The sequence below is a fragment of the Amycolatopsis tolypomycina genome (assembly GCF_900105945.1).
Taxonomy (GTDB): domain Bacteria; phylum Actinomycetota; class Actinomycetes; order Mycobacteriales; family Pseudonocardiaceae; genus Amycolatopsis; species Amycolatopsis tolypomycina.
The window spans coordinates 285,349-509,051 of record NZ_FNSO01000002.1; the positions used below are offsets into that span (position 1 = coordinate 285,349).

Annotated in this window: 226 protein-coding genes and 2 pseudogenes (2 of these 228 only partly in view); 96 read left to right on the forward strand and 132 right to left on the reverse strand. The window is 72.1% G+C overall.

Translation table 11 applies throughout. The annotated features are described in order from the left end of the window. Positions 1–407, forward strand: the final stretch of a protein-coding gene (locus BLW76_RS02820) for an SLC13 family permease (RefSeq protein ID WP_091304283.1). It extends 823 nt beyond the left edge of the window; the window shows 407 of its 1,230 coding nt (coding positions 824–1,230); its start codon lies beyond the left edge, outside the window; the stop codon is at positions 405–407. A 4-nt stretch (positions 408–411) separates the two neighbouring features. Continuing rightward, positions 412–810, forward strand: a complete 399-nt coding sequence (locus BLW76_RS02825; protein ID WP_167384438.1) for a contact-dependent growth inhibition system immunity protein — start codon at positions 412–414, stop codon at positions 808–810. Positions 811–816: 6 nt separating this feature from the next. Here the strand turns inward: BLW76_RS02825 and BLW76_RS02830 are convergent, their stop codons facing one another. The 4 genes from BLW76_RS02830 to BLW76_RS02845 form a co-directional block, all read right to left on the reverse strand. Further along, on the reverse strand, positions 817–2,559 hold the full coding sequence (locus tag BLW76_RS02830) for a hypothetical protein (protein ID WP_091304284.1): 1,743 nt from the start codon (positions 2,557–2,559) through the stop codon (positions 817–819). Positions 2,560–2,742: 183 nt separating this feature from the next. Beyond that, positions 2,743–3,870: a bifunctional RNase H/acid phosphatase gene (locus BLW76_RS02835; RefSeq protein WP_244170026.1), complete on the reverse strand. Its 1,128-nt coding sequence runs from the start codon at positions 3,868–3,870 to the stop codon at positions 2,743–2,745. Further along, positions 3,867–4,604: a zinc ribbon domain-containing protein gene (locus BLW76_RS02840; protein ID WP_091304285.1), complete on the reverse strand. Its 738-nt coding sequence runs from the start codon at positions 4,602–4,604 to the stop codon at positions 3,867–3,869. Before BLW76_RS02840 ends, BLW76_RS02835 begins: the two co-directional genes overlap by 4 nt. Positions 4,605–4,614: 10 nt before the next feature. Further along, positions 4,615–5,445 carry a Nif3-like dinuclear metal center hexameric protein gene (locus BLW76_RS02845; protein WP_244170027.1) on the reverse strand — a complete coding sequence of 277 codons (831 nt, stop codon included), beginning with the start codon at positions 5,443–5,445 and terminating at the stop codon, positions 4,615–4,617. A 31-nt stretch (positions 5,446–5,476) separates the two neighbouring features. On the opposite strand from BLW76_RS02845, the gene BLW76_RS02850 reads away from it, so the two are divergent. From BLW76_RS02850 to BLW76_RS02865, 4 genes are all read left to right on the forward strand, one after another. After that, on the forward strand, positions 5,477–6,043 hold the full coding sequence (locus BLW76_RS02850; RefSeq protein WP_091304287.1) for a chorismate mutase: 567 nt from the start codon (positions 5,477–5,479) through the stop codon (positions 6,041–6,043). 223 nt (positions 6,044–6,266) lie between these two features. Further along, complete coding sequence (locus tag BLW76_RS02855) at positions 6,267–6,728, forward strand: low molecular weight protein-tyrosine-phosphatase (protein ID WP_091304729.1); 462 nt, start codon at positions 6,267–6,269, stop codon at positions 6,726–6,728. Positions 6,729–6,777: 49 nt separating this feature from the next. After that, entirely contained in the window at positions 6,778–7,611 is an 834-nt protein-coding gene (locus tag BLW76_RS02860) for an SURF1 family cytochrome oxidase biogenesis protein (RefSeq protein ID WP_091304288.1), read from the forward strand. 50 nt (positions 7,612–7,661) lie between these two features. Then, positions 7,662–8,282 (forward strand): FMN-binding negative transcriptional regulator, encoded by a 621-nt coding sequence (locus tag BLW76_RS02865; protein ID WP_091304289.1) that lies wholly within the window; start codon positions 7,662–7,664, stop codon positions 8,280–8,282. 88 nt (positions 8,283–8,370) lie between these two features. Here BLW76_RS02865 and BLW76_RS02870 read toward each other — a convergent pair whose 3' ends face one another. Continuing rightward, positions 8,371–9,252 carry a cobalamin biosynthesis protein CobD/CbiB gene (locus tag BLW76_RS02870; RefSeq protein ID WP_091304290.1) on the reverse strand — a complete coding sequence of 294 codons (882 nt, stop codon included), beginning with the start codon at positions 9,250–9,252 and terminating at the stop codon, positions 8,371–8,373. A gap of 40 nt (positions 9,253–9,292) precedes the next feature. Further along, positions 9,293–9,997: a FadR/GntR family transcriptional regulator gene (locus tag BLW76_RS02875; RefSeq protein WP_091304291.1), complete on the reverse strand. Its 705-nt coding sequence runs from the start codon at positions 9,995–9,997 to the stop codon at positions 9,293–9,295. 102 nt (positions 9,998–10,099) lie between these two features. Here BLW76_RS02875 and BLW76_RS02880 point away from each other — a divergent pair, with 102 nt between their 5' ends. The 4 genes from BLW76_RS02880 to BLW76_RS02895 all read left to right on the forward strand — a co-directional run bounded on the left by BLW76_RS02880 (position 10,100) and on the right by BLW76_RS02895 (position 12,899). Continuing rightward, entirely contained in the window at positions 10,100–10,594 is a 495-nt protein-coding gene (locus BLW76_RS02880; protein WP_167384439.1) for a gluconokinase, read from the forward strand. Then, the gene (locus BLW76_RS02885) at positions 10,591–11,958 is read left to right on the forward strand and encodes a GntT/GntP/DsdX family permease (protein WP_091304293.1); all 1,368 of its coding nucleotides are present in this window, start codon (positions 10,591–10,593) and stop codon (positions 11,956–11,958) included. Before BLW76_RS02880 ends, BLW76_RS02885 begins: the two co-directional genes overlap by 4 nt. 117 nt (positions 11,959–12,075) lie before the next feature. Beyond that, the gene (locus BLW76_RS02890; protein ID WP_091304294.1) at positions 12,076–12,399 is read left to right on the forward strand and encodes an ArsR/SmtB family transcription factor; all 324 of its coding nucleotides are present in this window, start codon (positions 12,076–12,078) and stop codon (positions 12,397–12,399) included. After that, positions 12,396–12,899, forward strand: a complete 504-nt coding sequence (locus BLW76_RS02895; RefSeq protein ID WP_091304295.1) for an SRPBCC domain-containing protein — start codon at positions 12,396–12,398, stop codon at positions 12,897–12,899. Before BLW76_RS02890 ends, BLW76_RS02895 begins: the two co-directional genes overlap by 4 nt. Positions 12,900–12,954: 55 nt before the next feature. Here BLW76_RS02895 and BLW76_RS02900 read toward each other — a convergent pair whose 3' ends face one another. From BLW76_RS02900 to BLW76_RS02925, 6 genes are read right to left on the reverse strand one after another with little or no spacing between them, the layout of a single operon-like run. Continuing rightward, a complete protein-coding gene (locus BLW76_RS02900) occupies positions 12,955–13,923 on the reverse strand; it encodes an N-acetylglucosamine kinase (protein WP_091304730.1) in 969 nt (322 codons plus the stop codon). After that, entirely contained in the window at positions 13,920–15,185 is a 1,266-nt protein-coding gene (locus tag BLW76_RS02905; RefSeq protein ID WP_091304296.1) for a 6-phospho-beta-glucosidase, read from the reverse strand. The genes BLW76_RS02900 and BLW76_RS02905 overlap by 4 nt, the downstream gene beginning before the upstream one ends. Then, positions 15,182–16,072 (reverse strand): carbohydrate ABC transporter permease, encoded by an 891-nt coding sequence (locus tag BLW76_RS02910; RefSeq protein ID WP_091304297.1) that lies wholly within the window; start codon positions 16,070–16,072, stop codon positions 15,182–15,184. Before BLW76_RS02910 ends, BLW76_RS02905 begins: the two co-directional genes overlap by 4 nt. Next, positions 16,069–17,061 carry a carbohydrate ABC transporter permease gene (locus BLW76_RS02915; protein WP_091304298.1) on the reverse strand — a complete coding sequence of 331 codons (993 nt, stop codon included), beginning with the start codon at positions 17,059–17,061 and terminating at the stop codon, positions 16,069–16,071. Before BLW76_RS02915 ends, BLW76_RS02910 begins: the two co-directional genes overlap by 4 nt. Then, positions 17,058–18,416 (reverse strand): extracellular solute-binding protein, encoded by a 1,359-nt coding sequence (locus BLW76_RS02920; RefSeq protein ID WP_091304299.1) that lies wholly within the window; start codon positions 18,414–18,416, stop codon positions 17,058–17,060. Before BLW76_RS02920 ends, BLW76_RS02915 begins: the two co-directional genes overlap by 4 nt. An 11-nt stretch (positions 18,417–18,427) precedes the next feature. Then, entirely contained in the window at positions 18,428–19,627 is a 1,200-nt protein-coding gene (locus BLW76_RS02925; protein WP_091304300.1) for an ROK family transcriptional regulator, read from the reverse strand. A gap of 317 nt (positions 19,628–19,944) precedes the next feature. Here BLW76_RS02925 and BLW76_RS48285 point away from each other — a divergent pair, with 317 nt between their 5' ends. Continuing rightward, positions 19,945–20,094 carry a hypothetical protein gene (locus BLW76_RS48285; RefSeq protein WP_167384440.1) on the forward strand — a complete coding sequence of 50 codons (150 nt, stop codon included), beginning with the start codon at positions 19,945–19,947 and terminating at the stop codon, positions 20,092–20,094. 106 nt (positions 20,095–20,200) lie between these two features. Here BLW76_RS48285 and nudC read toward each other — a convergent pair whose 3' ends face one another. From nudC to BLW76_RS02955, 5 genes are read right to left on the reverse strand one after another with little or no spacing between them, the layout of a single operon-like run. Continuing rightward, complete coding sequence (gene nudC, locus BLW76_RS02935) at positions 20,201–21,217, reverse strand: NAD(+) diphosphatase (RefSeq protein ID WP_091304302.1); 1,017 nt, start codon at positions 21,215–21,217, stop codon at positions 20,201–20,203. Continuing rightward, a complete protein-coding gene (locus BLW76_RS02940) occupies positions 21,217–22,596 on the reverse strand; it encodes a M16 family metallopeptidase (RefSeq protein WP_091304303.1) in 1,380 nt (459 codons plus the stop codon). The genes nudC and BLW76_RS02940 overlap by 1 nt, the downstream gene beginning before the upstream one ends. Beyond that, positions 22,593–23,885, reverse strand: a complete 1,293-nt coding sequence (locus BLW76_RS02945; protein WP_091304304.1) for a M16 family metallopeptidase — start codon at positions 23,883–23,885, stop codon at positions 22,593–22,595. The genes BLW76_RS02940 and BLW76_RS02945 overlap by 4 nt, the downstream gene beginning before the upstream one ends. 9 nt (positions 23,886–23,894) lie before the next feature. Next, positions 23,895–25,472 carry a DUF2207 family protein gene (locus BLW76_RS02950; RefSeq protein ID WP_091304305.1) on the reverse strand — a complete coding sequence of 526 codons (1,578 nt, stop codon included), beginning with the start codon at positions 25,470–25,472 and terminating at the stop codon, positions 23,895–23,897. A 2-nt stretch (positions 25,473–25,474) separates the two neighbouring features. Further along, the gene (locus tag BLW76_RS02955; protein WP_167384441.1) at positions 25,475–27,181 is read right to left on the reverse strand and encodes a DUF2207 family protein; all 1,707 of its coding nucleotides are present in this window, start codon (positions 27,179–27,181) and stop codon (positions 25,475–25,477) included. 110 nt (positions 27,182–27,291) lie between these two features. Between BLW76_RS02955 and BLW76_RS50350 the strand changes: the two genes are divergently transcribed. Next, positions 27,292–28,830: a neutral zinc metallopeptidase gene (locus BLW76_RS50350; RefSeq protein ID WP_279627648.1), complete on the forward strand. Its 1,539-nt coding sequence runs from the start codon at positions 27,292–27,294 to the stop codon at positions 28,828–28,830. A gap of 12 nt (positions 28,831–28,842) precedes the next feature. On the opposite strand, the gene BLW76_RS02965 is transcribed toward BLW76_RS50350, so the two are convergent. Next, the gene (locus BLW76_RS02965; RefSeq protein ID WP_091304307.1) at positions 28,843–29,784 is read right to left on the reverse strand and encodes an RDD family protein; all 942 of its coding nucleotides are present in this window, start codon (positions 29,782–29,784) and stop codon (positions 28,843–28,845) included. 34 nt (positions 29,785–29,818) lie between these two features. Between BLW76_RS02965 and BLW76_RS02970 the strand changes: the two genes are divergently transcribed. Beyond that, entirely contained in the window at positions 29,819–30,826 is a 1,008-nt protein-coding gene (locus BLW76_RS02970) for a stage II sporulation protein M (RefSeq protein WP_167384442.1), read from the forward strand. A gap of 172 nt (positions 30,827–30,998) precedes the next feature. Here BLW76_RS02970 and BLW76_RS02975 read toward each other — a convergent pair whose 3' ends face one another. The 5 genes from BLW76_RS02975 to BLW76_RS02995 are packed head-to-tail and all read right to left on the reverse strand — an operon-like array spanning position 30,999 to position 36,254. Continuing rightward, a complete protein-coding gene (locus BLW76_RS02975; RefSeq protein WP_091304309.1) occupies positions 30,999–32,291 on the reverse strand; it encodes a DUF58 domain-containing protein in 1,293 nt (430 codons plus the stop codon). 1 nt (position 32,292) lies between these two features. Continuing rightward, entirely contained in the window at positions 32,293–33,258 is a 966-nt protein-coding gene (locus BLW76_RS02980; protein ID WP_091304310.1) for an AAA family ATPase, read from the reverse strand. After that, a complete protein-coding gene (locus tag BLW76_RS02985) occupies positions 33,255–34,391 on the reverse strand; it encodes a DUF4350 domain-containing protein (protein ID WP_091304311.1) in 1,137 nt (378 codons plus the stop codon). The genes BLW76_RS02980 and BLW76_RS02985 overlap by 4 nt, the downstream gene beginning before the upstream one ends. A gap of 37 nt (positions 34,392–34,428) precedes the next feature. Then, positions 34,429–35,070, reverse strand: a complete 642-nt coding sequence (locus BLW76_RS02990; RefSeq protein WP_091304312.1) for a DUF4129 domain-containing protein — start codon at positions 35,068–35,070, stop codon at positions 34,429–34,431. Continuing rightward, on the reverse strand, positions 35,064–36,254 hold the full coding sequence (locus BLW76_RS02995) for a hypothetical protein (protein ID WP_091304313.1): 1,191 nt from the start codon (positions 36,252–36,254) through the stop codon (positions 35,064–35,066). The genes BLW76_RS02990 and BLW76_RS02995 overlap by 7 nt, the downstream gene beginning before the upstream one ends. A 250-nt stretch (positions 36,255–36,504) precedes the next feature. On the opposite strand from BLW76_RS02995, the gene BLW76_RS03000 reads away from it, so the two are divergent. Next, on the forward strand, positions 36,505–37,524 hold the full coding sequence (locus tag BLW76_RS03000; protein ID WP_091304314.1) for a neutral zinc metallopeptidase: 1,020 nt from the start codon (positions 36,505–36,507) through the stop codon (positions 37,522–37,524). Here BLW76_RS03000 and BLW76_RS03005 read toward each other — a convergent pair. Beyond that, positions 37,517–37,951, reverse strand: coding sequence for a hypothetical protein (locus BLW76_RS03005; protein WP_091304315.1), 435 nt, complete (start codon positions 37,949–37,951; stop codon positions 37,517–37,519). The genes BLW76_RS03000 and BLW76_RS03005 overlap by 8 nt on opposite strands. An 81-nt stretch (positions 37,952–38,032) precedes the next feature. Then, a complete protein-coding gene (locus BLW76_RS03010; RefSeq protein ID WP_091304316.1) occupies positions 38,033–39,112 on the reverse strand; it encodes a potassium channel family protein in 1,080 nt (359 codons plus the stop codon). 79 nt (positions 39,113–39,191) lie between these two features. On the opposite strand from BLW76_RS03010, the gene BLW76_RS03015 reads away from it, so the two are divergent. Next, a complete protein-coding gene (locus BLW76_RS03015; protein WP_091304317.1) occupies positions 39,192–39,554 on the forward strand; it encodes a DoxX family protein in 363 nt (120 codons plus the stop codon). Positions 39,555–39,631: 77 nt separating this feature from the next. Here BLW76_RS03015 and BLW76_RS03020 read toward each other — a convergent pair whose 3' ends face one another. From BLW76_RS03020 to BLW76_RS03035, 4 genes are all read right to left on the reverse strand, one after another. Then, the gene (locus BLW76_RS03020) at positions 39,632–40,513 is read right to left on the reverse strand and encodes an IS3 family transposase (RefSeq protein WP_091304318.1); all 882 of its coding nucleotides are present in this window, start codon (positions 40,511–40,513) and stop codon (positions 39,632–39,634) included. Further along, positions 40,510–40,800, reverse strand: coding sequence for a transposase (locus BLW76_RS03025; protein ID WP_091304319.1), 291 nt, complete (start codon positions 40,798–40,800; stop codon positions 40,510–40,512). The genes BLW76_RS03020 and BLW76_RS03025 overlap by 4 nt, the downstream gene beginning before the upstream one ends. 167 nt (positions 40,801–40,967) lie before the next feature. Next, positions 40,968–44,204 carry an ATP-dependent helicase gene (locus BLW76_RS03030; RefSeq protein WP_091304320.1) on the reverse strand — a complete coding sequence of 1,079 codons (3,237 nt, stop codon included), beginning with the start codon at positions 44,202–44,204 and terminating at the stop codon, positions 40,968–40,970. A gap of 267 nt (positions 44,205–44,471) precedes the next feature. Further along, complete coding sequence (locus BLW76_RS03035; RefSeq protein ID WP_091304732.1) at positions 44,472–47,645, reverse strand: ATP-dependent helicase; 3,174 nt, start codon at positions 47,643–47,645, stop codon at positions 44,472–44,474. 234 nt (positions 47,646–47,879) lie between these two features. Here BLW76_RS03035 and BLW76_RS03040 point away from each other — a divergent pair, with 234 nt between their 5' ends. Together BLW76_RS03040 and BLW76_RS03045 are read left to right on the forward strand one after the other, a co-directional pair. Then, on the forward strand, positions 47,880–48,203 hold the full coding sequence (locus BLW76_RS03040) for an MGMT family protein (RefSeq protein ID WP_091304321.1): 324 nt from the start codon (positions 47,880–47,882) through the stop codon (positions 48,201–48,203). 28 nt (positions 48,204–48,231) lie between these two features. Continuing rightward, entirely contained in the window at positions 48,232–49,089 is an 858-nt protein-coding gene (locus BLW76_RS03045) for a siderophore-interacting protein (protein WP_091304322.1), read from the forward strand. Between the two features lie 174 nt (positions 49,090–49,263). On the opposite strand, the gene BLW76_RS03050 is transcribed toward BLW76_RS03045, so the two are convergent. From BLW76_RS03050 to BLW76_RS03075, 6 genes are all read right to left on the reverse strand, one after another. After that, complete coding sequence (locus BLW76_RS03050; protein ID WP_143060534.1) at positions 49,264–49,746, reverse strand: hypothetical protein; 483 nt, start codon at positions 49,744–49,746, stop codon at positions 49,264–49,266. 123 nt (positions 49,747–49,869) lie between these two features. After that, positions 49,870–50,373 (reverse strand): hypothetical protein, encoded by a 504-nt coding sequence (locus BLW76_RS03055; RefSeq protein WP_091304324.1) that lies wholly within the window; start codon positions 50,371–50,373, stop codon positions 49,870–49,872. After that, the gene (locus BLW76_RS03060; RefSeq protein WP_091304325.1) at positions 50,370–51,455 is read right to left on the reverse strand and encodes a CU044_5270 family protein; all 1,086 of its coding nucleotides are present in this window, start codon (positions 51,453–51,455) and stop codon (positions 50,370–50,372) included. Before BLW76_RS03060 ends, BLW76_RS03055 begins: the two co-directional genes overlap by 4 nt. Beyond that, positions 51,452–52,054: an RNA polymerase sigma factor gene (locus BLW76_RS03065; RefSeq protein ID WP_091304326.1), complete on the reverse strand. Its 603-nt coding sequence runs from the start codon at positions 52,052–52,054 to the stop codon at positions 51,452–51,454. The genes BLW76_RS03060 and BLW76_RS03065 overlap by 4 nt, the downstream gene beginning before the upstream one ends. 26 nt (positions 52,055–52,080) lie before the next feature. Continuing rightward, positions 52,081–52,902: a uroporphyrinogen-III synthase gene (locus tag BLW76_RS03070; RefSeq protein ID WP_091304327.1), complete on the reverse strand. Its 822-nt coding sequence runs from the start codon at positions 52,900–52,902 to the stop codon at positions 52,081–52,083. Next, complete coding sequence (locus BLW76_RS03075) at positions 52,895–53,863, reverse strand: helix-turn-helix transcriptional regulator (RefSeq protein WP_091304328.1); 969 nt, start codon at positions 53,861–53,863, stop codon at positions 52,895–52,897. The genes BLW76_RS03070 and BLW76_RS03075 overlap by 8 nt, the downstream gene beginning before the upstream one ends. Before the next feature lie 63 nt (positions 53,864–53,926). On the opposite strand from BLW76_RS03075, the gene BLW76_RS03080 reads away from it, so the two are divergent. Together BLW76_RS03080 and BLW76_RS03085 are read left to right on the forward strand one after the other, a co-directional pair. Next, on the forward strand, positions 53,927–54,325 hold the full coding sequence (locus BLW76_RS03080) for a DUF3224 domain-containing protein (protein ID WP_167384443.1): 399 nt from the start codon (positions 53,927–53,929) through the stop codon (positions 54,323–54,325). 9 nt (positions 54,326–54,334) lie between these two features. Beyond that, positions 54,335–55,429 carry a DNA glycosylase AlkZ-like family protein gene (locus BLW76_RS03085; RefSeq protein ID WP_091304330.1) on the forward strand — a complete coding sequence of 365 codons (1,095 nt, stop codon included), beginning with the start codon at positions 54,335–54,337 and terminating at the stop codon, positions 55,427–55,429. Positions 55,430–55,607: 178 nt separating this feature from the next. On the opposite strand, the gene BLW76_RS03090 is transcribed toward BLW76_RS03085, so the two are convergent. The 11 genes from BLW76_RS03090 to BLW76_RS03140 form a co-directional block, all read right to left on the reverse strand. After that, on the reverse strand, positions 55,608–56,270 hold the full coding sequence (locus BLW76_RS03090) for a DUF4097 family beta strand repeat-containing protein (RefSeq protein ID WP_091304331.1): 663 nt from the start codon (positions 56,268–56,270) through the stop codon (positions 55,608–55,610). Between the two features lie 105 nt (positions 56,271–56,375). Beyond that, positions 56,376–57,479: a uroporphyrinogen-III synthase gene (locus tag BLW76_RS03095; protein ID WP_091304332.1), complete on the reverse strand. Its 1,104-nt coding sequence runs from the start codon at positions 57,477–57,479 to the stop codon at positions 56,376–56,378. Beyond that, positions 57,476–57,820, reverse strand: coding sequence for a nitrite reductase small subunit NirD (nirD, locus tag BLW76_RS03100; RefSeq protein ID WP_091304333.1), 345 nt, complete (start codon positions 57,818–57,820; stop codon positions 57,476–57,478). Before nirD ends, BLW76_RS03095 begins: the two co-directional genes overlap by 4 nt. Continuing rightward, on the reverse strand, positions 57,817–60,339 hold the full coding sequence (gene nirB / locus BLW76_RS03105) for a nitrite reductase large subunit NirB (RefSeq protein WP_091304334.1): 2,523 nt from the start codon (positions 60,337–60,339) through the stop codon (positions 57,817–57,819). Before nirB ends, nirD begins: the two co-directional genes overlap by 4 nt. 1 nt (position 60,340) lies before the next feature. Then, positions 60,341–61,699 carry a nitrate/nitrite transporter gene (locus BLW76_RS03110; protein ID WP_167384444.1) on the reverse strand — a complete coding sequence of 453 codons (1,359 nt, stop codon included), beginning with the start codon at positions 61,697–61,699 and terminating at the stop codon, positions 60,341–60,343. Positions 61,700–61,745: 46 nt separating this feature from the next. After that, positions 61,746–63,173, reverse strand: coding sequence for an FAD-dependent oxidoreductase (locus tag BLW76_RS03115; protein ID WP_091304336.1), 1,428 nt, complete (start codon positions 63,171–63,173; stop codon positions 61,746–61,748). Further along, on the reverse strand, positions 63,170–65,218 hold the full coding sequence (locus tag BLW76_RS03120) for a molybdopterin oxidoreductase family protein (protein WP_091304337.1): 2,049 nt from the start codon (positions 65,216–65,218) through the stop codon (positions 63,170–63,172). Before BLW76_RS03120 ends, BLW76_RS03115 begins: the two co-directional genes overlap by 4 nt. 196 nt (positions 65,219–65,414) lie before the next feature. Beyond that, positions 65,415–66,212, reverse strand: coding sequence for a TIGR02569 family protein (locus BLW76_RS03125; protein ID WP_091304338.1), 798 nt, complete (start codon positions 66,210–66,212; stop codon positions 65,415–65,417). 85 nt (positions 66,213–66,297) lie between these two features. After that, positions 66,298–67,473 (reverse strand): adenylyltransferase/sulfurtransferase MoeZ, encoded by a 1,176-nt coding sequence (gene moeZ / locus BLW76_RS03130; RefSeq protein ID WP_091304339.1) that lies wholly within the window; start codon positions 67,471–67,473, stop codon positions 66,298–66,300. A gap of 96 nt (positions 67,474–67,569) precedes the next feature. After that, a complete protein-coding gene (locus BLW76_RS03135) occupies positions 67,570–68,727 on the reverse strand; it encodes a DUF3152 domain-containing protein (protein WP_091304340.1) in 1,158 nt (385 codons plus the stop codon). A gap of 81 nt (positions 68,728–68,808) precedes the next feature. After that, positions 68,809–69,783: an alpha/beta fold hydrolase gene (locus BLW76_RS03140; RefSeq protein WP_091304341.1), complete on the reverse strand. Its 975-nt coding sequence runs from the start codon at positions 69,781–69,783 to the stop codon at positions 68,809–68,811. A gap of 113 nt (positions 69,784–69,896) precedes the next feature. On the opposite strand from BLW76_RS03140, the gene BLW76_RS03145 reads away from it, so the two are divergent. Beyond that, a complete protein-coding gene (locus BLW76_RS03145) occupies positions 69,897–70,523 on the forward strand; it encodes a TetR/AcrR family transcriptional regulator (protein WP_091304342.1) in 627 nt (208 codons plus the stop codon). A gap of 53 nt (positions 70,524–70,576) precedes the next feature. Here the strand turns inward: BLW76_RS03145 and BLW76_RS03150 are convergent, their stop codons facing one another. Then, positions 70,577–71,470, reverse strand: a complete 894-nt coding sequence (locus tag BLW76_RS03150; protein ID WP_091304343.1) for an alpha/beta fold hydrolase — start codon at positions 71,468–71,470, stop codon at positions 70,577–70,579. Further along, positions 71,467–72,375, reverse strand: a complete 909-nt coding sequence (locus tag BLW76_RS03155; protein WP_167384445.1) for an AurF N-oxygenase family protein — start codon at positions 72,373–72,375, stop codon at positions 71,467–71,469. Before BLW76_RS03155 ends, BLW76_RS03150 begins: the two co-directional genes overlap by 4 nt. Positions 72,376–72,443: 68 nt before the next feature. Here BLW76_RS03155 and BLW76_RS03160 point away from each other — a divergent pair, with 68 nt between their 5' ends. Together BLW76_RS03160 and BLW76_RS03165 are read left to right on the forward strand one after the other, a co-directional pair. Then, positions 72,444–73,214: a TetR/AcrR family transcriptional regulator gene (locus BLW76_RS03160; RefSeq protein ID WP_091304344.1), complete on the forward strand. Its 771-nt coding sequence runs from the start codon at positions 72,444–72,446 to the stop codon at positions 73,212–73,214. Beyond that, positions 73,211–73,528 carry a DUF4873 domain-containing protein gene (locus BLW76_RS03165; RefSeq protein ID WP_091304345.1) on the forward strand — a complete coding sequence of 106 codons (318 nt, stop codon included), beginning with the start codon at positions 73,211–73,213 and terminating at the stop codon, positions 73,526–73,528. Before BLW76_RS03160 ends, BLW76_RS03165 begins: the two co-directional genes overlap by 4 nt. On the opposite strand, the gene BLW76_RS03170 is transcribed toward BLW76_RS03165, so the two are convergent. The 3 genes from BLW76_RS03170 to BLW76_RS03180 all read right to left on the reverse strand — a co-directional run bounded on the left by BLW76_RS03170 (position 73,525) and on the right by BLW76_RS03180 (position 75,088). Beyond that, on the reverse strand, positions 73,525–73,974 hold the full coding sequence (locus BLW76_RS03170) for a pyridoxamine 5'-phosphate oxidase family protein (RefSeq protein ID WP_167384446.1): 450 nt from the start codon (positions 73,972–73,974) through the stop codon (positions 73,525–73,527). The two genes, BLW76_RS03165 and BLW76_RS03170, sit on opposite strands and share 4 nt — an antisense overlap. Before the next feature lie 110 nt (positions 73,975–74,084). Then, complete coding sequence (locus BLW76_RS03175) at positions 74,085–74,315, reverse strand: DUF3107 domain-containing protein (RefSeq protein WP_013223016.1); 231 nt, start codon at positions 74,313–74,315, stop codon at positions 74,085–74,087. A gap of 119 nt (positions 74,316–74,434) precedes the next feature. After that, a complete protein-coding gene (locus BLW76_RS03180) occupies positions 74,435–75,088 on the reverse strand; it encodes a ferritin-like fold-containing protein (RefSeq protein ID WP_091304346.1) in 654 nt (217 codons plus the stop codon). Positions 75,089–75,642: 554 nt separating this feature from the next. On the opposite strand from BLW76_RS03180, the gene BLW76_RS03185 reads away from it, so the two are divergent. Further along, positions 75,643–77,103 carry a DEAD/DEAH box helicase gene (locus BLW76_RS03185; RefSeq protein ID WP_244170028.1) on the forward strand — a complete coding sequence of 487 codons (1,461 nt, stop codon included), beginning with the start codon at positions 75,643–75,645 and terminating at the stop codon, positions 77,101–77,103. Positions 77,104–77,128: 25 nt separating this feature from the next. After that, positions 77,129–78,433 carry an Rv3212 family protein gene (locus BLW76_RS03190; protein ID WP_208613193.1) on the forward strand — a complete coding sequence of 435 codons (1,305 nt, stop codon included), beginning with the start codon at positions 77,129–77,131 and terminating at the stop codon, positions 78,431–78,433. 105 nt (positions 78,434–78,538) lie between these two features. Here the strand turns inward: BLW76_RS03190 and BLW76_RS48290 are convergent, their stop codons facing one another. From BLW76_RS48290 to BLW76_RS03225, 7 genes are all read right to left on the reverse strand, one after another. Next, positions 78,539–79,102 (reverse strand): hypothetical protein, encoded by a 564-nt coding sequence (locus tag BLW76_RS48290; protein ID WP_167384447.1) that lies wholly within the window; start codon positions 79,100–79,102, stop codon positions 78,539–78,541. 12 nt (positions 79,103–79,114) lie between these two features. Next, the gene (locus tag BLW76_RS03200; RefSeq protein WP_167384473.1) at positions 79,115–79,966 is read right to left on the reverse strand and encodes a RecB family exonuclease; all 852 of its coding nucleotides are present in this window, start codon (positions 79,964–79,966) and stop codon (positions 79,115–79,117) included. A gap of 81 nt (positions 79,967–80,047) precedes the next feature. Further along, positions 80,048–82,507 carry an alpha-L-rhamnosidase-related protein gene (locus BLW76_RS03205; protein ID WP_091304349.1) on the reverse strand — a complete coding sequence of 820 codons (2,460 nt, stop codon included), beginning with the start codon at positions 82,505–82,507 and terminating at the stop codon, positions 80,048–80,050. A 125-nt stretch (positions 82,508–82,632) separates the two neighbouring features. Then, complete coding sequence (locus BLW76_RS03210; protein ID WP_091304350.1) at positions 82,633–83,262, reverse strand: MarC family protein; 630 nt, start codon at positions 83,260–83,262, stop codon at positions 82,633–82,635. Position 83,263: 1 nt separating this feature from the next. Next, positions 83,264–84,127, reverse strand: a complete 864-nt coding sequence (locus BLW76_RS03215; protein WP_425265997.1) for a PHP domain-containing protein — start codon at positions 84,125–84,127, stop codon at positions 83,264–83,266. 47 nt (positions 84,128–84,174) lie between these two features. Further along, positions 84,175–84,735: a PH domain-containing protein gene (locus BLW76_RS03220; protein WP_003095467.1), complete on the reverse strand. Its 561-nt coding sequence runs from the start codon at positions 84,733–84,735 to the stop codon at positions 84,175–84,177. A gap of 20 nt (positions 84,736–84,755) precedes the next feature. Then, entirely contained in the window at positions 84,756–84,920 is a 165-nt protein-coding gene (locus BLW76_RS03225) for a hypothetical protein (RefSeq protein WP_162146229.1), read from the reverse strand. Between the two features lie 186 nt (positions 84,921–85,106). Here BLW76_RS03225 and BLW76_RS03230 point away from each other — a divergent pair, with 186 nt between their 5' ends. Then, positions 85,107–85,520, forward strand: coding sequence for an NUDIX hydrolase (locus tag BLW76_RS03230; protein WP_091304352.1), 414 nt, complete (start codon positions 85,107–85,109; stop codon positions 85,518–85,520). 181 nt (positions 85,521–85,701) lie between these two features. Here BLW76_RS03230 and BLW76_RS03235 read toward each other — a convergent pair whose 3' ends face one another. Then, entirely contained in the window at positions 85,702–86,796 is a 1,095-nt protein-coding gene (locus BLW76_RS03235) for a DUF2332 domain-containing protein (RefSeq protein WP_091304353.1), read from the reverse strand. A 7-nt stretch (positions 86,797–86,803) separates the two neighbouring features. Then, positions 86,804–87,307 carry a MaoC family dehydratase gene (locus tag BLW76_RS03240; RefSeq protein ID WP_091304354.1) on the reverse strand — a complete coding sequence of 168 codons (504 nt, stop codon included), beginning with the start codon at positions 87,305–87,307 and terminating at the stop codon, positions 86,804–86,806. Positions 87,308–87,619: 312 nt separating this feature from the next. Here BLW76_RS03240 and corA point away from each other — a divergent pair, with 312 nt between their 5' ends. The 3 genes from corA (at position 87,620) to BLW76_RS03255 (ending at position 90,370) form a co-directional block, all read left to right on the forward strand. After that, positions 87,620–88,702, forward strand: coding sequence for a magnesium/cobalt transporter CorA (gene corA, locus BLW76_RS03245; RefSeq protein ID WP_091304355.1), 1,083 nt, complete (start codon positions 87,620–87,622; stop codon positions 88,700–88,702). A 181-nt stretch (positions 88,703–88,883) separates the two neighbouring features. Then, a complete protein-coding gene (locus tag BLW76_RS03250) occupies positions 88,884–89,534 on the forward strand; it encodes a metallophosphoesterase family protein (protein ID WP_091304356.1) in 651 nt (216 codons plus the stop codon). Continuing rightward, positions 89,531–90,370: a chromosome partitioning protein ParB gene (locus BLW76_RS03255; protein ID WP_091304357.1), complete on the forward strand. Its 840-nt coding sequence runs from the start codon at positions 89,531–89,533 to the stop codon at positions 90,368–90,370. Before BLW76_RS03250 ends, BLW76_RS03255 begins: the two co-directional genes overlap by 4 nt. Here BLW76_RS03255 and BLW76_RS03260 read toward each other — a convergent pair. After that, on the reverse strand, positions 90,356–91,117 hold the full coding sequence (locus BLW76_RS03260) for a helix-turn-helix transcriptional regulator (protein WP_091304358.1): 762 nt from the start codon (positions 91,115–91,117) through the stop codon (positions 90,356–90,358). The genes BLW76_RS03255 and BLW76_RS03260 overlap by 15 nt on opposite strands. 68 nt (positions 91,118–91,185) lie before the next feature. Between BLW76_RS03260 and BLW76_RS03265 the strand changes: the two genes are divergently transcribed. Next, positions 91,186–92,232: a zinc-binding dehydrogenase gene (locus BLW76_RS03265; RefSeq protein WP_091304359.1), complete on the forward strand. Its 1,047-nt coding sequence runs from the start codon at positions 91,186–91,188 to the stop codon at positions 92,230–92,232. Here BLW76_RS03265 and BLW76_RS03270 read toward each other — a convergent pair. Together BLW76_RS03270 and BLW76_RS03275 are read right to left on the reverse strand one after the other, a co-directional pair. Then, positions 92,229–92,939: a hypothetical protein gene (locus tag BLW76_RS03270; protein ID WP_091304360.1), complete on the reverse strand. Its 711-nt coding sequence runs from the start codon at positions 92,937–92,939 to the stop codon at positions 92,229–92,231. The genes BLW76_RS03265 and BLW76_RS03270 overlap by 4 nt on opposite strands. After that, on the reverse strand, positions 92,939–93,427 hold the full coding sequence (locus tag BLW76_RS03275) for a SigE family RNA polymerase sigma factor (protein WP_091304361.1): 489 nt from the start codon (positions 93,425–93,427) through the stop codon (positions 92,939–92,941). Before BLW76_RS03275 ends, BLW76_RS03270 begins: the two co-directional genes overlap by 1 nt. 157 nt (positions 93,428–93,584) lie before the next feature. Between BLW76_RS03275 and BLW76_RS03280 the strand changes: the two genes are divergently transcribed. Genes BLW76_RS03280 through BLW76_RS03290 form a run of 3 tightly spaced genes read left to right on the forward strand, consistent with a single transcriptional unit; the run spans position 93,585 to position 96,189 of the window. Next, positions 93,585–94,418, forward strand: a complete 834-nt coding sequence (locus tag BLW76_RS03280; RefSeq protein ID WP_091304362.1) for a CPBP family intramembrane glutamic endopeptidase — start codon at positions 93,585–93,587, stop codon at positions 94,416–94,418. Next, positions 94,415–95,533, forward strand: coding sequence for a sensor histidine kinase (locus BLW76_RS03285; protein ID WP_091304363.1), 1,119 nt, complete (start codon positions 94,415–94,417; stop codon positions 95,531–95,533). The genes BLW76_RS03280 and BLW76_RS03285 overlap by 4 nt, the downstream gene beginning before the upstream one ends. Then, positions 95,530–96,189, forward strand: a complete 660-nt coding sequence (locus BLW76_RS03290) for a response regulator (RefSeq protein WP_091304364.1) — start codon at positions 95,530–95,532, stop codon at positions 96,187–96,189. The genes BLW76_RS03285 and BLW76_RS03290 overlap by 4 nt, the downstream gene beginning before the upstream one ends. Before the next feature lie 28 nt (positions 96,190–96,217). Here the strand turns inward: BLW76_RS03290 and BLW76_RS03295 are convergent, their stop codons facing one another. Beyond that, positions 96,218–97,717, reverse strand: a complete 1,500-nt coding sequence (locus BLW76_RS03295) for an MFS transporter (protein ID WP_091304365.1) — start codon at positions 97,715–97,717, stop codon at positions 96,218–96,220. A gap of 118 nt (positions 97,718–97,835) precedes the next feature. Between BLW76_RS03295 and BLW76_RS03300 the strand changes: the two genes are divergently transcribed. Then, positions 97,836–98,501 (forward strand): TetR/AcrR family transcriptional regulator, encoded by a 666-nt coding sequence (locus BLW76_RS03300; protein WP_091304366.1) that lies wholly within the window; start codon positions 97,836–97,838, stop codon positions 98,499–98,501. A gap of 55 nt (positions 98,502–98,556) precedes the next feature. Here the strand turns inward: BLW76_RS03300 and BLW76_RS03305 are convergent, their stop codons facing one another. After that, positions 98,557–98,751, reverse strand: coding sequence for a PspC domain-containing protein (locus BLW76_RS03305; RefSeq protein WP_091304367.1), 195 nt, complete (start codon positions 98,749–98,751; stop codon positions 98,557–98,559). Between the two features lie 286 nt (positions 98,752–99,037). Between BLW76_RS03305 and BLW76_RS03310 the strand changes: the two genes are divergently transcribed. Then, positions 99,038–99,910 (forward strand): hypothetical protein, encoded by an 873-nt coding sequence (locus BLW76_RS03310; protein WP_091304737.1) that lies wholly within the window; start codon positions 99,038–99,040, stop codon positions 99,908–99,910. Positions 99,911–99,953: 43 nt separating this feature from the next. Here BLW76_RS03310 and BLW76_RS03315 read toward each other — a convergent pair whose 3' ends face one another. From BLW76_RS03315 to BLW76_RS03340, 6 genes are all read right to left on the reverse strand, one after another. After that, the gene (locus BLW76_RS03315; protein ID WP_091304368.1) at positions 99,954–101,129 is read right to left on the reverse strand and encodes an ABC transporter ATP-binding protein; all 1,176 of its coding nucleotides are present in this window, start codon (positions 101,127–101,129) and stop codon (positions 99,954–99,956) included. A 4-nt stretch (positions 101,130–101,133) separates the two neighbouring features. After that, the gene (locus tag BLW76_RS03320; protein ID WP_091304369.1) at positions 101,134–101,973 is read right to left on the reverse strand and encodes a carbohydrate ABC transporter permease; all 840 of its coding nucleotides are present in this window, start codon (positions 101,971–101,973) and stop codon (positions 101,134–101,136) included. Then, positions 101,973–102,935, reverse strand: a complete 963-nt coding sequence (locus tag BLW76_RS03325; RefSeq protein ID WP_091304370.1) for a carbohydrate ABC transporter permease — start codon at positions 102,933–102,935, stop codon at positions 101,973–101,975. Before BLW76_RS03325 ends, BLW76_RS03320 begins: the two co-directional genes overlap by 1 nt. Next, positions 102,932–104,254: an ABC transporter substrate-binding protein gene (locus tag BLW76_RS03330; protein WP_091304371.1), complete on the reverse strand. Its 1,323-nt coding sequence runs from the start codon at positions 104,252–104,254 to the stop codon at positions 102,932–102,934. Before BLW76_RS03330 ends, BLW76_RS03325 begins: the two co-directional genes overlap by 4 nt. A 245-nt stretch (positions 104,255–104,499) precedes the next feature. Further along, positions 104,500–105,024, reverse strand: coding sequence for a YflT domain-containing protein (locus tag BLW76_RS03335; protein ID WP_167384448.1), 525 nt, complete (start codon positions 105,022–105,024; stop codon positions 104,500–104,502). Between the two features lie 226 nt (positions 105,025–105,250). After that, the gene (locus BLW76_RS03340) at positions 105,251–106,447 is read right to left on the reverse strand and encodes an acyl-CoA dehydrogenase family protein (protein WP_091304373.1); all 1,197 of its coding nucleotides are present in this window, start codon (positions 106,445–106,447) and stop codon (positions 105,251–105,253) included. A 140-nt stretch (positions 106,448–106,587) separates the two neighbouring features. Between BLW76_RS03340 and BLW76_RS03345 the strand changes: the two genes are divergently transcribed. Continuing rightward, entirely contained in the window at positions 106,588–106,971 is a 384-nt protein-coding gene (locus tag BLW76_RS03345) for a DUF4190 domain-containing protein (protein ID WP_091304374.1), read from the forward strand. Between the two features lie 109 nt (positions 106,972–107,080). Next, a complete protein-coding gene (locus tag BLW76_RS03350) occupies positions 107,081–108,007 on the forward strand; it encodes a DUF4190 domain-containing protein (protein ID WP_091304375.1) in 927 nt (308 codons plus the stop codon). On the opposite strand, the gene BLW76_RS03355 is transcribed toward BLW76_RS03350, so the two are convergent. Then, positions 108,004–108,861 carry a slipin family protein gene (locus BLW76_RS03355; RefSeq protein WP_091304376.1) on the reverse strand — a complete coding sequence of 286 codons (858 nt, stop codon included), beginning with the start codon at positions 108,859–108,861 and terminating at the stop codon, positions 108,004–108,006. The genes BLW76_RS03350 and BLW76_RS03355 overlap by 4 nt on opposite strands. Before the next feature lie 93 nt (positions 108,862–108,954). Between BLW76_RS03355 and BLW76_RS03360 the strand changes: the two genes are divergently transcribed. The 5 genes from BLW76_RS03360 (at position 108,955) to BLW76_RS03380 (ending at position 113,325) form a co-directional block, all read left to right on the forward strand. Beyond that, positions 108,955–109,866: an aminoglycoside phosphotransferase family protein gene (locus BLW76_RS03360; protein ID WP_091304377.1), complete on the forward strand. Its 912-nt coding sequence runs from the start codon at positions 108,955–108,957 to the stop codon at positions 109,864–109,866. A gap of 10 nt (positions 109,867–109,876) precedes the next feature. After that, a complete protein-coding gene (locus BLW76_RS03365) occupies positions 109,877–111,154 on the forward strand; it encodes a magnesium transporter MgtE N-terminal domain-containing protein (RefSeq protein ID WP_091304378.1) in 1,278 nt (425 codons plus the stop codon). Beyond that, positions 111,147–111,647, forward strand: coding sequence for a DUF1003 domain-containing protein (locus BLW76_RS03370; protein ID WP_091304379.1), 501 nt, complete (start codon positions 111,147–111,149; stop codon positions 111,645–111,647). The genes BLW76_RS03365 and BLW76_RS03370 overlap by 8 nt, the downstream gene beginning before the upstream one ends. A 10-nt stretch (positions 111,648–111,657) precedes the next feature. Further along, positions 111,658–112,803, forward strand: a complete 1,146-nt coding sequence (locus BLW76_RS03375) for an Mrp/NBP35 family ATP-binding protein (protein ID WP_167384449.1) — start codon at positions 111,658–111,660, stop codon at positions 112,801–112,803. Positions 112,804–112,890: 87 nt separating this feature from the next. Continuing rightward, positions 112,891–113,325, forward strand: coding sequence for a dihydrofolate reductase family protein (locus BLW76_RS03380; RefSeq protein WP_091304381.1), 435 nt, complete (start codon positions 112,891–112,893; stop codon positions 113,323–113,325). A gap of 27 nt (positions 113,326–113,352) precedes the next feature. Here the strand turns inward: BLW76_RS03380 and tatB are convergent, their stop codons facing one another. The 4 genes from tatB to sigE form a co-directional block, all read right to left on the reverse strand. Then, positions 113,353–113,775: a Sec-independent protein translocase protein TatB gene (tatB, locus tag BLW76_RS03385; RefSeq protein WP_091304382.1), complete on the reverse strand. Its 423-nt coding sequence runs from the start codon at positions 113,773–113,775 to the stop codon at positions 113,353–113,355. 77 nt (positions 113,776–113,852) lie between these two features. Next, positions 113,853–115,370, reverse strand: coding sequence for a S1C family serine protease (locus BLW76_RS03390; RefSeq protein ID WP_167384450.1), 1,518 nt, complete (start codon positions 115,368–115,370; stop codon positions 113,853–113,855). An 857-nt stretch (positions 115,371–116,227) separates the two neighbouring features. Next, on the reverse strand, positions 116,228–116,878 hold the full coding sequence (locus BLW76_RS03395) for an anti-sigma factor family protein (protein WP_091304384.1): 651 nt from the start codon (positions 116,876–116,878) through the stop codon (positions 116,228–116,230). Continuing rightward, positions 116,875–117,486: an RNA polymerase sigma factor SigE gene (gene sigE, locus BLW76_RS03400; protein WP_091304385.1), complete on the reverse strand. Its 612-nt coding sequence runs from the start codon at positions 117,484–117,486 to the stop codon at positions 116,875–116,877. Before sigE ends, BLW76_RS03395 begins: the two co-directional genes overlap by 4 nt. Positions 117,487–117,676: 190 nt before the next feature. Between sigE and BLW76_RS03405 the strand changes: the two genes are divergently transcribed. Next, the gene (locus BLW76_RS03405) at positions 117,677–118,321 is read left to right on the forward strand and encodes an O-methyltransferase (protein ID WP_091304386.1); all 645 of its coding nucleotides are present in this window, start codon (positions 117,677–117,679) and stop codon (positions 118,319–118,321) included. Here BLW76_RS03405 and BLW76_RS03410 read toward each other — a convergent pair. Then, a complete protein-coding gene (locus BLW76_RS03410) occupies positions 118,314–119,495 on the reverse strand; it encodes an MFS transporter (protein ID WP_091304387.1) in 1,182 nt (393 codons plus the stop codon). The genes BLW76_RS03405 and BLW76_RS03410 overlap by 8 nt on opposite strands. Positions 119,496–119,557: 62 nt before the next feature. Between BLW76_RS03410 and BLW76_RS03415 the strand changes: the two genes are divergently transcribed. After that, entirely contained in the window at positions 119,558–120,457 is a 900-nt protein-coding gene (locus tag BLW76_RS03415; RefSeq protein WP_091304388.1) for a LysR family transcriptional regulator, read from the forward strand. A gap of 69 nt (positions 120,458–120,526) precedes the next feature. Here BLW76_RS03415 and BLW76_RS03420 read toward each other — a convergent pair whose 3' ends face one another. The 4 genes from BLW76_RS03420 to BLW76_RS03430 all read right to left on the reverse strand — a co-directional run bounded on the left by BLW76_RS03420 (position 120,527) and on the right by BLW76_RS03430 (position 124,092). After that, the gene (locus BLW76_RS03420) at positions 120,527–121,543 is read right to left on the reverse strand and encodes a hypothetical protein (RefSeq protein ID WP_143060535.1); all 1,017 of its coding nucleotides are present in this window, start codon (positions 121,541–121,543) and stop codon (positions 120,527–120,529) included. Positions 121,544–121,646: 103 nt separating this feature from the next. After that, positions 121,647–121,964, reverse strand: a complete 318-nt coding sequence (locus BLW76_RS47575) for a hypothetical protein (RefSeq protein WP_143060536.1) — start codon at positions 121,962–121,964, stop codon at positions 121,647–121,649. 418 nt (positions 121,965–122,382) lie between these two features. Beyond that, a complete protein-coding gene (locus tag BLW76_RS03425) occupies positions 122,383–123,834 on the reverse strand; it encodes a leucyl aminopeptidase family protein (RefSeq protein WP_091304390.1) in 1,452 nt (483 codons plus the stop codon). A gap of 90 nt (positions 123,835–123,924) precedes the next feature. Next, a complete protein-coding gene (locus BLW76_RS03430) occupies positions 123,925–124,092 on the reverse strand; it encodes a DUF3117 domain-containing protein (protein ID WP_013222969.1) in 168 nt (55 codons plus the stop codon). A gap of 198 nt (positions 124,093–124,290) precedes the next feature. On the opposite strand from BLW76_RS03430, the gene BLW76_RS03435 reads away from it, so the two are divergent. Next, positions 124,291–125,085 (forward strand): enoyl-CoA hydratase-related protein, encoded by a 795-nt coding sequence (locus BLW76_RS03435; RefSeq protein WP_091304391.1) that lies wholly within the window; start codon positions 124,291–124,293, stop codon positions 125,083–125,085. A 20-nt stretch (positions 125,086–125,105) separates the two neighbouring features. Here BLW76_RS03435 and BLW76_RS03440 read toward each other — a convergent pair whose 3' ends face one another. The 5 genes from BLW76_RS03440 to BLW76_RS03460 are packed head-to-tail and all read right to left on the reverse strand — an operon-like array spanning position 125,106 to position 127,419. Then, positions 125,106–125,669, reverse strand: a complete 564-nt coding sequence (locus BLW76_RS03440; protein ID WP_091304392.1) for a DNA-3-methyladenine glycosylase I — start codon at positions 125,667–125,669, stop codon at positions 125,106–125,108. Next, the gene (locus BLW76_RS03445) at positions 125,662–126,120 is read right to left on the reverse strand and encodes an SRPBCC family protein (protein WP_091304393.1); all 459 of its coding nucleotides are present in this window, start codon (positions 126,118–126,120) and stop codon (positions 125,662–125,664) included. The genes BLW76_RS03440 and BLW76_RS03445 overlap by 8 nt, the downstream gene beginning before the upstream one ends. After that, entirely contained in the window at positions 126,117–126,440 is a 324-nt protein-coding gene (locus BLW76_RS03450) for a DivIVA domain-containing protein (protein ID WP_091304394.1), read from the reverse strand. The genes BLW76_RS03445 and BLW76_RS03450 overlap by 4 nt, the downstream gene beginning before the upstream one ends. Further along, complete coding sequence (locus tag BLW76_RS03455) at positions 126,437–127,105, reverse strand: permease prefix domain 1-containing protein (RefSeq protein WP_091304395.1); 669 nt, start codon at positions 127,103–127,105, stop codon at positions 126,437–126,439. The genes BLW76_RS03450 and BLW76_RS03455 overlap by 4 nt, the downstream gene beginning before the upstream one ends. Further along, on the reverse strand, positions 127,102–127,419 hold the full coding sequence (locus tag BLW76_RS03460) for a helix-turn-helix transcriptional regulator (protein WP_091304396.1): 318 nt from the start codon (positions 127,417–127,419) through the stop codon (positions 127,102–127,104). Before BLW76_RS03460 ends, BLW76_RS03455 begins: the two co-directional genes overlap by 4 nt. Positions 127,420–127,479: 60 nt before the next feature. On the opposite strand from BLW76_RS03460, the gene BLW76_RS03465 reads away from it, so the two are divergent. The 4 genes from BLW76_RS03465 to cydC are packed head-to-tail and all read left to right on the forward strand — an operon-like array spanning position 127,480 to position 132,814. After that, on the forward strand, positions 127,480–128,646 hold the full coding sequence (locus tag BLW76_RS03465) for a cytochrome ubiquinol oxidase subunit I (RefSeq protein WP_091304397.1): 1,167 nt from the start codon (positions 127,480–127,482) through the stop codon (positions 128,644–128,646). Positions 128,647–128,649: 3 nt separating this feature from the next. Further along, positions 128,650–129,612, forward strand: a complete 963-nt coding sequence (locus BLW76_RS03470) for a cytochrome d ubiquinol oxidase subunit II (RefSeq protein WP_091304398.1) — start codon at positions 128,650–128,652, stop codon at positions 129,610–129,612. Between the two features lie 9 nt (positions 129,613–129,621). Next, positions 129,622–131,175, forward strand: a complete 1,554-nt coding sequence (cydD, locus tag BLW76_RS03475; protein WP_167384451.1) for a thiol reductant ABC exporter subunit CydD — start codon at positions 129,622–129,624, stop codon at positions 131,173–131,175. Between the two features lie 55 nt (positions 131,176–131,230). Continuing rightward, complete coding sequence (gene cydC / locus BLW76_RS03480; protein ID WP_091304399.1) at positions 131,231–132,814, forward strand: thiol reductant ABC exporter subunit CydC; 1,584 nt, start codon at positions 131,231–131,233, stop codon at positions 132,812–132,814. Here cydC and BLW76_RS03485 read toward each other — a convergent pair. After that, positions 132,750–133,652: a glucosyl-3-phosphoglycerate synthase gene (locus BLW76_RS03485; protein WP_091304400.1), complete on the reverse strand. Its 903-nt coding sequence runs from the start codon at positions 133,650–133,652 to the stop codon at positions 132,750–132,752. The two genes, cydC and BLW76_RS03485, sit on opposite strands and share 65 nt — an antisense overlap. Positions 133,653–133,703: 51 nt before the next feature. Here BLW76_RS03485 and BLW76_RS03490 point away from each other — a divergent pair, with 51 nt between their 5' ends. After that, positions 133,704–134,378 (forward strand): lysophospholipid acyltransferase family protein, encoded by a 675-nt coding sequence (locus BLW76_RS03490; protein WP_091304401.1) that lies wholly within the window; start codon positions 133,704–133,706, stop codon positions 134,376–134,378. Here the strand turns inward: BLW76_RS03490 and BLW76_RS03495 are convergent. Genes BLW76_RS03495 through BLW76_RS03505 form a run of 3 tightly spaced genes read right to left on the reverse strand, consistent with a single transcriptional unit; the run spans position 134,375 to position 137,586 of the window. Next, positions 134,375–134,959, reverse strand: a complete 585-nt coding sequence (locus BLW76_RS03495) for an LOG family protein (protein WP_091304402.1) — start codon at positions 134,957–134,959, stop codon at positions 134,375–134,377. The two genes, BLW76_RS03490 and BLW76_RS03495, sit on opposite strands and share 4 nt — an antisense overlap. After that, entirely contained in the window at positions 134,959–135,744 is a 786-nt protein-coding gene (locus tag BLW76_RS03500) for an LOG family protein (RefSeq protein ID WP_091304403.1), read from the reverse strand. Before BLW76_RS03500 ends, BLW76_RS03495 begins: the two co-directional genes overlap by 1 nt. Before the next feature lie 9 nt (positions 135,745–135,753). After that, on the reverse strand, positions 135,754–137,586 hold the full coding sequence (locus BLW76_RS03505) for a glycoside hydrolase family 9 protein (protein WP_091304404.1): 1,833 nt from the start codon (positions 137,584–137,586) through the stop codon (positions 135,754–135,756). Positions 137,587–137,705: 119 nt separating this feature from the next. Here BLW76_RS03505 and BLW76_RS03510 point away from each other — a divergent pair, with 119 nt between their 5' ends. From BLW76_RS03510 to BLW76_RS03535, 7 genes are all read left to right on the forward strand, one after another. Beyond that, complete coding sequence (locus BLW76_RS03510) at positions 137,706–138,977, forward strand: helix-turn-helix domain-containing protein (RefSeq protein ID WP_091304405.1); 1,272 nt, start codon at positions 137,706–137,708, stop codon at positions 138,975–138,977. 240 nt (positions 138,978–139,217) lie between these two features. Then, positions 139,218–141,236 (forward strand): M4 family metallopeptidase, encoded by a 2,019-nt coding sequence (locus tag BLW76_RS03515; RefSeq protein ID WP_091304406.1) that lies wholly within the window; start codon positions 139,218–139,220, stop codon positions 141,234–141,236. Positions 141,237–141,273: 37 nt separating this feature from the next. Then, positions 141,274–142,539 carry a helix-turn-helix domain-containing protein gene (locus tag BLW76_RS03520; protein WP_091304407.1) on the forward strand — a complete coding sequence of 422 codons (1,266 nt, stop codon included), beginning with the start codon at positions 141,274–141,276 and terminating at the stop codon, positions 142,537–142,539. A gap of 30 nt (positions 142,540–142,569) precedes the next feature. Then, on the forward strand, positions 142,570–142,740 hold the full coding sequence (locus tag BLW76_RS48295; RefSeq protein ID WP_167384452.1) for a hypothetical protein: 171 nt from the start codon (positions 142,570–142,572) through the stop codon (positions 142,738–142,740). A 109-nt stretch (positions 142,741–142,849) separates the two neighbouring features. Beyond that, positions 142,850–145,114 (forward strand): M4 family metallopeptidase, encoded by a 2,265-nt coding sequence (locus tag BLW76_RS03525; protein ID WP_208613194.1) that lies wholly within the window; start codon positions 142,850–142,852, stop codon positions 145,112–145,114. A gap of 81 nt (positions 145,115–145,195) precedes the next feature. Beyond that, the gene (locus BLW76_RS03530) at positions 145,196–146,800 is read left to right on the forward strand and encodes a M28 family peptidase (RefSeq protein ID WP_091304408.1); all 1,605 of its coding nucleotides are present in this window, start codon (positions 145,196–145,198) and stop codon (positions 146,798–146,800) included. Positions 146,801–146,939: 139 nt separating this feature from the next. Further along, on the forward strand, positions 146,940–147,977 hold the full coding sequence (locus BLW76_RS03535) for a chitinase (protein WP_091304409.1): 1,038 nt from the start codon (positions 146,940–146,942) through the stop codon (positions 147,975–147,977). Here BLW76_RS03535 and BLW76_RS03540 read toward each other — a convergent pair. The 3 genes from BLW76_RS03540 to dapE form a co-directional block, all read right to left on the reverse strand. Next, entirely contained in the window at positions 147,965–149,074 is a 1,110-nt protein-coding gene (locus BLW76_RS03540; protein ID WP_091304410.1) for an NADAR family protein, read from the reverse strand. The genes BLW76_RS03535 and BLW76_RS03540 overlap by 13 nt on opposite strands. A 20-nt stretch (positions 149,075–149,094) precedes the next feature. Further along, positions 149,095–149,892, reverse strand: coding sequence for a DUF3152 domain-containing protein (locus BLW76_RS03545; protein WP_208613195.1), 798 nt, complete (start codon positions 149,890–149,892; stop codon positions 149,095–149,097). A 214-nt stretch (positions 149,893–150,106) separates the two neighbouring features. Further along, on the reverse strand, positions 150,107–151,177 hold the full coding sequence (gene dapE, locus BLW76_RS03550; RefSeq protein WP_091304411.1) for a succinyl-diaminopimelate desuccinylase: 1,071 nt from the start codon (positions 151,175–151,177) through the stop codon (positions 150,107–150,109). A gap of 44 nt (positions 151,178–151,221) precedes the next feature. On the opposite strand from dapE, the gene BLW76_RS03555 reads away from it, so the two are divergent. Genes BLW76_RS03555 through BLW76_RS03565 form a run of 3 tightly spaced genes read left to right on the forward strand, consistent with a single transcriptional unit; the run spans position 151,222 to position 153,610 of the window. After that, a complete protein-coding gene (locus tag BLW76_RS03555) occupies positions 151,222–151,632 on the forward strand; it encodes a hypothetical protein (RefSeq protein ID WP_091304741.1) in 411 nt (136 codons plus the stop codon). 28 nt (positions 151,633–151,660) lie between these two features. Next, entirely contained in the window at positions 151,661–152,653 is a 993-nt protein-coding gene (gene dapD, locus BLW76_RS03560) for a 2,3,4,5-tetrahydropyridine-2,6-dicarboxylate N-succinyltransferase (RefSeq protein ID WP_091304412.1), read from the forward strand. Positions 152,654–152,680: 27 nt separating this feature from the next. Next, complete coding sequence (locus BLW76_RS03565) at positions 152,681–153,610, forward strand: CHAD domain-containing protein (protein WP_091304413.1); 930 nt, start codon at positions 152,681–152,683, stop codon at positions 153,608–153,610. Positions 153,611–153,691: 81 nt separating this feature from the next. Here the strand turns inward: BLW76_RS03565 and BLW76_RS03570 are convergent, their stop codons facing one another. After that, entirely contained in the window at positions 153,692–155,098 is a 1,407-nt protein-coding gene (locus tag BLW76_RS03570) for an FAD-dependent monooxygenase (RefSeq protein ID WP_091304414.1), read from the reverse strand. Positions 155,099–155,142: 44 nt separating this feature from the next. Here BLW76_RS03570 and BLW76_RS03575 point away from each other — a divergent pair, with 44 nt between their 5' ends. Further along, positions 155,143–155,787, forward strand: coding sequence for a TetR/AcrR family transcriptional regulator (locus BLW76_RS03575; RefSeq protein ID WP_091304415.1), 645 nt, complete (start codon positions 155,143–155,145; stop codon positions 155,785–155,787). On the opposite strand, the gene dapC is transcribed toward BLW76_RS03575, so the two are convergent. The 3 genes from dapC to BLW76_RS03590 form a co-directional block, all read right to left on the reverse strand. Then, complete coding sequence (gene dapC / locus BLW76_RS03580) at positions 155,781–156,872, reverse strand: succinyldiaminopimelate transaminase (RefSeq protein ID WP_091304416.1); 1,092 nt, start codon at positions 156,870–156,872, stop codon at positions 155,781–155,783. The genes BLW76_RS03575 and dapC overlap by 7 nt on opposite strands. Further along, positions 156,869–157,189, reverse strand: coding sequence for a ferredoxin (gene fdxA, locus BLW76_RS03585; RefSeq protein WP_091304417.1), 321 nt, complete (start codon positions 157,187–157,189; stop codon positions 156,869–156,871). Before fdxA ends, dapC begins: the two co-directional genes overlap by 4 nt. Positions 157,190–157,313: 124 nt before the next feature. Further along, a complete protein-coding gene (locus BLW76_RS03590) occupies positions 157,314–157,496 on the reverse strand; it encodes a hypothetical protein (RefSeq protein WP_091304418.1) in 183 nt (60 codons plus the stop codon). Positions 157,497–157,556: 60 nt separating this feature from the next. Here BLW76_RS03590 and BLW76_RS03595 point away from each other — a divergent pair, with 60 nt between their 5' ends. The 7 genes from BLW76_RS03595 to BLW76_RS03625 are packed head-to-tail and all read left to right on the forward strand — an operon-like array spanning position 157,557 to position 162,485. Then, positions 157,557–158,324 carry a GNAT family N-acetyltransferase gene (locus BLW76_RS03595; protein ID WP_091304419.1) on the forward strand — a complete coding sequence of 256 codons (768 nt, stop codon included), beginning with the start codon at positions 157,557–157,559 and terminating at the stop codon, positions 158,322–158,324. Beyond that, positions 158,321–159,310 carry a 2-phospho-L-lactate transferase gene (cofD, locus tag BLW76_RS03600; protein ID WP_091304742.1) on the forward strand — a complete coding sequence of 330 codons (990 nt, stop codon included), beginning with the start codon at positions 158,321–158,323 and terminating at the stop codon, positions 159,308–159,310. Before BLW76_RS03595 ends, cofD begins: the two co-directional genes overlap by 4 nt. Beyond that, positions 159,246–160,640, forward strand: a complete 1,395-nt coding sequence (locus tag BLW76_RS03605) for a coenzyme F420-0:L-glutamate ligase (protein ID WP_091304420.1) — start codon at positions 159,246–159,248, stop codon at positions 160,638–160,640. The genes cofD and BLW76_RS03605 overlap by 65 nt, the downstream gene beginning before the upstream one ends. Next, on the forward strand, positions 160,637–161,182 hold the full coding sequence (locus BLW76_RS03610) for an NUDIX hydrolase (protein ID WP_091304421.1): 546 nt from the start codon (positions 160,637–160,639) through the stop codon (positions 161,180–161,182). The genes BLW76_RS03605 and BLW76_RS03610 overlap by 4 nt, the downstream gene beginning before the upstream one ends. Before the next feature lie 27 nt (positions 161,183–161,209). Further along, positions 161,210–161,845 (forward strand): hypothetical protein, encoded by a 636-nt coding sequence (locus BLW76_RS03615; protein ID WP_091304422.1) that lies wholly within the window; start codon positions 161,210–161,212, stop codon positions 161,843–161,845. Continuing rightward, positions 161,842–162,210: a GntR family transcriptional regulator gene (locus BLW76_RS03620; protein WP_091304423.1), complete on the forward strand. Its 369-nt coding sequence runs from the start codon at positions 161,842–161,844 to the stop codon at positions 162,208–162,210. The genes BLW76_RS03615 and BLW76_RS03620 overlap by 4 nt, the downstream gene beginning before the upstream one ends. Continuing rightward, complete coding sequence (locus BLW76_RS03625; protein WP_091304424.1) at positions 162,207–162,485, forward strand: hypothetical protein; 279 nt, start codon at positions 162,207–162,209, stop codon at positions 162,483–162,485. The genes BLW76_RS03620 and BLW76_RS03625 overlap by 4 nt, the downstream gene beginning before the upstream one ends. A 74-nt stretch (positions 162,486–162,559) precedes the next feature. Here BLW76_RS03625 and BLW76_RS03630 read toward each other — a convergent pair whose 3' ends face one another. Continuing rightward, entirely contained in the window at positions 162,560–163,456 is an 897-nt protein-coding gene (locus BLW76_RS03630) for a DNA-3-methyladenine glycosylase family protein (RefSeq protein ID WP_091304425.1), read from the reverse strand. A gap of 4 nt (positions 163,457–163,460) precedes the next feature. Beyond that, entirely contained in the window at positions 163,461–164,549 is a 1,089-nt protein-coding gene (gene manB / locus BLW76_RS03635) for a mannose-1-phosphate guanylyltransferase (protein ID WP_091304426.1), read from the reverse strand. 142 nt (positions 164,550–164,691) lie between these two features. Between manB and BLW76_RS03640 the strand changes: the two genes are divergently transcribed. Further along, positions 164,692–165,150, forward strand: a complete 459-nt coding sequence (locus tag BLW76_RS03640) for a hypothetical protein (RefSeq protein WP_091304427.1) — start codon at positions 164,692–164,694, stop codon at positions 165,148–165,150. Here the strand turns inward: BLW76_RS03640 and BLW76_RS03645 are convergent. Beyond that, a complete protein-coding gene (locus tag BLW76_RS03645) occupies positions 165,147–166,007 on the reverse strand; it encodes a glycosyltransferase family 2 protein (RefSeq protein WP_208613196.1) in 861 nt (286 codons plus the stop codon). The genes BLW76_RS03640 and BLW76_RS03645 overlap by 4 nt on opposite strands. A 138-nt stretch (positions 166,008–166,145) precedes the next feature. Here BLW76_RS03645 and BLW76_RS03650 point away from each other — a divergent pair, with 138 nt between their 5' ends. After that, positions 166,146–166,598, forward strand: a complete 453-nt coding sequence (locus tag BLW76_RS03650; protein ID WP_091304429.1) for a hypothetical protein — start codon at positions 166,146–166,148, stop codon at positions 166,596–166,598. 136 nt (positions 166,599–166,734) lie between these two features. Here BLW76_RS03650 and BLW76_RS03655 read toward each other — a convergent pair whose 3' ends face one another. Together BLW76_RS03655 and BLW76_RS03660 are read right to left on the reverse strand one after the other, a co-directional pair. Then, positions 166,735–167,865, reverse strand: a complete 1,131-nt coding sequence (locus BLW76_RS03655; RefSeq protein ID WP_091304430.1) for a glycosyltransferase family 4 protein — start codon at positions 167,863–167,865, stop codon at positions 166,735–166,737. A gap of 187 nt (positions 167,866–168,052) precedes the next feature. Next, a complete protein-coding gene (locus BLW76_RS03660; protein WP_091304431.1) occupies positions 168,053–169,129 on the reverse strand; it encodes a glycosyltransferase family 4 protein in 1,077 nt (358 codons plus the stop codon). 9 nt (positions 169,130–169,138) lie between these two features. Between BLW76_RS03660 and BLW76_RS03665 the strand changes: the two genes are divergently transcribed. From BLW76_RS03665 to BLW76_RS03675, 3 genes are read left to right on the forward strand one after another with little or no spacing between them, the layout of a single operon-like run. Next, positions 169,139–170,071, forward strand: a complete 933-nt coding sequence (locus BLW76_RS03665) for a glycosyltransferase family 2 protein (RefSeq protein ID WP_208613197.1) — start codon at positions 169,139–169,141, stop codon at positions 170,069–170,071. A 33-nt stretch (positions 170,072–170,104) separates the two neighbouring features. Further along, complete coding sequence (locus BLW76_RS03670) at positions 170,105–172,615, forward strand: glycosyltransferase (RefSeq protein WP_091304432.1); 2,511 nt, start codon at positions 170,105–170,107, stop codon at positions 172,613–172,615. Beyond that, the gene (locus tag BLW76_RS03675; RefSeq protein WP_091304433.1) at positions 172,608–173,693 is read left to right on the forward strand and encodes a glycosyltransferase family 4 protein; all 1,086 of its coding nucleotides are present in this window, start codon (positions 172,608–172,610) and stop codon (positions 173,691–173,693) included. Before BLW76_RS03670 ends, BLW76_RS03675 begins: the two co-directional genes overlap by 8 nt. 71 nt (positions 173,694–173,764) lie before the next feature. On the opposite strand, the gene rfbD is transcribed toward BLW76_RS03675, so the two are convergent. Together rfbD and rfbB are read right to left on the reverse strand one after the other, a co-directional pair. Beyond that, positions 173,765–174,646 (reverse strand): dTDP-4-dehydrorhamnose reductase, encoded by an 882-nt coding sequence (gene rfbD, locus BLW76_RS03680; protein WP_167384455.1) that lies wholly within the window; start codon positions 174,644–174,646, stop codon positions 173,765–173,767. Between the two features lie 8 nt (positions 174,647–174,654). Continuing rightward, positions 174,655–175,644 carry a dTDP-glucose 4,6-dehydratase gene (rfbB, locus tag BLW76_RS03685; RefSeq protein ID WP_091304434.1) on the reverse strand — a complete coding sequence of 330 codons (990 nt, stop codon included), beginning with the start codon at positions 175,642–175,644 and terminating at the stop codon, positions 174,655–174,657. Between the two features lie 139 nt (positions 175,645–175,783). Between rfbB and BLW76_RS03690 the strand changes: the two genes are divergently transcribed. Together BLW76_RS03690 and BLW76_RS03695 are read left to right on the forward strand one after the other, a co-directional pair. Then, positions 175,784–177,307 (forward strand): LCP family protein, encoded by a 1,524-nt coding sequence (locus BLW76_RS03690; protein ID WP_091304435.1) that lies wholly within the window; start codon positions 175,784–175,786, stop codon positions 177,305–177,307. 79 nt (positions 177,308–177,386) lie between these two features. After that, positions 177,387–178,583 carry an LCP family glycopolymer transferase gene (locus tag BLW76_RS03695; RefSeq protein ID WP_244170059.1) on the forward strand — a complete coding sequence of 399 codons (1,197 nt, stop codon included), beginning with the start codon at positions 177,387–177,389 and terminating at the stop codon, positions 178,581–178,583. 36 nt (positions 178,584–178,619) lie between these two features. Here BLW76_RS03695 and BLW76_RS03700 read toward each other — a convergent pair whose 3' ends face one another. Beyond that, complete coding sequence (locus tag BLW76_RS03700; RefSeq protein WP_091304436.1) at positions 178,620–179,456, reverse strand: NmrA family NAD(P)-binding protein; 837 nt, start codon at positions 179,454–179,456, stop codon at positions 178,620–178,622. A 107-nt stretch (positions 179,457–179,563) separates the two neighbouring features. On the opposite strand from BLW76_RS03700, the gene BLW76_RS03705 reads away from it, so the two are divergent. Continuing rightward, positions 179,564–180,268, forward strand: coding sequence for a TIGR03089 family protein (locus BLW76_RS03705; protein ID WP_091304437.1), 705 nt, complete (start codon positions 179,564–179,566; stop codon positions 180,266–180,268). A gap of 49 nt (positions 180,269–180,317) precedes the next feature. Here BLW76_RS03705 and BLW76_RS03710 read toward each other — a convergent pair whose 3' ends face one another. Beyond that, a complete protein-coding gene (locus BLW76_RS03710; RefSeq protein WP_091304438.1) occupies positions 180,318–180,758 on the reverse strand; it encodes a DoxX family protein in 441 nt (146 codons plus the stop codon). Positions 180,759–181,005: 247 nt separating this feature from the next. Here BLW76_RS03710 and BLW76_RS03715 point away from each other — a divergent pair, with 247 nt between their 5' ends. Further along, positions 181,006–182,871: an elongation factor G gene (locus tag BLW76_RS03715; protein ID WP_091304439.1), complete on the forward strand. Its 1,866-nt coding sequence runs from the start codon at positions 181,006–181,008 to the stop codon at positions 182,869–182,871. Here BLW76_RS03715 and BLW76_RS03720 read toward each other — a convergent pair. Next, the gene (locus BLW76_RS03720) at positions 182,868–183,683 is read right to left on the reverse strand and encodes a DUF1206 domain-containing protein (RefSeq protein WP_091304440.1); all 816 of its coding nucleotides are present in this window, start codon (positions 183,681–183,683) and stop codon (positions 182,868–182,870) included. The genes BLW76_RS03715 and BLW76_RS03720 overlap by 4 nt on opposite strands. A gap of 81 nt (positions 183,684–183,764) precedes the next feature. Between BLW76_RS03720 and BLW76_RS03725 the strand changes: the two genes are divergently transcribed. Then, complete coding sequence (locus tag BLW76_RS03725; protein WP_091304441.1) at positions 183,765–184,163, forward strand: hypothetical protein; 399 nt, start codon at positions 183,765–183,767, stop codon at positions 184,161–184,163. Here BLW76_RS03725 and BLW76_RS03730 read toward each other — a convergent pair. The 3 genes from BLW76_RS03730 to BLW76_RS03740 all read right to left on the reverse strand — a co-directional run bounded on the left by BLW76_RS03730 (position 184,160) and on the right by BLW76_RS03740 (position 186,913). Beyond that, positions 184,160–184,585, reverse strand: coding sequence for a hypothetical protein (locus BLW76_RS03730; RefSeq protein WP_091304442.1), 426 nt, complete (start codon positions 184,583–184,585; stop codon positions 184,160–184,162). The genes BLW76_RS03725 and BLW76_RS03730 overlap by 4 nt on opposite strands. A 68-nt stretch (positions 184,586–184,653) precedes the next feature. Further along, entirely contained in the window at positions 184,654–185,583 is a 930-nt protein-coding gene (locus BLW76_RS03735; protein ID WP_091304443.1) for an esterase/lipase family protein, read from the reverse strand. A gap of 172 nt (positions 185,584–185,755) precedes the next feature. Then, entirely contained in the window at positions 185,756–186,913 is a 1,158-nt protein-coding gene (locus BLW76_RS03740; protein ID WP_091304444.1) for an acyl-CoA dehydrogenase family protein, read from the reverse strand. Between the two features lie 106 nt (positions 186,914–187,019). Here BLW76_RS03740 and BLW76_RS03745 point away from each other — a divergent pair, with 106 nt between their 5' ends. Continuing rightward, entirely contained in the window at positions 187,020–188,693 is a 1,674-nt protein-coding gene (locus BLW76_RS03745; protein WP_208613199.1) for a class I adenylate-forming enzyme family protein, read from the forward strand. Positions 188,694–188,790: 97 nt separating this feature from the next. Here the strand turns inward: BLW76_RS03745 and purE are convergent, their stop codons facing one another. The 5 genes from purE to BLW76_RS03770 form a co-directional block, all read right to left on the reverse strand. Continuing rightward, positions 188,791–189,288 (reverse strand): 5-(carboxyamino)imidazole ribonucleotide mutase, encoded by a 498-nt coding sequence (gene purE, locus BLW76_RS03750; RefSeq protein WP_091304446.1) that lies wholly within the window; start codon positions 189,286–189,288, stop codon positions 188,791–188,793. Between the two features lie 25 nt (positions 189,289–189,313). Then, positions 189,314–190,498, reverse strand: coding sequence for a 5-(carboxyamino)imidazole ribonucleotide synthase (locus BLW76_RS03755; RefSeq protein WP_091304447.1), 1,185 nt, complete (start codon positions 190,496–190,498; stop codon positions 189,314–189,316). 13 nt (positions 190,499–190,511) lie between these two features. Continuing rightward, the gene (locus BLW76_RS03760; protein WP_091304448.1) at positions 190,512–191,720 is read right to left on the reverse strand and encodes a glycosyltransferase 87 family protein; all 1,209 of its coding nucleotides are present in this window, start codon (positions 191,718–191,720) and stop codon (positions 190,512–190,514) included. Next, the gene (locus tag BLW76_RS03765) at positions 191,695–193,038 is read right to left on the reverse strand and encodes a glycosyltransferase 87 family protein (protein ID WP_091304449.1); all 1,344 of its coding nucleotides are present in this window, start codon (positions 193,036–193,038) and stop codon (positions 191,695–191,697) included. Before BLW76_RS03765 ends, BLW76_RS03760 begins: the two co-directional genes overlap by 26 nt. Before the next feature lie 71 nt (positions 193,039–193,109). Beyond that, positions 193,110–193,955: a GGDEF domain-containing protein gene (locus BLW76_RS03770; protein WP_091304450.1), complete on the reverse strand. Its 846-nt coding sequence runs from the start codon at positions 193,953–193,955 to the stop codon at positions 193,110–193,112. Between the two features lie 270 nt (positions 193,956–194,225). On the opposite strand from BLW76_RS03770, the gene BLW76_RS03775 reads away from it, so the two are divergent. From BLW76_RS03775 to BLW76_RS03800, 6 genes are all read left to right on the forward strand, one after another. Continuing rightward, on the forward strand, positions 194,226–196,436 hold the full coding sequence (locus BLW76_RS03775) for a sigma-70 family RNA polymerase sigma factor (protein WP_091304451.1): 2,211 nt from the start codon (positions 194,226–194,228) through the stop codon (positions 196,434–196,436). Between the two features lie 85 nt (positions 196,437–196,521). Next, positions 196,522–197,049: a GtrA family protein gene (locus tag BLW76_RS03780; protein ID WP_167384456.1), complete on the forward strand. Its 528-nt coding sequence runs from the start codon at positions 196,522–196,524 to the stop codon at positions 197,047–197,049. Positions 197,050–197,286: 237 nt separating this feature from the next. Next, entirely contained in the window at positions 197,287–198,591 is a 1,305-nt protein-coding gene (locus BLW76_RS03785; protein ID WP_167384457.1) for an MFS transporter, read from the forward strand. Further along, entirely contained in the window at positions 198,588–199,436 is an 849-nt protein-coding gene (locus BLW76_RS03790) for an NAD(P)H-binding protein (protein WP_091304454.1), read from the forward strand. Before BLW76_RS03785 ends, BLW76_RS03790 begins: the two co-directional genes overlap by 4 nt. Before the next feature lie 20 nt (positions 199,437–199,456). Next, a complete protein-coding gene (locus tag BLW76_RS03795) occupies positions 199,457–200,164 on the forward strand; it encodes a response regulator (RefSeq protein ID WP_167384458.1) in 708 nt (235 codons plus the stop codon). 103 nt (positions 200,165–200,267) lie between these two features. After that, a complete protein-coding gene (locus BLW76_RS03800; RefSeq protein WP_091304455.1) occupies positions 200,268–200,891 on the forward strand; it encodes a helix-turn-helix transcriptional regulator in 624 nt (207 codons plus the stop codon). Here BLW76_RS03800 and BLW76_RS03805 read toward each other — a convergent pair. Further along, the gene (locus tag BLW76_RS03805) at positions 200,888–202,171 is read right to left on the reverse strand and encodes an ATP-binding protein (protein WP_091304456.1); all 1,284 of its coding nucleotides are present in this window, start codon (positions 202,169–202,171) and stop codon (positions 200,888–200,890) included. The two genes, BLW76_RS03800 and BLW76_RS03805, sit on opposite strands and share 4 nt — an antisense overlap. Before the next feature lie 3 nt (positions 202,172–202,174). After that, complete coding sequence (locus tag BLW76_RS03810; RefSeq protein ID WP_091304457.1) at positions 202,175–202,870, reverse strand: response regulator transcription factor; 696 nt, start codon at positions 202,868–202,870, stop codon at positions 202,175–202,177. A gap of 42 nt (positions 202,871–202,912) precedes the next feature. On the opposite strand from BLW76_RS03810, the gene hisN reads away from it, so the two are divergent. Next, positions 202,913–203,698 (forward strand): histidinol-phosphatase, encoded by a 786-nt coding sequence (gene hisN / locus BLW76_RS03815; RefSeq protein ID WP_091304458.1) that lies wholly within the window; start codon positions 202,913–202,915, stop codon positions 203,696–203,698. A 32-nt stretch (positions 203,699–203,730) separates the two neighbouring features. Here the strand turns inward: hisN and BLW76_RS03820 are convergent, their stop codons facing one another. The 5 genes and pseudogenes from BLW76_RS03820 to BLW76_RS03840 all read right to left on the reverse strand — a co-directional run bounded on the left by BLW76_RS03820 (position 203,731) and on the right by BLW76_RS03840 (position 207,531). Next, positions 203,731–203,991, reverse strand: coding sequence for a hypothetical protein (locus BLW76_RS03820; protein ID WP_003105220.1), 261 nt, complete (start codon positions 203,989–203,991; stop codon positions 203,731–203,733). Further along, positions 203,991–204,968: a TNT domain-containing protein gene (locus BLW76_RS03825; protein WP_091304459.1), complete on the reverse strand. Its 978-nt coding sequence runs from the start codon at positions 204,966–204,968 to the stop codon at positions 203,991–203,993. The genes BLW76_RS03820 and BLW76_RS03825 overlap by 1 nt, the downstream gene beginning before the upstream one ends. Before the next feature lie 179 nt (positions 204,969–205,147). Next, positions 205,148–206,071: pseudogene (locus tag BLW76_RS03830) on the reverse strand (hydroxymethylglutaryl-CoA lyase); the annotation flags it as partial. Continuing rightward, the gene (locus tag BLW76_RS03835; protein WP_091304460.1) at positions 206,071–206,649 is read right to left on the reverse strand and encodes a PH domain-containing protein; all 579 of its coding nucleotides are present in this window, start codon (positions 206,647–206,649) and stop codon (positions 206,071–206,073) included. The pseudogene BLW76_RS03830 and the gene BLW76_RS03835, both read right to left, overlap by 1 nt. An 84-nt stretch (positions 206,650–206,733) precedes the next feature. After that, positions 206,734–207,531, reverse strand: coding sequence for a biotin--[acetyl-CoA-carboxylase] ligase (locus tag BLW76_RS03840; RefSeq protein ID WP_091304461.1), 798 nt, complete (start codon positions 207,529–207,531; stop codon positions 206,734–206,736). An 81-nt stretch (positions 207,532–207,612) separates the two neighbouring features. Between BLW76_RS03840 and BLW76_RS03845 the strand changes: the two genes are divergently transcribed. After that, positions 207,613–208,641, forward strand: a complete 1,029-nt coding sequence (locus tag BLW76_RS03845) for a C40 family peptidase (protein ID WP_091304462.1) — start codon at positions 207,613–207,615, stop codon at positions 208,639–208,641. Here the strand turns inward: BLW76_RS03845 and BLW76_RS03850 are convergent. The 3 genes and pseudogenes from BLW76_RS03850 to BLW76_RS03860 all read right to left on the reverse strand — a co-directional run bounded on the left by BLW76_RS03850 (position 208,614) and on the right by BLW76_RS03860 (position 210,676). Next, positions 208,614–208,923 (reverse strand): annotated as a pseudogene (locus BLW76_RS03850) (hypothetical protein). The gene BLW76_RS03845 and the pseudogene BLW76_RS03850 overlap by 28 nt on opposite strands. Then, complete coding sequence (locus BLW76_RS03855) at positions 208,920–209,570, reverse strand: response regulator (protein WP_091304463.1); 651 nt, start codon at positions 209,568–209,570, stop codon at positions 208,920–208,922. The pseudogene BLW76_RS03850 and the gene BLW76_RS03855 overlap by 4 nt, the downstream one beginning before the upstream one ends. After that, positions 209,567–210,676, reverse strand: a complete 1,110-nt coding sequence (locus BLW76_RS03860; RefSeq protein ID WP_091304464.1) for a sensor histidine kinase — start codon at positions 210,674–210,676, stop codon at positions 209,567–209,569. Before BLW76_RS03860 ends, BLW76_RS03855 begins: the two co-directional genes overlap by 4 nt. Before the next feature lie 190 nt (positions 210,677–210,866). On the opposite strand from BLW76_RS03860, the gene BLW76_RS03865 reads away from it, so the two are divergent. The 3 genes from BLW76_RS03865 to BLW76_RS03875 all read left to right on the forward strand — a co-directional run bounded on the left by BLW76_RS03865 (position 210,867) and on the right by BLW76_RS03875 (position 212,831). Continuing rightward, entirely contained in the window at positions 210,867–211,184 is a 318-nt protein-coding gene (locus BLW76_RS03865; RefSeq protein ID WP_091304465.1) for a DUF6223 family protein, read from the forward strand. 238 nt (positions 211,185–211,422) lie between these two features. Then, complete coding sequence (locus BLW76_RS03870; protein ID WP_208613200.1) at positions 211,423–212,478, forward strand: IS110 family RNA-guided transposase; 1,056 nt, start codon at positions 211,423–211,425, stop codon at positions 212,476–212,478. A gap of 14 nt (positions 212,479–212,492) precedes the next feature. Next, entirely contained in the window at positions 212,493–212,831 is a 339-nt protein-coding gene (locus tag BLW76_RS03875; protein ID WP_091304466.1) for a VOC family protein, read from the forward strand. 154 nt (positions 212,832–212,985) lie between these two features. Here the strand turns inward: BLW76_RS03875 and BLW76_RS03885 are convergent, their stop codons facing one another. Further along, positions 212,986–214,035, reverse strand: coding sequence for an alkene reductase (locus tag BLW76_RS03885; RefSeq protein WP_091304467.1), 1,050 nt, complete (start codon positions 214,033–214,035; stop codon positions 212,986–212,988). Between the two features lie 65 nt (positions 214,036–214,100). On the opposite strand from BLW76_RS03885, the gene BLW76_RS03890 reads away from it, so the two are divergent. The 3 genes from BLW76_RS03890 (at position 214,101) to BLW76_RS03900 (ending at position 216,510) form a co-directional block, all read left to right on the forward strand. After that, complete coding sequence (locus BLW76_RS03890; RefSeq protein WP_091304468.1) at positions 214,101–214,961, forward strand: sigma-70 family RNA polymerase sigma factor; 861 nt, start codon at positions 214,101–214,103, stop codon at positions 214,959–214,961. Between the two features lie 67 nt (positions 214,962–215,028). Then, entirely contained in the window at positions 215,029–215,865 is an 837-nt protein-coding gene (locus BLW76_RS03895; protein ID WP_244170029.1) for a class I SAM-dependent methyltransferase, read from the forward strand. A 15-nt stretch (positions 215,866–215,880) separates the two neighbouring features. Continuing rightward, the gene (locus BLW76_RS03900) at positions 215,881–216,510 is read left to right on the forward strand and encodes a TetR/AcrR family transcriptional regulator (protein WP_091304469.1); all 630 of its coding nucleotides are present in this window, start codon (positions 215,881–215,883) and stop codon (positions 216,508–216,510) included. Between the two features lie 15 nt (positions 216,511–216,525). Here the strand turns inward: BLW76_RS03900 and BLW76_RS03905 are convergent, their stop codons facing one another. Beyond that, positions 216,526–216,909, reverse strand: coding sequence for a nuclear transport factor 2 family protein (locus tag BLW76_RS03905; RefSeq protein ID WP_091304470.1), 384 nt, complete (start codon positions 216,907–216,909; stop codon positions 216,526–216,528). 96 nt (positions 216,910–217,005) lie between these two features. Between BLW76_RS03905 and BLW76_RS03910 the strand changes: the two genes are divergently transcribed. Further along, positions 217,006–217,908 (forward strand): LysR family transcriptional regulator, encoded by a 903-nt coding sequence (locus tag BLW76_RS03910; protein ID WP_091304471.1) that lies wholly within the window; start codon positions 217,006–217,008, stop codon positions 217,906–217,908. Here BLW76_RS03910 and BLW76_RS03915 read toward each other — a convergent pair. Next, on the reverse strand, positions 217,865–218,749 hold the full coding sequence (locus tag BLW76_RS03915) for a transglutaminase-like domain-containing protein (protein ID WP_091304472.1): 885 nt from the start codon (positions 218,747–218,749) through the stop codon (positions 217,865–217,867). The two genes, BLW76_RS03910 and BLW76_RS03915, sit on opposite strands and share 44 nt — an antisense overlap. Before the next feature lie 20 nt (positions 218,750–218,769). Beyond that, positions 218,770–219,768 carry a GlxA family transcriptional regulator gene (locus BLW76_RS03920; RefSeq protein WP_091304473.1) on the reverse strand — a complete coding sequence of 333 codons (999 nt, stop codon included), beginning with the start codon at positions 219,766–219,768 and terminating at the stop codon, positions 218,770–218,772. Between the two features lie 71 nt (positions 219,769–219,839). Here BLW76_RS03920 and BLW76_RS03925 point away from each other — a divergent pair, with 71 nt between their 5' ends. Then, positions 219,840–220,616, forward strand: a complete 777-nt coding sequence (locus tag BLW76_RS03925) for an NAD(P)H-dependent oxidoreductase (RefSeq protein ID WP_091304748.1) — start codon at positions 219,840–219,842, stop codon at positions 220,614–220,616. On the opposite strand, the gene BLW76_RS03930 is transcribed toward BLW76_RS03925, so the two are convergent. Both BLW76_RS03930 and BLW76_RS03935 read right to left on the reverse strand, forming a co-directional pair. Next, complete coding sequence (locus tag BLW76_RS03930) at positions 220,600–221,349, reverse strand: SDR family NAD(P)-dependent oxidoreductase (protein WP_091304474.1); 750 nt, start codon at positions 221,347–221,349, stop codon at positions 220,600–220,602. The two genes, BLW76_RS03925 and BLW76_RS03930, sit on opposite strands and share 17 nt — an antisense overlap. Beyond that, positions 221,346–222,203, reverse strand: a complete 858-nt coding sequence (locus BLW76_RS03935) for an NAD(P)-dependent oxidoreductase (protein WP_143060537.1) — start codon at positions 222,201–222,203, stop codon at positions 221,346–221,348. The genes BLW76_RS03930 and BLW76_RS03935 overlap by 4 nt, the downstream gene beginning before the upstream one ends. A gap of 82 nt (positions 222,204–222,285) precedes the next feature. Here BLW76_RS03935 and BLW76_RS03940 point away from each other — a divergent pair, with 82 nt between their 5' ends. Then, positions 222,286–222,651, forward strand: coding sequence for a winged helix-turn-helix transcriptional regulator (locus BLW76_RS03940; protein WP_208613201.1), 366 nt, complete (start codon positions 222,286–222,288; stop codon positions 222,649–222,651). A 152-nt stretch (positions 222,652–222,803) separates the two neighbouring features. Here the strand turns inward: BLW76_RS03940 and BLW76_RS03945 are convergent, their stop codons facing one another. Continuing rightward, entirely contained in the window at positions 222,804–223,367 is a 564-nt protein-coding gene (locus tag BLW76_RS03945; RefSeq protein WP_091304476.1) for a flavodoxin family protein, read from the reverse strand. Positions 223,368–223,447: 80 nt separating this feature from the next. On the opposite strand from BLW76_RS03945, the gene BLW76_RS03950 reads away from it, so the two are divergent. Next, a protein-coding gene (locus BLW76_RS03950) for a MarR family winged helix-turn-helix transcriptional regulator (RefSeq protein WP_091304477.1) crosses the window boundary here: on the forward strand, positions 223,448–223,703 show its 5' portion. Its footprint extends 161 nt past the window's final position; 256 of the gene's 417 nt are visible here — the first part of the coding sequence; it begins with the start codon at positions 223,448–223,450; its stop codon lies off the right edge, out of view.

The window sequence follows — 223,703 nt, forward strand, 5'->3', positions numbered from 1 at the left end:
CGCAGCTGTGCCTGTTCGTGCTGGGCCTGGCGGTCGTCGTCGAGGCCGTGTCGGAGCACCTGCTCGGCGGTGTGCTCGGCGCCGTCCTGCCGACGTCGACCGGGCTGGTCGACCTCCTCGTCGCCGCCGGGGTGGCCGCGCTGCTGGCCAACCTCGTCAACAACCTGCCTGCCACGCTCATCCTGCTCTCGGTGCTGGGCCCGCACCCGGCGCCGGGCGTGTTGCTGGCCGTGCTGCTCGGCGTCAACATCGGCCCGAACGCGAGCTACCTCGGCTCGCTCGCGACGCTGCTCTGGCGCCGCACGCTCCCCGAGCCGCCCTCCTTCAAGACGTTCCACGCACTGGGCGCGCTCACGACGCCGCTGTGCCTGGCCGCGGCGACCGTCTCGCTCTGGTTGGTACTTTGACCTGGTGATCAACCCGTCGCGAAGCCTGGAACAACTCGAAGGCGACTCCTGGGGCGCGCCGCCCGCCGACGCCACCCGGCTGATCTCCACGGCCTACGCACTGCGGCGCAAACCGGTCGGCGACCTGAGCGCCGAGGACCTCCGGCTCCTGCTGGGCCAGCACATCGGCGTCGAGACGCTGGTGCCCCTCGCGCTCACCCTGCTCGAAGACGATCCGCTGGCCGAGGGCGACTTCTACCCCGGCGACCTCCTCGTCGCCGTGCTGAAGGCCCCCGCGACGCACTGGCCGGCCCATCCCGGTGACCTCGACCGCGTCCGCCGCGTGGTCGAGGCGCTGCCCGGCCCCCTCGGGCCGGCCCTGCAGCCGCCGGTCGACGCCTTCCGGGCCGCCCACCTCGGCTGAACGGCCTCAGCCGGGCATCTTGATCGTCTGGCCCGGGTGCATCGTCGGGCCGCAGTCGTCGAGCGGGCCGCCGAAGCGGTTCGCCGCCACCGCCGGGATCGTCTCGGCCGCGTACTCCTGGGCCGCCTTGAGCTTCGCCGGGTCGGTGACCGCGTCGCGGCGCACCCAGTCGCCGTTGCGCAAGCCCTCGATCGGCGACGAATAGATCAGCTCGTAGTCGCGGTCGAGACGCGGGTCGAGCGCGATGCCGTTGCCCGCCGCCCACGGGCCCCACGAGTGGATGAACGTCGGCTTGACCGTGTCGAACACGTAGTCGCGCAGGCCCTGCAGGTCGTTGTCGTGCACCAGGTCGGCGATCGGCTTGTTGACCAGGCCCGCCATGTCGACCAGCTCGAGCCTGCTGGTCATCGACGAGCCGCCGAGGTCGGGCAGCAGCAGCGACGCCTTCTGCAGGCCGAGGATGTCGGCGTAGGTGTTGAAGCCGCGGCCGAAGCGGTCGGCCACCAGGCACGCCGTGATGTTCGGGTTCTTCGCGAACTTGTCCGCCGCCGCCGCGAACCCGATGGCCGTCGGGACGAACGCGCCCACCAGCACCACGACGATCCCGACGCGCAGCAGCGCCTGCCGGTGGCGCAGCAGCTCACCGGCCGACAGCGTGCCCGCAATGACGGCCAGGGCCCAGATCGGGCTGGCGAACCGGTGCTGGTACATCCAGTCGGCGACCATCACGCCGTACGCGACGATCCCGAGCCCCAGCGGCACCAGCAGCGCGATCAGCGGACGCCGCCACGGCGCCTTGGCCAGCGCGAACGCGATCACCAGCGCGAGCACGACCACGCCGGCCCAGCCCGCGTAGCCGACCAGCTCGAACGGCCGCTTGACGGCGTCGAACCCCGGCAGGCCCTGCTGCTTGGCCACCGAAGGGTTGGCCAGCAGCCGCCCGAACTCCGTGTACCGCCAGACGACGTACGCGCCGAACGGGACGGCGAACGCCGCCACCGACAGCAGCGCGAGCCGGAAGCTCTTCCAGAACAGCCCGGACCGCAGCAGGAACAGCGCGGCCAGCGGGTACGCGCCCGCGTAGATCAGGCCTTCGGGCCGGGTCAGGGCGGCGAACGCGACCATGACGCCGGACCAGAGCGCGACCTTCGGCGTCAGCAGCACGTCCCGCTTCACCGAGACGAACAGCGTCACGCCCAGGGTGACGACCGCGAACGCGAACAGCGAGTTCTCCAGGCCGGACACGACCCAGATGACGTACGACGGGATCGTCGCCAGCGTCAGGCCGGCGATCAGCGTCACCAGCCACGCGAAGCGGGTGAAGATCTGCTTCGCGGCGATGTAGCAGGCGGTCAGGACGCCGCCGGTGAACAGCAGGCCCAGTGCCTTCGGGTACAGCACGTAGTCCGGGATGCCGAAGAGCGTGCCGTGGTCGAAGAGGCCGACGAGCTTGCCGAGGCCGAGCAGCACCATCCACGTCGGGTCGGAGAAGCCCTCGACCGGCGGGGCGCCCGGCTGCAGCACCGGGCCGAGGCCGTCGGCGAAGCTGCGGGCGTAGGAGAAGGTGATGGCGGCGTCGTCGACGATCCAGTGCCCGTAGCGGGTGGCGTGCACGGCCACGGCCGCGACGCCGGCGAGCACGGCCAGCACCGGCGCCAGGCGCGCGCCCCAGCCGCGGGTGGCCGTGGTGGTGGCCGGGTCCTCGGGCACGTCGCTCGGGGAGGTCTCGGTGAGTGCGCTAGCCGTCATGTCCTCGTCACTGTTCCGCCCGCAGGCTTCTGCCGGTGGGATACGCGCGAGCCGGCGCCCCCTGACTGGGTCGATCTGGTGACCCGCCACCGCGGCGACGCGGTCGAGACACTGTAGCCAATACCCCATCCGGGGTCCGCCACGCGTCGGGGTTGAGCGTGATCCACCCCACATTTCAGCCGGTCAGGCGAGGTGCGAGGTGTCGTTGACGAGCCGGACCGAAGCGTTCCCGTCCGGGTAGAACTCGACGATCGACAGCGACGCCAGGTCCAGGTGCAGCCGGAACAGCAGCTGCGGCCCGGCGTCGAGGCCCATCCGGAGCAGCGTCTTGATCGGCGTCACGTGGCTGACCAGCACCAACGTCTTCCCGCCGTGCTCGGCGATGAGCTCGTCGCGGGCCTTGCGGACCCGCCGGTGGACGACGTCGAAGCTCTCCCCGCCCGGCGGCGGCACCGCGCTGTCGCCCAGCCAGGTCCGGTGCAGTTCGGGGTCGCGGTCGGCGGCTTCGGCGAACGTCAGGCCTTCCCACTCGCCGAAGTCGGTCTCGATGAGGCCGGGGTGGGTCTCGACGCGGCCGCCGAGCGCGTCGGCGACGGCCTGCGCGGTCTGCTTGGTGCGGGTGAGCGGCGAGGAGATGATCGGGACGGCTTCGCCGTCCACGACCAGGCCCTCGGTCGCGGCCAGCCGCTTCGCCGCCGCGGCGGCCTGCGTCCGGCCCAGCTCGGTGAGCGGGACGTCGCCGCGGCCGGAGTAGCGGCGCAGGGCCGACATCTCGGTCTGGCCGTGGCGGAGCAGGAGCAGCCGGGTCGGGGTGCCCTGGGCGCCGGTCCAGGCCACCGCCGCGCGGTCGGGCTTGCGGGTGGGCAGGCTCGGCTTGGTTCCGGGGCGGCCGGCCGCGGGCTTGCCGGTCGCCGCGTCCATGGCCTCGTTGGCCAGGCGGTCGGCGTGGGAGTTCTCCGCGCGCGGGATCCACTGGTACTTGACGCGCGCAAAGCCCGCGGCCAGCCCCTTGGCCTGCTCGGCCAGCGGCTGCATGTCCGGGTGCTTGATCTTCCAGCGCCCGGACATCTGCTCCACCACGAGCTTCGAGTCCATCCGGACGTCCACAGTGGACGCTCCGAGTTCGGCCGCGGCGGCGAGGCCGGCGATCAGCCCGCGGTACTCGGCGACGTTGTTGGTGACGACGCCGAGGCTTTCCTTGCGCTCGGCGAGGACCTGGCCGTCGCTGTCGCGAACCACCGCGCCGTAGCCGGCCGGGCCCGGGTTGCCCCGGGAGCCGCCGTCGGCCTCGACCACCACATGCAACGTCACAGACCCGACTCCAGGGTCCGGACCAGGATCGCGCCGCAGTTCTCGCACTGGATGACGTCGTCCTCCGGCGCGGCCTTGATCTCGTTGACCGTGTTGCGGTCCAGCTCCAGCTGGCAGGCGCCGCAGCGGCGGGCCCGCAGCAGCGCGGCGCCGATGCCCTTGTGCTCGCGGACCCGCTCGTACAGCTTGAGCAGCGGCTCCGGGAAGCGCGGCACCAGCTTCTCGCGGTCTTCGGCGCGGCGCGCGCGGGTGGTGTCGAGGTCCTTGAACGCCTCGTCGCGGCGGGTGATCGCGGCGGTGACCTCGGCTTCGGCCTTGTCGACCTCGGCGCCGGTGCGCTGCGCGTCCAGGCCGAGGGCCTCGCGCTGCTCCATCAGCTCCAGCAGGTCGTCCTCCAGCGCGCTCTGGCGGCGTTCGAGGGACTGCAGCTCGTGCTCGATGTCGGTCATCTGCTTCGAGTTCACCGTGCCGGAGGCCAGGAGCTTGCGGTCGCGGTCCTCGCGGGCGCGCACCGATTCGATCTCCTTCTCCTGCCGGGCGATCTCGCGGTCGAGGTCGGAGGCGGCGGTCTCCACCGAGACGAGCGCGTCGCGGCGCTCGCGGACTGTCTTCTCGCCGGCGTCGATCTCGGCCAGCTCGGGCAGGGTGCGGCGGCGGTGCGCGGTGCGCGAGAGCTCGGCGTCCACCTTGGCGAGCTCGAGCAACTGGCGCTGCACGGCGGGTTCGGCCTTCACGGTGCTCCTCTTAGATCGATGTGCGCTCGGCGCGGACGTTCCACGGGTCGGTGCGCCGCGTGGAGACGTGAACGTCGACGTTACCCGCAAACGCCTGCGCCACGAGCGCCGAGGCTTGCCCGCACCAGGGCCACTCGCTGGCCCAGTGGGTCAGCCCGACCAGCGCGGGCACCGGGCCGCGGCTCGCGAGGTGCTCGCCGGCGGGGTGATGCCGCAGGTCGGCGGTGACGAAGGCGTCGACACCGGCCTCGGTGGCCTGCTTGAGGTAGGAGTCCCCGGCGCCGCCGGAGACGGCGACGGTGCGGATCGGGCGGTCGGCGTCGCCCGCGCCGAGCACGCCGGGCACGGTCGCCGGGAGGGCGTCGGCGACGCGCTGGACGAAGGCCGCGAACGGCTCGGGCTGGGGCAGCTCGCCGATCCGGCCGATGCCGGTGACGCCGTCGGTGTTGGCCGCGAGCGGTCCGGTCACGCGGAGCCCGATGGCGTGGGCGAGGGCGTCCGAGACGCCGGGGTCGGCGGAATCGGCGTTGGTGTGCGCGCAGTAGAGGGCGATGCCTTCGCGGATCATCCGGTGGACGAGCGAGCCCTTGGCGGTGTCGGCGGGCACGCCGTGGACGCCGCGCAGCAGCAGCGGGTGGTGCGCGACGATCAGCTGCGCGCCGAGCTCGACGGCTTCGTCGACGGTCTCGGCGACCGGGTCGACGCAGAACAGCACGCGGCTCACCGGTTCGGCGGGGTCGCCGCAGACGAGGCCGACGGCGTCCCAGGACTCGGCGAGCTCGGGCGGGTAAGCCCGCTCGAGCACGGCGATGATTTCGGAAATGGCGGAAGGCGCGGGCACGCGGTGATTTTCGCATGTAGCTTTCGGAGCCATGCGCCTTCGGTCCTTGCTCGTCACGGTGACAGCGGCCCTCGCCGCTCTCCCGCTTCTCTCGGCCCCTGCGTCGGCTTCGAGCCCCACGTTGTGGCGGCTCACGGACCTCGCGGCCCAGCGCGTCGCGATCGCCGACCAGGTGGCCGCGGCGAAGTACGGAACGCCGTCGCCGATCGACGACCCGGCGCGCGAGCAGCAGATCTACGACTCGGTGGCGGCGCGCGCCCCGGGTCTCGGCCTCGACCCGGCGGACGCGGTGCGGTTCTTCCGCGCCCAGATCGAGGCGAACAAGCTGGTGCAGCGCGGCCTCTACGCGCGTTGGGACGCGCACCCGGACCAGGCGCCGACGACCCGCCCGGACCTCGGGCAGATCCGCCCGGTGATCGACGGGCTCAACACGAGCCTGCTGACGGAGCTGGCGGCGACGGTGCCGGTGCGGGCGGCGCGCTCGTGCCCGATCCGGCAGCGGGTGACGGCGGACGTGGTGGATGTCCTCCACCGGTTCGACGCCCTGCACGCGCGAGCGCTCGGCGAAGCGACGTCGGCGACCTGCACGGCGGGCTAGGGGCGCCCCGGCGGCGTCGGGCCGCCGCGGGCGCCGGGTGGGGTCAGTTGCAGTTGCCGCAGCAGCCGCAGCCCTGGCCGGTGCACTTCGAGCAGCACCCGTGCATGATCGCTCTCCTTCCGGTTCGCGTCCTCGCCCGATCGACGCTAGGTGGGGGCCGCGGGGCGCGGATACCGCCGAGCGGGCGGGTGACGGGGTGAACCCGGTGGTTACGCTCGCGGGCGTGACGCACATCGTCTTCGTCTGCTCCGGCAACATCTGCCGCTCCCCGATGGCCGAGCTGGTGTTCCGGGCCAAGCTCGCCGACGCCGGTCTCGACGACGCCGTGCGCGTGACGAGCGCGGGCACCGGGCCGTGGCACGCCGGCGAGCCCGCCGACAAGCGCGCCCGCGCCACGCTGAAAGCGCACGGCTACCCCACCGCGCACGTCGCGTCCGAAGTGTCCGACGAGGACCTCGGCGCCGACCTGCTGCTGGCCGCCGACGAAGGACACCTCGGCTTCCTGCGCGCCCGCGTCGACGACCCGGCGAAGGTCCGGCTGCTGCGGTCCTTCGACCCGTCGGCGCCCGAGGGCGCCGAGGTCCCGGACCCGTACTACGGCGGCGACGACGGCTTCGAAGACGTCCTCGGCATGATCGAACGCGCGGTGCCCGGTTTGCTGGATTGGGTGCGTTCGCGGCGGTAGAGGTCACAGCCGACGCAGGCGTTCGGACCGCACGGGCTACCGTGGTGGGGTGCGGTTGCGGTTCCTGCTCCGGCCCGGGTGGCTGGCTCTGACGGCGGTGGTGTTCACCTTCGCCGTCTGCTGCTTCACGCTGCTTTCGCCGTGGCAGTTCAGCCGCAACACCGAGCGCGAGCAGCAGAACGCCGCGCTGGAGACGTCGTTCACCGCGGCGCCGGTGCCGCTGCCGCAGCTGCTGCCGCCGGGGAGCGTGCCCGATCAGCGCACCGAGTGGCACCTCGTCTCGATCACCGGCCAGTACCTGCCGGACAAGGAGGTCATCGCGCGGCTGCGGACGGTCCAGGGCGAAGGCGCCTTCGAAGTCCTGACGCCGATGCGGACCACCGACGGCACGGTCGTGCTGATCGACCGCGGGTACGTCCGGCTGGACAGCAAGTCCGGCGCGCTGCCGTTCGCGCCGCCACCGGCCGGCACGGTGTCCGTGACGGCCCGGGTGCGCGCGGACGAGACCGACCCGAAGCACCGCGACGCGTTCGCCGACGCCTCGACCGGCGGGCGGCTGCAGAGCTACGTCGTCGACTCCCGGGTGGTGGCGCGCGCGGGCGGCCTCGACATCCGCCCGGGGTACTTCCAGCTCGACGTCGGCCAGCCCGGCGTGCTGGGCGCGCTGCCGCTGCCCCAGACGGACTCGGGCCCGTTCCTGTCGTACGCGCTGCAGTGGATCGCGTTCGGGGCGATGGCCCTGCTCGGCTGGCTGTACTTCACGGTCCGCGAGCTGAAGCCGGGCGGCGCGCTGGACGCGGCTGCCGCGCCTTCGTCGCGCCGGAAGTCCGTTGCGGAGATCCTCGCCGAGGACGAACTCGCCGAAAGTGGCCATCAGAAGTAGGCCGGAAATGGCCCTCTGACGAGGCCACTTCCCTCGGCGATACTCGGACCATGTTGATCCACCCGTGGGACGCCGCCGCTTCCGACTCAGAGTGGCGCGAGTGGCTGTCCGCACACGACTTCGGCCAGCTGATCGCCGGCGGAACGGGCCGCGACCTGCCGACGGTGACACCGGCGCACTTCGCGTTCGACGGCGACCGCACGATCGTCACGCACCTGGCCCGCCCGAACCCGATCTGGCCACTGCTGGAGGAGCACCCCCGGGCATTGCTGACGGTGATAGGCGACTACACGTACATCCGCGCGGACTGGAACGCAACGGCAGACCCGGCGTACGGCGTCCCGACGTCGTACTACGCAACGGTGCAGTTCGAGGGCAACGTCCGGCTGGTGGACGACCCGGCGGAGAAGGCGGCACTGCTGGAGAAGCAGCTACGCCACTTCGAGCGGGACGGCGCCAGGGCACCGGTGAGCGCCGCACCGGACGCACCGGACCGCCGGCTGCTGCCGGGCATCCGCGGAATCGAGTTCACGGTCACGGGGGTGCGCTCGAAGTTCAAGTTCGGCGGGAACCGCACGGCGGAGGACCGCGAGCGGATCGGAGCCCGGCTGGCCGAGCGGGACGGCCCACTGGACGCGGAGGCGTTGGCACAGTTGCGCCGGCGAGGCTGAGTCCTCCACGGGTTCGAACGTCCTGAACGACTCTTTCATGGCGTCTGGCGTCATGAAAGAGTCGTTCATGACACCGGCGCCGTGAGCGTCAGCGCCGAAGCCCCACCACCACCGCGGTCACCACGGCAGTCGCCCCAGCCAGCCAACCAACCACCCGCGAAAGCTCCACAGCCCGCGTCACATGCCCCGCATCCGGGTTACGCCCAACCCCCAGCACCGGCAGCTCCGCCACCCCATGCGGATACACCGTCCGGCCACCGACGCGAATCTCGAGGGCCCCCGCGAACGCAGCCTCCACACGACCCGCGTTCGGACTCGGATGGGCGATCGTGTCGCGCCGCCACGCGCGCCAAGCCCCACCCGCCGACCCGCCGACCACCGGCGCCGCCAGCACAGTCAACGCCGCCGCCACGCGGGTCGGAAGCAGGTGGACCAGCTCATCAGCCCGGTCCACCACCCAGTGACCACGACGGCCCGCGCGTGCCCGCCGCAGCAGGCTCACCGCCCGGGCTCCGAGCAGCCCCGGCACGCCCGCCAGCGCACCCCAGACCAACGGCGCCACCACGGCGTCGGACGTGTTCTCCGCCAGCGTCTCCACCGACGCGCGGGACAACGCGATCGCGGTCAGGCCCTCGGTCACCCGGGGGTCCAGTTCGGACAGTGTCGTGCGGGCCGGCTCGAAGCGGCACTCCTCGAGGTCGCGGGCCAGCTCCGTGCCCTGCTGGGCCAGGCCGGCCGCGCCGAGCACCGCCCACGTCGTCACCGCCGTCGCCGTGGCCTGGACCAGTGGCCTGCCGCGGGCCGCCCGCTCCAGCAGCGCCCCGCCCGCGACCAGCGCGCCCGCCACCAGGACGCCCGAGCGGTGCGGGAGCCGGCGGAACGCCGTCACCGGGGGCCGTCGCCGGGGGTCGCCGAGGGCGCCGTCGGCCGCCACACCCAACACCAGTCCGATCGCGCGCGCCGCGCTCACCGTGCCCCCCGGCGGAAGAAAGTCCAGTTCCCGAGGGAGGCTACTCGACCTCCGGGCCGCCCTCCGCCACCAGGGCTGCGATCTCGTCGCGGGCCTGGACGACGATGTCGCGCATCGCCCGCTCCGCCCGGTCCGGCTCCCCGGCGGCCACCGCCGCGGCCACCTCGACGTGCAGCGCCACGGCCTCCGGCTGCGGCTCCGGCGGCATCAGGCCGTGCCCCGTGCGCCCGGTGAGCACCTCCGCGACGACCTCCGACAGCTGCCCGAACATCGGGTTGCGGGACGCGGTCAGCAGCAGGTCGTGGAAGGCGATGTCGAAGCCGAGGAACGCCGAGAGGTCGCGGGCGCGGGCCGTCCGCGCCAGCCGCTCCCCCAGCGCGCCCAGCCGGCCGCGTTCCTCCGGCGTCGCGCGCAGGGCCGCGTACCGCGCCGCGCACGGCTCGATCGCCGACCGCAGCTCGTTCAACGTGGCCAGCGCCGCCGGACGGGCCAGGCCGTCGAGCTGCCAGCGGATCAGCCGCGGGTCGTAGTGGTTCCACTCCGCCTGCTCCCGGACGATCACCCCGACCCGGCGCTTGCTGCTGGTCAGCTGCATCGTCTCCAGCACGCGGACGACCTCGCGGGCCACGGTCCGCGAAGCGCCGAAGCGCTCCTGCAACTCCTCGGAACGCAATACCGTGCCCGGCGCCAGTACGCCGTTCGCGATCTCCGCGCCCAGCGCGTCCAGGACTTCCTCGTGCCTCACCCGATCAACTTAGCCGTCTGACTCGATTAAGTAGTACTTCATCTTGAATAAGTAGTACTTTTGAGTTTCACTCACCTGGGCACAACGAAGTGGGAGGTGCGGATGACCGTCATCGTGGTGATGGGGGTGTCAGGCTCCGGGAAGACGACGATCGGCACGGCGCTCGCCGAGGCCCTGGGCGTCGAGTACGCGGAAGCGGACACGTTCCATCCGAAGGCCAACATCGACAAGATGACCGCGGGCACGCCGCTGACCGACGAAGACCGCGCCCCCTGGCTGGCGGCCATCGCGGGCTGGATCCGCGAGCACCAGGCCAGCGGCGGCGTCGTGACGTCGTCCGCGCTCAAGCGCCGGTACCGCGACGTCCTGCGCGGCGGCGGTGACGTCTGGTTCGCCCACCTGCACGGCGACCGGACGATCCTCGCCGAACGCATGAAGTCGCGCTCGGGCCACTTCATGCCGGTGTCGCTGCTGGACTCGCAGCTCGCCGACCTCGAACCGCTCCAGGACGACGAGCCCGGAGCGATCTTCGACATCCGCGAGACACCGGCGGAAATCACCGCGGCCGCGCTGGCCGCCTTCCGGGAGCACGCGTGAACGCCGTCCTCGCCGCCGGCTGGACCGGCCACTCGACCCGCCTGATCATCGCGACCGTCGTCGCGATCGCCGTCATCGTCGTGCTGATCACGAAGGTGAAGCTGCACCCGTTCCTGTCGCTGGTCCTCGGCTCGCTCGCGCTCGGGCTGACCGCCGGGATGCCGGTCGACAAGCTGCTCAAGAGCTTCACCACCGGCGTCGGCAGCACGGTGGCGTCCGTCGGCATCCTGATCGCCCTCGGCGCGATGCTCGGCAAGCTGCTGGCCGACTCCGGCGGCGCCGACCAGATCGTCGACACCGTGCTCGGCAAGGCCCGCGACAAGAGCCTGCCGTGGGCGATGGCCCTGGTCGCCGCGCTGATCGGGCTGCCGATGTTCTTCGAGATCGGCCTCGTGTTGCTGATCCCGGTGGTGCTGCTGGCCGTCAAGCGCACCGGGAAACCGTTGATGCTGCTGGGAATCCCCGCGGTGGCCGGGCTTTCGGTGCTGCACGGGCTCGTCCCGCCGCACCCGGGCCCGCTCGCGGCGGCCGGCGCGCTCAACGCGAACGTCGGCGTCACGCTGGCGTTCGGCCTGCTCGTCGGCATCCCGACGGTGGTCGTCGCCGGGCCGCTGTTCGGCAAGCTCGCGGCGCGGCTCGTGCCGGACGCCGTCGCCCCCGAGCGGCTGATCCCGGAACGCGCCGACACGAGCAAGCCGCGGCCCAGCTTCGCCGCCACGCTCACGACGGTGCTGCTGCCGGTCGTGCTGATGCTGGCGAAAGCGCTCTCGGACATCCTGCTGGCCAAGGACAACCAGGCTCGCAAGATCCTCGACTTCGCCGGCGACCCGCTGATCGCGCTGCTCGCGGCGGTGCTGGTCGGCATGGTGCTGCTCGGCCGCCCGGCCGGGCTCGGCCGCGACAAACTGTCCACTGTGGTCGGTGACTCGCTCGGCCCGATCGCCGGGATCATCCTCATCGTCGGCGCGGGCGGCGGGTTCAAGCAGACCCTGGTCGACGCGGGCGTCGGCGACGTCATCACCGGACTGGCCAAGGACGCGAACCTGTCGCCGCTGCTGCTCGGCTGGCTGGTCGCGGTGGCGATCCGGCTGGCGACGGGCTCGGCCACGGTCGCGACCGTCTCGGCGGCGGGCATCGTGGCCCCGCTGGCCGCGACCATGGACCCGTCGCAGAGCGCCCTGCTGGTGCTGGCGATCGGCGCCGGTTCGCTGTTCTTCTCGCACGTCAACGACGCCGGGTTCTGGCTGGTCAAGGAGTACTTCGGGCTCTCGGTCGGGCAGACGCTGAAGAGCTGGTCGGTGATGGAGACGCTGATCTCGGTGGTCGCCATCGCGCTGATCCTGCCGCTGTCGCTGGTGGTCTGAACAACGCCACTTTCACGTAAAAGTGACCCGGAGGCTGCCTCCGGGTCACTTTCACGTGAAAGTGACCCGTGGAGCGGGGCGTTGACATGTGACCTTTTGGTCACCTATTTTGGGTGAGTGCCCGACGACGACCTGGTGTTCAAGGCGCTGGCGGATCCCACCCGCCGGTTCCTGCTCGACCTGCTCTTCGAGCGCGACGGCCGCACGCTCACCGAGCTGGAGAGCCAGGTGGAGATGACCCGCTTCGGCGTCATGAAGCACCTCAAGCTCCTCGAAGAAGCCGGGCTCGTCGTCACCCGGAAGGACGGGCGCGAGAAACGGCACTTCCTCAACCCCGTCCCGATCCGCCAGATCCACGACCGGTGGATCGACAAGTACACCGAGCGCCAGGTGACCGCGCTCCTCGACCTCAAGAACGAGCTGGAAGGCGAAGAACCATGACGAACACCGTGCAGGTCCACCGCGTCTACATCAAGGCCACCCCGGAACGCATCTGGGACGCCATCACCAAGCCCGAGTGGACGCAGAAGTACGGCTACTCCGGCCTCGTCGACTACGACCTCCGGCCCGGCGGCAAGCACCGCACGCACCCGACGCAGGACTTCATCGACGCGGGCTTCACCGGCGACCTCGTCGACGGCGAGGTCCTCGAGGTCGACCCGCCGCGCAAGCTCGTCATGACGTGGAAGCTGCTGATGAGCCCCGAGGTCGCCGACGAGCCCTACACGACCGTCACCTACGACATCGAAGAGACGAAGACCGCGGGCACCAGACTGACCATCACCCACGATGTCACCGCCGCCCCGAACACCGCTGCCCTGGTCAGTGGCCAGATGGAGGACATCAACGCCGGCCCGGGCGAGAACGCCGGCGGCGGCTGGACCTGGATCCTCTCCGACCTCAAGTCGCTGCTGGAGACCGGCGAGATCCTGGTGCCGTGAAGGGGTCTGGCGGGACCGGCCCCGCGCCGCTTCGGGGCCGGTCCCGCCAGAGTCTTCAGACGCGCTGGGTCGCCGCCTTGAGCGCCGCCTTCGCGGCCTCGGGCGCGCCCAGCGTGTCGAGCCCGAACAGCGCCGCGCCCACCACCGGGTTGACGTCGACGACGCGGACCACCGCGCGCGGCGCGACCTTGAGGCACCGCCGCTCGATCTCCGCGATCACCGGCGCGCCGACCCCGGTCAGCACGCCGCCGCCGAGGACGATCTCCGGGGCGTCCTCGGTCAGGTCCAGCTCGCGGAGGATCACCGCCGCGAACACGCTGACCTCCTCGACGAACCGCGTCACGATGTCCTGCGCGACCTCGTCCCCCGCCGCCGCCGCTTCGAACAGCAGCGGGCACAGGCCGTGGATCGACGCCGGGTCGATCTCCTCGAAGTGCAGGCCCTGCACGACGTCCAGCAGCGTCGGCTTCCCGTAGTAGGCCGCCACCGCCGGCATCAGCGCCGTCCGCGGGCCGCGGCCGTCCTCGGCGCGGACCGCCCACCACAGGGCCTCCTCGCCGAGCCGGTAGCCGCCGCCCCAGTCACCGGAGATCTTGCCCAGCGCGGGAAAGCGGTGCACGCGGCCGTCCGGGCCGACACCGGCGCCGTTGATCCCGGCGCCGCACACCACCGCGACACCCACCCCCGCGCTGCCCGCCCGAAGCAGCGCGAGGGTGTCGTTGCCGACGGTCAGGGTGTCGCTCCAGGCGCGGGCGGACAGCGCCGCGTGCAGCACCTCTTCCTCGCGGGGGAAGTCGAGCCCGGCCAGGTACGCGGAGGTGTGCACCGCTTTCGGCGTCTTCCCGAACGCGGGGTAGGCCTCGAGCACGAGTTCTTCCAGCGCCGCCACGCACCCCGCGACGCCGATGTTCTGCGGCGACGCGCCGGGGCCGCGTGAGGACCCCAGCACGACACCGTCTTCCGAGATCACCAGGACCTCGGTCTTGCTGTTGCCGCCGTCGATCGCGATAACCGCAGGCTTCATCCGCGGGCCCACGGCAGGTACTCGCGGTTGATCTGGACCAGCGAGTCGGCGAGCGTGTCGGCCTTCGTGTACTGGCCGACCAGCGGGTGCGCCAGCAGCGCGTCGGCCACGCGGTCGCGGCCACCCTTCAAGGCCGCTTCCAGCGCCAGGTACTCGTACGACGTGGTCGCCGCGATGAGCCCGGCGAAGCGCTGCTCCACCGGCGGCTGCGGGATCGGCGTGGCACCCTTCGAGTCCACAGTGGACCTGGCTTCGATGACGGCGTCGTCGGGCAGGAACGGGAAGGTGCCGTCGTTGCGGACGTTCACCACGTGTTCCTCGGCCGGGCCGCCCGCGGTCAGCGCGTGCACCAGCTGCACCGCGGCCTCGGAGTAGTACGCCCCGCCGCGCTTCTCCAGCGACTCCGGCTTCGTCACCTGCTCCGGGTCGAGGTAGATCTTCAGCAGCTCTTCCTCGACGTCGGACACGACGTCCGCGCGCGGACGCTCGGTGCGCTGCTTGGTGACCTGCTCGTCGTGCGCGTAGAAGTACTTCAGGTAGTACGACGGCACCACGTTCATCCGCCGCAGCCACTTCTCCGGCACGCTGACCTCGTTCGAGAGGTAGTCCAGGTGCCGGTCGAGGAGCTCGGGCAGCCGGTCGACGCCGTCGACCAGCGCGCCGCGCTCCCAGCTCAGGTGGTTGAGCCCGGTGTGGACGAGCTTGACGTCGTCCGCGCCGACGCCCAGGAGCCGCCCGAACTGCCGCTGCAGGTTGATCGCGACGTTGCACAGCCCGACCGCGCGGTGGCCCTCGTTGAGCAGCGCCCGCGTCACGATGCCGACCGGGTTGGTGAAGTTGACGATCCACGTGTCGTCGCCGGCGATCTTGCGGACGCGGTCGGCGATGTCCAGCACCACCGGCACCGTGCGCAGCGCCTTCGCGAGGCCACCCGCGCCGGTCGTCTCCTGGCCGACGCAGCCGCAGGCATGCGGGAACGTCTCGTCCGAGCGCCGCGCCCGCTGCCCGCCGACGCGCAGCTGGATCAGCACCGCGGACGCGCCGTCGACGCCTTCTTCCAGCGACTGCGTGGTCCGCACCCGCGCCGGGTGGCCGGCGTGGTCGAGCAGCCGCTGGCTGAACCCGCCGACGGCCTCGACGCGGTAGGCGTCCGGGTCGACCAGCACGATCTCGTCGACGTCCAAAGTGGACCGGCGGCCGGCGATCCCGTCGATCAGTTCCGGCGTGTAGGTGGACCCGCCACCGACGACTGCCAGTTTCATCCCTTGACCCCCGTGAATGTGATGCCCTTGACGAACGACTTCTGCGCGAAGATGAACAGCACGATCACCGGCGCCATGATCAGCGCGGTCGCCGCCATCGTCATGTTCCACTCGACGTGGTGCATGCCGCGGAAGGACGCGATGGCCAGCGAAAGCGGCCAGTTGTCCTGGTTTTCGCCGGTGTAGAGCAGCGGCCCGAAGTAGTCGTTCCAGGTGAACAGGAAGCAGAACATGGCGGTGGCCGCGATCCCGGGCTTGGCCATCGGGATCAGCACCCGGTACATGGCCTGGAACTCGGTGCAGCCGTCGATCTTCGCGGCTTCGAGGTAGTCCTTCGGAATCGTCAGGAAGAACTGCCGGAGCAGGAAGATCGAGAACGCGTCGAAGAAGAAGTACGGCACGATCAGCGGAACCAGCGTGCCGGTGAGCCCCATCCGCACCCACAGGTCGTACAGCGGCACGACGGTGACCTGCGGCGGCAGCAGCATCGCCGCCACGGTCAGCATGAAGAACAGGTTCTGCCCGCGCCACTTGAGCTTCGCCAGCGCATACGCCGCCGGGATCGCCGAAAGCAGCGCGCCCACCGTCGCCAGCGCCGAATACAGCAGGCTGTTGCCGAAGTATTCGAGCAGCGGCGCCTTCTGGAACACCTTGACGAAGTTCTCGAAGTGCCATTCGGTCGGCCACAGGCTCGCCGTCATGGCCTGGTCGCTCTTCATCACCGCGGTGAGGAAGACGAACAGCAGCGGCAGCATGAAGATCACGCCGAGCGCGATCCCGATCGCATGCGTGGCGATGAACGACAGCCGCTTGTCCCAGGTGCGCTTGAACCTGGCCCTCGGCGGCACACCCGCCGCTTTCTGCGGCGCTTCGGCCAACGCGGTCATGCCCCCTCCTCCTGGTGCTGGGACTTCCTGAGCTGGCGAACGAGAATCCAGGTGAAGCCGGAGCTCACGATGAACAACAGGACGGCCATCGCCGCCGCGTAGCCCATGTTGAAGTAGCGGAAGCCCTGGACGTACAGCCAGATCGGATACGTCAGCGTCGAGTTCTGCGGCGCGCCGATGAGCTTCGAGTTGCCGGCGACGTCGGCGGTGCCCGCACTCGCGGAGGCCGCGACGATCGCCTGCGTGAAGAACTGCAGCGCGTAGATGATCGAGTTGACCACGCCGAACAGCAGCACCGGCGAAATCGACGGCAGCGTGACGTGCCAGAACCGGCGGATCGCGCCGGCGCCGTCGAGCTCGGCGGCCTCGTATTGCTCGGTCGGGACGTCCAGCAGCGCGGCCAGGATGATGATCATCAGCTCCCCGGAGCCCCACAGCGCCAGCAGCGTCAATGCGGGCTTCGACATCGCCGGGCTGTTGAACCACAGGCCGCCGTCGATGCCGACGAGCCGCAGGAACCGGTTGACCGGGCCGAACTCCGGGTTGAACACGAAGACGAACGCCAGGGTGGCCGCCGCGGGCGGGGCGAGGGTCGGCAGGTAGCAGAGCGTCCGGACCAGGCCGACACCCGACTTGAGCCGCGCGATCACCGAGGCGATGCCGAGGGAGAACGTCACCCGGCAGACCGTCAGGACGACCACCAGCCACAGCGTGTTGTACGCGGCCGTGCCGACCAGCGGCTCGGTGGTGAACATCCGGACGTAGTTGTCGAAGCCGATGAACTGCGGCGGGTTGATCAGGTCGTAGCGGGTGAAGGAGTAGTAGACCGTGGCGATCAGCGGGTAGCCGAAGAAGATGAGGAACCCGAGGAACGCCGGGGCCATGAAGAACAGGACGGTCCGGCGGCGCTTGGCCCGCCGGGCCCCCGCCCGCGCCTTGCTCGGCGCGGACGGGGAACCCTCGGCCTTCGCAGCGAGGGTGGAGGTCATCCGCCCGCGCCCTTCTGCTTCAGTTCGTCGTTGACCTGCGCGTCGACCTTCTTGAGTCCTTCGGTCAGGTCGGGCACCGCACCGGCCTGCCACTTCTCGGCGAAGTCGTTGACCGCCTTGAGGTGCGCGTCGCCGATCGGGGTGGTCTGGTTGGCGACCAGCTTGCCGCTGTCGTAGATGTCGAGGAACGTCTTGAACTGCGGCTGCAGGTCCAGGCGCGGCGAGGTGAGCGACGCCTTGGTGCTGGGCACGTTCTTCAGGCCGTTGGCCATGTCCACCAGGGTGTCGGTGTCCAGGGTGACCTGCTTGATGAGCTCCCACGCGGCGCCGGGGTTCTTGGCGCCCTTGGGGATCGCGATGATCGTGCCGGTGGTGAAGCCGCCGCCGTAGTGGTCGGCCATGCTGTCGAGCACCGGCGCGGGCGCGGTGGCGTAGTTGAGGGTCGGCGCCTGGTCCTTGATGAACGCGGTGCGGAACTCACCGTCGTAGATCATCGCCAGCTTGCCCTTCTGGAAGCCGTTGTCGGCGGAGTACTCGTCGCCGAGGCCGGCCTTGAACTGCTCGACCTTGTCGTGGCCGCCGAGGAAGTCGATCATCTTCTGCTGGAACTCGAACATCGCCTTCCAGCCGGGGTTGGTGGCGAGGTCCGACTTGCCGTCCGGGCCGAGGAAGGGCGCGCCGAAGTTCGGCGCCCAGTACTGGGCCTGGTTGGCGTAGAACGGCATCGAGGGCAGGAAGCCGGCGACCTTGATGGAGCCGTCCGGGTTGAACTCGGTGAGCTTCTTGGCGTCCTCGAACCACTCGGTGGTGGTCTTCGGCGGCGAGGTGATGCCCTTGGCCGCGAACATGTCCTTGTTGTAGTAGAGCCCGTAGACGTCGGCGAGCATCGGCATGGCGCACCGCTTGCCCTGGTACTCGGTGTAGTTGCGGACGGCGTCCGGGATCTGGGTCAGGTCGATCTTGTCGCGCTCGATGTAGGGCTTGAGGTCCTGGAAGCTGCCGGTGGAGCACCAGGCGCCGAGGTTGTCGGTGTAGAAGGAGATGGCGACGTCGGGCGGGTTGCCGCCGCGGATCGACTGGGTGAGCTTGTCGTCGTCCTGGTTGCCCTCGTGCTTGATCTCGATGTTGGGGAACTTGGCCTTGAGCTTGTTCAGGCCCGCGGTGACCACGCCGTACTCGCGGTCGGTGAACTTGGAGTACACGGTGAGCGTGAGCTTGTCGTCCTTGCCGGGTGCGGCGGCTGCGTCCTTTGTGGATGGTGCGGCCGCGCCGGAACAGGCGCTGGTCAGCAGGACGGACGCCGCGGCGGCGGCCACCAGCAGTGCGCCGCGGCGGGTCCGGGTGGTCGGGGGCATGGCCCTCCTCCTCATCGGTTGGGGCTAGTCAGGTGCTTGTCCTCGGTCCGGCGTGAGCCGAGGAGCGTGGGGGTGACGACGCCGAAGACGTCCTCACGGGTCGTGGCGAGCGCCGACTGCAGCGCGCCCGCGCGGACGGCGTTGCCCTGCACGGAAGCGCAGCCGACGGGCGTGCGCGGCAGGACCAGTTCGTGCAGCTTCTCCTGGACGAGCGCGGCGAACTCCTCGCCGCCGGCCCGGCTGGTGTCGCCGCAGAGGAGCACGAGCTGCGGATCGGCGACGGCGACGAGGTTGGCGACGCCACCGGCGACCCTTCGGGCGAGATCGTCGAGAAAGGGGTGACCTTTCCCGGCTTTCTCCACTGCTTCCCACGCGGTTTGGGCTTCGATGCCGTGGGCGGCGGCGAGGCGGCAGATGGCGGGCGAGTCGACCAGGTTGCCGAACCGGGCGCCGGCCTCGGGCCAGACGTCCCCGGTGTCCACTGTGGCCGGATCGGGCACCCGCATCCAGTCGATCTCGCCGCCCCCGCCGGTGGCCCCGCGCAGCAGCCGCCGTCCGATGACGACGGCGCCACCGACGCCTTCGGACAGCCAGACCATGACGAAGTCGTCGACGTCCTGCGCCATCCCGACGGTCATTTCCTCGACGGCGACCAGGTTGACGTCGTTCTCGATGAGGACGTCGACGCCGAGTTCGTCGCTGAGTTTCTGCGGGACGTCGAAGCCCAGCCAGCCGGGGATGTGCGGCGCGGAGGAGAGCAGGCCGGTCCGCGGATCGAACGCCCCCTGCGCGCCGATCACGACGTGGGCCAGGTCTTTTCTTTCGATCCCGGCTTCTTCGGCGACTTTGCTCAGTGCCTCCCCGAAGGTCCCGACGACGTCGGCGCCCGCGTGCACGGGCAGCGGCGTCCGGTGTTCGGCAAGCACGACCCCGGCAACATCGGCGACGACGAAATCGGCCACATGCGGCGTGAGATCGACGGCGGCGACGAAGGCGAGGGCGCCGTTGGCCGCCCAGAGCTGGGCACGGGGTCCCCGGCCACCGCCCCGGACGCCGGCCTTGGTGACGAGGTTGTCCTGCTCGAGCCGGGTGAGCAGCTGCGCGGTGGCGGGTTTCGAGAGCCCGATGGCCAGCTCGAGTTCGGCCCGCGTGAGCGGCCCATCCCGCAGGAGGACCTCGATGGCGGCGCGATCGTTGATCTCGCGCAGCATCCGCGGGCTACCGGCTCGCACTCGTTCCTCCGGACTTAATTAGGATACTTTACAGACGGTTTCCGGGGACTGTAGTGAGCCGCGGCACAGCCGTCAACGGTCTCGCGAAACGGCCAGGTAACGCTTGGGCCGGCGTTGGGCCAGGTAGCGGCCGTACCGGTGAACGAGTTGCGCCGCGAGTGCGCGGTTGGCCAGGAGATTTCGGGTTGCTCACGTGCCGGTCGCGTCCCCGCTGCCTGCGGACGTGGAGCGAGCTGGACGGCGTCCGGCTCCGGGAAGGGGACGGGCCCCTGTCAGTCCAGGTGAGGCCGGCCGCGATGAGCCGGCCTCACCGGCCGTGGCGGCCGGCGCCGGTCCCCCTGCGGCCGGGCGAGTGGCTGCGCTGGCAGCTCAACTACCGCTTCGGCTCGACCTGCGAGTGCGGCGCCCAGTGGCACTACCGGCCGGAGACACTCAACCTGCGCTGACGGCCCGGCTCCAAACGCCCCAATGTGGCGTTGGTTGCGCTGGACGCACCGAACGCCACATTGGGTGCATCCAACGCACCGAACGCCACATTGGGGCGCTTGAGACTCAGGCTTCGGCGTCCGCCCAGGCCTTGAGCATCACGCGGGCGATCGACGAGTTCCCCGGCAGGATGATCTCCGCCGCCCCGTCCGCGATCGGTGTCGGGCGTGCGCCCTCGGCGCGTGAGCTGTTCTCGAACGCCGCGCGCACCTCGGCCCGCGACACCCACAGTGCCTCTTCGATCTCCCCGTCCGCCGGTACCAAAGAAGCAAACCGGTCCGCCCGGGCCGTGAAGCCCAGCATGATCGACCGCGGGAACGGCCACGGCTGGCTGCCCAGGTACCGCACGTCCGAAACGACCGCGCCCACCTCTTCGCGGATCTCCCGGACCACGCACGCTTCCAGGGACTCCCCCGCCTCGACGAACCCCGCCAGCACCGAATACCGCCCCGCCGGCCAGATCGGCTGGCGGGCCAGCAGGACGTGCGAGCCGTTGACGCCCTCCAGCGAATGGACCAGGCAGATCACCGCCGGGTCCGTGCGCGGGTACTCCTCGCGGCCGCAGCCCGTGCACTTGCTCGCCCAGCCGAACTGGACCAGCTCCGTCGAGTTGCCACACCGCGTGCAGAACTTGGCCTGACGCCGCCAGAAGCGCAACGCCTGCGCCGTCGTGAACAGACCCGCCGACGTGTCGTCCAGCAGGTCGCCGTAGCCACGCAGCTCGACCCAGACCTCGCCGTCCGCGCGGGGGACCTCCTCCACGAACCCCCAGCTGCCCGCCATCTTCACCGTGTCGGCCGACCCCGAGGGCCCGCCCGGCAGCGACCAGTAGTCGACGTCCTGCCACTCGCCCAGGAACACCGCGTCGGCCGGGGGTGCCGCACCGAAGTCGACCGCCTTGCGGAACGCCAGCGTCGACGTGCCCTCGACGACCGGGGTGCGCCCGGTGTCGTCCAGGAGGACGACCCGGGCGTCCGGCCAACGCGACAAGAGCCGCGAAGGGTTGGTGCGCAATCCTTCCTGTCGGTCCACTGTGGACCGAGACAGGGTCGGCAGGGCACCGAGGGTGAACGGGACGGACATCAGGCCGGCTCGCCCACGACGACGTCGCCGAGCGCCACCAGCTTGCGTTCCAGCACCGCCGCGTCGCCGACCACCACGCCCGTGAACCGCTTGGGCGCGAAGTACTTCAGCGCCGCTTCCGCGACCTCGTCGGCCGTCACCGCGGCCACCCGCGCCGGGTGCTCGTTGAGCCACTCCAGGCCCAGCCCCGTCGACGCCAGCGCCAGCACCTGTCCGGCCAGCCCGCCCTGCGACGACGTCGACGTCAGCAACGAGCCGATCGCGTACTGCCGCACCGACTCCAGCTCGTCGCCCGACGGCGGGACCTGGCCGAGCCGGCCCAGCTCGTAGCGGGTCTCCAGCAGCGCCGGGGCCGTCGCGTCGGTCGCGGTGTCCGCGTCGACGTTGACCACCGCCGTGCCGTCGGTGAACTCGAAGCCCGAGTGCGCGGAGTACGTGTACCCCTTGTTCTCGCGGATGTTCTCCACCAGCCGCGACGAGAAGTACCCGCCGTAGGCCAGGTTCGCCAGCTGCAGCGCCGCGTAACCCGGATCCGTGCGCGGGACCGTCTGCGCCGAAAGCCGGATCTGCGACTGCACCGCACCCGCGCGCGGCACCAGCAGCACGCTCGGCCCGGTCAGGTCCGGCAACGGCGGCAGCCGCACGGCGGACCGGTCGGACGCCCAGCCGCCGAGCACCTTCTCGAGCTCGCCGATGACACCCGCCGGGTCGAGGTCGCCGACCAGCACCATGACCGAACCCCGCGGCAGCACCGACGCCTGGTGCAGCGCGCGCACCTGCTCCGGCGTCACGACCGCGACGTCTTCGGCGCGCGGGACCTCGCGCGTGGCCGGGTGGTCGCCGTAGCGGTGCTTCTGCAGCGCCTCCCGCGCGATCGTGCGCGGCTGCGTGCGCGAGACGGCGATCCGCTCGACCAGCCGCTCCTTCTCGCGCGCGATCTCCTCGTCCGCGTACGTCGCCCCGGTGAGGACGTCGCCGAGCACGTCGAGGAACGTCGGCAGCTTGTCGGCCAGCGCGGACCCGGTGAGCACCAGGCGTTCCGGGTCGACGCCGGCGCCGATGTCGCCGCCGATCAGCGCCAGCTCGGCGTCGATCTCGATGCGGTTGCGGCGGGCGGTGCCGGTGAGGATCGTCTCGGCGAGCACCTCGGCCGTGGCCGGGTGCAGCGCGTCGTCGCCCGCGAACGGGATCCACAGGCGCGCCTCGACCATCGGCACGGTCGCCTTGCGGACGGCCACCACGCGCAGGCCGTTCGCCAGCGTGGTGTCCACATGGGACAGGTCGGCGGCGGCCCGCTGCTCGCCGAGCGGCGGCAGCGGCCGCGGCCCCCGCGCGGTGCGGCCGATCTCCTCCGCGCTGCGGTGCGTTGCTGAAGTCACTGCTCGTTGTTCCCTTCCGAAGCGGGCTTGACCACCAGCACGGCGCGCGCGTCCGGGCGCAGCGCCTTCGCCGCCGCCGACACGGCCTCCGCGGTGACGGCGGACATCCGGTCCGCGAGCCGGTACACCAGCGACGCGTCGCCGTAGAGCAGCTCGAACGAGCCGAGGGCCAGGGTCCGGGACACCAGCCTGTCGTGCTCGGAGTGCAGGCTCGCCGTCCAGCGGGCGGTGACCTTGCGCAGCTCTTCCTCGCTCGGCGGGGTCTCGGCGAGCTTCTCCAGCTCGTCGTCGAGCGCGGCGAGCACGCGCTCGCGGGGCACCTCGTGCGGGTGGATCAGGGTGATGGTGAACGTGTCGGGGTCGCGCGCCTCGAACGGGCCGAACAGCCCGGCGCCCGCGCCGATGTCGACGACCAGCGGCTCCTTGTGCACGAGCCGCTGCTGCAGGCGCGAGCCGTCGCCGTCGGTGAGCACGCCGGCCAGCACGAGGTAGGCCAGGTAGCTGTCGACGTCGTTGATCGGGTCCGGCATCCGGTAGCCGATGCCGAGCGCGGGCAGCGGGGCGTGCGCATCCTCGATCTCGCCGCGCAGCTCGGTGGTCGGCAGCGGCTCGGCGAAGGACGGCCGCTCCGGCGCCGGCCGGTGCGGGACGTCGCCGAAGTGGTCCTCGATCAGCTTCTTGGCGTTGTCCACCTCGAAGTCGCCGGCCACCGTGAGCACGGCGTTCGCCGGCGAGTAGTAGGTGTCGAAGAATGCCGCGCAGTCGTCGACCGTGGCGCTTTCGAGGTCCTCGAAGCCGCCGTAGCCGTTGTGGGCGTTGGGGAACGTCGAGTACAGCACCGGCGGCAGGGTGATCCACGGGAACCCGCCGTACGGCCGGTTCAGCACGTTGAGCCGGATCTCCTCCTTGACGACGTCGATCTGGTTCGCCAGGTTCTCCGCCGTCAGCTTGGGCGCGCGCATGCGGTCGGCTTCGAGGAACAGCGCGCGCTCGAGCGCGGCGCTGGGGAGCACCTCGAAGTAGTCGGTGTAGTCCGGGTGGGTGGACCCGTTGAAGGTCCCGCCGCTGGACTGCACGTGCCGGAAGTGCGCGAGTTTCTCCAGGCTCTCGGAGCCCTGGAACATCAGGTGCTCGAAGAGGTGGGCGAAACCGGTGCGCCCCTCCGGCTCGGAACGGAAACCCACGTCGTAGTGCACGCTGACGCCGACCACCGGCGCGGTCGCGTCGGGGGCGAGAACCACGCGCAGACCGTTGTCGAGGGTGTATCGGACGAGCTCGGGATCGGCCATGGCCCCACCCTACGACGGCTCGGCCGTTCCCCGCGTCCCGGCTCGTGAGTGGTAAGGCGCGTTCTGACGCGCCTTACCACTCACGAGCTCGAGAAGGTGACCACGATGGGCGGGGGCGAAGGTGCCCGCCAGCGCCGTCGCGAACGATCCGGCCTGGTCAGGGGTGATGTCGCCGGCGTGCCAGTAGACCGGCGGCGGGTGCTTGAGGCCGTCGAAGGCGGCCACCCACGGCGCCAGTTCGCCCAGAGCGAGCGCGTACGGCAGGCCACGGGAGAAGACCTGCTCGCGCTGCGGCTTGTCGAAGTCCTTCGCCCGGATCTCGGTGACGCCGCGCAGCCGGCCGGCGACGTCGGCGCCCGCTCGGCGGCGCGCGGGCAGCGCCGCCGAGGTCACGGCGACGGCGACCCCGGCCAGCGCGAGGATGACGCCGAGCTGGGCGTAGCCGACGGTCAGGGCCAGCAGGACGGTGAGGAACACGCCGTAGCAGAAGATCCGGACCCCGGCCCGGCGGAGCCGGCGCGTCGTGAACCAGCCGCGCCGGACGACGTCGGCCGTCAGCTCGGTGCGGGGGACTTCGACGTGCCGCCGCCGCAGTTCGGCCAGCGTCACCGGCTCGTCCGGGACGACGGCCTCGTACACCGCACGTTCGAAGGCGGTCAGGTGCTCGTCGGGCGGGTTGCGGCGGGCCAGCGTGGGGCCGTCGCTCACCCAGAGGTAGTTGCGGACGGCGAGGTCGAGCACGGTCGCGGCCAGGTCGAGCGGCCCGGCCCGCCCGCGCAGGAGCAGGCCGACGTGGCCCGGCAGCGCCCCGGCGGGCGAGGCGAACTCCCCGGTCACTTTCACGTAAAAGTGCCCATCCCGTGGGGGCACTTTTACGTGAAAGTGCCCACGGCGGGCCGCCAGGGTCAGGGTGGTCAAGAGCAGGAGCAGCGCGGCGAAGCCTGCCCAGGCCCAGCCGACCGGGGTGGTGAGCACGAACGCGCCGCCGAGCGTCTTCGCCGGGACCAGGACTTCGTTGGCCGGAACGGTGCCGGTCGGCAGCTCGACGACGGCGGTCATCCGCTGCCCGGCGGCGAGGTTCTGCTGGCTGAAGCGGGTGAGGCCGGCGTGGTCGATCTGCGCGGCCCCGCACGGCAGATCGCCGACGGTGCAGTCGACGGCGGTCGGGATCTTCGGCGCCGCGAAGGAGGCGCGGAGGAACTTCAGGTCGGCGGTCCAGCCGCCGGCCAGCTCCCAGGTGACGGTGTCCCCGGCGACCGCACCGTCCACTGTGTACCGGACGATGGAGGTGCCTGACGTGAGGTGGACGGTGAAGGCGCCGGAGTCGACACTCGCCGTCCCGCGGCCTTCGAGGACGACGTCGCGGACGCCGTAGACGCGGTCGCGGTGGTGAGGCGCCGGCACCCGCAGGGCGACCCGGCGGTCCATCGTGAGGCCGTCGGGGACCGAGATCGCCTCGACGACCGACAGCGAGCCGTCGCGCTGGACCTTGAGCTGGATCTCCGCGCTCTGCGGCACGGTGGGCAGGGGCGGCTGGTCGGCGGGGCCGGCGGCCAGGGCGAGCGCCAGCAGCGCGCCCGCGAACACGGTCAGCGGGCCGCGGCGGCGGTGAGGACGCCGTCGAGCGCGGTCAGGAACGACGGGAAGTGCGCCCCGAACCGGCGCAGGTCGGGGTCGGCCTCCATGCCGCCGTACCAGTAGAGCCCGGCCGAACCGTCGGCCGACGGGTTGAGCGCGGCGAAGGCGCCGAGCCAGCGTTCGGTGTCGCCCAGCACGACCGCGTACGGCAGCGAGCGGGAGAACACCAGCTCGCGGTCGGCGGGCGGGATGTCGTCGGCGCGTGCGGTGTGCAGGTAGTCGAGCAGGCCGCGGACCTGGCCTGCGAGGGCCCGGCCGCGGGCGGTGCGGGACGGCAGCAGCGCGGCCACCGCGGCGACGGCGAGCCCGGCGAGCGCGACGGCGACGCCGAGCAGCGCGTACCCGACGGTGAAGGTGAGCACGGCCGTGGCGACCAGGCCGAGGGTGAAGACGCCGGCGCCGAGCCAGGTCAGCCGGCCGCGGGCGGTGTCCGGGCGGCGGGAGAACCAGCGTTTGGTGACGACGTCGGCGTACATGGCGTCGCTGATCCGGCGCAGGTCGAGCCCGCCGCGGGCGCGCAGCTGCGACACCAGGACGGTGTCGGTGCCCGGCGGCAGCAGGGTTTCGCAGACGGCGCGTTCGAAGTCGTGGAGGTGCTCGTCCGGCGGGTTGCGGCGGGCGATCTGCCAGTCGGGCCCGGGGACTTCGGCCAGCCACAGGTAGTTGCGGACGGCCAGGTCGACGACGGTGGCGCTGATGTCGACGACGTCGACGGTCTCGTCGACGACCGTGCCGACCTGCCCGGGCAGCACGCCGTCGGGGCTGGCGAAGAAGACGCGGTCGCCTTCGCGCAGCAGGACCTCGACCGGGCCGGTGGCGGTGCGCAGCGCGCCGGCGTCCTGCTTGCGGCGGCGCCACACGAAGACGGCGGCGGCCACGAGGAAGACGAGCAGGACGGCGAAGGCGACGCCGGTCGGCGGCGTCAGCGCGAAGGCGTTGGCGAGCAGGCCGATGTCGGCGAACTTCGCGTTCGCGGGGGCGGTGCCCGCGGGCAGGCCGACGAGCAGGTCGACGCGGTCGCCGGGGCGGACGTCGTTCTGTTCGAGCCGGACGGCGCCGGTGTGGTCGAGCTCGGCGAGCGTGCAGCGCTGGCTCGAGCCGAGCGGGCCGGCGAAACAGTCCACAGGGGACAATTGGGGCGTCGGGGCGATGAAGGACGCGGTGAGCTTGGTCAGCGGCGTGTCGAACCCGCTCGCGACCTGCCACCGGGCCTGCTGGCGGCCGTTCTGGTCGGCGACGGCGCCGTCGACGGTGAACGTGACGCTGCTGGTGCCGGCGGGGAAGGTGAGGACGAGCTGGTCGCCGGTGAGCTCGGTGCGCGCGCCTTCGGCTTTGACGTCCCGGACGGCGAAGACGCGGTCCTGGTCGTCGCTCGCGGGGACCTTGAGCGGCACGCGCGAGACGAGCTGCTGCCCACCGGGGACGGTGACGTGTTCGGTGACGGAGAGCGTGCCGTCCCGCAGGACCTTGAGGGCGACGTCGGCGACGGGACCCGCGGGCGGCTGGACGTCCTGCCCGGTGAGCAGCTGCGGCTTCTTGCTCTGGTCTTCGGGCAGGTTCGGCAGCACGGGCCCGGCGGACGGCCCCTGCGCGGCGGCACTCCCCCCACCCAGCACGACAACCGCGACGGCGACCGCGGCGGCGGCCCCCCATTTCATCGACACAGCACCACACCCTAGAGCACTCGATCTATGCTGACGCCCGGAACGGCGCGATCACCGCAGGTACGCCGCTTCCGACGGGGAAATCGCACGGGGGGTTCCACTCGATGACGCACGGCCCGCAGGGTCCTGGTCCGCATTCGCCCGACCCGCGCCGGCCGCTGCCGCCACCGGGAGCGCGGCCGCTGCCGCCGCCGGGGGTGCGGCCGCTACCGGGGCAGGGTGGGTTCGGTGCGCCCGGCCGGCAGCCATCCGGCGCGAGCGGCGCACCCGGGCAAGCCTGGCCGCCCGGTCCCGGCGGCGCACCCGGGCAAGCCTGGCCGCCCGGTCCCGGCGGCGCACCCGGGCAAACCTGGCCGCCCGCCGCGCCCGGCACCGCCGGGCCGCCCGGCCCCGGCGGCACACCCGCGCAAACCCCGCCACCCGGCCCCGGCAGCGCACCCGGGCAAGCCTGGCCGCCCGCGGCGCCCGGTGCCCCCGCGCACCGGCCGTTCCCGGGCGCGCCGCCGTTCGGCCGTCCCCTGCCGCCACCCGCGCGGGCTCCGCTGCCGCCGCCGGCTGCCGCGGCTCCGCCCGTCTTCGCCCCGGGCTATGCCGGGCCGCCCTCCTTCGGGCCGCGGTTCGCGCCCGGCTACTCGCCCTACGTCGCCAAGAAGTCGCACGCCGGCGTCATCGTCGCCGTCGCCCTCTTCGCGGTCGTCGCCGTCGCCGGTGGGCTGATCGCCGCCGTGGCGTTGTCCGGGAACCGGAAGCAGCACGTCGCCGACGCCGGCTACTCCAGCACCTACCCGACCACCACCGCCGACGAGACCACCACCGAACGCCCCACCTCCCCGACCGAGGAAACGACCACCGCGCGCACCACCGCCACCACCGCCCGCGAGACCCCGACGTCTCAGCCACCGGCCGGCCCCCGCTCGGTCGCCGCCACCGGGAACAACCCGCTCTTCGGCGACGCGGACTACGGCCTCCAGAACATCCCGTGCTCGCAGAGCCGCTGGGCGACCGACCAGAACAGCGTCCAGCGGTTCTTCCAGTCCGGCATCGGCTGCCTCGACGCGATGTGGTCGCGCATGCTCGGCGCCGTCGACCTGCCGTTCCGGACGCCGAAGCTGGCGGTGCCGCGGTCGATGTCGGAGTCGTCGACCCCGTGCGGCAGCGGCGGCACCACGACCGGCGTCACGCCGTTCTACTGCTCGGCGAACGACACGATCTACATGCCGATGGACCGCATCGAGATCAACGTGTGGGGCAACCACCCCGGGCCGTACCTGTCGATCCTCGCCCACGAGTACGGCCACCACGTGCAGAACCTGTCCGGCATCACGGAGGCGTTCGCCAACCAGCGCTACGACGCGGGCGCCGACTCGGCGGCGGGCCTGGAACTGTCACGGCGCATGGAACTCGAGGCGCAGTGCTTCTCGGGCATGTTCCTCGGCTCGGCCTCGGTCTCCGGCGGCTCGGTCGACAAGAACATCTACAACGAGGCCTGGAACGCCCAGGACCGCGGCGACGACTACGCCCGCAACGGCAAGCGCGACCACGGCAGCGCCAAGCACAACATCGGCTGGTGGCAGCACGGCGCGACGAAGAACCGCAACCAGCAGTGCAACACGTGGCTTTCGCCGTCGAGCGACGTCTCGTAGCGCCGCGGCCCGTCAGCTCGGCGGGGTGAACGGGTTCTCCGCAGGCACCGGCGTCCCGGACGGCGGTGTCGGCGGATCCGGCTGCGCGACGGCCGGGACGCCCGGCGCCGGCGACCACGGTGCAGCCGCCTGGGCGGGGTGGGACTGAGCGGGGTGCGGCTGCGGCGGGTGGCCGGGCCGCGCCGCGTAGGCCTGGAACGCGCGGGCGTGGTCGCGGTTGCGGCGCTCCGCCAGCACCGCCGCCAGGAACGCCCACGGTGGCACCCCGGGCGGCACCGGCGTGCCCAGTGCGTTGCCGACCTGCTGCGCGAGCCCCCAGCCCAGCGCGTGCGACGCCTCCGGGCGCAGCTCGCGGAACCGCGCGAGGAACTGGCGGCTCGCCAGCGCGAGGTCGTCGGGGAGGCGGGTCAGGTCGAGCTGCGCCGCCCAGCCCTCGAGGCCCGGCGGCATGCCGATCGCCGCGTAGCCGGGGCCCTCCGCGACGCGCTCGCGGATCACCAGCGTCCCGGCCAGGAAGTCGCCGACGCGGCGGCCGTTCGACGAGCACAGCGACACGATCACCGCGACCGCGCCGAACAGCCCGAGCGCCCAGAAGTCCACGACGAAGCCGGCGAGGCCGCGCACCAGCGCGTGCCGGAACCGGATCGGGCCGCCGTCGACGCGCACCACCCGCAGGCCCACCGCCATCTTGCCGAGCGAGCGGCCGCGCGAGAGCGTCTCGAAGATCACCGGGTAGCCGACCATGATCAGCACCACGAACACCAGCATCAGCGTCAGGAAGAGGGCTTCGTCGCCGAACGGCACCGTGAAGGAGAGCACGATGAACGCGCCCAGCAGCAGCGCGAACTGCACGAGCACGTCGAGCGCCAGCGCCAGTGCGCGGCTGGCCAGCTTGGCCACGCGAAGGTCCAGGACGACCGCTTCGCCGGTGACCAGTTCCGATTCCTCGTGCACGAGGACCAGCGTATAGACGGATAGGGTGGTCGGCGTGGATCTGGACGTGTTCGTCGCCGCGCACACGGCGGAGTGGAACCGGCTCGGCGAGCTGACCAAGCCCGGCACCAGGCTGACCGGCCCGGAAGCCGACGAACTGGTGACCCTCTACCAGCGGACCGCGACGCACCTGTCGATCGTCCGGTCGGTCGCGCCGGACCCGGCCCTGCTCGGGCGGCTGTCCGATCTGGTCGCCCGCGGCCGGTCGGCGGTTTCCGGGTCGCACAACCCGGCGTGGCGCGAGGTCGGCCTGTTCTTCACGCGCCGGTTCCCCGCCGCGGTCTACCTGTCGCGGCGCTGGTGGATCCCGGCCGCGCTGGTGTCGATCGCGGTGATGGCGGTGATCGCCGTCTGGGTCGCGCGCGATCCGGTCGTGCGCGCGTCACTGGGGACGCCGGACGAGCTGCGCGAGCTGACCAGGCCCGGCGGCGACGCGGAAAGCTACTACTCGACCGGCCCGGCGGCGTCCTTCGCGGCGCGCGTGTGGACGAACAACGCGTGGGTGGCGGCGACCTGCCTGTTCCTCGGCGTCGCACTGGGCCTGCCGGTGATCGGCGCGCTCTGGCTGAACTCGCTCAACGCCGGGGTGATCATCGGCGCGATGAGCGCGGCCGGCCGCGGCGACGTGATGATCGGCCTCCTGCTGCCCCACGGCCTCCTGGAGCTGACGGCGGTGTTCGTCGCGGCGGGCACGGGCCTGCGGCTCGGCTGGACGGTGATCGACCCGGGCCGCCGCTCCCGCACGGCCGCGCTCGCCGAGCAGGGCCGTTCGGTGGTGGTGATGGCGCTCGGGCTGACGTGCGTGCTGTTCGTGTCCGGGGTGATCGAAGCGTTCGTGACGCCGTCGGGCTGGCCGACGTGGCTGCGGGTGGGCATCGGCGCGGCGGTCGAAGTGGCGTTCCTGGTCTACGTCTACACGCTCGGCAGGCGCGCGGCGAAGGACGGCGAGGCCGGCGACCTCGCCGCCCGCGACGCCGGCGACGCCCTGCCCGAAGCCGCCTGACTCAGAGCCGTCCGGCCACGCAGGGCGAGACCGGCCCGGCGTGCGGGAACAGCCGACACGCGTGATCGGAGAGCCGACACGCGTGATCGGCGGGTCGACACGGCGAAGCAGGGCCGTGTCGACCTTCGGATCACGCGTGTCGACCTCTGGATCACGCGTGCCGGCCTTTCGGTCACAGCCGTCCGGCGGCCTTCAGGGCCAGGTACCGGTCCGCCAGCGCCGGTGGCAGTTCCTCCGGGACCGCGTCCACGACGCTCACCCCGTGCCGCACCAGGCGCTCCGTCATCCGGCGCCGCTCCGCGGTCGTGCGGGCCGCCGATGCCGCGTCGTAGACCGCTTCCGCGTCGCCGCGGGCCGTCAGCATCTCCGCCACCCGGGGGTCCGCCACCGAGGCCACCAGCAGCTCGTGCCGTCCGGTCAGCGAGCTCAGCACCGGGAACAGCCCCTCCTCCAGGGGTGCCGCGTCCAGCCCCGTCAGCAACACCACCAGCGCGCGCCGCCGGGTCCGCCGGAGCACCTCCGCGATCATCCCGCGCGCGTCCGTCTCGACGAGCGACGGCTCGATCGGCGCCATCGCGTTCACCAGCGACGTCAGCAACGCCGCCCCCGACGAGCCCTGCACCGCCGCCCGCAGCCGGCGGTCGTAGGCCAGCAGGTCGACGCGGTCGCCCGCCCTGGTCGCCAGTGCCGCCAGCAGCAACGCCGCGTCCATCGCCGCGTCGAGCCGCGGGGCGTCGCCCACGCGGCCCGCCGAGACGCGGCCGGTGTCGAGGACCACCACCACGTGCCGGTCACGCTCGGGGCGCCACGTCCGGACCATGACGTCCGCCGCGCGGGCGGTCGCGCGCCAGTCGATCGACCGGACGTCGTCGCCGATGACGTACTCGCGCAGCGAGTCGAACTCCGTGCCCTGGCCGCGGATCAGCACCGCGTTGCGGCCGTCGAGCTGCTGCAAGCGCGCCAGCCGCGACGGCAGGTGCTTGCGGCTGTGGAACGGCGGCAGCACCCGGACCGTCCACGGCACCGCGTGCGAACCCTGCCGGGCGGCCAGGCCCAGCGGCCCCACCGACCGGACCGTCACGCGCGCCGCCGTCCGGTCGCCGCGCCGCGACGGCCGCAGGGCGGTCACCAGCGCCCGGCGCTCGCCCGCCGGGACGCGCACGGCATGCCGGTCTTCGGCACCCGCCGAAGGCGGCCACGCGTCGCGCAGCTGCCCGCGCACCGCCCGGCGGCCGGGGTTCGCGACGACCAGCGTCACCTCGCACGGCTCGCCGAGCCGCACCGAGGTGTCGCCCGAGCGCGCGAACGTCAGCGACCGCACGCTGCCCGCCAGCACCAGGTCGGCCACGACGAGCACCAGCAGCACCGCGCCGACCGCCAGGATCCCGGCGGTCGACGGCAGGAGCAGCCCGACCACCAGTGCGCCGAACAGCGCCAGCGCCCCGAGCCTTCCGGTGACGGCCATGTCAGCGCGGCACGGGCACGGACGCGAGCACGCGGTCCAGCACGCCGTCCGCGGTGACGCCCTCGAGCTCCGCCTCCGGCCGCACGTCCAGGCGGTGCCGCAGCGCGGGCCGGGCGAGGGCCTTGACGTCGTCGGGGGTCGCGTAGTCGCGGCCGGCGAGCCACGCCCAGGCCCGGGTCACCGCGAGCAACGCCGTGGCGCCACGCGGGGAAACGCCGATCCGCACCGACGGCAGCGACCGCGTCGCCCGGCACAGGTCGACCACGTACCCGATCACCTCGGGCCCGATCGTCACGCGGGCCACGGCTTCCCGGGCGGCGGCCAGCTCGGGAGCACCGGCCACGGCCTTGAGGCCCGCCGCCGCGAGGTTGCGCGGGTCGAAGCCCTGCGCGTGCCGCCACAGGATGCCGATCTCGTCCTCGCGCGAGGGCGCCGGCATGGTCAGCTTGAGCAGGAACCGGTCCAGCTGCGCCTCCGGCAGCGGGTAGGTGCCCTCGTACTCCACCGGGTTCTGGGTGGCGATCACGATGAACGGGTCGGGCAACGGCCGCGACTTGCCGTCGATCGAGACCTGCCGCTCCTCCATCGCCTCCAGCAGCGACGACTGCGTCTTCGGCGGCGTCCGGTTGATCTCGTCGGCGAGCAGCAGGTTCGTGAACACCGGCCCCTCGCGGAAGGAGAACTCGCCGCTGTGCGCGTCGTAGACGATCGAGCCGGTGACGTCGCCGGGCATCAGGTCCGGCGTGAACTGCACCCGCGTGGTCTCCAGGTCCAGTGCCGCGGCCAGCGCCCGCACCAGCAGCGTCTTCGCCACGCCCGGGACGCCTTCGAGCAGCACGTGCCCCCGGCAGAGCAGCGCCAGGATCAGCCCGGTGACCGCGGCTTCGTTGCCGACGACGGCCTTGCCGACCTCGGCGCGCAACGCGATCAGCGCGTCCCGGGCCCCCGTCGCATTCTCGCTGGTCAAGTTCGCCCTGCCTCTCGTTCCACCCTGTCCAGATCGTCCGCCAGCCGGACCAGCGCGGGGTCGTCCGGCACCGGCGGGCCGTAGAGGACCGCGCCGACGTCGTTCGCCGGCCGGCCGGTCCGCGTGCTCACCGACGCCACCAGTGCCTGCGCGTCGGCGTCGCGCGGCAGCCCGAGCGTGGTCCGCAGCCGGTCACGCGTCGCTTCCCGCAGCGTCTCACCCGCGTGCCCGGCGGCCTTCGCCCGCCGGTACAGCCGGGCGCGGCCCTCCGCCGTTTCGGCCGCGCGGACGACGATCGGCAGCGGCTCGGTGACGACCGGGCCGAGCCGGCGGGCCCGCCACAGCGCCAGCAGGGCCACCGCGACGAACGCCTGCGCGGCGCCGTAGTACCAGCCGTCCGGGATCAGGTCGAAGATCGACCGGCGGGAGTCGTCCAGCGCCGGGTCCGACGTCGTCGGCAGGTACCAGACGAGCTTCGGGTGCGCGCCGAGCAGGCGCAGCGCCAGCGCCGCGTTGCCCTGTTCGGCGAGCCGCGCGTTGGTCAGCGGCGCCGGCGTGCCGAGCAGCGTCGTCGTGCGGTCGCCCTCGGCGAGCTGCAGCATCGTGCCGCCGCCGTCCTCGCCGGGGTAGCACGAGCGCGCGCCCGGCGAGGCGTAGCCGATCCCGCCGAGGGTGGCCTCGCCCGCCGCGACCGCCGCGGCGACCGTGCACTGCGGCTTCAGGGTGCCGACGTCGCTGCGCCCGGCGGGGTGCACCAGGGGCAGCGAATCCCGCAGCGTCGCCTCCCCCGGCGTCACGAGGACGACGTCGGCCGCGCGTTCCCGCAGCGCGTCGAACCTCTTGGCGGGGGCCAGGTCCGGGGCGGTCACCAGCAGTGTCGCGTCGTCGCCGACCGCGGCGTCCGCTTCGGCGATCGTGTGCGCGACCCGGACGTCGACGCCCTGGTCCGCCAGCAGTTCCGCGAGGGCGTGCGCGCCACCCTGTTCGTACGAGCCGGGTTCGAGCGCGCCGTAGGCCTGTTCACCGCGGCCGAGCAGGAGCAGGGCACCGGCGAGGAAGATCAGGGCGAGCAACGCGAGGGGAACCCGCGCGCCGCGCCAGATCCGGCGCAGGTCCGGCGAAACCGTGGTCATGCCGCCTCCGCGGGAAAGAGCACGTCGGCGGTGCTGCTCACGAGGCCGCCATGGCGACCGGACGCTCACGGCGGCAGCGTTCGTCGAGTTCGGTCAGCGCCTGGTACGCCGCTTCGGTGCCTTCGCGGCCGCCGTAGTGGACGTCGTCGAAGAGCCGCGCGCCCTGCCGCAGTTCGTCCGCGACGTTCGGCAGCAGCACCCCGGCCTCGGCGGCGGCCTCGTCCGCCGTCCGGCCGGAGCGGACGTCGAGCAGCGCGCGTTCCTCCAGGGCCCGCACGACGGCGCGGAAGCGGTCGCGGACGGCGTCGTCGAACCGGCCCGCGGCGGCGGCTTCGGCGGCCGACCGGCGGTAGTCGTCCGCGTTCTTGCGCTGCCCGCCGAAGACGACGCGGTCGGCCCGCGCCGCGCGGGCGACCTTGCCGGTGCGCAGCCGGATCACCACGACGAGCACGATCAGCAGCGCGAGGACCAGCAGCACGCCGAAGATCCCGCCGGGGACGTCCGAGGACAGGCTGTTCAGCAGCCTTTCCAGCTGCTCCCCCAGCCACTGGCCGATCTCCTGCAGGAAGCTCGGCCGGGCGTCCCGGTACTTCGGGTCCGACAGCTCCTCTTCGGCCGCGCGCCGGGCCGCGTCCCGGTCGATGTCGACCGGGACGTCGGTGAGCCGGAACGTCACCACGCCTGCGGCGGCTGGACCCCCGCGGCGCGGGCCAGCTCGATGTCCATGCCTTCGCGGCGCATCCGCTGGTCGAGGTAGACGATCACGGTGACCAGCGCGACGAACGGGATCGAGATGGTGCCGGCGATGATCTGCCCGGCCGACGCCAGCAGCAGGTCGCCGGTGCTCGGCACGGTCACCTTGCCCGGGTTGAACATCTGGCTGAACACGCCGGTGCCGATGGTGAACGGCAGCGAGACGATGTTCTGGAAGAACCCCTCGATGATCTTGGCCAGCAGCAGCACGCCGAGCACCCGCCAGAACGCGCCGGAGACCAGCTTGACCGACCGCGCGAACGCCGTCCGGAACGTCCCGCGCTCGAGCACCAGCGCCGGCGCGGCCAGCGCCCAGAACACCCAGGCGAGCACGCCAGGGATGATGCAGAGCATCACGCCGATCGTGCTCAGGAGCGAGTAGACGAACGCGACGCCGAGCAGCGGCAGCAGCCGCGGCTGCACCTCGCGCCAGGCGATGCCGAAGCTGACCTCGCGGCCCAGCGCGGCGCGGCCCATCACCGCGGCCATCAGGCCGGTGGTGACCGTCAGCAGGAACGTCGTGATCAGCGACGAGGAGATCAGAACGAGGAACAGGTCGCCGAACGTGCCGAAGAGGGCGTTGCGGAGCTCCTCCTCGGTCGCCGCCGGGCCGAGCTCGACCGTCGTGGCGAAGCCCGCCAGGTCCGTGAGGACGTACTTCTGCAGGACGAACGAGATCGCGGCGGTGAGCACCGCCGCGACCGCGCCGATGCCGAGCACGAGCAGCGCGTGCCGGCGGATCGCGGTGATCGCGCCGTCGAGGATGTCGCCGATGTTGAGCGGCCGCAGCGCGATCACGCCCGGCTTGCCGAGCCCGTTCGGGTTCCAGCGCGGCGGCTGGTACTGCTGGTACTGCGGCTGCTGGCCGGTGAACGGCGGCAGCGCGTCCGGCTGGTAGGTGGGCCCGTGCTGCCAGCCCGGGGGCGGCGTGGCCGGCGTGGCCTGCGCGTCCGGCGCCTGCCAGCCCCGCGGCGGCGTCGCCGGTGACGCGGCGTGATCTTCGGGCCGCTTCGGCTCACCCGATCCGGGGGCGGCAGCCTGGGGCACGCCCTGGCTCGGAGTCGGCGTGTCGGCGCCCTCGCCGCCGGGCGCGCCACCGGTGTCTGTCATCGAAGCCCCTCGCCTGCAGTACCTGCTTGACGACACTCTCTCAGAGCCGCTGGCACCCGGCCAGACCTGGGGTGACGTCGGTGCGCCGTGACACCGCGCGCACGGACGGGTGCGAGACGCCCCATTCCCCCGATATGCTGAATGGCGGGATCGGGTACCCCCGGTCCGTACCGAGACCCTTCGGGACTGCCTAGTGACGCAACCGCCCCCCGGCCAGGAACCGCCTCGCGGGACCGTCCAGCCGCCGCCGGTGCCGGATGCGCAACCGGATCTCCCGTGGCTGGGCCGCCCGCACACCGTGTCCGCGCCGAAGCGCCGTTCGCCGGCGGCGGTGATCGGCGTCTGCCTGGGTGCGGTGGCCGTGCTGGTGCTCGGGCTGGTCGCGATCGTGGCCCTCAACCGCGACAACACCCCGCTCGCCAACCCCAACTTCCGTGACGCACCGTCGTCGCAGGACAGCCCCGCACCCCTGCCGCCCGGCGGCGCCGGTGCCCCGGCTTCGGCGTCGAACCCGGCGACCGAGCCGTCCGAGCCCAGCGCGACCGGCCCGCAGAAGGTCCTCAAGCTCGCCGACCACCCGATCCTGCAGGACCCGAACGCCGGCCTGCAGAACCGCGTCTGCACGCTGCCGGCCTGGCAGAGCACGCAGGCGGGTGCGGAAGCGTTCTTCACCGCGGCCAGCAAGTGCCTCGACGCCGCGTGGGGCCCGTTCCTCGAGGCCTACCGCCTGCCGTTCACGCCGCCGTCGCTGCACTTCCCGACCGGCGCGAGCTTCGAGACCGAGTGCGGCACCATCCAGGTCGGCATCGCGACGGCCGCGTACTACTGCGAAAACAACCTGTACGTCCCGTTCCGCGGCCTGCAGACCGACCAGTACGGCAACAACCCCGGCGTCTACCTCGCCCTGTTCGCCCACGAGTACGGCCACCACGTGCAGGAGGTCGCCGGGCTGATGGACGCGGCCTGGCAGAAGATCTACGAGGCCGGCCAGAACAGCCCGGCCGGGCTCGAAATGTCGCGGCGCAAGGAACTGCAGGCCCAGTGCTTCTCGGGCATGTTCCTCGGCGCGCACGTCGACCAGGGCGGCACGATCACCCGCGACATGTACAACAAGGCCTGGAACGACCAGGAGACCCGCGGCGACAACACGTCCCGCAGTCACGACCACGGGACCAACGCCCACTACGCGGCCTGGTGGCGGGCGGGCGCGACGAGCAACCGGATCGCCGACTGCAACACCTTCGCGGCGCCGTCGTCCGAGGTCAGCTAGCGGTTCGCGGGCCGGCTGTCTTGGGTCGCAGCGGGATGCTGAGCCAGAGGTAGACGAACATCCCGCCGGAGAAGCACGCGAAGACCAGCAGGGCCAGGCCCAGCGGGCGCCGGGCGTCCGACGAGCCCATCGACGTGTCGGCGAGGGCGACGGCGACCGGGCCCTGGTCCGGCAGCGTCTCCGGGACGGCGACCTCGATGCGTTCGCCCTGGCCGTGCCCGCAGCCGTCGAGGGTGCCCTCGCGGGTCTTGCCGGTGACCGTGAACCTCACGGTCTCCTTCGCGTCCGTGCCCCCGCACGGCGCCGGCTTGGTGACCTCCGCCTGCACCGGCGCGCCGAGATTGTCGTTGCCGATCCCGAGCAGCCCGGGCCCGGCCAGCCAGGCGAGCAGCACGACGAGCACGCCCGCCGCGGCGGGGATCGCCACCGTGGGCCACTTCAGGGCGAGGGATCGCGGGGGCACCCGGCCATGGTTCCAGATCCCGCTGCCAAAACCCAGGCGCCCTGGTCAGCGCTCGATCTTCTCCGCCTGCGTCACCTTCTTGACGTACAGCAGCTTGTCGCCCGGCTCGATGGCGTCGGCCTGCGGGGCGTCGATGCGGTAGAGGACGCCGTCGCGGACCAGGCCGAGCACGAGGTCGCCCAGGTGCCGCGGCGAGCCGCCCTCTTCGGACGGTTCGACCGCCCGCTCGGCGATCGCCAGGCCGGACTCGGGCGTCAGCAGGTCCTCCATGATGTCGACGACCAGCGGCGTCGACGTCGCCATGCCGAGCAGCCGCCCGGCCGTCTCGCTGGAGACGACGACCTGGTTGGCACCGGACTGCTTGAGCAGGTGGACGTTCTCCGCCTCCCGCACCGACGCGACGATGTGCGCCTTCGGGGCCAGCTCGCGGGCGGTGAGCGTGACGAGCACCGCCGTGTCGTCCCGGTTCGGGGCGACCACGACCGCGCGCGCGTGCTGCACCGCGGCCACGCGCAGCACGTCGGACCGGGTGGCCGAGCCGTGCACGGCGACGAGGCCGAGCGCGCTGGCCGCGTCGAGGGCCTGCTGGTCGGTGTCGACGACGACGATCTGGCCCGGGGCGATGTTCTCGTCGCCGAGCAGCGCGTTGACGGCGGACCGGCCCTTGGTGCCGAACCCGACGACGACCGTGTGGTCGCGCACCTTCGTCCTCCACTTCTGGATCTTGAACGCCTGGCGGGAGCGCTCGGTGAGCACCTCGAGGGTGGTCCCGACCAGGACGATGAGGAAGAGCACCCGCAGCGGGGTGATCACCAGGACGTTTACCAGCCGGGCGGACGACGTGGCCGGCGCGATGTCGCCGTAGCCGGTCGTCGAGAGCGAGACGGTGGCGTAGTACAGGCTGTCCAGCAGGGAGAGGCCGTCACCGTTGGCGTCGCGGTAGCCGTCGCGGTCGAGGTAGACGATGATCACCGTGGCCAGCAGCGCGAGCGTCGCACCGATGATCCGCTTGACGATCGAGCGGAGCGGGCTGATCGTCAGCTCGGGCATCCGCAGGATGCCGACGAGCTCGTGATCGGGCCGATCGGTGAGACTGCCCAGCGGCAATCGTCTGAGGGCCTTCATGCTGGCTCGTGTCGAGCGTCACTCACGCCCGGAGGATAGCCGAACCGGACACCGCGCCGCCGCGTGAAACGATGAGTTCATGGCAACCTCGCAACGGCCCGCGCACCTGTTGGCGGGCGCGCTGGGCTTCATGGGCGTCCTGCACTTCGCGGTACCGAAGCCGTTCGACGGCCTGATCCCGGCCGCGCTGCCCGGGTCCCGCCGGGCGTGGACGTACGGCTCGGGCGTGGCGGAGCTGGCGGTCGCGGCCGCGGTGGCGGCACCCCGCACCCGCCGGCTCGGCGGCCTGGCGGCGGCGCTGTTGTTCCTGGGCGTGTTCCCGGGCAACGTGAAGATGGCGGTGGACGCCCGCTCCACGCCGCAGCGCGCGATCGCCTGGGCCCGCCTCCCGCTGCAGTGGCCGCTGATCGCCTGGGCCCTGAAGGTCCGCGACAACGCGTAACGCGTGATCAGGCGGTCGACACGCGTGATTGAAGGGTCAACTCTTGGAGTTGCCCCGGTGAGGCGGACACGGGGTTTTCAGGCAGCTGAGGCCTGACGATAGTTGATTCGGGCTTCGGCTGGGGTGTTCTGGCCGACCGTTGAGTGCAGCCGGTTGTGGTTGTAGTAGTGCAGCCAGGTGAACACGTCCTGGCGCGCCTCGGCGCGGGTGCGCCAGATCGAGACACCGATTTCGGTCTTCAGGGTGGCGAAGAAGGCTTCGGCGACGGCGTTGTCGTAGCAGGACCCCACCCGCCCGACCGACGGGCGGATCCGGTGCTCGGCGAGGGCGGCCCGGAACTGGCTGCTCGTGTATTGGACTCCGCGGTCGGAGTGGAACACCGCGTCGGGCTGGATGAGGCCGCGGGCGGTCGCGAGGTCGATGGCGTCGCAGACGAGGTCGGTGCGCATGTGGTCGGCCATGGCGTGGCCGATGACCTCCCGGGTGTGCAGGTCGATGACGGTGGCCAGGTAGAGCCAGCCCTCGAAGGTGGGCAGGCAGGTGATGTCCCCGACCAGCCGTGTCCCGGGTTTCTCGGCGGTGAAGTCGCGGCGGATCAGGTCCTGTGCTGGGGTGACCGGGCCGGCCGCAGGCCGGGTCAACGCTCGGCGTTTGCGGCGGGTGATCCCGGCCAGGTCGTGTGCGCGCATGAGCCGCTCGACCCGCTTGTGGTTCACCACGATCCCGCGGCGGTGCAGTTCGGCGGTGATCCGCGGGACGCCGTAGGCACCCTGGTGTTCGGCATGGATCTCGGTGATCAGCCGGACCAGTTCGGCCTCGGCCTCCGCCCGGCGGATCCGGGCTGCTTCGGCGGCGACCCATTCGTGGAAGCCTTGCCGGCGCAGGCCCAGGACCTGGCACAACCGCTTGACGCCGTAGATGGCGCGGTGTTCGGAGATGAACCGGTAGCGGTAGATCATCGATCCATCTCGCGCGCAAAATAGGCGGCCGCTTTCCGCAGGATCTCCTTCTCTTTCTGCAGCTCAGCGACCTGCTTCCGCAACCGCGTCACCTCCAGGGCCTCCGCCGGGTCTTCTGCCGGCGGCCCGGCCTCCGCGGCCTGCTTGGCGGTGTTGACCCACGCCCGCAGGGTCTCGTGGTTGACCCCTAGTTCGCGGGCGATCTGCCGCAACGGCCGGTCACTCGAGTTGACCAGCTCGACCGCGTCCCGTCGGAACTGCTCCGGATACTTCGACCTGGAAGACATCAGGACATCCTCCCTCCAGACCACTGTCTGGAATCAAGGTGTCCGGCCCCACGGGGCAACTCCACTCTCGTGATTGAAGGGTCGACACGGCGCCGGACCCAAGTCCCGGCGTGTCGACCCGCCAATCACGCGTGTCGGCTTCTCAATCACGCGTGTCGACTCTCTGGTCACGCCTCGGGGAGGTCGCGGAGGAGGCTGCGGAGGCCTTCCGGGTCCAGCAGGTCCGCCGGCCGGACCGTGCGGTTCGCGCGGACGTAGTGGAACGCCGCGCGGACCTGCTCGACCGGGACGTTCTTCAACGCCGCCCACGCCATCCGGTACGCCGCCAGCTGGACAGACAGCGCCGGGATGCGGGACTCCGGCGGGACCGCGCCGGTCTTCCAGTCGACCACCGTCCAGCCGCCGTCGGGGTCGGCGAAGACCGCGTCCATGCGGCCGCGCAGGGTGATGCCTTCGACGTCGGCCGAGAACGTCACCTCCACCGCCACCGGGACCCGCGCCGCCCACTCGCTCTTCTCGAACTCCGTCTGCAGTTCCTCGAAGTCCGCGTCGGGGGCCTCGCCGAAGTCGGCCGCGCCCGGGAGGTCGTCGATCTCGATCAGCTGGTCGCCCGCGAACCGGCGTTCCAGCCAGCCGTGGAACTCGGTGCCGCGGCGGGCGAAGCTGTTGGGCTCCACCGGGAGCGGCCGGCGCAGGTCCGCGGCGAGGCGGCCGGCGTCGTCGGCCAGGGCGACCAGCTGGCTCACCGAAAGCCGCGAGGGCAGCGGCACCCGCTTGACGTGGTCGTCCTTGCGCGCCCACTCCTCCAGCAGGACGTCGGTGTCGGTCACCCAGCCGTCCGGATCGTCGTCCTCCTCCTCGGCCGGTTCGGGGGACGCCAGCGCCTCGCTCACCAGCTCCACGCCGGTCTGCACGCCGGTGCGGCGGTCGCCCAGCGGGTCGACCGGCCAGCGCGCCGCCCGCGAGTCCGAGACCAGCGGGTTTTCGTCGTCCTCGGTGGGTTCCGGCGCCCATTCGGCGAGCTGCCCGACACCGGTCTCCCGCAGGACGTCGGCGATCTCCGTCAGGAACTCCGACGGCCCCTTCGTGCGGCTGCTGCTTTCGTTCCACCAGTGCCCGGAGACGATCAGCGCGTGCTCGGACCTCGTCAGCGCGACGTAGCAGAGCCGTCGTTCCTCCGCCTGTTCCCGCTCGACGAAGCCGGCTTCGTGCAGTTCCAGTCCTTCTTGGACTTCCTTGCGGTCGTGTCCCTCGGCGATGTCCAACGTCGGCAGGTCCTCGGCGTCACCGCGCAGCTTGGCCGGCAGGGACGTCGCCGTCCGCAGCCACGACGACGACCGCCGTCGGCCGGGGAACACGTCCTGCACCAGGTGCGGCACGGCGACGACCTCCCACTCGAGGCCCTTCGCCGAGTGCACGGTGAGCACCTGCACCCGGTCGGGGACGACCTCGACCTCGCCCGGCGTGAGCCCGTCCTCGGCGTGCGCGGCGGTGTTCAGGTAGTCCACAAAGGACAGCAGGGTCGCGGTCGGCGCCGTCTCGGCGTAGTCGGTGACGACCTCGGCGAACGCGTCAAGGTGCGCCCGCCCCGCGGAGCCCGGCCGGGCCAGCGATTCGACGTCCAGCAGCATCGTGCGTTCGACGTCGGCGACGAGCTCCGGCAGCGACTGGTCGAGCCGCCGCCGCAACGCGGCCAGCTCCCAGCCGATCCGCTTGATCCGCTTGAACCCCTCTTCGGAGTACCGCGCCGGGTCGCCCGGCTCGTCGATGGCGTCGATCAGCCCGGCCTGCTCGACGCGCTCGACGACCAGTTCCGGCGTGTCGGGTTTTTCGGGACTGGACAGCTCGCCGGCCCGCCGCCACAGCGCGGCGACGTCGGCGGCCGAGAGCCGCCAGCGGGCCCCGGTCAGCAGCCGGGCCGCGGCGCTGCCGGACAGCGGGTCCGCGAGCACCTTCAGCGTCGACACGAGGTCCGCGACCTCGGGCTCGTCGAGCAGGCCGCCGAGCCCGACGACCTCGACCGGCAGCCCGCGCGCCCGCAGTTCGGCGGCGATCGGGGCCATGTCGGCGCGGCGCCGCACGAGCACCGCGGCGGTCGGCGGCTTGCCGGCCTCTTCCTGGTGGGCGTACCAGCGGCGGGCGAGGGCATCGGCGACCCACGCGCGCTCGGCGCGGATGTCCGGCAGGAGCGCGCACGCGATGTCCGCGGGCCCGGCGCCTTCGCGCGCCCGCAGCCGTTCGACGCCGAGACCGCGGGCGCGCAGGGGTTCGGCGATCGCGTTCGCGAGGTCGAGGATCTCCGGCGGGTTGCGGAAACTGGTCAGCAGCCCGAACTCGTGCGCGGGGACGAGCCGTTCGCCGTCGAAGCGCGGGAAGTCCGTGGTGAAGCGGGGCAGGTTGGCGGCGCTGGCCCCGCGCCAGCCGTAGATGGCCTGCGCCGGGTCGCCGACGGCGGTGACCGGCATCGGCGGGTTCTCGACGCCGCCGAACAGCGCCCGCAGCAGCACGCGCTGGGCGTGCCCGGTGTCCTGGTATTCGTCGAGCAGGACGGCGCCGTAGCGCTCGCGTTCGCCGCGCACGACGGACGGATACCCACCGGCGAGCTGGGCGGCGAGGGACATCTGGTCGGCGAAGTCGAGCGCGCCTTCGTTGCGCTTGCGGCGGTGGTAGTCGTCGACGAGCGGGAGCAGCGCGAGCCGGAAGTGTTGCGCCGCCATGATTTCGGTGAGCTTCTGCGGCAGCGCGGCCCGCTGCCCCTTGGCGCGCGGGGCGTTTTCGATGACAGTGCACAGCCACGACGTGTACTCGGCGAGCTCTTCGGTGGAGACGAGGTGCTCGCCGAGCTCCCCGGCCAGGGCGAGCAGGTCGGCGGTGACGGTCGGCGGCACGCGGTCGGTGTCGAGCTCGTTGTCCCAAGTGGACACCACGCGGTGCGCGATCTGCCAGGAACTCGTTTCGGACAGCAGCCGGACGCCGGGCTGGACCGGCAGGCGCAGGCCGTGTTCGGACAGCAGCCGCCCGGCGTAGGCGTGGTAGGTGAGGACGGTGGGTTCACCGGCGACGACGGTGGCCCGCAGCCCGCCGGTCGGGTCGAGCCGGTCGAGCAGGCCGGACCCGGCGAGGCGGCGCAGCCGGGCGCGGACGCGTTCGCCGAGCTGGCGCGCGGCTTTCCGGGTGAAGGTGAGGCCGAGGACGCGGTCGGGGCTGACGATGCCGTTGGCGACGAGCCAGACGACCCGCGCGGCCATGGTTTCGGTCTTCCCGGCCCCGGCCCCGGCGACGACGAGCGAGGGTTCCACGGGCGCGGCGATGACGGTGGCCTGCTCGGGCGTCGGCCGGTGCAGCCCGAGCGCATCGGCGAGTTCGGCGGGCTCGACGGGGTTGGCGACGACGAGCGGGCTCACGGCCACACCTCGCGAAGCGCCGCCTGGCTGGCTGGCTCGCACCCGGCGGCTGAACTCACCAGATAGTTCATTGGCCCACCGCCCGGCCGCCCCGCCACAGCCCAGACCGAACTCGCCAGATAGTTCATTGGCCCACCACCCGACCGGGTGTCCCGCCGCCCGCCCTGCTCCCCCGCCGCCGCCGCGCAGCCAACGAACTCACCGGATAGTTCACAACCTCGGCCCCCACCCACCGACCCGCGTCACCGAGCGAACTCACCGGATAGTTCACGGCCCCGGCACCTGCCGCCCCTCGGGGCGCAGCGGGCAGCACCCCCGCGCCGGGCATCGGTCGCAGTCCGGGTTCTCCTGGGCCTGGTAATCCGGCCCCGCCGCCGAAGCCGCCGCCTTCTGGACCAGCTCCAGCCACTGCTTCCCCGCCACCTCGTCCATCGGCGGCTGGGACCGCTCCGTCGATCCCGTCTTGTTGTTCGCCTTCGCGACGTACACCAGCCGCGCGCCGCCCGCCTCCGTGCGGCCCTCGATCGCCCCCAGCAGCACCGCCAGCTGGTACGCCGCCAGCTGCGGGTGCGCCTCGGCCTCCGCGCCCGACACGGGAACCTTCCCCGTCTTGATGTCCACGATCACCGGCCGCCCCTCGGAGTCGAGCTCCACCCGGTCGACCCGCCCGCGCAGCAGCACCCGGACGTCGTCCGACTCCCCCACCGGCAGCTCGACCTCGATGTCCTGCTCGACCCCGGCTTCCTTGAGCTCCGCCCGGCTGCGCTCCAGCCACGTCGTGAAGTTCCGCAGCATCTGCTCGACCCGCCGCCGCTCCCGTCGCGAGAACCACGGCGCCCCCGCGTCGACGCGCACCCAGGCCTCGTCCAGCGCCCGCTGCAGCTCCGCGTCCGTGCTGCCGGACGCGACCGCCTGGGCGAGCCCGTGCACCAGCGTCCCGGTCACCGCCGCCAGCTGGGCCGGGTCGCTGCCGCCGTGGCGCTCGATCATCCAGCGCAGCGGGCACTTCGTCAGAATTTCCACTGTGGACGGTGAGATCCGGATCAGGTCGCCGGGCGGGTGCACCGGCTCGTCGCTGGACGCCGGCAGCAGGCCGTACCACGTCGACGGGTGCGCGCCGGGCACGCGAGCGTCGGCCAGCCGGGCCAGCTGCTTCGCCGCCCGACGCCGCCGCGCCGGGTCGGCCTTGTCGTCGCAGACGACCTCGCGCAGCTCCCCCACCAGCTCGGCGAGCACCAGCGACCGGCCCGGCGGCTTCATCCGCGAGTCGAGCCCGCCGTCGTCGGCGCCGTTCTCCTCCAGGTCGTCGAGGAACCGGGACGGCTGCTCGTCCTCCCCCGACACCGCCGTGACCAGCAGCGTCCGCTTCGCGCGGCTCAGCGCGAGGTAGAACAGCCGCCGCTCCTCGGCGAGGATCGGCGCGGTCTGGGAGACGGCGTCGTCGTCGACGCCCGCCATCAGGTCCTTGAGCCGCTCCACACCCAGCACCGACCCGCGCAGCCGCAGGTCCGGCCACGCGCCCTCCTGGACACCGGCAACCGCGACGACCGTCCATTCGCGACCGGCGGCAGCGTGCGCGGTGAGCAGCGACACGCCGTCCGACGGCACGGCCGCCGGCGCCAGCGTGTCGCCCGCGATCCGTTGCGCGCCAAGGTAATCCGCGAAGGAAGCAACGCTCGCCCGCGGCAGCCGGTCGACGTACCGGCCGGCGGCGTCGAACAGCGCGACGACGGCGTCGAGGTCGCGATCGGCCTGCGCCCCCAGCGAGCCGCCGCGCTCGACCTGCTTCAACAGCTTGTCCTGCAGCCCGCTTTCCCGCCACAGCTGCCACAGCACCTGCTCGACGCCCTCGCCGCGCGCCACGGCCTGGTGCGTGACGCGCAGCAGCCCGCCGACGCGCCGCACGGGCTCGGCCTCGGCGTCGGCCAGCCCGGCGAGGATGTCGCCGCCGCGCAAAGCCTCCACGAGCAGCTCGTCGCTCGACCGCTGGCCGCCGCCGGCCAGTTCGAGCCGGCGCAGGCCGCGCCGCAACCGCCGCAACGCCAGGGGATCCGCGCCGCCGAGCGCCGACGACAGCAGCATTTCCGCGAGGTCGACGTCGAGCAGCTCGGGCGACGGCGCGAGCTTCAGCACGGCCAGCAGCGGCCGCACCGCGGGCTGCTTGGCCAGCGGGAGCTCCTCGGTCGCCGACCCGATCGGGACGCCGGCGGCGCGCAAAGCTCGTTGCAGGACGAGGAAAGTCCGCGCGGGCGAGCGGACGAGCACCGCGATCTCCGACCACGGCACGCCGTCGACGAGGTGGGCGCGGCGGAGCTGGTCGGCGATCCAGCTCGCTTCGGCGGCCGGGGTCGGCATCACGCGGACGCGGACGTTCCCCCCGGTGGCGCCCTTGGGGGGCAGGATCTTGCGGTGCGGCGACGCGCCCGGCAGCGTCGCGCCGATCTTGGCGACGGCCAGCCGCACGGCCGGGGACAGGCGGTGCGCCGCGGTGAGCGTGACGGTCCGGCTGCCGTCCGGGTCCGCGTCGGCGAACAGGCTCGCGTCGGCGCCGCGGAAGGAGAACACGTTCTGGTCGGGGTCGCCGGCCACGACGAACTCGGCCGCGGTGTGCCCGATCATCCGGACCAGGCTGGTCTGCAGCGGGTCGAGGTGGTGGGCGTCGTCGACGAACAGGTGCCGGACGCGGGTGCGCTCGCGTTCGCGCAGCTCGTCGTCGTCCTCCAGGGCGAGCAGCGCGGACGTGACCAGTTCGGCGGCGTCCAGCGCGGGCGCGCTCGCCACGCCGAGCGCGTTGCCGCCCGCGCCCTGCAGCTGCGTGACCTCTTCGTACTGCGCCCAGAACTGCCCGGCGGCCAGCCATTCCTCGCGGCCGCGGCGGCGGCCCAGCTCGGCGAGGTCCTCCGGGCCGAGCCCGCGCTCGGCCGCGCGCATCAGCAGGTCGCGCAGCTCCTCGGCGAACCCGGGGACCATCAGAGCGGGCCGCAGCTGTTCGGGCCAGTACTCGGCTTCTTCGTCGAGGTCGCCGGCCAGCAGTTCGCGGACGACGACGTCCTGCTCCGCGCCGGCGAGCAGCCGCGGCGGCGGGAGCTCCTCGGCCATCGCCTCCAGCCGCAGCAGCGAATAGGCGTAGGAGTGGACGGTGCGGACCAGGGGTTCGCGGACGGTCCGGGGCAGCGGCCGCGCCTGCTCGGGGTCGGCGGTGAGCCGTCGGGTGATGTCGGCGCGCAGCGCGTCCGCGGACCGGCGGGACGTGGTGAGCACGAGCACGCTCTCCGGGTCGGCGCCCTCGGCGATGCGGCGGGTGGCGGCCGAGGCCAGCAGCGCCGTCTTGCCGGTGCCCGGCCCGCCGAGCACACGGCGGAACCCCCCGGGTGCGGAGAGCAGGCGCCGGGCGCCTTCGTCCCAGGTGAACGAGGGTGTGGCGGTGATCGGCGTGCGCACCAGCCGCGCGTCCGCCTGCGCCGTTCGCCTCCCGTTCACCCCGCGATGGAACCACGCCGGGTCCCCCGGGTGGCGCACCGGCACGGCTTAGCGGGGGTTCGTTCGGTGAAGGCGCCGGGCGGTGCGCTGGATGGTTGCGAAAAGTGTCGGTGACATCCGGGGCTCCGCCCCGAGTCGGGGGCTCCGCCACCCGAACCCCCGAAAAATGTCGTACCCATCCGGCAGAGTGTCGGTATGGACGACGTTCTGCACGAGCGCGTGCGGGAGATCATCGAGTCGGTGCCGGCCGGCTCGGTGGCGACGTACGGCGACATCGCGGCCCTCGCGGGGGCGCCGTCGCCGCGGATGGTCGGCGCGATCCTGGCCGAAGACGGCCACGACCTGCCGTGGCACCGCATCCTGCGCGCGAACGGCACCCCGGCTCCGCACCTGGTCCACGACCAGCTGGAGCGGTTGCGGGCCGAAGGCGTGCTGGCCGACGGCCAGCGCGTCGACCTGCGGAAGTACCGGTGGAAACCGGAAGGAGAGGAGGACCACGGACCGGAAGGACTGTTCTGACACGGCGTGATTAGGTTAGCCTCGCCTAATGACGACTCAGGTGGAGAGCCCGGCCTTGACGTACCACCGGGCGCGGGTGACCGCCGTCCGGCTGCTGACGCCGCACATGGTGCGGGTGACGTTCGCCGCGGAGAGCTTCCGCGAGGTGCCTGCCGGGGCGCCCGACCAGTACGTCAAGGTGTTCTTCCCGCTGGCCGGGCAGGAGGCGCCGGTGCTGCCGGAGACCGGCTCCGACGTGCTGTCCTGGTACCGCACGTACCTGGCGATGCCGGACGACGTCCGCCCGCCGATGCGCACGTACACGCTCCGGGCCCACCGCCCGGAGCGCGCGGAGCTCGACGTCGACTTCGTGCTGCACGGCGATTCCGGGCCGGCCTCGGCGTGGGCGTCGCGGGCGCGGCCGGGCGACCGGGTGGCGTTCCTGGGGCCGCACGGGCTGTACGCGCCGCCCGACGGCAGCGACTGGCAGCTGCTGGTGGGCGACGAGACGGCCCTGCCGGCGATCGGCGCGATCGTCGAGCAGCTCCCGGCGGGCACGCGCGCGTCGGTGTACGTCGAGCTGGCGGACCGCGCGGACCGGCAGGCGTTCGAGACGCGCGGGACGGTGGAGGTCCACTGGGTGCTGCGCGGCTCACGGCCGCTGGGCGAGGCGCTGCTGGAGGCGTTGCGCGGAGCGACGTTCCCGGGCGGCACGCCGTACGCGTGGGTGTCCGGCGAGGCGGGCGTGGTGAAGTCGGTGCGGCGCCACCTGGTGCGCGAGCGCGAGGTGGCCAAGGCACGGATCTGCTTCACGGGCTACTGGCGGCAGGGGCTGAGCGAGGAAGCGGCGGGCCGCGAGGCGGTCCGCGCGGCAGAGGCGGGCGAGCTGCCGGCGGACGAGGACTGACGGTCGCCCCAAGCGCCCCAATGTGGCGTTGGTTGCTCCATCCATGCCCCCGCCACCACCCTCAACGGAGGCGCTCCGCGCCGCAGTGCCGAACCAACGCACCCAATGTGGCGTTCGGTGCGTCCAACGCACCGAACGCCACATTGGGGCGCACTGGGCCCAGCCGGGCAGCGGCTACCGGAACCGGGCCACCAGCGGCGTCGGGAGGTCCGGGTTCGGGCCGTCCATCGCGCCGGTGGTCCACAGCCTTCCGCTGCCCGGCACCCGGGTGATGCCATACAGCGCGCCACCGGCGGCGTCCGGTGCCGGCGCCGCCCGCCAGCGGCCGTCGGTTCCGCGGCGGAGGGCGTACGCGTGGAGCTGCCTCGCGTCGTCGTACCGGTAGCCGACCGCCCACACCTCGCGGCCCACCGTCGTCACCGCGTTGAGCTGGCCCTGCTCGTCCGGGGTTCGCTCGAGCACCGCACCCCGGGTCGTCAGGCGGAATGCCAGCGGCTTGCGCTCGTACACGCCGCCGGTGGTCGCGTTGCCCACCGCCCACACCTGCCCGTCCGACACCGTGAGGGCCGCCAGCCGCGCCGAGCCCAGCGTGGCCGTGGACGGCAGGGCGATCCGGTGCCACGCCACGCCGTCCCAGTGCAGGACGAGGGGCGCCACTCCGTCGCCTTCCGCGATGGTGCCGGCCGCCCACACGTCGGCCGGGCCGGTCGCCGCGACCGTGGCCAGGTCCGCGTCGAGCAGCTCGGCCGGGAGGGCGACGCGCGTCCAGCGGACGCCGTCTCAGTGCCGGGCGATCGGCCGGGTGTGCTCGCCGTCGGCCGCCGTGCCGACCGCCCACGCGTCCGACTCGCCCGTCGCCGCCACGCCGTACAGGTGCTGGCTGACGCCGGGCTCGTCGTCGGCGGGCTCGGGCGACCACTTCCGCCCGTCCCAGCGTTCGATCAGCGAGACCGTCCGGCCGGGCAGCCACCGGTCGCCCACCGCCCAGACCCGGCCGGGGGCCGCGGCGGCGATCGCGTTCAGGCGGCCGGGCCGGCCGTCGGGCGACGGCGGGACCGGCACCCGCGACCACGCTTTGCCGGTCCAGCGCCAGGTCTGCGGCTGGAACGTGACGACCGGCCGGTCGTCGACGACCTGCCGGTCCAGGGTGAACCCGGCGGCCCAGACGTCGTGCGCGGACAGCGCCGCCGTCGCCACCAGGTTGCCCGGCTCCGGCGTGACCGGGACGACCTCCCAGCCGGGCGTCACCGCCAAGGTCGCGGCCACCAGGATTTCCGTGATCACATGTCCCCCAGGCGCTCGACGACCTTCTGGTTCTTCGTGGCGGAGTAGACGACGGTGCCGGGTGCCATCCCGTCGAGCGCGGTGGCCGTCACCATGCGGAACCCGAGCGTGCGGGACGTCTCCGGGTCGATGACGAGCTCCGTGCGCTTTCCCTTGGCGGTGAGGGCGATCGCGACGCCGGCGCGCCCGGCGAGGTCGACCTGGCCGGGGATCCGCTCCACCCCGGGCACCATCGCGAGCGCCTGGTACAGGGCGGCACGCAGGGCGGGCGGGAGCAGGGCGTCGGCCGCGGTGGCCAGGCCGGTGCCCGCCTTGAAGACCTGCCGGTCGCCGTCCGGGCCCGGCACGTCCACCGACTCCCGCAGGACCGCCAGCAACCGGCCGGGGTCCGTGGGCAGCGACGCCAGGTACGCGGGCGTGGGGTTGCCGAGTCCGGGCGCGGCCGGCGTCTCCGCCGTCTTGGGGTGGGCGGCCGGGTCGTAGGTGGCCGTCGTGACCTTGGTGTAGTCGGTGCCGTACCGGGCCAGCTTCGCCCCGTCCGCCGGGGTGAGCGGGTGCGCCCCGAGGCCGCGGGTCGTGCGCACCAGCTTCGGCGCCGTGCCCTCGGCCACGACGCTCCACCGTTCGGTGACGTCTTCGGTGACGTAGTAGGCCGGGCCGTCCGGGCCGGTGGCCGACTGCACGGACGTGGCGCGGTCCGCGGTGTAGAGGTAGCCGCCGTGGCCGAGGTCGAGGGGCTGGGCGGTCGCGACCCGCTTGACGACCAGTTCCACGGTCGCGGGCACGCTGCCGGCCGCGGTGATGGCCTCGGCCCCGGTGTCGCGGGCCGGTGCCGGGGCCGCCGCGGGGGTCACGGGCGCGCGCTCCGGCCACAGGCTGATCGTGGTGGCGGCCGCGACGGCCACGGCCACCGAAGCCGCGACGGCCAGGACGGCCACTGTGCGCCGCCGGGCAGGCCGGCGCGCGGTGGCCGTCCTGGCCAGGACCGTGGCGCGGATCCGGGCCAGATCGGCGGGTTGCGGCCGGGGCCCGGCCTGGTGGTGGTACCGCAGCGCCGTGTCGACGACGTCGTGCTCGGTCATGCCGGTCCTTCCAAGGTCGTGATGCCCCGTTCGCGGAGGGCGGCGCGCAGCCGTGTTCTCGCCCGGTTGAGCCGGGACATGACCGTGCCGATGGGGATGTCCAGCGCGGTCGCGATGTCGGCGTAGGTCAGGCCGGCGGCGAACAGGTAGAGCACGTCGCGCTGGCGGCGGGAGATCCTGTCGAGTTCGCCGGCCAGCGCCCGGACGGCGGTGTCCGCGTCCGCGCGGGCGACGGCGCGCTCGGCCGTGCCGTCCGCCGCCGGCTCGCCGTGGAGCCGGATCAGCTTGCGGTGGCGGGCTTCCGTGGCGCGGTAGCGCCGCAGCACGTTGGTGGCGATGCCGTACAGCCACGGCAGGGCACTGGAGTGCGCGGGGTCGAACCGGCCGCGGCGCTCGTAGGCGATGGTGAAGGTGTCGGACACCGCGTCGTCGACGGCTTCCGTGCCGACGCGCCGGGCGCAGTACCGGTAGATCGCCGGGGCGTGCCGGTCGAAGACGGTGCCGAAGTCCGTTCGCGTCCCGGCGAGCAGGGCCGCGTCGGTCGGGGGATCCGACCCGGGCGCCCGGGCCGTGGCGGGGGTTTCGGGAACTGTTTGCACACCCCTCTTCCGCGCCCGGCGCGGATCTATTCCGCCGTCTCCTTGCCGAGCCGCGTGACCAGGAGCTTCACCAGTGCGCCCAGCCGCTGGCGGTCCGGTTGCAGCGTCGCGACACCCGCCTCCTCCAGCGGGGCCGCGGTCACCGGGCCGACACAGGCGCACACCAGCGGGCCTTCGCGCAGGGCGGTGAGCAGCTGCGGGTAGCGCCCCGAGGTGCGGGCCAGCGTCAGGAAGTTCGCCGCGGCCGGGGCGCTGGTGAACGCCAGTGCGTCCAGCTCGCCCGCCAGGACCGCGTCGATCAGGTCGTACACCGGCGTGACGTCCGGCGGCGACGTCCAGCGGTACGGCTGCACCTCGGTCAGCCAGGCGCCCGCCTCCACCAGGGAGGCGGTGAACTCGGGCAGCGGTGTTCCGTGCAGCTGGACCGCCGTCCGCTGCCCGAGGACGCCCGCCGCCGCGACGGCTTCGAACAGCTCGGCGTTCGACTCCGACTCGGCCGAGAAGAACTCCCGGAGCCCGGCGCCGCGGACCGCGCCGACCGCCTTCGGCCCGCGGGCGTAGATCCGCGACTCCCGCAGGTGGTCCACCAGCTGCTTCCGCAGGCCCCAGCCTTCGGCCGCCGCCAGCCAGCCGCGGAAGCCCGCGCCGGTCGTGACGACCGTGATGTCGACCGGCGACATGACGAGCTTCAGGGTGGCGTCCTTCAGCTCGGGGTCGGTGTCCAGCGGCACGATGGTGATCGTCGGCGCGTGCCGGACGGCGGCGCCGTAGCGTTCCAGGGCCGCGATGAATTCGCCGGCCCGCCGCTCGGCCGTGACCCCGATCGCGATGCCGCTCAGCTCACCCATAGAACGCGCCCATCTCCTCGATCGCTTCGGCCAGCTCCGCCCGCAGGTCCGCGAGTTCGAGGACCTCCAGGTGCGGCCCGAAGCGCAGCAGCTCGCCGATGGCCGGTTCCCCCGGCTCCACCGGCAGCTCCACGGTGAGCCAGCCGTCCGCGTCGGGCTCGTTCGGGCAGTCGCGCAGGGCGCGGGCGCCGACGGAACCTCCGTAGAACGGTACGAGAGCCTGCGCGCGCGGCGAAAGGCGCACCACCGCGACGCGCGGGTACATCCGGCGTTCGAACTGCTCGGACCACTCCTGCCAGTACCGCGCGAGGTCGAACCCGGCCGGCCGCTCGAACACCTCGCCGAGGTCGGTCAGCTCCAGCACGCGCGAGACCCGGTAGGTCCGGTCGGTGCCGTCGCAGCGGCCCGCGAGGTACCAGTTGCCCGCCTTGAGGATCAGGCCGAGCGGCTCCAGCTCCCGTTCGACGACCCGCTGTCCCCAGCGTTCGTAGCGGATCCGGATCCGGCGCGACGACCACACGGCGTCGGCGATCGCCGACAGCGCCGGCAGGCTTTCGATGCCCCGGTGCCAGCCGGGGACGTCCAGGTAGAACCGCTCGGCGACGCGCCCGGCGCGATCGCGCAGCTCGGCGGGCAGCGCGGCGTACAGCTTGAGCTGCGCCGCCGCCAGGACGGTGCCGAGGCCCAGCTCGGCGGCGGCCACCGGCAGCCCGGCCAGCGACAGCGACTGGGCCTCTTCCTCGGTCATCCCGGTGAGCCGGGTGCGGTAGCCGTCGACCAGCCGGTAGCCGCCGGTCCGGCCGCGGTCGGCGTACACCGGGACGCCGGACGCCGAGAGCGCGTCGATGTCCCTATAGACCGTGCGCACCGAGACCTCGAGCTCTTCGGCCAGCTCCTCGGCCGTCATCCGGCCGCGGTTCTGCAGCAGCAGGAGGACGGACAGGAGACGGCTCGCGCGCATGGCTCGAATTCTGGCAGAAATACCTGACACAAGCTGACAGGTATGCCCGGCAGGGTGGTCCCCATGAACGCATTCACCACGAAGAACTGGGAAGAGAAGATCGTCAGCGGCACCGAGGGCAGCGGCCCGCGGGTGGCGTACGCGCACGCCCTCTTCGCCTACAGCGGGGTCCTCGAGGGCGAGTCCACCTGCGACCTTCTGCTGTACTACGCGGGCGAAGGGTACGAAAGCGGCGAGACGACGTCGCCGAGCTTCGAGCGTTTCGAGGGTAAGGTCGAGGGTCGCGAAGGGACGTTCGTCATCCGCCACGAGTACACCTTCGACGCCAAGGGCATCGCCTCGACGTTCACCGTCGTCCCCGGCTCGGGCACCGGCGAGCTGGCCGGGCTCACCGGCAGCGGCACCGCCGGGGGCACGATCGGCGAGGACAAGGTGGGCTACACCTTCGAGTACGCGTTCTAGGAGCCGCACGTGGACCGCCGTCAGGTACTCGCCTACCGCATCGCCGAGCACGGCCTGCACCGTTCGGCGCGGGACGTCGCCGACCTCGCCGTCGTCCGGGCCGGGCTGCAGGACAGCATGCGCGACACGGCGTTGCTCGCGCTCGCGGCCCGGCTCGACGGCCCGGTGTCCCCGGACGGGCTCGTCCTGGCCTGGACGCTGCGGGGCGCGCCGCACTACCACCTGCCGGCGGACCTGCCTTCGGTGATCCGGGCACTGGTCCCGCTGGACGACGCGGACGCGCTGGCCCGGATGTTGTGGCAGCGCAAGGAACTGGCGGCCACGGGACTGGCGGCGTCCGAAGTGGTGTTCACGGCGGCGGCCGCGTTGCGCGAAGTGGTGAAGGCACCGATGACGAAGGGTGCGGTGTCGACGGCGGTCACCCGGCGCCTGCCGCCGTCGTTCGCCCGCTGGTGCCGCGGCTGCAACGCCACGCACATCCACGAGCAGCTGATGCGCATCGCGTCCCCGCTCGGCGGCCTCCGCCTGGTGGCGGGGGCATCCCCGGCGACGCTGGCGCCACTGGAGGGCCGCGGCCGGCTGCGGAAGACACCGGACCCGGCCGCGGCGACGGCGGTGGTTGCGCGGTACCTGCGGCTCAACGGCCCGGCCTCCCCGGGCGAGGCGGCGGAGTTCGCGGGCACGGCACGGGCGGTGGTCGACCGGACGTGGCCGTCCGACCTGGTTCCCGTGCAGGTGGAAGGCAAGACGCGGTACTTGCCGGAGGACCGGCTGCCGGCTTTGGAGAACCCACCGGAGCCGGAACTGGTGCGGCTGCTGCCACCGCTGGACCCGTTCATCCAGGCCCGCGACAAGGCCCTGCTGGTCCCGGACCCGTTGCGACGCAAGGAAGTCTGGAAGATGCTGGGCAATCCCGGGGTGCTGATCGCCGACGGCGACATCGCGGGCACGTGGCGGACGAAGGGCAGCGGGACGAAGCTGACGGTGACGTTGACGGCGTTCGACCCGCTGCGCCCGGCGGTTCGCGAGGAGGCAGAAGCCGAGGCGGCCCGGGTGGCGGCGGTGCGCGGGTTCGAGAAGCACGCGGTCACCTGGGCCGGCTGACCCCACCCGCGGGGGCGCCCCCCGTTTTCCACTCTACCGGCAGGCACCGACAGTTTCGGTCGCCGACGGGTCCGGCCCAAGCGCCCCAATGTGGCGTTGGTTGCGTCCAACGCACCGAACGCCACATTGGGTGCGCTGGACGCACCGAACGCCACATTGGGGCGCTCCGGGACCGGCCTCACAGGCTGTGGGCGTCGATGTCGCCGTAGGACGTGGTTGCCCGGATCGCCAGGGCCGGCGATCCTTCGTTCTTCAGCGCGTTCCGGATCCGGCCGTACGTCGTCCCCGCGTCGAGCGACGCCGAGACACCCTCGGCCGCGCCGACCGAGATGTCGCCCGCCTGGGTGCTGAGCACCAGGTCGCCGCTCGATGCCGAGGCGATGCGGATGTCGCCCTTGCCCGTGGTGATCTCCGCCGGGCCCGTCAGGCGGCCCACCGAGACGTCACCCGCGTGGGCCTTCAGGCGCAGGCTCGCGGCCTCGTCGAAGACGACCTCGCCGTGGGCGCCCTCGACCTGCACGTCGCCGAGGCGGCCGACGCCCCGCAGCGCGACGCTGGCCGACTTGGCCTCGACCGACGAACCGGCGGGCAGCGAAACCGTCACGTCGACCGCTCCGGACGGGCCGAAGTACTGGTTCTTCGCCGCGAGCGAGATCCGCAGGACGCCGTCCTCGAAGGAAACCGACGCCTCGGCAGCGGCCTTCACGTCGCGGCTCTTCGCCGGGTCGGCGGGCAGGACCTGGACGGCCGTGTCGGAACCAGGAGCGGCGACGAACCGGACGCGGCCGGCCGGGATGTCGAGGATGGTGGTGATCGGGGCGGTGGTGGTGAAGTTCTGCATCGGATTCTCCTTGACGAAGTGGTGGTGTGAGACCACCTTCGCCGGGCCCGCTGACACCGGAAGGCCACCGCACTGACACGGCGACTGACACTGCTGACACGCCCGTCAGGCGTCCACCGCCAGCCGGTACCCGCGCTTCACCACCGTCTGGACCACCTTTCCGCCACCCAGTGACGTCCGGAGCCGTCCGATCGCCGTCTCCACCGCGTGCTCCTCGCCGCCCCCGGGCAACGCCGAGATCAGCTCGCGCCGGGACACCACCCGGCCCGGTGACGCCGCCAGGGCCCGCAGGATCGCCATCGGTGCCGGGGCCACCTCGCGCCACTCGCCGTCCACGATGGCCGCCTGGCCGCGCAGCTCGATCGCGTGCCCGCCCGCGCGCAGGCGCGGGGACCGGTCCACCAAGGTCTCCGCCACCGTGCGGGCCAGCGCGCCGATCCGCGCCCGGTGGGGCTGGACCGTCGGCACCCCCAAAGCCGCCAACGGTCCAGCCGTTATGGGTCCGACGCAGGCCGCCACCACCGGGCCGGACAGCGCCGTGACGAGCCCCGGCAACCGGCCCGTGCGCCGGGCCAGTGCGATGAGCGACGCCGCCGCCGGCGCGCTGGTGAACGGCAGCGCGTGGATCGAGCCGTCCAGCACCCCGTCGAGGAGCCGGTCCACCGGGCCCGGGTCGACCGGGCCGACCCAGCGGTACACCGGGATTTCGATGACCTCCGCGCCTGCCGCGCGCAGCGTGTCCACGAAGTACGGCAACGGCTCCCCGTGCAGCTGCACCGCGATCCGCTGCCCGTCGACGCCCGAAGAGAGCAGGTGCTGCAGCAGCTCGGCGTTGCTCTCCGACGCCGGTGAGTACGACTCCGACAGCCCGGCCGCCCGCAGCGCACCGGTCACCTTCGGCCCCCGCGCCAGCAGCGAAGCCGCCGAAAGCCGGGAAAGCAGCGAATCCCCCAGCCCCCAGCCCTCGGCCGCCTCCAGCCAGCCGCGGAAGCCGATGCCGGTCGTCGCGACGACCGCGTCCACCGGCGCGGACAGCAGCGCCGTGGTCGCCGCGTGGAGCTCGGTGTCGTCCGTCAGCGGCACGATCCGGATCGCCGGGCCGTACCGGACGCTCGCCCCCTTGCGCACCAGGAGCGCGCCGAGCTCGTCAGCCCGGCGCGCCGCGGTGATGCCGATCACGAAACCGGCGAGTGGGAGGACATCGCTCACGCGCTCTCCACTTCGACGACGCCTTCCCGCACGCGCACCTCGTACACCGGGACCGAGACGCCGTCGGCGTCCAGGCACTTCCCGCTGTCGAGGGCGAACCGCTCCTTGTAGACCGGCGAAGCGACCACCGGGATGCCGTCCGCGTCACCGACGATGCCGCGCGAGAGCACCGCCGCGCCGCTGCACGGGTCCCAGTTGGACAGGGCGTAGAACCGGTCGCCGGGCAGCCGGAAGATCGCCACCTGCACGCCGCCGTCGAGCAGCGCCGCCACCCCGGCGTACTCGGGCACCGCGCCGACGGGGCAGACCGCCGTCCAGGTTCGCTCGATCGACGTCGTCATCGCCGCACCTCGCTGTTCGAAAAGCTCGGAACTCCCAGCATCACGGGGACTTTCTGCTGCCGCTCCTCGCGGAACGAGATGGCCGGGTCGGGCGCGCCCGGCGCGTTGACGAAGGAGGTGAAGCGGGCCAGCTTCTCCGGGTCCTCCAGGACGCCCTTCCACTCGTCGGCGTAGTTGTCGACGTGCTTGGCCATCGCCGCGTCGAGGTCTTCGCAGATGCCGAGCGAGTCGTCGACGATCACCGCGCGCAGGTGGTCGAGCCCGCCCTCCATCTCCTCGATCCACGGCGCGGTCCGCTGCAGCCGGTCGGCCGTGCGCACGTAGAACATGAGGAACCGGTCGATGGTCCGGATCAGCGTCTCGGTGTCCACATCGGACACGAGCAGGTCGGCGTGCCGCGGGGTGGTGCCGCCGTTGCCGCCGACGTAGAGGTTCCAGCCGTTCTCCGTGGCGATGATGCCGAAGTCCTTGCTCCGCGCCTCGGCGCACTCCCGGGCGCACCCGGACACCGCCGACTTGAGCTTGTGCGGCGAGCGCAGCCCGCGGTAGCGCAGCTCCAGCTCGATCGCCAGCCCGACGCTGTCCTGGACGCCGTAGCGGCACCACGTCGAGCCGACGCACGACTTCACCGTCCGCAGCGCCTTGCCGTAGGCGTGCCCGGACTCGAAGCCCGCGTCCACCAGCCGGCGCCAGATCAGCGGCAGCTGGTCCACGGTGGCGCCGAACAGGTCGATCCGCTGGCCGCCGGTGATCTTGGTGTACAGCCCGAAGTCGCGGGCCACCTCGCCGATCACGATCAGCTTGTCCGGCGTGATCTCGCCGCCGGGGATCCGCGGGACCACCGAGTACGTGCCGTTGCGCTGCAGGTTCGCCAGGTACCGGTCGTTGGTGTCCTGCAGGGTCATCTGCTCGCCGCCGAGCACGTGCCCGTTGCCGAGGGTGGCCAGGATGGACGCCACCGCCGGCTTGCAGATCGCGCAGCCGCTGCCCGAGCCGTAGCGGCCGATCAGCTCGCTGAACGTGGTGATCCGGGTGGCCTGGACGATCTCGAACAGCTCCGCGCGCGACTGCGGGAAGTGCTCGCAGACGGCCTTCGACTGCTCGACACCGGCCGCGGTGAGCAGCCTGCCCAGCAGCGGGACGCACGACCCGCACGCCGTGCCGGCGCGGGTGCACGCCTTCAGCTTCGGGACGCTGTCGCAGCCGTCCTCGTGGATGGCCTTGGTGATCGCGCCCTTGGTGACCGCGTTGCACGAGCAGATCTGCGCCGCGTCGGGCAGCGCGTCGACGCCGACCGCCGCGCCCCCGCCCGCCGGGGCGAGGATCGCGCCCGGCTCGGCCGGCAGCGGACGGCCGACCAGCGCGCGCAGCGTGTTGTACTCGGTCGCGTCGCCGACGAGCACGCCACCCAGGAGGGTCTTGCCGTCGTCGGTGACCACGAGCTTCTTGTACGTCCCGGCGACCGCGTCGTTGACGGCGACTTCCAGCGCGCCTTCGGTGGCCGCGTGCGCGTCACCGAAGGAAGCGACGTCGACGCCCATCAGCTTCAGCTTCGTGGACGTGTCCGGCTCCGGGAACGTCCCCGAACCGCCGGTGAGCTGCGCGGCGACGATCTCCGCCATCGCGTAGCCCGGCGCCACGATGCCGTACACCTTGCCCTCGACCGCGGCGCACTCGCCGATCGCGTAGATCGCCGGGTCGCTGGTGCGGCAGGACGCGTCGGTGAGGACACCGCCGCGCGGGCCCAGCTCCAGGCCGGACTGCCGGGCGAGGTCGTCGCGCGGCCGGATGCCGGCGGAGAACACGACGAGGTCGACGTCGAGCTCGGTGCCGTTGCCCAGCTTGGCCAGCAGCCGCGAGCCGTCGGCCTCGATGGAGCTGGTGGACGTTCCCGTGTGGACGGTGACGTCCAGTGCCGTGATCATCCGGCGGAGCATCGAGCCGCCACCCTCGTCGACCTGCAGCGGCATCAGCCGCGGCGCCATCTCGACGACGTGCGGGGACAAGCCCATGTCCCGCAACGCCTTCGCGGCTTCCAGGCCGAGCAGGCCACCGCCGATGACGACGGCCGAGCGGCGGCCGCGGCCCGGCTTCTCGATCGCCGCGGCGCGGATCGCGTCGAGGTCCTCGATGGTCCGGTAGACGAAGCAGCCGTCCAGGTCGTGCCCCGGGACCGGCGGCACGAACGGCCGCGAGCCGGTGGCCAGCACCAGTGCGTCGTAGGAGACGACGGCGCCGGACGCCGTGGTCACCGTGCGAGCGTCCCGGTCCACCGAAACCGCCAGCTCACCGAGCCGGAGGTCGACGTTGGCATCGTCCGCGTAGTCCGAGCCGGGCAGGGCCAGCGTGGCCGGGTCCCAGGTGTCCACATAGGACGTGAGGGCCACCCGGTCGTACGCCGGGCGCGGCTCCTCGGACAGGACGACGACGTGCCAGTTTCCCTGTGGGTCTTCCGCGCGCACCGCCTCCACGAGCCGATGGGCGACCATGCCGTGTCCGGCGACGACCAAGGTGGGCATCTCAGACCTCCGCTCCCGCGAGCGCCAGACCGCGCTCACTCGTGGGCTGTTCGGCGGGCTTCCGCAGGTAGACCGCCCAAGTGACGGCGAAGCAGAGCCCGTAGAAGACGAGGAATCCGACGAAGGCGGGCACGCCGCTCTTCGCGTCGGCGAACGACTGCCGGAAGGCGAGGTTGATCAGCAGGCCGCCTTCGGCACCGATCGCGCCGGCCAGGCCGATCAGCGCGCCGGACAGCCGCCGGGCCTTGAGCAGTTCGGCCGCCTCCTCGGCGCCGTTCGCGATGGCGATCTTGGCCTTGGCGCGGAAGATCGCCGGGATCATCTTGTACGTCGAGCCGTTGCCGATCCCGGCCAGCACGAACAGCACCACGAACGCGACCGTGAACAGCACCAGCGACTTCGAGGTCGAGGCGAAGATCAGCACGACCGTGGCCGCCGCCATCCCGGTGAAGGTGGCGAAGGTGATCTTGCCGCCGCCGATGCGGTCGGACAGCCAGCCGCCCACCGGCCGGGAGAGCGAGCCGAGCAGCGGGCCGAGGAACGTCACCGCGGCCGCCTGCAGCGGGGTGCGGCCGAACTGGTTCTGCAGCACCAGGCCGAAGGCGAAGCTGTAGCCGATGAACGAACCGAACGTGCCGATGTAGAGGAACGACATCACCCAGGTGTGCGGCTCCTTGACGACCTCGCGCATCGCCTTGGTGTCGCCCTTCATGCTGGCGAGGTTGTCCATGTAGAAGTACGCGAGCACGGCGGCGACCACGATCAGCGGGATGTAGATGTAGAGCACGAGCCGCGGCGCGGTCGCGCCCGCCGTGCCGATCACCAGCAGCCCGACCAGCTGGATCGCCGCGACGCCGAGGTTGCCGCCGCCGGCGTTGAGGCCGAGCGCCCAGCCCTTGTGCTTCTCCGGGTAGAAGGCGTTGATGTTGGTCATCGACGAGGCGAAGTTGCCGCCGCCCACCCCGCCGAGGGCGGCGACGAGCAGGAAGGTGCCGAGCGAGGTGCCGGGGTGCAGCACGATCGCGGCCAGCACGGCCGGGATCAGCAGCAGCACGGCCGACACGACCGTCCAGTTGCGGCCGCCGAACTTCGCCACGGCGAAGGTGTAGGGCAGCCGCATCAGGCCGCCGATCAGCGTCGGCGTCGAGACGAGCAGGAACTTGTCCGCGGCGGAGAACCCGTAGTCCTTGCCCATGAACAGGACGATGACCGACCACAGGGTCCAGATCGAGAAGCCGATGTGCTCGGCGAAGACGGAGAACCAGAGGTTGCGGCGGGCGATCTTCTTGCCCGTGGACTCCCAGAACTCTTCGTTCTCGGGTTCCCAGTGTTCGATCCAGTGCTTGCCTTGGTGGGCCACGGCGTGCTCCTTCGTGCGGCGGTTCGTGATGGTCAGTGGGGGTGGATCACTGCGCGGCGAGCCAGTTCGCGATGCCGCCGACGGTGTCCGTGCACCCGCCGCATCCCGTCGTCGCTCGCGTGGCCCGCGCCAGTGCGGGAGTGTCGGTGGCCCCGGCCTTCCAGGCCTCGATCAGCCGGCCCTTGGTGACGTTGTTGCAGCGGCAGATGACCGCCGCCGCGGGCAGGTCGGCCGGGCTGGCCGCGGGGGTGCTGCCGCTGGGCAGCGCGCGGCCGAGCAGGACGGCGAGCCGGTCTTCCGGCAGCTGCGTCCCGCGGTCGTGGAACTGCGTGATCGTCGCGGCCGCGTCGGGGAGGCCGAGCAGGATCGCCCCGGTGACGCGGTTTTCGCGGACGACCAGCTTGCCGTACCGGCCACCGGTCGGGTCGTTGAAGGTGAGCACCTCGGCGCCGTTGTCGGATGCTTCGAGCTGGGTCTCGCCGAGCGCGGCGAGGTCGATGCCGCGGGCCTTGAGCCGGGTGACGGCCGTGGTGCCGCGGTAGCGGGCCGCCGCGTTCGTCCCGGTCAGGACGTCGGCGAGGACTTCGGCCTGCTCCCATGCGGGCTGGATCAGCCCGGCCGGGGCGCCGGGGTGGCGGGCGCAGTCGCCGAGGGCGTGGATGCGGCCGTCGCTGGTGCGCAGCACGTCGTCGACGAGGATGCCCATGTCGACGTCGAGGCCAGCTTCGGCGGCCAGGCGCGTCTCGGCGCGGACGCCGGCGGCGACCACGACCAGGTCGGCCGGGACGAGGCTGCCGTCGTCGAGCTTGAGGCCGTCGCCGGGCAGGTAGCGGGCGGCGGTGGCGCCGAACTTGAACGTCACGCCCATGTCGGTGAGCTGCCGGGCCAGCACGTGGCCGGCGGCCGGGTCGAGCTGGCGTTCCATGACGTGGCCCAGCGGGTGCACGACGGTCACCTGGTTGCCGCGCCCGGCCAGGCCGCGGGCGGCTTCGAGGCCGAGCAGACCACCGCCGAGCACCGCCACCGGCGCGCCGAAGCGGGCGGCGTCGAGGATCTTGGCGCAGTCGTCGAGGCTGCGGAAGGCGACCACACCGGGCCCGGCTTCGAGGCCTTCGACCGGCGGGATCCACGGGTTGGCGCCGGTGGCGAGCACGAGGGCGTCGTAGTCGACGGACGAGCCGTCGGCCAGCTCGACACAGCGCTTCTCGCGGTCGATGCGGGCGACGTCGACCCCGAGCCGGAGGTCGATGTTGTGGCGCTGCGCCCATTCGTCGTCGTGCAGGCGGACGCTTTCGGCGCTCATCCCGCCGGCGACGACGGCGGACAGCAGCACCCGGTTGTAGGCGGCGTGCTTCTCGGCGCCGAGCACGGTGAGGCGGACCCGTTCGGCGATCGGGTCGCGGCGGCGGATCTCGTCGGCCAAGCGGGCGCCGGCCATGCCGTACCCGACGATGACGACTTCACGGGGGCTCATGCGGCACCATCCACGGTAGTCAGGGAAACGGCACACACCTTGAACTCCGGCATCCGGGAGACCGGGTCGAGCGCCGGATTGGTGAACAAGTTCGCGCGCTGCTCACCGGGGAAGTGGAACGGCAGGAAGACGAGGTCGGGCTTGAGGCTCTGCGCGAACCGGACTTTGGCGATGGTTTCGCCGCGCCGCGACCGGACCAGCGCCCGGTCGCCTTCCTCCAGCCCGGCCCGCTTGGCGGTGTCCGGGTGGACCTCGACGAACGCCTCCGGAACGACGTCGTTGAGCTCCTGCACGAGCCGGGTCTGCGCGCCCGACTGGTAGTGCTGCAGGACGCGGCCGGTGGTGGCCTGCAAGGGAAACTCCTCGTCCGGCAGCTCGGCCGGGCCGGTGTGCTCGACCGGCACGAACCGCGCGCGGCCGTCCGGGTGGGCGAACGTGTCGAGGAACATCCGCGGGGTGCCGGGGTGGTCGGTCCCGGGCACCGGCCAGTGCAGGGCCTCGCCCGCGCGCAGCCGGTCGTAGCTGATGCCGGAGTAGTCGGCGATGCCGCCCTTGGACGCGATCCGCAGCTCCTCGAACACGGTCTCGGCGTCGGTCGGGAACCGGCCCTCGGGCTGGCCGAGCCGCTCGGCGAGCCCGTTGAGGACGTCGAGGTCGGAGCGGACACCCGGCGGCGGGGTCAACGCCTTGCGCCGCAGCAGGATCCGGCCTTCGAGGTTGGTGAGCGTGCCGTCCTCTTCGGCCCACTGGGTGACCGGCAGGACGACGTCGGCGAGCGCCGCGGTCTCCGACAGCACGAAGTCGGCGACGACCAGGAAGTCCAGTGCGGCCAAGCGGTCCTGGACGCGCTGCGAGCGCGGCGCCGAGACGACCACGTTGCTGCCGAACACCATCAGCGCCTTCGGGCCGTTGTCCTGGCCGAGCGCGTCGAGCAGTTCGGTGGCCGAGCGGCCGGGGCCGGGCAGGCTGTCCGCGTCGACGCCCCAGACGCCGGCGACGTACTCGCGCGCGGCCGGGTCGTCGAGCTTGCGGTAGCCGGGCAGCTGGTCGGCCTTCTGGCCGTGTTCGCGGCCGCCCTGGCCGTTGCCCTGGCCGGTGAGGCAGCCGTAGCCGGAGCCCTTGCGGCCGGGCAGGCCGAGGGAGAGGGCGAGGTTGATCCAGGCGCCGACGGTCGCGGTGCCGGTGGCGTGCTGCTCGGTGCCGCGCGCGGTGAGGACGTAGGCGTTGCGGGCCCCTGCGAGCTTTTCGGCGGCGAACCGCATGTCGGCGGCCGAGACGCCGGTGACGCGCTCGGCGCGTTCCGGCCACCAGCTCGCGGCGATCCGCCACATCTCGGCGAAGCCGCTCGTCCGGTAGTCCACATAGGACTGGTCGAGGTGTCCGCCTTCGACGACGGCGTGCAGGATGCCCAGTGCCAGCGCGAGATCCGTGCCGGGCGCGGGCGCCAGGTGCAGGCTCGCGAGCTCGGCGGTCGGGGTACGCCGCGGGTCGACGACGATCAGGTCGGTCCCGCGCAGGTGCTGGGTGAACGGCGGCATGGTCTCGGCCGGGTTCGCCCCGGCGAGCAGCACGACGTCGGCCTTCTTGAGATCGGTGACGGGGAACGGCATCCCACGGTCGGCCCCGAAGGCCTTGATCCCCGCGGCGGCGGCCGACGACATGCACCACCGGCCGTTGTAGTCGATCTGCGAGGTGCCGAGCGCGACGCGGGCGAACTTCCCGAGCAGGTAGGCCTTTTCGTTGGTCAGCCCGCCGCCGCCGAAGATCGCGACACCGTCCGGGCCGTGGGTTTCCTGCGTTTCGCGGAGCTTCCGGGCGACGTGGTCGAGCGCGAAGTCCCAGCTGACCGGCTCGAGCGCGCCGTTGACGCGCAGCATCGGGGTGGTCAGCCGCTTCGGGCTCGTGAGGAGGGAGCCGGAGGTCCAGCCCTTCTGGCACAGGCCACCGGCGTTGACCGGGAAGTCCCGCGGCGTCACGCGGGCGCCGTCGAGGCTCATCCCGCACTGCAGCGCGCAGTACGGGCAGTGGGTGTCGACCTGCGGCATCGGGCACCTCCTCGGCGTTTTCGGGCTTGCCCTGACGCTAAGGAGGCCTTGTTAACCGGATTCGACCGAATGTTTCAGGCAGTTGACATTGCGGCGGTGTTTCCGCCGCCCGCCCGGTGAGATCGGCGTCCACCTGCCGGGAGTCGGGAGGTCAGCGGCGCTTTGCCCGGTGTGTCCCGCGATCTTGCGACCTCGGTCACAAGACGCCGGAGACCTCGCGGGCCGCCGCGCGCAGGCCGTCCAGTGAGGCCTGCGTCGAGCGTGGGTTCAGTGCGTTGGAAGCCAGCCGGAACAGGACCGCGCGCAGCAGCAGCTGCGGCCACTCCGGCAGGTGGGCCCAGCGTTCGAGGAGGTCACGGCCCGCGCCGCCCCAGGCCAGGGCGTCCACCGCGACGATTGCCGCGCCGTACTCGCCCGGGCGGTAGTACGGCACGAAGTCGACGAGGCCGGGGCTCGAATCTCCGTCGAACAACAGCCCGGCCAGGAGCTCGCCGTGGGCCACCTGTGCCGGGAGGCGGATCGGGCGGCGGGCGGGGGCCAGGACCTCGAACCAGCGGCCGCCCTTTGTCTCCTCCAGGGGGACCTCGGCCTCTTCCCATGCCACGCGGTCGGCGATTGCGTCGACGTCCGTGCGTGCGTCGAGGAAGTCCGGGCGCGGCAGGCCGACCGTGGCCCGGTGGAGCTTCACCGCCGCCAGCACCGATGCGTCGCCGCGGTGCTCGTGGGTGCCGGGGACGTACCGGGAGGCCGTCCAGCCGCCGATGATCCAGCGGCCGTCCGTCGACCTGACCGGCTTGCCGACCCGCAGCCCCGGCTCGCGGACGTAGTCCAGGGCGTGCGCGGTCCAGAGCGTCCTGACCTTGTCGGTGACCGGCTTGAGCACGAGGTCGCCGCAGTGCCACGCGGTCGAGTCCGGCAGGCGTTCGCCGCCGTCGGCGGAGCCGCCGAAGGCCGCGCAGACGTGCGCCGGGGGACGTTGGAGGGTTGACCGCACGGGCGTGACGTTACCCGGCCGGGTGTTCCACGATCGAGAAGACTCGCTGGTCACACACGGTTTCCCGGCCGGGCAACCGCCACTGTCAGTAGGTCGGCAGGCTCGGGTCGATCTGCTTGGCCCAGGCGAGCACGCCGCCGCCGAGGTGCGTCGCGTCCTTGAAGCCGGCCGCGTGCAGGGCCGCGAGCGCTTCGGCGGACCGGGCGCCCGACTTGCAGTGCAGGACGATCGGCTTGTCCTGCGGCAGCTCGGCCAGCGCCTCGCCCGAAAGGATCCGGTCCTTCGGGATCAGCGTCGCGCCCTTGATGTTGACGATCTCGTACTCGTGCGGTTCGCGGACGTCGATCAGCGCGAAGTTCTCGCCGCTGTCGAACTTGGCCTTGAGCTCGGCCGGGGTGATCGTGCTGCCCGACGCGGCCGACGCCGCCTCGTCCGACACGACACCGCAGAACGCCTCGTAGTCGATCAGCTCGGTGATCTTCGGCGTGTCCGGGTCCTTGCGGATCTTGACCTCGCGGTACTTCATCTCCAGCGCGTCGTAGCTGATCAGGCGGCCGAGCAGCGGCTCGCCGATACCGGTGATGAGCTTGATCGCCTCGGTGACCATGATCGAGCCGATGGACGCGCAGAGCACGCCCAGCACGCCACCCTCGGCGCACGAGGGGACCATGCCCGGGGGCGGCGGCTCCGGGTACAGGTCCCGGTAGTTCAACCCGAGACCGTTCGGCGCGTCCTCCCAGAACACGCTGACCTGGCCCTCGAACCGGAAGATCGAGCCCCAGACGTACGGCTTGCCCAGCAGCACCGCGGCGTCGTTCACCAGGTAGCGCGTGGCGAAGTTGTCGGTGCCGTCGACGATCAGGTCGTACTGCCCGAAGATCTCGAGCGCGTTCGACGAGTCCAGCCGTTCGGTGTGCAGGTGCACCTTGACCAGCGGGTTGATCTCCGCGATCGACTCCTGCGCGGACGCGGCCTTGAGCTTGCCGACGTCGGACTGGCCGTGGATGACCTGGCGCTGCAGGTTCGACTCGTCCACGACGTCGAAGTCGACGATGCCGAGCGTGCCGACCCCGGCGGCGGCCAGGTACAGCAGCGCGGGGCTGCCGAGGCCGCCGGCGCCGATCACCAGGACCTTGGCGTTCTTCAGCCGCTTCTGCCCGTTCACCCCGACGTCCGGGATGATCAGGTGACGGCTGTAGCGGGCCACCTCTTCCTTGGTGAGCTCGGCAGCCGGCTCGACGAGCGGCGGCAGTGCTGACATGGGTCCTCCATCTCGCGCGCGTATCGCGTCCATCCCACTATGCACAACGCGCGCGGGCAAATAAGCCTTCCCACGTCCAGATGCTGGGACGACTCCCTACGGCGGCGTCGGGTTCGGCCAGGCGTTGGTCACGCAGATGCGGCCGTCCTTGGCGACCTTGCCCTTGTCGCCGCCGGGGATGTCGTTGAGCATCGCGACGTAGTCGTCGTTGACGCCGAAGGACTGCTGCATCATCACCGGCGCCGGCTGGCCGGTGCCGCCGCAGCCGACGTGCTTGTTGCCCAGTGCGTGGCCGACCTCGTGGTTGATCGCGTACTGGCGGTAGCCCGTCATGTCGGCGCCGTAGGCCTTCGCGCCGCGGACCCAGCGCGCCAGGTTGATCAGCACGCGGCCCATGCTCTTGCGGTAGCAGGACGCTTCGAACTTGATCTGGAAGCCGCAGGCGTCCGCGCGGTGCGTGGTGTCCGGCGTGGTGAGGCTCACCCGGAACGAGGGGTTCGGGAAGTTCGCGTCGACGCGCTGGAAGGCGACCTTGCCGTCCCACGTCCAGCTCTTGGGATCGGACAGGGTGCCCTGGACGGCCGTCGCGAAGGCGTCGTCGCCGGCGTAGCTCGACGCGTCGATCCCGTCCTCGACCTCGACCGTGTAGGTGTACAGCTGCCCGGTGCCGACCTTCGGGCCGCTGCCCGGGACCACGTGCCAGGTGCCCTTGCCGGTCTGCGTGTACGGGCTGCCGTTGGGCAGGTCCGCCGTCGGCACCTTGAGGTCGACCGGCGTGGCCGGGTTCTCCGGGATGCCCTGGTCGCCGCCACCGTCGACGGCGCCGCCGGAGCTGTCGCCCCCCGCCGACTCGGCGCCGGGCGCACTGGCACCGGTGCCCTGTTCGGCGATCGGCTGGGCCGGGCTGTTGGCCGTGTTGACCACCACGAGCACGGTCAGCACGACCAGGATCGGCAGGGCGTAGACGCGCCAGCCGTAGGTCTTCGTCAGCTTCGTGAGGCCGGACTTCGGCGGCGGGTCCGCCTGCTCCCGCGCGACCGGCACCTCCGGCTTCCACGAGGCGCTCAGCGGCTCGGCGCTGGTCCGCCGGCCGCCGGGGCGGTAGCGGTCCTCGTCGACGCGCTGCGCGGGCGCCTTCGCCGGGCGGTACTGCCCGGTGCGCGGCGGGTCTTCGGGCTGCGACGCCCGGCGGGCCGACGCGCGGTGCGGCGGCCGCCGATCTTCGCCTCGCGCGTCCTGCTTCACCCGGTCCACCGCACCAGGGTGCCACAGCGCCACCGAACCGTTATCGGCGACTGGCGGATCATCGAGTGAACTCGCCGTCACCCGATCGGCCTACCACGTGCCCGCTTCGACGTGCTCCCACATGCCCAGAACGGCCTTCGCGACGACGACCGGGCGTTCCATCTGCGCCACGTGGCCGGTGCGCGGGAGCACCAGCAGCCGGGCCCGCGGGATCGCCCGGGCGGTCCGCACCGCGCGCTTCACCGAGATGACGCGGTCCTCCCGCCCCCACACGACCAGCGTCGGCGCCTGCACGAGCGGGGCGACCGACCACAGCGACGCCTTCCCCAGCGTCGACCAGGCCCGGAAGATGGCGAACGTGCTGCGCGCCATCGCGGGCGCGGCCCAGGCGAACCCGGCGCGGGCGCCGTGTTCCTCGGTCAGCTCGTCGAGGCGGCTCTCCGGGAACCGCGACGGGTCGGCGAAGCACAGCTTGATGACCTGCGCGGCCCGTTCCCGCGGGCCGAGGGCGGCCAGCTGGGCCCGCACGCGCGCGCCGACCAGCGGCAGGTAGGCGAACGCCATCCGCGGGTCCGAGAGCCGCCGCGGGTCGAGGCGCAGGTCGGGCACCGCCGGCGAAATGAGCGTCAGCGTCTTGACCAGCTCCGGCTTCTGCGCCGCGACGAGCAGGGCGATCGCGCCGCCCATGGAGTTGCCGAACAGGTGCACCGGGCCGCTGTTCCCGATGTGCTGCACGACGACGTCGGCGTGCGCCTGGAGCGTGAAGTCGAAGCCCTCTTCGGGCTCGGAGTAGCCGAACCCGGGCAGGTCGGGGGCGGTGCCGCCGGCGACCGGGGCGAGCAGCGCGGCCAGGTCGGTCCAGTTCGTCGACGAGCCGCCGAGGCCGTGGACGTAGACGGCGGGCACGCCGTCCGGGCCCGGCGTGCGGCGGACGTGGAGCCGGGCGGTGCCGGCCTCTTCGAAGGCGGCGGGCCACGGCGGCGGGACCGGGTCGAGCGACGGCAGGGCCCTGGTCGAGAGCGGCACGTGGGTCAGCGGCGGCCGCGCCGGCACGGGGGTGTTCACGGGTCCAGAATGCCCGACCCTTGGCGCGGCACACGTACCGGCGAGTAATCTTCAGGGCGACTTCACGCGGTGGCGAACCCGCCCGTCGAAGAAGCGATGACGGGAGGACGAGCATGACGGAGATGACGCGGGTGCAGCAACGTGGGGTGCGGCTGCCCCGGACCGAGCGCCGGGCTCAGCTCCTCGCCGCGGCGCAGCGGGTCTTCGCCGAAAACGGGTACCACGCCGCCGCGATGGACGAGATCGCCGAGGTCGCGGGCGTCTCGAAGCCCGTGCTGTACCAGCACTTCCCCGGCAAGCTCGACCTGTACATCGCGCTGCTGGAGAGCCACGTCGACGAGCTGGTCAAGCGCGTCCAGACGGCGCTGGACTCCACCACGGAGAACCGGCAGCGCGTCCCGGCGACGGTCGGCGCGTTCTTCGACTTCGTGAGCAACGACGCCGGCGCGTTCCGGATGGTCTTCGAGTCCGACCTGCGCGGCGAGCCTGCGGTGCAGGAGGCGGTCGACCGCGCGACGTCGGCCAGCGTGGACGCGATCACGGAGACGATCACCGCGGACGCCGGCCTCGACGAGGACAAGGCGCGGCTGCTGGCCGTGGGCCTGGTCGGGATGAGCCAGGTCAGCGCCCGGTTCTGGCTGGCCCACCACCAGTCGATGAGCCGCGAGGAGGCGGTGGCCCTGACAGCCAACCTGGCCTGGCGCGGCATCGGCGGCGGCTTCCCCCTCAAGGATGCCTGAATGACATGAACGACTCTTTCATGACGTCTGACGTCATGAAAGAGTCGTTCATGTCATCGGCGAGCGGCCACGCGCACCAGTGCGGCAATCCGGCGGGCCACCTCGTACGGGCGTTCCTGCGGGAGCATGTGCCCCGCACCCGGGAACCGGACGAACTCCGCGTGCGGCAGCTCGTCCGCGATCACCTTCGCGTGCGGCAGCGGGCACAACCGGTCCTTCTCCCCCGCCAGCACCACCGACGGCACGTCGCAGAGCGCGCCCAGCCCGCCGACGCCGCGGTGGGCCGCGATCGCGTCCAGGAACAGCCCCGCGCTCGCCGGGTGCGCGCGCAGCAGCTGCTCGACGACGCTGTCCACCTGCGCCCGCCCCGGCCGGTCGCCGAACACCAGCCGCCGGGCGCCCGAACGGACCAGGCCCGGCCGCAACCGCAGGGTGTCCGCCCGCAACCGGGCCAGCAGCCGGGCCACGCGCGGCTCGAACCGCGTCACGCTCCGGCCCACCAGCCCCGGGAACCCCAGCGTCAGCTTGTCCATGTCCCCGGACGACGTCGCGACGAACGCCGCGCCCGCCAGCCGCGACGCGACCAGCGAAGGGTGCCGTTCCGCGAGCACCATCAGCGTCATGCCGCCCATCGAATGCCCGGCGAGCACCAGCGGCCCCGATGGGACGCGGTCGGCGATCAGCTCGGCGAGGTCGTCGGCGAGCCGGGCGATCGTGGCGCCGCCGGGCCGGGCCGGCGACGAGCCGCCGTGGCCACGCAGGTCGTAGCGCAGCACGCGCAGGCCGGGGTCGAGGTGCGGGAGCACGAAGTCCCAGGTCCGGTGGTCCTGCGTCCAGCCGTGGACGAGCACCAGCGTCACCGCCGAATCGGCCGGCCCGGACTGCGAGACGTGCAGCGCGGCGCCGTCGCCGGTGACGAACCGGCCGGGCGCGAGGACGGCGGTCATCGGGCCGCCGGAAGCAGGAAGGACTTGCGCCAGAAGTACTTGCCGGGCAGGCCCACGAGCCCCGACTCGGCGAGGAACGGCATGATCTTCTCCCCCGCCCAGGCGATCGTGCCCTGCCAGTGCGGGTTGTTCAGGGCCGCTTCGACGCCGTCGCGCGGCCGGATGCCGACCGCCTTGTAGACGTCCGGGTTGATGAACGCCCGCGTCACGAAGTAGGAGATCACCGCGATGATGAACTGCTGGTAGGCGATTTCGGCCTTCGACAGCTTCGCCATCCCGCGCGTGACCTCTTCGCGGGCGAAGGTGACGTGCCGGGCTTCTTCGAGCACGTGGATCCGGTTGACCATCCGGACCAGCGGCTGCACGCCTTCGTCGTTCATCTGCTCGCGCTGCAGCCGATCCAGCACTTCCTCCGCGACGAGGATCGCGCCGTAGCGCGCCGGGCCGTAGGAGATCGTCGGCATCAGCTTCGCCAGGCGCCGCAGCCACGGCACCGGGCCGTAGGCGGGGCAGCCGATCCGCGACGCCATCCGCGCGAACATCGTCGAGTGCCGGCATTCGTCGGCGATTTCGGTCAGCGCGAACTGGGCGTGCGCGGACGTCGGGTCCTGCTCGTAGACCTCCTTGAGCAGCATCTGCATGAGGAGGATCTCGAACCACAGGCCGGTGGTCGCGACGCTGGCGACCTCGTGTTTGCCCAGCTCGATGCGCTGCTCGGGAGTCAGTTTCTCCCAGAGTTCGGTGCCGTAGAGCGACGAACGCTCTTCGAGGATGAACCGCTTGCCCTCGACCAGCGGCGCGGCCCAGTCGATGTCGACGTCGGGGTCGTAGAACTTGTTCGCCGACGACTTCAGCAGACGGTCCGCGGTCTTCTCGCGATCCGGTTCCTTCAGCGTCCGCGTCATTGCCGACACCCCTTCCGCCACACTCGACCAAGATGTGTAACTTGAGGTAACAGTTACCTCTGCGTAGCATGACCCTGGTGATCGAACGTGTCAAGCGCTCCAGCAAGCAGGCCGGCAAGTCCTCCCGCGGCGAGGAGGCGACCGGCGACGCCCGGCGCGACCGGTGGCGCAAGCACCGCATCGCCCGGCGCAAGGAGTTCGTCGAAGCGGCGCTGCGGGCGCTCGACACGCACGGCCCGGACCTCGGCATGGAGGACGTCGCCGCGGAGGCCGGCGTCACGAAGCCGGTGCTGTACCGGCACTTCGACGACAAGGCCGACCTGTACGTGGCCCTCGGCCAGCGCGGCACGGAGATCCTCTTCGAGCGGCTGATCCCGGCGATCAACGCCGAGCTCGCGCCGGTCCCCCGGATCCGGATGGCCCTCGACGCGTTCTTCACGGTGATCGAGGAGCACCCGAACCTCTACCGGCTGCTGGCGCACGGGCGCCCGGAGAAGCCGGTGTCCTCGGACGTCGTGGCCGAGGACAAGGAGCTGATCGCGACGGCGCTGACGGCGCTGCTCGGCGACTACATGCGGATGTTCAACATGGACTCCGGCGCGGCCGAGCCGTGGGCGCACGGCATCGTCGGCATGGTCCAGAACACCGGCGAGTGGTGGCTGGACCGCCGGTCGATGAGCCGCGACGCGGTGGTGGAGTACCTGACCCAGATCATCTGGGCGGCCATCGACGGGCTGACCCGCCAGAACGGCGTGGTCATCGACCCGAACCTGCCCCTGGAAGTCAACAAGGTGGTCCAGCTGGGCCGCGCCCCCGAGTCGCTGGAGGAAACATCGTGAGCGAGCACGACGAAGACGGCTACAGCGGCGAAGCGACCCTCGTGGTCGACGGCGTTTCGCTGACGACGACGGTCGAGCTGCGCGGCTACTTCCAGCCGATCGACGGCTATTACCGCTGGTACGGCCGGGTGGCGGTGAACGAGGAGCTGACCCGCCTGGCGGGCGGCAAGAAGAAGCCGGTCACCATCCAGGCGGGTGCGCACACGGCGTCGGGCGAGCTGTCGGACCCGGACCCGTGGGGCCGCTACCGGATCACGGGCACGAGCACGCCGCCGTTCCACGTCCCGACGACGCTCGAGGAACTCAACGCCTAGGGCAGGCGCGGGCCCGGCAGCTCCACGCCCGGCAGCACGCCGTTCGCGATGTCCGTGGCCCGCCACTTCGACACGGTCAGCCGCACCGCCGTGACCGGCGCGGCGAGGAACGGCGCGGCCTCCGGGACCTTGCTGACGAGCAGCTCGCGCACCCGCGCGTCCTCGTCGCCGCCGACGAGCTCGGCCGACGCCTGGGCCTGCAGGAACGGCTGCATCGGCGAGCCCGTCGAGACCACGACCGACACCACCGGGTGCTCGCGGATGGCGGCCAGCGTCCGGCCGCGGTCCTCGAGCACCAGGTTCAGGGTGAACTCGCCGCTTTCGGCGAAGTAGACCCCGCCGACCCAGGGTCCGGCGCTGCCGGCGGTGGCGAGGAACAACGACTTGTGCGCGGCGAGGGTGTTCCGCACGAGGTCCGCGACGGCGGCCTGTTCGAGAGTGGTCACCGGGCGAAGCTAGGGCGCGAAAAAGCGACACTCCAAGCAAAACACCACAATCCGGTGAAACCGGAAGGCCACCCCGGAGGAACCCGGGGTGGCCTTCGCGGGGCTACGAGTCAGTCGCCGACGCCGAAGCCGACCTTGCGGACGTCGGAGGGAGCGATCTCGACGTACGCGATCCGGTCGGAGGGGACGATGTACTTCCGCCCCTTCTCGTCGTTGATGCGGAAGAGCCCGTCACCGGCCGTCAGGGCCTCGGCGACCAGCTTCTCCACCTCTTCGGGAGACTGGCCACTGGACACCACCAGCTCGCGCGGCGTGTCCTTGATGCCGATCTTGACCTCCACGTGGGACCTCCGCTGGAAATTCGTAAGGGATGTGCCGGCCAAGGCTAACCGAACCGGCTCGTTCCGGTGGCGCATGTCCGCGCCCGACCGCGTCGTCACTTCCGGGTACTCCATCGGGTTCAGCCCAGGCCGAGCGCCTGCATGCGCTTCGTGTGCCCCTGTTGCAACCGCCGGAACAGCGCGGCAATTCCGGAGAGGTCGCCCGAGCCGCTGATGATGAGCTCGGCCAGCCCGTCGCGCTCGGCGACGACGTACTGCGCCTGGGTCAGGGCCTCGCCGAGCAGGCGGCGGCCCCACAGGGCGAGCTTGTCGCGGGTCTTCGGGTCGGCCTCGATGCCGGCCGCGACCTCGCGTTCGGCGAAGGCCGAGTGGCCGGTGTCGGCCAGCACGGTCAGCACCAGGTCCTTGGTCTCCGGGTCGAGCCAGCTGGCGATCTCCCGGTAGAGGTCGGCGGCGAGCCCGTCGCCGACGTAGGCCTTGACCAGCGACTCCAGGTACGACTTCGGGGGCGTCGAAGCGTGCCACGCGTCGATGTGGTTCACGAACGGGGCCATCGCGTCTTCGATCTTGATGCCGTTCGCGGCCACGTGCTTGGCGAGCTGGCCGTAGTGACCGATCTCGGCGGCCGCCATCGCCGCCAGCGCGGCACGCCCGGCCAGGGTGGGGGCGCTGCGCGCGTCCTCCGCCAGCCGGTCGAACGCGGACAGTTCGCCATAGGCGATCACACCGAGAAGGTCGACTACGCCTTCACTGATCTCTTTCGGCTCGGTCACGGGGGCAGGGTATCGCCGAAGCACCCGGGCGTGTCGGGACGAGACCGATCACACTGGTTCCGGCGCGCCGGGTACTGTCGAAAAACTGCTGACCAGGTACACTGGCACACGATATCGAGCTTCCGTACGCCATACCGGCGTCGGGAAACAGGCAGGTCACGTGGCCTGCCGACGTACTGCAATGTGCGTGCACGCCTCTTCCGGCATTCCCGGGGCGGACCGGTTCCGCGCTTCCGAACAGCGCCAGGGACCAGGGTTTACTCCCGGTCGAGTGTCGAGCGGACCCACGGCTGTGCGCGCTGGTCACGAGAGAGGCGATCACCCTGACCGCAGAAATTCCCACAACCGAACAGACCCCCGCCGTCGCGCTGGAACACAGCGAGACAGGCCCGGCCGCGCTCGACACCTCGCACCCGCTGCAGGCGGGCGTCGAGGTCGAGCCCGAGGCCCCGACCTTCGCGTCCTTCGGCGTCAAGCCGGAGATCGTCAAGGCGCTCGGCGAGGCCGGCATCGAGCGGACCTTCGCGATCCAGGCGCTCACGCTGCCGCTCGCGATGGCCGGCGACGACCTCATCGGCCAGGCCCGCACCGGCATGGGCAAGACGCTGGGCTTCGGCGTCCCGCTGCTGCACCGCGTGCAGGTCCCCGGCGACGGCACCCCGCAGGTGCTCGTCGTGGTCCCGACCCGCGAGCTGTGCATCCAGGTGGCGAACGACCTGAAGGGCGCCGGCAAGCACCTGGGCATCCGCACGCTGGCCATCTACGGCGGCCGCCCGTACGAGCCGCAGATCGAGGCGCTCCGCAAGGGCGTCGACGTCGTGATCGGCACCCCCGGCCGCCTGCTCGACCTGGCCGAGCAGCAGCACCTGGTGCTCGGCAAGGTCCGCGGGCTCGTGCTGGACGAGGCCGACGAGATGCTCGACCTGGGCTTCCTGCCCGACATCGAGCGCATCCTGCGGATGGTGCCGGACGAGCGGCAGACCATGCTGTTCTCGGCCACCATGCCCGGCCCGATCATCACGCTGGCCCGCACGTTCCTGAACCAGCCGACCCACATCCGCGCCGAGGAGAACGACGCCGGCGCGGTCCACGAGCGCACCACCCAGTTCGTCTACCGGGCGCACTCGATGGACAAGCCCGAGGTCGTCGCCCGGGCGCTGCAGGCCGAGGGCCGCGGGCTCACGATGATCTTCAGCCGCACCAAGCGCACCGCGCAGAAGGTGGCCGACGACCTGGTCGAGCGCGGTTTCGCGGCCGCGGCCGTGCACGGTGACCTGGGCCAGGGCGCCCGCGAGCAGGCGCTGCGCGCGTTCCGCTCCGGCAAGGTCGACGTGCTGGTCGCCACCGACGTCGCCGCCCGCGGCATCGACATCGACGACGTCACGCACGTGATCAACTACCAGTGCCCGGAGGACGAGAAGACCTACGTCCACCGGATCGGCCGCACCGGCCGCGCCGGGCGCACCGGCGTCGCGGTCACCCTCGTCGACTGGGACGAGGAGCCGCGCTGGAAGCTGATCTCGGACACCCTCGGCCTGGACATGCCGGAGCCGGTGGAGACGTACTCGTCGTCGAAGCACCTGTTCGAGGACCTGGGCATCCCGGAGGGCACCACCGGGCGGCTGCCGCTGGCCAAGCGCACCCGCGCGGGCCTGGCCGCCGAGGAGGAAGAGGACCTGGGCGGCAAGAAGCGCGGCCGTCGTCGTGGCGAGCCCGCCTCGGAAGACGCGCCCCGCAAGCGCACCCGGGCCCCGCGCAAGCGCACCCGCGGCGGCTCGCGGGCGGCCGAGGCGATCGAGGCCGCGGACAACGCCGCCGCCGCTTCTTCGGAAGAGGCTCCGGCCGCATCGGAGGGCCGCACCCGGACTCGCCGCCGCACCCGCAGCGGCAACGCCCCGGAGGCGACCGGCCCGGCCGTCGAAAAGGAGGCCGGCGAGAACGCCGAGCGCCCGGCTCGGCGGCGCCGCCGTCGCCGCCCGGCCGCGACGTCTGATACACCTGCGTCGGCAGACTGAGGCCTACGCAGCGGGGGTCGGGTAAGTGAACGACGACGAGAAGGCGGCTTCCGGCTACGGATCGGAAGACGTCCTCGATGACGCGCCCCCCGCTGCCGCGCCCGCCCCGCGGGTCAAGGCGCGCCGATCGCCGTGGAACCGCGGGCGGGACCGGGCGATCGCCGCGCTGATCGCGGTGGGCGTGGTCGCCGTCGCGCTGGTCGTCGGCGCGACGAGCGACAGCGCGGCCACCGACCGCACGCAGGCGGCACCGCCTCCGCCGTTGCCCGCGGCACCCGACAAGGTGCCCGGTTCGCTGGCGGAGATCTGGAGCGCCGCCAGCGGTGCGACGCCGGTCCCGGTCGTCGCCGGCGACACGGTGGCCACCGCGAACGGCGGCGAGGTCGCCGCCCGCGACCCGCTGAGCGGACAGGTCCGCTGGCACTACACGCGCGACCTGCCGCTCTGCACGCTCGACCAGGCGTGGGGGCGGCTGAACGCCGTGTTTTCGAAATCGACGAACTGCAGCGAAGTCACACAGCTCGACCCGGGCACGGGCCGGATCACCGCGCAGCGCAACGGCAACGCGGAGCTGGGCACCCAGCTGGTCAGCGACGGCTCCCACGTGACGGCCACGGGCAAGAAGCTCCTCACGACCTGGCGCGACGACCTGGTGCAGAGCGCCGAGTACGGCCAGGTCCCGGCGCTGGTCAACGCGGGCAAGCAGCCCCGCACGGGCTGCACGTACGGCACGGTCGAAGCGGCGTCGGGCAAGGTCGGCGTGATCGAGCGCTGCCCGGGCGACCCGGCCGACCGGTTGACGGTGTACAAGTCGGCGCCGGAGAAGGACGACGAGCCGCAGGTCAGCTTCAGTTCGGTGCTGGCGGGCAAGCGGGCGCGCGTGATCGCGATGTCGGGCGACCTGACGGCGGTGGTGTTGCCGGACCAGAAGCTCCTGGTGGTGTACAACGGCGACGGCACGCAGCGCGCGGCGTACCCGCTGGACGTGCCGCCGGGCGACCTGGCGGCCGAGCCCCCGGCAGGCGTCGAGGCGACCACCCAGACGGCCCAGAACCTGTACTGGTTCAGCGGCTCGAAGGTGGTGGCCCTGTCCCGCGACGACCTGTCGCCACGCTGGACGTTGAGCAGCGCGGTGGGCCCGGGAATCACGTTCGCCCAGCAGCTGGTGGTCCCGATCAAGGGCGGCTTGGCGGTGCTGAACGAGAACGACGGCTCGACGATCCGCACGGTCGGCGTGGAGCGCCGCGGCTACACGGGAGTGGTGCGGCTGGGCGCGGCGGGCCCGGTGCTGCTGGAACAGCGCGGCCCGACCCTCACGGCCTTGAAGTGAGCTGCCGGTTCACTTGGGCCATGTGGTCCACAATGGACTGACCGCGGCCGCCGCCGCGGAGGGTTTCCCCGCCCGGCCCGAAGACGCCGAGCGCCTTGACCACGGCTAGCTGTACCAGAAGACGGTCGCCGCGGAGACGGCGAACAGCACAACGGCAAACCCGGCACCAACGGCAGGAAGCCCCCGCCGCCGATCGGCAACCCGCTGAGCCCCAAGAGCCAGCCCGGCGGCGACGGGATGCCCGACGAGCGAGGCAACGCCGGGCCCGGGAGCACCGGTGAAGAGGCAGATGACGCCGACACCGAGCACCCCGACGGCCAGGACGGCCAGCCCGGCAGCGAGGGAGCCCGTGAGCCCGCGCCACCAGCGGCCGCGGGTTTTCGGTGGGTCGGCCTCGGCGGGGGTGTCGGCATCGGTGGCGGCGGGTGTGGTGGGCTCGGCGGGTTCGATCCGCTCGGGCTCGACCCGCTCCTGCGGCACGGTCAACTCGCCGCCCAGCGGCCCAGCCGCAGCCCGCCCTCGCCCGGCCGAACCGCGCTCCGACCGCACAGCCGGCACCTCGCCACCGGAAGCCCGGCCCGGCATCTCCCGCCCAGCCCGCGCCCCGGCTTCCGGCTCTCCCGCCGGCAGCGGGACCGTCGCCAGTTCGTCCGTGTCCGGTGAAGCCACTTACCCTCCCGTCTAGGGCGCGAGCAAATCCCACGGCTGCGCCGCCGGGGCTGCTTCCTGGCCTGCCGCGCAGCTCGGCCGGAAGTCGCACCATGCGCACCGGCGGTCGGGGCGGGGTGGGAACAGCACGTCCCCGTCGCCGCCCGCGTCCAGGGTATCCGTGGCCAGCCGCAGGTCTGCGGCGGTCTCCTCCGCGCGTTGCAGGTGCCGCTGGAGGCTCTCCGGGGTGTGCTCCGCCGCCGCGATCGTGCCCGTCGGGACGTGGTGGAGCTCCACCGTCGTGCACGGCATCCGCAACGTGCGCGCCGCCGCCACCGCGTACAGCGCAAGCGCTTGCGAGGCGCGGGCCTCGTACTCGTCCGGTGGCCGACGTCCCGTCTTGTAGTCCACGATCACCAGCGCGCCGTCGCGGGCGTCGATGCGGTCCGCGCGACCCTCGATGATCATCGACGGCCGCTCCCCCGGCGTGCCGCTCACCGGCGCCGCCACCCAGCGCTCCAGCCCGACCGGGTCGTGCGTGACGTCGTTGTCCTCGACGTACTCCGCCACCCAGCCTTTCGCCCGCGCCCGGTACCGCGCCGCCTGCTCCTCGCTCTCGAAGCCCGCGTCCTTCCAGAACTCGGCCACCAGCGCCACCGCCCGCTGCGGCACCCGCTTGAGCACCGGCAGGTCGAACAGCGCCCGCAGCGCGTTGTGCACCACCGCGCCCAGCGTGCTGTGCGCCCACGGCCCGGTGCGCTGCGGGGTCGGCCGCTGCAGGTACGCGAGGCGGTACCGGCGCGGGCAATCGTCGAAGGTCGCCAGCCGCGCCGGCGAGACCTTCGTGAGCCGCACCGGTTGCGCCACGCCGAAGTCGAAGCCCATCTGCTCCTTCACGGCGCCCACGCTACGCACCACCACCGACACTTTCCGCGCGGGGCGAGCCGCCCCGCGCGGAAAGCCGGTTCACCGCACGACGAGCACCGTGTGCGTGCCCCCGGAAACCCTCAAGGAGCCCCCGAAAACCACCCGGCCGTCCAGCAGCACCAGACGACCCGAAGGCACCACCAGCGACCCCGACGTCCCCCGCGGCGCGGTCACCGTCAACGAGAACACCGAACCCTGCTGGGACCACGAAGCCGACAACGCGCCCTTCGGCGTCGGCACCGCTCCGCGCGCCCATGACACCGAACCCGGGTGCGGCGCCACCGTCCAGGTCGCGAAACCCGGCGACGTCGGCGAGACGCCCAGCAGCTCGTTCGTCAGCACCGGCACGACCCCGGTCGACCAGCCGTGCGCGGCCGACGTGTAGCCCTGCTCGTAGTGCGAGCCGCCCTCGCCGATGCCCTCCCACGCCGTGATGCCCGGGTCGTGCGTGGCCATCCAGCCGTACATCCGCTTGATCTGGTCGAGCGCGGACGCCGTCTGCCCGGTCCGGAACCGCGCCTGCAGCTCAGGGAACGACGTGAACGCGTACACGCGCTTCGTGCCGTCACCCACCAGAGTGTCGTTGTCCATGAACGGGTTCCCGTACGGCAACGCGCCCGCCGCGAGCCGCGACAGCGCCGAAGTGGCCTGCGCGGGCGAAGCGATCCCGGCGAGGATCGCGTGGCTGTTGCCGTCCTGGCCGTGCCGCACCGCGCCCGTCGCCGAGTCGAGGTACGCGCCCGCCGCCGGGTCCCACAAGTACTGGTTCACCGCCGCCGAGACACCCGAAGCGCGCGAAAGCCACCGATCGGCGTCGGCCGGGTGCCCCGTCGCGCGCGCCAAACCGGCAGCGCCCTGAAGCGCCCGGACGTACAACGCGTTGTAGTACGTCACTTCGCCCGTACGCGGCAGGAACGCGTAGTCGCCGTAGCCGCCGGTGCCGTTGAGGCCCTTCGCGAGCAACCCGCGCGAATCGGTCACCGACGGGTACCAGGTGTCGAGCGTCTTCACGAGGTGCGAGTAGTACGAAGCCGCGTACGCGGTGTCGCCCGTGTAGAGCACGTAGTCCCAGCTCGACGTCACCCACCAGAGCGGATAGTCGAACAGCGGCAGCGTGTAGTTGTTGATCGACGCGGGCGGGATCCAGCCGTCCGCCCGCTGATGATCGGCGAGATCGGCGAGGACGTTCCGAGCCGCCGCGCCGTCCTGGTGGGTCAGGTACTGCGTCAGGCCGGAGACGGCGACGTCGCCGACGTACGGGTCCCGGTCGCGCTTCGCGCCGTCGTGCAGCACCAGCTTCCCGTCCAGCGACGGCGAAAACGCGCCGCGCGGGTCCACATCGGACTCACGGAACGTGTCCATGCCCAGCTCGTTCGTGTAGGACGCCGCGTACCAGTACTTGTTCAGGTCCTCGTCGGACGACTCGAACCAGCCGCGGTAGGTCGACGGCGTGCCGAGGAACGGCGTGAAGTCGAGCGAGACGCCGCTGATCCGCACCTCACCGGACGGCTGGGCCAGCGGGGCGTCCGACGCCAGCGCGTCGAGGCTGATCCGCAGGTAGCGGAAGCCGTGCAGGCCGTCCGCGCACACCTGCGTCCCCGATGCGCAGCCCTTCGTGTCCCGCCACACCGTCGGCGTCGTGGGCACGGCGAACTGGTCGGTGCCGGGGCCGTCGGCGAAGTCCGAGCGGGTGAAGTCGGAGCGTTCGCCCAGGTACTGGAGGGTTTCCGAGAACGCCAGCCGGACACCCGGCCGGTTCGCCGACGCGCCCGCGAACGCGATCTTCGGGTACCCGGCGACGACCTTGCCGAAGTCGACGACGGCGGTGGGCACCGGCGGGTCGGCGACCACGCCGGGCCACACCTCGGCGACCCGGCTGAACTCGCCGGACGGCGTGTTCTGGTCCTTGGTCACGGTGATCCGCACCTGCGCGGTCGTCACCGGCCGGTCGAAGGTGACCGCGCGCTGCACGGCCGTGTTGCCGGTGACCGTGGCGGCCACCCGCCACGCCCCCGCGTCCAGCACCTCGACCGTGAAGTCCTGCGGCACGCCGTCCACATTGGACAGCACGGTGACGCCGGGCAGCGCGACCGGCGCGCCCGCGGTGATCGTCAGGACGTCCGGGTAGGCGGCGATCGTGTCGTCGTTCCAGAACGTCTCATTGTTGCCGTCGATCGCGTTGCCGGGGTCGTAGGTCCGGGGCTGGCCGTTCCCGCCGTTGTTCGGCGCGTGGAACGACGACGCGGCCGCGGTGGTGCCGGCGGGCCACCCCGGCTTCGGCGGCGGCGCCTGCCGCTTGAACGTCGCCACCCCGCGCCCGAGCAGGCCGTTCGGGTTCGTGACGTCTCCGGTGGTGGACAGCACCTTCACCGGCCGGACGTCCCGGCTCGAAGGTGCGACGACGTACTTCTGCCAGCCGGGCGCGGCGTCGGCGGGCGCGGCGACCACACCGCTCGCCACCAGCACCGTGACCGGCAGGATTGCTCTGAGCCACTTCATCGAGGCCTCCGCAGGGCGTTGAATCGTTTCAAACGCTGAGCTGAGGTTCAGGCTGCGGGAGCGGTGCCAACGATGTCAACGAACCGGGCGGATCCTGTCCGGCAGGACAACCCGGGTGGCGGGTATCAGCCCGCGCCGGAGATGAACCCGCGGACGGAGTTCGCGACGAGCTCCACGGCGATGGCCGCGAGCAGCAGGCCGGCCACCTTGGCCAGCAGCGTGATGCCGCTTTCCTTGATCAGCCGGATGACGAGACCGGAGTAGCGCATGCAGAGGTAGATCACGAAGTGCGTCGTGACGATCGCCAGCGCCAGGGCGATGTACGCGCCGACGTGCCCGTCCGCCTGCCGGACGAACACGATGGTCGCGGCGATCGCGCCGGGCCCGGCCAGCAGCGGCGTGCCGAGCGGCACGAGCGCGACGTTGACGTCCTCGGCCGCTGCTTCGGGCTCGTGGCCGTTGCTGGTGAGCAGCTGCAGCGCGATCAGCAGGAGCAGCAGCCCGCCCGCGCCCTGCAGCGCGGGGATGCCGATGCCGAGGTAGGCCAGGATCGCCTGGCCCGCGACCGCGAACAGGCTGATGACCAGCAGCGACACCAGGACGGCCTGCCGGGCGGCGCGCGCCCGGGTCGCCATCGGCTTGCGGCCGACGAGGCTGAGGAACACCGGCACGGTGCCGGGCGGGTCCATGATGACGATCAGGGTGATCGTCGCACTCATGAAGAGCTTCGCGTCGAAGACGTCGGCGAACGCCATGTCAGCCCTTCACGACTTGGAAGCCCGTGGCGCGCGAGGTGAGTTCCTCGAACTGCCCGGGATCGGTGGTGCACTCGCCGAGTTTGATCGTCTTGTTCGTGCCGTGGTAGTCGCTGGATCCGGTGACGAGCAGGCCGAGCTCGCCGGCCAGCTCGCGGGTGCGGGCCCGCGTCGGCGCGTCGTGGTTGGGGTGGTCGGCCTCGACGCCGGTGAGGCCGCGCGCGGCCAGCTCGGCGAGGGTGTCTTCGCTGATGGTGGCGCCGCGGCTGAAGGCGAAGGGGTGCGCGATGACCGTGACGCCGCCGGCCGCGGCGATCATGTCGATGGCTTCTTCGACGGGCGTGTCGCGCCGGGCGACGTAGTAGCCGCGGCGGGGGCTGAGGTAGTCGGCGAAGGCCTCGTCGACGGACTTGACGAGCCCCGCGCGGACCAGCGCCTGCGCCAGGTGGGGGCGACCGGGCGGGGAGTCCTCGGGCAGCAGGCCGAAGATCTCGTCGGCGTCGATCGGCAGGCCGTCGGCGGCCATCCGCTCGGCCATCCGCCGCAGCCGCGTGCGGCGCTCGAGCCGCAGCCGGGTCTGCTCGGTGACGATGGGTTCGGACGTCGGGTCGAAGAGGTAGGCGAGCAGGTGGACGCTGATCTGCCGGCCGGTGCCGGGGTCGATCGAGACCGTGGAGAGCTCGGCGCCGGGGACCAGGGTCAGGCCGGGCGACACCGCCTCGGCGGCGGGCGCCCAGCCCGCGGTGGTGTCGTGGTCGGTGATCGCGACGACGTCGAGCCCGGCTCTCGCGGCCGCGGCGACGAGCCCGGCCGGCGTGTCGGTGCCGTCGGAAGCGGTGGAATGGGCGTGCAGGTCGATGCGCATCGTGTCCATTGTCGACGATGCGCTGGGTCACACGCGCGGCGGGACCGCTACCCGACCGGCTTCTTGCCGCGCGCGGCGCGCTGGGCCTTGATCATCGAGAAGCGTTCTGCCTGCTTCTGCTTGTCGCCGAAGACCAGCTCGGAGATCGTGTCGTAGAACTCTTCGGGCCGCGGCAGGAAGTCGATCTTGTTGAGCGCCTGGATCTGACCGGCGGACTCGACGACCATCGTGCCGTAGCCCATCATGCGGCCGGTGGCGGTGCGGACGTAGCTGAGGTCGGTGACCTTGCTGATCGGCATCATCAGCACCTTCGTGGTGAACACCCCGGTGGTCATGACGAACCGCTTGTCGGTGACCACCAGGCGCTCGACCCACCACTCCATCACCACGTAGGCGAACCGCAGGACGACGAGCAGCGCGACGTACCAGAGGATGTTCTGGCCGATGTACAACGCCGGTGGCAGCAGGTAGGACACCAGGACGCAGACGGCCAGCAGCGCGGCCGCCTCGAAGGTGTCCCACAGCAGCACCGCCCAGTGGCGGCGGATCCGGATGACCCGCCGCTCGGTGTCGAGGAGGTACTCGTCGGGGTCGCGTGGCGCGAACATGGTTCGAGGGTAGCCCCCGATCAGCCCTTGAACACGTTGCTGACGAAGGTGATCACCGATTCGGCCGAGCTACGGAGGAAGTCGATGATGTTGCCGACGAGGCCGGCGGCCTGCCCAGGCTGGGCGATGACGAAGAACAGCACCAACGCGATGCCGGCGAGGCCCGCAATCTTCTTCACGTTCACCGCGATCAAATCCCGTCTCTTACGGTGACACCGGACAACAGCAGCTTTTACGTTGTACCGCACCGAACAGGCGCCGGGGAGGAAAGTCCCGCGCTTGGGTCAGCACGCGGTCCGAAGTGTACCGTACGGCTACTCTCCGTGTACAGGACATCCGTTTTCAACTCGGTTACGTCTACCCTTCGGGACATGGAGGGCTTGACCAGCATGACGATCCGCTGTGTCGGCGGCATCGTGTTCGACCCGTACGGCCGTTTGCTGCTCATCCGGCGCGCGAATGACCCCGATTCGGGGCAATGGTCGCTGCCGGGCGGCCGAGTCGAACCGGGCGAAACGGACAAAGAGGCCGTGGTCCGCGAGCTTTTCGAGGAGACCGGCCTCGACGTGATTCCGGGCACACTGGTGGGCTCGGTACGGCGGGGACCGTACGAGATCTTCGACTACGCCTGCGAGGTCGAGGGCGGAGTTCTCACGGCTGGTGACGACGCATCCGAGGCCCGTTGGTCCGATGCGGCAGACCTTGCCGCGTTGGAGGCCGGTGGAGAGGTGGTCGAGCTGCTTTTCGTGACGCTGCGTGAGTGGGGGGCCTTGCCGCGGGCCTGAGGTTGCTGTTCCGCGGCTTTCCGGTTCCGGTGGCGTCGCGCCTGCCCAGCCGCCCGCCGCGGCGCAGGTCTCAAGCGCCCCAATGTGGCGTTGGGTGCGTCCAACGCAACGAACGCCACATTGGGTGCGTCTGACGCACCGAACGCCACATTGGGGCGCATGGAGCGGGTGCCGGGTCCGGCTACAGCGGCAACCAGGTCATCCGCTGCCCGTGCGGCGCGGTCCGTGCCAAGGCGTGGGCCTCGGCCTTCCCGTCCTCCCACCGCACGACACCCAGCGTCGCCAGGCCGTCCGAACCCGTCAGATCCGCACGCCCGGGCAGCACAGCCTCCAGCCCGGCCCCGTAGAACTCCTCCGAAACCCACCACACCGGCCGCGAATCAGCCAGCGAAGCCAGCGCCGAAACGAACTCCGCCCGTCGCGAAGCGGACAAATACCCCAGGACGTGGCTCGTCAGCACCACCAGCGGCCCCTCCAACGAGGCCGCTGCCGCGGGCAGGTCGTCGACGCCGTCGCCGGTGATCAACCGCGGGCGGTGGCGCGCCTGCTCGGCCGCCGCCGTCCTCAGGAGCCTGATGCGGTCCGGCTGGTCCGCCCAGACGCACGCCTCCAGCCAGGCCAGCTCGTCCTCGTCCGACAGGTCCACCGGCGCCCGGTCCAGGCCCGCCCGGTCCAGCAGCGCGAGCTTCTTCGGCAGCTTCGGCACCGTCGCGCCCGGCGCCAGGTCCAGCGCGCAGTGCAACCCGACCGCCGCCTTCGCCGGGCCGGCCGTCAGCTGGTCGCCGCCGTCGCACTGGTAGCGGTAGCCGAAGCGGTCCAGGCCCAGCAGCAGCCCCGCGCTGCAGCCGACCTCCAGCAGCGACACCTTCCCGCCCGCTTCGCGCGCCGCCCGCGCCACGCCCGGGTACAGCAGCGCCGCCCGGCGGACCTCGTTGGTCTGCGTGTACCGCGAGGCGATCAAAGAACGGGCCTTCGAGGCACGCTCCAGCAGGAACGACCGGAACAGCGGCCACGTCTCCGAATCCACCCCGTCGAAACCACCCAGCGACGGGTAGTACCGCGAAAGCGGGTGGATCGGGTCGGCCTGCACCAGCCGGTGGGCCACCGCCATCAGCAGCGTCCCGCGCACCTCGCCGTCGCGGGCGTCCGACAGCAGGCCCGCCACGTCGTCGTCCGCGGCCGCCTGCAGGGCCAGGTGCTCGTACAGCGGCGAGACCCCGCGGGCCTCCACTTCCGCGAACGTGCGGAGTATCCCCTTGATCGCGTCCAGGTCCATCAGAGCCTCATTCGTGCGGCACCGGCCGGCCCGGCTGCTCCCCGCCCCGAGTCTCCCCGTACGACCGCTTCGGCACCATCACCTTCCGCCGGAAGGTGCACACGATCAGGCCGTCCTGCTTGTAGCCGCGCGTCTCGACGTACACCACGCCGCGGTCGTCCTTGGACTTCGACGGCGTCTTGTCGAGCACCTCGGTCTCGCCGTAGATCGTGTCGCCGTGGAACGTCGGCTTCACGTGCTTGAGCGATTCGACCTCGAGGTTCGCGATGGCCTTGCCGGAGACGTCGGGCACCGACATCCCGAGCAGCAGCGAGTAGATGTAGTTCCCGACCACGACGTTCTTGCCGAAGTCGGTGGTCTCCTCGGCGTAGTGCGCGTCCATGTGCAGCGGATGGTGGTTCATGGTGAGCAGGCAGAACATGTGGTCGTCGTATTCGGTGACCGTTTTGCCCGGCCAGTGCTTGTAGACCGCACCGACCTCGAACTCCTCGTAGTACCGACCGAACTGCACTCGTCATCTCCCTGTCCGCGTAACACCGCGTGAGGCTGGTACGACACGCATCCGTAGTGAGGAGTACCCTCAACCATCGGTGTTCGCGCGTCAACGCGAGCCCCACCACTGTCACTCCCGGCCCGAAGGAGGTGAGGAACCCGATGAGTAGTGGCGATAGTCCGCTCCCTAGTAGTCCCAGCGTTCCCACCTCTCGGGTCGTCTCCAGGTAGGCCTTCTCAACTCCGGGAACGCTGGTGTGTCGCCGGGCGGACGTCTTTTCCGCCCCTGGTCCGTCGTCTCGCACGACCACGCACGACACCAGGAGATCCCATGCCTGCCATTCCCTCGCTCGGCGGCCTCCGCGGCCGCGGCAACAAGGGCGCCGTCCCGGTCCGCCCGGTTCCGGTGCCGCTGTCCGCGTACGTCGTCGACTGCGCCGTGTACGTCGCCGGTGAGCGCCTGCCCGGCCGCTGGACGCACTCCGAGGCCATCAAGGAGGTCCGGAAGCGGCACGAGGGGTTCGTCTGGATCGGGCTGCACGAGCCGGACGCCCAGCAGATCCAGGGCGTCGCCGACACGTTCGGGCTGCACGAGCTGGCGGTCGAGGACGCGCTCGAAGCGCACCAGCGGCCGAAGCTGGAGCGCTACGACGACACGCTGTTCCTGGTGGTCAAGACCGTGCGGTACGTCGAGCACGAGTCACCGACGACGGCCAACGAGATCGTCGAAACCGGCGAACTCATGGTGTTCCTCGGCCGCGACTTCGTGATCACCGTGCGGCACGGGAACCACTCGGGGCTGGCGCGGCTGCGGCGTGAGCTGGACGACGACCCGGAGCGGCTGCAGCTGGGGCCGTCCGCGGTGGTGCACGCCATCACCGACCACGTCGTCGACCACTACCTGGACGTCACCGGGCGGATCGAGACCGACATCGACGAGATGGAGGCGCAGGTCTTCGCGCCCCGCTCGCAGGTCAGTGCCGAGCAGATCTACCTGATGAAGCGGGAGGTCCTCGAGCTGCGCCGGGCGGTGATGCCGCTGGCGACGCCGATCCAGCGCCTGGCCGAGGGCTACACGCGGCTGGTGCCGGACGAGGTCCGCTCCTACTTCCGCGACGTCGCCGACCACCTCACGACCGTGTCCGAGCGGGTCGCGGCGTTCGACGAACTGCTGTCCACCCTGGTCGACGCGACCGTCGCGAAGATCTCGCTCCAGCAGAACACCGATATGCGCAAGATCACGTCGTGGGCGGCGATCATCACCGTGCCGACGATGATCGCCGGTATCTACGGGATGAACTTCGACTACATGCCCGAGCTGCACTGGCAGTTCGGCTACCCGCTGGTGATCACCCTGATCCTCGGGATCTGCCTGTTGCTGTACCGAATATTCCGGAAGAACGGCTGGCTCTAGTCCCCTTCCTCCCCACCGGATTCTTCGGAGAACCTCCTCATGTCCAAGATGCTGTCCAACCTGAAGTTCTGGGCGCTCGCGCTCAGCGTGCTGTGGATCGTCGTCATCACTTTCGTCATCGCCGCCGACCCGGGGTTCGCGCACGGGATGAAGTGACGCCCCGGGGTCGTACCCTGGGCGCATGCCGAAAGCGCTGGTCGTCTCCGACGAGGTCGACGAGCGGCTGTGGACCGACGCGGTCCGCGCCGTCTCCGTCGACCTGGTCATCGGCGCCGGCGACCTGCCCTACGACTACCTGGCGTTCCTGGCGAGCGCGCTCGACGTGCCGTGCGTGTTCGTGCCCGGCAACCACGACCCCGACCTGAGCGGCTACACCCGCTACGGCGGGCTGTCCATGAAGGACGGTTTCCCGACGGTCTGGCCCGGCCCGGCGGGCGGCATCAACGCCGACGGACGGCTCGTCGACGTCGCCGGCCTGCGGTTCGCCGGGCTCGGCGGCTCGGTCCGCTACAACGACGGGCCGAACCAGTGGACGCAGCGCCAGCAGGCCCGGCGGGCCCGCGGGCTGGTCCGGCGCGCCCGCTTCCGGCGGTGGCGCGACGGGCGCGACGTCGACGTCCTGCTGACGCACGCGCCGCCGCGGGGCCTCGGCGACCGCGAGGACCCGCCGCACCGCGGGTTCGCGTGCCTGCACCGCACGATCGAGGCACTGCGCCCGAAGTGGCTGCTGCACGGGCACATCCACCCCCACGGCGAGCCGGTGCCGGACCGCGTCGCCGGCACGACCCGGATCCGCAACGTGGTGGGCCACCGGATCATGGAGTTCGGATGAAAGAGACGGGATTCCCCCGCGCCGACGCGGAAAACGACTTCCTCCGCGCGCGCCGCGGCCAGGTGCTCTCGCGGCTTTCGACGTGGCTGCGCCGCGAGCCCGACGACGTCAACATCATGCTGCCGTTCCACGAGGTCGTGGAGGCGCTCGGCTACCTCGGCGAGCACCGGATCGGGCTGCGGGTGATCAAGCTGGAGTCGATCGTCGGCACGGTCGACCGCAGCCGCGACTTCGACCGCCGCTTCCGCCCGACGTCCGCCCGCGTCCGCGAGCGCTGGGAACGGCTGGCCCTGGCCGCCCGCCGCGGCGAGGAGATCCCGCCGATCGAGGTCTACCGCGTCGGCGAGCTGCACTTCATCATCGACGGCCACCACCGCGTCTCGGTGGCGATCGCCCAGGGACTGTCCACAATAGAGGCGTCGGTGACGGCGGTGCGGACCAAACTGGACCCGAGCGGCATCCGCCACCGCGGCGACCTGATCGTCAAGGACTACCGCCGCCTGTTCCTCGAGCGCGTCCCGCTGACCGGCCACGCCCGCGCGTCGGTGATCGTGTCGGACCCGTGGGACTACGCGAAGCTGGGCGAGCACGTGGAGGCGTGGGGCTTCCGCCTGATGCAGGACGAGGGCAAGTTCTGCGACCGGGCGAGCGTGGCGCAGCGCTGGTTCGAAGAGGAGTTCGTCCCGGTGGTGGGCATGCTGCGGCAGGCGGGCCTGATCGGCGACCGCACGGACGCCGAGGCGTACATGTGGGTGGCGGCGGAGCGGTACCGCCTGATCCGCACGCACCGCTGGGACGACGACGTCATCGAGACGCTGAGGTCACGGCGTCACTAGGTGGTAGACCACCAGGGTCTGCTCGGGCCGCTCGGCCACGTGGAACGCCGCGTGCGCCACGGTGACCGGGCCCAGCCGGGGGTGGCGCAGGCGCTTGTGCCCCGCGTGGCTGAACTGGACGTCGTACTGCGGCCACCACGCGCGCACCTCGGGGCTGGCCTCGGTCAGCTCGGCCACGAGCCGGGTCACGCGGGGGTGGCCGGGGTGGCGGCCCGCGATCGCGCGCAGCCGGGCCAGGACGCCGCGCGCTTCCCGCTCCCAGTCGAGGAGCACCTCGCGGGCGGCCGCATCGGTGAACAGCCAGCGCACGACGTTGCCGCCGAGCCCGATCCCCCGGAACAGCTCCTCGGCGGCGGCGTTGAGCGCGAGGACGTCGTAGCAGATCCCGGTGACGTACGCGGGGTTGTCACCCAGCAACGCCGGGACGCCCGCGACCTCGGGCGCAGCTTCCTCGGCGGCGCTCTCCCCGGACGTCGCCCGGCCGCCGGCGAGGCGGTGCAGGTGCTCCTGCTCGGCGCCGGTCAGCCGCAGCGCCCGGGCCAGCGCGTCCAGCACCTGGCCGGAGGGCCGCACGTCGCGGCCCTGCTCGAGGTAGGTGAGCCAGGTGGCGCTGATCCCGGCCAGCAGGGCCAGTTCCTCGCGGCGCAGCCCGGGCGTCCGCCGTCGTCCGGTGGCCGGCAGGCCCGCGTCGGCCGGGGCCAGCCGCTCCCGGCGGCTGCGCAGGAAGGCGCCCAGTTCGGTGCTCACCCTGGAACCTCCAGTACCAGAATAACGCGATTCTGGATACCAGCTTAACGCGCGGCAAAGCTGGTGCCATGCAAGCTTGGATCGCGACCGCAGAAGACGTACGCCTGTCCGAAGTGCCGGAGCCCACGCTCAAGGGCGGTGGCGTGCTCGTGGAGGTGCTCGCCGCGCACGTCCCGGCGTACACGAACGCCGTGGTGCGGGGAAACCGCGGCGGCCTGCCGGTTCCCCTGGTCCTCGGACCGTCCTGCGTCGGGCGCGTGCTCGCCGTCGCGCCGGACGTGTTCCACGTCGAGCCGGGCGACCTCGTGCTGGACACCGCGCTGCTCGACGCGGGCGGCGGCGACGAGGTCCTGGTGGGCTGGGTCGGGCTGGGCGGCTCCGGCGCCGGCAGCGAGCGCACGGATCGCATGCGCGCGGTGTGGCGCGACGGCGTCTTCGCGGAGAAAGCCCTGTGCGCCAAGGAAACGCTGGTCAAGCTGCCCGGCGCCGGGACGTACCCGGACCCGGCCCGCCTGGCGTTCCTGCCGTGGCTCTGCATCGCCGCCTCGGGGCTGCACGCGGCGGGCCCGGTGGCCGGCCGCGACGTCGCGGTGGTCGGGGCGACCGGTCAGCTGGGCGGCGCGGCGGTGCTGACCGCGCTGGCGGAAGGCGCGGCGACGGTGACGGCGGTGGGCCGCAACGAGGAGGCGCTCGGCCGGCTGGCGAAGCTCGACCCGCGCGTCCGCACCCACCGGCTGACCGGCGACCGCGCGACGGACGCGGCGGGCATCGGCCCGGTGGACGTGGCCCTCGACACGCTCGGCGCCACGCCGTCGGCGGACGCGACCATGGCCGCCTACGACAGCCTGCGGGTGCGCGGCACCCTGGTGCTCGTCGGCGGCGTGCGCCAGGACCTGCCCGTCCCGTACGGCGACCTGATGCACCGACGGCTCACCCTGCGCGGCTCCTGGATGAGCGATCAAGACACGGTGACCACGGTCTGGAACCTGGTCCGGTCCGGGGTGCTCGACCTCGCCGCGGTCGAGCTGCTGACGGCGGGCCTGGCCGACCCGGCGGCCGCCCTCGACCTGGCGGAGCGCACGACGGGCCTCGGGTTCGTCGCCCTCGTCCCCTAGAAGGCCAGCTCCGGCGTCAACGCCACCTGCCGCACCTGGTCGAGGGTCAGCGTGGGCTCGGGCCGCTGGGACGGCGTGTGCAGGTCCTTCCGCTCGGGCTCCCCGCTGTCGCTCGACGAAACCGCCACATAGCCCCAAGGCGCCGACAGCGCCGCCCGGTGGACGAGCGCCCCGGTCGACTGGTCCGTCGTCAGCTGCAGCGTTCCCTGCGGCAGCCGCTCCACCGAGCACGAGATCAGGTCGTCCGGGACGCAGGAGGGGGTGGCCGAGTTCGGCGTCGGGTACAGCACCACCGTCACCGAGCCCGTCCCTCGCGCATCCGTCACCCGGACGTGCGTGCGGAAATCCGCCTCTCGAGGCGCATCGCCCACCGGGTCCGCGACGACCGCGAACGAGCCCGGCGAGAGCCGCGCGTCCGGCGCCAGCAGCGGACGCACCGCCCCGGCCACCACGCAGCTCAAGCGCTCCACCAAAGCCTCGCGCGTCGACCCGGACGGGCAGGACGGCCCCGCCACCGGACCCCGGTTCGGCAGCACCACCACCGCCAGCCCGAGCGCCAGCACCACCACGGCCACCGCCGCCGCCCCCGTGAGCAGGTGCTGACGACGCGACCGCCGGGCCGCCGCGAGCACCCGGTCCCCGTCGAGGCCGAGCGGGGGCTCGTCTTCGGTCACGTACGCCGTCAGCAAGGACCGGACGTCTTCCATCACGACTCCTCCGTCGTCGGCGCAGGCAGAGCCACGCGCAAGGCCTCGACCCCGCGGGCCGTCTGGGACTTGACCGTTCCTTCCGCGACGCCGAGCAGCGCCGCGACCTCGCTCACCGGGAGGTCCTCGAGGAACCGCAGGACCACCATCGCGCGCTGCCGGGGCGTCAACCCGGCCAGCGCGCGCTCCACGTCGAGCCGCAACGACGGGTCGCGGCCGGGCGGCGACTCCCGATCCGGCACCGAAGACGTCACGTGCTCGCGCCCGGCGCCCCGCCGTCCGGCGAGGAACAGGTTCAGCAGGATGCGGCGCGCGTAGGCGTCGGCCGTGGCCGGGCGCACCCGCCGCCAGCGCCGGTACAGCTGGACGAACATGGCCTGGACCAGGTCTTCCGCCGCGTGCCATTCCCCACAGAGCGCGAACGCCACCCGGCGGAACCGCTGGACCCGCGCGGCGAAGTACTCGCTGAAATCGACGTCTCGTGCCACGCCCCTATTAGTGCGCGGGGGCCACGAAAGGTTCAAGCGTCCCCCGTGCGAGCTACAAGCAGGTGTCCGCTCCGAGGGGACGCTTCCCGCCCGCCCGATCCCTAGCGTTCCTCGCAGAGCCGCGGGACCAGGCCGCGGACGGGACGAAGGGGTCGTCATGAGGGTCGTCTGGCAGCTGCTGACGGTGGCCGCGATCGCGTTCGCCGGGCAGCAAGCGGTCGCCGTGGCCGACGGGAATCCGTGGCTCACGCTGCTCGCCGGCGGGCTGACCGCCGTGCTCGCGGTGGCCGGCTACCGGTGGGTGGTGCGGAAGACCGAGCACCGCCCGGTCACCGAGCTGAGTGGCCCGGGCGCCGGGCTCGCGCTCGGCCGGGGGACCCTGGCCGGGGTCGCGCTCTTCGCGGCCGTCATCCTCAACATCGCCCTCCTCGGCGACTACGAAATCCGGGGCTGGGGCACGGTTTCCGGCGCGATCGGGCTCCTCGGCTTCATGGCCGCCGCCGCGGTGACGGAGGAGCTGCTGTTCCGCGGCATCCTGTTCCGGTTCGTCGAAAAGTGGACCGGCACGTGGATCGCGCTGGTGGCCACCGGCCTGCTGTTCGGTCTTTCGCACCTGTTCAACGAGCACGCGAGCCTGTGGGGCGCGATCGCCATCGCCATCGAGGCCGGTGGCCTGCTGACCGGCGCGTACATCGCGACCCGCAAGCTGTGGGTGCCGATCGGCGTGCACTTCGGCTGGAACTTCGCCGCGGCGGGCATCTTCGGCACGGAGGTCTCCGGCAACGGCACCCCGCAGGGCCTGCTCGACGCCGTGACGTCGGGGCCGTCGGCCATCACCGGCGGGAGCTTCGGCCCGGAGGGCAGCCTCTACTCGGTGCTGTTCTGCCTCCTGGCGACGGGCGGGTTCCTGTGGCTGGCCCACCGGCGCGGCCGCCTGGTGCCGCGCCGCCGCGCCGAGCGGGTCGACGACGTCACTACACTTTCCCGGTGATCGAGCTCCGGGCGGCTCTGGCGCGGTGGCGCCGGCTCGACGTCGTGGTCCGGGACCTCCCGCTCGGGCTGCTGTTCCTGGCCGGGTCGTTCGTGCCCTGGTTGCAGAGCCACGGGACGCAGGTCGGCGGCGTGCCGGAGCGCCCCTTCGACGCGCTGGCCGTCGTGGTGGTCGTCGTCGAAAGCCTCCCGCTCGCCGTGCGGCGGCGGTGGCCGGCCCTGTGCCTGACCCTGGTGGCGCTCGGGTTCGCCGTCGACCAGCTCCGCGGCTACCACTCGGTCGCCGGGACCGCGCTCGGCTTCGCGCTGGTGAGCGCCGGAGCCCACCTGGAGCGACGCCGGGGTCTCACGGCCCTCCTGCTCTCCGCGGCGTACGCGGGCTTGGCGATCGCGCTGTCCCGCTTCGGGACGGAGCCGCCTAGCGAGTACGTCACGTTCTTCCTGCTGCTGGTGTTCGCGTGGGGCATCGGGTCGTGGCTGCGCACCACCCGTGCCGCGGAAGCGGGACGCCGCCGCCGCGTCGCCGAGGACACCCGGGCCGCCGAACGCGCCACCATCGCCCGCGAGCTCCACGACGTCGTCACCCACCACGTGACGGCGATGGTCGTGCAGGCCGAGGCCGCCCGGTACCTCACCGCCGCGCCCGATCGGCTCGACGGGACGCTGACCGCGATCAGTGACACCGGCCGTCGGGCCATCACCGACCTGCGGCACCTGCTCGACCTGCTCAACCCCGAGCACGAGACGCCTGCCCCCGGCGGGCTCGGCTCCCTCGTGGAGCAGGCCCGCCAGGCCGGGCAGCCGGTGGAGTTCACCGAGGAAGGCGCCCCCGCGGAATCGGCGGGCAGCGCCGATCTGGTGGCCTACCGGGTCGTGCAGGAAGCACTGACGAACGCCCTCAAGCACGCCCGCGGCAGCCGCACCGAGGTCGAGGTGCACCACGGCGACCGGGACATCACCGTGGCGGTCCGGACGGCCGGATCCGAAAGCGTGTCCCCCGGCGGCAGCGGCCGCGGCCTGGCAGGACTGCGGGAGCGCGTCGGCCTGCTGGGCGGCGACTTCAGCGCGGGCCGCGACGGCGCCGGTTTCACCGTGTGCGCGCGGATTCCCACGTGAGCGCACCGATCCGGGTCCTCGTCTGCGACGACCAGATGCTCATCCGCACCGGCCTGGTGACGATCATCGGCGCCCAGCCGGACTTCGAGGTGGCAGGCGAGTGCGGCGACGGGCGCACCGCGGTCGACCTGGCCGCCCGGCTGCGCCCGGACGTCGTCGTGATGGACGTGCGGATGCCGGTGCTCGACGGCATCGAGGCCACCCGCCTGCTGGCCGGGGCGGGGGTGCCGCACCCGGTCAAGGTGCTCGTGCTGACGACGTTCAACCTCGACGAGTACGTCTACGAGGCCCTGCGCGCGGGCGCGAGCGGGTTCCTGCTCAAGGACGCGCCGCCGGACCGGCTGCTGCACGGCATCCGGACCGTCGCCACGGGCGCGGCGCTGCTCGACCCGGAGGTGACGCGCAAGCTGGTCGGACGGCACGCGGCGCGGATCCGGCCGGCGCCGGACGCCGCCCCGGACGTCCCGCTGACCCCGCGCGAGCTGGAGGTCCTGCGCCTGCTCGCGGACGGCCTGTCCAACAGCGAGATCGCGGAGCGGCTGGTGATCAGCCAGGAGACGGTCAAGACGTTCGTTTCGCGCATCCTGACCAAACTGGACCTGCGCGACCGCGTCCAGGCGGTCGTCTACGCCTACCGGCACGGGTTGGTGACGTGACCGGGAAACCCGGTCACGTCACCAGGGACTACATGTGCACGGCGCCCGGCGCCGCTTCGCCCTTCGGGACGCCCGGGCGCAGCAGCAGGCCGCTGAGCACCGCGCCGGCCACGAAGATCACCGCGGCCCACGTGAACGCCGTCGTGTAGCTCTCGATGGCCGCCTCGGCCGCCAGCTGCGGCGTCGGGGTCTTGCCCGCGAGGTAGGCCGTGGCCGCGTTGCCGGCCAGCGTCGACAGCAGCGCCGTGCCGATCGAACCGCCGACCTGCTGCGCGGTGTTCACCGCCGCCGACGCGACGCCCGAGTCGTGCGCCTCGACGCCGAAGGTCGCGACGCTCATCGCCGGCGCCATGGCCAGGCCGATGCCGAGGCCCATCACCAGCAGCGGGCCGAGGACGCCGGAGACGTACGTGCTGCCGAGGTCGATGCCGCTCAGCCAGAACAGGCCGGCCGCGGCGATCGCCATCCCGGTCGGCACCAGCGGCCGCGGGCCGAACCGCGGCAGCAGCACGGCCGTCGCCGACGTGGCCGACAGCATCAGCGTCGCCACCATCGGCAGGAAGCCGACGCCGCTCTGGATCGGCGTGAACTGCAGGTTCTGCTGCACGTAGAACGTCAGGAACAGGAAGATCGCGAACATCCCGATGGCGAGCAGGAACATCGCCAGGTAGGAGCCGCCGCGGTCGCGGTCGAGCAGCACGCGCAGCGGCAGCAGCGGGTGTTCGACGCGCTGCTGCAGCCACACGAACACGCCCAGCAGCACCACGCCGCCGGCCAGGAAACCCCAGACCGACGCCGACGACCACGAGTCCGACTCGGCGTTCGCGAAGCCGTAGACCAGCGCGAACAGACCGGCCGACGCGGTGATCGTGCCCGGCAGGTCGAGCTTCGGCCGCGGCCCCTCGTCCTTCTGGTTGCGCAGCAGGACCGAGCTGCCGGCGAACGCGACGACGGCGAAGATGATGTTCACGAACATGCACCAGCGCCAGTCGAGGTACTCGGTGAGCACGCCGCCGAGCAGCAGCCCGACCGCCGCGCCGCCACCGCCGATGGCGCCGAACACACCGAACGCGCGGCCGCGTTCCTTCGGGTCGGTGAACGTCGTGGTCAGCAGCGAAAGCGTGGCGGGCGCGAGCAGCGCGCCGAACACGCCCTGTGCCGCCCGGGCGACCAGCAGCATCTCGATGTTGGTCGCGAAGCCGCCGAGCGCCGACACCGCGGCGAAGCCGGCCAGGCCGACGAGGAGGGCGTTCTTGCGGCCGAAGAGGTCCGCGAGCCGCCCGCCGAGCAGCAGCAGGCTGCCGAACGCGAGCGCGTAGGCCGTGACGACCCACTGCCGGGCGTCGTTGGAAAAGCCCAGGTCGACCTGGGCGGAGGGCAGCGCGATGTTCACGACGGTCGCGTCCAGCACGACCATCAGCTGTGCGATGCCGATCATCACCAGGATCAGCCAGCGTCTGGAGTGGTGCGGGTTCTCGGCGGCGCGCGTGTCCCCCGACGGCGCGACGGCGAGTGTGGACTCGGACATGGAGGGTCCTCACAGGAAGTGATCAGAAGACTATGTGGAGTAGGTATCTCCCCTTACTCGGCCCAAGGTACACAAGAACCGGAGATGGCGCCTCTACTTCAGCGGTTAGACTGGGGTCATGGCACGGGACGCTGGTCCCGCCGCACCGGCGCGGCCGCTGCGGCGTGACGCTGAACTCAACCGCCGTCGCATCCTGGCGTCGGCCCGCGAAGTGTTCGGCCGGCGCGGGCTCGAGGCCACGCTGGACGACATCGCCCACCACGCCGGCCTCGGCGTCGGCACGGTCTACCGCCGCTTCCCCAGCAAGGAACACCTGGTCGAGGCCATGTTCGCCGAGCGGATGGAGGAACTCGGCGACCTCGCCGCGAAGTCACTGAAGGCCGAAGACGCATGGCAGGCGTTCGTCGACTTCACCTGGCAGGCGGCCGAGCTGCACTCCGCCGACCGCGGACTGCGCGAGATCATGCTGTCCAACAAGTTCGGCCACGAGCACGTCGCCGAAGAGAAAGCCCGCATGGTGCCGTTGATCACACAGCTGATCGAGCGAGCCCAGGCGGCGGGCGGCCTGCGCCCGGACTTCGCCCCCACGGACATGGCACTGGTCCACATGATGGTGGGCTCGGTGGTGGAGTTCACGTGCGCGGTGGACCCGGACCTCTGGCGGCGTTCGCTCGCCATGCTGCTCGACGGCCTCCGCGCCCAGCCCGGCAAGCCGTCCGAGCTGCCCCACCCACCGCTGGACGAGCAGGAGATCGAGGAAGCGATGTCCTGCTGGCGTCCCTGACGCACAGCCGAGCGCCGGTGATCGCCTCGGGATCACCGGCGCTTCGAAAAACGCGTTACTCGGAGGGGATCACCGCCCACAGCACGATGTAGGCCACGAACTGCGGCCCGGGCAGCAGGCAGGACAGCACGGCCAGCAGCCGCACGGTGCCGGGCTTCATGCCGTACCGCTGGGCCAGGCCCGCGCAGACGCCGCCGATCATGCGGCCGTGGCGCGGGCGGGACAGCCGTCGAGTGACCGGTGCGCTCATCGTCGTTTCCCTTTCCTCGAAGTTCCGATACCTCCACTTCACCACCGGAGTACCCGTTTCCGCATCGCCCGCGCGATGGACCGACCCCTTAGGGGGCGGCAAAGGCGAAAATCGTTCAAGTGACCGGGGAACCGCGGGAAAACCCGGCCGGAATCCGATGACCTGCGCGTTGTGCCCGCGGCCGGGGAAAAATAGTGAGAGATGTCCCCGTCAGGGCTGGTTTTTCGGCCCGATGTGGTGATACTTGCACCCCGTGAACCCGCGTCCGAAAAGCTTGGCCGTCGCGATGCTCTGCGCCCTGCTGACCGCCGGCTGCGCCACCACCCAGGCCGCCCCCGAGCGGGATTCCGGACCCACGCCGCTGACCGCCGTCGACGCGCTCGGCGACTTCGGCAGCATCGACTACTGCAGCCTGCTGGACGTGCCCAAGGTGGCACCCGGCGCGGTCGCCGTCCCGACGTTCGAAAGCTGCCGGGCCGAAGCCGGGCCGCGGACGATCCTCGTCGGGCCGCTCGCCTTCGACTCCGACCCGAACATCAAGCCCTACGACTACGCCGGCCCGGTGCCCGACGGCGTCGCGGTCCAGCAGTCGATGTTCAACGACCGCAGCGCGTGCACCCGCGCGATCACCTTCGCCGACGGCACCCGGCTCGACCTGTCGGTCACCGACGGCGGCGGCGACCAGGACGCCCGCTGCACCGTCGCGGACGCCGCCGTCGGCTCGGCGCTGACCGCGATCACCGCGCGCAAGGTCGGCAGGCTGACGTTCCCGGACGGCTCGTGGGGCCGGGTCGCCCCGTGCGTCCCGCTCGACAACCACGACCTCGACGCCGCGGCCGGCGCAGGCAGCCAGCCGACGGCGGGCCTGTCCGGGCACAGCTGCATCCGCGGCAAGGTCAGCTTCAAGCTGACCGTGGAAACGGTGGAGCCGGCCGGCCCGGTCGAGACGCTCGGCGGGCGCGAGGCGCGCGTCCGGGTCGCCGGCGCGTTCTGCCTGGTCGACGCCACCCAGCCGGCACCCGGCCTGCCCGGCCGCCGCGAACTGGCGGAGATCAGCGTGGTCGAGACGGCCGGCACGGCGGGCGACGGCACCTGCACGCTCGCCCGCGGGGCGGCCAACGCGATCCTCCCCCGCCTCCCCACGCCCGGAAAGCCGTGAAGGCCACCCCGGTCGCCCGGGATGGCCTTCACGAACCCGCGGCTCAGTCCTCGTAGGTGAGGTTCTTGCCGTTGGCGGGGTCGAACAGCTTGATCTTGTCCGCGTCGAACCAGACTTCGAGGTCGGCGTTCTCCGCCGCCGACGACTCCGCCGACAGCCGCGCCACGATCTGGGACTCCGCGCCCGGGACGTCCGAGGACCCGCTGTCCGCGGCGAGCTCGGCCAGCTCCTGGGCCGTGGCGGCCTCGCCCTCCACCGTGAAGTGGGCGAACTTCTCCGAACCCATCGACTCGAGCACGTCGATGTGCGCGGTGAACGTCCCCCCGCCGCTCTTGTCCGCGACCAGCGCCGCGTCCTCGAAGTGCTCCGGCCGGATGCCGACGATGACGTCGCGGGGCGCGTTCGCCCGCTCCACCAGCTGCCGGACGCGGTCGGTCAGCGGCGTCGTGCCCAGTGCGCTGCGCAGCTCGTTGTTCTCCAGCGTCGCCGGGACGAAGTTCATCGACGGCGAGCCGATGAACCCGGCCACGAACAGGTTCGCCGGGTTGTCGTAGAGGAACTGCGGCGAGCCGATCTGCTGGACGTACCCGGCCCGCAGCACCACGACCCGGTCGCCCAGCGTCATGGCCTCGGTCTGGTCGTGCGTCACGTACAGCGTGGTCGTGCCGAGCTGCTTCTGGATCTTCGACACCGACGTCCGCATCTGGCCGCGCAGCTTGGCGTCCAGGTTGGACAGCGGCTCGTCCATCAGGAACGCCTTCGGGCTGCGGACGATCGCCCGGCCCATCGCGACGCGCTGGCGCTGGCCACCGGAGAGGTTGGCCGGCTTGCGATCCAGGTGCGCGGTCAGGTCGAGGATCTTCGCGGCCTCCTCCACCTTCGCCCGCACGGTCTTGTCGTCGACCTTGGCCAGCCGCAGCGGGAAGGCCATGTTCTCCCGGACGCTCATGTGCGGGTAGAGCGCGTAGGACTGGAACACCATGGCGATGTCCCGGTCCTTCGGGGCCTTCTCGTTGACGCGCTTGCCGTCGATGCGCAGCTCCCCGGAGGAGATGTCCTCCAGGCCGGCCACCATGTTCAGCGTCGTCGACTTCCCGCAGCCGGACGGGCCGACCAGGATGATGAACTCGCCGTCGGCGATGGTGATGTCCACTTCGGACACGGCGAGGGCACCGTCGGGGTACTTCTTCGACACCTTGTCGAGCACGATCTCTGCCATAGCGCTACCCCTTCACCGCACCGGAGGTCAGCCCCGCCACGATGCGACGCTGGAAGAACAACACGAACACAATGATCGGGATGGTGATCACGACCGCGGCCGCGCTCACCTGCCCGGTCGGGTCCTCGAACTGCGACGACCCGGTGAAGAACGACAGCGCCGCCGGCACCGTGCGCGACGCCGTGGTCGACGTCAGCGAGATGGCGAACAGGAAGTCGTTCCAGCAGAAGATGAACACCAGGATCGCCGTGGTGAACACGCCCGGCGCGGCCAGCGGCGCGATCACCTTCCGGAACGCCTGGGCCGGCGTCGCGCCGTCCATCTTCGCCGCCTTCTCCAGCTCCCACGGGATCTCCCGGAAGAACGCCGACAGCGTGTAGATCGACAGCGGCAGCGCGAACGTGATGTAGGGCAGGATCAGCCCCGGCCACGTGTCGAACAGCGCCAGGTTCCGCTCGATGTTGAACAGCGGCGTCACCAGCGACACCTGCGGGAACATCGCGATCAGCAGCGAGAGCCCGACCAGCAGCTGCTTGCCGGGGAAGTCCAGCCGCGCGATCGCGTACGCGGCCATCGTGCCCAGCACCACCGCGATCACGGTCGAGATGATCGCGATGCCGATGGAGTTCACCAGCGCCAGCAGGAACTCCGACGTCTGGAAGATGTCCGCGTAGTTCTGCCAGGTCCACGACCGCGGGATGAAGTTCCCGTCGGTCAGCGTGTCCTTGGTCTTGAACGACAGCGACACCACCCAGAGCACCGGCACCAGCGCGAACACCAGCACGAGGATGTCGACCAGGCCCCACCTGACCTTGCGGCCCGTCGTGACGGTTCCCATCACCATCAGCGCTTACCCCCGTTGTCCGAGCCCGGCGCCGCGGTGCCGAACACCTTGATGAAGATGAACGCGATGATCGCCACCGTGATGAAGATCAGCACCGCCATCGTCGACCCGATCCCCAGGTTGAGGCCCTTGACCAGGTTGTTGTAGGTCTGCATGGACACCGAACCGGTGTCCTGCGCGCCGCCGGTGAGGACGTAGATGTTGTCGAAGATGCGGAACGCGTCCAGCGTGCGGAACAGCAGCGCCACCAGGATCGCCGGCTTCATCACCGGCAGCATCACCTTCGTGAACCGCTGCCACGCGCTCGCGCCGTCCATCGCCGCGGCCTTGAGGAGGTCGTCCGGCACCAGCGCCAGGCCTGCCATCAGCAGCAGCGCCATGAACGGCGTGGTCTTCCACACCTCGGCGCCGATGATGATGAACATCGACGGCCACTGCTCGGTCAGCGGGGCCGCGCCGTCGGCGAGGAAGTTCGCCAGGTAGCCGGTCTTCGGCGTCCAGGCGTAGTACCACGAGAACGCCGCGACGACGGTGACGATGCCGTACGGGATCAGCGCGACCGTGCGGACCAGGCCGCGGCCGACCAGCGTCCGGTGCATCACCAGCGCCAGCGCCATGCCGAGGACGAACTCGATCGCCACCGACACCACGGTGAGGAACATCGTGGTCCCGAACGCGGTCCACCAGTACGAATTGGACAGCACGGCCGCGTAGTTGTCGAACCCGACGAACTCCTGCTGCGCCGGGAACCGCAGGTCGTACCGCTGCAGCGACAGCCAGATCGAGTAGACGATCGGGTAGCCGGTGACCGCGACCATGACGAGGAACGCGGGCGCGCACAGCCAGAGCCCGAGTCGTCTCTCGGCCTTCTTCCCTTCGGAAAGCGCCGGCTTGCCCTTTTTGGCCGGTGCCGCCTGTTCGGCGGCGGTCGCCCCGGCCGGGGTCGAGTCCTGGACGGTCACGGGATCACTCCCTTCGACTGGAGCGCGTCACCGAGCTGTTCGCGCAGCTGGGCCGCGGTCGCCTGCGGATCGATTTCGGCCGGCGGCGAAAGGATCTTCGACATCACCGTCGACATGTTCTGGTAGGCCGGGGTCAGCGGCCGCACCGCGGCGTCCTTCAGCGCGTCCAGGATGGAGTCGCGCATCGGGTACTTGATCGCCATGTTCGGGTTGTCGTCGCCCGCCGGCTTCGCCGGGTCGAGCGGCGTGTCGTTGTGGTACACCGATTCGATGGTCGGCGGCACGCCGTCGTTGATCGCCGAGAACTTCTGGTTCTCCGCGCTCCGCAGGCACAGCGCCGCCTCGTACGCCTCCGGCTTGTGCGCCGACAACGAGCTGACCGCGAGGTCGTAGCCGCCGATCGTGGTCTTGGCAGGCGTGCCCGGTTTCGCCTCGGGGTACACCGCCCACTTCATGTGCGAGACGTCCTGCGGCTTGTCCTTGGCGTAGGAGGCGTAGACGAACGGCCAGTTCAGCTCGAACGCGGCGTCACCGCGCTGGAACGTCTGCCGGACGTCGTCCTCCTTCGAGTTGGTCAGCGACGGGTCGGTGATCCCCGACGACGTGATCTCCTTCAGCAGCGCGAGCGCCTGGACCGCGCCGTCGTCCATCACCACGGACTTGCCGTCCTCGGACAGGATGTGCCCGCCCATCGACTCCACCAGCGTGTTGTAGAAGACGACGAGGCCTTCGTACTGCGCGCCGGTGAACACGATGCTGTAGGGCTTGCCCTGCGCCTTCAGCTCCTTCGACTCGGCGATCATGTCCTGCCACGTCTTCGGCGGCGTCGGCGTGATCCGGTCGTCGTACCAGAGCAGCTGGACGTTCGTGTTCTTCGGAGCGGCGTAGAGCTTCCCGTTGTAGGTCGCCGTTTCCAGCGGTCCCTCCAGGACACCTTGCGACGCCGCGGTCTTGTTCTCGCCCGTCCACTCGTCGATCCACCCGGCTTCGGCGAACTCCGAAACCCAGGTGACGTCGAGCCCGAGGACGTCCATCGCGGTGTCGCCCGCGGCCAGCCGCCGCGCCATCTGCAGGCGCTGGTCGTCCGAACCGCGCTGCAGTTTGTTGTAGACGATTTCGTAGCGCCCGTTCGCCGCCTTGGTGCAGTTGTCGACGACTTTCTGGAAGCTGTCCTCGGGCGCGTAGTAGACGTTGATCTTCAGTCCGCCGCCCGAGCCGCAACCGGCCAGCATGCCGGTCACCAATGCCCCTGCCCCCAGCAGGACGGCGGTGCGGCCGGGCGAACGTCCTCGTTTGCCCGAGCCGATCCTCTTCCCCATAAGGCCTCCTCACCCGCGTGCACGCCGGATGCCGTGACGCCCGGAGGGCACCACGACGCGATGAGGCGAAACCGCGCCAGCACCCCGACGTGCTAGTGCTCGGGCCGCCGCGCTGGTGGGGCGAGGCCGCCCGACTGGTGTCGGCCAACTTATGCCGGGCGATCACACCCCGCAAGCAGTATCGGTAACGATTCAGCGCACCGCGCGCCGAATCGTGATTTTTCCCTGGTAAGGCTGGGGTTTTGCTAGGGGTTCGCCGACGGCGGCTTCAGCGCCAGCTTGGCGAGCAGCTCCCGGCCCCGTTCCGCCGAGCGCGGCTGGCACAGGACGTCGTACCGGCCGGCGACGAGCTGGCTCGCCGAGGAGAAGTCCCGGCGGCCGCGCGACATGCTGTACCCGATCGCGGCGAACATCAGCCCGGACAGCACCCCGAGCACCAGCCCGGTGAGCACCTGCAGCGCGAACCCCTGGTTGACGAACAACCCGAGCAGCAGCCCCGCGAACAGGCCGAACCAGGCACCGGACACCGCGCCGGTGCCGAGCACGCGGCCCCAGGACAGCTTCCCGATCACGCGCTCGACGAGCATCAGGTCGACACCGACGATCGTGACGTCGCCGACGGCGAACTCGCTGTCGGCGAGGAAGTCGACCGCCTGCTGCGCCTCGCCGTAGGTCGCGTACGACCCGATCGGCCAGCCGGTCGGCGGGGTCGGCAGCCGCGGCAGGCCACCGGGCGCCCGCCCCCCGCCAAAGGGACTACTCACCATCATCACCTGCGCACTCGTGGGTCCGGGCGTCCATCTTGTCAAGAACGCCCGGACCGTGCGAGCCGCTTACCCCGAAAGGCCCGGCACGCCGGGCGCCGACGTCATGAAAGGGTCGTTCATGACGTCGGACGCACTGAAAGAGTCGTTCATGACATCCGACGCCCGGCACTGTTTGTCGACAGAGCGACAAACCCCGACCCGGGAGGGCACTTTCACGTGAAAGTGCCCCTCAGGACCGCGATTTGTACTCCCGCAGCAGGCCGCGGCTGATGATCGTCTTCTGGATCTCGCTGGTGCCCTCGCCGATCAGCAGGAACGGCGCCTCGCGCATCAGGCGCTCGATCTCGTACTCCTTCGAGTAGCCGTAGCCGCCGTGGATGCGGAAGGCGTCCTGGGTGACCTCGGCGCAGTACTCGGACGCGATCAGCTTCGCCATCCCGGCTTCGACGTCGTTGCGCGCGCCGGAGTCCTTCAGGCGGGCCGCGTTCACCATCATCAGGTGCGCGGCCTCGACCTTGGTCGCCATCTCGGCCAGCTTGAACGCGACCGCCTGGTGCTCGGCGATGGCCTTGCCGAACGTCTTGCGCTGCTGCGCGTACTCCACCGCCAGCTCGAACGCCCGGATCGCGATGCCGCAGGCGCGGGCGGCGACGTTCACGCGGCCGACCTCGACACCGTCCATCATGTACGCGAAGCCCTTGCCCGGCGCCTCGCCGAGGACCATGTCGGCGCCGATCTCGTAGCCGTCGAAGACCGCTTCGGTCGTGTCGACGCCCTTGTAGCCCATCTTGTCGATCTTGCCGGGGATGGTGAGCCCGGGCGCCACCTCGCCGAAGCCCTCCGGCTTCTCGACCAGGAAGGTCGTCAGGTTCTGGTGGGGCTTCTCGGCGCCTTCGTCGGTCTTGACCAGCAGCGCGATCAGGTTGGACGAACCACCGTTCGTCAGCCACATCTTCGAGCCGTCGATGACGTAGCCGTCGCCGGTCTTGCGGGCGCGAGTCTTGATGGCGGCGACGTCCGAGCCGAGGTCGGGCTCGGACATCGAGAAGGAGCCGCGGACCTCGCCGGTGGCCATCCGCGGCAGGAAGTGCTGCTTCTGCGCCTCGGTGCCGTGGCGGGAGATCATGTGCGCCACGATGAAGTGCGTGTTGATCACGCCGGACACGCTCATCCAGCCCCGCGCGATCTCCTCGACGACCAGCGCGTAGGTCAGCAGCGACTCGCCGAGCCCGCCGTACTCCTCCGGGATGGTGATCCCGAACAGGCCCATCTCCTTCATCCCCGCGACGATGTCGGCGGGGTAGGTGTCGGCGTGCTCGAGCTCCTGCGCGTGCGGGATGACCTCCTTGTCCACGAACTGGCGGACGGTGGCGAGGATCTCCGACTGCACGTCGGTCAGGCCGGCGGTCTGGGCGAGACGGGCCATCACGGCTCCCTTTCCGGAGTACGACGCCGCTCCCGGCGCTGGGTTACCGGTGAGTATGACCCGAAAGCCCCCAGGCTGCTATGAGGGCGCTCACGCTGTGCGGGGCCAGGCCCGTAAAGTGCGCCGGGAGGGGAGAAATCATGACTGATCCGCAGGATCCCTACGGCGGGCCACCACCCCCTGGCGGCTACCAGCAGCCCGGTCACGGGCCGCAGTACCCGCCGGGCGGCTATCCGCAGTACCCGCCGTACGGGGGCTATCCCGGGATGCCGGGCCCGCCGGCCGCAGGTTCGGGGCTCGCGGTCGGCGCGCTCGTCTGCTCGATCTTCGGCGTCGTCCTGTGCTTCCTGGTGGGCATCCCCGGCATCATCATGGGCCACATCGCCCACGGCAAGGCGAAGCGCGGCGAAGCCGACGGCCAGGGCATCGCGATGGCGGCGATCATCGTGGGGTACGTCGGGATCGCGCTCAACATCGCGCTCTTCGCCCTCGGCGCCGCCCTCGGCTTCCTGGGCTACGCGTGAGCAGGCCGCCGGGGCGCCCCCCGTTTTCGACTCTACCGGCGACCACCGACAATTCCGTCGCACCGGCGGCCGCGACACCGGCCTCCCGCCCGCACCGAGGGGATCCGTCATGACCGACCCGACCGGCGACAAGGACCGCCCGGCCGCCGACCCGACCGCGGCGTCGTACGACCCGCCGACGGCCGCGGAACCCGCGCCGTACGAGCCGGAGAACTACGACCCGCCGCCGGCCGACGCCACGATCGCCACGTCGGTGCCCGCGGACAACGCAACCACCACGACCACGACGGCCGCCACGACGGCCGCTGAGGTGCCGCGGGGTGGGGCGCAGGCCGCCGAGCAGCCGGGCCAGCTGCCGCCCGGGGCCTACGAGACGGCCGCGGCCTCCGCGCCCTACCAGCCGGAGAACTACGACCCGCCGGCCGACACGACCACGACGGCCGCTGCCCAGGTCCCGGCCGCCGAGGCCACGACGGCCGCCGCGCAGTTCCCGGCCGACGCGACCACGACGGCGGCCGAGGTGCCGCCGGGTGCCACGACGGCCGCCGCGGTGCCGCCCGGTTGGACGCAGGCCGCCGAGCAGCCGACCATCGCCGAGCAGCCGGGCCAGCTGCCGCCCGGGGCCTACGAAACCCCGGCCGCCTACATCCCCGGTACGCCCTACGCGCCGCCGGGGCAGCCGATCCCGCAGGCCTACCAGCAGCAGTACCCGCCTCCCTACGGCCAGCCGTACGCGACACCGGCGCCGTACGGGCAGCCCGTGCCCTACGGGCAGCCGTACACCACTCCACAGCGGCAGGACAACGCGCTGGCGATCGGCGCGCTCGTGTGCTCGATCCTCGGCTTCTGCTCCGGCCTCACCGCGATCGCCGGGCTGGTCATGGGCCACATCGCGCTCGCCAAGACCAACCGCGGCGAGGCGGGCGGCCGCGGGCTGGCGACGGCCGCCGTGATCGTCGGCTACGTCGTCATCGCGCTGTGGGTCGGCTTCTTCACCACCCTGATCATCCTGGGCACGAACGGCTACCTCCGCTAGTCCGCCGACGGCAGCACCGCGTCCCCGGGGCTGCGCGGCGACGGCGTCGCGTGGCCGTTCACCTCGGGCTTCGCCTCGGGTTGCGGCGACGGCGCAGGAACCCGAGGCGTCTGCGCGTCCAGGAACCGCAGCAGCTCCACCGGGAACGGCAGCACCAGCGTCGAGTTCTTCTCCGACGACACCTGGACCACGGTCTCCAGCAGCCGCAGCTGCAGCGCCGAGGGCGTGTCGGCCATCGTCGCCGCGGCCTGCGCGAGCTTGTGCGACGCCTGCAGCTCGCCGTCGGCGGAGATGACGCGCGCGCGCCGTTCCCGCTCCGCCTCGGCCTGCCGCGACATCGAGCGCTTCATCGCCTCCGGCAGCGCGACGTCCTTGATCTCGACGCGGTCGATGTGGATGCCCCAGTCGAGCGCCGGGCTGTCGATCATCAGCTCCAGGCCCTCGTTGAGGCGCTCGCGGTTGGAGAGCAGGTCGTCGAGGTCGCTCTTGCCGATGATCGAGCGCAGCGACGTCTGCGCGACCTGGCCCACCGCCGACCGGTAGTCCTGCACGTTGACCGCGGCGACGACCGGGTCGATGACCTTGAAGTAGACGACCGCGTCGACCCGGACCGTGACGTTGTCGCGGGTGATGCCGTCCTGGGCCGGGATCGGCATCGTGACGATCTGCATGTTGACCTTCTGGAGCCGGTCCGCGAACGGCACGAGCACCGCCAGCCCGGGTTCGCGCACCCGGGCCCGCACCCGCCCGAACCGGTAGATCAGCCCGCGTTCGTACTGCTTCACGACGCGCACGCTCGACGCGAGCCAGACCCCGCCCGCGAGGAGGACGGCACCGAGAATCTCCACCACCATGGCTGCTCCCGGGGTTATGGTTTTCCCCTGAAACCCCAGCGTACGCCCGTGTCGACGCCGACGAAACGCACTGGACAGGGGCACCAGACTGAGGTGGTGAACGATCTCCGCGTACCCCCGCTGTTCGCCGCCAGGGCCCCGCAGGTGCTCGGCCCCGAAGCCGTCCCGTGGCTGGCCGCGCTGCCCGAGCTCGCCGCGGCCTACGCCCGGAAGTGGGGCCTGACGTTCGAGGGCGAGGCGATGCACGGCTACGTCGGCGTGGTGCAGCCCGCGCGCCTGCCCGACGGCACGCCGGTGGTGCTGAAGCTCGGCTGGCGGGACGGCGAGTCCGCCGACGAGCCGCTCGCACTGTCCACATGGGCCGGTCGGGGTGCGGTGCTGCTGCTGGAGTCCGCGCCCGGAGACGGCGTCCTGCTGCTCGAACGGCTCGACGCGGGCCGCACCCTCGACGACCTCCCGCTGCGTTCGGCGATCCCGCTCATCGGCGGCCTGGCGCGGCGGCTGGCCGTCCCGGCACCCGCGTCGATGCGGCGGCGGCTGGCCGCCGAGGCGGAACGGCTGGCCGAGGAGCTCCCCCGCCGCTGGGCCGAACTCGGCGAGCCGTTCGAAAGGCGGCTGGTCGACGACGCCGTCGCGATCTGCCGGGAACTCGGGCCGTCGGCGGGTGAGCTGCTGGTGAACGAGGACCTGCACTTCGAGAACGTCCTGGCCGGCACGCGCGAGCCGTGGCTGGTGATCGACCCCAAGCCACTGGCCGGCGACCTCGAGTGGGGTGTCATCCCGCTGTTCTGGAACCGCTTCACCGAGTCCACACTGGACGAACGGTTCGCCATGATCGTCGCTTCGCAGGAACTGGACGCCGCGAAGGCGCGCGCCTGGACGCTCGTGCGCGCGGTGCAGAACTGGATCTGGATGGTCGAGGAGTTTCAGGAGTTCGGCGAAGAAAGCGAAGATCCCGCCTTCGTCACAGTGGCGGAAATCGCCCCCTGGGCAGCCAGCCGATAGTGTCAGCGGCATGGCCGGGGTCAACAGGGTTTTCGCAGCTCAGCTGTCCGGGTTGCCGGTTTTCGGCCCGGACGGCGAGTCCATCGGCCGCGTCCGCGACCTGGTCGCCGGGCTGCGCCTGGACGCCCAGCCGCCGCGGATCCTCGGCCTGGTCGTCGAACTCTCGACGCGGCGGCGCGTCTTCGTCCCGATGCTGCGGGTGACCTCGATCGAGCCGACCGCGGTGACGCTCGCCACCGGCTCGGTCAACATGCGCCAGTTCAACCAGCGCCCCAACGAGGTCCTGGTGCTCGGCCAGCTCCTCGACGCGCACGCCACGCTGGCCGGCTCCGGCACCCGGATAACCGTCGTCGACGCCGGGATGGAGCCGACCCGCACCCGCGACTGGGTGCTGGCGAAGCTGGCCATCCGGGAGCGGCGGGTCGGGCTGGGCCGGCGCCGGTCGGCGATGCAGGTGCTGGGCTGGTCCGAGGTGTCCGGGCTCAGCCTGACCGACCTCACCGGCCAGCCCCAGGGCGCCGGCCAGCTGCTCATGCTGTTCGACACCATGCGCCCGGCCGACATCGCCGCGACGGTCCGCGACCTGCCGCTCAAGCGGCGGCACGAGGTCGCCGACGCGATGGACGACGAGCGCCTCGCCGACGTCATCGAAGAGCTGCCGGACGACGACCAGAAGGAGCTGCTGGCCTACCTGGCCGAGGAGCGCGCCGCCGACGTCCTGGAGGCGATGAACCCCGACGACGCGGCCGACCTGCTGGCCGAGCTCGCGCCGGCCGACCAGAGCCGGCTGCTGGAGCTGATGGAGCCGGAGGAGTCGGCGCCGGTCCGGCGGCTGCTGGAGTACTCGTCGGACACCGCGGGCGGCCTGATGACGCCCGAGCCGGTGGTGCTGACCCCGGACACGACGATCGCCGAGGCGCTGGCCCACATCCGCAACGCCGAGCTGCCGCCGGCGCTGGCCAGCATGGTGTTCGTCTGCCGCCCGCCGACCGCGACGCCGACCGGGCGCTACGTCGGCGTCGTCCACTTCCAGCGGCTGCTGCGGGAGCCGCCGGCGGAGCTGGTCGCCAGCGCCGTCGACACCGGCCTGCCGCCGCTCAAGCCGGGCGCGCCGCTGGCCGAGGTCACGCGGTACTTCGCGGCCTACAACCTGACCTGCGGACCGGTCGTCGACACCGAAGACCACCTCATCGGCGCGGTGACCGTCGACGACGTCCTCGACCACCTGCTGCCGGAGGACTGGCGGGAGACCGGCCTGCACGACACCTTGGAGGAAGACCGTGCCTGAGCTGATTTCGGGACGGCGGCTCGACCAGCCCCGCGGCCAGAACCGGTTCAGGCTGAACATCGACCCGGACACCTTCGGCCGGTTCACCGAGCGGATCGCGCGGTTCCTGGGCACCGGGAAGTACCTGTTCTGGCAGACGCTCGTCGTCGTCGTGTGGATCGTGCTGAACATCACGGCGGTGTCGCTGCAATGGGACCCGTACCCGTTCATCCTGCTCAACCTGGCGTTTTCGACGCAGGCGGCGTACGCGGCGCCGCTGATCCTGCTCGCGCAGAACCGCCAGGACGACCGCGACCGCGTCTCCCTGGAAGAGGACCGCAACCGGGCGGCCCAGACGAAGGCGGACACGGAGTACCTGGCCCGGGAGCTGGCGGCGCTGCGGCTGGCGATCGGCGAGGTGGCGACGCGCGACTACCTCCGCAGCGAGCTCGACCGGCTGCGGGAGGACCTGTCCGTCCAGCCCAGGAAGTCCCGCACCCCTACCGGCTCGTAACATGGGGTGGGTGACCAGCACCCAGCAGCTCCCCAGCGTCGACGACGTCCGCAGCGCGCTGAAGAGCGTGCAAGACCCCGAGATCCGGAAACCCATCACGGACCTGGGGATGGTCAAGGACGTGGTCGTCGGCGACGACGGCGTCGTGACGGTCGGGATCTACCTGACGGTGGCGGGCTGCCCCCTGAAGGCGACGCTGACCAACGACACCAAGGCGGCCGTCTCGAAGCTCCCTGGCGTGGCCGACGTCAAGGTCGAGCTGGACGTGATGAGCGACGAGCAGCGCACGGAGCTGCGGAAGTCCCTGCGCGGCGACGCGGCGGAGCCGGTGATCCCGTTCGCGCAGCCGGGCTCGATGACGCGGGTGTACTGCGTGGCCTCGGGCAAGGGCGGCGTGGGCAAGTCCTCGGTGACGGTCAACCTGGCCGCGGCGATGGCGGCCCGCGGGCTGTCGGTGGGCGTGGTGGACGCGGACATCTACGGCCACTCGATCCCCCGCATGCTGGGCGCCCGCGAGAAGCCGACCAAGGTCGACACGATGATCATGCCGCCGCAGTCCCACGGCGTGAAGGTGATCTCGATCGGCATGTTCACCCCGGGCAACACCCCGGTGGTGTGGCGCGGCCCGATGCTCCACCGCGCGCTGCAGCAGTTCCTGGCGGACGTGTTCTGGGGCGACCTGGACATCCTGCTGCTGGACCTGCCGCCGGGCACGGGTGACATCGCGATCTCGGTGGCCCAGCTGATCCCGAACGCGGAGATCCTCGTGGTGACCACGCCCCAGCAGGCGGCGGCCGAGGTGGCCGAGCGGGCCGGGGCGATCGCGCTGCAGACGCGGCAGCGCGTGGCCGGGGTCATCGAGAACATGTCGTGGCTGGAGCAGGCCGACGGCTCTCGGCTGGAGATCTTCGGCTCCGGCGGCGGCCGGACGGTGGCCGATTCGCTGACGAAGTCGATCGGCTCCGAGGTGCCGCTGCTCGGCCAGGTCCCGATGGACCCGCGCGTGGTCGCCCAGGGCGACGCGGGCACGCCGATCGTGCTGTCCGAGCCGGAAGCCCCGGCCTCGGTGGTGCTGAGCGACGTGGCGAAGAAGCTCTCGGTCCGGGCCCGCGGGCTGGCCGGGATGATGCTGAACGTGACGCCGGCGGGCCGCTGAGCGTCACGCGCCCGAAAAAAATCCGCGCGGCGTTGTCGGATCGGCGCGTGGCTGTTCGTGGCAGGGGTGCGGCCGTCATCGCTCCGCATGGTGCTCGGGGCCACGACGTACTCGTCGAACGCGCCGTTCCTCGCGGCGGGCTTCGACCGCGGCGGGTTCGACACGTGGATCACGCGCATGTTCGCGTCCCCGGTCACGGTGGTTTCCGGCCACCTGACCGAGCCGCTCGACTGGCCGGGCACGACGATCGAGGCGGGTGACCCGGTCGAGGTCGTCACGCGCCTCAAGGCCGAATCCGAGGTGCCGCTGCGCTCCCACGGCAGCTTGACGCTCAACCGCGCGCTGCTGAACGCGGGCCTCGTCGACACGATCGAGCTGACGATCTTCCCCGTGCTTTCCGGCGACACGGGCGTGGACCGCGTCTTCGACGGCGTGGCCGACTTCGACCTCGAACTGCTGGCGGCCCGGACCTTCGACGGCAACACGCAGGTGCTGACCTACCGGCCGGCCCGGCACGCTTGAAGCCGGCGGCGCGGCACGACCGTGGCCCTAGGTCGCGTCGGGGTCGATCGGCGGGCGCTCGCCCGGCTTGAGCGGCTCCGGCGCGGACTGGGTCTGGCCGGCCAGGTAGCCGTTCGAGCCGTTGGTGCCGTTCGCCGGGGTGCTGCTGCCGTTCGTGATGCCCTTCAGGCCGAGCGGGTCGGCGTCGCCGTCGAAGAGGTGCTGCGTCACGACCCGCTTGGGGTCGAAGTTGCGCAGTCCGCGGAGATCCTCCAGCGGCTTGCGCAGCTGGTCGAACTCCGGGCCCATCTCCTCGCGGAGCTGCTCCTTCGCGCCGGTCGCGAAGTCGCGGACCTTGCGCACGCTCTTCGCGAGCCAGGACGCCGCCTCGGGCAGCCGTTCCGGGCCGAGGATGAACAGACCGGCGATGATGAGGACGAGGATCTCCCCCCATCCGACACTCTCGAACACCCGTCTACCTCCACTCGGAACCTACCCGCCCAGGGTACCCGCCGCCCGCCGCGCTCCGGCAGGCCGAACGCGGGAACTCAGTCGGAAGCCAGGGTTACGTCCACGACGAAACTGGCGCCGTCGCGGGCCAGCTGCACCGGGACGACTTCGCCGACGTCGTGCGCGCGGACCGCGACCGTCAGTTCCGCGGAGTCGCGGACGAGGCGGGTGCCGATCTTCGTGATCACGTCGCCCTCCTTGATGCCCGCGTTCGCGGCCGGGCCGCCGGGCGCGACGTTCTTCACCTGGGCGCCCATCGTGGACGAGCCGGCGACCGTCGAGGACGCGTTGATGCCGATGTCGGCGTGGTGGACCTTGCCGTCCTTGATCAGCGCCTTCGCGATCTTGACCGCGTAGTCGCTGGGAATGGCGAAGCCGATGCCGATGCTGCCGCCGTCGGCGCCGGACGAGCGGATCGACGAGTTGATGCCGACCAGCGCGCCGGTGGAGTCGACGAGCGCACCGCCCGAGTTGCCGTGGTTGATCGCCGCGTCGGTCTGGATGGCCTCGTAGGTGACCGGCGGGGCGCCGTTGTCGCCGCCCGCGGTGATCGGCCGGTTCAGCGCGCTGACGATGCCGGCGGTCACCGAGTTCTGCAGCGCCAGCGGCGAGCCGATCGCCATCACGGTGTCGCCGACCTGCAGGTCGGCGGACTTGCCGATCTGCAGCACGGTCGGGTTGGTGACGTTGACCTTCACGACGGCGAGGTCGGTCTTCTGGTCGGCGCCGACGAGCTTGGCCTCGGTGCGGGTGCCGTCGATGAAGACGGCGGTGACCTTGACGTTCGGGTCCGCGGCGGCGGAGGCGATGACGTGCTCGTTGGTGAGGATGTAGCCCTGCGGGTCGATCATGACCCCGGAGCCCTGCTCACCGGATTCGGCGCCGGGCTTGTACACCTCGAGCGAGACGACGGCGGGCGCGACGCGCTTGGCGATGTCGGCGACCGAACCGGCGGGCCGTTCCTTGCCGACCTCGGCTTCGGAGATGGTGGCGGCGCCGGTGAGCTCGGAGCCGGTGTCACCGGCCCACCAGCCGACGAAGCCCCCGGCGGCGCCGATGAGCAGCGCGACGACACCGAGCAGCACGAGCGCCTTCGGCTGCACACGCCGTCCGAAGAGCACCTCGGGCAGGCTGAGGAGGGCACCGGGCGGCCGTTTGGCGGGCTTTTCTTCGTCTTCGGCGGGCAGGGCGGGCCCGGCGAGCACGGCGGCGGCCCCGGGATCCCGCCACGGATCACGGGTCCCCGTCCACAACGGCGGTTCGGCGGCCGGCGAGTCACCGGTGGCCTCCCGCGGCCGTTCGAGCAGCACACCTTCGGCCCCGGGCGGCCGCCGGAAGGCCTCGGCGAGCGATTCGGGCGCGGGCGGGGCGAGGTTGACACCGTTGGTTTTCTGCGGGCTGTAGAGCTTGTCGAACGCCCCGTCAACGCCCTGCGGCCTGCCGAAGACGGCGGCCTGCGCCGGATCGACGGCCGGCCGCGCGAGCGGCCGCGGGCCCAGCCTGTCGGCATCACGCGCGCCGGGCTGCTCGGGATTCACGTTCGGCTCGGTCATCATTCCCCGGTGCAGAAGATCAGGTGGCTGGGCGTGACGATACCCAAGCCCAGTGGTCCGAGTCTGCCGGTCCACGGGTGAAGTGGCTGTTTCTTGAGCCCTGATCCACAGGGTGGCGACGATGTGGACAAAACGGCCGTGTGGGGCTGTGAGCGGCGGGTTTTGTCGGTCTGGGTCGATACGCTGGACCCGGGGGGCGCCCCCAGGGGCCCGGCAAAGTTGTCCGAGCAGCCGCGCTGCTGGGCTCAGCCGGGCGTGGCAGCGGGTTCGAACGTCATGAAAGTGTCTTTCATGACGTCTGGCGCAGTGAACGAGTCGTTCACTGCATCGGCGACAGCTCCACCGGCCTTCGGCCACCCGGTGAAGGGTCACTCAGCGATCGACTTTGCCGGAACCCTGGGGGGCGCCCCCGGGGTGTCGGTGCAGGTTGCCCACCACCCCGAAGCTCGATTGTCACTACGGACGGTGGTACCGCGTCAAGGCGGGAAAGCGTGCCTTGACCCGGCACCACCGTCCGCGTGCAGGCTTCGGATCGGGGTGGCGGGGGAGGGCTGGGTGGGGTGCCGGTCCGCCAGGCCCCGCAGGCCTGCGATCAAAGCCAGATCAAGCCACGGCCCTACCCGGCCGTTGCGCCGTGCCACCGAAGGCCCACAGGCCAGATCAAGCCGCCGGCTTGCCTCGGACACGAAGGCCCGCCGTCCGGATCACGCCGCCGTGCCCGGCTGCGCCGGACACAACGAAGGCCCGCCCCCGCACACACCGAACGCCGCCCTCCGGATCACGCCACCGCCCCGCCCGGGCGTGCCCTAACACACCGAAGGCCGCCGCGAGAAAGCTCGCAGCGGCCTTCAAAAGTCAGCTCAGCGGATGCCCGCCGGTACCGCCACCGGGGTCGTGCTCGCCGGGGTCGAAATCGGGGCCGGTTGCTGGGGGACCGCCATCTGGGCCGGCAGGAGGTTCGCCGGCTGCGGGGCTCCGCCGCCCGTCTCCGGGGTTCCGTCGCCGTCCGCCGACGTTCCGACCAGGGCCAGTGCGCTCAGCACCAGGCCCGACACCACGACCCCCGCTCCCTGTGCCGCGCGGCGCTTGAAGCGGCCGCCGCCGAGGACGTTCGGGGACTGGCCCAACGGGGCCGATGATCCCAACGGCGCCACACCACCCAGCACGCCCGCGTCGCGCAGGCCCGCCACCCGGTCGGGGCGCTGGACCGCGACCAGCTGGCCGTCGGCGGTGATCGCCAGGTTGTCCGGGGTGCTCGGCAGCTCCGTGTGCTGCGGGATCGACTGCAGGCTCGCCAGGAACCCGGCCGACATCGACGGCGCGCCCGCGCGGCGGATCGCCTCGACCGTCTGGCGCTGTGCGCGCACTTCGGCCGCGCACGCCGTGCAGCGGGTGATGTGGGACGCGGCGCGGTCGCGCGCGCTGTGGGACAGCTCGCCGTCGACGAACGCCACCACGACGTCCGGCAGCAGGTGCGACTCGGGAAGTGCCCAGCCTCGCGGTGCGGTCATACCGTCACCTTCGCAGACTGCGGTGCGTAAGCGCGCCGACGCTCGAGCGACGCGCGCAGCGCCTGACGCCCGCGGTGGATCCGGCTGCGGACCGTGCCCAGCTTGACACCCAGCGTCGCACCGATCTCCTCGTACGACAGCCCTTCGACGTCGCACAGCACCACGGCGGCGCGGAACTCCGGGGGCAGCTCGTCGAGCGCCGCCTGCAGGTCGGGGTCCAGGTGGGTGTCCGAGTAGACCTGCTCGGGGCTCGGGTCGTCGCCCACGATGCGGTCGGTGTCCTCGGGCAGGCCTTCCATCCGCACGCGCGAGCGGCGGCGGGCCATGTCCAGGAAGAGGTTGGTGGTGATCCGGTGCAGCCAGCCTTCGAACGTGCCGGGCTTGTAGGACGCCAGCGAGCGGAAGACCCGGATGAAGGTCTCCTGCGTGAGGTCCTCGGCGTCGTGGGTGTTACCGGTCAGGCGGTAGGCGAGCCGGTAGACCCGGTCACCGTGTTCGCGCACGACCTCGTCCCAGGACGGCGGCGTCCAAGCGGCCTCGTCCAGGGTCACGGGCTGGGCCCCGGCGTCGGCAACGGCGTTCTGCATCGCGGGAGCAGGCACCTCCATCTGCGTATCTCCTGTCTGCTCCACCCAACGCGGGCTGTGGCCACGGTGTTCCCGTGTGTTCGGATTTCAGTCTCTCCGGGCTCCTTATGGTTCTAGTGAGACTGGACTGAGAGCAGGCTGAGAACTTCTTCCCGGGTGCTTACCAGGGAGCCTGCGCGGATTTATCGACAACCAACGCTAACCTCCGTGCGTGAACACGCCCACCCCTGCGGCCGCACCGGCCGATTCCGGGTTCGTCGACGGGTACCTGCCCGACGACGAGGTGCTGTCTTCGGCGCGGGCACGGGCCGAGGACCTGGGCTGCACCCCGCTCAGCGCGGGTGCGGGCGCGACGCTGCGGTTCCTGGCCGCGACGCTGTGCGCCAAGGCCGTCGTCGAGGTCGGCACGGGCGCGGGCGTGAGCGGGCTGAGCCTGCTGCGCGGCATGGCCCCCGACGGCGTCCTGACGTCGATCGACGTCGAGCCGGAGTACCAGCGGGCGGCGCGCACGACGTTCCGCGAGGCGGGTTTCGCGCCGGGCCGCACCCGGCTGATCATCGGGCGCGCGCTGGACGTGCTGCAGCGCCTGACGCCGGGCGGCTACGACCTGGTGTTCGTCGATTCGGCGCACATCGAGTACCCGGGCTGCTACGAGCTGGGCGTGTCGCTGCTGCGGCGCGGCGGGATCATCGCGTTCCACAACGTGCTGGCCGGCGGCCGGGTGATCGACCCGGCCCACCGCGATCCGGAGACCCTCGCCCTGCGCGAGGTGGCACGGGCGTTCCGCGAGGACGAACGCCTGGTCCCGGCGCTGCTCCCGGTGGGCGGCGGACTGCTGGTCGGCGCGGCTACCTGAGCGCGTTCACCAGCTCACGCCGCTCGGCCCGCACCCGGGTCCCGAAACCCACCGCGGCCACCGCGAGCAGCAGCCACACCGCCACCACCGCGACCAGCCACGTCCACCCGGCGTGCCCGTACACCCACGCCCCCGCGGCTCCCCCGACGCTGCTGCCCAGGTAGTACGCCGCCGTGTACGTCCCGCCCACCTGGCCGCGGGCGCTCTCCGGGGCGTCCGCCGCCGCCCAGCCGTTCGCCACCGCGTGGGCCGCGAAGAACGCGCACGTCAGCACCAGGAACCCCGTGATCACCAACGGCAGCGAGTCCGGCAACGTCAGCGCCGCACCCAAAGCCGTCAGCAGCAGCGCTCCCACCAACGCGCGACGGCGACCGACCCGCGCCACCAGACGTCCCGCCGCCGCCGAGGACACCGAGCCCGTCGCGTACGCCAGGAAGACCAGCGACGCGACCGCCGGCGACAGCTCCAACGGCGCACCGGTCAGCCGGAACCCGGCCGCGTTGTACAGCGCCACGAACGAGCCCATCGCCAGCAGCGCCACGCCGTACTGGGCCAGCAGCACCGGCCTGCTCAGCGCCGTCAGCAGCCCCCGGCCGACGCCGTGGGTGCGGCCGGGGCGGGTGCCCGGTGGCAGCGTCACCACCGTCACCGCGGAACACACCGCGCCCACCACGGCCACCACCAGCAGCGCACCGCGCCAGCCGAGCGGGCCCGCGGTGAACCCGCTGGCCAGCCTGCCGAGCATGCCGCCGACCGTGTTGCCCGCGATCATCGCGCCGACCGCCGCCGCGACGCCCGCGCGGCCCAGGCGTTCGGCCAGGTACGCCGCCGCCACCCCGGGGAAGCCCGCGATCGCGACGCCCTGCAGCGCGCGCACGACCAGCAACGCCGGGTACGTCGGCATCAGCGGCACCAGCACGCCGAAGACCACCGACGCGACGACCGACGTCAGGATCACCGGCCGCCGTCCGACCACTTCGGACAGTGCCGCGATCGGCAGGACCGCGATGGCGAGGGCGCCGGTCGCGACGCTGACCGCGAGCGCCGCGCCGCCGGGGTCGAGGTGGTACTGCGCGGCGAGCTGCGGCAGCACCGGCTGCGGCGCGTAGAGCAGGGCGAACGAGGAGATCCCGGCCGCGGCGACGGCGGTCTTGACCCGACGGGTGGAAGTCACCTCCTGAAAGTAAGCAGGCCTAATCAATACGTCTAATGCACGAAGATGGCAGAATCGATGCGGTGACGTATGACTCCCTGTCCGCGCAGGTCGCACCGCACCTGCCGCTGCTCGCCGCGCTCCGCGAGACGAGGAACGTCACACGCGCGGCCGAACTGCTGGGTGTGCCCCAGCCCACGGTGAGCCGGCGGCTCGCGGCACTGGCGGACGCGCTGGGCGCCCCGCTGACCGTCCCGGACGGCCGCGGCATCCGGCTGACGCGCGCGGCGGAACTCCTGTCCGAGGCGGCCGAACGCGGACTGGCGGCGCTCGACACCGGCGTCCGGCTGGCGCGCGAGGAGGTTTCGCCGGAGTCGGGGCACGTCGTGCTCGGGTTCCTGCACCTGCTCGGGCGGTCGCTGGTGCCGTCGCTGCTGCGCGGCCACCGCGCGCGGCACCCGGGCGTGCGGTTCACGCTGGTGCAGGGTTCGCGGCAGGACATGGTCGACCGGCTGACCGGCGGCGAGCTGGACCTGGCACTGGTCGCGCCGCTGCCGGACGTGCCGGCGCTGGCCTGCGCGGGCCTGGTGGACGAGGAGATCCTGCTGTCGGTCCCGGCTGGCCACCGGCTGGCGGGGCGCCGCGAAGTGCGCGTGGCGGAGCTGGCGGAGGAGGAGTTCGTGCTGCTGGAGCAGGGCTACGGCGTCCGCACGCTGACGGACGAGCTCTGCGCGGCGGCGGGCTTCACGCCGCGGATCGCGTTCGAGGGCCAGGAGTCGGACACCGTGCGCGGCCTGGTGGCGGCGGGACTGGGAGTGGCGCTGCTGCCACGGTTCGGGCCGGGCAGCCCGGCGGGGGTGGCGGAGGTGCCGCTGGCACCGCCGCCCTACCGGACGATCGGGCTGGTGTGGCGGGCGGAGGAGCCGATGACGCCGGCGGTGGCGGGCTTCCTCGACCACGTGCTCGCGGCGGCCAGGGGCTGACCCGCCAGGGTTCCGGCTATTCCTGTTCCTTGGACGCGCTTACCGCCGCCCGCGTCGGCTACCACGCAGTCAGTGGGTATGGCCAATACCTGCACTGGCTGCTGCGTCGCTGTTGGGCTGCCAGCCGATGCCGTAGGACCGCGCCGGCCGCAGGTCGCGGAAACCACTGCGCACTTCACCAGCGTTGTCGAGGAACAGTGGCTTACGCGCCAGCAGGGGGTCATCCGCGTCCTTGGAAAGGTCGCCGTCGATGCGCCAGACGCGAGACGGCGGTTTCCGCCGGTCAAACCGAACATTAAGGTCGAAACTCTCGCACGGGAATTCCGGTGTGCAGCAGTAGAACGGCGCACGCATGGCGTCCACTCGGATACGGAAGAAGAACTCGTGCTCGTCGCCGGCGTCCAGCGGCTGCGGCGGCCGGAGGCTGAAGGCCACCCGGGAAGAGCTGACCAGCCGCACGGAATGCACTTCGCCGCCGGCGACGACGTCGATACCGACATCCGAAAGGTCAAGCTGCCCGGTACTGGCCGGGCGGGCGAAGGAGACGGCGTGCTCGACCTCGACGAGCCCGGCGACGTGGCTGACCACCCGCCGGGTCTCGAACACCTCAGCGCCGCCGTCACTTAGGGTCAGCCGGACAGCCAAGGCCGACGTGTGCCAAGGTCCCAGCCCACTCGTCGCCGCAGCGCCGCCGAACGGCGACGGCGCCCCGTACGCGGCTTCGGCGATCAGGTAGATGACGTCGTCGGCGCGCCGCTGCATCGTGCGCACGTTGCGGTCGGCGCCCATGCTCAGCAGTTCGAGGCGCTGGGTGTAGCGCTCGTTCGCGCCGGTACCGAAACCAAGGACGATCCGCGCCGTTTCCCGGTGCGATTCGGGCAGCTTTTCGATCAACCGGCGAAGCGTTTCGACGACCTTGCCCCGCATCGTTCCCGGGCTGTCGTCGTTGTGGACATCGCACACTTCGCGCAGGCCCTCGCCTACGACGTCAGACAAGTTCTTTGTCTGGATACCCAGTCCCCTGCGGAGCAGTTTCAGCTCCACCGAGAGAGCGTTGACCTTCGCCTTACGAGCTTCCTGTGCCATCACGAACCTCGGTGCGCTCGACGCCGTGCATGAGACATCAGCCGAGCTTGCAGGGGATACAAGCTCGGAGCCAGCTCGGATGCCTCATGCACGGCTGTCGCCCTCAGGCCAGTCGATCGCGGAACCGCAGCCGGCCGGCAATCCGCGTGCTCTCGTGCGCGAGGACGACCGTTGCACTACTGGCCGCCAGCGCAGCTTCCACCGGGTATCCGCGGATGATCAAGAATCCAGCGAACGCCTGGATGGTGATCACGAGAATGATCTTTTCTCGAGCCCGCCGGACCGGCCAGGCCTGATCGAGCTCGGGCGTGCTGCATGGGGGTAACGCCGCCGCGGTGACATAAAGACGCCTTCCTACGTGGTCCAGGTGGGATTTGATGCAGTGGAGCAGTCCTCCGCACCCGAGTTGCACCTCGATCACGGAGGGCTTGATTGTTGCCTACAGACACCGGAAAGGCGAGGTTTACTACGCTGAGCAACCAACCGTTGGCACAACGAAGGGGCCGCCGGTGCAACGGCGACCCCTTCACCCGCGAACCCACCTGGACCAGCAGGGACGCTCGGGGCGTTCAAGGCTTGAACCTTGAGCGCAAGCAGTCTACGAAGGCTAGGGCCACGCAAGAGGGGGCCGTCATGCTCTTGTCCAGACTTTGTCAACTTGACATAGCGGTTGTCATCTGACCTACGCACCTGCACGAGCAGGCGTTTTGTCACGTCCCTGCGTCAGGACATCCCTATACTTGACAGTATAGGGATAGTGCCGAATCAAGGAGAGCCCTCCGAACTTCGGACTCGCACATCAGCCGTCCACCGGCCCAGCCGAACTGTGGACAACCTCGTCAGGCCAGCGAAGCCGCCAGCTCCACCAGTGTTCGCGCCGCGAAGCCCGTTGCGCCCGGGACCACCTCGTCGTAGTTCTTCTCCGACCTCGCCGGGCCCGCGATGTCCAGGTGCGCCCATGGCAGTCCCGACGTGAACTCGCGCAGGAACAGCGCCGCCGCGATGCCGCCGGGGCCGCCCGGCATCTGGCGGACGTCGCCGAACTCGCCGCGGACGCTCTCCGCGTAGTCCTCCACCAGTGGCATCCGCCACCACGCCTCGCCCACCCGCGAGCCCGCCGCGGCAACCAGTGCCGCCAGCGTGTCGTCCGAGGCGAACAGGCCGCCCGTGCGCAGGCCCAGCGAGACCTTCATCGCGCCGGTCAACGTCGCCGCGTCGACCACGTAGTCCGGGGTGAACCGCTTGATCCCGTAGACCAGCGCGTCCGCCAGGACCATGCGGCCCTCCGCGTCCGTGTTGTCCACCTCGGTCGTCTTGCCGCCGTAGTGCCGGACGATGTCGCCCGGGCGGTACGACGAACCCGAGACGTGGTTCTCCGCGCACGGCACCAGCGCCGTCACGCGGACGCCGAGCCCGAGTGCCGCGATGCCGCGGATCGCCGCGATCACCGCCGCGCCGCCCGCCATGTCCGTGCGCATCAGGTGCATCCCGTCGGCCGGCTTGATCGACAGGCCGCCCGTGTCGAACGTGATGCCCTTGCCGACCAGCAGCAGGTGCCGGGACGCCCCCGCCGGCTTGTACGTCATCTCCAGCAGCCGCGGCGGCCGCGCGGAACCGCCGCCGACCGCCAGGACGCCGCCGAAGCCCTCCGCCGCGAGCCACTTCTCGTCCCGCACCGTCACCTCGACGCGCGGGCCCGCCACGCGGGCCGCCGTGTCGGCCAGCCAGGCGGGGGTCTTCACGTTGGACGGCGTGTTCGCGAGATCACGCGTCAGCGCCGTCGCCGCGGCCAGCACCGCGGCGCGATCGACGAGCGAAGCCAGCGCGGGGTCGTCGCCCACGAGCCGGATCGTCCGCACCGACGGCTTGGGGTCCTCGCCGGTCACCTTGTACCGGTAGCCGCCGAGCAGGAGGCCCAGCGCCAGCTCGGTGACGTGCTCGCCGGACGCCTCCTCGGGCAGCTCCAGCTGCACCGCGCGGAACGCCTTGCCCCCGTGGTCGACGTCGTCCGCGAGCGCCGCGTTGATCCCGCGGACCAGCGCCGCGCCGGTCTTGCGGTACTCCTTCGGCTCGCCGCCGCCGATGCCTGCGATCCACCGCGGCCCGGTGCCGGGCACCGTCTGCACGTCGCCCGCCTTGCCGGTGATCCGGACGCCCTCGATCTCCAGGGGCTCGACGTCATCGTTGTCGGGCGCGGCCACCAGCCGGGCCGTCGGGACGCCGCGGCGGAGTTCGCCCGCGACCTCGATGTCGAGCAGAGTAGCCGGAACGGGCGGTAGCGGATTACGCACAGTGAGCAACCTTCGGGCGCAGAGGAACCGCGACCCCGGCCTCCACAGGGAGACCGGGGTGCGACGGAAGGACGGTTCGAGGGGGCCGGGTCAGCCGGTGACCTCCGCCAAAGCGGCGCCGAGGTCCTTCGCTTCTTCCGCGGAGAGCTCGACGACGAGTCGCCCACCACCCTCGAGCGGTACGCGCATCACGAGGCCCCGCCCCTCCTTAGTCACTTCGAGGGGACCATCTCCGGTCCGGGGCTTCATGGCCGCCATAGCGTGCTCCCTCCGTCTCAACCGGCGCGCCCGGGTCGCGCTCGCGTGAAAGCCAGCCGGGTCTGCTGTCCATTGTCCCTCATCAGCGGCCGGGCGCATCAGCGGACCGATCTTTTGCCGCCGTATCGGTGCTGGTATGCGGCCCGCGCGAGGTGAAAGACTCTCGGCCGACCGAAGTTTTCCGCGCAAGGAGAAGACGTGACCACATCCGACGTCCTGTTGACCGCCGACGCCGACGGGGTGCGCACCCTCACCCTGAACCGGCCGCAGGCGTACAACTCGCTGACCGTCGAGCTGAAGGAAGCACTGCTCGCGGCGCTGCGCGAGGCGGCGGACGACGAAGCCGTCCGCGCGGTCGTGCTGACCGGTTCGGGCAAGGCGTTCTGCGCCGGCCAGGACCTGAAGGAGCACGTGGGGCTGCTGCAAGCGGGTGACCCCGCTCCGCTACACACGGTGAAGGAGCACTACAACCCGATCGTCAAGACGATCGTGGGCATGCCGAAGCCGGTGATCGCGGCCGTCAACGGCACCGCCGCCGGCGCCGGGGCCGCCTTCGTGTACGCCAGTGACCTGCGGATCGCCGCCGAGTCGTCGTCGTTCCTGATGGCGTTCGCCAACGTCGGGCTCGGCCCCGACTCGGGGGCGTCCTGGACGCTGCAGCGGCTGGTCGGCTACGGCCGCGCCGCCGAGCTGATGCTGCTGGCCCGCACCGTCGACGCGGCCGAGGCGCTGCGCCTCGGCCTGGTCGGCGAGGTCGTGCCGGACGCCGAACTCGCCGCCCGCGCCCAGCAGGTGGCGGCGAAGCTCGCGGCCGGCCCGACCGTCGCCTACGCGAAGATCAAGAGCGTGCTGAACCTGGCCGCGCAGTCGACGTTCGACGAGGCGCTCGACGCCGAGGACGCCGCCCAGACGGCGCTCGGCGCGACGGCCGACCACACCGAGGCCGTCGAGGCCTTCGTCAGCAAGCGCAAGCCGGACTTCCAGGGCAAGTGACGCCGCGGCTGCTTCCGGGCTCAGGCAGCCCGGAAGCAGCCCGCGACGTGGTCGTCGACCATGCCGGTGGCCTGCATCAGCGCGTAGCACGTTGTCGGGCCGAGGAAGGCGAAGCCGCGCTTCTTGAGCTCCTTCGCCATCGCCTTGGACTCGTCCGTGATGGCCGGGACGTCCGCCATGGTGCGCGGGCGCCGGTGCGAAGCGGGCGCGAACGACCACAGCAGCTCGTCCAGCGGGGTGTCCAGGGCGGCGATCGCCTGCGCGTTCTTGATCGCGGCCAGGATCTTCGCCCGGTTCCGCACGATCGACGCGTCCTGCATCAGCCGCTCGACGTCGGCTTCGCCGAACTTCGCCACCTTCGCCGGCTTGAACTGCTTGAACGCCTTCCGGAAGCCCTCCCGCTTGCGCAGGATCGTGATCCACGACAGCCCGGACTGGAACGACTCGAGGCACAGCCGCTCGTACAGCTCGTCCTGCCCGTGGAGCGGCCGCCCCCACTCCTCGTCGTGGTACACCGCGTAGTCCGGGGTCGAATTACCCCAGCTGCAGCGGGCGACGCCGTCGGCGCCGATCAGCTCACTCATCCCCACCCACCGAATAGTTCTCCGCGAACCGCGCGAACCGCCGCAGCGACTGGCGCACCCCCAGCGCGAACACCGGCCGCACCAGCGGCCAGCCGAGCCTGCCCAGCGGGCCGAACGGCAGCCGCAGGTGCTCGGCCCAGACGAACGTCGAGCGCGCCGGGCCCTTCGGCACCACCTGGAACACGCCGGTGCCCTGGACGAAGCTGCCGAGGTGCCGGACGCCGCACCGGACCGGCGGCTCCCAGCTGGTGATCTCCATGGTGTCGGTGAAGCCGACGCCGGCCACGCCGGTGAACGCCGACAGCCGCGAACCGACGCTGCGGCCGTTGCCCTCGACCACCTCGACCTCGGTGCCGAGCATCCACTCGCCCTGGCGCGCCCAGTCCGTCAGCGCGAGCCAGGTCGTCCCCGCCGGGGCGCGGACGTCGACCGAGAGGATCAGGTCCGTCACGGGGAGGCCTCGGGCGAGCTCTCCCGCTCTCGTTCGCGCTCCTCCAGTTCGGCGACGCGGGCCCGCAGGTCGTCGAGCTCGACGCCCAGCCGGCGCATCACCCAGTCCACTTCGGACATCTTGTAGCCACGCAGCACCATCTGGAAGCGGACCTCGGCCAGGTCCTCGCCGGTGATGTCCTCGGCGGGCAGCCGCGTGGGCGAGCTGCCCGGCGGCAGCGGGGCGAGCTCCTCACCCCGGCCGAACACCACCGCGGCGAGCAGGAACACCACGGCCGCCACCAGCAGCATGACTACGAGGTAGATCAGCGCGGTCGTCACGCGACGATCGTGGCATACCCACCCCATGACCGTCTCGCGAGCACGACGAGCCGGACCGAAAGCGCCACCCAGGCGAACATCAACAGGGCACACGGGACGCTGAGGAACAGTCTCGAGACGTCGACGACACCGGTCGCCGCGATGAGCAGCCCGATGGAGCCGATGTTGACGCCGACCGCGAGCGCGATCAGGACCCCGCAGAACCGGGCGAGCCCGGTGCCGTCGATGCGGCGGCTCAGCCAGCGGATGCCGAGCAGCGCGACCAGGCCGATCACCGGCACGAGGAACACCGCGCCGTGGGAGACGCGGGTGATCACCATGTACCACTCGGGCGACGGCGTCGACAGCTTCGTCCACTCGCCGAAGGTGAGGATCCGCGCGTAGTCCCACGCGATCTGCATGGCCGGGACACCCAGCACCAGTTTCCACAGCGTGCGGACGCCGCTGAGCATGCCCAGCTCGGCCTGGTAGTCACGGGCGACGACCGCGGCCGGCCCGAAGTCGGCGACGGCCCGGCGTTCGGCTTCCGCGTCGTCCCAGCCGCCGGCGCGGTAGGCGTCGGCGGCGTCGTGCAGCCCGCCGCGGGCCTCCTCCAGCAGGTCGGCTTTGAAGCGGCCGCAGCCGTGCAGCCTGCGGTCCAGCTCCCCCAGGTATTCGTCGATCATGTCCCCAGCACTCCCCCGATGACCGTGGTGAACTCCCGCCACTCGGCGCGCTCCGCCGCCAGGGCCTGCTCGCCGGAGCGGGTGAGGCGGTAGGTGCGGCGCTTGCGGCCGGACACGACGTCCCATTCGCTGGCCAGCCAGCCGGCCCGCTCCAGCCGGCGCAGGGCCGGGTACACGGTGCCGGTGGGCAGGTCGAGCGCGCCGTCGCTGCGCAGCTGGAGCGCCTCGATGATCGCGTAGCCGTGGAGTTTCCGGCCGTCGAGCACGGCCAGCAGCAACGCGTCGAGGTGTCCGCGCAGGGTGTCCGCCTTCATGGGTACGCAGTCTACACGTCGGCTCGCTACATGTAGGCAGACTATGTGTAGCCTGTCTACATGAACGCTCTTCCGATCGCGAGACTCCAGTTCGCGACGACGACTTCGTTCCACTTCCTGTTCGTGCTGCTCACACTGGGGCTGGTCACGCTGGTGGCCGTGATGCAGACGCGCTGGACGCTCGGCGGCAAGCCCGAGCTCCTGCGGATGACCCGCTTCTGGGGCCGCCTGTACGTGATCAACTACGCGCTCGGGATCGCCACCGGCATCGTGATGGAGTTCCAGTTCGGGCTGACCTGGACCGGCCTGTCCGCCTTCGCCGGCGACGTCTTCGGCGCACCGCTGGCCATCGAGACGCTGGTCGCGTTCTTCCTCGAGTCGACGTTCCTCGGCCTGTGGATCTTCGGCTTCGGGCGGATGAGCAAGTGGCTGCACCTGACGCTGCTCTGGCTGGTCACGCTGACCGCCTACGCGTCGGCGCTGTTCATCATGCTGGCCAACTCGTTCCTGCAGAACCCGGTCGGCAGCCGCGTCGAGAACGGCACGCTGCGCCTCGACGACTTCGGCGCGCTGTTCTCGAACCCCGCGCTGGTCGCGTCCCTGCCGCACGTCGTGGGCGCGGCGATCGTGACCGGCGGCTTCTTCGTCGTCGGCGTCAGCGCCTGGCACTTCCTCAAGCGCACCACCGAGATCGAGTTCTTCCGCCGGTCGATGCGCCTCGGCGTGGTGGCGGCGCTGGCCGGCTCGATCTTCGTGATCAACCAGGGCTTCGCGCAGTTCGGCGAGCTGGCGAAGTACCAGCCGGACAAGCTGGACAAGGCCGGCGTCGGCGTCGGCCTGCCGCTCGGCCTGATGATCCTGCTCGGGTTCGCCATGTTCCTGTGCGCACTGCTGGGCGCGTTGCTGCTGGTCCGTAACTGGATCACCAAGGCGCGGTTCCTGCACTACCTGATGGTCGCGGCGATCCCGCTGCCGTTCGTCGCGGCGATCATGGGCTGGCTGGTGCGCGAAATCGGCCGCCAGCCGTGGCTGGTCTGGGGGAAGCTGCGCACCGCCGACGCGATCGCCGACGTCCCGGCCGGCCAGATCCTGTTCTCCTTCATCGCCTTCACACTGCTGTTCGCCGCGCTCGCGGTGGCCGACTGGGTGCTCATGGCGCGCGTCGCCAAGCGCGGCCCGGACCCCGTCGAGCAGCCCGCCGAACTGCCCGTCCTGAGCGGAGTCTGACCGATGGTGACCTTCTGGTGGTGCGTGCTGGGCCTGCTGACCTGCGGGTACTTCGCGCTGGCGGGCTACGACTACGGCGTCGGCATGCTGTTGCCCGCGTTCGAGGCCGACGAGCGGAAGCGGCGGCAGACGCTCGGCGCGCTCGGGCCGTTCTTCCTGGCCAACGAGGTGTGGCTGGTGGCCGCCGTCGGCCTGCTCTTCGGGGCGTTCCCGCACCTGGAGGGCAAGGTGTTCGCCGGGGCGTACGTCCTGGTCGTGGTCCTCCTGCTCGGCCTGGTGACGTTCACGGCGTCGATGCAGCTGCGCAGCCGCCGCCCGGACGCCCGGCGCGGCGCGTGGACGGCGGGCATCGTCGGCGGCGCGCTCGTGACGGCGCTGGCGTGGGGCCTGTTCCTCGGCAACCTCGTCGTCGGGTTGCCGCCCGTCGGCGACGTGCCCGGCCTGTTCACCCCGTATGCGGTGCTGTGGGGCCTCGGGTTCGTTGCGCTGTTCTGCCTGCAGGGCGCGGCCTTCCTGGCCGTGCGGGCGCCGGTCGAGCTGACGGGCCGCGCGGTGCGGCTGGCCCGGGCGTTCTCGGCGCCGGTGCTGGCTTTCCTGGTGATCGCCGCGGTGTGGGGGTACTTCGCGCTCGACGGCGTTTCCGCGCTCGGCGTGGGAGCGGTCGTCCTGGCCTTCGCGGCTTTCGCCGGCGTCTACCTGGGGCTGGCGACGCGGCGGTACCGGCTCGCGCTCGTCGGGTCGATGACGCTTTCGGCCTGTCCGGCGCTGCTCGCCGGGACGCTGCGGTTCCCCACCGTGCTGGCTTCCCCGGCGTTGACGCTCGACGACGCGGCGACGGCACCGGAGACGTTCGCGGTGCTGGCCTGGTTCGCGCCGCCCGCGGTGGTGGTGTTGCTGGTGGTGCAGTGGCTGACCTGGCGCGCGCACCGCCGTCCCGTCGACCAGCGCTCGCTGCTGCACTTCTAGGGGGACGTCGTGCCCGCACTGCCCGGACTCCGGCGGTACTTGCTGTTCTTGAGCCTGCTCGGCGTGTTCACCGCCTTTTCGGTGCTCCTCCAGGCCGAAGGGCTCGCCACGCTGCTCACCGGCGGCGGGGTTTCGCTGTTCCTCGTCGTGGCCGTCGGTGCCCGCGTGGCACTGTCGTGGGGTCAGTCCGTCCTCAGTGGACGGTTCGCCGCGTCGGTTCGCGGCGCGCTGCGGCTTCGGCTGCTCGAGTCCGCGTCGGACCGGGCGGGCGTCGTCGCGACGCAGATCACGCGCGGTGTCGACGCCACGGACAGCTACCTGACCGGCTACCTGCCCTCGCTGGTCGTGTCGGTCGTGGTCCCGGTCGCGGTGATCGCGCGGCTCTTCACGACGGATCTGACGTCGGCGGTCGTCGTGGTGGTCACGCTGCCGCTGATCCCGGTGTTCGCGATCCTGGTCGGGAAGCAGGCGAAGGCGTCGGCCCAGTGGGAGCTGCTGACGAAGCTGGGCGGGCACTTCCTGGACGTCGTCCGCGGGCTCGGGACGCTGAAGGTGTTCGGCCGGGCGACGGCACAGGCGGCGACGGTCCGGTCGATGGCGAACGCGCACGCCGACGCGACCATGAAGACGCTGCGGGTGGCGTTCCTGTCGGCGCTGGTGCTGGAGCTGGTCGCGACGTTGTCGGTGGCGCTGGTCGCGGTGCCGATCGGGTTCCGGCTGCTGTCGGGCGGGCTGGACGCGCGGACCGGGCTGCTGATCCTGTTGCTGACGCCCGAGGCGTACCTCCCCCTGCGGGCGGCGGGCGCGAAGTTCCACGCGGCGGCGGAGGGGTTGACGGCGTTGCGGGAGGCCCTCTCCGTGCCGGTGGTTTCGGTGGCTTCCGGGGCAAAGTGCCGTCGCCGGGGCGCGCCTTCGGTGGTTTTCGAACGGGTTTCGGTGGCTTACGACGGAGTTCCAGCACTGTCCGATGTGGACTTGACGGTGCCGTCCGGTTCGCGGCTGGCGCTGGTCGGGCCGAGCGGCTCGGGGAAGAGCACGCTGCTGGCGGTGCTCCTGGGGTTCGTGCCGCCTTCGGCGGGCCGGGTGCTGGTGGACGGGGTGGACCTGCGTTCGCTGTCGTCGCCGGACTGGCTGGCCGAAGTGGCGTGGGTCCCCCAGCGGCCGACCCTGTTCCGGGGGTCGCTGGCCGCGAACATCGCCCTGGGGTCACCGGCCGACGTCCCGGCGGCGGCCCGGGCGGCGGCGCTGGACTCGGTGGCGGCCGGGCTGCCGGCGGGTTACGAGACACCCGTTGGCGAGCTGGGGTCGCCCTTGTCGGCGGGACAGCGGCAGCGGGTGGGCCTGGCCCGGGCGCTGGCCCGGACGTCGGCCGGGCTGGTCCTGCTGGACGAGCCGACAGCACGCCTGGACTCGCGCACGGAGGAGGCGGTGTTGTCGGCGGCACGGCGGTTGCTGCCCGGCCGGACGGCGGTGCTGGTGGCCCACCGCCCGGCGATGGTGGCGCTGGCCGACCGGGTGGTCGAGCTCCGCGACGGCCGGGTCTGTGCGGAGGTGGCGGCGTGAACATATCCACAAAGGTCGAACTCCGCGACGGCCGGGTCCGTGCGGAGGTGGCGGCGTGAACGTCTCCACGAAGGACCTCTTCCGCCTCCTCCGCGCCGCGCTCCTCGGCGCGGCCGCCGAACTCGCCGCGCTGGCGCTCATGGCCACCGCCGCCTGGCTGCTCCTGCGGGCCGCCGAACGGCCCCCGCTCGCGGCGCTCACCGTCGCCATCGTGGCCGTCCGGACCCTCGCCCTCCTCCGCGGTGGTCTCCGGTACGCCGAGCGCCTTGCCGGGCACGACGTCGTCCTCCGGTGGCTCGGCTCGCTGCGGACGCGCGTCTACCAGGCCCTCATCCCCGGGACCCGGTACTCCGGCGGCGACCTCGTCACCCGGCTGGTGTCCGATGTGGACGCTCTGCAGGACGCCGTCCTGCGGTGGCTGCTGCCCGCCGGGGTCGCCGCGCTCGTGGGCACCACCGCCGTCGCCGTCACCGCCGCGACCTCGGTGCCCGCCGCCGCGGTGCTGGCCGGCGGGCTGCTCGTGGCGGGCGGGTTCCTGCCGTGGCTGGTCATCCGCGGCACCGCCGCGGCCGCGCGGGAGAACGCCCCGAAACGGGCCGAACTCGCCGAGCGAGCCGTCGAACTCGTCACCGGCCGCCGGGAGCTCGTCGCCGCGGGTGCCCACGGCGAACACCGCGCGCGGGCGGCCGAGGTCGTCGGCGACCTCGCGCGGAGCGAGCGGGCGGCCTCGGCCACGACCGCCCTGCTCGGCGCCGCCGGGGTGCTCGTCCAGCTGGGCACCGCCGTCGCCGTCGGACTGCTCGCCCACGCCTCCGTGCCCTGGACCGCCGCGCTCACCCTCGCCGCCGTGACCGCCTTCGAGGTCGTTCTCCCGCTGATCGGCGCCGCGCGGCGCGTGCCCGAAATCCGCGCGTCCGTCGCCCGGGTGCGGGCCGTGCTCACCGAACCGGCCTCGCCGGAAGGCACCCGCGTCGCGTCTACCGGGCACTTCCGGCTCGAGAACGCCGGCGTCCGCCACCCCGGCCGGGCACCCGCGCTGCAGGGCATCGACCTCGACCTCCCGCCCGGCAGGCGGGTCGGGATCCTCGGCCCCAGCGGCGCCGGGAAGACGACCCTCCTCCGGCTCCTGCTCGGCAGCCAGTCCCCCACCTCGGGCCGGGTCACCCTCGACGGCCACCCCCTCGGCGAGTACCGGGACCTGCCGAAGCTCATCTCGGGCGCCGAAGCCGACGCCCACGTCTTCCACACGACCGTCCGCGAGAACCTGCTGCTCGCCAAGCCGGACGCGACCGACGAAGAGCTGCGCGAAGCCTGCGAAACCGCCGGGTTCGACCTGGACCTCGACCGCGACACCGGCCCGGACGGCGAGTCGCTCTCCGGCGGTCAGCGGCAGCGGCTCGTCCTCGCCAGGGCGGTCCTGGCCGCGCCCGAGGTCCTGGTGCTCGACGAGCCCGTCGAAGGTCTGGACCCGGCCCACGGCGACGCCGTCCTGAAGCGGGTCCTAGCCCGAGCGCGAGGCAGCGTGGTCCTCGTCACCCACCGCCCCGAGCACCTCGTGGGCTTCGACGAAGTGCTCACCCTCGAGGACGGGCGAGCACTTCCCGCATCGGCGGCCGATCGGCGACCCGGACGTTCGTGACGTCCGGCACCCACTCCTCGTCCACCGGCACGAACTGCGTGAACGGCGCGTCGGCGGCCGGAACACCGCAGCGGTCCAGCGCCGTGCCGAGGATCTGGCGGGCCATCACGCCGAGCTGGCTCAGCGACCGGTTGCGGTGCTTGCGGACGCCCAGGTTGACCTGCGCCAGCCCGGCGAGCCCGTACCGCGCCTCGGCGTCGAGCAGCAGCCCGATCTCGACGCCGTACCCCGCCGCGAACGGCACCGACTCGAGGAACTCGCGCGTGCCCGCGTACTCGCCGCCGAGGGGCTGGACCAGGCCGCCGAGCGCCGGGCGCAGCGCCGAGAGCACCGGCCGCGCCAGCAGCTCGGTGACGCGCCCGCCGCCGCTGCTCTCCAGCCGCAGCGGGCGGCGGTAGAAGCCCTTGACCAGGTGGACGCCGCTTTCGGTGACCAGCGGGCCGAGCAGCGACGGCACGAACGCCGGGTCCGGGTCGACCAGGTCGGAGTCGAGGAAGACGACGAAGTCGCCGCTGGTCGCGGCCAGCGAGCGCCACAGCACCTCGCCCTTGCCGGGCACCGGCGGCAGGTCCGCCACGACGTCCTCGCGGCGGACGACCCGCGCGCCGGCGGCCTCGGCTGTTGCGGCGGTCGCGTCGGTGGAACCCGAGTCCATGACGACCAGCTCGTCGACGACCGTGCCGAGCAGCGGCCGCACCGACGCGACGACGTCGCCCACGGTCCGCTCCTCGTCGAGGGCCGGTAGCACGACCGAAACCGTCCGGTCACCCTTCGCGGCCACGATGTCCGCGGGGGTCCAACCGGGCTCCTGCCACGTACGCCGCTCGAACCAACTCACGAGTAACGATCGTGCCATGCTGGTGGCACCGCACCCGAGGAGGAGGACCACTTGATCGCGCTGCTTGTCCGGTTCGTGCTGGGACCGCTGGTCAGGGCGGTGTACCGGCCCGAAGTGCACGGCGTGGAGAACGTGCCGCCCACCGGCCCGGTGTTGCTGGCGGCCAACCACCGCGCCGCCCTCGACACCGGCGTGATCACGTTCGCGACCCCGCGGCAGGTCAAGTTCCTCGGCAAGGCGGAGTACTTCGTCGGCAAGGGCCTCAAGGGCAAGGCACTGGCCGGCTTCCTCGGCGGCCTCGGCTACGTCCCGGTCGAGCGCGGCAACGCCCAGGCCGGGCTCGCCGCCCTGGAGGCGGCCCGCAAGGTGCTCGACGCGGGCGGCGTCTTCGCGATCTACCCGGAGGGCACCCGCTCCCTGGACGGCCGGCTGCACCGCGGCCACACCGGCGTCGCGGCCCTCGCACTGGCCACGGGGGCGAAGGTGGTGCCGGTCGCGCTGACCGGCACCGAAAACCTCCAGCCGAAGGGCGCGAAGATCCCGCGGCCGGCGAAGATCGCCATCACGTTCGGCAAGCCCCTCGACTTTTCGCGGTACGAGGGCCAGGACAACGCCCCGGCCATCCGCCGGTCGGTCACCGACGAGGTGATGTACGCCATCCTGGAGATCTCCGGCCAGGAGTACGTGGACACCTACCACAAGCGGCCGAGCGAGGGTGTCGCCTAGATACCCGGTGGCTCCTTCGCCCACTTCGGCGGCGCCGGCGGCTCGTACGTCTCGAACTTGTCCAGCAACGCGGCCGGGTCGGGGTCGGTGAGCAGGAGCTGCCGGTAGCCGTCCTTGAGGAAGCCCTCGGCGACCATGTGGTCGGCGAACGTCATCAGCGGCTCGTAGTACCCGTCGACGTCGACCAGGCCGATCGGCTTGCCGTGCAGGCCGAGCTGGGCCCACGTCCAGACCTCGAACAGCTCCTCCAGGGTGCCCGCGCCGCCCGGGAGCGCCACGAAACCGTCGGACAGGGCCGCCATCTTGGCCTTGCGCTCGTGCATGTCCGCGACGACGTGCAGCTCGGTCAGCCCGGCGTGGGCGATCTCGACCGACGAGAGCGCCTCCGGGATCACGCCGATCACCTCGCCGCCCGCCGCGAGGGCCGCGTCGGCCACCACGCCCATCGTGCCGACGCTCGCGCCGCCGTAGACCAGGCCGATGCCGCGCTGGGCCAGCAGCTTGCCGAGCGCGGCCGCCTGCTCCGCGTACCGCGGCGAGAAGCCCATCGCCGAGCCGCAGAAGACACAGATGCGCCGCATCAGTGCGTGTCCTCCCACGCCTGGTAGGACTCCTGCACCACGCGGACGGCGTCGTCGATGTCGTCGGTGACGTGCAGCAGGTCGAGGTCGTGCGGGCTGATCTTGCCCTCGGCCATCACCGAGTTCTTGATCCAGTCGTAGAGCCCGCCCCAGTAGTCGCTGCCGAACAGCACCACCGGGAACTTCGTGACCTTCTTCGTCTGCACCAGGGTCAGCGCCTCGAACAGCTCGTCGAGCGTGCCGAACCCGCCGGGCAGGCAGATGAAGGCCTGCGAATACTTGATGAACATCGTCTTGCGGGCGAAGAAGTAGCGGAAGTTGACGCCGAGGTCGACCCACGGGTTCAGGCCCTGCTCGAACGGCAGCTCGATGCCGAGCCCGACGGAGAAGCCGCCGGCCTCGGCCGCGCCGCGGTTGACCGCCTCCATCGCGCCCGGTCCGCCGCCCGTCATCACCGCGAACCCGGCGTTGGCCAGCGCCCCGCCGATCTTGCGGCCCAGCTCGTACTCCGGGTTGTCGCGCTTGGTGCGGGCCGAGCCGAACACCGTGACCGCGCGCGGGACCTCGGCCAGCGCGCCGAACCCTTCGACGAACTCGGCCTGGATCCGCAGCACGCGCCACGGGTCGGTGTGCACCCAGTCGCTCGGGCCGCGCGAGTCCAGGAGCCGCTGGTCGGTGGTGCTGCCCTGGTCGCGGCGGTCGCGGCGCAGCACGACCGGGCCCTTGTGCCGCTCCACCGGGCGTTCGGGGTACTGGCCGTCCGGCCATTCAGACTGTTCGCTCACTACGCCATGCTACGGCCTCGCCGCCAGCGAGAATGCCAGCAACGCTGTAGACGTGAAGTCGATGGCGGGCTCGTTACTGGGCCATGAACTCAGGTCGTCGGCGTAGCGGCTTCCCTGCCCGTCGAAGGATTCATACGGACGGGTGCATTCCTTCGCACCCGCCGGGAACGGCAGATCGGCGAAGTTGTCCGCGCCGTTGGGGCCGTTGACGACCGCGCCGTACAGCACTTTCGAAGGGCCGGCGAGGTTCGCGGCCTGGTGGTGCGGGCACTGCGGGGACGTCGTGCCGACGCCGACCACGAGCGACACGCCCCAGGCGTTGGCCCCGAGGGTGAAGTTCCGTTGCTGCGCGCCGAAGGCGGCGTACCGCGTGTCCCCGGTGACGCGCTGGTACAGCCGCGCGGTCGCGGCGAAGCCGAAGCTCTTGCTGGCCGCGTCGAAGTCGGTGACGGCCACGGCCGTCCGGAATGGACTCGTCTTCGCCGACGCGACACCTTCGTCCAGTTGCCGCCGCAGGTCCGCGGCCAGGTCGCGAACGCCGAGCTCCGCGCCCGGGACGCCGGTGCGCAGCAGGCCGGCCAGGTCGGCGTGGGCGAGCGCGCTCGTGTCGTAGAGGTTCAACGTGCTCGTGTCGCCGCCGCCGATGTAGGCCTTCGCCCACTTCGCCGCGTCGCGGGCCCACCCGTTCGCGCGTGGGTCCTTCAGCGCTCTCGCAGCGAGGGCGAGTTGCGTCGCGCCCAGCTCCAGGTCGTCCGCCCACGACGATTCCGGGTAGTAGGCGTGCGGGAACGCGGTGACGAGCTCGCCGACGCCGGTCGTCTTGGCCTGCGCGAAGACGGCCGCCGCCTCGGCGAGGTAGTGCCGGGCCAGCCGCGGGTCGCGGTGGGCCTGCACCTGCGCGCCGAGCGCGAACGCGGCCGCGACCCGGCCGGCGAGGTTCGGCGACAACGGCGCACCCGCCGGAGCCGCGGGGAACACCGGCCGGTACTTGACGAAGTAGGCCGGGTCGCCGGGCTTGACGTCGAGGGCGTCGTCGTCCTGCGGGTTGCGCCAGACGTCGTGGTCGCCGAGGAAGCCGAACTCCTCGCTGCCGGTGCCGATGCCGACCTGGGCGTAGAGCGTCCTGGTTTTGCCGTCCCAGACCTTGTCGAGCCAGTCGAGGCCGAAGCGGACCTCCTCGGCCAGCACCGGATCGGGGTCCTCGCGCAGCACGAAACCCAGTTCGGCCAGCGAGTACGCGGTGTTGGAGGTGAACTTGACGAAGTCGCCGGCGTCGACCCAGCCGCCTTCGACGTCGACCGGGCCGCCCTGCGGCTTCAGGGGTTCGACGATCTCGTCGCCGCCTTCGCCGGCGAACTTGGGCTCGGCGTAGACGGTCGCCGTCCGGTCGGCCAGGTGCGACGGCCTGCGGTCGAGGCGGCCGGGGATGACGTCGTGGCCGTCGCGCTGGGCCTGGAAGAACTCGGTGGTCGCGCGCACGAGCGGGCGGAACAGCCGGCGCGCGGTGTCGATCCGGAACGGCGGCGACGTCGCGCCTGCCGCCTTGATCCGGTAGGTGCCCGGTCTCTCCAAAGTGGACAGGTCGAGGTCGAACACCGCCGGGTAGCGCGCGTTCCAGGCCCCGAGGCTCGCGCTCGTGCGGCCTTCGCGGACCGTGCGGCCGCGTTCGTCGACGACGGCGAACTTCCCGGGCGCGCCGCCGAGCAGGTACGCGTGCTTCGCCTCGCCCAGCGCGTAGCCGACCTGGTCGACGCGCACTTCGGCCGGCGTCGCGGCTTCGGCGGGGGACGCGGCGAGCGGGACGGCGAGCGCGGCCGCCGTCACGACGGGAAGCAGGCGCATGATCGGCCTCCACTTTGTTAGGAAAGTTTCCTATTTAGCGGAGAACGCTATCCGGCACGGCCGGGGGCGTCAATATGTCCGTTTCCGTGGCGGCGGCGGTGATGACCTAACGTGGGGAGATGACCGAACCGCTCGGCGCGCGGATCCGGCGGCTGCGCACCGGCCGCGGCTGGACCCAGCGCGAGCTGGCCGAGCCGGGCTACGACCGGGGCTTCCTGGCGAAGGTCGAGACCGGCAGCCGCCCGCCGTCGGAGGAGATGCTGGCCTACCTGGCGGGACGGCTCGGGCTGACCGTCGACGAGCTGCGGTTCGGCCGGCCGCCCGGCGTCGCCGACGAGCTGCGCGCGGCGCTGGACGAGGGCTACCGCGACCTGGAGCAGGGCCGGACCGCCACGGCGGAGGAGCGGTTCGCCGCCGTGGGCAAGGAGGCGGCGGGCTACCACCTCGGCGACGTCGAGTGCTACGCGCGGTTCTGCCAGGCCGAGGTGAAGTGGCAGCTCTTCGACGTCTCGGGGGCGCAGCGGGCGCTGGAGCACGCGGACGAGCTGGCCGGCTCGGCGCCGCCGTGGCTGCGGGCGATGATCGTGCACCGGTGGGCGGGCTGCCGGTTCCAGAGCGGCGACCCGGGCCCGGCGATCGCGCGGATCGAGGCCGAGCTGGCGGCCGGACCGGCCGACCCGGATGCCGAGTTGTGCCTGCTCACGGCGTTGATCCACCCGCTGATGGAGATGGGCGGCCTGCACCGGGCCCGTCGCGCGGCCGAGGACGGGCGGCGGCTGGCGCGGGCGGCGACGCGGCCGGACTTCGTCGCGCGCTTCCACCGGCAGGCGTCGCAGGTGTGGCAGGCGACGGGGCACGCGGACCGGGCCGACGAGGACCTGACCGAGGCGTGCCGGCTGTTCGCTTCGGTGGGGTTCGACCGGGACGCGGCCCGCTGCCGCTGGGCCCGCGGCTACCTGCTGCGGCGGCTGGGGCGGCTCGACGAGGCCCGCGCGGAGCTGACGGCGGCCCGCGACCAGCTGCGGGCGATCGGCGCGGAGGAGGGCTTCGCCGGGGCGACGCTCGAACTGGCCGAGGTCCGGCTCCGGCAGGGAGCGCCCGCCGAAGCCGCGTCGCTCGTCGCCGAAGTCCGGGAACTGCTGTCCCGCGACGTCGAGTCGCTGGGCGAGGCGACGAGCCTGCTGGGCCAGGTCGCCCGGGCGCGCGGCGACCTGGAGGCGGCGACCCGGCTGCTGCGCGAGGCCTTCGAGATCCAGACGGGGGCATCGCTGCACGGCGCGGCGGTGTCGACGGCCCTGCGGCTCGGCGACGCGCTCCGACAACGTGGTCATCTCGACGCGGCCGTCGAGGCGTACCGCCGCGGCCTCGACTCGGCGGCCGGCGCCGTGTAGCGGACCAGCGGGCCCGGTGGTCCGAACCAGCGCGCTTTCCTACGAAAGTCTGTGAATTGGTTCAGACCAGTCTGGCACCCCGCCGCGACCTGCGGTTTTGCTTGACTGCTGCCGATCACGGGCGCGGACCGCTGCTCCGTTCGGCCCATTGACCCCCTCAGGGGCGGAACCTTTACTCGGACGCGTCCGGCGCAATAACAGCAGTTATTCCGCGGGTCACACCCACCGGAAAGGCTCCCCATGAGATCCCCACGTGGGCTGGCGGCGATCGCCGGCCTGGTCCTCACCTTCGCGGTGCCGGCGATCCCGGCCGCCGCCGCTTCCGCACCTCCCGCCGCCACCCCGCCCGAGGCGCTCGCCGCCCGCGCCGCCGATCAGGCCGCCCTCAGCGGCGCCGACCGGCTCGCGAAGGGTGCCGGGGAGGCCTTCGTCCGCACCGGAGTCACCCCGGGTGGCGGCGGGCTCTACTTCGCCTCCTACGCACGCACGTACCACGGCCTGCCGGTGATCGGCGGGGACGCCGTGGTCGTCGCCGACGGCGCCGGGCGCGTCCGCGGCACCGAGGCCGCGCACACCGCGCCGATCACCGTCGGCACGCACGCCGCGCTGAACGCCGAGCAGGCCGCGAAGATCGCCGCAGCCAGAGTGTCCACAGTAGACAGGACTGAGACACCCAAGCTGGTCGTGCTGGCCGGGGACGCGCCGAAGCTCGCCTACGAAGTCGTCGTCGGCGGCCGCACGAACGGCAAGCCGACCCGCCTGCACGTTTTCGTCGACAGCGCCACGGGGAAGGTCCTCGACACGCGCGACGACGTCCGCGAAGCCGGCACCGGCAACTCCTACTACGCCGGGACGGTCTCCATCGACACCTCCGGCTCCGGCAGCTCGTACTCGATGACCGACCCCGGCCGCCGCGGGATCTCCTGCGGCCGCGAGGGCGGTTCGATCTTCACCAAGAGCACCAACACCTGGGGCACCGGCTCCGGCACCGACCTCGAAACGGCCTGCGTCGACACGCTCTACAGCGTGCAGACCGAGTGGAAGATGCTTTCCGAGTGGCTCGGCCGCAACGGCATCGACGGGGCGGGCGGCGGGTTCCGCGCGAGCGTCGGCCTCAACGACGTCAACGCCTACTGGGACGGCTCTTCGACGCACTTCGGGCACTCGCAGGACAACCGCCGCCAGGCGACGCCGATGGACGTCGTCGGGCACGAGTACGGCCACGCCATCTTCCAGACCACACCGGGCGGCGCCGGCTCGGGCAACGAGAACGGCGGGCTCAACGAGTCCACCGGCGACATCTTCGGCGCGCTGACCGAGTACTACGCCAACAACCCGAAGGACACCCCGGACTTCAGCGTCGGCGAGGGCGTCAACCTCGTCGGCCAGGGCCCGATCCGCTACATGGACAACCCGTCGAAGGTGGGCGACCCGAACTGCTACTCGGCGTCGATCCCGAGCACCGAGGTGCACGCCGCCGCGGGCCCGCAGAACCACTGGTTCTACCTCCTGTCCCAGGGCAGCGCGGCCAGCCCGACGTGCAACAACTCGACCGTCACCGGCGTCGGCATCCAGAAGGCGGGCAAGATCTTCTACAACGGCCTGCTGAAGAAGACGTCGTCGTGGAACCACCGCGCGGCCCGCAAGGCCACCCTGGAAGCCGCGATCGCGCTTTTCCCCGGTAGCTGCACCGAGTTCGCCAGCACCAAGGCCGCGTGGGACGCGGTGAGCGTGCCCGCGGTCAGCGGTGAGCCGACCTGCACCGGCCAGCCGCCGGCCGGCAACGACTACTCGCTGACGCTGTCGCCGACGTCGGCGTCCGTCCAACCCGGACAGACCGCGACCACCACGGTGACCACCCGGATCACCTCGGGCAACGCGCAGACCGTGCAGCTGGAGGCCACCGGCCTGCCCGAGGGCGCGAAGGCGACCTTCAGCCCGGCGAGCATCTCCTCCGGCGGCACCGCGACGCTGACCATCACCACCTCGGCGACCACGCCGGAGGGCACCAGCCAGGTGACGGTCGCCGGCGACGGCACCGACGCCGACCACACCGCGCAGTTCTCGCTCACCGTCGGCACCGGCACCCCGCCGACCGGCTGCGACGGGCTCGCCGAGTGGGACGCCGCCAAGGCCTACGTGCCGAACGACGTCGTCGGGCACAACGGTCACAAGTGGACGTCGCTGTGGTATTCGACCGGCGCCGAACCGGGCGCGCCCACCTCGTGGGCCGTCTGGAGCGACGGCGGCGCGTGCTGAGGCCTACCCTGGACGTCCACGGCGGAAAGGCACCCGGGTGAGCGAGAGCGTCGGCGAACGCCTGCGTGAGCTGCGCACCGAACGCGGCCTCACGCAGCGCGAGCTCGCCGGGCCGCAGTACTCCGCGGCGTACGTGTCGTCGGTCGAAACCGGCGCGCGGACGCCGTCGGGGGACGCCCTGCGGTTCTTCGCCCAGCAGCTCGGCATCGATCCCGACGAGCTGCTGGGCGGCCGCTCCCCGCGGGAGCTGATCGAGCTCGACCTCGAGCTGATCGAGACGGCGGAACGGTTCCTGGCCGGCGACGCCCGGCGCGCGACCCCGCGGATGCAGCGGATCCGGCGCCGGGCCGAGCGCCTGGACCGGCCGCGGCAGGCGGGGATCGCGCTGCTGTGGCTGGCCGGGTACTCGACCGGCGACGTCCGCACGAAGTACGTCTCGGACGCCGAGACGGCTCTCTCGGGCGAGCCGCCGCCGGTGCGGGCGATGGTCGTGCCGCTGCGCGCGGCGGTGCTGACCGCATGGGGCGAAGTGCAGTATTCGGTGCACCTGCTGGAAACCTGCCACGCCGAGCTGCTGCGCGACGGCTACCCGCAGCCGTCGATGCTGCTGACGCTGCGGGCCTGCCTGGCCGAGCGGCACCTGCGCCAGGGCGACCTCGAGCGGGCGGCCGAGTACGCGGAATCGGCGTTGCGGCTCACCCGGGGCAGCCCGGCGGTGCTCGCGGAACTCACCCGCAGCCACGTCGAGGTGTGCCGCAGCCACCTCGCGGCGGACCGGTTCGCCGACGCCGCCGCGTCGGTCGCCGCGGCCTACGACCTGATGCAGGAACGGGCCCTGCACCCGGCGATGGCCTACTGCCTGCTGGCGAGGGCCCGGGTCCGCGGCCGGGCGGGTGACGCCGAAGGCGCGCTGGCCGACCTGGCCGCGGCGCGCGAGACGGCGTGGCCGGACGACGTTCCGGCGATCACGGTCGAGCTCGCCGGGGAGTACCTCGCGGCGGGCCGGCTGGAGACGGCGGCGGCGCTGCTCGACCAGATCCGCCCGGCCGTCGTGGCGGGCACGCCGCTGGCCGCCGAACTGCGGCTGCAGCTCGGGTCGCTGGCCAAGGCCCGCGGCGACGCCCGCCGCGCGGCCGAGGACCTGCGGGCCGCCGTCGACCTGGCCACCGGCCTGGGCGCGCGTGGGGTGCTCGTGCGCGCGCTGCGGCCGTTGAGCGAGCTGCTCGGCGAGACCGGGAAGCAGGCGGAGGCGGCTGACGTGCTGCGGAACGGCCTGCTCGCGCTGGGTGCGGAGGACGGGTAACCGTTTTCTGAGCAGTACTAACGAATCCCGGTGATCGAGATCGACCGGCGTTCGGATGGTGTCGCCGACAATCCCTACGAAAGTCGTTCCGACGCGGAACGCGGCGAGAATGCCCTGCTGCAGCGGGGTTTGTACGAATTGATCCGAGAATCCCGAACGTTCCGTTGGTCCGTTCGGCGCATTGACGCCCAGATCGGCTGATCCTTTACTCGGATGCGTCCGGACGCATACCTGCTGTTAGCACGCCGGACACGTCCCCCTCATTCCCCTTACCGGACCTCGATTCTGCCTTCATGGAAGGAAGACCTCGATGACCCATCGTGGGTTCAGCACGGGCTTGGCGGCTGCCGCCGGGCTCGCCATGACGCTCGCGTTACCGGTGACCCCGGCGAGCGCAGCGCCCCAAGCACAGCCCGCCGCCCCGGAAGCGGCCGCCGCCCGCGCCGCCGACCAGGCGGCCGCCAGCGGTCTCGACGCCCTGCGCCGCGGCGCGGGCGAATCGTTCCAGCGCATCGGCCTCACCCCCGGTGGCGCCGGCCTCTTCTACGGCGCCTACCAGCGCACCTACCAGGGCCTGCGGGTCGTGGGCGGGGACGCGGTCGTCGTCGCCGACGGTGCCGGGCGCGTCCGCGGCACCAGCGCCGCGGAGACCGCGCCGATCAGCGTCGGGACGCAGGCGCTGGTCGACGCGGCCAAGGCCGCCGCCACCGCGCGCGCTCAACTGCCCACTGTGGACAGTGTGAGCACGCCGGAGAAGGTGGTGCTGGCCGGGGCGAGCCCCAAGCTGGCCTACGAGGTCGTCGTCGCCGGGCGCACCGCCACGGCGCCGAGCAACCTGCACGTGTTCGTCGACGCGGCCACCGGCGCGGTCCTCGACAAGCGGGACGACGTCCGCACGTTCGACTCCGGCGTGAAGCGGCAGGCCCAGCCCGCCACGGTGAACGTGGCCGGTACCGGCAACAGCTACTACGTCGGCAACGTCTCCATCGACACGACGCAGTCCGGCAGCACGTACACCATGCGCGACCCCGCCCGCACCAACCTGAGCTGCGGCCGCGAAGGCGGTTCCGTCTACAGCGGCCCGGACAACAACTGGGGCAACGGCTCCGGCACCGACCTGGAAACCGCCTGCGTCGACACGCTGTTCGGCTCCCAGACCGAGTGGAAGATGCTAGGCGACTGGCTGGGCCGCAACGGCATCAACGGCAACGGCGGCGGCTACCCGGCCTCGGTCGGCCTCTCCGACGTCAACGCCTACTGGAACGGTTCGTCGACGCACTTCGGCCACTCGCAGGACAACCAGCGCCAGGCCACCTCGATCGACGTCGTCGCCCACGAGTACGGGCACGCCATCTTCCAGACCACCCCGGGTGGCGCGGGTTCCGGCAACGAGAACGGCGGCCTCAACGAGTCCACCGGTGACATCTTCGGCGCGCTGACCGAGGCGTACGCCAACAACGCGAAGGACACCCCGGACTACGAGGTCGGCGAGGGCGTCAACCTGGTCGGCCAGGGCCCGATCCGCTACATGTACCAGCCGTCGAAGGCCGGCGACCCGAACTGCTACTCGTCGTCGATCCCGAGCACCGAGGTGCACGCGGCGGCCGGCCCGCAGAACCACTGGTTCTACCTGCTGGCCGAGGGCTCGAACCCGGGTGGCGGCAAGCCCGCCAGCCCGACCTGCAACAGCTCGACCGTGACCGGCATCGGCATCCAGAAGGCCGGCAAGATCTTCTACAACGGCCTGCTGAAGAAGACCTCGTCGTGGAACCACAAGGCCGCCCGCAAGGCGACCCTCGAAGCCGCGATCGCGCTCTTCCCCGGCAGCTGCGCCGAGTACAACGCGACCAAGGCCGCGTGGGACGCCGTCTCCGTCACCACGGCGACCGGTGAGCCGACCTCGTGCAGCGGCGGCGGGCCGGACTTCTCGGTCGCGCTGAACCCGGCTTCGGGTTCCGTGCAGCCGGGCGCCTCGGCGACCACGACGATCAGCACCGCGATCACCTCCGGCGCGGCGCAGTCGATCACGCTGTCCGCCTCGGGCCTGCCCGCCGGCGCGACCGCCACGTTCAACCCGGCCACCATTCAGTCCGGTGGCTCCTCGACGCTGACCATCGCGACGTCCGCGTCGACCCCGACCGGCAGCTACCCCGTCACCATCACCGCCGACGGGGCCAGCACCGACCACACCGCGACGTACACGCTGTCCGTCGGCACCACCGGCTCGTGCGCCGCGGTGACCAACTCGACCCGCCTGAACATCCCGGACTACCCGGCGAGCGCGGTCAACAGCACCAACACCGTCTCCGGCTGTGCCCGCAACGCCTCGGGCACCACGAAGGTCGAGGTGCACATCGTCCACACCTACCGCGGTGACCTGGTCCTCGACCTCGTCGCCCCCGACGGCACGGCGTACCGGCTGAAGAACTCCAGCAGCGACTCCGCCGACAACATCGACACCACCTACACCGTCAACGCCTCCTCCGAGGCCGCCAACGGCAACTGGCAGCTCCGCATCCGCGACGTCGGCCCGGCCGACACCGGTTACCTGTCCTCCTGGACGCTGACCGTCTGACCCACCCCCGGGGCGGCACTTTCACGTGAAAGTGCCGCCCCGGTTTCTTTCTCCCCACCCCCACCGAAGGAATTCACCGCCATGAAGTGGAAGACACGACTCGGCGCCGGGGTCACCGCCCTGGCCGCCGTGCTGGGCGTCATATCCGTGCCGGCGGCCACCGCCGCGCCCGCCACGGCGCTCGCCGCGCCGGACATCTCGCTCGCCAACGTCAAGGCCCACCTCAACCAGCTGCAGACCATCGCCAACAACAACGGCGGCACGCGCTCGCCGCGCGGCGGCGGGTACGCGGCCTCGGTGTCCTATGTGGAAAACCTGCTGAAGAACGCCGGCTACACGACGACCCGGCAGACCTGCACCAGCTGCATCGGCCAGTCGCAGAACCTGATCGCCGAGTGGCCGCAGGGCGACGCGAGCCAGGTCATCATGCTCGGCGCGCACCTCGACAGCGTGAGCGCCGGCCCCGGCATCAACGACAACGGCTCGGGCAGCGCGTCGATCCTCGAGGTCGCGCTGACGCTGGCCCGCACGAACCCGGCGATGGCCAAGCGCGTCCGGTTCGGCTGGTGGGCCGACGAGGAGTCCGGCCTGGTCGGCTCCAAGTACTACGTCAACAACCTGCCGAGCACCGAGCGCACGAAGATCAAGACCTACCTCAACTTCGACATGATCGGCTCGAAGAACTGGGGCTACTTCGTCTACGACGACGTCGCTTCGATCAAGGCGGTCTTCGACGAGTACTTCACCTCCATCGGCATCCCGACCGAGGGCGACAGCGAAGGCGACGGCCGGTCCGACCACGCGTCGTTCAAGAGCGCGGGCATCCCGGTCGGCGGCCTGGCCACCGGCGCCGGTGACATCAAGAGCTCGGCGCAGGCGCAGAAGTGGGGCGGCACGGCGAACTCGCCGTTCGACAACTGCTACCACCGCGCCTGCGACACGATCTCCAACATCCCGGACGCGCCGCTGGAGAAGAACAGCGACGCCATCGCCTACGCGCTGTGGAAGCTGGCCGTCGGCACGCCGCAGGGCAACGACTTCTCCGTGTCGCTGAACCCGACATCCGGGACCGTCCAACCGGGACAGTCGCTGCAGGTCGCCGTCAGCACCGCGACGACGTCCGGCTCAGCGCAGTCGATCGCGCTGTCCGCCTCGGGCCTGCCCGCGGGCGCGACGGCGTCGTTCAGCCCGGCCACCGTGCAGTCCGGCGGTTCCTCGACGCTGACCATCACGACGTCCGCGTCGACCCCGACCGGCACCTTCCCGGTCACGGTGACCGCGGACGGCGCGAACGCCGACCACACGGCGACGTTCTCGCTCGGCGTCGGCAGCTCGGCGTGCGCGCCGGTGACCAACTCGACCCGCCTGAACATCCCGGACTACCCGGCGAGCGCGGTCAACAGCACCGCGACCGTGGCCGGCTGCGCCCGCAACGCGTCCGGCACCACGAAGGTCGAGGTGCACATCACCCACACCTACCGCGGTGACCTGGTCCTCGACCTCGTCGCCCCCGACGGCACCGCCTACCGGCTGAAGAACTCCAGCAGCGACTCCGCCGACAACATCGACACCACCTACACCGTCAACGCCTCCTCCGAGGCCGCCAACGGCAACTGGCAGCTCCGCATCCGCGACGTCGGCCCGGCCGACACCGGTTACCTGTCCTCCTGGACGCTGACCGTCTGACCGGCCGCTCGGGGGCGCCCGGTTGCCGGGCGCCCCCGAGTTGTCTAGACCACCCGTTCGTAGGTAGTCACCGGTTCCCCATGGCGCTTATGTTGGGCGGACACGCCGCGTTCGCCCCTCAACGACGATGGGAGCCGGTATGTCCGGTCGCTTGTGCGCAACCCTGCTGGCCACGGTGCTGGCCCTGTTCGTCCCGGTCCCCGCGCAGGGGGCGGTGCAGGCGGACACGTGCGCGGTGAAGTCGCGGCCCGCCGGCAAGGTCCTCCAGGGCTACTGGGAGAACTGGGACGGCGCCGCGAACGGCGTCCACCCCGGCATGGGCTGGATCCCGATCACCGACAGCAGGATGGCCCAGCACGGCTACAACGTCGTCAACGCCGCCTTCCCGGTGATCCGGTCCGACGGGACCGTGTTGTGGGAGAACGGGATGGACGCCGGCGTGAAGGTGTCGACGCCCGCCGAGATGTGCGCGGCGAAGGCCGCGGGCGCGACGATCCTGCTGTCCATCGGCGGCGCGGCCGCCGGGATCGACCTCTCGTCGTCGGCGGTGGCCGACCGGTTCGTCGCCACGGTCGTGCCCATTCTGAAGCAGTACAACTTCGACGGGATCGACATCGACATCGAGACCGGGCTGACGAACAGCGGCAACATCAAGACGCTCTCGGCGTCACAGAGCAACCTGATCCGGATCATCGACGGCGTGCTCGCGCAGATGCCGTCGAACTTCGGCCTCACGATGGCGCCGGAGACCGCGTACGTGACCGGCGGCAGCGTCGCCTACGGCTCGATCTGGGGCGCGTACCTGCCGATCATCAAGAAGTACGCGGACAACGGCCGGCTGTGGTGGCTGAACATGCAGTACTACAACGGCTCGATGTACGGCTGCTCCGGCGACTCGTACCAGGCCGGAACCGTGCAGGGCTTCACCGTGCAGACGCAGTGCCTGAACAACGGCCTGGTCGTGCAGGGCACGACGATCCGGGTGCCCTACGACAAGCAGGTCCCCGGCCTCCCCGCCCAGCCGGGCGCGGGCGGCGGGTACATGTCGCCGAGCCTGGTTTCCCAGGCGTGGCGCTCGGTTCCGGGCCTCAAGGGCCTGATGGACTGGTCGATCAACTGGGACGGCTCGAAGGGCTGGACGTTCGGCAACAACGTCAAGGCGCTTCAGGGCCGCTGAGACCTCGCCAGCTCGGAACGGACGAGCTCGAGGAGCCGGCCCAGCCAGTTGGCGCCGCTCGAGCTCCAGTACTTCGAAGCCCAGTCGCTGTAGAGCAGCCGGGCGTCACCCGTGCCCAGCAACGTCTCCGCCATCGCCGGGTGGCGCTCGAACTTGTTCCGCAGCAACGCGGCCATCACGCCCAGCCGGGCCGCCGGCCAGCCCGCCCGCCGGGGCGCTTCCACGCCGAGGCTCCGGGCGTCGAGGCCCCGGAAGGCGGCGGCGATCCGGTCGTGCCAACCGGCGTCGTCGGTGGACAGCGCCCAGTAGGCGTGCATGACGCTCGCGTACTCCCGGCCGTCGTGGGTCACCGCTGCCGGGTAGTCGGCCTGCAGGACCTCCAGGCCCGCCGGCTCGGGCCAGCCGCTCGGGTAGACGGTACCGCCCACGACCAGCGGGACGGTCGCCTCCGGGCCGTCCGCCACCCGCCGCGCCTGTTCTCCGGCGACCCCGGCCTCGCTCCGGCGGAGGTAGCCGAGCGCCCACTCCCGGAGCTCCGGGGTCACCGTGAGGGTCTGGCCCTCGTTCCGGGCCGGGATCGTCTCGCCCACCTCGGCGAGCAGGATCCGCACCGGGACGTCGTTGTGGTCCATGTCGCCGAGCATGAAGATCCGGCGGTGCTCGGGCACCGCGTGGTACGCCGCGCGGACGAGCTCGAGGCGGGCCGCGGTCGGATCCGCGGCATACGCCACCAGCGTGTCCCGGCAGCGCCCGGAGGAGTCCGGCCGGTCGTTCAGCCTGTCGACCTCGTCGGCGAGCTCGCCGATCAGCAGCTCCGGAGTCAGCCACGACTCCAGTGCCGGCACGGTTCCCTTCGCCGTGCCGGTGATGATGAGCGGGACGCCCTCAGGCGGGGTCAGGGTCAGCGTGCCGTCGTCGAACGCGGCGCGGAGACCGGCGAAATCGGTTGTCTCGTAGCCCCAGAGGACGGCGCCGTCCGCGAAGACGCCGAGCGTGTCGAGCGTGTAGTAGTCGTTGTTGCGAAAGAAGACGAGGCGTTGCCGCCCCTCGACGACGTCACCGCCGGCCACGCGCGACGTCGGGGTGCTGTCCGGCATGCCGGCGAGCCTAGCGGCGCTCAGGAGGTTCCTGTCGGGATCGGGTCGTCGTACTCGCCCGGGGGGCCGGTGTATTCGCGGCCACCGTCCGGGAACGGCCACGGGTTCGGCACGCAGCCGTGCAGGCCGAGCGTCTGCTGCTCCATCACCGGCGCGCGCTTGCCCGGCCCCGGGCACAGCTCGTGGCCCTGCCCCAGCCGGTGGCCGGTCTCGTGGGTGACCATGTACTGCCGGTAGACCTCGAGCGGCGCCCCGTAGTTCGGCACGGCGTTGGCCCAGCGGGCCACGTTGAGCACGACGTTGCTGCCGTTGCGGCAGGAGGTGTAGCTGTCGGGCGTGCCGCCGCAGAGCCGGTCGCGGCTGGACGGCGTGGCCAGGTAGAGGGTGAAGTCGGCGCTGTCGGCCGGGCCGACCTGCTGCAGCCGCCACTGCCCGCCGGCGGTCCAGCCGCGCGGGTCGCCGAGGATGGTGCGGATGTCCTTGGCGAACTCGGCGGGCCCGACGCCGTCGATGTCGGTCTCGATGGCGATCCGGTAGCGCATCAGCCGGCCCGACTTCCCGGCGACCTCGTCGCTGCCGGGGGTGAACATCCACTGGCCGGAGCCGGTCCGCGGGAAGGTGATGGCGGCCTCGACGGGCGCGCTCTGCGTCACCGGCTCGCGCTCGGCGGGCGGCGGCGGGATCGAGGTGGCCTCCCCGATCGCGGTGATGACCGGCCCGGCCGCGGGCGCGGCGACCGGCTGTCTTTCCCCGCCGCAGCCGCTCACCGCCAGGGCGAGCGCGGCCACGGCCGCGGCCCGTCTCGCGGTTTTCGGCATGGGTCCTCCCGGGGTGCGCGGCTTCAGAAGGACATACGGGCCGCGGCCGGGAAAAGTTGCGATGACCTGCGGTGGCGGAGCGTCACCGCAGCTCAGCGCATACAGGTGTGACGACCACCACAGCGCCCCAATGTGGCGTTCGGTGCATCCAACGCACCCAATGTGGCGTTCGGTGCGTCCAACGCAACCAACGCCACATTGGGGCGCTTGGGGCTCAGCCCAGGAACTTGCGCAGCACCTCGGTGACCTGGCGGATCTCCGCCGTCCGGACGTTCTCCTGCTGCGTGTGCGCCAACGTCGGGTTGCCCGGGCCGAAGTTCACCGCCGGCATGCCCCGGGCCGCGAAGCGCGCCACGTCCGTCCAGCCCAGCTTCGCCGCCGCGCGGCCGCCCGCCGCCGCCACCAGCTCTGCCGCCGCCGGGGCCGACAGGCCGGGGAGCGCGGCCGGCGACATGTCCACAACGGACAGTTCGAAACCGTCGAAGACCTCGCGCAGGTGCTGTTCGGCCGCCGCCGGGTCGCGGTCCGGCGCGAAGCGGTGGTTGACCCTCAGCACCGCTTCGTCCGGGACAACGTTGCCCGCGACCCCGCCGCCGATCGAAATCGCCTGAAGTCCCTCGCGGTAGGTCAGCCCGTCGATGTCGACGATCCGCGGGGTGTACTCCTTCAACCGCCGCAGCGGCTCGGCCAGCGCGTGGATCGCGTTCTCGCCCATCCACGCCCGCGCGGTGTGCGCCCGCTTGCCCGAAAACCGCAGCTCGACGCGCATGGTGCCCTGGCAGCCTGCCTCGATCACGCCGTTCGACGGCTCGCCGACGATCGCCAGGTCGCCGGCCAGCCACTCCGGCAGCTCGCGTTCGATCCGGCCGAGGCCGTTCTTGACCGCTTCGACCTCTTCGTTGTCGTAGAACACGAACGTGACGTCGTGCTTCGGCGACGGCAGCGTGGCCGCCAGGTGCAGGAAGACCGCGTCGCCGCCCTTCATGTCGACCGTGCCGAGGCCGTGCAGGACCTCCTCGTCACCGGTGCCTTCGCGCCGCGAGGGGAAGTTGCCGTTCTCCGGCACGGTGTCCAGGTGCCCGGCGAGCACCACCCGCGACTCGCGGCCGAGGTTCGTCCGGGCGAGGACGGCGTCGCCGTTGCGGACGACCTCCAGGTGCGGCGCCTGTGTGCGCAGCGCGTCCTGCACCGCGGTGGCGATCTCCGCCTCGGCGCCGGACACGCTGAAGATGTCCACCAGCGCTGCGGTCAGGTCCACGGGGTCGGCGTGCAGGTCGAGGCTCATGGCCCGCACGCTACCGTGAGGGTGTGCTGAAGTTCCCGGTCGCCGTGGGCGGCGCGTTGCTGGTCCTGGTCCTGTCGGGCTGCGGGAACGAGGCCGGGCCCACGCCCCCGCGCCGGGGCGGCGAGCCCGGTCCGGACGCGCTGCCGACGAAGCTGACCGCGCTGACCGTCGACCAGTGCTACGCGAGCCCGCGCACCCAGCTGCCGAAGGGCTGTGAGAAGTACGTCACGGAGGTCGCCAACGTGCCGGGCGCGGCCCGCAAGCGCGCCGACGACCGCGACCCGCAGCTGGTCGCCGAGGCGGCCAAGCTCGACCAGGCCGTCGGGGAGTTCCGGAGCGCGGGCTGCACGACCGTGCCGGCCGCGGGCGGTCCCTGCTCGCAGGCGCTCGTCGACATCGCCGCGGCCCTTTCGGGCCTGAAGAAGCAGGTAGACGCGCGGCCCACGAGTGGTTGACCGCCGTCACTCGGCTACGGTGAGGGCCGTGAGCGAGCAGAGCCCGAACCCCGAAACGACCGGCGCCAGCGGCGTCGGGCTGGCCACCGTCACGACCGACGGGACGGTCCTCGACACCTGGTACCCGCACCCGAAGCTGATCGAGAACGACGCTGCCGGTGCCAAAGGCACCGAACGCCTCGGCGTCGACGAGGCGAAGGAGCTCCTCGGCGAAGCCGCCGCGGCGCTGCTCGGCCCGGACACCGACCGCGGGGTCGAGGTCGTCGCCGTGCGCACCACGATCGGCAGGCTGGCCGACGCGCCCGCCGACACCCACGACATCTACCTGCGCCTGCACCTGCTCTCGCACCGGCTGGTCCGCCCGCACGGCCAGAGCCTCGACGGCATCTTCGGCCTGCTGGCCAACGTCGTGTGGACCAACCACGGCCCGTGCCCGGTCGAGGGCTTCGAGACGACCCGGCTGCGGCTGCGCTCGCGCGGCCCGGTCACCGTCTACAGCGTCGACAAGTTCCCGCGGATGGTCGACTACGTCATGCCGTCCGGCGTCCGGATCGGTGACGCCGACCGTGTCCGGCTCGGCGCGCACCTGGCGACCGGCACGACCGTGATGCACGAGGGCTTCGTCAACTTCAACGCCGGCACGCTCGGCGCGTCGATGGTCGAGGGCCGGATCTCGGCGGGCGTGGTCGTCGGCGACGGCTCGGACGTCGGCGGCGGCGCGTCGATCATGGGCACGCTTTCCGGCGGCGGCAAGGAAACGATCTCCCTTGGCGAGCGCTGCCTGATCGGCGCGAACGGCGGCGTCGGCATCTCGCTGGGCGACGACACGGTCGTCGAGGCGGGCCTGTACGTGACGGCGGGCACGAAGGTCGTCGTCGAGGGCAAGGTCGTCAAGGCCCGCGAGCTCAACGGCATTTCGGGCGCGGTGTTCCGCCGCAACTCGGCGACCGGCGCGGTCGAGGTCGTGGCCCGGACCGGCTCGGGTGTCGAGCTGAATGCGGCGCTGCACGCCAACGACTGAGTGCGTTCGGTCACTTACCATTCAGAGGTGACCACCGAATCGCTGCGTCGCACGCCGGCCGAGCTGGGGCTGCCGGACGCGCCCGTGGAAGCGCGTCCGGCCGACCCGGCGGTCCACCACGTGCGGGCCAAGCTCGACCGTGAGATCCGCGCGCTGCTGGCGCACGAACCCGGCACGCGCTCGGGCGCGGATCCCGAAGACCTGCACCAGATGCGGGTCGCGCTCCGGCGCATGCGCAGCGTGCTGAAGCTGTCCGGCAAGCTGGTCGGCGACGGCGCGGAACCGGTGCGCGCGGAGCTGGGCTGGCTCGGCCAGTCCCTCGGCGAGGTCCGCGACTACGACGTGCTGATCGGGCACCTGCGCGAGGTGATCGCGGACTTCGAGGTCCGCGACCAGGCGCCCGGCCGCCGGCTGGTGTCGGTGTTCGTCAGCGAGCGGGCCAACGCGAAGCGGCGCCTGACGCGGGCGCTGTCGAGCGCCCGGTACTCGACGTTGCTGCGCGAGGTGAGCCTGCTGACGCGGGCGTCCGCCGAGGTGGCCGACGAGCCGCACGACCTGATCACCGGTCTGGCGAAGCCGCACCGCAAGCTGGCGAAGGCGGTTCGCGCGCTGCCCGCGGATCCGCCGGACGACGACCTGCACGCGCTGCGCATCCACGGCAAGAAGCTGCGGTACGCGGCGGAGCTGGCCCAGACGTCGGCGAAGAAGAAGCAGGCGGCGAAGATCAAGACGCTGCTGAAGGCGACGAAGGACTTCCAGACGGTGCTGGGTGACCACCAGGACGCGGTGCTCGCGGCCGAGCGGCTGCGCACGGTCCTGGAGTCGGCGGACGGCCCGATGGGGTTCGTGGCCGGCCGCATCGCCGAGCGCGAGCTGGCCCGCCGGGCGGCGGCCCGCGCGGTCTGGCGCGACTCCTGGGCGGCGGTCGACACCGCGGCTCGAGCCCTGCACGCCTGACCAGCCCCCGCCGAACGTCATGAACGACTCTTTCAGTGCGTCGGACGTACTGAAAGAGTCGTTCATGACGTCGGCCGGCCCTCAGGAGATCGACCAGACGTAGTTGTCCGGCCGGATGAGCACCCGGCGGCCGTCGGTGGCCTCGTAAGCCGCGTACGCGTGGCCGCCCTCGTCGACCAGGTCCGTTCCGGTCGCGACGCTTCCCGTCGGCAGGATCCGGTACCCCGAAGTCGCGCCGTCGCCGAACACCAGCTCCGTCGCGTGCGGGCCGCGGAACAGCTCGAACAGGCGCACCCGCTTGCCGTTCGCGTCCACCAGCGGCGCGTCCGGTGCCCGGTCCCCCGGCCGCAGCGCGCCCGTCCCCGCCGGGGACAGCGGGCCGCCGCGGTAAGTGATGTCCAGCTGCTGCGTGTCCTCGCCCCGCCGGTGGGCGTCTTCGTCACCGTCGACGTACTTCTGCAGCAGGTCCGCCGAGACCCCCAGCACCCGGGCCGCGACCGCGCGCCGCTCGATTTCGTAGCTGTCCAGCAGCTCCGGTGACCCGTCCGCGAGCTTCCAGCCCAGGTTGTAGCCGTCCTGGACCCCGGTGTTCAGGCCCTGCCCGCCGGTCGGCGGGTGGACGTGCGCCGCGTCGCCGGCCAGGAACACGCGGCCGTCGCGGAAGCGGGCCGCCAGCCGGACGTTCGGCCGCCACACCGTCGACCAGGCCAGGTCGGACAGCACCACCGTCCCGCCCGAAAGCGCGTCGAGCCGGGCCTGGACCGCGGGCAACGCCGTCTCGACGTCGGTCTCGCCCTCGCCGAGCGGCGCGCCGAACTGGAAGTGCGGGGTGCCCGGCAGCGGGCTGAACATCATGCCGCTCATCGGCTCGTCCGGCGTCGCGAACCAGTGGCCGTGGTTCCGGTCCAATCCCGAGGCCACGACGTCGCCGAGCAGCATCCGGATCGACTCGTCGGTCGTGCCCTCGAACGCGATCCCCAGCGTCTTGCGCACGAAGCTCTTGCCGCCGTCGGCGCCGACCAGGTACTCCGCGCGGACCGTTTCGCCCGTGCTCAGCGTCGCCGTGACACCGTCGGCGTCCTGCTCGAAGCCGGTCAGCGCGGTGTTCAGCTCGACGCGCACGCCGAACTCGGCCAGCCGGTCGCGCAGGATGCCCTCGGTCTGCGACTGGCCGAGGAACCAGCCGGTCGGGTACGGCTTCGACGGCGTCGGCTCGACCGGGTCGAACATCATCCGCTCGCCGACCACCTCGCCGCCGAGGTGGATCTTCATCGGCACCGGGGCCATGCCCGCGGCCAGCACCGCGTCCAGCACGCCCAGGTCCTCGAACACCTCCAGCGTGCGCGGCTGCATCCCGTCGCCGCGCGAGCCGGCGAAGTACGTCTCGGCCTTGTCGATGATCCGCACGGCGACGTCGCGCCGCGCCAGCTCGATGGCCAGCGTCAGCCCGGTCGGTCCCGCTCCCGCGATCAACACCCGTGTGTCCATGTCACCCTCCCAGTGAATTTCGATTCAGTGAATCTGGATTCAGCATGACGCTGCTAGCGTCCCGTGTCAAGGAGGTGGCGGTGAACCGCAAGGAGAAGGCCGCGGAGACCGAGGCCGCGCTCAAGGCCGCGGCCAAGCGCGTCTTCGCCCGCAAGGGCTACCTGAACACGAAGATCACCGACATCACCGCCGAGGCGGGCCGGGCCGCGGGGTCGTTCTACAACCACTTCGCGGGCAAGGAAGAGCTCCTTGAGGCGCTCATGGCCGACATCGCGGCGTCAGGCGACGAGAGCGCCGACAGCGAAGACCACCTGGCCGACTTCAGCGACCCGGCGGCCGTGCGCTGGCACGTCAAGCAGTACTGGGACTTCTACCGGGACAACGCCGCGACCATGCTGGCCCTGCGCCAGGCAGCGATGGTCAGCGAGTCGTTCGCGCGCACGGTGGCGCGCTTCGGCGCGTCCCAGGCGGCCGACCTCGACGACCACCTCGCGCACATCACGCGCGCCGGCCTGCGGCTGCCGGCCGACCCGGACCGCTGCGGCATGCTGATCTACCACCTCGTCGACTCGTTCGCGGCGACGTGGCTGCACGGCGCGGCCCCGGCCGGGACCGCGCCGACCGACGAAGAAGCCGTCGAGATGCTGACGCGGTTCGTCTACCGGGGCCTCACCGGCCGCGACTACTGAGTGAGCCGCTCCACCGCGGCGTCGACGCGCTCGTCCGTCGCGGTCAGCGCGACGCGGACGTGCTTGCCGCCCTTCGGGCCGTAGAACGTCCCGGGCGCGACCAGGATGCCGCGCTCGGCCAGCCACCGGACGGTCGCGGCCGAGTCCTCGTCGCGGGTGGCCCAGAGGTAGAGGCCCGCTTCGGAGTGGTCGATGTGGAAGCCGTTGTCCAGCAAGGCCTTGCGCAGGACGAGCCGGCGGCGCGCGTAGCGCTCGCGCTGCACTTCCAGTGCCTCGTCGTCGGCCAGTGCGGCGACCATGGCCTCCTGGACCGGGCGCGGCACGATCATGCCCGCGTGCTTGCGCACTTCCAGCAGCTGCTTGACCAGGCGCGGGTCACCGGTCAGGAACCCGGCGCGGTAGCTGGCCAGGTTCGCCGACTTCGACAGCGAGTGCACCGCGATCAGCCCGTCGGTCCGGCCGTCGCAGACGTCCGGGTGAAGTACCGACCGCGGGTCGGACTCCCAGCCGAGCGCCAGGTAGCACTCGTCGGAAACCACGACGACGTCGCGCTCGCGCGCCCACTCGACGACCTTGCGCAGGTGCTCGACCGGCAGCACCTGGCCGGTCGGGTTGGACGGCGAGTTCAGCCAGATCATCGCCGGCTTCTGCGGGCCGAGCGCGACCGTGCTGTCGGCACGCAGGATCGAGGCGCCCGCCAGCAGCACGCCGACCTCGTACGTCGGGTACGCCAGCTCCGGGATGACGACGAGGTCGCCGGGGCCGAAGCCGAGCAGCCGCGGCAGCCAGGCCACGGCCTCCTTGGACCCGATCGTCGGCAGCACGGCGTCCGGCTCGATGCCGTCGACGCCGTGCCGCCGCGAAAGCGCGCCGCGCGCGGCTTCCCGCAGGGCCGGGATGCCGTGGGTGGTCGGGTACCCGGGGATCTCCGAGACCGACGCGAGCGCCTCGCGGATGCGGTCCGGGACCGGGTCGACCGGCGTGCCGATGGAGAGGTCGACGACCCCACCGGGATGCGCCTGCGCCGTGGCCTTGACCTCGGCGAGCGAATCCCAGGGGAAGTCGGGCAGCGCGATCCGGTTCATTCGCCCTGCGGGGGCAGCGCCTTGACGAAGGCCGGGTCGTGCGCGGTCTTGCCCACCTTGGACGCGCCGCCGGGCGAGCCCAGCTCGTCGAAGAAGTCGACGTTGGCCTTGGTGTAGTCCGACCAGTTGTCCGGGACGTCGTCCTCGTAGTAGATCGCCTCGACCGGGCAGACCGGCTCGCAGGCGCCGCAGTCGACGCACTCGTCCGGGTGGATGTACAGCATCCGCTCGCCCTCGTAGATGCAGTCCACGGGGCACTCGTCGATACACGCCTTGTCGAGCACGTCGACGCAGGGCTCGGCGATCACGTAGGTCACTGCGCACTCCTGCTTATCTCTGCAAAGACAGTCTCTGCAAACAGCCAGTCCGTGCCGACATTACGCGGCGTCGGCACCCGTTCGGTTGGTGAGGCAAGCCTTAGCCATACTCCGGGTATGGGACTCACCTCTCCCGGCGGCGCGGGGGCGGGGTGGCCCGGGCGTCGCCGGTGATGACGAAGCGCGGCTTGGGGGCCTCGCCCGCGTCACTTTCGGTCTTCTTCTCCCCCACAGCTCGGTTGAACCCTTCGGCGATCTCGTCGACGAGCTTCTCGTTGTGCCGCTCGTCCTTGCGCTGGATACCCACGCCTCACCTCCTGCGGAAATCCGCTCCCGCGGCGTTCACCGTCTCCGTCACAATCTAGCGGTGAACGCCCGCGAGACGCTCGAAATCACCTGCAGCAAAGCATGGCCGCCCCTGGTCGAGGATCCCTTGGGTGAGTGGCACCTGCGCTGGGCGGACGGCTTCACCGGGCGTGCCAACAGCGCACTGGCCGTGGGCGACCCCGGCCGCCCGCTCCCCGAGGCCCTGCGAGCGGTGTGTGATTTCGCCCACGATCGGGGGATCGCCCCGATGGTGCAGGTCGTCCGGGACAGCCCGAACGAGCACGCCATCCGCGACTCCGGGTGGGTCCAGGCCACCGGGCACGGCGCCGGCCACGAGGTCATCGTCCTCACAAGGCGGCACTTTCACGTGAAAGTGCCGCCCCCAAGTGGGCACTTTCACGTGAAAGTGCCCGATGAGGCGCCGCCGGGGTGGTGGGGGCTGGCGATGCGGCCTGGCGAGGACTCCCCCGCCGCCCGGCAGGTCCTGAGCGGCGGGAAGATCGGCTACGGCGCCGCGGTGGTCGACGGCGTGCTCGCCGGGGTCGTCCGGGGTGCCCTGGTCGACGACTGGCTGCACATCGGCAGGCTCGAAGTCGCCCCGGCCTTCCGCCGCCGCGGGCTGGCGTCCGCGCTGATGGGCGCGGTGCAGGCGTGGGGTGTGGAACACGGGGCGGCCCACGCGGTGTTGCAGGTCGCGGAGGGGAATTCGGGCGCGCTCGCGCTCTACGCGGGGCTCGGATACGCCCCGCACCACAGATACCGGTACTGGGTGCCCGCACCCGGCTCGTGCGAGGATTCGACGTCGTGAAGATCGTGGTAGTGGTCGGCGGAGTGGGCGGGGCCCGCTTCCTGCTGGGTGTCAAGGCGGCGCTGGGCATGCCCGCCGAAGGTTCGGCGGACTCGCCGCACGAGGTGACGGCGCTGGTCAACACCGGCGACGACGTCTGGATGCACGGGCTGCGGATCTGTCCCGACCTGGACACCTGCATGTACACCCTGGGCGGCGGGATCGACAAAGAACGCGGCTGGGGGCACTCGGGCGAGACCTGGGTCGTCAAGGAGGAGCTGGCCGCCTACGGCGCCGAGCCGACCTGGTTCGGCCTCGGCGACAAGGACATCGCCACCCACCTGATCCGGTCGCGGATGCTGCGCGCGGGCTACCCGCTCTCGGCGGTCACCGAGGCCCTGTGCGACCGCTGGCAGCCCGGCGTCCGGCTGCTGCCGATGTCCGACGACCGCGTCGAGACGCACGTCGTGATCGACGACCCGGAGCAGGAGGGCCAGCAGAAGGCCGTCCACTTCCAGGAGTGGTGGGTGCGCTACCGCGCCGAGCCGAAGGCGCACTCGATCGTCGCGGTCGGCAACGACGAGGCCAAGCCCGCGCCGGGCGTGCTGGAGGCGATCAAGGAGGCCGACGCGGTGCTGTTCGCGCCGTCGAACCCGGTCGTCTCGGTCGGGACCGTGCTGGGCGTGCCCGGGGTGCGGGACGCGCTGCGCAAGACGTCGGCCGGTGTCGTCGGGGTGTCGCCGATCATCGGAGGCAAGGCGCTGCGCGGGATGGCCGACGCGTGCCTGACCGCGATCGGCGTCGAGACGTCGGCCGAGGCCGTCGGCCGGCACTACGGCTCCCGGAAGGACGGCGGCGTGCTCGACGGCTGGCTGATCGCCGAGGGCGAGACGGCCGACGTGCCGGGCGTGACCGTCCGCGACGTCCCGCTGCTGATGTCCGATGTGGACGCGACCGCGGCGATGGCCCGCGCCGCCCTCGAACTGGCTGGAGCCCCTGTTGAGTGACCACGCTTCCCCCAAGCTGGAGATCCTGCCCGTCACCGGGCTGCCGGAGTTCCGCCCCGGCGACGACCTCACCGGCGCGATCGCGGCCGCCGCGCCCTGGCTGCGTTCCGGCGACGTCCTGGTCGTGACCAGCAAGATCGTCTCGAAGGCCGAGGGCAGGCTCGTGCGCGTGCCGTCGGACCCCGAAGCCCGCGACGCCGAGCGCCGGAAGCTCGTCGAGCAGGAGGCCGTGCGGATCGTGGCGCGGATCGCGCGCACGGTGATCACCCAGAACCACCTGGGGATCGTGCAGGCCGCGTCCGGCATCGACGCGTCCAATGTGGCCGGTGACGAGGTCGCGCTGCTGCCCGCCGACCCGGACGCGTCGGCGCTGGCGCTGCGCAACGGGCTGCGCGAGCGGCTCGGCGTCGAGGTCGCCGTCGTCGTCACCGACACGATGGGCCGCGCGTGGCGGGTCGGGCAGACCGACGCCGCCATCGGCTCGTCCGGGCTGCGCGTGCTGCACGCCTACCGCGGGCAGGTCGACGGGCAGGGCAACGAGCTGGCCGTCACCGAGGTCGCCGTCGCCGACGAGCTCGCCTCGGCCGCCGACCTGGTCAAGGGCAAGCTGGGCGGGACGCCGGTCGCGGTGGTCCGCGGGCTTTCGATCGAGGACGACGGCTCGACCGCGCGCGATCTGATCCGCCCGCTGGAGGAGGACCTCTTCCGGCTGGGCGCCAACGAAGCCGTGGCGCAGGGCCGGCGCGAGGCCGTCCCGGCCCGGCGGTCGGTGCGGCAGTTCGCGGACGAGCCGGTCTCCCCGACCTCGATCCGGCGGGCGGTGGGTTCGGCGCTGACCGCGCCCGCGCCGCACCACACGCACCCGGTCCGGTTCGTCTGGCTGCGCGACTCCGGCGTCCGGAAGAAGCTGCTGGACGCCATGCGCGAGTCGTGGCAGGCCGACCTCGAGTCCGACGAATTCACCCCGGAGCAGATCGCGAAGCGGCTCAGCCGGGGCGACATCCTGTACCGGGCCCCGGAAGTCGTCATCCCGTTCCTGGTCCCGGACGGCGCGCACGCCTACCGCGACGACCGCCGCAACGACTGCGAGAAGACGATGTTCACCGTGGCCGGCGGCGCCGCGGTGCAGGGCCTGCTGGTCGCGCTGGCGGCCGAGGGCCTGGGGTCGTGCTGGATCGGGTCGACGATCTTCGCCGCGGACATCGTCCGTGACGTCCTCGGCCTCGACGAGCGCTGGCAGCCGCTGGGCTCGGTCGCCATCGGCGTCCCGCTCACCGAGCCGGCACCGCGGGCCCCGGCACTGGCCGGGGAAGGGCTGCTGGAGCTGTGAGCCTGCACGCGGACGCCGTCACGACGCTGGCGGCGTGGCGGCCTGCTTCGACGTCCCAGGAGTCGCTGCGGCAGGCGTTCCTCGGGTTTCTCGCCGCTCGCTCGGACTCGTGTGAGCGGTCCTGCGCGGCCGGGCACCTGACGGCGTCGGCGGTGGTCCTGGACCACACGGGCACGCAGGTGCTGCTGACGCTGCACCCGAGGGTCGGGCGCTGGCTGCAGCTGGGTGGCCACTGCGAGCCGTCGGACGCGTCGCTGGCCGGCGCGGCGCTGCGGGAGGCGACGGAGGAGTCGGGGATTCCTGGGCTGCGGCTGTCCCCGGAGCCGGTCCACCTCGACGTCCACCCGATCACGTGCTCGCTGGGGGTACCCACCCGGCACTTCGACGTCCGGTTCGCGGTGCACGCCCCGCCGGGCGTATCGCCCGTGCGCAGCGAAGAGTCCGACGACCTGCGGTGGTGGCCGGCGGACGCGCTGCCGGCGGGGTCGGAAGATCTCGCCGATCTGGTGAAAGCGGCCGTTCCTGTCGGTGCCGGGCGATAACCTGGTCCGCGGACAGGGAGGGACCACATGGCTACACAGTTCCCGGAGCGGGTGCACTACCACTCCGGCGGTGGCGGCGACACCGGCGTGTTCGGGTACATCGTGCTCGGGCTCATCGTGCTGGGCATCATCGTGTTCATCATCGCGGTGATCGTCCGGGTGTCGAAGATGCGCCGCGAAGAGGCGATGAAGCAGGGTGGGCAGTTCCCACCGAACCCGGGTTTCCCGCCGCAGCAAGGGTTTGCCGCGCCCGCGCCGGGGTTCGCGGCCGCGGGTTCGCCGGCGGCGCAGGGGTTTGCGCAGCCGGGGTTCGCGCCGGAGGGTTCGCCGGCGCAGGGGTTCGCGCCCGCAGGTTCGCCGGCGCAGGGCTTTGCGCAGCCGGGGTTCGCGCCGGAGGGTTCGCCGGCGCAGGGTTTCGCGCAGCCGGGGTTCGCGCCCGCGGGTCCGCCGTCGCCGGGGTTCGCGCCCGCGGGATCGCCGTCGCAGGGGTTTGCCCAGCCGGGGTTCGCGCCGCCGGGGTACCCGCCGCCCTCGCCGCAGCAGGGATTCCCGCAGCAGCCGCCGGGATACCCGCCGGCGCCGCAGCAGTACGCGCCGCAGGGGCCGTCTTTCCCGCCGCAGCAGCAGCTGCCAGGGCCGGGAGCGGGGCCGCAGAGCTGGTGATCGTCCCCTTCGACAGCGGTTCGCCGGTCCCGCCGTACGAGCAGGTCCGGAGCGGGCTCGCGGCGCGGATCAACGACCGGAGCCTGGCCGTGGGCACCAAGCTGCCCACGGTCCGGCAGCTGGCGGCCGACCTGGGCATCGCCCCGAACACGGTGGCTCGCGCCTACCGCGAGCTGGAGGAAGCGGGCCTGATCGAGACACGCGGCCGCGCGGGCAGCTTCGTCGCGGCGGCGGGCGACCAGAGCCGCCGACGGGCCCAGCAGGCCGCGGCGGAGTACGCGAAGACCACCCGTAAGCTCGGCCTCGACGACACCGAGGCGCTGTCGATCGTCCGCGCCGCACTCGACGAGGGGACGGCGTCATGATCGGGGTCCCGGTACTCCTGCTGCTGATCCTGGTGGTGGCCGCGGCGGTGATCGCCCTCGTCGTGGTCCTCGTGATCAAGGCGGGCAAGCCGAAGCAGCCGCCATACCCGGGGCAGCAGGGTTACCCGCCGCAGCAAGGCTTCCCGGGCCAGCAGGGTTACGGCGGGCCGCAGCAGGGCTACCCGGGCCACCCCGGTCAGCGGCCGCCGTTCCCGCCGGGCCAGCAGCCGCCGTACCCGCCCCCACCGGGTGGCTACCCTCCTCCGCAGCAGTAGCGAACCGTCATGAACGACTCTTTCATGGCGCCTGATGTCAGGAAAGAGTCGTTCATGACATCCGGAAGCCGCCCTCACATCGCGCGGTAGTCGCGCAGCTCGATCCGCGGCCCGAACCGCGGCCGCGTGTGCCCCGCGGCCTCCAGGTACCGCACCGCCCGCTGCCGCTGCGGCGCGTACGGTGCCAGCACCTCGGCCATGCCCGCGTCGTCGAGTTTCGTGCCCAGCACGGCGTTCCCGACCATCGACGGGATGTTGTAGTCCCCGAAGCTCACCGCGTCCGGGTCGCCCCAGGCGCGCTGGGCGATCTCCGCCGCCGTCCACACCCCGATGCCCGGGACCTGGCGCAGCCAGTGCCGTCCCTCGAGCCCGCGCAGCTCCACCGCGCGCTCCAGGTGCGGCGCGATCCGGGCCGCGTTCAGCAGGGCCGTCCGGCGCTTGATGTCGACGCCCGCGCGGTGCCAGTGCCAGTCCGGCAGGGCCAGCACCGCCGAGGGCGACGGCGGCACGCGCAGCCGCTCCGGCGCCGGGCCCGGGGGGCGCGCGCCGAACCGGCGGCACAGCTCCGCCCACGACCGGATCGCCTCCTTGCCCGCCACCTTCTGCTCCAGCACGGCGAGCACCAGCCAGTCCCACACCACCCCGGTCGCCCCGAGCCGCAGCCCCGGGTTCGCCCGCCGGGCCCGCGCGACGACGTCGTGGTGCGCGACGAACCCGGCATCGTCGTCGTCGGCGCCCAGCAGCGCGGGCACCCCGCTCAACAGCCGGTCCTTCGCGGCGCCCCAGGCCGCGGCCTCGATCCGGCCGTCGGACAACCGGCGCAGCGCCAGCGTGCCGGGGCCGTCGGGCGTGTTCGACGCGAGCCAGGTGATGCCGCGCTCGTCGGTGAGGATGTTGAGCGACCCGCGGCCGCGCTTCAGCGGCCCCAGGACCCGGCCCAGGTCGACCTCGAACGCGGGACGCCAGAACATCGGGCTACGCGTCGCTCGAGAACCGGACGGAACCGTCGGGCAGGACGACGTCCGGCCAGACGCGGGCGCCGTCCAGGAGCTCGCAGCCGGCCCCGACTGACACCCCGTCGCCCAGCACCACGCCGCGCAGCACCGCGCCGGCCCCCACCCGCGCGCCGTGCCCGAGCACCGAGCGCTCGACGATCGCGCCCTCGGAGACGGCCGCGCCGTCGAACAGGACCGAGCCGTCGATCTTCGCGCGCGAGCCGACCACCGCGGCGACGCCGATCGTCGAACCGCCGGACAGCTGGGCGTCCTCGGCGACCGACGCGCCGTCGAGCACCAGGAAGTCGCCGGGACGGCCGGGCAGCGCCGACGTCGGCGCCAGGCCGCGCACCAGGTCGGCCGAGCCGCGCACGAACGCCTCCGGCGTGCCGACGTCCAGCCAGTAGGAGCTGTCGACGAACCCCTGGATGTGCGCGCCCTGCTCCAGCAGCTGCGGGAACGTCTCGCGCTCGACCGACACCCGCCGTCCGGTCGGGATGGCCTCGATCACCGGGCGGCGGAAGACGTAGCAGCCGGCGTTGATCTGGTCGGTCGGCGGGTTCGGCGTCTTCTCGAGGAACGCCTGGACGCGCCCGGTCTCGTCGGTCGGCACCGAGCCGAACCGGCTGGGGTCCGGGACGCGCTGCAGGTGCAGTGTGACGTCGGCCTCGGACTCGCGGTGGACGCGCAGCTGCTCGCCGAGGTCCGAGCCGGAGATGATGTCGCCGTTGAAGACAATCACGTGGTCGGCCCGCAGCTTGTCGTAGACGTTCCGGATGGCGCCCGCGGTGTCGAGCGGCTCCTCCTCGACGACGTACTCCAGGTCGAGGCCGAGGGACTTGCCGTCGCCGAAGTACTCCTCGAACACCTCCGCCCGGTAGCTCGTGCCCAGCACGACGTGCCGGATGCCGGCCTCGCGGATGCGGGAGAACAGGTGGCTCAGGTACGGCGTCCCGGCGGTCGGGAGCATCGGCTTCGGTGCCGAAAGGGTGAGCGGCCGCAGCCGGGTGCCCTTGCCGCCGACCAGCACGACGGCGTCGACAGCGTCGGTTCGGACCTCGGACATCACGGAAATCTCCCTCTTGTATCACGCACCGCTGAGCGACAAGCCGCGGGAAACCCTGACGGAGGTCGCCCGGAGGGCCTACCCTAGACAGGAAACAGGCGGGCCTTTCCCCAGAGGGCCCCGGGTCAGTCGGGAGGCCGAGGGGATGGACCCCCGCGATCGGGCGGACGCCCTGCTCGCACGAGCCCAGGCGCGCGGTGTGTTCGTCGTGACACCCGACAGCGCGACGTCACCGATGGACTCGGCGAACACCCAGCAGATCCCGCGCGCGCAGATCGACGGGCTCGACCGCAGCCGCGACCCCGACACGACGACGCAGCTGCCGGCGTCGCTGATCGAGGAGAACGACCACCCGCTGGCCGGCTCGGCGCCGACCCGGCGGATGGAGGTGCAGGGCGGCCGCCGTCCGCAGCAGACCACGCCGCTGAGCACGCCTTCGCCGTCGCCGACGACGCCGCTGCCCACGCCGCTGTCGCGCCGGCCCCAGGCCGAGCAGGTCACCAGCCCCCTGAAGGAGCCGGACCCGGAGGACACCGGCCTGGTGCCGACGGTGACGCAGAACATCGGCAAGTCCGACCTTTCGCGCCGGCTCGACGGGATCTAGCGGGTTTCCAGCTTCAGCCGCAGCGCGAGGCCGAGCTTCACGGCGGCCAGCACCGGCTTCCAGGCGAGCCCCGGGTGCCGGTCGGCGAGGTAGCGGTAGGCGCTGGCGTGGTGGGCGGCGAGCATCTTCTTCGACGCCTGCGAAGTCGAGTGCCCGCCTTCGTGCGTGACGCGCGAAGAGGGCGCGTAGACGTTCTGCCAGCCCGCCTTCGCCAGCCGGTCGCCGAGGTCGACGTCCTCGAAGTACATGAAGTAGCGGCTGTCGAAGCCGCCGACGGAGTCGAACGCCTCCCGCCGGATCAGCTGGCACGAGCCGGACAGCCAGCCCGCGACGCGCTCGGCCGGCGTGCCGGTCTCCTGCCGGTACTGCCTGGTCCAGGGGTTGCCGGGCCAGACCTTCGCGAAGGCGGCGTGCCCGATGCCCCGGCCGAAGGACGGCAGCAGCCGCGCCGAGGGGTAGACGGTGCCGTCGAGGTCGTGGATCAGCGGCCCGAAGGCACCCCCGCGCGGCCACCGCCGGACCACCTCGAGCAGCGCGTCGAGCGACCCGGGCTCCCATTCGAGGTCCGGGTTGACGACGACGACCCACCCGTAGCGGTCCTCGAGCTCGGCGACGCCCCGGTTCGCGGCGGTCCCGTAGCCGACGTTCTCCCCGATGGTGAGCAACTGCACGTTCGCCCGCCGCGAGACGACCTGCTCGAGGGCCCCCTCGACGGACGCGTTGTCCGCGACGACCACCTTGACCTCGCGCTCGGTGGCCTTTTCGAGGGTGTCGAGGAACCGCTCGATGGTGTCCTCGGAGAAGTAGGTCACGGTCACGACGCCGACATCGTCGCCATAGCGGGATTGCTCAGTCACCCGGCCATTGTCCACTCGTCACCGAGGGTGAATCGGGTGCCCCGGCCCAGCAGCACACTGGAAGAAATCCTCGGCACGCAGTCACGGAAGGTGCGATCCCGATCGCAGATCGTGCATGGGGCGCGAGATGATGGCGCGATGACGGTGCACGCCTTCGTCGATGAATCAGCCCGCGGTGGCAGCTATCTGCTGTGCGCAACGATCGTGGAGCCTGCACACCTGACCACCACGAGACGCGCACTGACGTCGCTACTCCTCCGAGGGGCCCGCGAACTGCACTTCAAGAAGGAGAAGGAACCTCGTCGCCGGATGCTGATCGACCGGATGGCCGGGATGCCGGTCTCGACGCGCCTCTATCGCGGTTCCTGCACGCCCAAGACCGAGGAGGCCGCCCGGCAACGCTGTCTCACGCTGCTCGCGGAGCACCTGCTCGGGCTGCAGGCTCACCGGCTGGTCCTCGACTCGCGCAACCACCGCGACGGACACGATCGCCAAACCCTGCAGCCGCCGAGCCCCTTCTGTGGGTCTCCGACGCGGTCGCTTGGTGTTTCGGCGCGGGCGGCGACTGGCGGCGGCGTGCCGGCCCGGTGATCGCCGAGTACTTCGACCTCTGAAGACAGCGAAAAGCCCGCGAGACGACCGTCCGGACGCGTCACGGGCTTTCATACTCGGCCCCACCGGAGCCTCGCAAAGTCAGTCTACCATCGCCGATCACGGCCCGTGCCCGTCAGCGGGTGCGCAGGTGCCGGGACCAGGCCTTCGCGTACGCCTCCCGGTGCCGTTCCGCGGTCGTGGCCCACGAGAACTCCTTGGCCCGCTGCTGCGCCGCCGTCGCCAGCTCGGCGCGGCGGCCCGGGTCGGCCAGCAGCTCGCTGAGCGCCGCCGCCACGTCTCCCGCGCCGACTCCGCAGTACGCCACCGCGTCGCCGCCCACCTCGGGCAACGACAGCCGGCGCGTGGTCAGCACGCACGCCCCGCACGCCATCGCCTCCAGGACCGGCAGCCCGAACCCCTCCCCCAGCGAGGGGTACGCCACCAGCGAAGCACCGCCCAGGAACCCCGCCAGCGTGCCGAACGGCAGGTACCCGGCCCGGATCACGCGCAGCCGGTGCGGGACGGCGTCCAACGCCCGCTCCACCTGCGTGTCCCAGCCCGGCTGGCCGGCCAGCACCAACGCCGGCGCGTCCGGCTGCCCGGCGACCGCCCGCGCGAACCCGCGGATCAACGCCGGCACGTTCTTCCGCGGCTCCAGAGCTCCCAAGAACGCCACGTACGGCGTCCGGCCCAGGCCGATGGCCGCGCGCGCCGCCGCGACCTCGTCCGGCGACGGCGGGTGGAAGCGCTCGCTGTCGACGCCGTGGTGGATCACTTCCAGCGACGCGTGCCGCACCGGGGCGACGCGGGCCAGCTCCGTGGCCGTCGCCGCCGAAGGCACCACGCAGAGCGTCGCGCGCCGAAGCGCCGTCGCGGTCCACGCGCGGAAGAAGCGGGCCTTCACCGACGAGTGCAGGACGGCGTCGGTGAAGAACGTCGCGTCGTGCAGGGTGACCACCGAAGCGGCCGACGTCGCCAGCGGCATCGTGTAGTGCGGCGAGTGGACGACGTCCGCGCCGAGGCGGCGGGCCAGCCGCGGCAGGGTCGCCTGTTCCCAGGTCAGCCGGGCCGTGCGGGTGGTCGTCGCCGGCGAAGCGGGCACGACGCGCGAACGCGGCGCCAGCCGGTCGTAGAGCTGCAGGTCGCGGGGCTGGCAGACGACGGTGATCCGCGCCCCGTCCGCATCGAGGGCGGCGACGAGCGAATCCACGTACCGGCCGACCCCGCCGCGGTCCGCGGGAACCGCGGTCGCGTCGATCAGCACCCGGGGATCATCGCTCACCCGTGCAGCGTACGGCGGCGCCCCGGCGCGGTGGTGGGGAACTGGCAAACCGGGCAGGTGACAGCTCAGTCGTGCCCGCGGCGCCACGCGAAAGCCCGCCCCGCCCAGGTCAACCCAGTCGCGCCCGCGGCGCCACGCGACGGCCCAGCCCCGCCCCGCCCCGGTCAGCTCAGTCGTGCGCACGCCGGTGGATCGCCCACACCGCCTCCGCCGCCCGGCGCCACGTGAACGCCCGGGCCCGCTCCCGCCCCGCCCGGGTCAGCTCCGCCGCCTTCGACGGCGAGCCGAGCACCTCCCGCAGCGCGGCAGCCAGCGCCGCGGCATCCCCGCGGGGCACCATGAGCCCGGCGCCGCCCGCCACCTCGGCCAGTGCCGGGACGTCCGTGTGCACCACCGGGATCCCCGCCGCCAGGGCCTCCAGCAGGCCCAGCCCGAAGCCCTCGGCGAGGCTCGGCACCGCCAGCACGCTCGCCCGGCGCAACGCGGTCGCCAGCTCGGCGTCCGTCACCTTCCCCAGCATCCGCAGCCGGTCCGCGGGCAGGCCACGCTCATGAGCCAGCGCCACCGGGTCCACGCCGCCCCAGCCCGGCTGCCCGGCCAGCACCAGCGCCGTGCCGTCCAGGGCCGCGACCGCGTCGACCAGCACGTCGATGCCCTTGCGCGGCTCGATCGTGCCGACGGCGAGCACGTACCGCTCCGGCAGGTCCAGCTCGGCCGATCCCGTCGGCACCCGGGCGCCGTGCGGCACCACGCGGACCGGGACGTCGACGTCGATCAGCACCGCCAGCTCGTCGGCGACCGCCCGCGTCGGCACGACCAGCCCGGACGCCCGTCGCGCGGCCCGGGCGATCATCGACCGGTGCCAGCTGACGCCGCGCGCGGTGAGCGTCTCGGGGTGGGTCCACGGCACGGTGTCGTGCACGGTCACGCTCAGCGTCTTCCCGGCCGGGGCGCGCGGCGGCGCGAACGGCGTCGGCGCGTGCACCGCGTCGCCTCCGGGCCACCAGCGCAGGCCCAGCTGCCACGCGGCGACCAGCGCCCGCGGCGGGATCCGCAGCACCCGGGGGCCGTCGACGCCGTCCAGCCGGGCCGCGGTGACGTCGGCGTGCCGCGCGACCACGCTGGACACCGTCCAGCCCGGCGGCGCGGTCTTCGCGAGCGCGGGGAGCAGCTCGGCCGTGTAGCGCCCGGTGCCACCGGGCACCGGCGCGAGGAGCTGCTCGGCGAGCACGACCAGTTCGGGCACGCGGCTATTGTGCGGGACGTGACCGCGAATCCCGCCACCACGGTGGTAGTCGTGACCTGGCGGGGTGCCGGGCACATCACGGCCTGCCTCGACGCGCTGGCCGCGCAGGCGCGTCCACATCGGACGCTCGTGGTCGACAACGCCTCCGACGACGGCACCGCGGCCCTGCTCGCGGCCCACCCTTCGCACCCGCAAGTGATCCGGCTGCCGCGCAACACCGGCTACGCGGGCGCGCTCGCCGTCGCCCTCGAAAAGGTCCAGACCCCGCTGATGGCGTGGCTGAACGACGACGCCGAACCGGCGCCGGACTGGCTCGCGACGCTGGAGGACACCCTGGCGAAGGCGCCGCTGGCCGCCGCGGCGACGTCCCGGCTCGTGCGCCCGGACGGCACCACGCAGTCGGCCGGCGTGCGCCTGACCGCCGACGGCCACGGCGCCGACGTCACCGAGCCCGCCGGCGAGGTGTTCGGCTTCTGCGGCGGCGCCGCGCTGCTGCGCGCCGACGCCCTCCGCAGCGTCCACGGCGTCCCGGCGGATTTCTTCTGTTATTACGAGGACACCGACACGGCGTGGCGGCTGCGGCTGGCCGGGTGGGACGTCGTCGCGGCACCGGACGCCCGCGTCCGGCACGGCCACGGCGTCAGCAGCGGACTGGGCTCACCGGAGTTCCACCGCTGGAACGAGCGCAACCGGCTGCTCATGCTGCTGCGCTGCGCGCCCCGGGAAGTCGCGGTGAACCAGCTCGTCCGCTTTGCCGTGTTGACGGCGGTGCTGCCGCTGCGCGGGCGGCCGGCGGCGCCGAACTTCCGGTTCGGCCTGCGCTGCCGGGTGCTGGCCGAAGTGGTCCGGCGGCTACCAGCGACGTTGCGGACACGCCGCAAGATCACCCGCCGCGGGGCGCTCGGCCGAGGCGCGGTCTGGGAGGCATGGGCAGGCCTTTAAGCTTGCGCCAGGATCGACGACGAGGAGCTGGCTTTGGCGCAGGGGGATCCGCAACCGCTCGTCTCGGTGATCGTGGTGAACTACCACGGCGCCGACGACACGATCACCTGCCTGCGCGCGCTCGCCGAGCACGACTACCCCGAGCTCGAGCTGATCTGCGTCGACAACTCCACCTCTCGTGCCGAGGCCGCCCGCATCCGCGAGGCCGTCCCGCAGGCCCAGGTCGTCGAGGCCGGGCGCAACACCGGTTTCGCGGGCGGCTGCAACCTCGGCGCGAAGCACGCCAAGGGCACCGTCCTCGCCTTCCTCAACAACGACGCCCGCCCGGCGCCCGGCTGGGTGTCCGCCGCCGTCGCCGAGCTGCGCGCGCAGCCCCGCGTCGCCGCGGTGGCCAGCAAGGTCCTCGACTGGGACGGCACCGGCACCGACTTCGTCGACGGCGGCCTCACCTGGTTCGGCATGGGCTACAAGCGCCACGCCGGCTCGCCGCTGGCCGACGTCCCGGCGGCCGAGCACGAGGTCGCGAAGGACGTCCTGTTCGGCACCGGCTCGGCGCTGTTCGTCCGGGCCGGCGTGTTCGCCGAGCTGGGCGGCTTCGACGAGCGGTTCTTCATGTTCTACGAGGACGTCGACCTCGGCTGGCGGCTCAACCTGCGCGGCTGGCGCGTCCGGTACGTCCCGGAGTCGCTGACCTACCACCGCCACCACGGCACCATGGGCGCGGTCGACGCGCCGGAAACCGGCCGCGAGACGTTCCTCCTGGAACGCAACGCCCTGGCCGCGCTCTACAAGAACCTCTCCGACGAGACCCTGGTCAGGGCGCTGCCCGCCGCGCTCGCGCTGGCCGTGCGCCGAGCCACCGCCCGCGGCGAGCTCGACGCCACCCAGCTCGACCTCGAACACGGTGTCGGCCCGATCGAATCCGGCGAGGTCGCCATCCCGCGCACCACGCTCGCCGGGCTGCTGGCCATCGACCAGTTCGTCGAGCAGCTGCCGTCGCTGGCCGAGTCGCGGGCGGTCGAACAGGCCGCCCGCGTCCGCACCGACGCCGACCTGCTTCCCCTGCTGCGCAAGGCCTTGGAGCCCGCCTACCCGCTGCCGCGCTACCTGGCCGCGCACGAAATCCTCGTCGAGGCGTTCGGCATCGAAAAGGCCTTCGGGCAGCGCCGGAAGGTCCTGGTGCTCACCGGCGACGCGCTCACCGAGCGGATGGCGGGCCCGGCGATCCGCGCCTGGAACATCGCGCTGGCGCTCTCCGCCGAGCACGACGTCCACCTCGTCACCACCAACCCCCTCGCGACGCCGCCGCCCGCGCCGTTCCGGGTCAGCGCGGGCAAGTTCCGCGAGCTCGAGGCGCCGATCGAGTGGGCCGACGTCGTCGTCCTGCAGGGGCACGTGCTGGAGCTGGCGCCGTCGCTGAAGAAGCAGCACAGCGGCAAGATCGTCGTCGCCGACCTGTACGACCCGATGCACCTCGAGCTGCTGGAGCAGGGCAAGGGCATCGCCGACGACCAGCGCGCGGCCGACCTCGCCGGCGTCACCCGCGTCCTCGACGCCCAGCTCGAACGCGGCGACTTCTTCCTCTGCGCGTCCGAGCGGCAGCGGCACTTCTGGCTGGGCCACCTCGCCGCGATGGGCCGGCTTTCGCCGCGCCTCTACGACGCCGACCCGACGACGCAGTCACTGCTCGCGGTCGTCCCGTTCGGCCTGCCGGCGCAGCCGCCGGTGCGCACCGGGCCGGGCCTGCGCTCGTCGCTGGGCATCGGCGGCACCGACCACGTCGTGCTGTGGGCGGGCGGGGTGTACAGCTGGTTCGACCCGCTGACGCTGGTCCGCGCGATCGAGAAGCTGCGGCGCAACCGAAGCGACGTCCGGCTCGTGTTCCTCGGCATGAAGCACCCGAACCCCGAGGTCGCCGAGATGGACATCGGCACGCAGACCGTCCGGCTGGCCGATTCGCTGGGGCTGACCGGCAAGCACGTCTACTTCAACGAGCAGTGGGTGCCCTACCACGAGCGCCAGAACTGGCTGCTCGACGCGAACTGCGGCGTGACAACGCACTACGAGCACGTCGAGACGACGTTCGCGTTCCGCACCCGCGTCCTCGACTACCTGTGGGCGGGCCTGCCGATCGTCACCACCGACGGCGACTCCTTCGCCGACCTGGTCCGGGCGGAGCGGCTGGGCGTCGTCGTCCCGGCCGAGGACGACGCGGCGTTGGCCGACGCGCTCGAAAAGGCGTTGTACGACGAGGAGTTCGCCGCGGGCTGCGTCGAGCGGCTCGCGGTCGTCGCGCAGCGGTTCGCGTGGCCCGAGGCGCTGAAGCCGCTGGTGGAGTTCTGCCGCGACCCGCGCCCGGCGGCCGACCGGCTGCCCGGGTCGGCCGACCTGGTGCGCACGCCGCCGACCCGCGGCCGCGCGATGCTGCGGCGGGACCTGGACCTGATCCGCGAGTACCTCGACGCGGGCGGGCCGGCCGAGCTGGCGCGGCGCGTGGGTGGTCGCGCGGTGAAGGTCGCGAAGCAACGGCTCCGCCGTGGCTAGGTCACTGAGCGTTCTCCTCGACGGCACGCCGCTGCTCGGCGCGCGCACGGGCATCGGCCGCTACACGGCCGCGCTGAGCGAAGAGCTGGTGTCGATCCCGGAGGTCGACACGCGCGCGGTGGCGTTCACGCTGCGCGGCTGGCGGCGGCTGCGGCACGTGCTCCCGTACGGCGCCCGTGCGCGCGGGATGCCGGTGGCGGCGCGGCTGCTGCGGGCGGCGTGGCTGCGGTCGGACTTCCCGCCGGTGGAGCTGTTCGCCGGCCCGACGGACGTGGTGCACGGCACGAACTTCGTGCTGCCAGGGCGGTTCCGGGCGGCGGGCGTGGTGACGATCCACGACCTGGCGTTCCTGGACAACCCGGCGGAGCTGGCCCCGAGCGACCGCGGCCTGCCGGAGCTGGTCCGCCGCGGCGCCCGCCGCGCGAACGTGATCTGCACCCCGACGTCGGCGGTGGCGGACGCGGTGGCGGAGCGCCTGGACGTCTCCCGCGAGAAGATCGTGGTGACACCGCTGGGCGTCAACCCGGCGTGGTTCACCGCGCGCCCCCCGGACGACGAGCGCCGCGCCCGCCTCGGCCTGCCGGCGCGCTATCTGCTGTTCGCCGGCGCGGCGGGCCCCCGCAAGGGCCTGGACTGGCTGACCCGCGCCCACGACGCGGCACCCGACCTGCCGGACCTGGTGTTCGCGGGCCCGGGCCCGTTCCCCCGTGGCGCACGCAGGTTCCAGACCGGCTATCTGTCCGATGTGGACCTCCGCACGGTGGTCGCGGGCGCGTCGGCCCTGGTGCTGCCCTCGCGCGACGAGGGGTTCGGCCTGCCGGTGCTGGAGGCGATGGCCTCGGACGTCCCGGTGGTCTGCACGGACATCCCGGCCCTGCGCGAGGTGGCGGGCGAGTGCGCAAGCCTGGTCCCGTACGGCGACGTGGACGGCCTGGCCGAGGCGTTGCGGACGGCGGTGACGGACCCGCACGCGGTGGCGACCTCGGCGTCGCGGCGGGCGCACGCGGCGAACTTCACGTGGCGGACATGCGCGGAGCTGACGGTCGGCGCGTACCGGCTGGCCTCAGGGCGTCACTGACCGCGGCTCCGCAACGTCATGAACGACTCTTTCATGTCAACAGACGTCATGAAAGAGTCGTTCATGACGTCTCACGCGAAGTAGGCGGCCAGCGCCTCTTCCCACGACCGCAGCGGCGTCAGCCCCGCCTCCCGCCACGAGACGGGCGACAGCACCGAGTACGCCGGACGCGCCGCCGGGCGGGGGAACTCCGCCGTCGTGCACGGCTGGACCCGCTCCGGGTCCGCGCCCAGGTGCTCGAAGATCGCGCGGGTGAACCCGCACCAGCTCACCGCGCCCGCGTTCGTGCAGTGCAGGACCCGCTGGGCAGGCCCCTCCCCCGCCGCGACCCGGGCAGCCAGCTCCAACAACCCCGCAGCCAGGTCGGCCGTCCACGTTGGACCGCCCACCTGATCGTCCACAACGGACAACGTCGGGCGGGAAGACTCCAGCGAAACCATGGTCTTCACGAAGTTCGACCCGGACCGCCCGTAGAGCCACGCCGTCCGCACCACCCACGAAGCCGCCCCCGAGCCGAGGACCGCGGCTTCGCCCGCCGCCTTCGTGCGGCCGTACGCCGACTTCGGACCCAGCTCGTCGCCGGGCTCGTAGGGCGACGAAGCGTCGCCAGGGAACACGTAGTCCGTCGACACGTGGATCAGCGGCACCCGCCGGGACGCGCACGCCGCCGCCAGGACCCTCGGCCCGTCCGCGTTCACCGCGAACGCGCGTTCCTCGTCCGTCTCGGCCTTGTCGACCGCCGTGTACGCCGCCGCGTTGACGACCACCGGCTTCGAACCCGCCTCGCGCGCCCGCTCGGCCAGCGCCCCGACCGCGGCCAGGACCTGGCCCGTCATCGTCACGTCCAGCTCGGCGGACCCCGGCGCCACGACGTCCACCGAAGGGGACGCCAGCGCGGCGAGATCCCGGCCGAGCTGACCGGAACCACCCGGCACGAGCACCGTCAGCCGCACACGAACTCCTATTTCTTCAGCGCGGCCCGCTCGGCCAGCGGCTCCCACCACGCACGATTGTCCCGGTACCAGGCCACTGTCCCGGCCAGACCGTCCTCGAAGGACACGCGCGGAGCGTACCCCAGCTCCTGGTTGATCTTCGTGATGTCCACCGAGTACCGGCGGTCGTGGCCCTTGCGGTCCTCGACCGGCTCGACGCTGTCCCAGCCCGCGCCCACCGCCGCCAGCAGCTTCTCCGTCAGCTCCCGGTTCGTCAGCTCGGTGCCGCCGCCGATGTTGTAGATCTCGCCCGGGCGCCCGCCGTCGGCGACCAGCTGGATGCCGTGGCAGTGGTCGTCCACGTGCAGCCAGTCACGGACGTTGAGCCCATCGCCGTAGAGCGGCACCTTCCGGCCGTCGAGCAGGCTGGTGACGAACAGCGGGACGACCTTCTCCGGGAACTGGTACGGACCGTAGTTGTTGGAACACCGGGTGATGCACACCGGCAGCCCGTGCGTGCGGAAGAACGACCGCGCCACCAGGTCGGACGACGCCTTCGACGCCGAGTACGGCGAGTTCGGCTCGAGCAGCTGCTCTTCGGTCCACGAACCGTGCTCGATCGAGCCGTACACCTCGTCGGTGGACACGTGCACGAACTTGCCGACACCGGCTTCCAGCGCCGCCTGCAGCAGGTTCTGCGTGCCGAGCACGTTCGTCAGCACGAAGTCGGCGGCGCCGAGGATCGAGCGGTCCACATGGGACTCGGCGGCGAAGTGCACGACGAGGTCCACGCCGGTCATCACGTCGACGACCAGCGCCGTGTCGCAGATGTCGCCGCGGACGAACCGCAGCCGCGGGTCGGCGGCCACGGGGGCCAGGTTGGCCTCGTTGCCCGCGTAGGTGAGTTTGTCCAGCACGACCACCTCGGCGTCGCGCAGCGTCGGGTAGGCGCCGGTCAGCACCTGCCGGACGTAGTGCGACCCGATGAAGCCGGCACCACCGGTGACCAGGACCCGCATCTTCCCGCCTTTCCTCACACCCCCGGACGGGGCGTTCCGCCCCCAGCCTACGGAGGCCCCACAACACCCTCAGTAGAGTCTGCGGTGGAGACACACTGGTGTCCTGGGGGAAGCACGGGGTTCACAGGGGAGGAAGCGCGTGACCGAGCAGGCTGCGCCGACCATCCCGGCACGCCGCGTCCACGGCGCGGCCGTCTTCGCCCGCCGCGGCGGCAAGGTCGTCGTGTCGTTGCTGTCCGTCGCGATCCTGGCCCTGACCTGGTACGGCTGGCACTTTATCGGCGACCCGAACACGGGCCTGACGACCACGAACGTCTTCGCCGACACCGAGGCGCACGCGAAGCCGCTCGACGGCGCGGTCGACATCCTCCTCGTCGGCCAGGACAGCCGCACCGACGCGCAGGGCAACCCGCTGCCCCGCGAGGTGCTGGACATGCTGCACGCCGGCGTCTCCGACGGCGAGCTGAACACCGACACGATGATCCTCGTGCACATCCCCCAGAACGGGAAGCAGGCGATCGCGATCTCGTTCCCCCGCGACTCGTGGGTGGAGCTGACCGGCGGCTTCGGCAAGCACAAGCTCAACAGCGCGTTCGTCTACGCGTACACGGACACGTACCGGACGTTGCAGCGCCAGGGCATGACCGACCTGAAGAAGGCCGACCAGGAAGCGAAGGTCGCCGGGCGGAAGAACCTCATCGCCACGATCGAGAAGTTCATCGGCAAGCCGGGCATGATCGACCGCTACGCCGAGGTCAACCTGGCGAGCTTCTACGAGATCACCAAGTCGATCGGCGGCGTCGAGGTCTGCCTCAAGGGCCCGGTCAAGGAAGCGAAGTCCGGCGTCGACCTGCCGGGCGGGCAGCAGACGATCGAGGGCGTGCAGGCGCTCGCGTTCGTCCGGCAGCGCTACGGCCTGCCCAACTACGACCTCGACCGGATCGCGCGGCAGCAGGCGTTCCTGTCCGGCCTGGCCCGCAAGGTGATCTCGACCGACGTGCTGACCAGCCCGGTGAAGATCGCCGACCTGGTGGCCGCGGTGAAGAAGTCCGTCGTGCTCTCGCAGGGCTGGGACCTGACGGAGTTCGCCGAGCAGATGCGCGGCCTGACCGGCGGCAACATCGAGTTCCACACGATCCCGACGCTCGGCAACGCGAACATCGGCGGCGCCGACGTGCTGCGCGTCGACCCGGCCCAGGTGGCGGCGGAGGTCGCGCGGCTGACGTCGGACGGCGAGACCCCGGCGGCGCCGACGTCGGCGCAGCTGCCCGGCGCCAAGGCCGTCACGGTGGAGCTGTACGACGGCTCGGGCTCGCCGGCGCTGGCCGGCCAGCTCCACGCGATGCTGCAGGGCAAGGGCTTCACGCTGGCCGCCGACCAGAAGCTGAGCACGCGCAACACCACGGTCGTCCGGTACAACCCGGCCGACGACGCCGCACCGGCACTGGTCAAGCAGGCACTGGGCATCGGCGCGCAGGCCGAGCCGGACCGCGACGTCCCCGCCGGGCACGTGCGGGTGCTGCTGGGCAAGGACCTGCGCAACTCGGCCGCCGGCGCCGGGGGCGCGCCGACGTCGTCGCCCGCGAAGCCGGCCGCCACGTCCGCACCCGCCACCCCCGCCGCGCCGCCGATCAACGCGGGCGGCGTCCCCTGCGTCAACTAGACTGCGTACGCAGGGTGTTCGGGGGAGGTAAGCCGGCGTGGCAGAAGACCAGGAAGAACCGGAGACAGTCGCCGATCCGGTGACGGAGAGCGACGACGTCAGGCCGGGACCGTCGCGGCTGCGGCGGGCCGGCCGGGTGAGCCGCCGGGTCGCGGTCGGCCTGGTGTCCCTGCTCGCGCTCGGCGCCAGCGGGTACGTCTACGTCACCAAGGACCAGCTGCAGAGCACGGTCCCGACGACCGACGCGCTCACCCCGCGGGCCGGCGAGCCCGCGCCCCCGCCCGCGGACGACGGCGCGGACGACATCCTGCTCGTCGGCAGCGACGCGCGCACGGATGCCCAGGGCAACGCGCTGCCGGCGCGGGTGCTGCGGCAGCTGCGCACCGAGGCCAACAACGGCGCGGTGAACACCGACACGATGATCCTTCTGCGGATCCCGAAGAACGGCAGCAAGCCGTCCGCCGTCTCGATCCCGCGCGACACGTGGACGGCCATTCCGGGCCGCGGCGAGGCGAAGATCAATTCGGCGTACGGCATCGCGAAGGCGCACTTCGCGCAGGCCCTGCGCGGGCAGGGCGAGCGCGACCAGGCGAAGATCGAGCGCGACTCCGACACCGAGGGCCGCCGGGTGCTGGTGCAGGCGGTGCAGGACCTGACGCAGGTGCGGATCGACCACTACGCCGAGATCAACCTGCTGGGCTTCTACCTGCTGACCGAGGCGCTCGGCGGCGTCAAGGTGTGCCTGAACCACGCGACCGAGGACAAGGATTCGGGCGCGAACTTCCGCCGCGGCGAGCAGACGGTCTCGGGCGGCGAAGCGCTGTCGTTCGTCCGGCAGCGCAAGAACCTCCCGCGCGGCGACCTCGACCGGATCGTGCGGCAGCAGGCGTTCCTGTCCTCGGCCCTGCACCAGCTGCTCTCGGCGGGCACGCTGACCAGCCCGGGCACGCTGAACGGCCTGATGGACGCGGTGCACCGGTCGTTGACCCTCGACCCCGGCCTCGACCTGCTGCAGTTCGCGCAGCAAGCGAAGGGGATCGCCTCGGGCGAACTGACGTTCGCGACGATCCCGGTGGTCACCGCGAACGGCCGGAGCCAGGACGGGCAGAGCATCGTGCAGGTCGACCTGAAGGCGGTCCGCGACTACGTGGCGGGCCTGGCCGGCCGGCCGGCCCCGGCGTCCCCGGCACCGGCCGGTGGCGGCTCGGGCAGCGGCGCCGCCCCCGCCGCGGCGCCGCTGCTCCAAGCCTCCCCCGGAGTCCCCTGCGTCAACTGACCCCAAGGGCACTTTCACGTGAAAGTGCCCTTGGGATCAGGCGAAGGCGGCGCGGTGCTCCTCCGCCCACTGCCGGAACGTCCGGGGCGCGTTGCCCGTCACCTGACGGACGAGGTCGGTGACCAGCGACGGCTCCCGTGTCGTCCGCGCCCAGGCGCCGAGGACCGACGCCGGCACGTCCGACGGCCAGCCCAGCGCCAGCATGCGCTCGATCGCCTGCTCCTTCGTCAGCTCTTCGACCCGCAGCGGCCGGCCGAGGACGTCCGCGAGCACCTCGGCCTGTTCGCGGAATGAAATCGGCTCCGGGCCGGTCAGCGCGAGCGACTCCCCGTCGTGCGAGCCGTCGATCAGGATCCGGGCGGCGACGTCGGCGATGTCCCGCTCGTGGATCGCGCCGATCCGCGAGTCCGGGTACGGCGTGCGGACCACACCTTCGGCGATGTCCGCGCGCCAGCCCAGGGTGTTCGTCGCGAAGGCGCCCGGGTTCAACGCCGTCGACGCGAACGGCGCCGCGGCCAGCGCCTCCTCGACCGCGCGGTGCATCGCCGCGATCCGGCTCTGCCCGGCATCCGGTTCGAGCGTCGCGGCCGACGACAGCAGCACGACGTGCCGCACCCCCGCCGCTTCGGCCGCCTTCACGAACCCTTCGATGCCCTGCGGCCGCGTGTACAGGAAGACCCCGGAGACGCCGTCGAGCGCGGGCTCGAGCGTCGAGGCGTCCTCCAGGTCCGCGCTCACCTTCGCGACGCCGTCCGGAACGTCGAGCTTCGCGACGTCACGGCTGGACGCGCGAACGTCCTGACCTGCGGCGACGAGCGCGTCGACGACCGCGCGGCCGACGTGTCCGGTCGCCCCGGTGACGAGAATGGTCATGGTGACCCCCAGCTCAGAGATTAATTTGCTTTCAAAGCAAACGTACTGAGGCCGGTCATCCGGTGTCAACCGGCGCGGCGCCTGGTCCGCGCCTTAGCCTTGTGCCCATGAGCCTGACCGACGAGCTGCTGCGCCCGCTGCCGGCCGCCCAACCGTTGATCACCCACTACGACGACCAGCTGGGCAGCCGCGTCGAGCTGTCCGTGGCGACCACCGCCAACTGGGCGGCGAAGACGGCCAACTGGCTGACCGAGGAGTTCGACATCGAGCCGGGCGACGCCGTGGCGGTGCAGCTCCCGGCGCACTGGCAGACCGTGGGCGTGCTGCTGGGTGCGTGGTGGTGTGGGGCGCGCGTGGTGACCGAGGGCGCCGGGGCGCGGGTGGCGTTCGTCGGGCCCGACGACCCGGAGCCGACCGGCGCGGCGGCCACCGCCGTCGTCACCCTGGACCCGATGGGCCGCGGCCTCGCGGAGCCGCCGGGCGGCGGCGCGTTCGACTACCTGAGCGAGGCGCGGCTGGCGGGCGACCAGTACCGCCCGCTGTTCCCGGTGCCCGGCACCGCGGCCGCCCTCTTCGAGTCCACTGTGGACGAGGTGCTGGCCGAAGCCAGGGCCCGCGCGGCGAAACTCGGCCTCACCGCGACCGACCGGGTGCTGTCCACCCGCGACTGGACCGAACCGGAGGGCATCCTCGACGGCCTGCTCGTCCCCCTCGCCGCGGGCGCCCACCTGGTCCACGTCAGCAACGCCGACCCGGCGAAGCTGGCCGCCCGCCGCGACGCCGAGCGCACCACGGCGGACCTCCCCGCGTAAAAGCGTGAAGGCCACCTCACCCGAGGTGGCCTTCACGAAAGGTACGAGGTCAGGCGTTCTGCAGTTCGCCGACCTCGGCGTCGCGGCGGGCGCGCTTGCGGCCCCACAGCAGGTGGTCGAGCGAGAGCCGGCCGCCGTTGAAGCCGAGGGCGAGCCCGGCGAGCGCCAGCACCAGCACCAGTTCGTAGCCGCCCTGGCCGGTCAGGCCGTTGTCGATGTGCACCGACAGCAGCGCGCCGACCGAGATCACGACGTAGCCGATGCCGACGAGCGGCAGCAGGAAGCCGACGATGAAGGCGACCGAGCCGAGGATTTCGACCGCCATCGCGAAGATCGCGGCGACCGTGGGCAGCGGGATGCCCGACATCTCGAAGAACTTCGCCGTGCCGTCGATACCGTTGTTCCACTTCTGGAGCCCGTGCGCGAGGAAGACGACCGCGACGCCGATCCTCCCCAGCAACAGGGCCACGTCCTTGAATCGTCCGAACATCCGGTTTCAGCTCCCCGGTGGGTGAAATTTCAACTGACCCGACCCAAAGTAGGGCACCGGGCACCCCCAGCCGAAGCTCCGGACGGTGATCGACAGGAAACCGACAGGCACGAAATTCGGGTGCGCGTACTGTCCGCCGCCGCTATCTTCGCCCTGACCTGCGTCCACGACCGTGAGGAGACCCCGATGCGCCGACAGACCGTCCTGCCCGGCCTGTCACCCGCATCACAGAGGACTTCCCACGACCGTGAAAACCCTGAACATCGGCATTTTGGCGCACGTCGACGCCGGTAAGACCAGCCTGACCGAGCGCCTGCTCTTCGAAGCGGGCGCCATCGACCGCCTCGGCAGCGTCGACCGCGGCGACACCCAGACCGACTCCCTCGAGCTCGAACGCCGCCGCGGCATCACCATCCGCTCGGCGGTCGCCTCCTTCGTGACCGGCGGCACCCGGATCACGCTGATCGACACCCCGGGCCACTCGGACTTCATCGCCGAGGTCGAGCGGGCCCTGCGCGTGCTCGACGGCGCCGTCCTGGTGGTCTCCGCCGTCGAAGGCGTCCAGGCCCAGACCCGCGTGCTGATGCGGACGCTGCGCCGGCTCGGCATTCCGACGCTGGTCTTCGTCAACAAGACCGACCGGCTGGGCGCCCGCGACCGCCTCGGCGACATCCGCGCGAAGCTGGCGCCGCGGGCGATCGCGCTGACCGCGTCGCCCGACGAGCTGGCCGAGCTGCTGGCCGACGGCGACGACGCCTTCCTGGAGTCCTATGTGGACGGTGCGGCCGGCGAGGCGGAGTGCCGCGCCGAACTCGTCCGCCAGGTCGCGCGCGGCGACCTGTACCCCGTCCTGTCCGGCTCCGCGATCACCGGCGCGGGCGTCGCGGACCTCGTGACGGCCATGGCCGAGCTGCTCCCGGCGACCGAGCGCACCGGCGCCGGGCCGCTGCACGCAACGGTGTTCAAGATCGACCGCGGCCGCGCCGGGGAGAAGATCGCCTACGCCCGGCTGCACTCCGGAGCACTGGCGCCACACCAGCGGATTGCCTTCTACCGCGGCGAAACCGAGTTCACCGGCCGGGTTTCGGCCGTCCGGACCGCCGCCGACGACGACGTGGCGCTCGCCGGCGACGTCGCGCGGGTGCGGGGGCTGCGGGAGGTCCGGATCGGCGACCGGCTCGGCTCCCCCGGCCCGGCGCGGCGCGGCGCGGTGTTCGCGCCGCCGACGTTGGAGACGGTGGTGCGGCCGGTCCGGCCCGAGCAGGCCGCCGCCCTGTACACGGCGCTGACCCGGCTGTCCGAAGAGGACCCGTTGATCGACGTCCGCCGCCGCGGCCACGACCTTTCCGTGCGGCTCTACGGTGAAGTGCAGAAGCAGGTGCTGAGCTCGATGCTGGCCGACGGCGCCGGCATCGACGTCACCTTCGAGCAGACGCGCACCCTGTACGTCGAGAAGCCGGTCGGCACCGGCGCCGCGTTCGAAGACCTGGATCCGGGGCAGCGGCTGTACTTCTTCGCCACGGTCGGGCTGCGGGTCGAGCCGGGGCCGCCGGGCTCCGGCGTCACGTTCGGCCTGTCGGTGGAGCTGGGGTCGCTGCCCCTGGCGTTCCACCGGGCGATCGAGGAGACCGTCCGCACCACGCTGGAGCAGGGCCTGCACGGCTGGGAGGTCCTCGACGCCGCCGTCACGCTGACGCACACCGCGTTCTACAGCCCGAACAGCGTCGCGGCCGACTTCCGCAAGCTGACGCCGCTGGTGCTGATGGCGGCGCTCGAGCAGGCGGGCACGCGCGTGCACGAGCCGGTGCACCGCTTCGAGCTCGAGGTCCCGGCGCACGCCGTCAGCGCGGTGCTGCTCAAGCTCGCCGAGCTGCGCGCGGTGCCCGGCGAGCCCGTCGCCGGGACGACGTCGTGCACGCTGCACGGCACCATCCCGGCGGAGCACGTCCACGAGTTCGAGCAGGCCCTGCCCGCGCTCGGCCAGGGTGAGGCGGTGTTCCTCAGCGAGTTCGCGGACTACCGGCCCCACCCCGGTCCGCCGCCGGTGCGGCCGCGGACCGGCGAGAACCCGTTGGACCGCAAGGAGTACCTCGCGCAGGTGGCCCGGCGTTAGCGCTTGTGGGCCCAGGCCGCGGCGAAGCAGTAGACGCCGAACGCGGCGAGGCCGAGCGCCACCACGATCAGCAGCACGGGGCCGAAGGGCTGGGCGGCGAGCGTCTTGAGCGCGGCGTCCAGCCCGCCTGCCTTGTGCGCGTCGGCGTCGAACCCGGCGATGGCCAGCAGGATCGCGACCACGGTGAAGACGACGGCCTTGGCGAGGTAGCCGGTGGTGCCCAGCCAGCCCACCCAGCGGCGCGACCGGCCCGGCAGCTCCGTGGTGTTGAGGTCTTCGAGGAACTTCTGCTTCACGCCCTTGACGGCGGCGGCGATCGCCACGCCGAGGACGGCCGCGGCGACGAGCACCACCAGGGCCGGCCCGGCCGGCAGCGACAGCAGCTTGCCGGTGAACTCCTGCTGCTTCTGGCTGCTCGACCCGCCCCCGCCGCTGCCGGTGGCGAGCCGGAAGGCGGTGAAGCCCAGCACGAGCACGACGACCCCGCGTGCGGCGGCGCCGAGCCGCTTGCGCGTCCGCTTCCCGCCGCTGACCCATTCGTAGCCGGTGGCGGCCATCAGGAACTGCCAGAGCCCGAAGGCGACCAGCCCGATGGCGACGATCCAGAGCAGGACCTGCCCGAACGCCGTCGAGCCGATCTGTTCCAGCGCGCCCTTCTGGTCGGCCTGCTCGTTGTCGCCGAAGGCGACCTGCACGGCGAGCCAGGCGATGATGAGGTGTACGACGCCGTAGCACGCCATGCCGGCCCGGCCGAGCAGTTGCGCGGTGTTACTCTTCTCGCCTCTTTCGGCGGTGGCCTCTGTCCGGTTCATGCCTGCTGGAGTACCCACGCCCGACCCCGCTCCGCTGGGCCAAGCGGCCTAATCACTTGCTGTGCCTGGGACGATCCGATTGTGCATACGAAACTGATCGGCTACTGGTCGGAACAGGAGGTCTACCCCAGCGACCCCGAGTACTCCGACCTGGGCTTCCGGGCGGACGGAACGGGCTGGATGTACTGGGCGAGCTGGAGCAAGGAATTCCTCGTCCGCCGCTTCCGCTGGCACGTTCCGGCGCCCGGCGTACTCGCTGCCCACCTGCACCTGACCGTCGGCGGCGAGTGGTCGGTGGCCGACGGGGACGTCACGCACCTGGTCGAGTACCGGGAGGAAGCCGACACCGCCATCGAGCTCGGCTGGGCGATCGGACCGGGCTCGGAGCTGACCTTGGACCGCCCACTGGGCGACCTGTGCGGCACGCGGTTCCTGCCGGTCGCCGAGGGCGGCACCGATCCCACGCTGGCCGGGTCCTAGGCCGGGCGGCGCCGCACTTCGTCGAGGCCGGCCCAGCCGCCGTTGACCGCGAGCAGCGTCAGCACCTGTTCGGCCTGTTCGGCGAAGCGCACGAGGTCCTCGTGCAGCAGGGCCGCGCGTTCGCCGTCGAGCGGGTCGAAGTCGTCGAACCACAGCGAGATGGCCGAGCCCGCGGTGACGGCGAGCCCCTGCGTGAGGCTCAGGAACCCGGGCGACGGCACCTCGGCGGCGGCCCGGTAGGCGGTCTCGATCTCGTCGCAGGCGGCGAGCAGGTCACGCAGCTGCCGCACGGCACCGCCAGGCGTCCCGTCCCAGGCGGCGGTGGGCCAGGCGCGATCGGACAGCTCGAGCCACAGCCGCCAGCCGGCGACCAGCTCGGCTTCGTCGTGGGGCGTCCAGGACGCCGGAACCGGCCAGTACATGGTTCGAGAGTGACACCGCCGGAGCGCGAAAACGCCCCGGCGGTGGGTTATGTCTCATGTGGCGAACGTCAGGAGATGACGGGCAGCACAGGGACACAGGGCGGCGTCTTCGCGTGCGCGGGGTCGAGCGCGTTGAGCACGAGCCCGGCGGCAACGGGGTCGTAGGTGATGCCGAGGTGGTCGGTGAAGTCGAGCCCGCAGACGTTCTGCAGCAGGATGTTCTTCACGTTCGGCGCGGGCGCCAGGAAGGCGCTCGTGTACGGCGTCACGACGTCGTCGTACCGCGTCTGGATGACGGTGTACTGGATGCCGGGCACGGTTTCCCCACCGGAGTTGAGATCGCCGAGGAAGTCCGACCCGACGGCCTGTTCGTTGCAGGCCTGGCAGACGGTCCCGAGCGCGGCGGGCACCCCCGGGATCCGCTCGAGGGTGCTGAGCAGCCCGAAGAGATCGGTGCCGTGGTTGGAGGGCGAAAGCCCGATGAGCCGGCTGATCTTGTCCGCGCCGCCGAGGTACTTGATCCAGTACCGGACGTTCATCCCACCCTGCGAGTGCCCGACGACGTCCAGCTTCGTCGCGCCCGTGGCCTGGAGGATCCGGTCCCCGAAGGCGGCAAGCGCTTTCGTGGTGTCGGCGATCGGGCCGACGGTCTGCAGGAACGAGCCGGGCGTACCGCCGAAGTTCCCGGCGAAGACGCAGTACCCGGCGTCGGCGAGCTTCCGGGAGAGGCCGGCCCAGTTTTCGTAGGCGTTGGCGGTGGTCCCGTTGGAGAGCAGGACGGGATTCGGGTGCCGTTCACTCGGCCGGCAGTTCCAGTCGTTCGCCCCGGGCGGCGCGATGGTGGGGGCACCGAGCGAGTAGACGGCGGCGGTGAGGATGTTCGGCTGCACGGGCCCGGTGGGTTCCTTCTCGGCCGCCTGAGCGGTCCCCGCCCCGAGTGCCAGTGCCAGTGCCGTGCCCGCGGCCGCCGTGAGCCACCTGCGCGTCGTTGCGCCCATCCGCTTCACCTCTCTGTGAACCGATGGTGACCCGCGTCACCGCAGGTTTAACGCGCGAGTAACTTGTTCGAACCTCCCCCTGGTGAGTGGTTTTCCTGCCGCGTTTCGCCTGGTAAAAGCCGACGCCCCCGGCACCACGTGGGTGCCGGGGGCGTCGCCGGAGTCCGGGCGGTCAGCCCTTGAGCAGGGCGCGGGCCATGACGACCTTCTGGATCTGGTTGGTGCCTTCGTAGATCTGGGTGATCTTCGCGTCGCGCATCATGCGCTCCACCGGGAAGTCGCGGGTGTACCCGGCCCCGCCGAAGAGCTGGACGGCGTCCGTCGTCACCTCCATCGCGATGTCGGACGCGTACGCCTTCGCCGCCGAAGCCATGAAGCCCGCGCGCTTGTCCCCGCGCTCCGACGCCGCCGCCGAGGCGTACACCAGGTGGCGGGCGGCTTCGATCTTCGTGCCCATGTCGGCGAGAATGAACTGCACGCCCTGGAACTCGGCGATCGACTTGCCGAACTGCTTGCGGTCCTTCACGTACGCCACGGCCGCGTCCAGCGCGCCCTGCGCGATGCCCAGCGCCTGCGCGCCGATCGTCGGCCGGGTGTGGTCGAGGGTCTTCAGCGCCGTCTTCAGGCCGGTGCCGGGCTCACCGATGATCCGGTCCTCGGGGATCGTGCAGTTCTCGAAGTAGATCTCCCGGGTGGGCGAACCCTTGATCCCGAGCTTCTTCTCCTTCGGCCCCACGGAGAAACCGGGGTCGTCCTTGTGGACGACGAAGGCCGAGATGCCGTTGGCCTTCTTCTCGGCGTCCGGATCGGTCACGGCCATCACGGTGTACCAGGACGACTCTCCGGCGTTGGTGATCCAGCACTTGGTGCCGTTCAGCACCCAGTGGTCACCGTCGAGCCGGGCCCGCGCGCGCATGGAGGCGGTGTCGGACCCGGCCTCGCGCTCCGACAGCGCGTACGAAGCCGAAGCCTCGCCGGACGCGATCGACGGCAGCACCAGCTTCTTGAGGCTCTCGGAAGCCGAAAGGATGATCGGCTGCGTGCCCAGCTTGTTCACGGCCGGGATCAGGGACGCCGACGCGTCGACCCGGGCCACCTCTTCGATCACGATGCAGGCCCCGACGGCGTCGGCACCCTGCCCGTCGTACTCCTCGCCGATGTGGACGGCGTTGAACCCGGACTTGACCAGCGCGTTGTACGCCTCGATCGGGTAGCGCTCGTTCTCGTCGACCTCCGCCGCGTACGGCGCGATCTCCTTCTCGGCCAGAGCCCGGACCGCGGCCCGCAGCTCCTCGTGCTCTTCGGCAAGCTGGTACAGGCCGTCGGTCACTTCCGGTCACCTTCTCTGCAACGTCGGGAGGGGTTCCGTCGATGTTAGCGCTCGTTCACCTGCGTCGTCCTTGTGGCGTTGACCGCAGAATTCGTATGGTCGAGTGATGCCGCTCACCGCGCCGACGACGCCGCCCGGTCTGCCCGCCTCCCTCGACTACCCCGAAGTCCCGGCCGGTTCGATCCTGGCGGCGGGTGCCGCGCGCTGGGGCGACCGGACCGCCTTCGCCCACGAAGGCCACAGCCTCACGTTCACCGAAACCCACCGCGCCGCCTGCCGGTTCGCCAACGCCCTGCGCGAACGCGGCATCGGCCGCGGCGACGTCGTGGCGCTGCACCTGCCGAACTGCCTGGCCTTCCCGGTCGCCTACTACGGCACGCTCCTGGCCGGGGCCACCTTCAGCCCGGCGAACCCGCTGCTCCCGCCGGACGACCTCGCCTTCCAGCTCGCCGACTGCGAGGCCGCGGCCGTGGTGACGTTCGGCCCGGTCGCGGGCGCGCTCGCGAGCGTCGCCGACCGGATCCCGGCGCGGTTCACCGTCGTCGTCCAGCCCACCGGCGACCTGCCCGAGGGCGCCGTCGAGTTCCAGGCGTTCCACGCCGGCCAGCCGGAGACTCAGCCTGCGATCGAGCTGAACGTCCACGAGGACCTCGCGCACCTCGCCTACACCGGCGGCACCACCGGCCGGTCCAAGGGCGTGCGGCTGTCGCACCGCAACGTCGTGGTCAACACGCTCCAGCACGCCTGCTGGGGCACCGGCTCGGTCCCGGCGCTCGACGCCCACGGCGACGTCACGATCGACCAGGTCGGCAGCGCGGACGAGTGGCCGTCCCGCCTGGGCACCGGCGTCGCGATCAACCTGACGCCGTGGTTCCACGCGATGGGCATCATCGGCGGCCTCAACGCGGCGGTGATCGCCGGGACGACGATCGTCCTGCACACCCGCTTCGACCCGGCGGCGTACGTCGCCGACGCCGAACGGCTCCGCATCACCGGCATCGGCGGCGCGCCGGCGCTGTTCGCCGCCCTGCTCGCGACGCCGTCGTTCCACACCGCCGACCTTTCGTCGGTCCGGTCGATCGGCTCGGGGGCGGCGCCGATGAACCACGCGATGATCACCGCCCTGCGCGAGCGGTTCCCGGACGTGGTGGTCGCCGAGGGCTACGGCCTCACCGAGGCGACGATGGGCGCGGTGATCTCGCCGACGTACCGGTCGGGCACGCGCAAGGTCGGCTCGGTGGGCCTGCCGATCTTCGACACGGAGGTCAAGATCGTCCCGGCCGAGGGCGGCGAGGACCCGCTCCCGGCGGGCGAGAAGGGCGAGGTCTGCCTGCGCGGACCGCAGATCATGCTCGGCTACCGCAACCGCCCGGACGAAACGGCGGCGGCCCTGGTGGACGGCTGGCTCCACACGGGCGACATCGGCATCCTCGACGCCGACGGCTACCTGTCCATAGTGGACCGCAAGAAGGACATGCTGCTGTACAAGGGGTACAACGTCTTCCCCCGCGAGCTCGAGGAGCTGCTCGTCACACTGCCGGGCGTCGCGGCGGCCGCGGTGGTCGGCCGCCCCGACCCCGAGGTCGGCGAGCTCCCGGTGGCGTTCGTGGTGCCGCGCGGCGCACTGGACGCCGACGAGCTGATGGCCGCGGTCAACGAGAAGGTGCTGCCCTACAAGCGGTTGCGCGAGGTGCACGTGGTCGAGCAGATCCCGGTGTCCGCCGCGGGGAAGGTGCTCAAGCGCGAGCTCCGGCAACAGCTGACCGGCAAGCTCGACTAGCTCGATCCGGATGCCCCCAATGTGGCGTTGGGTGCGTTGGACGCACCCAACGCCACATTGGGGCGCTCCAGCAACAGCTGATCGGCGACCTGGACGGCTAGTGGCCGGTCTTCTCGCGCAGCGCCGCGTCCTTGTCGAGCACCAGCTTCTCCAGGTCCTGCTGGAAGCGCGCCATCTTCGCGCGCAGGCCTTCGTCGGACGCGGCCAGGATCCGGACCGCCAGCAGGCCCGCGTTCCGCGCGCCGCCCACGGAGACCGTGGCCACCGGGATGCCCGCCGGCATCTGGACGATCGACAGCAGGGAGTCCATGCCGTCGAGGTACTTCAGCGGGACCGGTACGCCGATCACCGGCAGCACCGTCGCCGAGGCCACCATGCCGGGCAGGTGCGCCGCGCCGCCCGCGCCGGCGATGATCACCCGGATGCCCCGGGCGACCGCCGACGTCGCGTAGTCCAGCATGCGCTGCGGCGTGCGGTGCGCCGAGTAGACGCCGACCTCGTACTCGACGCCGAACTCCTCCAGCGTCGCGCCCGCCGCCTCCAGCGTCGGCCAGTCCGAGTCGCTGCCCATGATCACGCCCACCTGCGGCGCCATACCGACCTCTCCTGTCAGTGGATCGTCAGTGGATTTCGTAGCCGTCGAGCCAGACGGCGTGGGACAGCCAGTGCGCCGACAGCAGCGCGCGGTTGCGCAGGTCGTCCATGCGCTCGCCGGTGAAGTTGACGTGCCCGAGCTTGCGCCCCGGCCGCTCCTGCTTGCCGTAGAGGTGCACCCGCGCCTCCGGGTACCGCGCGAACAGGTGGTGGAGCCGCTCGTCCGGCCCCATCTCCGGCAGCTCCGGCGCGCCCAGCACGTTCGCCATCACGCACGCGGGCGCGACCAGGTCCGTGCGGCCCAGCGGGTAGTCGAGCACCGCCCGCAGGTGCTGCTCGAACTGCGACGTGCGCGAGCCGTCCATCGTCCAGTGCCCGGAGTTGTGCGGGCGCATGGCCAGCTCGTTGACCAGCAGCCCGGTGTCGGTCTCGAACAGCTCGACCGCGAGCAGCCCGGTGACGTCCAGCGTCGCCGCGATCCGCAGCGCCAGGTCCTGTGCCTCGTGCACGCGCGAGTCGTCGAGTCCCGGTGCCGGGGCGAGGACCTCGGTGTTGATGCCGCCGGTCTGCACCGTCTCGACCACCGGGTACGCCGCGCCCTGGCCGAAGGGCGAGCGGGCGACGAGCGCGGACAGCTCCCGCCGCATCGCCACCTTCGCCTCCACCAGCAGCGCGGTGCCCGCTTCCAGCAGCTCCGGCACGGTCTCGCGCGCGTGCTGGGCGGTGTCGAGCATCCAGACGCCGCGGCCGTCGTACCCGCCCGTCGCCGCCTTGAGCACCACCGGCCAGCCGTGCTCGCCGCCGAACGCCACGACGTCATCCACAGTGGACACCTCGGCGAACGCCGGGCCCGGCACGCCGAGGCCGGCCATCATCTCGCGCATCACGAGCTTGTTCTGCGCGAAACCCAGCGCGCTCGCCGCCGGCCGGATGACGTGGCCCTCCATCGCCAGCGTCAGCAGGTGCTCGCCGGGCACGTGCTCGTGGTCGAAGGTGAGCACGTCGACCGAGGCCGCGAACTTCCGCAGCGCGTCCAGGTCGGTGTGGTGTCCCAGGGTGACGTCGCCGGCGACGAGCCCCGCGGCTTCGTTCTCGCCCGCGGCGAGCACGCGCAGGGACTGGCCGAGGGAGATCGCCGCCTGGTGGGTCATCCGGGCCAGCTGGCCGCCGCCCACCATGCCCACGACGGGCAGACCGGTGTGTTTGTCCATAGCGCCGATCAGCCTAAACGGTCACCAGGCGGGCCGACCGCCGGACCAGACGTAGCTCACGCGCCGCCAGCCCGAGGATCCCGGCCGCCGCCGCCAGCACGTACCCGTTGCCGAGGACCGACCAGCCCAGGCCCCAGCCGAACTCCGTGTCACCGCCGTTGGGCACCAGCATCACGACCTGCGAGACGAACAGCGCCGCGACCGCCGCCGCGGCCCACCACCGCGCCTTCACCACCAGCAGGGTGATCAAGGGCACGCACCAGACCCAGTGGTGTGACCACGACACGGGCGACAGCAACAGCCCGTAGAACGCCGTCACGAGCAGCGCGGCCGCGTCCTCGCCACGCCGGTGCAGCCGCACGACGAGCCACACCGCCGGCACGGCGAGCACCGCCGCCACCCCGACCGCCACCGCCAGCGACCAGGGCGCCAGCGCGGAGGCCCGGTTGACCAGCCCGTTGAGCGACTGGTTGAAGATCCAGTGCACCGACCCGACCCGGCTCGGGTCGGTCGCCGAATCCCGCCAGAACCGCACCGCGTCGGCCGGGATGACCGCGAACATCACCGCTTCGAGCGCCACGAACGTGCCCAGGGCCCGCAGCCCGTCCTTCCACCGGCCGGTGAAGAACAGGTGCGGCACGAAGATCAGCGGGGTCAGCTTGATCGCCGCCGCCACGCCGATCAGCACACCCGCCCACCGCGACCCACGGAGGGAGAGCACCAGGACGTCCAGCACCACGAACGCCATCAGTATCAAGTTGATCTGGCCCAGGAACAGCGTCTTCCACACCGGTTCCAGCGCCAGCGCGACGGCCGTTCCCGCCGGCAGCGCCCACCACCTTCTTCCCAGAAGGGATGCACGCCCCGGCGGCGACGAAACCACCGTGACGACGACGATAAGACCCACCACCGACAAAAACGCGATCACGCCCCAGACCAGGCCGGACGGGACCAAGGCGAGCGGCAGGAACAGCGGCGCGGCGGCCGGCGTGTAGGTGAACGGCAGCCGCACCCAGTCCGGCAGCGCGGTCAGCACGTCCCGCGTGTAGAGCGGGTCGCCGTGCAGCAGGGTCAGCGCGCCCGCGCGGTACACCGCGCTGTCCGCGCCCAGGTGCCACCCGGCCAGCCAGCCGACCACGCCGAACGCCAGGACGAGCAGCGCGATGGTCCCGGCGAGCAGGCGGCCGGCGCGCGCCTCAGACGCCGGCGGGGACGTCGACATCCGCGGCCGCCTTCTTCCGCGCTCGCCGCAACAGGCCCCACCTCAGGATGAGGGCGAAGGCCAGCACGACCGGCATCAGGATGTAGGCGTCGCCCAGGACGTTCTGCCACACCTTCCAGTGCAGCTCGACGTTGCGGCCGTTCGGCAGGATCAGCAGCACGCAGCTGACGAACACGAACGCCACCAGGCCGGTGCCGACCCAGCGCTTCCACGCCGTCTTCGGGGTGGTCTTCGGCAGCCGCGAGACCAGCAGCACGATCAGCGGGATGACCCACACCCAGTGGTGGGTCCACGAGATCGGCGACATCAGCAGCGTCCAGAACGCGGTGACGAGCAGCGCGGCCAGGGCCTGGCCCTTGCGGTGGAAGCGCAGCAGCAGCCACAGGGCCGGGACGGCGAGCAGGAAGCCGATGCCCATGGCCGCCTTCGACGCCCACGGCGCGAGGTCGGTGGCCCGGTTCATCAGCGCGTTCAGCGACTGGTTGCCCGCCCAGTGCACCGGCCCGATCCGGCCGGTGTCGGGCAGGGTCACGGTCCAGTACTTCGCCGCGTCGTGCGCGTTGATCAGGAACATCAGGCCCTGGAGCAGCACGAACGTCGCGAACCCGCGGATCGCGTCCATCCGGCGGCCGGTGATGAACAGGTGCCCGAGGAACACCAGCGGCGTCAGCTTGATCGCCGCCGCGACGCCGACCAGCACGCCGCCCCACCGGCTGCCGCGGGCGCCGATGACCAGCATGTCGAGCAGGATCATGGCCATCAGGATCAGGTTGATCTGGCCGAGGAAGATCGTCCGCCACACCGGCTCGAGGGCGAGGAAGACCAGGAAGAACACGATGGTCGAGCGGGCGGGCGAGGCCCACCAGCGCGGCCCGTCGGCGGCCGGCCGCGGCAGGGCGCCGATCGCGATCCGGATCGACAGGGCCATCGCCCCCAGCGAGACGGCGGTGATCAGGCCCCAGGAGATCTGCGTCGGGAACGCGGCGAGCGGGACGAAGATCAGCGCGGCCGTCGGCGGGTAGGTGAACGGCAGCAGCGCCCACCACGGCTCGTTGGGCAGCGTGTTGGCGTCGTAGAGCGAGTCGCCCTGCAGCAGCGTCAGCGCGCCGGCCCGGTAGACCGCGCTGTCGACGCCGAGCACCCAGTCGTGCTGCCAGCCGTAGATGCCGTACCCGATCGCGAACAGCGGGATCACCGACAGGATCAGGATCGACCGCGGGCGGACGGACAGGCGGGCGAGGGATTTCCGCAGGGCCAGGCGGTGCTGGGGTCTGGCCGCGACAGCGCCGTCGACGTCGGTGGAAACGGTCCGGGTCACCGCACCAGGAAATCATGACCGGCCCGGTCACGGTCGGAAGGGTCCGGGCGAAACCGGACTTTTCCGGTGTTCTACGCGCGCGCCAGGTGGGCCAGCAGGTCGCAGGCGAGCTCGTGGGTGGCCGGCAGCCGGACCGCCGAGACGCGGGGTTTGCCCACGTCGGCGAGCTGCGCGTCGACCGACAGCCGTTCGTGCAGCGCCCTGCGCAGCGCGACACCGTGCGAAGCGACCCGCTCGTCCTTCGGGACCAGGGCCGCGACGACGGACGGGCCCAGCGAAGCGATGCTCTGCCCGCTGTCGAACACCGACCGCAGCGCGTCCGCGACCAGGATCATCCCGGTCAGCCGCGGGAACCCGGCGACGGCGCTGAGGTCGAGCGAGACGACCAGCAGCACGTGGTCGTCGGCGGCCGGCCGGTCGCGCGCGGCGGCGGCGCGGTAGACCTCCGCGAGCCGGGTGCGCAGGTAGGCGGCCGACGGCAGGCCGGTCAGCGCGTCGGTGACCTCGGTGTGCACGAGCTGGTCGGTGGCGACGTCGGCCCAGGCCAGCGCCGTGGTCCGCAGCAGCCGCGCGGGCGTGGCGTCGACGTCCGGCGCGACGAAGCCGTCGCCGCCGTGGCCGAGCACCGCGTGCAGCGCGGCCAGGTCGGCGAGGGTCTCGGCGAGGCCCGCACCGGCCGCCGCCCTGGCCCTGGCCAGGCCGGCCAGCGCGGTTTCGGCGGCTTCGACGCGGCCCTTGGCCATCACGGCCGCGCAGACGGCGTCCACTTCGGGCAGGGCCCAGTCGCTCGGGAACCGCCAGCCGGCGGCGAGGCTGGCCGTGCGCCAGCGGGCCCGCAGCGCACGCAGGGAGGCGTCTCGCTCGGCCTGGGTGGGCGGGGTGTCACCGGAATCGGGTCGCGTAGCCGGAACATCCACTGGCCACCCGCCCCTTTCGTCCGGTTCGCAACGATCTTGTCCGTCGCTTCACGATGAGGACGTACCCCGAGGGACACCGTGACGCGTACTGACCAGTTTTTGTCGTGGAGCTTTTCCCCCGCTCGGCCCAGGGGTGGGTGATTTTGCTCCGCCGTCGGAGTCATCAGGCCGACCACGACGTGACCGCCGGGGGTGGGTCAGTCACACTTGTCTCGCGTCCCGGATCGGCCTGTAATGGCAGGTCCTGGCCCTAGCCGACCGAGGAGTGCCGTGTCCACAGTTCCCGCCGATCTCAGCGGAAAGAGTGACGCCGAACTGATCGCGGAGGTCCGCTCCGGGAAGATCGCTTCGTACGGCACGCTCTACGAACGGCACACCGGCGCGGCCCACAACCTGGCCCGCCAGCTGGCCCGCTCCAGCTCCGAAGCGGATGATCTCGTGTCCGAGGCGTTCGCCAAGGTGCTCGACACGCTCCGTGGCGGCAAGGGCCCGGACACAGCCTTCCGGGCGTACTTGCTGACCGCCCTGCGTCACACCGCGTACGACCGCACCCGCAAGGAACGCCGGGTCGACCTCAACGAGGACATGACCCAGGTCGGCGGCGCCGCGGCCGAGGCGCTGACCGTGCCGTTCTCGGACACCGCGGTCGCCGGGCTCGAGCGGACCATGGCCGCCAAGGCGTTCGCCCGGCTGCCGGAACGCTGGCAGGCGGTGCTCTGGCACACCGAGATCGAGCAGCAGAGCCCGGCCGAGGTCGCGCCGCTGCTCGGCCTGACCGCGAACGGCGTCTCCGCGCTCGCCTACCGCGCCCGCGAGGGGCTTCGGCAGGCGTATCTGCAGGTCCACCTGCAGGAGAACGCCGAAGAACGCTGCCGGGCCTGCGCCGAGCGGCTCGGCGCGTGGACCCGCGACGGGCTGTCCAAGCGGGAACGCGCCCAGGTCGAGAACCACCTCGACGAGTGCGACAACTGCCGGGCGCTGGCCGCGGAGCTCGCCGACGTCAACGGCGGCCTGCGCGCGATCATCGCCCCGATCGTCCTGGGCGGCGCCGCGCTGGGCTACCTCGCCACCATCGGCGCCGCGAAGGCGAGCGCGGCCACGGCGGCCACCGCCGGAGCGGTCGGTGCCGCGGCCGCCGGCGGCAAGGCCGGTGCGTCCGCGGCCGCCGCGGGCCCGCGCCAGTTCGCCGGGGTCGCCGCGTCCGGCACGGCGCTCGTCGCGGCCGTCGTCATCGCGCTCACCGCGGGCGGCGGGACGCAGGAGATCCCGGTCGCCAACCCGGCACCGCCGCCGGCGCAGCAGGTCGAACCGCCGGCCCCGAAGCCCCAGCCACCGGCCCCGCCCGCACCGGCGCAGCCCCCGGCACCCGAGCCACCCCAGCCGCCCGCCCCGCCCGCGGCTCCCCCGGTCCAGCCCGCGCCGCCGCCGGTCGCCCCGCCGGCCCCGGCGCCGCCGCCCACGCCGGCCCCGGCCAAGCCGTCGATGTCCGCGACGGCCCCGCCGGACGGCGTCGAGCTCAGCCCGGGCTCCGCGGCGAACCTGCCCATCACCGTCCGCAACGACGGCGGCAGCCTGTCCGAGCCGGTGGCGGTCGCGCTGACGCTGCCGCGCGGGGTGCGCGCGGTCGACACCGGCGGTGGCGGCGGCGCGGCGGCCCGCGCCCAGGCCCCCGGCCCGATCTCGGTGAACTGCCCCGGCGGCGAGGGCACGGTCACCTGCCGGACCGGCGCCGGCCTGCAGCCCGGCCAGAGCGCGACGCTGAACTTCCGGCTGGAGGCAGGCGAAGACGCCGAAGGCGGCACGGTGAACGTGTCGGTCACGGCCGGCGTGCAGGTCTCCGCCGAGGTGGACGTCAAGGTCACCGTGAAGGTCCCGCCGGACGGCGTGGTCCTGGAGGCGCAGGGCGACGGGCTCTCGGCGTTCCCCTGGAACCACCACCCGCTGGTCTACGTGCGGGTCCGCAACACCGGCGAGACGACCAAGCCGGTCACGGTCACCTTCGACCAGCCGCTCAAGCGGTGGTGGAGCCTGCGCGGCTTCCCCTGCACGACGACGGACGAAGGCGCCACCTGCACGACGAAGAGCGCGCTGGCGCCGGGCCAGCACGTCAACCTGTGGGTGCGGCTGCTGGGCCGTCCGAACGAGGGCCGGGTGACGATCACCGCCCAGCTGGGCCGGGCGACGGCACCGCCGGTGACCGTGGACTTCGGCTGCTGGCGCCTGTGGTGCGGCAAGGACCCGGTGCCCACGCCGACGCCACCGACGACACCGTCGATCCCGAAGCCGACGAAGCCCTCGAAGCCGACGCCGACGAAGCCGACGTCGAAGCCGCCGGTCACGACGACGGAGGAGTCTTCGGGCGAGCCGCCGGTGTCCACGACCACGACCACGACGAGCGCGCCGCCGCGGTCCGGCGGGAAGCCGGGGGCCAAACCGCCGACCGTCAGCCCCGAGCTGGGTTTGCGCTGGCTGATCGGCTGACGAAGCCACGCCGGTAACCGGACAATCCCGACAGCAAGGCCGCCTGAACCACGGGTTTACGCGGTGTGCTCCTAGACTGCGTCGTGTGACCGTTGTGGAAACCGTGCTCAAGCGCACGCCGGAACCACTGCGTTCGGTGCTGATCAAGCACCGGGAGCTGCTGAAGTTCGCGATCGTGGGCGGCACGACGTTCCTGGTCGACAACGGCGTCTGGTACGCGCTCAAGCTCACGGTGCTGGAGCCGAAGCCGACCACGGCGAAGGCGATCGCGATCATCGTCGCCACCATCGTGTCCTACATCCTCAACCGCGAGTGGTCCTTCCGGACCCGCGGCGGACGCGAGCGCCACCACGAAGCCGCGCTGTTCTTCGTCATCAGCGGCATCGCGGTCGGCGTCAACCTGGTCCCCCTCATCGTCTCGCGATACGTGCTCGACCTCGAGGTCCCGCACGTGACGTTCCTGGTCCAGGAGGTCGCGGACTTCGCGAGCGGCTCGATCATCGGCATGCTGCTGGCCATGTTCTTCCGCTTCTGGGGCTTCAAGAAGTGGGTGTTCCCGGACGAGCTGGGCGAGCGACGGCGGGACACCGACCAGGTCACCCGCCTCCCCTGAAAAAGTACTTGCACTTTGACATGTAGTTGTCTACGGTCATCTTCGTCAGTGGTTCCTGCGTAGTGGACGCCGTCCGGGTTCGGCCGGGCGAGCGGGACGATTCGAGGTGGTTTCCGAGCGCGAAGAGGTCGCATCCGTTCGCGGATGACGATGGAGCCTTTTCCCGACTCGACGTCGGCGCGTGTTTTCCGCGCGGCCGAAATCTCTCGTCCCTTCTGCCGAAACAAGGATTTGTTCTTGAGCACGATCGCGCCTTCGCGCGCCCTGAAACCTGCCCTCACGGGCCTGTTCCTGTCCGTTTTCCTCGCGATGCTCGACGCCCAGGTCGTCGCCACCGCGCTCCCCCGGATCGCCGCCGAGTTCGGCGGCACCGGTGCCTACGCCTGGGTCACCACGGCCTACCTGCTCGCCGGTAGCGCCACCGCGCCGCTGTACGGCAAGCTCGGTGACGTCTTCGGCCGCAAACGCGTGCTCCTCGCCGCGCTCGCCCTCTTCCTGTTCGGCTCGCTCGCCTGCGGGCTCGCCCCGTCGGCCGGGCTGCTGATCGCGGGGCGGGTGCTGCAGGGCGCCGGCTCCGGCGGCCTCTTCGTCACCGTCGGCGCTTCGCTCGGCGAAATGTTCTCGCCGCGCGAAGGCGCGAAGTACTTCGGCTGGTTCTCGATCTGCTTCGCCGTCGCTTCGCTCGCCGGTCCGGTGGTCGGCGGCCTGCTCACCGGCGTCGCCGGGTGGCGGTCGATCTTCCTGGTCAACCTGCCGCTCGGGCTCGTCGCCCTGGCCTGCCTCAATTCGCTCGATCTGTCGAAGCGGCGGCGGGAAGCGCCGTTCGACTTCGCCGGCGTGGTCCTGCTGGGCACGGCGATCACCGGGTTCACGCTGCTCGCGCCGTGGTCGATCGGCGTCGGCGCGGTGGCGGCCGTGGTGTTCGTGGTCGTCGAACGGCGGGCCGAAGCGCCCGTGCTGCCGCCGCGGCTGTTCCGCGACCGCACGTTCACCGTGTCCGTGCTGCTCAGCGTGCTCGCCGGGTTCGCCTTCCTCGGCTCGGTCAACTACATCGCGGTCTTCCTGCAGGCCGACGCCGGTCCCGCCGAAGGCGGCCTGCGGCTGGTGCCGATGACGATCGCCGTCGCGGTCGCCTCGGCCGTCGCGAGCAAGGTCATCGCCCGTACCGGCGCCTATCGCTGGGCGCCGCGGGCGAGCATGGCGCTCGGCCTGCTCGCGGTGCTCGGCCTGCTCACCCTGGACGGCCTGCCGGCGGTCCTCGGCTGCCTGGTCGTCTTCGGCTTCGCGGCCGGGCTCAACCTGCAGGTGCTCGCCATGGCCACGCAGAACACCGCCCCGGCCGCGGACCGCGGTGCGGTCGCCGCCGGCGTCAACCTCGCCCGCGCACTCGGCTCGGCCCTCGGGCCGGTCGCGCTCGGCTTCGCCTACCAGGCCGGCACCCACAGCGTGTTCCTCACGCTGCTGCCCGTCCTCGCGCTCGGCCTCGTCACGGCGTTCGCGCTCCCCCACGTCCCCCTTTCCCGACAGGAGACTTCACGATGATCTTCGTCCTCGGCGCCACCGGCAAGGTCGGCCGCCACCTCGTCCCCGCCCTGCTCGACGCCGGCGCGCCCGTCCGCGCCCTGACCCGCGACCCGGCGAAGGCCCGCATCGACCCGCGGGCCGAAGTGGTCCGCGGCGACCTCGACACGTCGGACCTGCCCGCCCTGCTCGACGGCGCGGACCGCGTGTTCGTCCTGACCCAGGGGCACATCGCCGACCGCGAAGCGGCGGTCGCGCAGGCCGCTGCCCGGGCCGGCGTCCCCCACCTCGTCAAGCTGTCCACCACCGGTGTCCACTTCGGACAGAAGGACGCGATCACCACGGCCCACGCGGAAGCCGAGCAGGCGATCCGCGAAGCCGGGCCGGTGTGGACGATCCTGCGGCCCGGCGCCTTCATGGACAACCGGTTCGCCTGGATCGGCTCGATCCGCGAGGAAAACGCCGTGTACGTCCCGGACACCGACCCGCCGTCCGCGCTGGTCCACGTCCGCGACATCGCCGAGGTCGCGACGCTCACGCTGACGACGTCCGGCCACGAAGGCGCGACCTACGGGCTCACCGGCGGCGAGGCCCTCACCGCCGAGCAGCAGGTCGCCATCCTGGCCGAGGCGATCGGCCGTCCGCTGAAGTACGTCGAGGAGACCGAAAGCGCCGCGAAGGAACGCCTGATCCGGATGTACGGCTGGCCCGCGAAGGCCATCGACGGCCTCTTCGCCCTCAAGCGCGAGTCCGCGCCACACGAACGCGTCGTCTTCGACACGATCGAGCGGCTCCTCGGCCGTCCGCCGCGCACCTTCGCGGCCTGGGCACGGGAGAACGCGTCCGCGTACCATCACCAACGGTGACGATGCGGAGGTGAGCTGGCGTGGGTGACCTGCGCGTCCTCGTCGTGGACGACCATCCCCTGTTCCGGATCGGCGTGGGCACGCTGCTCGCCGCCGAACCCGGAATCGCGGTCGTCGGCGAGGCCGCGAGCGGCGCCGACGCGGTCGCCTCCGCCGCCGCCCTCCAGCCGGACGTCGTGGTGATGGACCTGCACCTGCCCGACCTGTCCGGCATCCAGGCGACCCGGCACATCGTGGCGGCGAACCCGGGCACCGGCGTGCTGATGCTGACCATGGCCGACGAAAGCGAGTCGGTCTTCGCGGCGATGCGCGCCGGTGCCCGCGGCTACCTGCTCAAGGACGCCGAACCGGACGAGATCATCCGCGCCGTCCAGGCGGTCGCCCGGCGGGAGGCGATCTTCGGCCCCGACATCGCCAACCGCGTGCTCGCCTTCTTCAACCAGCCACCGGTCAGCGAGCCGGTGTTCCCGGAGCTGACCGGGCGCGAGCGCGAGGTGCTCGCGCTGATCGCGGCCGGGCACAGCAACACCGTCATCGCGAGCACCCTGTGCCTGAGCCCCAAGACCGTGCGCAACCACATCTCGAACGTCTTCGCCAAGCTCCACGTCGCCGATCGCGCCGAGGCGATCGTCCGGGCCAGGGACGCGGGCCTCGGCCGTTCTGTGACAAGCGGGGCTTCGCCCCGGGCCGGGGGCTCCGCCACCCGGACCCCCAAACCGAAGTCCTGAAGGTCGGTACACCCGGGCAACATCGGGACGCCGGTCCCATGCGCCCGGGACACCCGAGCGGGCAGGCTGGGCAGCCTGCACCGTTCGAGGGGAATGGGGAACGATGTTCGAAACCGACCGGACCCCGGTGGTGGTCCGCGCCACCGATCCGATCCTGCACGACGGCGTCTGCATGGCGCTGCGTTCGCGCGACGACGTCCGGGTGGTCGACGACGGCACGGCTCTGGTCGCCCTGCTGGTCGCCGACCGCATCGACGAGAGAATGACGCAGCTGCTGTCCGCGCTGCACCACCAGGGCTTCACCCGCATCGTGCTGGTCGCGGGCGAAGTCGACGACAACGAAATCCTCAACGCGGTCGAGCACGGGGTCTGCGCGGTCGCCCGCCGCGCCGACGCCGGGCCCGACGTCCTCGTCCGCCTGATCAAGGCCGCCGCGGCCGGGGAGGGCGCGCTGCCGCCCGACCTGCTCGGCCGGTTGCTGAACCGGGTTTCGCGGCTGCAGCGCCAGGTGCTGCAACCGCGCGGGCTGCGCCTGGGCGGCATGAGCGACCGGGAGACCGACGTGCTCAAGCTCGTCGCGGCCGGGTACTCGACGCAGGAGATCGCCGACGAGCTGTGCTACTCGCAGCGCACGGTGAAGAGCATCCTCCACGACGTGACCAACCGGTTCCAGCTGCGGAACCGGTCGCACGCGGTCGCCTACGCGTTGCGGGAGGGGCTGATCTAACGCGGGACGCGCTCGGCCGGCCACCGCACCTCGGGGACGTCGCTCGGCCGGGGCACCTTCAGGAACAAGCTGAACACCGCCGGACGGCGGTTCGACAGTTCGAGGCGGCCGCCGTCGGCCTCGACCAGGGCGCGGGCCAGCGCCAGGCCCACGCCCGTCGAACCGCCGCCGGAGAAACCGCGTTCGAAGATGTGGGGCGCGAGCTCGTCCGGGACGCCGGGGCCCGTGTCGCTCACCTCGATCACCACCGTGCCCTCGGCGTCGCCGCGGCGGGCGATGATGCTCACCGTGCCGGAACCGTGGCGCAGGGCGTTGTCCAGCAGGACGCCGACGACCTCGCGGAGCCGTCCCGGAGTGGCCCTGGCCATCAGGCCGTCGGCCACGCGCGTCCGCAGGTTGCGGCCCTCCGCGCGGAGCAGCTCGCGCCACTCCTGCGCCATTTCCGGCAGCTGGTGCGGCAGGTCCACCGGTTCCGCGCCGACCTCGCGGGCCGCGCGGGCCGCCGCCAGCAGCTCGTCGAGGGCCTCGGCGAGGCGGTCGGCCTGCTCCTGCGCCGCCTTCGACTCGTCGGCCACCTCGTCGTCGGAGTGCACGGTGAGCGGTTCCAGCCGCAGCTGCAACGCCGTCAGCCGGCTGCGGAGCTGGTGCGAGACGTCCCCGACGAGCTGGCGTTCCCGCTGCACGAGCTGGGCCAGCGCGGTGCCGGACGCGTCCAGGGCTTCGGCGACCATGTCGAGTTCGCCGACGCCGTAGCGGCTCGGGTCGGGCCGGAAGTCGCCGCCGCCGAGCCGGGCCGCGCGCTCGGCCACGTGCCGCAGCGGCTTCGCGAGCCGCCGGGCCGTCGCGATCGCCACCACCGCGCCGGTGCCGATCGACAGCAGCACCAGCAGCACGACGACGAGCGTCACCGTCGTCTGCCGGTCGTGCATCGGGCCGGCCGGGACGGCGATCTCCACCTTGCCGTCCCTGGCCAGGTCGGCCGTCTCGGTGACGGTGTCCTCGCCGGGGGAGCTCCCGTACCGCCGTTCTTCCTGGCCGCTGGTCCGCACGGTGAGCAGCCCGTTCGCCGGGACCGCCGCGCGCACCTGGTCGAGGTCGATCTCCTGGCCGTTGGCGATCTCGGTGTCCAGGATCGCCGCCGCCGCGCGGGCGTTTTCGGCGAGCGTCTCGCGGTAGCTCGACTCGATCTGCCAGCTCGCCACGATGCCCAGCGGGATGCCGAGGACCGCCGCGGTGACGGCGACGGCCAGCAGGATGGCCAGCAGGATGCGGCGGCGCACGGCTTATTCGGCGTTGAAGCGGAAGCCGACGCCGCGGACGGTCGCGATCCGCCGCTCGCCGTCGTGGGCCTTGGTGGTCCGGCCGGCGGCCTCGTCGGCGGCGATGGCGAGCTTCCGCCGCAGCCACGACATGTGCATGTCGAGCGTCTTGGACGTCTTCGACTCGAGGTCGTTCCAGACCTCGGCGAGGATCTCGTCGCGGCTGACGACCTGGCCGGCCCGGGTCATCAGCACGCGCAGCAGCTCGAACTCCTTGTTCGCCAGCTGGACCTCGTGGTTGTCCACGGTGACCAGCCGCGCGCCGAGGTCCATCCGGACCCCGCCGGCCTCCAGCACCTCGGGCACCCGGCGGCGCAGCAGCGCGCGGATCCGGGCGAGCAGCTCGGCGAGCCGGAACGGCTTGGCCACGTAGTCGTCGGCGCCCGCGTCGAGGCCGACGACGAAGTCGACCTCGTCGGTGCGGGCGGTGAGCATCAGGACGGGCAGCTCGGTGCCGGCCGCGCGCAGCCGGCGGCAGACCTCGAGACCGTCCATCCCGGGCAGGCCCAGGTCCAGCACGAGCAGGTCGACGCGCTGGGCGGCGGTGGCGTCGAGCACCGAAGGGCCGTCGGTGACGACGTGGATCTCGTATCCCTCGCGTTCGAGGGCGCGGGAGAGCGGTTCGGCGATGGCCGGATCGTCTTCGGCAAGTAGGACCATGCTCACCTGGCCAACTCTACGGCTCACGGGCGTGAAAACATCGTGACCGTGCCTGGCTACGAAAATGATCTGGCTCTCGCCACCCGGCTGGCCGATGCCGCCGACGCGATCACGACGGCGCGGTTCCGCGCTCTGGACCTCGCGGTGGAGCGCAAACCCGACCGCACCCCGGTGACCGACGCCGACACGGCGGTGGAGGACGCGATCCGCGCGCTGCTGGCTTCGGAGCGTCCCGGCGACGCGGTGCTCGGCGAGGAGCGCGGCGGCTCGGCGGCGACCGGCCGCGCGTGGGTGCTCGACCCGATCGACGGCACCAAGAACTTCCTCCGCGGTGTACCCGTCTGGGCGACCCTCATCGCGCTGGTTTCGGACGGCGACCCGGTGGTCGGCCTGATCAGCGCCCCCCTGCTGGGCCGCCGCTGGTGGGCGGCTTCGGGCGCCGGAGCGTTCTCTTCGGACAGCGCCGGAACGCGGCGGCTGTCGGTTTCCGGCGTTTCGTCCCTTTCGGACGCTTATCTGTCCACAACGGACCTGAACTCGTGGACGGAGTACCACTCGCGCGCGAAGTACCTCGACCTGGTGGACGCGTGCTGGGAGACCCGCGCGTTCGGCGACTTCTGGCACCACGTGCTGGTGGCCGAGGGTGCGCTCGACGTGGCGGCGGAGTGCATCGTCAACCCGTGGGACGTCGCGGCCGCCCAGGTGATCGTGACGGAGGCGGGCGGCCGGTTCAGCGACCTGGACGGGGTCGGGCGCTACGACAACGGGAGCGCGTTGTCGACGAACGGCCGCCTGCACGACGAGGCCCTGGCGATCCTCAAGCGCTGAGGGGGCACTTTCTCGTAAAAGTGCCCTTCAGGTCAGGAGCCGGGCAGCAGGCCGACGGCGCCGCGGGCGACCTGCGCCCAGGCCAGCCGGCCGAACAGGTAGTGGCACGCCACCTGTTCACTGGTGAACCGCGCCCAGTCGTAGCGGTTGCCCTGCTCGCGCCAGAACACCTCCCACGCCTCGTCCTCGCCCTGCATCAGGCACCAGGCGTTGTCGACCTCGGCGCCGAGCGAGACGACCTCCGGCGGCACGCCCAGCACGCCGAGCCACCGCTGGATCGACTGGGTGTTCATCAGTCCTCTTCCCCCTTGGCCTCGGCGAGGTAGCCGAGGGTCACCAGTTCGTCGGCCGCCAGCAGGGCACGGTACCGCGTGCCGCCGCCGACCTGGCCGAACCAGTTCGCCGTCTCCGAGCGCCACATCGGCACCTTGCGCACCACGACGTACCGGCGGTACTCGGCGTCCAGGAACGCGGGTGGCAGCGAGCGTTCCGCGAACGGCGTGCCGTCCTCGTAGAGCACCCGCCCGTAGGCCGGGCCGAACCGGTCGAGGACCGTGTCGGCCGGGACCATCACCGGCTCGGGCCAGTCCAGGCTGCTCTCGGGGAACTGCTCGCCCGGCGGCCACGCGTACTCAGGGCCGAGCTCGCTCTGCCCGACGACGAACCGGCGGATCCAGACCGCCTGCGTCGCCCGCGCGTACGGCACGTACCCCTCTTTCAGGTGCCGCGGCACCGGCCGCGACGGCGCGGTCGGCGAGCGGCGGAAGCCCGCGGTGACGTTGGTCAGCGCCTGGTCGTCGAAGATCAGCCGGGCGTCCGGGTGGTCGTTCGGCGGGAAGCCTTCGGGGTCGTCGGGCAGCGGCAGCTGGCGCGCCGGCTTGTCCATCGCGACCGGCAGGTGCCCGATCGGGAACATGTGCACCAGGAACAGCGCGACGATGCTTTCCCGTTCGGTGCGCGGCGAGCCGAGCGGCGGCAGCGGCGCGGGCGCACCCGGGCTCGGCGGCGGGCCCGCCACCGGCGGCGGCCCGGCCACCGGCGGCGGTGGCAGCGGAGCCGGCGTCGGCGGGGGCGGCGGGGCCGGGGGCAGCTGGAACGGCGGCAGCAGCGGCGACACCGCGTGCGGCCACGCCGCGGGATTGCCCGAGGGCGGGGTCGGCGCCTCTTCGAAGGCGCCCGAATCCGCCAGGCCGTACCCGGGCAGCTGCACCGGCCCGGTGTCGAGGTCGGCCTCGACCGGTTCGGAGCCCGCCTCGGAAGGCTCGGTCACACCCATCCTCCGGCTCGGTCGGTGCCCGTGGGGCACACGCTGTTCGACGCGGCCGCGGCGCTGCCGGTCCCCCTTGATACCGCACCCCGTCCTCAGGGGTGTCAACGAGGTCAGCTCTGCTTCTGTTCGGGGGCTCCGGGTGGCGGAGCCCCCGGCCCGGGGCGAGGCCCCGGTGGGCACAGAGCGGCGACCACGCGGGACGGGCTCGGGCGGCCGAGCTGTCCCGCCATCCAGACGCTGGCCCCCACCAGCGCGTCCAAGTCGACACCGGTGGCCACCCCGAGGCCCTCCAGCATCCACACCAGGTCTTCGGTCGCCAGGTTGCCGGTGGCCGATTCGGCGTACGGGCAGCCGCCGAGCCCGCCCGCCGAAGCGTCCACAGTCGACACTCCACATCGGAGCGCCGCCAGGGTGTTGGCGAGAGCCTGACCGTAGGTGTCGTGGAAGTGCACGGCCAAAGTACCGACGTCGCCGAACAACCCGATGAGGTTCTCGACCTGCCCGGCCGTCGCGACGCCGATGGTGTCGCCCAGCGAAAGCTGCGAACACCCCATGTCGAGCAGGCGGCGACCGGCCGCGGCGACCTGCTTCGCCGGCACGACGCCCTCCCAGGGGTCGCCGAAGCACATCGAGAGGTACCCGCGGACGTCCAGGCCCGCTTCCCTGGCCCGCGTGACGACCGGCTCGAACATCGCGAACTGTTCGTCGAGCGACGAGTTGAGGTTCTTGCGCGCGAACGTCTCGGTCGCGCTGGCGAAGATCGCGATGTGCTCGACACCGGCGTCGAGGGCCCGGTTCAGGCCCTTCTCGTTCGGCACCAGCACCGGGTACCGGACGCCTTCGCGGCGGTCGAGCCGGGCCAGCAGCTGCTCGGCGTCGGCCAGCTGCGGCACCCACTTCGGGTGGACGAAGCTGGTGGCCTCCAGCGTCGTGAGCCCGGCGCCGGCGAGCCGGTCGAGGAACTCCAGCTTCACCTCGACCGGGACGATGGCCTTCTCGTTCTGCAGCCCGTCACGCGGGCCGACCTCCCAGACGGTGACCGACGCCGGCAGCTCGCCCGCCGAGGGGACGCGCTCGGGCAGGCCCAGTTCGCGCGTGCCCATCAGCGGCGTCTCTCGCCGCGCGGCGGGTGCCCGCCGCCCTGGGGCGGCAGGGGCGTGGTCGGCTGGGCCCCCGGCCGGTAGTCGTCGTACGGGTTGTCGTTGACCTCGCGGTAGATGACCGTGTGCACCTTCTCGACGTGCGGGATGTCCTCGAAGCGCAGCGGCTCGTCCGACGCCGACTCGATGATGAGCGTGCCGCAGCCGAAGATCCGGTCGAGCAGGCCGTGCTCGAACTGGACGCTGTTGATCCGGCCCATCGGGATGTCGATGCCGGTGCGCTTGAGGACGCCTTCGCGGGCGATCAGCCGGTCGGTCGTCACGATGAAGTGGGTGGTCCGCCAGCGCACCAGCGGCGCCAGGAACAGCCACACGACCAGCACCAGCGCCACGACCCCGATGGCGATCAGCCCGACCGAGTTCCACGGCGCGGCCGCGTCCTTGGCCAGGATGGCGAGCCAGGTGCCCGCACCCACGGTGACCAGCAGCGCGAGCGTCGGGAAGATCAGCATCTTGAAGTGCGGGTGACTGTGCACCACGACGTGCTCTTGCTCGCTGAGCAAATCGTCCGGATAAGCCACGGCGGACGCTCCCAAGGTCGGTGCGGCGGTGTCGTCTCACCGTACCGGCGAGCGAGGAGGCGGTGGGCGCAACGCCCCGACAAATCAGGCCGGACGCACGTGGACCACGTCACCTGCGAAGACCGTGTGCCGCTGCCCGCCCGCGACGTCGACCTGCAGCTGCCCGGCGGCGTCGATGTCGGCCGCGCGGCCGGTGAGCGACGTCCCGTCCGGCAGCTGCACCTCGACGTCCTGGCCGAGGGTCGCGCAGTGGGCGCGGTAGTCGCCGAGCAGCCCGGCCTCGGTGAGGTCGCCGCCGGCGAGGCGCCAGCGCCGCTCGAGGTCGGCGAACCCGGTGAGCAGGGCGACGGCGACGTCCGTGCGGTCGGTGTTCGTGGCGCCCCGTTCGGCCAGCGACGTCGCGGGCAGCCCGCCCGGGCCCGGCTGGACGTCGCCGAGCGGCAAGACGTTGAGGCCGATGCCGAGCACGATCGACGGGTCGGCCCCGGCGACCGCTTCGGCGAGGATGCCGGCGCACTTGGCGCCGTCGACGAGGACGTCGTTGGGCCACTTGAGCACGGCGTCCACCCCGACGGACGCCGCGGCCGCCCGGACGGCGAGCCCGGCGACGACGGAGAGTGAGCCGAGCACCGCGAAGGGGACACCCGGCCGGAGGGCGACGCTCAGGTACAGCCCGGCGCCCCTCGGCGAGCTCCACGACCGGGCCCGCCTGCCGACCCCCGCGGTCTGCTCTTCGGCGAGCAGCACGGTCCGGTCGGCCGCGCCGTCTTCGAGGGCTTTCCGCAGGTCGGCGTTGGTGGAGCCGGTGCGCTCGACGACGTCGATCTTCGCGTAACGATCTTGGAGCGCCGCGGCCAGCCGTCCGGCGTCGATCTCAGGCATGTGCCCACAATATGGGAGTCACCCTAACGTGCAAGCTACTCGCTCGTTCACTAACAGGTGCGCTCTTCTAAGTTGGAACCCGTGACGACGAAGCAGACTTCGTGGGCCCGCGGCGCGGCGCTGCGCGGCCTGGTGGCGCTGCCGCTCGTCGCCGGGCTCGTGACGGCGGGCTGGCTCCTGGCCGACCGCTCGCCGGAACCCGTGGCCGCCCCGGCACCCCCGCCGGTCGTGCGCGACGCCGTGTCGGGCCCGTCGGTTCTCGAAGTCAGCGCACCGGTGAAGGCGCAGGAGCCCGGCCAGGGCGCGTCCGGGCAGGGCGGCAAGAGCCCGTTGCAGCAGTGGGCCGACCAGCTGTCCGGCCCCCTCGACATCCCCGCGGAAGCGCTGGTCGGCTACGCGAACGGCGAGCTGGCGCTGCGCAGCGAAGACCCGTCGTGCCACCTGTCGTGGGTCACCCTGGCCGGCGTCGGCTCGGCGGCGTCGAACCACGGCCGCGGCGGCGGCAACCTGCTGGGGCTGACCGCGGCGCAGACCAAGAAGTACGGCACCGACGCGCCGGTGGCGGCCGGGCGGGCGCTGTGCGCGGGCGGCACCGACCTCGGCGCCGGCCCCGGCTGGTGGAAGGCGGTCGCGGCCTACCACCCGGGCAGCGAGACGGAACTGTTCCGCCAGCGCGTGCTCGGCATGGCCCAGCTGTACGCGACGCTGTCGCTCGACCCGGCGGCGGCCGGCTCCCCGCGGGTCCGCGCGACCCGGTTCGCGCTCGGCCAGCTCGGCCTCCCGTACGTCTGGGGCGGCAACGGCCCGGACGCGGGCGCGGCGGGCTTCGACTGCTCCGGCCTGACGAAGGCGTCGTACGACAGCGCGGGCGTCAGCCTGCCGCGGACGGCGGACAGCCAGTTCCGGGCGCTCCCGCCGGTGCCGGCCACCCAGGAACCCCGCCTCGGCGACCTGGTGTTCTACGGCAACCCGGCGACGCGCATCCACCACGTGGGGCTGTACCTGGGCAACGGCCTGATGATCAACGCCCCGACCGAGGGCCAGGCGATCCAGATCCACACGTACCACTCGAAGGGCGACGACTACACGGGCGCGGGCCGCCCGGCCTGACGGCGCACCATCTCGGCGATCCAGACGGGCGCGTACGGCGACGTGCAGCCCGGCGGCGTCGGGTAGTAGTTCACGAACCAGTCGTGCGCCTTGGGCGGCAGATCAGGGTCGCCAGCAGCTTCGCGGCGGTGTCGCCGGTCGCCCAGAGCTCCTGCTGCGTCTTCACCCGCTTCGCCAGCGCGCGCAGCTTGCCGAGGTTCACGCCGTGGTTCTCGTTCACCGCGCGGATCCGGGGGTCTCGAGCGCGGCCGGCTCGGCCATGACCTCGGTGACTCCACTCATCCCGGCACCACCAGCCCCGACTCGTAGGCGAACACCACCAGCTGCGCCCGATCGCGCGCGTGCAGCTTCATCATCGCCCGGTTCACGTGCGTCTTCGCGGTGAGGGGGCTGATCACCATCCGCCCGGCGATCTCCTCGTTCGACAGCCCCCGCGCCACCAGCGTGACGGCTTCCCGCTCCCGGTTCGTCAGCTCCGCCAGCCCCGCGCCGGGGACGAGCGGCTGGGTGACGAACCGGTCGATCAGCTTGCGGGTGATCGACGGCGCGAGCAGGGCGTCCCCGCGCGCCGCGACGCGCACCGCGTGCAGGAAGTCCTCCGGCTCGATGTCCTTCACGAGGAACCCGGCCGCGCCCGCGCGCAAGGCCTCGAAGACGTACTCGTCCAGGCCGTAGTTGGTCAGGATGACGACGTGCAGCGCGGCCAGTGCCGGGTCCGCGGCGATGCGCCGGGTCGCCTCGATGCCGTCGACCGCCGGCATCTGGACGTCGACGAGCGCGATGTCCGGCCGGTGCTCCAGTGCGAGCCGCACCGCTTCGCCGCCGTCGCCCGCTTCGGCGACCACCTCGATGTCGTCCTCGGCGTCGAGGAGCGCGCGGAACCCGCGGCGGATGAGCGGCTGGTCGTCGGCCAGCAGGACGCGGATCACGCCGGGTCCACCGGGAGCTCGGCCTGCACGCGGAACCCTCCTTCGCGGCGCGGCCCGGCCTGGAGCCGGCCGCCCAACGCCGTGACGCGCTCGCGCATCCCGGTCAGGCCGACACCGGGCGTACTGTCCACAGTGGCCTTTCCGTCGTCGTCCACCCGGATGACGAGCGCGCCGGGCCGGTGGTCGATCCGCACCGACGCGGTGGCCGCGGCGGCGTGCCGGGCGACGTTGGTCAGGGACTCCTGGACGATCCGGTAGGCGGTCCGGTCGACCGCAACCGGCACAGTCGGCACGGCGTCCTGCCGGACTTCGACCGTCAGCTGCGCGTCGAGGCCGGCGGTCCGGGCCTGCCGCACGAGGTCGGGGACGTCGTCGAGCCCGCGCGGCGGGTCCTTGTCGTCGTCGCGCAACGCCTCCAGGGTCGCCCGCAGCTCCCGCGTCGCCTCGCGGCCGGCTTCGCGGATCGCCAGCAGCGCTTCGGGCACTTCTTCGCCGCGCTTGCGGGCCAGGTGCACGGCGACTTCGGCCTGCACCTTGATGACGGAGATCTGGTGGGTGAGCGAATCGTGCAGCTCCCGCGCGATGTGCAGGCGCTCCTCGTCCGCGCGCCGCCGCGCGGTTTCCTCGCGGGTGCGCTCGGCTTCGTCGGCCCGGCGTTCGGCCTGGCGCAACGCCTCCCCCGCGGCCCCGGCGGCGATCAGCCACGCCAGCTGGAGGACGTCCCGCGACTGCGTGAACGCCGCGCCGGTGTCGTGCACGCCGGAAACCAGCAGGGCCAGCGGAACCGCGACCAGCATGAGCACCGAAGCGACGACCGCGGCGATCCGGTGCCCCGCCCGCACGGCGGCGTACACGGCGAAGAGGTAGGCAACGACCGGCACTTCGAAGCCGGCGACCTGGTAGGCGAGCGCGGCCACCGCGGTCGCGGCCAGCACGGCGACCGGCGCCCGGCGGCGCACGACCAGCGCCAGCCCGCCCGCGGCCAGCGCCGCATACCCCAGGACGTCGAGGCCGGGGCTCCGGTGCGGGCCGGACAGCCCGGCGACCACCAGGGCCGCCGCAACCCCGACGGCGATCACCCCGTCCACGATCTGCGCACGCCTCACTCCTGAACCCTAACCGGGCATCCGCGCGGTGAAGTCCCACGCGGAGCGCATTTCCGGGCTACTGCGTCCGCGGTAGTCCCCCGGTCCCTGCGCCGTCCGCGGCAGCGCGAAGTGTCTGCTCGCGCACGACGACGGGCGAGGGGACCGGCGGACATGCTTCCGGCGTCCGATCCGGAAGAAGGAGCACCTCATGAACGTCCTCGCGGCCAGTGCCTACGACCTCACCCCGGGCCGGCTCTGGTCCTTGATCGCCGTCGCGTTCGGCGTGGTGGGGGTGGGCGCGGGCGTACTGGCCCTGCGCCGCGGCCGGGGAGCCGTCGTGGCGCTGGCCGGAGGTTTGGTCGCCGTCGTCATCGGCGGGTGGGTGGTGGCCGCCGCGAACGGCGGGCCCGGCACCGGCTACGGCATCGTCGGCGGCTACGTCGACCTGGTGATCGGCGCGGTCGCCCTCGTCTTGGGCGGGCTGTCGATGGCACGATCGCGCGGTTTTGTCGGTGGTCGCCGCTAGCGTCGGGTCAGTGTCAGGGTGGTGTTGCCGCTGTTGCGGTGGTTGGGATCCTGGCCGCTGGTGACCTGGCTCGTAGCGTCGCTGCCACCTGCTTGCGGGTTGGCGATCATGCGTTGTGCCGGTCACCGGTGAGCCAGGGCCGACCGGCGTGACTTGATAGGAGCGTGGCAGCGCCCCCACTGAGGTGTGTCCGCCGGCCGGCCCAGCCGTCCCTTCGAGCTGGAAGGAGACCATCCCCATGGTGGTGATGCTGGGTATCGATGTCCACAAGAACACCCACACCGCGGTCGCGGTCGAGCAGGTAGAGCGCAAACTCGACCAGAAGACGGTGCGCGCGACCGATGCCGGTCACCGGCAGCTGCTGCGCTGGGCACTGCGCAACTGGCCAGACACCGAGCTGACGTTCGCGGTGGAGGACTGCCGGCACGTGTCGACCCGGCTGGAACGAGCGCTGCTCGCCGCAGGCCAGACCGTGGTCCGGGTCCCGCCGAAGCTGATGGCCGGAGCTCGCTCCTCGGCGCGCACGCGCGGCAAGTCAGACCCGATCGACGCACTGGCCATCGCCCGGGCCGCGCTGCGCGAACCGAACCTGCCGGCCGCCACACACGACAGCGTCTCCCGCGAGGTCAAACTGCTCGTCGACCACCGCGAAGACCTGGTCAACACCCGCACCCAGATGCAGAACCGGCTGCGCTGGCACCTACACGAACTCGACCCCGAACTCGACCCCACCGCCCGCAGCCTGGACCGGCTCTGCGAACTCGACCGGCTCACCGCCTGGCTGGCCCAGCAGCCGGCATCGATGGTGGTGCGCATCGCCACCGAGCTGGTCACCGACATCCGGGCACTCACCGTCCGCGCCAACGCACTGGAGCGGGAACTCGCCCAGCGGATGGCTCACCTCGCACCCCGCCTGCTCGCCATACCCGGCTGCGGTGCCCTGACCGCAGCGAAAATCGTCGGCGAAACCGCCAACGTGACCCGGTTCCGCTCCGAAGCCTGCTTCGCCATGCACGCCGGCGTCGCCCCCATCCCCGCCTCCTCCGGCAAGACAAACCGACACCGCCTCGCCCGCGGCGGCAACCGACAACTCAACGCCGCGCTGCACCGCATCGCCGTCACCCAAACCCGCCTGGCCGGCCCCGGCCGCGACTACATCCACCGACGCCGAACCACCGGAGACACCACCATGGAAGCACTCCGCGCCCTCAAACGACGCCTCGCCCGCGTCGTCTACAACACCCTCCACCACGACACGACCCAACAACCAACCACGCTCCCCGCAGCGGCTTGACATAGGAGCAACGCATGTTCGAAATCGACTTCGCCGAGTTCCCGTCCACGTCCGCCGCGGCGTCCGGGCGGTTCTTCGAGCGCGCGTTCGGCTGGCCGGTGACCCCGTACGGCCCGGACTACACCGACGTCCGGGCCGAGGGCCTCACCCTGGGCTTCCAGTCGAACGCGACCGAGCAGGCCAGGGCTCCGCTCGTCACGATCCGCACGGACGACCTGGCGGCCGCCCGCAAGGCGGTGGAGGCCGCGGGCGGCGTGGTGACGAGGGAACCGTTCGCCTTCCCGGGCGGCAGCCGGTTCCACTTCCGCGAGCCGGGCGGGAGCGAACTGGCGGTGTGGACCCCGGATGACTGACGCAAGGTCCGGTTGCCGCTGCGGCGGTTCTTCGCGGCCATGAGCCGCATGTGGGCCGCCTTCGCCTTCGTGGACCAGACGGCCGCGAGCTCGACTTCCCGATCCTCCAGACGATCGCCGTGGCCGGCGGGCGCATCACCGAAGTCCGCCCGTTCTACTGGGACACCACCGCCATCGCGGCCGCCTGCTCGACGTAACCGGCCGCCCCGCCCCCGTAGAACGTCGCGGGGTCGGCCGGCGCGATCGGCAGGTCGAGCGCGAACCGCGTCACCAGGTCCGGGTTGGCGACGAAGTGCCGCGCGTAGGACACCGCGTCGGCTAGGCCGGCGTCGATCACCGCGTCACCCGTGTCGCGGTCGAAGCCGTTGTTGACGATCAGGAGGCCGTCGAACAGTTCCCGATAACGAGCGAAAGCCGCGAAGTCCGGCCCGGCGTCCGGTCCCCGCAGGTGCAGGTAGTCCGCGGCGAGCCCGGCGACCAGTTCGTCGTACTCGGCGCGGAGTGCTTCGTCCACAGTGAACAGCCCGCCGGTCCACCACGGCGAAAGCCGGACGCCGACGCGCCCGTGCGCGGCGGCCGCCTCGACGACCTCCGTAAGCAACCGGCGCCGCGCGGCCGGGGAGCCGCCGTAGGCATCGGTGCGGTGGTTCAGCCGCGGGTGCAGGAACTGCGCGAGCAGGTACACGCCGTTGGCCGCGATCTCGACACCGTCGAACCCGGCGCGGCGCGCGTTTTCCGCGGCGGTGCCGTAGTCCGCGACCGTCGCCCGGATCTCGGCCACGGCCATTTCCCGCGGCGTGCCCGTCCGGCACCGGCCGGACGGCAGGTACACCGGCTCGTCCGGGTTCACCGCCGACGGTCCCGCCGGCCGCCCGCCGCGGAAGTCCGGGTGCGAAACCGCGCCGGTGTGCCACAGCTGCAGGACGATCCGGCCGCCGAGCGCGTGCACGACGTCCGTGACCCGCCGCCAGCCGTCGACCTGGGCTTCGGTGTACACCCCCGGAACGTCCGAGAAGCCGATGGCCTCTTCGCTCACCCAGGCGCCTTCGGTGACGACGAGCCCGGCGCCGGCGCGTTGCGCGTAGTACGCGGCCTGGAGGTCGCCGGGCACTCCGCCGGGCACACGCGCCCGGGTCGTCGGCGCCACGACGATGCGGTTCGGCAGGCGCCATCCGTCCAGGTCGGCAGGGGTCAGCAAGCTCATCCGGTCACCTCCGGTCGCGGGGATACGTCGAGGAGGCGACGGTGGAGGCGGACGAAAGGTGACCGATGGACGACCTGGCGGCGCGGTTCGAGGCCGAACGCGGCCGGCTGCGCGGGCTGGCCTACCGGATGCTCGGCTCGGCGGCCGAAGCGGACGATGCCGTGCAGGAAGCCTGGCTGCGGCTGAACCGCGTCGACTCGGTCGGCAACCTGGCGGCGTGGCTCACCACCGTCGTCTCCCGCGTCTGCCTCGACGTCCTGCGTTCGCGGAAAGCCCGCCGCGAGGAGCCGTTCGAGGCGGTCCCGGAGCCGGTCTCCGACGCCGATCCGGCGGGCGAGGCCGCGCTCGCGGACTCGGTGGGCCGCGCGCTGCTCGTCGTGCTGGACGCGCTCGGCCCGGCCGAACGGATCGCGTTCGTGCTGCACGACCTGTTCGCGGTGCCGTTCGACCGGATCGCGCCGGTGCTGGACCGCACGCCGGTCGCGGCGAAGAAGCTGGCGAGCCGCGCGCGGCAGCGGGTCCGCGGCACCACCCCGCTGCCCCCGGCCGACCTGGCCCGGCACCGCCGGGTGGTCGACGCGTTCCTGGCCGCGGCCCGCGGCGGCGACCTCGAATCGCTGCTCGACGTGCTGGCCCCGGACGTCGTCCGCCGCGCCGATGCCGCCGCGCTGCCCGCGGGCGTAGCGCTCGAGACCCGCGGCGCCCGCGCCGTGGCCGAGGAGACGCAGGTGTTCGGGAAGCGGGCCCGGTTCGCCGAAGCGGCTCTGCTCGACGGCGCGGTCGGCGTCGTCGTCGCGCCGCACGGGCGGCTGGTGCTCGCGCTGGCCGTGACCGTCGAGGGCGAGCGGGTGGCGGCGTACGAGGTGATCGCCGACCCCGCTCGCCTCGCCGCGCTGCACGTCAGGTTGCTCCACTCGAACAGGTGATCGATGCGGCCTTGACAGAGCCCGAGCGCGCCCGGGACTATGAACATGTGTTCATGAACGTGCGTTCATGACGGAGGGGATGACCATGACCGGGATCGTCAACACCGCACAGTCCGCGGCGTGGAACGGCTACGAGGGCGAGCACTGGGCGACGCACGCCGACCGCTACGACGCCGTGAACAGCGGCTTCAACGGGTACCTGCTCGAGCGGGCCGGCCCGGACGACAGGGTGCTCGACATCGGCTGCGGCAACGGCCAGCTGACCCGGCTCGCCGCGGCGCGGGCCCGGTTCGCGCTCGGCGTCGACCTGTCCGGGCCGATGCTGGCGACCGCGCGGGCCCGGGCGGCCGAGCTGCCGAACGTGGCGTTCGAGCAGGGTGACGCCCAGGTCCACCCGTTCACCGAGAGCACGTTCGACCTCGCGGTCAGCCGGTTCGGGGTGATGTTCTTCGCCGACCCGGTGGCGGCGTTCGCCAACGTCCGGCGCGCCCTGCGTCCCGGCGGGCGGCTCGCGTTCCTCTGCATGACGGCCCTCGCCGGCACCGACCTCGGCCGGGTGTTCGGGGCGATGGCGGAGTACCTGCCACAGCCAACGGGCCCGGACGGCAGCGGCCCGACGTCGTTCGCGGACCCGGAGCACACCCGGGCGGTGCTGACCGGGGCCGGCTTCGAAGACGTGGCGTGCACCCACGTCGAAGCCGATCAGGTCTGGGGCCGGGACGTTCCCGACGCGACCCGGTTCATCGCGGACTGGGGGCCGGTCCGGCACCACCTGGGCCTGGTCGACCCCGCGACGGCGGCGAAGGCGACCGAGGCCCTCACGGCGGCGCTCGAGCCGTTCGCGGGTCCGGAGGCGGTCCGCCTGCGCGGCACGGCGTGGCTGGTCACGGGAAGGAGGTCCTAGCGGCGGCGCCGTACGATGGCGGCGATGTCACCGAGGAAAGCCGCCGCCCAGCGGGACGGGCAGTCACTGCACGATCTGCTGGTCGAGACCGCGCGGAAGATGATCGCCACCCACGGCACGAGCGGGATGACCGTGCGCGAGATCGCGCGCATGGCCGGCGTCGCCGACGGCGTGCTCTACAACCACTTCTCCGACAAGGAGGAGCTGGTGGCCCGGGCCCTGCTGGAGCACGTGCGCACGACGGAGGCGGAGCTGGGCGAGCTGCCGGTGGCCGGCGAAGGCACCCTGGTCGGGAACCTCCGCCGCCACCTGGAGTTCGGCCTGGCCCTGCACAAGGCGCTGGTGCCGGTGTTCAGCGGCCTGGTCGGGCAGCCGAGGGTGCTGGAGCGGTTCGCGGAGATCAGCGAGCGGTCCGGCCACTGGCGCGACCAGCTGGTGGCCTACCTCGAGGCGGAGCGGGCGCTGGGCCGCCTGCGCGTGGAGTCCGAAGTGGACGCAACGGCGGCCCTGCTGGTCGGCTACTGCCACGCCTCGGTGATGGCGATGGTCTTCCCGCACACGGCTCCCCTCGACCCACCGCCGGTGAACTCGATCGTGAGCGTCGCGCTGCACGGCATCGCGCCGGCCCTGGCCTCCGAGGAGTAACGCCCGGGAGGGGTCCTACACCATCGGATTCCCGCTCACCGTCACCTCCGGGACCTCCTGCACCACGTCCCAGTGCTCGACGATCCGGCCATCGCGGACCCGCATCACATCCGCCACCGCACTCCCCCGTGATCCGGGCGTCAGGCGTAGCAGGCCGTGCGTGCAGACGAGGTCGTCCTCGGCGATCACCCGGTGCACGTCCAGGCTGAGCTCCGGGAACCGCGCCACGAAGCCGGCCAGGTAGCGGGCCGAGGCCGCGGCGCCGGCCGGGGCGTGGGGGTTGTGCTGGACGTAGCCGTCGCCGACGTGCGCGGCGAAGGCGTCAGCCGGGCGCTTCTCGGTGAAGGCCAGCCGGAGGAAGGCGAGGACCACTTCCTTGTTGCGCTGTGATTCCGTCATCAGTACCCGTCCTTTGTGGAGTTATCGACACCAACCCCACCATCCGCGAAACAGAAAGGGAAAGACCTGTGGACTCTGCCGCGATACTCTCCCGGTATGGACGACGTCGAGGTCCGTGAGCTGCGGTATTTCCGCGCGGTCGCCGAAGAGCTGAACTTCTCCCGCGCCGCCGAGCGGCTCGGGATGGCGCAGCCACCGCTGTCCCGCGCGATCCGGCTGCTGGAGCGGCGGCTCGGCGTGCAGCTCTTCGAACGCACCAGCCGGCACGTTTCGCTGACCCCGGCCGGGGTCGTCCTGCTCGCGGAGTCGGCGAAGGCGCTGGACGCCGTCACCGCGGCGGTGCGGCGCACGCGGCGGGCGGCGCAGCGGACGCCGGCGCTCGTCGTCACCGCGAAGCCCGGGGTCGCCACCGATCTGCTGCGGCGGATCGCCGATGCGCACCCGGACCTGGTCGATGTCCGGGTCAGCGGGTTCGGCGAACAGGCGGAGATGCTGCGGGACGGCCGGGCCGACGTGGCGGTGCTCGGGTGCCAGGGCAGCAGCCACCACGGCCTGGACGTCGAGGTGCTGTTCAGCGAGCCGCGGGTGGCCGCGCTGCCGTCGGGGCACGAGCTCGCCGACCGGGCCGTGCTGACCTGCGCCGACTTCGCCGGGCGGCCGACGCCGTGCTGGCCGCTCTCCTCGGCCGCGGACCGGGCGTACTGGGCCGGGCAGGACGTGACCGGCGGACCGGTGACGCCGGGGCCGATCGTGCACGACAGCGCGCAGTTGCTGGAGACCGTCGCGCTCGGGCAGGCGGTCGCGCTGCTGCCGGCGTCGGTCGCCGAGCTGCGCGCGCGGGACGACGTCGTCTACCGGCCGGTGGTCGACGCGACGCCGTACTCGCTGGCGCTCGCCTGGCCGGCCGGGGCGCGGGATCCGCGGATCGCGCGGTTCGTGCGGACCGCCACCGAGGTCAGCGCAGCGCTACCTCGACCGGGAGCAGTCCCGGCGGGGTGACCGTGTGGATCACCGGCGGCACTCGGACGTCGTCGGCCTCGAACGCCGTCCGGAGCTGCTCGACGTCGCCGCCGGTCATCAGCTCGGCCAGCTCGTCGGCGCGGGCGAGGGTGGCCGGGGCGAGCTCCACGGTGTCGTCGATCGCGCCCCAGACGTCCCACAGGAGCATCTCGTGCTTGTTGAGCGCGGCGAGGTCGAGCACGACGTTGTGCCACGCGTACGGGAACCCGCGCAGGAACGGCACGTCGAGGTCCGGGTTGACGACCACCCGTGCCGGGTCGATTTCGCCTGCGCGGGCCGCGATCCACGCCGCCGGGCCGGTCAGGAAGCGGTCGCGGGGGACGTCGAGGAGGTCGAATTCGACGTCGTCCACCGGGTCGCGGAAGCCGGGTGGCATCTGCGCTTCGACCAGGCGCCAGCCGTCGGCGGTGCGGATCTCGGCGACGACGTGGTCGATGTACCAGCCGGGGATCAGGTAGCTCGCGACCCCGACGCGGACGCGGGCCGGGATGCCGTGGTGGCGCGCCATCGAGACCAGCAGCAGCGTGAAATCGCGGCAGCAGCCGACAATCCGCTGCAGCGGCGCCCGCGGCGCGCCGGGTGGTGCCGGGTTGAGCTCGCGCAGGCGCGCCCACATGTCCGCGGCGTACCGCAGGGTGATCTCGTCGTTGCGGGCGGCCGGGAACCCGTGGTCCGTGATGGGGCCCGAACCCCAGTAGTGGAACACCAGCTGGGTCGCCGCCTCGCGGAGCGCCGCGAGGTCGGCCGGGGTCGCGGCGAGCCAGTCCGCGTGCGGGCCCGGGTCACTGAACCGGCTGTGGCTGACGTAAAAGTCGTCCATAGCTGGACGCTAGCGAAATTTTATGCAGTTTGAACAGTCAGTTCCCCGCGGAATGTCGACCGGTACGCGCTCGGCGACACCCCGAGCGCCGCCTGGAAGTGCTGGCGCAGGGAGGCCGCCGTGCCGAAGCCCGCTTCCGTGGCGACGCGGTCGACCGGGAGGTCCGTCTCCTCGAGGAGCTGGCGGGCGCGCTCGACCCGTTGCTGGGTCAGCCACTGCAGCGCCGAAATGCCGACCTCCTCGCGGAAGCGGCGGGTGAACGTCCGCGTGCTCATCGCCTCGCGGGCGGCGAGCTCGCGCAGGCTCAACGGCCGGTGCAGGTTCTCCAGTGCCCAGGCGCGGGCCGCCTTGGTCGACGACGTGCGGGGCTCGGGCACCGGCCTGCGGACGAACTGGGCCTGGCCGCCTTCGCGGTGCGGGGACACGACCGTGCCGCGGGCGACTTCGTTGGCCACCGCCGTGCCGTGGTCGCGGCGGATCATGTGCAGCACCAGGTCGATGCCGGCGGCGACGCCCGCCGAGGTCAGCACGTCGCCGTCGTCGGTGTAGAGCACGCACGGGTCGACGTCGACCTCGGGGAAGCGGTCCTGCAGTTCCTCGGCGGAGCGCCAGTGGGTGGTGGCGCGGCGGCCGTCGAGCAGGCCGGCCGCGGCGAGCACGAACGCGCCGGTGCAGATCGACGCGATGCGCGCGTCTGCCGGGATGCGGTCGAGCGCCGCCTTGAGCGGCGGGGTCAGCACGCGGGCCATCGGCTCGTACTCGGCCAGGGACGCCGGGACGATCACCGTGTCGGCCTCGGCCAGCACTTCGGGGCCGCGGTCGACCGGGATGGTGACGTCCGCGTCGGTGCGCACCGGGCCGGGCTCGAGCGTGCAGGTCACGACCTCGTACAGCGGCTCGCCGGCCGCCGAGCGCGCCTGGCCGAACAGCCGGTGGACGATGCCGAGTTCCATCACCAGCATCCCGTGGCGGACCAGGACGGCGACGTGGTGGCGGTTCGGGTGCACGAATTCGGCCATGGCCCGATTCTTGCACATGATGGCTATCAGGCCACTCGATCGAGCCGCGCGACCGCGTGATCATCGGGGACATGAACGTGTTGTGGGTATTCGCGCATCCCGAGCCGCGCTCGCTGAGCGGGGCCCTCCGTGACGACGGGCTCCGGACGCTCCGCGAGTTCGGGCACGACGTCCGGGAGTCGGATCTGTACGCCATGAAGTGGAACCCGGTGGTCGACGCCGCCGACTTCGGAGCCGAAGCCGGGGACGGGCGGCTGGTCGTCGGGGCGACGTCGGCCCGGGCGCACGCGCGCGGCGAGCTGAGCGCGGACATCGTGGCCGAGCAGGAAAAACTGGATTGGGCGGACGCGGTCGTCGTGCAGTTCCCGCTGTGGTGGTACAGCCCGCCGGCCATCCTCAAGGGCTGGTTCGACCGCGTGTTCGTGAAGGGATTCGGCTACGGCGTCCAGGCCGAGGACGGCCGCACCCTCCGCTACGGCGAGGGCCGGCTCGCGGGCAAGCGCGCGATGGTGGTGGTCACCGCGGGTGCCCGCGAGCCGGCGATGGGTCCGCGCGGGGTGAACGGCGCACTCGACGACGTCCTGTTCCCGCTGCACCACGGAACCCTCTTCTACACCGGGATGTCGGTGCTGCCGCCGGTCGCGGTCTACGGCGCCGACCGCGTGCCGGACGAGCAGTTCGCCGAAGCCCGAGACCTGCTGCGCGAACGCCTGCGGAGGATCGAGACGGAAGAGCCCATCCCGTTCCGCACCCAGAACGGCGGCGACTACGACGACGACCTGGTCCTGCGCCCCGACCGCGCACCGGGAGTCACCGGCACGGCGGCACACCTCAGGCGGGCAACGTGAGCCGCTGTCCCAGACCGCCGTCCACCGGGAGGTCCGCGCCGGTGGTGAACGTCGCGTCGAAGGCGAGGAACAGCACCGCCGCCGCGACCTCCTCCGGTGTTGCGTGGCGCTTCAGGGGCGTGATCTCGTCGCCGATCGCCTTGAACTCGGCCAGCACCGGCTCCGGCACACCCGACACGCCCATTGTCGGCGTGTCGGTGTAGCCGGGGCTGACCACGTTCACCCGGATCCCGCGCGGGGCCAGCTCGGCCGCGTACGTGCGGGCGAACGAACGCACCGCCGCCTTCGCCGCCGAATACAGGCCCATTCCGGCGATCCCGGCCTCGGCCGCGACCGACGTCGTGAACACGAACGACCCGCCCGTGCGAACCAGGGGCGCCAGCCGCCGGGCGGTGAAGTACGCGCCTTTGGTGTTGACGTCGAACGTGCGGTCGTACAGCTCGGGGGTCGCGTCCTGATACGGCGTCAGCGTGGAGAACCCGACGTTGACGAACACCAGGTCCAGCTCGCCGAGCGTGGCCTCGGCGACCGCGCCCAGCTCGGCGACGTCGTCCAGGCGGGCCGCGTCCGACGACAGCAGGTGCGCCTTGCCGGACAACGTCCCCTCCAGCGGCGACACGTCGCGGCCGGTCAGCAGCACCTCCGCGCCGCCGTCGAGCAGGGCCCGGACCACCGCCAGGCCCATGCCGTGCGTGCCGCCGGTGACGACGGCCTTCTTTCCGAGGTACTTCACCGGATCTCCTCGATGACGCTGGCGATCGCGTGCGAGCCGTGGCCCGCGGCGACCGCGCGGTCGAACAACTCCCGCAGCACCGCGGGCACCGCCGTGCTGACGCCCTGCCCGCGGCTCGTCTCGACCAGCATGGCGAGGCCGGCCGCATTGATGTCCAAAGCGGACACATCGGTGGCGTAGTCGCCGCTGGCGACCTGCTCGCCGATGCCCGGCAGCAGCCCGGCCACGGCCGAGTGCCACGCCAGCGCCATCGGCGTGAACTGCTCCGGCGTGACGCCCTCGGTGCCGACGAGCGCGAGCGCCTGCAGGTACCCGGCCATGGTCGACCACATGATGCCGAGCAGCGCCAGGTCGTACAGCGCCGCCAGCCCGGCGTCCTCGCCGACGAACACCGGCGTGCCCAGCACTGCCAGCACATCGCGCTGCGCCGCGAACGTGGGTTCCGAACCGCTGTACAGGACCTGCGCGACCGGTGTCCCGATCTGCTGGGGGACGGCCATGATCACGCCGTCCACGTAGTCGATTCCCGCGGACGCGGCCCACTTCGCGGCGGTCCGCGCCTGCTCCGGCGTCCCGGACGTGAGGTTGACCAGCGGCCGGCCGGACAGCCCGGCCGCCTCCAGCACCGGCTGCTGACTGTCGTATGTGGACAGACAGCTGAGGACGACATCCGCCGAAGCCGCTTCCGCCGGCGTCGCGGCGAGCTTGGCACCGCGGTCGAGCAGCGGTCCCGCCTTGAGCGGCGACCGGTTCCACACCGAGACGTCGTGTCCCGCCCCCAGGAGCGCCCCGGCGAGGGCGGTACCCATCCGCCCCAGGCCGAGCACGCCCACGTGTTTTCTGCTTTCTCCCATGGACTCCATGCTGGAGGGGCGCTTTACACTGGACAAGTACCGACAAATAAGTCAGGTACCCACCAAAACGTAAGGATCCTGCATGCAGCCTCGGACGTACGCCTGCGGTCTGGACGCCGCCGTCGACGTGATCGGCGGCCGCTGGAAGGCCCTCATCCTCTGGGCGCTGCACGCCGAGCCGCTGCGGTTCGGCGAGCTGAAGCGGAAGGTCGCGGGGATCAGCGAAAAGATGCTCATCCAGGCCCTGCGGGAACTGGAGGCGGACGAGATCGTGCACCGCGAGGTGTTCCACGAGATCCCGCCGAAGGTCGAGTACTCGCTGACCGGCCTCGGCCAGCGGCTGAACACGGCATTGCTGCCCTTGGGCGACTGGGGCGAGGAGAACATGGCCGGCATCGCTAAGCGCCGCGGCGTCACACCGGCGCCGCCGCACGCCACCTCGGCCTGAGGCGGATTGCCGCACGGCCGGCAGGCCGTGGCTCGGCACTCGACGACACCCGGGCAGCAACTCGTGGAGATGGGCACCGGCGGCCGGCTGCTCGGCGTCCCCGAAGAGAACGCCGAGCCGAGCGCCGCCGGTGCCCGTACCGCCCTCCTCCCTCAGGCGGTGACCAGGGCCGCGCCGGCGAAGAACGTCTGCGCGGCGGACATCGCGTCGGTGTCCAGGAGCACGTCGCCGGGGCGGCTGCCGTTGCCGAGCAGCACTCCGCCCCAGTTCATGCCCAGATACTCGGCGCAAAGCTCCAGCGTGCCGATCAGCGGCTGGGCTTCCCGCGCCGTCTCGCTCAGCACGCTCACGCCCCACAGCGACTTCCCGCGCATCCGCGGCTTGAACTCCACCGGCAGCCGCATCCAGCCCGACCAGTAGTCGAGGTAGAGCTTCACGCTCGCCGCCACCGAATACCAGTACACCGGGGACACGATCACGATGTCGGTCGCGGCGAAGGTCGCGTCCATCAGCAGCTGTTCGTTCGCTCCCGGCGGCGGGTGTTCGCCGGCGCCGTGGCGGCGGTCTTCGAACGGCGGCAGCGGCACCTCCGGCAGCCGGATCCACCGCTGCTCGACGTCTCGCGGCAGTTCCCTGGCCGCCCGGCGAGCCAGCATTTCGGTGTTGCCCCCGGCCCGTGCGGCGCCCACCAGGAACAGGAAGCTGCGATCGCTCATGCCCACCCTCTCCGCTCTTATTTGCATGTACATATAAATACTGTCCCTGGACTATCCTGGCGTCAAGAGGAGGCCGGAAGATGACCGTCGACGAACAGGCCTGGGGCCGCGTGCTCGTGCTGCACGCCCGGATCGAGCAGGAACTCGCCAAGGCCCTGCAGCGACGGCACGGGCTCGGCCTGTCCGAGTACCGCGCGCTCGGCAAGCTGGTCGCGGGCCCGCGCGGCGGCCTGCGGATGCAGGAACTGGCCGACGCGATCGGCCTCAACCAGAGCTCGGTCAGCCGGATGTGCGCCCGCCTCGAAGACGCCGGGCTGACCATCCGCGACCTCTGCG

What these genes read in the sequence shown, in the direction of transcription:
- BLW76_RS03265 (WP_091304359.1), top strand. Translation starts at nt 91,186, where the DNA reads ATGCAAGCTTGGATCGCGACCGCAGAAGACGTACGCCTGTCCGAAGTG.
- BLW76_RS03090 (WP_091304331.1), bottom strand. Translation starts at nt 56,270, where the DNA reads ATGCAGAACTTCACCACCACCGCCCCGATCACCACCATCCTCGACATC.
- BLW76_RS03440 (WP_091304392.1), bottom strand. Translation starts at nt 125,669, where the DNA reads ATGAGTGAGCTGATCGGCGCCGACGGCGTCGCCCGCTGCAGCTGGGGT.
- BLW76_RS48285 (WP_167384440.1), top strand. Translation starts at nt 19,945, where the DNA reads ATGAGCCGGCCTCACCGGCCGTGGCGGCCGGCGCCGGTCCCCCTGCGG.
- BLW76_RS03150 (WP_091304343.1), bottom strand. Translation starts at nt 71,470, where the DNA reads ATGACCGCCGTCCTCGCGCCCGGCCGGTTCGTCACCGGCGACGGCGCC.
- BLW76_RS03310 (WP_091304737.1), top strand. Translation starts at nt 99,038, where the DNA reads ATGCTCTGCGCCCTGCTGACCGCCGGCTGCGCCACCACCCAGGCCGCC.
- BLW76_RS03710 (WP_091304438.1), bottom strand. Translation starts at nt 180,758, where the DNA reads ATGTTCGGACGATTCAAGGACGTGGCCCTGTTGCTGGGGAGGATCGGC.
- BLW76_RS03940 (WP_208613201.1), top strand. Translation starts at nt 222,286, where the DNA reads ATGCAGCCTCGGACGTACGCCTGCGGTCTGGACGCCGCCGTCGACGTG.
- BLW76_RS03120 (WP_091304337.1), bottom strand. Translation starts at nt 65,218, where the DNA reads ATGCCGCAGGTCGACACCCACTGCCCGTACTGCGCGCTGCAGTGCGGG.
- BLW76_RS03070 (WP_091304327.1), bottom strand. Translation starts at nt 52,902, where the DNA reads ATGGGTGAGCTGAGCGGCATCGCGATCGGGGTCACGGCCGAGCGGCGG.
- BLW76_RS03390 (WP_167384450.1), bottom strand. Translation starts at nt 115,370, where the DNA reads ATGATGACCGAGCCGAACGTGAATCCCGAGCAGCCCGGCGCGCGTGAT.
- BLW76_RS03895 (WP_244170029.1), top strand. Translation starts at nt 215,029, where the DNA reads ATGACGGAGGGGATGACCATGACCGGGATCGTCAACACCGCACAGTCC.
- BLW76_RS02880 (WP_167384439.1), top strand. Translation starts at nt 10,100, where the DNA reads ATGACCGTCATCGTGGTGATGGGGGTGTCAGGCTCCGGGAAGACGACG.
- BLW76_RS03305 (WP_091304367.1), bottom strand. Translation starts at nt 98,751, where the DNA reads ATGAGCGCACCGGTCACTCGACGGCTGTCCCGCCCGCGCCACGGCCGC.
- BLW76_RS02975 (WP_091304309.1), bottom strand. Translation starts at nt 32,291, where the DNA reads ATGGCCGTCACCGGAAGGCTCGGGGCGCTGGCGCTGTTCGGCGCACTG.
- BLW76_RS03735 (WP_091304443.1), bottom strand. Translation starts at nt 185,583, where the DNA reads ATGGGCGCAACGACGCGCAGGTGGCTCACGGCGGCCGCGGGCACGGCA.
- BLW76_RS03255 (WP_091304357.1), top strand. Translation starts at nt 89,531, where the DNA reads ATGAAAGAGACGGGATTCCCCCGCGCCGACGCGGAAAACGACTTCCTC.
- BLW76_RS02910 (WP_091304297.1), bottom strand. Translation starts at nt 16,072, where the DNA reads ATGACCGCGTTGGCCGAAGCGCCGCAGAAAGCGGCGGGTGTGCCGCCG.
- BLW76_RS03640 (WP_091304427.1), top strand. Translation starts at nt 164,692, where the DNA reads ATGGACCCCCGCGATCGGGCGGACGCCCTGCTCGCACGAGCCCAGGCG.
- BLW76_RS03630 (WP_091304425.1), bottom strand. Translation starts at nt 163,456, where the DNA reads ATGTTCTGGCGTCCCGCGTTCGAGGTCGACCTGGGCCGGGTCCTGGGG.
- BLW76_RS03915 (WP_091304472.1), bottom strand. Translation starts at nt 218,749, where the DNA reads ATGGACGACTTTTACGTCAGCCACAGCCGGTTCAGTGACCCGGGCCCG.
- BLW76_RS03315 (WP_091304368.1), bottom strand. Translation starts at nt 101,129, where the DNA reads ATGGCAGAGATCGTGCTCGACAAGGTGTCGAAGAAGTACCCCGACGGT.
- BLW76_RS03020 (WP_091304318.1), bottom strand. Translation starts at nt 40,513, where the DNA reads ATGATCTACCGCTACCGGTTCATCTCCGAACACCGCGCCATCTACGGC.
- BLW76_RS03235 (WP_091304353.1), bottom strand. Translation starts at nt 86,796, where the DNA reads ATGGACCTGGACGCGATCAAGGGGATACTCCGCACGTTCGCGGAAGTG.
- BLW76_RS02915 (WP_091304298.1), bottom strand. Translation starts at nt 17,061, where the DNA reads ATGACCTCCACCCTCGCTGCGAAGGCCGAGGGTTCCCCGTCCGCGCCG.
- BLW76_RS02865 (WP_091304289.1), top strand. Translation starts at nt 7,662, where the DNA reads ATGTTGATCCACCCGTGGGACGCCGCCGCTTCCGACTCAGAGTGGCGC.
- BLW76_RS03865 (WP_091304465.1), top strand. Translation starts at nt 210,867, where the DNA reads ATGAACGTCCTCGCGGCCAGTGCCTACGACCTCACCCCGGGCCGGCTC.
- BLW76_RS02995 (WP_091304313.1), bottom strand. Translation starts at nt 36,254, where the DNA reads ATGACAGACACCGGTGGCGCGCCCGGCGGCGAGGGCGCCGACACGCCG.
- BLW76_RS03155 (WP_167384445.1), bottom strand. Translation starts at nt 72,375, where the DNA reads ATGACGCGGACGCTGAAGGAACCGGATCGCGAGAAGACCGCGGACCGT.
- BLW76_RS02830 (WP_091304284.1), bottom strand. Translation starts at nt 2,559, where the DNA reads ATGACGGCTAGCGCACTCACCGAGACCTCCCCGAGCGACGTGCCCGAG.
- BLW76_RS03010 (WP_091304316.1), bottom strand. Translation starts at nt 39,112, where the DNA reads ATGAAGGCCCTCAGACGATTGCCGCTGGGCAGTCTCACCGATCGGCCC.
- BLW76_RS03615 (WP_091304422.1), top strand. Translation starts at nt 161,210, where the DNA reads ATGGCTACACAGTTCCCGGAGCGGGTGCACTACCACTCCGGCGGTGGC.
- BLW76_RS03515 (WP_091304406.1), top strand. Translation starts at nt 139,218, where the DNA reads ATGAGATCCCCACGTGGGCTGGCGGCGATCGCCGGCCTGGTCCTCACC.
- BLW76_RS03870 (WP_208613200.1), top strand. Translation starts at nt 211,423, where the DNA reads ATGGTGGTGATGCTGGGTATCGATGTCCACAAGAACACCCACACCGCG.
- BLW76_RS02900 (WP_091304730.1), bottom strand. Translation starts at nt 13,923, where the DNA reads ATGAAGCCTGCGGTTATCGCGATCGACGGCGGCAACAGCAAGACCGAG.
- BLW76_RS03720 (WP_091304440.1), bottom strand. Translation starts at nt 183,683, where the DNA reads ATGAACCGGACAGAGGCCACCGCCGAAAGAGGCGAGAAGAGTAACACC.
- BLW76_RS03885 (WP_091304467.1), bottom strand. Translation starts at nt 214,035, where the DNA reads ATGAGCTTGCTGACCCCTGCCGACCTGGACGGATGGCGCCTGCCGAAC.
- BLW76_RS03060 (WP_091304325.1), bottom strand. Translation starts at nt 51,455, where the DNA reads ATGACCGAGCACGACGTCGTCGACACGGCGCTGCGGTACCACCACCAG.
- BLW76_RS02925 (WP_091304300.1), bottom strand. Translation starts at nt 19,627, where the DNA reads ATGCTGCGCGAGATCAACGATCGCGCCGCCATCGAGGTCCTCCTGCGG.
- BLW76_RS03525 (WP_208613194.1), top strand. Translation starts at nt 142,850, where the DNA reads ATGACCCATCGTGGGTTCAGCACGGGCTTGGCGGCTGCCGCCGGGCTC.
- BLW76_RS02955 (WP_167384441.1), bottom strand. Translation starts at nt 27,181, where the DNA reads ATGAAATGGGGGGCCGCCGCCGCGGTCGCCGTCGCGGTTGTCGTGCTG.
- BLW76_RS03215 (WP_425265997.1), bottom strand. Translation starts at nt 84,127, where the DNA reads ATGCGCATCGACCTGCACGCCCATTCCACCGCTTCCGACGGCACCGAC.
- BLW76_RS03840 (WP_091304461.1), bottom strand. Translation starts at nt 207,531, where the DNA reads ATGCCTGAGATCGACGCCGGACGGCTGGCCGCGGCGCTCCAAGATCGT.
- BLW76_RS03345 (WP_091304374.1), top strand. Translation starts at nt 106,588, where the DNA reads ATGACTGATCCGCAGGATCCCTACGGCGGGCCACCACCCCCTGGCGGC.
- BLW76_RS02945 (WP_091304304.1), bottom strand. Translation starts at nt 23,885, where the DNA reads ATGGCCGATCCCGAGCTCGTCCGATACACCCTCGACAACGGTCTGCGC.
- BLW76_RS02895 (WP_091304295.1), top strand. Translation starts at nt 12,396, where the DNA reads ATGACGAACACCGTGCAGGTCCACCGCGTCTACATCAAGGCCACCCCG.
- BLW76_RS50350 (WP_279627648.1), top strand. Translation starts at nt 27,292, where the DNA reads ATGACGCACGGCCCGCAGGGTCCTGGTCCGCATTCGCCCGACCCGCGC.
- BLW76_RS02985 (WP_091304311.1), bottom strand. Translation starts at nt 34,391, where the DNA reads ATGACCACGGTTTCGCCGGACCTGCGCCGGATCTGGCGCGGCGCGCGG.
- moeZ (WP_091304339.1), bottom strand. Translation starts at nt 67,473, where the DNA reads ATGTCAGCACTGCCGCCGCTCGTCGAGCCGGCTGCCGAGCTCACCAAG.
- rfbB (WP_091304434.1), bottom strand. Translation starts at nt 175,644, where the DNA reads ATGCGGGTCCTGGTCACCGGTGGTGCCGGCTTCATCGGGTCGCACTAC.
- BLW76_RS03910 (WP_091304471.1), top strand. Translation starts at nt 217,006, where the DNA reads ATGGACGACGTCGAGGTCCGTGAGCTGCGGTATTTCCGCGCGGTCGCC.
- BLW76_RS03875 (WP_091304466.1), top strand. Translation starts at nt 212,493, where the DNA reads ATGTTCGAAATCGACTTCGCCGAGTTCCCGTCCACGTCCGCCGCGGCG.
- BLW76_RS02905 (WP_091304296.1), bottom strand. Translation starts at nt 15,185, where the DNA reads ATGAAACTGGCAGTCGTCGGTGGCGGGTCCACCTACACGCCGGAACTG.
- BLW76_RS03545 (WP_208613195.1), bottom strand. Translation starts at nt 149,892, where the DNA reads ATGCCGAAAACCGCGAGACGGGCCGCGGCCGTGGCCGCGCTCGCCCTG.
- BLW76_RS03365 (WP_091304378.1), top strand. Translation starts at nt 109,877, where the DNA reads ATGGCCGGGGTCAACAGGGTTTTCGCAGCTCAGCTGTCCGGGTTGCCG.
- BLW76_RS03205 (WP_091304349.1), bottom strand. Translation starts at nt 82,507, where the DNA reads ATGAAGTGGCTCAGAGCAATCCTGCCGGTCACGGTGCTGGTGGCGAGC.
- BLW76_RS03810 (WP_091304457.1), bottom strand. Translation starts at nt 202,870, where the DNA reads ATGGTCCTACTTGCCGAAGACGATCCGGCCATCGCCGAACCGCTCTCC.
- BLW76_RS03540 (WP_091304410.1), bottom strand. Translation starts at nt 149,074, where the DNA reads ATGCCGGACAGCACCCCGACGTCGCGCGTGGCCGGCGGTGACGTCGTC.
- BLW76_RS03320 (WP_091304369.1), bottom strand. Translation starts at nt 101,973, where the DNA reads ATGGTGATGGGAACCGTCACGACGGGCCGCAAGGTCAGGTGGGGCCTG.
- BLW76_RS03575 (WP_091304415.1), top strand. Translation starts at nt 155,143, where the DNA reads ATGACGCTGCTAGCGTCCCGTGTCAAGGAGGTGGCGGTGAACCGCAAG.
- BLW76_RS03160 (WP_091304344.1), top strand. Translation starts at nt 72,444, where the DNA reads ATGACCCTGGTGATCGAACGTGTCAAGCGCTCCAGCAAGCAGGCCGGC.
- BLW76_RS03755 (WP_091304447.1), bottom strand. Translation starts at nt 190,498, where the DNA reads ATGGACAAACACACCGGTCTGCCCGTCGTGGGCATGGTGGGCGGCGGC.
- BLW76_RS03650 (WP_091304429.1), top strand. Translation starts at nt 166,146, where the DNA reads ATGACGGTGCACGCCTTCGTCGATGAATCAGCCCGCGGTGGCAGCTAT.
- corA (WP_091304355.1), top strand. Translation starts at nt 87,620, where the DNA reads ATGCCTGCCATTCCCTCGCTCGGCGGCCTCCGCGGCCGCGGCAACAAG.
- BLW76_RS03820 (WP_003105220.1), bottom strand. Translation starts at nt 203,991, where the DNA reads ATGAACACCCAGTCGATCCAGCGGTGGCTCGGCGTGCTGGGCGTGCCG.
- BLW76_RS03210 (WP_091304350.1), bottom strand. Translation starts at nt 83,262, where the DNA reads ATGGCGTTCGCCGACGTCTTCGACGCGAAGCTCTTCATGAGTGCGACG.
- BLW76_RS03470 (WP_091304398.1), top strand. Translation starts at nt 128,650, where the DNA reads ATGGTGACCTTCTGGTGGTGCGTGCTGGGCCTGCTGACCTGCGGGTAC.
- purE (WP_091304446.1), bottom strand. Translation starts at nt 189,288, where the DNA reads ATGGCGCCGCAGGTGGGCGTGATCATGGGCAGCGACTCGGACTGGCCG.
- BLW76_RS03075 (WP_091304328.1), bottom strand. Translation starts at nt 53,863, where the DNA reads ATGCGCGCGAGCCGTCTCCTGTCCGTCCTCCTGCTGCTGCAGAACCGC.
- BLW76_RS03145 (WP_091304342.1), top strand. Translation starts at nt 69,897, where the DNA reads ATGACGGAGATGACGCGGGTGCAGCAACGTGGGGTGCGGCTGCCCCGG.
- BLW76_RS03430 (WP_013222969.1), bottom strand. Translation starts at nt 124,092, where the DNA reads ATGGCGGCCATGAAGCCCCGGACCGGAGATGGTCCCCTCGAAGTGACT.
- BLW76_RS03945 (WP_091304476.1), bottom strand. Translation starts at nt 223,367, where the DNA reads ATGAGCGATCGCAGCTTCCTGTTCCTGGTGGGCGCCGCACGGGCCGGG.
- BLW76_RS03380 (WP_091304381.1), top strand. Translation starts at nt 112,891, where the DNA reads ATGGTGCTCGGGGCCACGACGTACTCGTCGAACGCGCCGTTCCTCGCG.
- BLW76_RS03745 (WP_208613199.1), top strand. Translation starts at nt 187,020, where the DNA reads ATGCCGCTCACCGCGCCGACGACGCCGCCCGGTCTGCCCGCCTCCCTC.
- dapE (WP_091304411.1), bottom strand. Translation starts at nt 151,177, where the DNA reads ATGAGCCTCGACCTGCACGCCGACCCCGTGGACCTGACCGCAGCGCTG.
- BLW76_RS03395 (WP_091304384.1), bottom strand. Translation starts at nt 116,878, where the DNA reads ATGACCGCACCGCGAGGCTGGGCACTTCCCGAGTCGCACCTGCTGCCG.
- BLW76_RS03250 (WP_091304356.1), top strand. Translation starts at nt 88,884, where the DNA reads ATGCCGAAAGCGCTGGTCGTCTCCGACGAGGTCGACGAGCGGCTGTGG.
- BLW76_RS03570 (WP_091304414.1), bottom strand. Translation starts at nt 155,098, where the DNA reads ATGGACACACGGGTGTTGATCGCGGGAGCGGGACCGACCGGGCTGACG.
- BLW76_RS03300 (WP_091304366.1), top strand. Translation starts at nt 97,836, where the DNA reads ATGGCACGGGACGCTGGTCCCGCCGCACCGGCGCGGCCGCTGCGGCGT.
- BLW76_RS03115 (WP_091304336.1), bottom strand. Translation starts at nt 63,173, where the DNA reads ATGAGCCCCCGTGAAGTCGTCATCGTCGGGTACGGCATGGCCGGCGCC.
- BLW76_RS03935 (WP_143060537.1), bottom strand. Translation starts at nt 222,203, where the DNA reads ATGGGAGAAAGCAGAAAACACGTGGGCGTGCTCGGCCTGGGGCGGATG.
- nudC (WP_091304302.1), bottom strand. Translation starts at nt 21,217, where the DNA reads ATGTCCGTCCCGTTCACCCTCGGTGCCCTGCCGACCCTGTCTCGGTCC.
- dapC (WP_091304416.1), bottom strand. Translation starts at nt 156,872, where the DNA reads ATGAACCGGATCGCGCTGCCCGACTTCCCCTGGGATTCGCTCGCCGAG.
- BLW76_RS03510 (WP_091304405.1), top strand. Translation starts at nt 137,706, where the DNA reads ATGACCGAACCGCTCGGCGCGCGGATCCGGCGGCTGCGCACCGGCCGC.
- BLW76_RS03905 (WP_091304470.1), bottom strand. Translation starts at nt 216,909, where the DNA reads ATGACGGAATCACAGCGCAACAAGGAAGTGGTCCTCGCCTTCCTCCGG.
- BLW76_RS02920 (WP_091304299.1), bottom strand. Translation starts at nt 18,416, where the DNA reads ATGCCCCCGACCACCCGGACCCGCCGCGGCGCACTGCTGGTGGCCGCC.
- BLW76_RS03495 (WP_091304402.1), bottom strand. Translation starts at nt 134,959, where the DNA reads ATGCGGCGCATCTGTGTCTTCTGCGGCTCGGCGATGGGCTTCTCGCCG.
- BLW76_RS03760 (WP_091304448.1), bottom strand. Translation starts at nt 191,720, where the DNA reads ATGTCGACGTCCCCGCCGGCGTCTGAGGCGCGCGCCGGCCGCCTGCTC.
- BLW76_RS03330 (WP_091304371.1), bottom strand. Translation starts at nt 104,254, where the DNA reads ATGGGGAAGAGGATCGGCTCGGGCAAACGAGGACGTTCGCCCGGCCGC.
- BLW76_RS03025 (WP_091304319.1), bottom strand. Translation starts at nt 40,800, where the DNA reads ATGTCTTCCAGGTCGAAGTATCCGGAGCAGTTCCGACGGGACGCGGTC.
- BLW76_RS03925 (WP_091304748.1), top strand. Translation starts at nt 219,840, where the DNA reads ATGAACGTGTTGTGGGTATTCGCGCATCCCGAGCCGCGCTCGCTGAGC.
- BLW76_RS03200 (WP_167384473.1), bottom strand. Translation starts at nt 79,966, where the DNA reads ATGGGCTTCGACTTCGGCGTGGCGCAACCGGTGCGGCTCACGAAGGTC.
- BLW76_RS03455 (WP_091304395.1), bottom strand. Translation starts at nt 127,105, where the DNA reads ATGATCGACGAATACCTGGGGGAGCTGGACCGCAGGCTGCACGGCTGC.
- BLW76_RS03355 (WP_091304376.1), bottom strand. Translation starts at nt 108,861, where the DNA reads ATGGTGGTGGAGATTCTCGGTGCCGTCCTCCTCGCGGGCGGGGTCTGG.
- BLW76_RS03420 (WP_143060535.1), bottom strand. Translation starts at nt 121,543, where the DNA reads ATGGCACAGGAAGCTCGTAAGGCGAAGGTCAACGCTCTCTCGGTGGAG.
- nirD (WP_091304333.1), bottom strand. Translation starts at nt 57,820, where the DNA reads ATGACGACGTCGATCGAGCGAACCTGGACGGCGGTCTGCCCCGTCGGC.
- BLW76_RS03220 (WP_003095467.1), bottom strand. Translation starts at nt 84,735, where the DNA reads ATGTTCGCGCCACGCGACCCCGACGAGTACCTCCTCGACACCGAGCGG.
- BLW76_RS03605 (WP_091304420.1), top strand. Translation starts at nt 159,246, where the DNA reads ATGTGGACGCGACCGCGGCGATGGCCCGCGCCGCCCTCGAACTGGCTG.
- BLW76_RS03040 (WP_091304321.1), top strand. Translation starts at nt 47,880, where the DNA reads ATGGACGACGTTCTGCACGAGCGCGTGCGGGAGATCATCGAGTCGGTG.
- sigE (WP_091304385.1), bottom strand. Translation starts at nt 117,486, where the DNA reads ATGGAGGTGCCTGCTCCCGCGATGCAGAACGCCGTTGCCGACGCCGGG.
- BLW76_RS03505 (WP_091304404.1), bottom strand. Translation starts at nt 137,586, where the DNA reads ATGCGCCTGCTTCCCGTCGTGACGGCGGCCGCGCTCGCCGTCCCGCTC.
- BLW76_RS03015 (WP_091304317.1), top strand. Translation starts at nt 39,192, where the DNA reads ATGGCAACCTCGCAACGGCCCGCGCACCTGTTGGCGGGCGCGCTGGGC.
- BLW76_RS03460 (WP_091304396.1), bottom strand. Translation starts at nt 127,419, where the DNA reads ATGAAGGCGGACACCCTGCGCGGACACCTCGACGCGTTGCTGCTGGCC.
- BLW76_RS03335 (WP_167384448.1), bottom strand. Translation starts at nt 105,024, where the DNA reads ATGATGGTGAGTAGTCCCTTTGGCGGGGGGCGGGCGCCCGGTGGCCTG.
- BLW76_RS03280 (WP_091304362.1), top strand. Translation starts at nt 93,585, where the DNA reads ATGAGGGTCGTCTGGCAGCTGCTGACGGTGGCCGCGATCGCGTTCGCC.
- BLW76_RS03530 (WP_091304408.1), top strand. Translation starts at nt 145,196, where the DNA reads ATGAAGTGGAAGACACGACTCGGCGCCGGGGTCACCGCCCTGGCCGCC.
- BLW76_RS03340 (WP_091304373.1), bottom strand. Translation starts at nt 106,447, where the DNA reads ATGGCCCGTCTCGCCCAGACCGCCGGCCTGACCGACGTGCAGTCGGAG.
- BLW76_RS02850 (WP_091304287.1), top strand. Translation starts at nt 5,477, where the DNA reads ATGCGCCTTCGGTCCTTGCTCGTCACGGTGACAGCGGCCCTCGCCGCT.
- BLW76_RS03900 (WP_091304469.1), top strand. Translation starts at nt 215,881, where the DNA reads ATGGCGGCGATGTCACCGAGGAAAGCCGCCGCCCAGCGGGACGGGCAG.
- BLW76_RS03790 (WP_091304454.1), top strand. Translation starts at nt 198,588, where the DNA reads ATGATCTTCGTCCTCGGCGCCACCGGCAAGGTCGGCCGCCACCTCGTC.
- BLW76_RS03185 (WP_244170028.1), top strand. Translation starts at nt 75,643, where the DNA reads ATGGCCGGCGACGACCTCATCGGCCAGGCCCGCACCGGCATGGGCAAG.
- BLW76_RS03625 (WP_091304424.1), top strand. Translation starts at nt 162,207, where the DNA reads ATGATCGGGGTCCCGGTACTCCTGCTGCTGATCCTGGTGGTGGCCGCG.
- BLW76_RS03700 (WP_091304436.1), bottom strand. Translation starts at nt 179,456, where the DNA reads ATGACCATTCTCGTCACCGGGGCGACCGGACACGTCGGCCGCGCGGTC.
- BLW76_RS03800 (WP_091304455.1), top strand. Translation starts at nt 200,268, where the DNA reads ATGTTCGAAACCGACCGGACCCCGGTGGTGGTCCGCGCCACCGATCCG.
- BLW76_RS03080 (WP_167384443.1), top strand. Translation starts at nt 53,927, where the DNA reads ATGAACGCATTCACCACGAAGAACTGGGAAGAGAAGATCGTCAGCGGC.
- BLW76_RS03705 (WP_091304437.1), top strand. Translation starts at nt 179,564, where the DNA reads ATGAGCCTGACCGACGAGCTGCTGCGCCCGCTGCCGGCCGCCCAACCG.
- BLW76_RS03350 (WP_091304375.1), top strand. Translation starts at nt 107,081, where the DNA reads ATGACCGACCCGACCGGCGACAAGGACCGCCCGGCCGCCGACCCGACC.
- BLW76_RS03045 (WP_091304322.1), top strand. Translation starts at nt 48,232, where the DNA reads ATGACGACTCAGGTGGAGAGCCCGGCCTTGACGTACCACCGGGCGCGG.
- BLW76_RS03465 (WP_091304397.1), top strand. Translation starts at nt 127,480, where the DNA reads ATGAACGCTCTTCCGATCGCGAGACTCCAGTTCGCGACGACGACTTCG.
- nirB (WP_091304334.1), bottom strand. Translation starts at nt 60,339, where the DNA reads ATGCCCACCTTGGTCGTCGCCGGACACGGCATGGTCGCCCATCGGCTC.
- BLW76_RS03230 (WP_091304352.1), top strand. Translation starts at nt 85,107, where the DNA reads ATGGAGGGCTTGACCAGCATGACGATCCGCTGTGTCGGCGGCATCGTG.
- BLW76_RS03295 (WP_091304365.1), bottom strand. Translation starts at nt 97,717, where the DNA reads ATGTCCGAGTCCACACTCGCCGTCGCGCCGTCGGGGGACACGCGCGCC.
- BLW76_RS03890 (WP_091304468.1), top strand. Translation starts at nt 214,101, where the DNA reads ATGGACGACCTGGCGGCGCGGTTCGAGGCCGAACGCGGCCGGCTGCGC.
- BLW76_RS03270 (WP_091304360.1), bottom strand. Translation starts at nt 92,939, where the DNA reads ATGGAAGACGTCCGGTCCTTGCTGACGGCGTACGTGACCGAAGACGAG.
- BLW76_RS03730 (WP_091304442.1), bottom strand. Translation starts at nt 184,585, where the DNA reads ATGTACTGGCCGGTTCCGGCGTCCTGGACGCCCCACGACGAAGCCGAG.
- BLW76_RS03920 (WP_091304473.1), bottom strand. Translation starts at nt 219,768, where the DNA reads ATGGCCGAATTCGTGCACCCGAACCGCCACCACGTCGCCGTCCTGGTC.
- BLW76_RS03535 (WP_091304409.1), top strand. Translation starts at nt 146,940, where the DNA reads ATGTCCGGTCGCTTGTGCGCAACCCTGCTGGCCACGGTGCTGGCCCTG.